The sequence below is a fragment of the Halomonas halocynthiae DSM 14573 genome (assembly GCF_000425725.1).
GTDB classification, from domain to species: Bacteria; Pseudomonadota; Gammaproteobacteria; order Pseudomonadales; family Halomonadaceae; genus Halomonas; species Halomonas halocynthiae.
The window spans coordinates 148847-376120 of the sequence record NZ_KE384441.1; the positions used below are offsets into that span (position 1 = coordinate 148847).

Annotated in this window: 211 protein-coding genes, 13 tRNA genes and 5 pseudogenes (2 of these 229 only partly in view); 127 read left to right on the forward strand and 102 right to left on the reverse strand. The window is 53.2% G+C overall.

What is annotated here, in order from left to right:
- From H616_RS14985 to arsB, 5 genes are all read left to right on the forward strand, one after another.
- Positions 1-829 carry the 3' portion of an ABC transporter substrate-binding protein gene (locus H616_RS14985; protein WP_240470596.1) on the forward strand. The gene continues 137 nt to the left of window position 1, outside the view, so the window shows 829 of its 966 coding nt (coding positions 138-966); its start codon lies off the left edge, out of view; the stop codon is at positions 827-829.
- A gap of 134 nt (positions 830-963) precedes the next feature.
- Positions 964-1404 carry an ArsR/SmtB family transcription factor gene (locus H616_RS15465; RefSeq protein WP_084155897.1) on the forward strand — a complete coding sequence of 147 codons (441 nt, stop codon included), beginning with the start codon at positions 964-966 and terminating at the stop codon, positions 1402-1404.
- A gap of 6 nt (positions 1405-1410) precedes the next feature.
- On the forward strand, positions 1411-1824 hold the full coding sequence (arsC, locus tag H616_RS0112505; protein ID WP_027967667.1) for an arsenate reductase (glutaredoxin): 414 nt from the start codon (positions 1411-1413) through the stop codon (positions 1822-1824).
- Positions 1821-2546 (forward strand): arsenical resistance protein ArsH, encoded by a 726-nt coding sequence (gene arsH, locus H616_RS0112510; RefSeq protein ID WP_027967668.1) that lies wholly within the window; start codon positions 1821-1823, stop codon positions 2544-2546. Before arsC ends, arsH begins: the two co-directional genes overlap by 4 nt.
- Positions 2547-2555: 9 nt before the next feature.
- Positions 2556-3626 (forward strand): ACR3 family arsenite efflux transporter, encoded by a 1071-nt coding sequence (arsB, locus tag H616_RS0112515; protein ID WP_027967669.1) that lies wholly within the window; start codon positions 2556-2558, stop codon positions 3624-3626.
- Positions 3627-3711: 85 nt separating this feature from the next.
- Here the strand turns inward: arsB and H616_RS0112520 are convergent, their stop codons facing one another.
- Positions 3712-4638 (reverse strand): LysR family transcriptional regulator, encoded by a 927-nt coding sequence (locus tag H616_RS0112520; protein WP_027967670.1) that lies wholly within the window; start codon positions 4636-4638, stop codon positions 3712-3714.
- A 154-nt stretch (positions 4639-4792) separates the two neighbouring features.
- Here H616_RS0112520 and H616_RS0112525 point away from each other — a divergent pair, with 154 nt between their 5' ends.
- The 3 genes from H616_RS0112525 to H616_RS0112535 all read left to right on the forward strand — a co-directional run bounded on the left by H616_RS0112525 (position 4793) and on the right by H616_RS0112535 (position 6652).
- Positions 4793-5350 (forward strand): NADPH-dependent FMN reductase, encoded by a 558-nt coding sequence (locus H616_RS0112525; protein ID WP_027967671.1) that lies wholly within the window; start codon positions 4793-4795, stop codon positions 5348-5350.
- Between the two features lie 64 nt (positions 5351-5414).
- Positions 5415-5957, forward strand: coding sequence for a cytochrome b (locus H616_RS0112530; protein ID WP_027967672.1), 543 nt, complete (start codon positions 5415-5417; stop codon positions 5955-5957).
- Between the two features lie 104 nt (positions 5958-6061).
- Entirely contained in the window at positions 6062-6652 is a 591-nt protein-coding gene (locus H616_RS0112535) for a YceI family protein (protein WP_027967673.1), read from the forward strand.
- Here H616_RS0112535 and H616_RS15620 read toward each other — a convergent pair.
- Positions 6642-6806, reverse strand: coding sequence for a hypothetical protein (locus H616_RS15620; protein WP_156906467.1), 165 nt, complete (start codon positions 6804-6806; stop codon positions 6642-6644). The genes H616_RS0112535 and H616_RS15620 overlap by 11 nt on opposite strands.
- Here H616_RS15620 and H616_RS0112540 point away from each other — a divergent pair.
- Positions 6805-7287 (forward strand): retropepsin-like aspartic protease family protein, encoded by a 483-nt coding sequence (locus H616_RS0112540; RefSeq protein ID WP_051234285.1) that lies wholly within the window; start codon positions 6805-6807, stop codon positions 7285-7287. The genes H616_RS15620 and H616_RS0112540 overlap by 2 nt on opposite strands.
- Positions 7288-7298: 11 nt before the next feature.
- Here H616_RS0112540 and H616_RS0112545 read toward each other — a convergent pair whose 3' ends face one another.
- From H616_RS0112545 to H616_RS0112560, 4 genes are read right to left on the reverse strand one after another with little or no spacing between them, the layout of a single operon-like run.
- Positions 7299-8354 carry an NAD(P)H-dependent flavin oxidoreductase gene (locus tag H616_RS0112545; RefSeq protein WP_027967675.1) on the reverse strand — a complete coding sequence of 352 codons (1056 nt, stop codon included), beginning with the start codon at positions 8352-8354 and terminating at the stop codon, positions 7299-7301.
- A 13-nt stretch (positions 8355-8367) separates the two neighbouring features.
- A complete protein-coding gene (locus tag H616_RS0112550; protein ID WP_027967676.1) occupies positions 8368-9750 on the reverse strand; it encodes an MFS transporter in 1383 nt (460 codons plus the stop codon).
- Entirely contained in the window at positions 9747-10964 is a 1218-nt protein-coding gene (locus H616_RS14990; protein ID WP_084155901.1) for a toxic anion resistance protein, read from the reverse strand. The genes H616_RS0112550 and H616_RS14990 overlap by 4 nt, the downstream gene beginning before the upstream one ends.
- A gap of 32 nt (positions 10965-10996) precedes the next feature.
- On the reverse strand, positions 10997-11941 hold the full coding sequence (locus H616_RS0112560; protein WP_027967677.1) for a hypothetical protein: 945 nt from the start codon (positions 11939-11941) through the stop codon (positions 10997-10999).
- A gap of 490 nt (positions 11942-12431) precedes the next feature.
- On the opposite strand from H616_RS0112560, the gene H616_RS0112565 reads away from it, so the two are divergent.
- Positions 12432-12812 (forward strand): hypothetical protein, encoded by a 381-nt coding sequence (locus H616_RS0112565; protein ID WP_027967678.1) that lies wholly within the window; start codon positions 12432-12434, stop codon positions 12810-12812.
- Positions 12813-12818: 6 nt separating this feature from the next.
- On the opposite strand, the gene H616_RS0112570 is transcribed toward H616_RS0112565, so the two are convergent.
- Positions 12819-13328 (reverse strand): hypothetical protein, encoded by a 510-nt coding sequence (locus H616_RS0112570; RefSeq protein ID WP_027967679.1) that lies wholly within the window; start codon positions 13326-13328, stop codon positions 12819-12821.
- A 64-nt stretch (positions 13329-13392) separates the two neighbouring features.
- Positions 13393-13899, reverse strand: a complete 507-nt coding sequence (locus tag H616_RS0112575) for a tetratricopeptide repeat protein (protein WP_027967680.1) — start codon at positions 13897-13899, stop codon at positions 13393-13395.
- A 270-nt stretch (positions 13900-14169) separates the two neighbouring features.
- Between H616_RS0112575 and yaaA the strand changes: the two genes are divergently transcribed.
- On the forward strand, positions 14170-14949 hold the full coding sequence (gene yaaA, locus H616_RS0112580; protein ID WP_027967681.1) for a peroxide stress protein YaaA: 780 nt from the start codon (positions 14170-14172) through the stop codon (positions 14947-14949).
- A 53-nt stretch (positions 14950-15002) separates the two neighbouring features.
- Entirely contained in the window at positions 15003-15845 is an 843-nt protein-coding gene (locus tag H616_RS0112585; RefSeq protein ID WP_027967682.1) for a Tim44 domain-containing protein, read from the forward strand.
- Positions 15846-15919: 74 nt separating this feature from the next.
- Here the strand turns inward: H616_RS0112585 and H616_RS0112590 are convergent, their stop codons facing one another.
- The 7 genes from H616_RS0112590 to H616_RS0112620 all read right to left on the reverse strand — a co-directional run bounded on the left by H616_RS0112590 (position 15920) and on the right by H616_RS0112620 (position 23675).
- The gene (locus H616_RS0112590) at positions 15920-16309 is read right to left on the reverse strand and encodes a glutaredoxin family protein (RefSeq protein ID WP_027967683.1); all 390 of its coding nucleotides are present in this window, start codon (positions 16307-16309) and stop codon (positions 15920-15922) included.
- A gap of 60 nt (positions 16310-16369) precedes the next feature.
- On the reverse strand, positions 16370-16717 hold the full coding sequence (locus tag H616_RS0112595) for a putative quinol monooxygenase (protein WP_027967684.1): 348 nt from the start codon (positions 16715-16717) through the stop codon (positions 16370-16372).
- A gap of 39 nt (positions 16718-16756) precedes the next feature.
- Positions 16757-17950, reverse strand: coding sequence for a GAK system CofD-like protein (locus H616_RS0112600; protein ID WP_027967685.1), 1194 nt, complete (start codon positions 17948-17950; stop codon positions 16757-16759).
- Positions 17951-18105: 155 nt separating this feature from the next.
- Positions 18106-18654 (reverse strand): DUF2799 domain-containing protein, encoded by a 549-nt coding sequence (locus H616_RS14995; protein ID WP_051234286.1) that lies wholly within the window; start codon positions 18652-18654, stop codon positions 18106-18108.
- A gap of 121 nt (positions 18655-18775) precedes the next feature.
- Positions 18776-19417 carry a CerR family C-terminal domain-containing protein gene (locus tag H616_RS15000; RefSeq protein ID WP_035573201.1) on the reverse strand — a complete coding sequence of 214 codons (642 nt, stop codon included), beginning with the start codon at positions 19415-19417 and terminating at the stop codon, positions 18776-18778.
- Positions 19414-22527: an efflux RND transporter permease subunit gene (locus H616_RS0112615; RefSeq protein ID WP_027967686.1), complete on the reverse strand. Its 3114-nt coding sequence runs from the start codon at positions 22525-22527 to the stop codon at positions 19414-19416. Before H616_RS0112615 ends, H616_RS15000 begins: the two co-directional genes overlap by 4 nt.
- Positions 22528-22535: 8 nt before the next feature.
- Complete coding sequence (locus H616_RS0112620) at positions 22536-23675, reverse strand: efflux RND transporter periplasmic adaptor subunit (protein WP_084155903.1); 1140 nt, start codon at positions 23673-23675, stop codon at positions 22536-22538.
- 233 nt (positions 23676-23908) lie between these two features.
- Between H616_RS0112620 and amaB the strand changes: the two genes are divergently transcribed.
- From amaB to H616_RS15015, 7 genes are all read left to right on the forward strand, one after another.
- A complete protein-coding gene (gene amaB / locus H616_RS0112625; protein WP_027967688.1) occupies positions 23909-25402 on the forward strand; it encodes an L-piperidine-6-carboxylate dehydrogenase in 1494 nt (497 codons plus the stop codon).
- A gap of 85 nt (positions 25403-25487) precedes the next feature.
- Positions 25488-28307, forward strand: a complete 2820-nt coding sequence (locus H616_RS15290) for an aminotransferase class III-fold pyridoxal phosphate-dependent enzyme (protein WP_051234287.1) — start codon at positions 25488-25490, stop codon at positions 28305-28307.
- Between the two features lie 19 nt (positions 28308-28326).
- Entirely contained in the window at positions 28327-29157 is an 831-nt protein-coding gene (locus tag H616_RS0112635; RefSeq protein ID WP_084155905.1) for an ABC transporter ATP-binding protein, read from the forward strand.
- Between the two features lie 12 nt (positions 29158-29169).
- Complete coding sequence (locus H616_RS0112640) at positions 29170-29880, forward strand: ABC transporter permease (RefSeq protein WP_027967690.1); 711 nt, start codon at positions 29170-29172, stop codon at positions 29878-29880.
- Complete coding sequence (locus H616_RS15010; protein WP_084155907.1) at positions 29873-30664, forward strand: ABC transporter permease; 792 nt, start codon at positions 29873-29875, stop codon at positions 30662-30664. The genes H616_RS0112640 and H616_RS15010 overlap by 8 nt, the downstream gene beginning before the upstream one ends.
- A 3-nt stretch (positions 30665-30667) precedes the next feature.
- A complete protein-coding gene (locus tag H616_RS0112650; RefSeq protein WP_027967691.1) occupies positions 30668-31429 on the forward strand; it encodes a transporter substrate-binding domain-containing protein in 762 nt (253 codons plus the stop codon).
- Positions 31430-31625: 196 nt separating this feature from the next.
- Positions 31626-32555 carry a LysR family transcriptional regulator gene (locus H616_RS15015; protein WP_051234288.1) on the forward strand — a complete coding sequence of 310 codons (930 nt, stop codon included), beginning with the start codon at positions 31626-31628 and terminating at the stop codon, positions 32553-32555.
- Positions 32556-33152: 597 nt separating this feature from the next.
- Here H616_RS15015 and H616_RS0112665 read toward each other — a convergent pair.
- On the reverse strand, positions 33153-34019 hold the full coding sequence (locus H616_RS0112665) for a LysR family transcriptional regulator ArgP (RefSeq protein WP_027967692.1): 867 nt from the start codon (positions 34017-34019) through the stop codon (positions 33153-33155).
- Positions 34020-34138: 119 nt separating this feature from the next.
- Between H616_RS0112665 and H616_RS0112670 the strand changes: the two genes are divergently transcribed.
- Both H616_RS0112670 and H616_RS0112675 read left to right on the forward strand, forming a co-directional pair.
- A complete protein-coding gene (locus H616_RS0112670; RefSeq protein ID WP_027967693.1) occupies positions 34139-34747 on the forward strand; it encodes a LysE/ArgO family amino acid transporter in 609 nt (202 codons plus the stop codon).
- Positions 34748-34864: 117 nt separating this feature from the next.
- Entirely contained in the window at positions 34865-35662 is a 798-nt protein-coding gene (locus H616_RS0112675; RefSeq protein WP_027967694.1) for an META domain-containing protein, read from the forward strand.
- A 93-nt stretch (positions 35663-35755) separates the two neighbouring features.
- On the opposite strand, the gene H616_RS0112680 is transcribed toward H616_RS0112675, so the two are convergent.
- Complete coding sequence (locus H616_RS0112680; protein ID WP_027967695.1) at positions 35756-36481, reverse strand: YebC/PmpR family DNA-binding transcriptional regulator; 726 nt, start codon at positions 36479-36481, stop codon at positions 35756-35758.
- A gap of 442 nt (positions 36482-36923) precedes the next feature.
- Here H616_RS0112680 and H616_RS0112685 point away from each other — a divergent pair, with 442 nt between their 5' ends.
- Entirely contained in the window at positions 36924-38591 is a 1668-nt protein-coding gene (locus tag H616_RS0112685; RefSeq protein WP_027967696.1) for a BCCT family transporter, read from the forward strand.
- A 71-nt stretch (positions 38592-38662) separates the two neighbouring features.
- Here H616_RS0112685 and H616_RS0112690 read toward each other — a convergent pair whose 3' ends face one another.
- Complete coding sequence (locus H616_RS0112690; protein ID WP_027967697.1) at positions 38663-39475, reverse strand: acyl-CoA thioesterase; 813 nt, start codon at positions 39473-39475, stop codon at positions 38663-38665.
- A gap of 65 nt (positions 39476-39540) precedes the next feature.
- On the opposite strand from H616_RS0112690, the gene tadA reads away from it, so the two are divergent.
- Positions 39541-40014 carry a tRNA adenosine(34) deaminase TadA gene (gene tadA / locus H616_RS0112695; RefSeq protein ID WP_027967698.1) on the forward strand — a complete coding sequence of 158 codons (474 nt, stop codon included), beginning with the start codon at positions 39541-39543 and terminating at the stop codon, positions 40012-40014.
- Here tadA and mltF read toward each other — a convergent pair.
- On the reverse strand, positions 40011-41489 hold the full coding sequence (mltF, locus tag H616_RS0112700) for a membrane-bound lytic murein transglycosylase MltF (protein WP_027967699.1): 1479 nt from the start codon (positions 41487-41489) through the stop codon (positions 40011-40013). The two genes, tadA and mltF, sit on opposite strands and share 4 nt — an antisense overlap.
- A 193-nt stretch (positions 41490-41682) precedes the next feature.
- Here mltF and purL point away from each other — a divergent pair, with 193 nt between their 5' ends.
- On the forward strand, positions 41683-45621 hold the full coding sequence (gene purL, locus H616_RS0112705) for a phosphoribosylformylglycinamidine synthase (protein ID WP_027967700.1): 3939 nt from the start codon (positions 41683-41685) through the stop codon (positions 45619-45621).
- Between the two features lie 86 nt (positions 45622-45707).
- On the opposite strand, the gene H616_RS0112710 is transcribed toward purL, so the two are convergent.
- On the reverse strand, positions 45708-45920 hold the full coding sequence (locus H616_RS0112710) for a hypothetical protein (protein ID WP_027967701.1): 213 nt from the start codon (positions 45918-45920) through the stop codon (positions 45708-45710).
- A 231-nt stretch (positions 45921-46151) separates the two neighbouring features.
- Here H616_RS0112710 and H616_RS0112715 point away from each other — a divergent pair, with 231 nt between their 5' ends.
- The 5 genes from H616_RS0112715 to rluB all read left to right on the forward strand — a co-directional run bounded on the left by H616_RS0112715 (position 46152) and on the right by rluB (position 51583).
- Positions 46152-46973 (forward strand): crotonase/enoyl-CoA hydratase family protein, encoded by an 822-nt coding sequence (locus H616_RS0112715; protein ID WP_051234289.1) that lies wholly within the window; start codon positions 46152-46154, stop codon positions 46971-46973.
- Positions 46966-48828, forward strand: a complete 1863-nt coding sequence (gene radD / locus H616_RS0112720) for a DNA repair helicase RadD (protein WP_027967703.1) — start codon at positions 46966-46968, stop codon at positions 48826-48828. Before H616_RS0112715 ends, radD begins: the two co-directional genes overlap by 8 nt.
- A 126-nt stretch (positions 48829-48954) precedes the next feature.
- Positions 48955-49911, forward strand: a complete 957-nt coding sequence (locus tag H616_RS15020; RefSeq protein WP_035573259.1) for a segregation and condensation protein A — start codon at positions 48955-48957, stop codon at positions 49909-49911.
- Positions 49908-50720 carry an SMC-Scp complex subunit ScpB gene (scpB, locus tag H616_RS0112730; RefSeq protein WP_027967704.1) on the forward strand — a complete coding sequence of 271 codons (813 nt, stop codon included), beginning with the start codon at positions 49908-49910 and terminating at the stop codon, positions 50718-50720. Before H616_RS15020 ends, scpB begins: the two co-directional genes overlap by 4 nt.
- Positions 50717-51583 carry a 23S rRNA pseudouridine(2605) synthase RluB gene (rluB, locus tag H616_RS0112735; RefSeq protein ID WP_027967705.1) on the forward strand — a complete coding sequence of 289 codons (867 nt, stop codon included), beginning with the start codon at positions 50717-50719 and terminating at the stop codon, positions 51581-51583. Before scpB ends, rluB begins: the two co-directional genes overlap by 4 nt.
- Here the strand turns inward: rluB and H616_RS0112740 are convergent.
- Positions 51566-52276 carry a phosphatase PAP2 family protein gene (locus H616_RS0112740; RefSeq protein WP_027967706.1) on the reverse strand — a complete coding sequence of 237 codons (711 nt, stop codon included), beginning with the start codon at positions 52274-52276 and terminating at the stop codon, positions 51566-51568. The two genes, rluB and H616_RS0112740, sit on opposite strands and share 18 nt — an antisense overlap.
- 167 nt (positions 52277-52443) lie before the next feature.
- Here H616_RS0112740 and H616_RS0112745 point away from each other — a divergent pair.
- The 3 genes from H616_RS0112745 to nadA all read left to right on the forward strand — a co-directional run bounded on the left by H616_RS0112745 (position 52444) and on the right by nadA (position 53981).
- A tRNA-Lys gene (locus tag H616_RS0112745) sits at positions 52444-52519 on the forward strand.
- Between the two features lie 83 nt (positions 52520-52602).
- A tRNA-Lys gene (locus H616_RS0112750) sits at positions 52603-52678 on the forward strand.
- 244 nt (positions 52679-52922) lie between these two features.
- Positions 52923-53981 carry a quinolinate synthase NadA gene (nadA, locus tag H616_RS0112755; RefSeq protein WP_027967707.1) on the forward strand — a complete coding sequence of 353 codons (1059 nt, stop codon included), beginning with the start codon at positions 52923-52925 and terminating at the stop codon, positions 53979-53981.
- A 40-nt stretch (positions 53982-54021) separates the two neighbouring features.
- Here nadA and H616_RS0112760 read toward each other — a convergent pair whose 3' ends face one another.
- A complete protein-coding gene (locus tag H616_RS0112760) occupies positions 54022-55488 on the reverse strand; it encodes a M48 family metalloprotease (protein WP_027967708.1) in 1467 nt (488 codons plus the stop codon).
- Positions 55489-55663: 175 nt separating this feature from the next.
- On the opposite strand from H616_RS0112760, the gene H616_RS0112765 reads away from it, so the two are divergent.
- Together H616_RS0112765 and H616_RS0112770 are read left to right on the forward strand one after the other, a co-directional pair.
- On the forward strand, positions 55664-55906 hold the full coding sequence (locus H616_RS0112765; protein WP_051234290.1) for a sulfurtransferase TusA family protein: 243 nt from the start codon (positions 55664-55666) through the stop codon (positions 55904-55906).
- The gene (locus H616_RS0112770) at positions 55903-57003 is read left to right on the forward strand and encodes an AI-2E family transporter (RefSeq protein ID WP_027967710.1); all 1101 of its coding nucleotides are present in this window, start codon (positions 55903-55905) and stop codon (positions 57001-57003) included. Before H616_RS0112765 ends, H616_RS0112770 begins: the two co-directional genes overlap by 4 nt.
- Positions 57004-57059: 56 nt before the next feature.
- On the opposite strand, the gene H616_RS0112775 is transcribed toward H616_RS0112770, so the two are convergent.
- The 4 genes from H616_RS0112775 to H616_RS0112790 form a co-directional block, all read right to left on the reverse strand.
- Positions 57060-61013, reverse strand: coding sequence for a hybrid sensor histidine kinase/response regulator (locus H616_RS0112775; protein WP_027967711.1), 3954 nt, complete (start codon positions 61011-61013; stop codon positions 57060-57062).
- 64 nt (positions 61014-61077) lie between these two features.
- On the reverse strand, positions 61078-61587 hold the full coding sequence (locus H616_RS0112780) for a hypothetical protein (protein WP_027967712.1): 510 nt from the start codon (positions 61585-61587) through the stop codon (positions 61078-61080).
- 90 nt (positions 61588-61677) lie between these two features.
- The gene (locus tag H616_RS0112785; RefSeq protein WP_027967713.1) at positions 61678-63468 is read right to left on the reverse strand and encodes a sodium:solute symporter family protein; all 1791 of its coding nucleotides are present in this window, start codon (positions 63466-63468) and stop codon (positions 61678-61680) included.
- A 6-nt stretch (positions 63469-63474) separates the two neighbouring features.
- Complete coding sequence (locus H616_RS0112790) at positions 63475-63744, reverse strand: DUF4212 domain-containing protein (protein WP_027967714.1); 270 nt, start codon at positions 63742-63744, stop codon at positions 63475-63477.
- A gap of 548 nt (positions 63745-64292) precedes the next feature.
- Between H616_RS0112790 and H616_RS0112795 the strand changes: the two genes are divergently transcribed.
- Together H616_RS0112795 and ttcA are read left to right on the forward strand one after the other, a co-directional pair.
- Entirely contained in the window at positions 64293-66113 is a 1821-nt protein-coding gene (locus H616_RS0112795; protein ID WP_027967715.1) for a DUF294 nucleotidyltransferase-like domain-containing protein, read from the forward strand.
- Between the two features lie 123 nt (positions 66114-66236).
- Entirely contained in the window at positions 66237-67220 is a 984-nt protein-coding gene (gene ttcA, locus H616_RS0112800) for a tRNA 2-thiocytidine(32) synthetase TtcA (RefSeq protein ID WP_084155909.1), read from the forward strand.
- Positions 67221-67267: 47 nt separating this feature from the next.
- Here the strand turns inward: ttcA and fnr are convergent, their stop codons facing one another.
- The 11 genes from fnr to ccoN all read right to left on the reverse strand — a co-directional run bounded on the left by fnr (position 67268) and on the right by ccoN (position 78007).
- On the reverse strand, positions 67268-68011 hold the full coding sequence (gene fnr / locus H616_RS15025) for a fumarate/nitrate reduction transcriptional regulator Fnr (protein WP_051234291.1): 744 nt from the start codon (positions 68009-68011) through the stop codon (positions 67268-67270).
- 108 nt (positions 68012-68119) lie between these two features.
- A complete protein-coding gene (locus tag H616_RS15295; RefSeq protein WP_027967717.1) occupies positions 68120-69115 on the reverse strand; it encodes a radical SAM protein in 996 nt (331 codons plus the stop codon).
- 85 nt (positions 69116-69200) lie between these two features.
- Positions 69201-69899, reverse strand: coding sequence for a sulfite exporter TauE/SafE family protein (locus tag H616_RS0112815; protein ID WP_027967718.1), 699 nt, complete (start codon positions 69897-69899; stop codon positions 69201-69203).
- The gene (gene ccoS, locus H616_RS15300) at positions 69899-70156 is read right to left on the reverse strand and encodes a cbb3-type cytochrome oxidase assembly protein CcoS (RefSeq protein WP_051234292.1); all 258 of its coding nucleotides are present in this window, start codon (positions 70154-70156) and stop codon (positions 69899-69901) included. Before ccoS ends, H616_RS0112815 begins: the two co-directional genes overlap by 1 nt.
- On the reverse strand, positions 70153-72660 hold the full coding sequence (locus tag H616_RS0112825; protein ID WP_027967719.1) for a heavy metal translocating P-type ATPase: 2508 nt from the start codon (positions 72658-72660) through the stop codon (positions 70153-70155). The genes ccoS and H616_RS0112825 overlap by 4 nt, the downstream gene beginning before the upstream one ends.
- 9 nt (positions 72661-72669) lie before the next feature.
- A complete protein-coding gene (locus tag H616_RS0112830; RefSeq protein ID WP_027967720.1) occupies positions 72670-73179 on the reverse strand; it encodes a FixH family protein in 510 nt (169 codons plus the stop codon).
- The gene (ccoG, locus tag H616_RS0112835; RefSeq protein ID WP_027967721.1) at positions 73179-74612 is read right to left on the reverse strand and encodes a cytochrome c oxidase accessory protein CcoG; all 1434 of its coding nucleotides are present in this window, start codon (positions 74610-74612) and stop codon (positions 73179-73181) included. Before ccoG ends, H616_RS0112830 begins: the two co-directional genes overlap by 1 nt.
- A gap of 195 nt (positions 74613-74807) precedes the next feature.
- Complete coding sequence (gene ccoP, locus H616_RS0112840) at positions 74808-75740, reverse strand: cytochrome-c oxidase, cbb3-type subunit III (RefSeq protein WP_027967722.1); 933 nt, start codon at positions 75738-75740, stop codon at positions 74808-74810.
- Positions 75737-75949 (reverse strand): CcoQ/FixQ family Cbb3-type cytochrome c oxidase assembly chaperone, encoded by a 213-nt coding sequence (locus H616_RS0112845; RefSeq protein ID WP_027967723.1) that lies wholly within the window; start codon positions 75947-75949, stop codon positions 75737-75739. The genes ccoP and H616_RS0112845 overlap by 4 nt, the downstream gene beginning before the upstream one ends.
- 2 nt (positions 75950-75951) lie before the next feature.
- Entirely contained in the window at positions 75952-76560 is a 609-nt protein-coding gene (gene ccoO, locus H616_RS0112850; protein WP_027967724.1) for a cytochrome-c oxidase, cbb3-type subunit II, read from the reverse strand.
- Positions 76561-76582: 22 nt separating this feature from the next.
- Positions 76583-78007 (reverse strand): cytochrome-c oxidase, cbb3-type subunit I, encoded by a 1425-nt coding sequence (gene ccoN / locus H616_RS0112855; RefSeq protein ID WP_027967725.1) that lies wholly within the window; start codon positions 78005-78007, stop codon positions 76583-76585.
- A 163-nt stretch (positions 78008-78170) separates the two neighbouring features.
- Here ccoN and H616_RS0112860 point away from each other — a divergent pair, with 163 nt between their 5' ends.
- The 9 genes from H616_RS0112860 (at position 78171) to H616_RS0112900 (ending at position 82089) form a co-directional block, all read left to right on the forward strand.
- On the forward strand, positions 78171-78932 hold the full coding sequence (locus H616_RS0112860) for an alpha/beta family hydrolase (RefSeq protein ID WP_240470598.1): 762 nt from the start codon (positions 78171-78173) through the stop codon (positions 78930-78932).
- 149 nt (positions 78933-79081) lie between these two features.
- Positions 79082-79157: transfer RNA gene (locus tag H616_RS0112865), tRNA-Val, on the forward strand.
- Positions 79158-79200: 43 nt separating this feature from the next.
- A tRNA-Asp gene (locus H616_RS0112870) sits at positions 79201-79277 on the forward strand.
- Positions 79278-79304: 27 nt separating this feature from the next.
- A tRNA-Asp gene (locus H616_RS0112875) sits at positions 79305-79381 on the forward strand.
- A gap of 51 nt (positions 79382-79432) precedes the next feature.
- Positions 79433-79508 (forward strand) — tRNA-Val (locus H616_RS0112880).
- Between the two features lie 43 nt (positions 79509-79551).
- Positions 79552-79628: transfer RNA gene (locus H616_RS0112885), tRNA-Asp, on the forward strand.
- 61 nt (positions 79629-79689) lie between these two features.
- A tRNA-Val gene (locus tag H616_RS0112890) sits at positions 79690-79766 on the forward strand.
- A gap of 3 nt (positions 79767-79769) precedes the next feature.
- Positions 79770-79846: transfer RNA gene (locus H616_RS0112895), tRNA-Asp, on the forward strand.
- A gap of 230 nt (positions 79847-80076) precedes the next feature.
- Entirely contained in the window at positions 80077-82089 is a 2013-nt protein-coding gene (locus H616_RS0112900) for an NADPH-dependent 2,4-dienoyl-CoA reductase (protein ID WP_027967727.1), read from the forward strand.
- A gap of 92 nt (positions 82090-82181) precedes the next feature.
- On the opposite strand, the gene H616_RS0112905 is transcribed toward H616_RS0112900, so the two are convergent.
- The gene (locus H616_RS0112905) at positions 82182-82496 is read right to left on the reverse strand and encodes a high-potential iron-sulfur protein (protein WP_027967728.1); all 315 of its coding nucleotides are present in this window, start codon (positions 82494-82496) and stop codon (positions 82182-82184) included.
- Between the two features lie 324 nt (positions 82497-82820).
- Between H616_RS0112905 and H616_RS0112910 the strand changes: the two genes are divergently transcribed.
- Together H616_RS0112910 and H616_RS0112915 are read left to right on the forward strand one after the other, a co-directional pair.
- Positions 82821-83096, forward strand: coding sequence for an Lrp/AsnC family transcriptional regulator (locus H616_RS0112910; RefSeq protein WP_027967729.1), 276 nt, complete (start codon positions 82821-82823; stop codon positions 83094-83096).
- 67 nt (positions 83097-83163) lie between these two features.
- Complete coding sequence (locus H616_RS0112915; RefSeq protein WP_051234293.1) at positions 83164-84051, forward strand: DNA/RNA non-specific endonuclease; 888 nt, start codon at positions 83164-83166, stop codon at positions 84049-84051.
- A 161-nt stretch (positions 84052-84212) separates the two neighbouring features.
- Here H616_RS0112915 and H616_RS0112920 read toward each other — a convergent pair.
- The 3 genes from H616_RS0112920 to H616_RS0112930 form a co-directional block, all read right to left on the reverse strand.
- A tRNA-Leu gene (locus H616_RS0112920) sits at positions 84213-84299 on the reverse strand.
- Positions 84300-84354: 55 nt separating this feature from the next.
- Positions 84355-84441: transfer RNA gene (locus H616_RS0112925), tRNA-Leu, on the reverse strand.
- Positions 84442-84526: 85 nt separating this feature from the next.
- Positions 84527-84613, reverse strand: a tRNA-Leu gene (locus H616_RS0112930).
- 230 nt (positions 84614-84843) lie between these two features.
- Between H616_RS0112930 and rnr the strand changes: the two genes are divergently transcribed.
- The 10 genes from rnr (at position 84844) to hemH (ending at position 94076) form a co-directional block, all read left to right on the forward strand.
- Positions 84844-87246 (forward strand): ribonuclease R, encoded by a 2403-nt coding sequence (gene rnr, locus H616_RS15040; protein WP_035573202.1) that lies wholly within the window; start codon positions 84844-84846, stop codon positions 87244-87246.
- A 9-nt stretch (positions 87247-87255) separates the two neighbouring features.
- The gene (gene rlmB / locus H616_RS15045; RefSeq protein WP_420835261.1) at positions 87256-88098 is read left to right on the forward strand and encodes a 23S rRNA (guanosine(2251)-2'-O)-methyltransferase RlmB; all 843 of its coding nucleotides are present in this window, start codon (positions 87256-87258) and stop codon (positions 88096-88098) included.
- 166 nt (positions 88099-88264) lie between these two features.
- Positions 88265-88654: a 30S ribosomal protein S6 gene (rpsF, locus tag H616_RS0112945; protein ID WP_027967731.1), complete on the forward strand. Its 390-nt coding sequence runs from the start codon at positions 88265-88267 to the stop codon at positions 88652-88654.
- 33 nt (positions 88655-88687) lie between these two features.
- Positions 88688-88915: a 30S ribosomal protein S18 gene (gene rpsR, locus H616_RS0112950; RefSeq protein WP_027967732.1), complete on the forward strand. Its 228-nt coding sequence runs from the start codon at positions 88688-88690 to the stop codon at positions 88913-88915.
- A gap of 12 nt (positions 88916-88927) precedes the next feature.
- On the forward strand, positions 88928-89779 hold the full coding sequence (locus H616_RS0112955; protein ID WP_027967733.1) for a hypothetical protein: 852 nt from the start codon (positions 88928-88930) through the stop codon (positions 89777-89779).
- 15 nt (positions 89780-89794) lie between these two features.
- Positions 89795-90241 (forward strand): 50S ribosomal protein L9, encoded by a 447-nt coding sequence (gene rplI, locus H616_RS0112960; protein ID WP_027967734.1) that lies wholly within the window; start codon positions 89795-89797, stop codon positions 90239-90241.
- 225 nt (positions 90242-90466) lie between these two features.
- Positions 90467-91855 (forward strand): replicative DNA helicase, encoded by a 1389-nt coding sequence (dnaB, locus tag H616_RS0112965; RefSeq protein ID WP_027967735.1) that lies wholly within the window; start codon positions 90467-90469, stop codon positions 91853-91855.
- Positions 91856-91957: 102 nt separating this feature from the next.
- A complete protein-coding gene (locus tag H616_RS0112970) occupies positions 91958-92251 on the forward strand; it encodes a hypothetical protein (protein ID WP_027967736.1) in 294 nt (97 codons plus the stop codon).
- A 137-nt stretch (positions 92252-92388) separates the two neighbouring features.
- Entirely contained in the window at positions 92389-92694 is a 306-nt protein-coding gene (locus tag H616_RS0112975; RefSeq protein WP_027967737.1) for a DUF6482 family protein, read from the forward strand.
- 248 nt (positions 92695-92942) lie between these two features.
- On the forward strand, positions 92943-94076 hold the full coding sequence (hemH, locus tag H616_RS0112980) for a ferrochelatase (RefSeq protein WP_084155911.1): 1134 nt from the start codon (positions 92943-92945) through the stop codon (positions 94074-94076).
- Between the two features lie 33 nt (positions 94077-94109).
- Here hemH and H616_RS15050 read toward each other — a convergent pair whose 3' ends face one another.
- The 12 genes from H616_RS15050 to H616_RS0113040 all read right to left on the reverse strand — a co-directional run bounded on the left by H616_RS15050 (position 94110) and on the right by H616_RS0113040 (position 107607).
- Complete coding sequence (locus H616_RS15050; protein WP_051234295.1) at positions 94110-94544, reverse strand: Na+/H+ antiporter subunit G; 435 nt, start codon at positions 94542-94544, stop codon at positions 94110-94112.
- Positions 94545-94558: 14 nt separating this feature from the next.
- The gene (locus tag H616_RS0112990) at positions 94559-94828 is read right to left on the reverse strand and encodes a K+/H+ antiporter subunit F (protein WP_027967739.1); all 270 of its coding nucleotides are present in this window, start codon (positions 94826-94828) and stop codon (positions 94559-94561) included.
- Complete coding sequence (locus H616_RS0112995; protein ID WP_027967740.1) at positions 94822-95319, reverse strand: Na+/H+ antiporter subunit E; 498 nt, start codon at positions 95317-95319, stop codon at positions 94822-94824. The genes H616_RS0112990 and H616_RS0112995 overlap by 7 nt, the downstream gene beginning before the upstream one ends.
- Positions 95316-96827, reverse strand: a complete 1512-nt coding sequence (locus tag H616_RS0113000) for a monovalent cation/H+ antiporter subunit D (protein ID WP_027967741.1) — start codon at positions 96825-96827, stop codon at positions 95316-95318. The genes H616_RS0112995 and H616_RS0113000 overlap by 4 nt, the downstream gene beginning before the upstream one ends.
- Positions 96824-97204 carry a Na+/H+ antiporter subunit C gene (locus H616_RS0113005; protein ID WP_027967742.1) on the reverse strand — a complete coding sequence of 127 codons (381 nt, stop codon included), beginning with the start codon at positions 97202-97204 and terminating at the stop codon, positions 96824-96826. The genes H616_RS0113000 and H616_RS0113005 overlap by 4 nt, the downstream gene beginning before the upstream one ends.
- Positions 97204-100044 (reverse strand): monovalent cation/H+ antiporter subunit A, encoded by a 2841-nt coding sequence (locus tag H616_RS0113010; protein ID WP_027967743.1) that lies wholly within the window; start codon positions 100042-100044, stop codon positions 97204-97206. Before H616_RS0113010 ends, H616_RS0113005 begins: the two co-directional genes overlap by 1 nt.
- Before the next feature lie 590 nt (positions 100045-100634).
- On the reverse strand, positions 100635-101042 hold the full coding sequence (locus H616_RS0113015; protein WP_051234296.1) for a DUF5362 family protein: 408 nt from the start codon (positions 101040-101042) through the stop codon (positions 100635-100637).
- Between the two features lie 173 nt (positions 101043-101215).
- Entirely contained in the window at positions 101216-104308 is a 3093-nt protein-coding gene (locus H616_RS0113020) for a molybdopterin dinucleotide binding domain-containing protein (protein ID WP_027967745.1), read from the reverse strand.
- A complete protein-coding gene (nrfD, locus tag H616_RS0113025) occupies positions 104301-105515 on the reverse strand; it encodes an NrfD/PsrC family molybdoenzyme membrane anchor subunit (protein ID WP_027967746.1) in 1215 nt (404 codons plus the stop codon). The genes H616_RS0113020 and nrfD overlap by 8 nt, the downstream gene beginning before the upstream one ends.
- Positions 105499-106275: a sulfate reduction electron transfer complex DsrMKJOP subunit DsrO gene (gene dsrO, locus H616_RS0113030; protein WP_027967747.1), complete on the reverse strand. Its 777-nt coding sequence runs from the start codon at positions 106273-106275 to the stop codon at positions 105499-105501. The genes nrfD and dsrO overlap by 17 nt, the downstream gene beginning before the upstream one ends.
- Before the next feature lie 320 nt (positions 106276-106595).
- Positions 106596-107261, reverse strand: a complete 666-nt coding sequence (locus H616_RS0113035; RefSeq protein WP_027967748.1) for a hypothetical protein — start codon at positions 107259-107261, stop codon at positions 106596-106598.
- 79 nt (positions 107262-107340) lie between these two features.
- Positions 107341-107607: a helix-turn-helix domain-containing protein gene (locus H616_RS0113040; RefSeq protein ID WP_240470599.1), complete on the reverse strand. Its 267-nt coding sequence runs from the start codon at positions 107605-107607 to the stop codon at positions 107341-107343.
- 329 nt (positions 107608-107936) lie between these two features.
- Here H616_RS0113040 and H616_RS0113045 point away from each other — a divergent pair, with 329 nt between their 5' ends.
- From H616_RS0113045 to H616_RS0113060, 4 genes are read left to right on the forward strand one after another with little or no spacing between them, the layout of a single operon-like run.
- Complete coding sequence (locus H616_RS0113045; RefSeq protein ID WP_051234297.1) at positions 107937-108953, forward strand: metal ABC transporter solute-binding protein, Zn/Mn family; 1017 nt, start codon at positions 107937-107939, stop codon at positions 108951-108953.
- Between the two features lie 40 nt (positions 108954-108993).
- Positions 108994-109785 (forward strand): metal ABC transporter ATP-binding protein, encoded by a 792-nt coding sequence (locus H616_RS0113050; RefSeq protein ID WP_027967751.1) that lies wholly within the window; start codon positions 108994-108996, stop codon positions 109783-109785.
- Positions 109782-110933 (forward strand): metal ABC transporter permease, encoded by a 1152-nt coding sequence (locus tag H616_RS0113055; RefSeq protein ID WP_240470600.1) that lies wholly within the window; start codon positions 109782-109784, stop codon positions 110931-110933. Before H616_RS0113050 ends, H616_RS0113055 begins: the two co-directional genes overlap by 4 nt.
- Positions 110933-112060: a metal ABC transporter permease gene (locus H616_RS0113060; protein ID WP_027967753.1), complete on the forward strand. Its 1128-nt coding sequence runs from the start codon at positions 110933-110935 to the stop codon at positions 112058-112060. The genes H616_RS0113055 and H616_RS0113060 overlap by 1 nt, the downstream gene beginning before the upstream one ends.
- Positions 112061-112064: 4 nt before the next feature.
- Here H616_RS0113060 and H616_RS0113065 read toward each other — a convergent pair whose 3' ends face one another.
- A complete protein-coding gene (locus tag H616_RS0113065) occupies positions 112065-112508 on the reverse strand; it encodes a VOC family protein (protein WP_027967754.1) in 444 nt (147 codons plus the stop codon).
- A gap of 368 nt (positions 112509-112876) precedes the next feature.
- On the opposite strand from H616_RS0113065, the gene H616_RS0113070 reads away from it, so the two are divergent.
- From H616_RS0113070 to H616_RS15815, 18 genes are all read left to right on the forward strand, one after another.
- A tRNA-Ile gene (locus tag H616_RS0113070) sits at positions 112877-112953 on the forward strand.
- A 97-nt stretch (positions 112954-113050) separates the two neighbouring features.
- A complete protein-coding gene (locus H616_RS0113075; protein ID WP_027967755.1) occupies positions 113051-114109 on the forward strand; it encodes a tyrosine-type recombinase/integrase in 1059 nt (352 codons plus the stop codon).
- Between the two features lie 67 nt (positions 114110-114176).
- Entirely contained in the window at positions 114177-115016 is an 840-nt protein-coding gene (locus H616_RS0113080) for a DUF6216 family protein (protein WP_027967756.1), read from the forward strand.
- A 731-nt stretch (positions 115017-115747) separates the two neighbouring features.
- The gene (locus tag H616_RS0113085; RefSeq protein ID WP_027967757.1) at positions 115748-115960 is read left to right on the forward strand and encodes a hypothetical protein; all 213 of its coding nucleotides are present in this window, start codon (positions 115748-115750) and stop codon (positions 115958-115960) included.
- A 99-nt stretch (positions 115961-116059) separates the two neighbouring features.
- A complete protein-coding gene (locus H616_RS15305; RefSeq protein WP_027967758.1) occupies positions 116060-116746 on the forward strand; it encodes a hypothetical protein in 687 nt (228 codons plus the stop codon).
- Between the two features lie 74 nt (positions 116747-116820).
- Entirely contained in the window at positions 116821-117144 is a 324-nt protein-coding gene (locus H616_RS0113095) for a hypothetical protein (RefSeq protein ID WP_027967759.1), read from the forward strand.
- Positions 117145-117146: 2 nt separating this feature from the next.
- Positions 117147-117797 (forward strand): TrbJ/VirB5 family protein, encoded by a 651-nt coding sequence (locus tag H616_RS0113100; RefSeq protein ID WP_027967760.1) that lies wholly within the window; start codon positions 117147-117149, stop codon positions 117795-117797.
- 9 nt (positions 117798-117806) lie between these two features.
- Positions 117807-118100, forward strand: coding sequence for an EexN family lipoprotein (locus H616_RS15060; RefSeq protein ID WP_051234298.1), 294 nt, complete (start codon positions 117807-117809; stop codon positions 118098-118100).
- Positions 118097-119092 carry a TrbL/VirB6 family protein gene (locus H616_RS0113110; RefSeq protein WP_027967761.1) on the forward strand — a complete coding sequence of 332 codons (996 nt, stop codon included), beginning with the start codon at positions 118097-118099 and terminating at the stop codon, positions 119090-119092. Before H616_RS15060 ends, H616_RS0113110 begins: the two co-directional genes overlap by 4 nt.
- A 3-nt stretch (positions 119093-119095) precedes the next feature.
- Entirely contained in the window at positions 119096-119389 is a 294-nt protein-coding gene (locus tag H616_RS0113115) for a hypothetical protein (RefSeq protein ID WP_027967762.1), read from the forward strand.
- On the forward strand, positions 119386-119580 hold the full coding sequence (locus tag H616_RS0113120) for a hypothetical protein (protein ID WP_027967763.1): 195 nt from the start codon (positions 119386-119388) through the stop codon (positions 119578-119580). Before H616_RS0113115 ends, H616_RS0113120 begins: the two co-directional genes overlap by 4 nt.
- A gap of 659 nt (positions 119581-120239) precedes the next feature.
- Positions 120240-120770: a hypothetical protein gene (locus H616_RS0113125; protein ID WP_156906468.1), complete on the forward strand. Its 531-nt coding sequence runs from the start codon at positions 120240-120242 to the stop codon at positions 120768-120770.
- Between the two features lie 16 nt (positions 120771-120786).
- Complete coding sequence (locus tag H616_RS0113130) at positions 120787-121062, forward strand: hypothetical protein (RefSeq protein ID WP_027967765.1); 276 nt, start codon at positions 120787-120789, stop codon at positions 121060-121062.
- A 175-nt stretch (positions 121063-121237) separates the two neighbouring features.
- A complete protein-coding gene (locus H616_RS0113135) occupies positions 121238-123628 on the forward strand; it encodes a DNA/RNA helicase domain-containing protein (RefSeq protein WP_027967766.1) in 2391 nt (796 codons plus the stop codon).
- Between the two features lie 107 nt (positions 123629-123735).
- Entirely contained in the window at positions 123736-124092 is a 357-nt protein-coding gene (locus tag H616_RS0113140; protein WP_027967767.1) for a nucleotide pyrophosphohydrolase, read from the forward strand.
- 220 nt (positions 124093-124312) lie between these two features.
- The gene (locus H616_RS0113145; RefSeq protein ID WP_027967768.1) at positions 124313-125089 is read left to right on the forward strand and encodes a type IV toxin-antitoxin system AbiEi family antitoxin domain-containing protein; all 777 of its coding nucleotides are present in this window, start codon (positions 124313-124315) and stop codon (positions 125087-125089) included.
- Complete coding sequence (locus H616_RS0113150; protein WP_027967769.1) at positions 125079-125999, forward strand: nucleotidyl transferase AbiEii/AbiGii toxin family protein; 921 nt, start codon at positions 125079-125081, stop codon at positions 125997-125999. Before H616_RS0113145 ends, H616_RS0113150 begins: the two co-directional genes overlap by 11 nt.
- Positions 126000-126153: 154 nt before the next feature.
- Positions 126154-126330, forward strand: a complete 177-nt coding sequence (locus H616_RS15815; RefSeq protein WP_156906476.1) for an integrase core domain-containing protein — start codon at positions 126154-126156, stop codon at positions 126328-126330.
- A gap of 176 nt (positions 126331-126506) precedes the next feature.
- On the opposite strand, the gene H616_RS0113155 is transcribed toward H616_RS15815, so the two are convergent.
- On the reverse strand, positions 126507-127133 hold the full coding sequence (locus H616_RS0113155; RefSeq protein ID WP_027967770.1) for a TetR/AcrR family transcriptional regulator: 627 nt from the start codon (positions 127131-127133) through the stop codon (positions 126507-126509).
- A 149-nt stretch (positions 127134-127282) separates the two neighbouring features.
- Positions 127283-127544 (reverse strand): annotated as a pseudogene (locus tag H616_RS15720) (IS481 family transposase); the annotation flags it as partial.
- A 583-nt stretch (positions 127545-128127) separates the two neighbouring features.
- Between H616_RS15720 and H616_RS0113165 the strand changes: the two are divergent.
- The 6 genes from H616_RS0113165 (at position 128128) to H616_RS15065 (ending at position 134360) form a co-directional block, all read left to right on the forward strand.
- Entirely contained in the window at positions 128128-129141 is a 1014-nt protein-coding gene (locus tag H616_RS0113165; protein ID WP_027967772.1) for an LLM class flavin-dependent oxidoreductase, read from the forward strand.
- A 48-nt stretch (positions 129142-129189) separates the two neighbouring features.
- Positions 129190-130185 (forward strand): flavin reductase, encoded by a 996-nt coding sequence (locus H616_RS0113170; RefSeq protein ID WP_084155913.1) that lies wholly within the window; start codon positions 129190-129192, stop codon positions 130183-130185.
- A 9-nt stretch (positions 130186-130194) separates the two neighbouring features.
- Complete coding sequence (locus H616_RS15820; protein WP_027967774.1) at positions 130195-130401, forward strand: tautomerase family protein; 207 nt, start codon at positions 130195-130197, stop codon at positions 130399-130401.
- Positions 130402-130415: 14 nt separating this feature from the next.
- A complete protein-coding gene (locus H616_RS0113180; RefSeq protein ID WP_027967775.1) occupies positions 130416-131198 on the forward strand; it encodes an alpha/beta fold hydrolase in 783 nt (260 codons plus the stop codon).
- A 50-nt stretch (positions 131199-131248) separates the two neighbouring features.
- Entirely contained in the window at positions 131249-132739 is a 1491-nt protein-coding gene (locus tag H616_RS0113185; RefSeq protein WP_027967776.1) for an aldehyde dehydrogenase, read from the forward strand.
- Between the two features lie 64 nt (positions 132740-132803).
- Entirely contained in the window at positions 132804-134360 is a 1557-nt protein-coding gene (locus tag H616_RS15065; RefSeq protein WP_035573206.1) for a BCCT family transporter, read from the forward strand.
- Between the two features lie 558 nt (positions 134361-134918).
- Here the strand turns inward: H616_RS15065 and H616_RS15775 are convergent.
- The 9 genes and pseudogenes from H616_RS15775 to H616_RS0113240 all read right to left on the reverse strand — a co-directional run bounded on the left by H616_RS15775 (position 134919) and on the right by H616_RS0113240 (position 143645).
- Entirely contained in the window at positions 134919-135428 is a 510-nt protein-coding gene (locus H616_RS15775) for a tyrosine-type recombinase/integrase (protein ID WP_420835264.1), read from the reverse strand.
- A gap of 27 nt (positions 135429-135455) precedes the next feature.
- Positions 135456-135736: pseudogene (locus tag H616_RS15825) on the reverse strand (phage integrase); the annotation flags it as partial.
- Between the two features lie 16 nt (positions 135737-135752).
- Entirely contained in the window at positions 135753-135968 is a 216-nt protein-coding gene (locus H616_RS15630) for a hypothetical protein (protein ID WP_035573208.1), read from the reverse strand.
- Between the two features lie 377 nt (positions 135969-136345).
- Positions 136346-137770: a gamma-aminobutyraldehyde dehydrogenase gene (locus H616_RS0113210; protein ID WP_027967778.1), complete on the reverse strand. Its 1425-nt coding sequence runs from the start codon at positions 137768-137770 to the stop codon at positions 136346-136348.
- A gap of 9 nt (positions 137771-137779) precedes the next feature.
- Positions 137780-138286 (reverse strand): DUF3156 family protein, encoded by a 507-nt coding sequence (locus H616_RS0113215; RefSeq protein ID WP_027967779.1) that lies wholly within the window; start codon positions 138284-138286, stop codon positions 137780-137782.
- Entirely contained in the window at positions 138283-139692 is a 1410-nt protein-coding gene (locus H616_RS0113220) for an APC family permease (RefSeq protein ID WP_027967780.1), read from the reverse strand. Before H616_RS0113220 ends, H616_RS0113215 begins: the two co-directional genes overlap by 4 nt.
- 209 nt (positions 139693-139901) lie before the next feature.
- A complete protein-coding gene (locus tag H616_RS0113230; RefSeq protein ID WP_027967781.1) occupies positions 139902-141053 on the reverse strand; it encodes an iron-containing alcohol dehydrogenase in 1152 nt (383 codons plus the stop codon).
- A gap of 61 nt (positions 141054-141114) precedes the next feature.
- Positions 141115-142575 (reverse strand): gamma-aminobutyraldehyde dehydrogenase, encoded by a 1461-nt coding sequence (locus tag H616_RS0113235; RefSeq protein WP_027967782.1) that lies wholly within the window; start codon positions 142573-142575, stop codon positions 141115-141117.
- 167 nt (positions 142576-142742) lie between these two features.
- Positions 142743-143645, reverse strand: a complete 903-nt coding sequence (locus H616_RS0113240) for a LysR family transcriptional regulator (protein ID WP_240470602.1) — start codon at positions 143643-143645, stop codon at positions 142743-142745.
- 405 nt (positions 143646-144050) lie between these two features.
- Here H616_RS0113240 and H616_RS15310 point away from each other — a divergent pair, with 405 nt between their 5' ends.
- The 4 genes and pseudogenes from H616_RS15310 to H616_RS15080 all read left to right on the forward strand — a co-directional run.
- Positions 144051-144260 carry a hypothetical protein gene (locus H616_RS15310; RefSeq protein ID WP_027967784.1) on the forward strand — a complete coding sequence of 70 codons (210 nt, stop codon included), beginning with the start codon at positions 144051-144053 and terminating at the stop codon, positions 144258-144260.
- Positions 144261-144262: 2 nt separating this feature from the next.
- Positions 144263-144949 carry a S24 family peptidase gene (locus H616_RS0113250; protein WP_051234301.1) on the forward strand — a complete coding sequence of 229 codons (687 nt, stop codon included), beginning with the start codon at positions 144263-144265 and terminating at the stop codon, positions 144947-144949.
- 107 nt (positions 144950-145056) lie between these two features.
- Positions 145057-145413 (forward strand): nucleotide pyrophosphohydrolase, encoded by a 357-nt coding sequence (locus H616_RS0113255; RefSeq protein WP_027967786.1) that lies wholly within the window; start codon positions 145057-145059, stop codon positions 145411-145413.
- A gap of 81 nt (positions 145414-145494) precedes the next feature.
- Positions 145495-146152, forward strand: a pseudogene (locus H616_RS15080) (integrase core domain-containing protein); the annotation flags it as partial.
- Between the two features lie 300 nt (positions 146153-146452).
- Here H616_RS15080 and H616_RS0113270 read toward each other — a convergent pair.
- From H616_RS0113270 to H616_RS0113295, 6 genes are all read right to left on the reverse strand, one after another.
- Positions 146453-147661, reverse strand: a complete 1209-nt coding sequence (locus H616_RS0113270) for an acyl-CoA dehydrogenase family protein (RefSeq protein WP_084155915.1) — start codon at positions 147659-147661, stop codon at positions 146453-146455.
- On the reverse strand, positions 147543-148712 hold the full coding sequence (locus H616_RS0113275; protein ID WP_027967790.1) for an acyl-CoA dehydrogenase family protein: 1170 nt from the start codon (positions 148710-148712) through the stop codon (positions 147543-147545). Before H616_RS0113275 ends, H616_RS0113270 begins: the two co-directional genes overlap by 119 nt.
- Positions 148713-148715: 3 nt before the next feature.
- Positions 148716-150278 (reverse strand): AMP-binding protein, encoded by a 1563-nt coding sequence (locus tag H616_RS0113280; protein ID WP_051234302.1) that lies wholly within the window; start codon positions 150276-150278, stop codon positions 148716-148718.
- Positions 150275-151141 carry an enoyl-CoA hydratase gene (locus H616_RS0113285; protein WP_027967792.1) on the reverse strand — a complete coding sequence of 289 codons (867 nt, stop codon included), beginning with the start codon at positions 151139-151141 and terminating at the stop codon, positions 150275-150277. The genes H616_RS0113280 and H616_RS0113285 overlap by 4 nt, the downstream gene beginning before the upstream one ends.
- Positions 151122-153023, reverse strand: a complete 1902-nt coding sequence (locus tag H616_RS15085) for a TRAP transporter permease (protein WP_169516170.1) — start codon at positions 153021-153023, stop codon at positions 151122-151124. The genes H616_RS0113285 and H616_RS15085 overlap by 20 nt, the downstream gene beginning before the upstream one ends.
- A 75-nt stretch (positions 153024-153098) precedes the next feature.
- Positions 153099-154241, reverse strand: a complete 1143-nt coding sequence (locus H616_RS0113295; protein ID WP_027967793.1) for a TAXI family TRAP transporter solute-binding subunit — start codon at positions 154239-154241, stop codon at positions 153099-153101.
- A gap of 113 nt (positions 154242-154354) precedes the next feature.
- Here H616_RS0113295 and H616_RS0113300 point away from each other — a divergent pair, with 113 nt between their 5' ends.
- Positions 154355-155251: a LysR family transcriptional regulator gene (locus H616_RS0113300; RefSeq protein ID WP_027967794.1), complete on the forward strand. Its 897-nt coding sequence runs from the start codon at positions 154355-154357 to the stop codon at positions 155249-155251.
- Positions 155252-155281: 30 nt separating this feature from the next.
- Here the strand turns inward: H616_RS0113300 and H616_RS0113305 are convergent, their stop codons facing one another.
- From H616_RS0113305 to H616_RS0113315, 3 genes and pseudogenes are all read right to left on the reverse strand, one after another.
- Positions 155282-156028 (reverse strand): enoyl-CoA hydratase/isomerase family protein, encoded by a 747-nt coding sequence (locus H616_RS0113305; RefSeq protein WP_027967795.1) that lies wholly within the window; start codon positions 156026-156028, stop codon positions 155282-155284.
- Positions 156029-156198: 170 nt separating this feature from the next.
- Positions 156199-156633 (reverse strand): annotated as a pseudogene (locus H616_RS0113310) (IS630 family transposase); the annotation flags it as partial.
- Positions 156634-156643: 10 nt separating this feature from the next.
- Positions 156644-157806 (reverse strand): IS3 family transposase gene (locus tag H616_RS0113315; protein WP_156906470.1). Its coding sequence is split into 2 segments (ribosomal slippage): positions 156644-157551 and positions 157551-157806, totalling 1164 coding nucleotides; the frame shifts between segments, so codons are not numbered across the junction.
- Positions 157807-157873: 67 nt separating this feature from the next.
- Here H616_RS0113315 and H616_RS0113325 point away from each other — a divergent pair.
- The 3 genes from H616_RS0113325 to H616_RS0113335 all read left to right on the forward strand — a co-directional run bounded on the left by H616_RS0113325 (position 157874) and on the right by H616_RS0113335 (position 159589).
- The gene (locus tag H616_RS0113325) at positions 157874-158092 is read left to right on the forward strand and encodes a F0F1 ATP synthase subunit gamma (protein WP_027967799.1); all 219 of its coding nucleotides are present in this window, start codon (positions 157874-157876) and stop codon (positions 158090-158092) included.
- Between the two features lie 226 nt (positions 158093-158318).
- Positions 158319-158738, forward strand: a complete 420-nt coding sequence (locus H616_RS0113330) for an NUDIX hydrolase (RefSeq protein ID WP_240470603.1) — start codon at positions 158319-158321, stop codon at positions 158736-158738.
- 41 nt (positions 158739-158779) lie between these two features.
- A complete protein-coding gene (locus H616_RS0113335) occupies positions 158780-159589 on the forward strand; it encodes a class I SAM-dependent methyltransferase (RefSeq protein WP_205619102.1) in 810 nt (269 codons plus the stop codon).
- A gap of 56 nt (positions 159590-159645) precedes the next feature.
- Here H616_RS0113335 and H616_RS0113340 read toward each other — a convergent pair whose 3' ends face one another.
- Complete coding sequence (locus tag H616_RS0113340) at positions 159646-160104, reverse strand: GNAT family N-acetyltransferase (RefSeq protein WP_027967802.1); 459 nt, start codon at positions 160102-160104, stop codon at positions 159646-159648.
- 426 nt (positions 160105-160530) lie between these two features.
- Here H616_RS0113340 and H616_RS0113350 point away from each other — a divergent pair, with 426 nt between their 5' ends.
- The gene (locus tag H616_RS0113350; protein WP_027967803.1) at positions 160531-161505 is read left to right on the forward strand and encodes a zinc-dependent alcohol dehydrogenase family protein; all 975 of its coding nucleotides are present in this window, start codon (positions 160531-160533) and stop codon (positions 161503-161505) included.
- Positions 161506-161705: 200 nt separating this feature from the next.
- On the opposite strand, the gene H616_RS15090 is transcribed toward H616_RS0113350, so the two are convergent.
- Positions 161706-162878 (reverse strand): DMT family transporter, encoded by a 1173-nt coding sequence (locus tag H616_RS15090; protein WP_240470604.1) that lies wholly within the window; start codon positions 162876-162878, stop codon positions 161706-161708.
- Positions 162879-163186: 308 nt separating this feature from the next.
- Here H616_RS15090 and ada point away from each other — a divergent pair, with 308 nt between their 5' ends.
- Entirely contained in the window at positions 163187-164317 is a 1131-nt protein-coding gene (gene ada, locus H616_RS15095) for a bifunctional DNA-binding transcriptional regulator/O6-methylguanine-DNA methyltransferase Ada (RefSeq protein ID WP_051234305.1), read from the forward strand.
- Positions 164318-164401: 84 nt separating this feature from the next.
- Here ada and acuI read toward each other — a convergent pair whose 3' ends face one another.
- The 4 genes from acuI to H616_RS0113375 all read right to left on the reverse strand — a co-directional run bounded on the left by acuI (position 164402) and on the right by H616_RS0113375 (position 167313).
- Positions 164402-165382: an acrylyl-CoA reductase (NADPH) gene (gene acuI / locus H616_RS0113365; RefSeq protein ID WP_027967804.1), complete on the reverse strand. Its 981-nt coding sequence runs from the start codon at positions 165380-165382 to the stop codon at positions 164402-164404.
- A 69-nt stretch (positions 165383-165451) separates the two neighbouring features.
- Complete coding sequence (acuR, locus tag H616_RS0113370; RefSeq protein WP_084155919.1) at positions 165452-166090, reverse strand: acrylate utilization transcriptional regulator AcuR; 639 nt, start codon at positions 166088-166090, stop codon at positions 165452-165454.
- A 471-nt stretch (positions 166091-166561) separates the two neighbouring features.
- Complete coding sequence (locus tag H616_RS15830; protein ID WP_205619103.1) at positions 166562-166786, reverse strand: DUF2798 domain-containing protein; 225 nt, start codon at positions 166784-166786, stop codon at positions 166562-166564.
- A gap of 41 nt (positions 166787-166827) precedes the next feature.
- On the reverse strand, positions 166828-167313 hold the full coding sequence (locus H616_RS0113375; protein WP_027967806.1) for a DUF2938 domain-containing protein: 486 nt from the start codon (positions 167311-167313) through the stop codon (positions 166828-166830).
- A 79-nt stretch (positions 167314-167392) separates the two neighbouring features.
- Here H616_RS0113375 and H616_RS15100 point away from each other — a divergent pair, with 79 nt between their 5' ends.
- Both H616_RS15100 and H616_RS15725 read left to right on the forward strand, forming a co-directional pair.
- Positions 167393-167830, forward strand: coding sequence for a helix-turn-helix domain-containing protein (locus tag H616_RS15100; protein ID WP_035573213.1), 438 nt, complete (start codon positions 167393-167395; stop codon positions 167828-167830).
- Positions 167831-167949: 119 nt separating this feature from the next.
- Positions 167950-168250: pseudogene (locus tag H616_RS15725) on the forward strand (transposase); the annotation flags it as partial.
- Between the two features lie 180 nt (positions 168251-168430).
- On the opposite strand, the gene H616_RS0113385 reads toward H616_RS15725, so the two are convergent.
- Positions 168431-169330, reverse strand: a complete 900-nt coding sequence (locus H616_RS0113385; RefSeq protein WP_027967807.1) for a LysR family transcriptional regulator — start codon at positions 169328-169330, stop codon at positions 168431-168433.
- A 137-nt stretch (positions 169331-169467) separates the two neighbouring features.
- On the opposite strand from H616_RS0113385, the gene H616_RS0113390 reads away from it, so the two are divergent.
- The 5 genes from H616_RS0113390 (at position 169468) to H616_RS0113415 (ending at position 175066) form a co-directional block, all read left to right on the forward strand.
- Entirely contained in the window at positions 169468-170445 is a 978-nt protein-coding gene (locus H616_RS0113390) for a TAXI family TRAP transporter solute-binding subunit (RefSeq protein ID WP_027967808.1), read from the forward strand.
- An 18-nt stretch (positions 170446-170463) separates the two neighbouring features.
- Positions 170464-172341, forward strand: a complete 1878-nt coding sequence (locus H616_RS15105) for a TRAP transporter permease (protein WP_035573215.1) — start codon at positions 170464-170466, stop codon at positions 172339-172341.
- Positions 172338-173267, forward strand: coding sequence for a 3-hydroxyacyl-CoA dehydrogenase NAD-binding domain-containing protein (locus tag H616_RS0113400; RefSeq protein WP_027967809.1), 930 nt, complete (start codon positions 172338-172340; stop codon positions 173265-173267). Before H616_RS15105 ends, H616_RS0113400 begins: the two co-directional genes overlap by 4 nt.
- An 88-nt stretch (positions 173268-173355) precedes the next feature.
- Entirely contained in the window at positions 173356-174732 is a 1377-nt protein-coding gene (locus tag H616_RS15110) for an acyclic terpene utilization AtuA family protein (RefSeq protein WP_035573217.1), read from the forward strand.
- Positions 174725-175066, forward strand: coding sequence for an AtuA-related protein (locus H616_RS0113415; protein WP_027967810.1), 342 nt, complete (start codon positions 174725-174727; stop codon positions 175064-175066). Before H616_RS15110 ends, H616_RS0113415 begins: the two co-directional genes overlap by 8 nt.
- A 220-nt stretch (positions 175067-175286) precedes the next feature.
- On the opposite strand, the gene H616_RS0113420 is transcribed toward H616_RS0113415, so the two are convergent.
- The 6 genes from H616_RS0113420 to H616_RS0113445 are packed head-to-tail and all read right to left on the reverse strand — an operon-like array spanning position 175287 to position 181317.
- Positions 175287-175820: a phosphatase domain-containing protein gene (locus H616_RS0113420; RefSeq protein WP_338035754.1), complete on the reverse strand. Its 534-nt coding sequence runs from the start codon at positions 175818-175820 to the stop codon at positions 175287-175289.
- The gene (locus tag H616_RS15115; protein WP_051234306.1) at positions 175798-176355 is read right to left on the reverse strand and encodes a histidine phosphatase family protein; all 558 of its coding nucleotides are present in this window, start codon (positions 176353-176355) and stop codon (positions 175798-175800) included. The genes H616_RS0113420 and H616_RS15115 overlap by 23 nt, the downstream gene beginning before the upstream one ends.
- Positions 176342-177469 carry an MBL fold metallo-hydrolase gene (locus tag H616_RS15120; protein WP_084155921.1) on the reverse strand — a complete coding sequence of 376 codons (1128 nt, stop codon included), beginning with the start codon at positions 177467-177469 and terminating at the stop codon, positions 176342-176344. Before H616_RS15120 ends, H616_RS15115 begins: the two co-directional genes overlap by 14 nt.
- Positions 177466-178674, reverse strand: coding sequence for an ABC transporter ATP-binding protein (locus H616_RS0113435; protein WP_240470605.1), 1209 nt, complete (start codon positions 178672-178674; stop codon positions 177466-177468). Before H616_RS0113435 ends, H616_RS15120 begins: the two co-directional genes overlap by 4 nt.
- 4 nt (positions 178675-178678) lie before the next feature.
- The gene (locus H616_RS0113440) at positions 178679-180379 is read right to left on the reverse strand and encodes an ABC transporter permease (protein WP_420835262.1); all 1701 of its coding nucleotides are present in this window, start codon (positions 180377-180379) and stop codon (positions 178679-178681) included.
- 2 nt (positions 180380-180381) lie between these two features.
- Complete coding sequence (locus tag H616_RS0113445; protein WP_240470609.1) at positions 180382-181317, reverse strand: ABC transporter substrate-binding protein; 936 nt, start codon at positions 181315-181317, stop codon at positions 180382-180384.
- Positions 181318-181631: 314 nt separating this feature from the next.
- On the opposite strand from H616_RS0113445, the gene H616_RS0113450 reads away from it, so the two are divergent.
- Entirely contained in the window at positions 181632-182360 is a 729-nt protein-coding gene (locus H616_RS0113450; RefSeq protein WP_338035755.1) for a DeoR/GlpR family DNA-binding transcription regulator, read from the forward strand.
- Between the two features lie 87 nt (positions 182361-182447).
- Here H616_RS0113450 and H616_RS0113455 read toward each other — a convergent pair whose 3' ends face one another.
- Complete coding sequence (locus H616_RS0113455) at positions 182448-182921, reverse strand: Lrp/AsnC family transcriptional regulator (RefSeq protein WP_027967816.1); 474 nt, start codon at positions 182919-182921, stop codon at positions 182448-182450.
- A 123-nt stretch (positions 182922-183044) separates the two neighbouring features.
- Between H616_RS0113455 and H616_RS15125 the strand changes: the two genes are divergently transcribed.
- The 3 genes from H616_RS15125 to H616_RS0113470 all read left to right on the forward strand — a co-directional run bounded on the left by H616_RS15125 (position 183045) and on the right by H616_RS0113470 (position 186451).
- Positions 183045-184031, forward strand: a complete 987-nt coding sequence (locus H616_RS15125) for a hypothetical protein (RefSeq protein ID WP_051234309.1) — start codon at positions 183045-183047, stop codon at positions 184029-184031.
- 345 nt (positions 184032-184376) lie between these two features.
- Complete coding sequence (locus tag H616_RS0113465) at positions 184377-185360, forward strand: DUF1852 domain-containing protein (protein WP_027967817.1); 984 nt, start codon at positions 184377-184379, stop codon at positions 185358-185360.
- A gap of 62 nt (positions 185361-185422) precedes the next feature.
- Entirely contained in the window at positions 185423-186451 is a 1029-nt protein-coding gene (locus tag H616_RS0113470) for a methionine synthase (RefSeq protein ID WP_027967818.1), read from the forward strand.
- 121 nt (positions 186452-186572) lie between these two features.
- On the opposite strand, the gene H616_RS0113475 is transcribed toward H616_RS0113470, so the two are convergent.
- On the reverse strand, positions 186573-188285 hold the full coding sequence (locus H616_RS0113475) for a sigma-54-dependent Fis family transcriptional regulator (protein WP_205619104.1): 1713 nt from the start codon (positions 188283-188285) through the stop codon (positions 186573-186575).
- Between the two features lie 455 nt (positions 188286-188740).
- Here H616_RS0113475 and H616_RS0113480 point away from each other — a divergent pair, with 455 nt between their 5' ends.
- From H616_RS0113480 to H616_RS0113520, 9 genes are all read left to right on the forward strand, one after another.
- Positions 188741-188998 (forward strand): phenol hydroxylase subunit, encoded by a 258-nt coding sequence (locus H616_RS0113480; RefSeq protein ID WP_027967820.1) that lies wholly within the window; start codon positions 188741-188743, stop codon positions 188996-188998.
- A gap of 43 nt (positions 188999-189041) precedes the next feature.
- The gene (locus H616_RS0113485; RefSeq protein WP_027967821.1) at positions 189042-190037 is read left to right on the forward strand and encodes an aromatic/alkene monooxygenase hydroxylase subunit beta; all 996 of its coding nucleotides are present in this window, start codon (positions 189042-189044) and stop codon (positions 190035-190037) included.
- A gap of 29 nt (positions 190038-190066) precedes the next feature.
- The gene (locus H616_RS0113490) at positions 190067-190336 is read left to right on the forward strand and encodes an MmoB/DmpM family protein (RefSeq protein WP_027967822.1); all 270 of its coding nucleotides are present in this window, start codon (positions 190067-190069) and stop codon (positions 190334-190336) included.
- 42 nt (positions 190337-190378) lie between these two features.
- Positions 190379-191890 (forward strand): aromatic/alkene/methane monooxygenase hydroxylase/oxygenase subunit alpha, encoded by a 1512-nt coding sequence (locus H616_RS0113495; protein ID WP_027967823.1) that lies wholly within the window; start codon positions 190379-190381, stop codon positions 191888-191890.
- Between the two features lie 12 nt (positions 191891-191902).
- Positions 191903-192265: a phenol hydroxylase subunit P4 gene (locus H616_RS0113500; RefSeq protein WP_027967824.1), complete on the forward strand. Its 363-nt coding sequence runs from the start codon at positions 191903-191905 to the stop codon at positions 192263-192265.
- Positions 192266-192276: 11 nt separating this feature from the next.
- Complete coding sequence (locus tag H616_RS0113505; RefSeq protein WP_027967825.1) at positions 192277-193344, forward strand: NADH:ubiquinone reductase (Na(+)-transporting) subunit F; 1068 nt, start codon at positions 192277-192279, stop codon at positions 193342-193344.
- 72 nt (positions 193345-193416) lie between these two features.
- Complete coding sequence (catA, locus tag H616_RS0113510) at positions 193417-194352, forward strand: catechol 1,2-dioxygenase (RefSeq protein ID WP_027967826.1); 936 nt, start codon at positions 193417-193419, stop codon at positions 194350-194352.
- Positions 194353-194752: 400 nt separating this feature from the next.
- Complete coding sequence (locus tag H616_RS15485) at positions 194753-194917, forward strand: muconolactone Delta-isomerase family protein (RefSeq protein ID WP_084155923.1); 165 nt, start codon at positions 194753-194755, stop codon at positions 194915-194917.
- Between the two features lie 87 nt (positions 194918-195004).
- Positions 195005-195853, forward strand: coding sequence for a SphA family protein (locus tag H616_RS0113520; protein WP_156906471.1), 849 nt, complete (start codon positions 195005-195007; stop codon positions 195851-195853).
- 126 nt (positions 195854-195979) lie between these two features.
- Here H616_RS0113520 and H616_RS0113525 read toward each other — a convergent pair whose 3' ends face one another.
- Complete coding sequence (locus H616_RS0113525; RefSeq protein ID WP_084155925.1) at positions 195980-198214, reverse strand: TonB-dependent receptor; 2235 nt, start codon at positions 198212-198214, stop codon at positions 195980-195982.
- Between the two features lie 194 nt (positions 198215-198408).
- Positions 198409-200163 (reverse strand): alpha/beta hydrolase, encoded by a 1755-nt coding sequence (locus H616_RS0113530; RefSeq protein ID WP_084155927.1) that lies wholly within the window; start codon positions 200161-200163, stop codon positions 198409-198411.
- Between the two features lie 161 nt (positions 200164-200324).
- Here H616_RS0113530 and H616_RS0113535 point away from each other — a divergent pair, with 161 nt between their 5' ends.
- On the forward strand, positions 200325-201194 hold the full coding sequence (locus H616_RS0113535) for an MOSC domain-containing protein (RefSeq protein ID WP_240470607.1): 870 nt from the start codon (positions 200325-200327) through the stop codon (positions 201192-201194).
- Here the strand turns inward: H616_RS0113535 and H616_RS0113540 are convergent.
- Positions 201187-201738, reverse strand: a complete 552-nt coding sequence (locus H616_RS0113540; protein ID WP_027967831.1) for a cysteine hydrolase family protein — start codon at positions 201736-201738, stop codon at positions 201187-201189. The genes H616_RS0113535 and H616_RS0113540 overlap by 8 nt on opposite strands.
- Before the next feature lie 91 nt (positions 201739-201829).
- Complete coding sequence (locus H616_RS0113545; RefSeq protein ID WP_027967832.1) at positions 201830-203569, reverse strand: isocitrate/isopropylmalate family dehydrogenase; 1740 nt, start codon at positions 203567-203569, stop codon at positions 201830-201832.
- A 548-nt stretch (positions 203570-204117) separates the two neighbouring features.
- Between H616_RS0113545 and H616_RS0113550 the strand changes: the two genes are divergently transcribed.
- From H616_RS0113550 to H616_RS0113560, 3 genes are all read left to right on the forward strand, one after another.
- Positions 204118-205095, forward strand: a complete 978-nt coding sequence (locus H616_RS0113550) for a TAXI family TRAP transporter solute-binding subunit (protein ID WP_027967833.1) — start codon at positions 204118-204120, stop codon at positions 205093-205095.
- Positions 205096-205233: 138 nt separating this feature from the next.
- The gene (locus tag H616_RS0113555; RefSeq protein WP_027967834.1) at positions 205234-207828 is read left to right on the forward strand and encodes a TRAP transporter permease; all 2595 of its coding nucleotides are present in this window, start codon (positions 205234-205236) and stop codon (positions 207826-207828) included.
- A 12-nt stretch (positions 207829-207840) separates the two neighbouring features.
- The gene (locus tag H616_RS0113560; RefSeq protein WP_027967835.1) at positions 207841-208269 is read left to right on the forward strand and encodes a universal stress protein; all 429 of its coding nucleotides are present in this window, start codon (positions 207841-207843) and stop codon (positions 208267-208269) included.
- A 63-nt stretch (positions 208270-208332) separates the two neighbouring features.
- Here H616_RS0113560 and H616_RS0113565 read toward each other — a convergent pair whose 3' ends face one another.
- Positions 208333-208851 (reverse strand): CreA family protein, encoded by a 519-nt coding sequence (locus tag H616_RS0113565; protein ID WP_205619105.1) that lies wholly within the window; start codon positions 208849-208851, stop codon positions 208333-208335.
- Positions 208852-209223: 372 nt separating this feature from the next.
- Here H616_RS0113565 and nosP point away from each other — a divergent pair, with 372 nt between their 5' ends.
- Positions 209224-210411, forward strand: a complete 1188-nt coding sequence (gene nosP / locus H616_RS0113570) for a nitric oxide-sensing protein NosP (RefSeq protein ID WP_084155929.1) — start codon at positions 209224-209226, stop codon at positions 210409-210411.
- Positions 210383-211762 (forward strand): hybrid sensor histidine kinase/response regulator, encoded by a 1380-nt coding sequence (locus H616_RS0113575; RefSeq protein ID WP_338035756.1) that lies wholly within the window; start codon positions 210383-210385, stop codon positions 211760-211762. The genes nosP and H616_RS0113575 overlap by 29 nt, the downstream gene beginning before the upstream one ends.
- 31 nt (positions 211763-211793) lie before the next feature.
- Here H616_RS0113575 and H616_RS0113580 read toward each other — a convergent pair whose 3' ends face one another.
- A complete protein-coding gene (locus H616_RS0113580; RefSeq protein WP_027967839.1) occupies positions 211794-212489 on the reverse strand; it encodes a response regulator in 696 nt (231 codons plus the stop codon).
- A gap of 245 nt (positions 212490-212734) precedes the next feature.
- Here H616_RS0113580 and exaC point away from each other — a divergent pair, with 245 nt between their 5' ends.
- Both exaC and adhP read left to right on the forward strand, forming a co-directional pair.
- Positions 212735-214255, forward strand: coding sequence for an acetaldehyde dehydrogenase ExaC (exaC, locus tag H616_RS0113585; protein WP_027967840.1), 1521 nt, complete (start codon positions 212735-212737; stop codon positions 214253-214255).
- A gap of 78 nt (positions 214256-214333) precedes the next feature.
- Complete coding sequence (adhP, locus tag H616_RS0113590) at positions 214334-215359, forward strand: alcohol dehydrogenase AdhP (RefSeq protein WP_027967841.1); 1026 nt, start codon at positions 214334-214336, stop codon at positions 215357-215359.
- Between the two features lie 76 nt (positions 215360-215435).
- On the opposite strand, the gene H616_RS15315 is transcribed toward adhP, so the two are convergent.
- The 7 genes from H616_RS15315 to ehuR all read right to left on the reverse strand — a co-directional run bounded on the left by H616_RS15315 (position 215436) and on the right by ehuR (position 222836).
- Positions 215436-216113 (reverse strand): hypothetical protein, encoded by a 678-nt coding sequence (locus H616_RS15315; protein WP_051234310.1) that lies wholly within the window; start codon positions 216111-216113, stop codon positions 215436-215438.
- Between the two features lie 105 nt (positions 216114-216218).
- Positions 216219-216932, reverse strand: coding sequence for a response regulator (locus H616_RS0113600; protein ID WP_027967842.1), 714 nt, complete (start codon positions 216930-216932; stop codon positions 216219-216221).
- A complete protein-coding gene (locus H616_RS15135; protein WP_051234311.1) occupies positions 216919-218391 on the reverse strand; it encodes an ATP-binding protein in 1473 nt (490 codons plus the stop codon). Before H616_RS15135 ends, H616_RS0113600 begins: the two co-directional genes overlap by 14 nt.
- Before the next feature lie 155 nt (positions 218392-218546).
- Entirely contained in the window at positions 218547-219473 is a 927-nt protein-coding gene (locus H616_RS0113610; protein WP_027967843.1) for a LysO family transporter, read from the reverse strand.
- A gap of 144 nt (positions 219474-219617) precedes the next feature.
- On the reverse strand, positions 219618-220289 hold the full coding sequence (locus tag H616_RS15140) for a hypothetical protein (RefSeq protein ID WP_051234312.1): 672 nt from the start codon (positions 220287-220289) through the stop codon (positions 219618-219620).
- 153 nt (positions 220290-220442) lie between these two features.
- Positions 220443-221384, reverse strand: a complete 942-nt coding sequence (locus tag H616_RS0113620; protein WP_027967844.1) for a 2-hydroxyacid dehydrogenase — start codon at positions 221382-221384, stop codon at positions 220443-220445.
- Between the two features lie 45 nt (positions 221385-221429).
- Complete coding sequence (gene ehuR / locus H616_RS0113625) at positions 221430-222836, reverse strand: MocR-like ectoine utilization transcription factor EhuR (protein WP_027967845.1); 1407 nt, start codon at positions 222834-222836, stop codon at positions 221430-221432.
- A 210-nt stretch (positions 222837-223046) separates the two neighbouring features.
- Here ehuR and doeA point away from each other — a divergent pair, with 210 nt between their 5' ends.
- From doeA to H616_RS0113645, 4 genes are all read left to right on the forward strand, one after another.
- Positions 223047-224246 carry an ectoine hydrolase DoeA gene (gene doeA / locus H616_RS0113630; RefSeq protein ID WP_027967846.1) on the forward strand — a complete coding sequence of 400 codons (1200 nt, stop codon included), beginning with the start codon at positions 223047-223049 and terminating at the stop codon, positions 224244-224246.
- Positions 224247-224322: 76 nt separating this feature from the next.
- Complete coding sequence (gene doeB / locus H616_RS0113635) at positions 224323-225336, forward strand: N(2)-acetyl-L-2,4-diaminobutanoate deacetylase DoeB (RefSeq protein ID WP_027967847.1); 1014 nt, start codon at positions 224323-224325, stop codon at positions 225334-225336.
- A 21-nt stretch (positions 225337-225357) separates the two neighbouring features.
- On the forward strand, positions 225358-225828 hold the full coding sequence (locus H616_RS0113640) for an Lrp/AsnC family transcriptional regulator (protein ID WP_027967848.1): 471 nt from the start codon (positions 225358-225360) through the stop codon (positions 225826-225828).
- A gap of 186 nt (positions 225829-226014) precedes the next feature.
- Positions 226015-227274, forward strand: partial view of an NAD-dependent succinate-semialdehyde dehydrogenase gene (locus tag H616_RS0113645; RefSeq protein ID WP_035573221.1) — the 5' portion only. It continues 222 nt past the right edge of the window; the window shows 1260 of its 1482 coding nt (coding positions 1-1260); its start codon is at positions 226015-226017; the stop codon falls past the right edge of the window.

Genomic DNA, 227274 nt, shown 5'->3' on the forward strand with positions numbered 1-227274 from the left:
GGCGGCACCTCGCGTTGCGAGCCTTGACTGGACGCTGGCTGAAACGTTGATGGCTCTTCAGGCACCCCCAGTGGCCTTAGCTCAAACACATGACTACGCCAGTTGGGTGGGGCAGGCCACGCCTGAGTCGGTTGTTGATATGGGGTTGCGCTCTCGACCTAACCTTGAGTTGCTGGTGAGCCTTGTCCCCGACACTATTGTGATTTCACCGATGTTTGCCAGTCTTAAACCCCGTCTGTCGACGATTGCGCCGGTTGACACCTTCTCGATGTATGTGCCCGACGAGCCGGTGTGGTTAGGGCTTGAGACACTGACGCGCAAGCTGGGTGTGCTCAGTGAACGGGAGGCAGCCGCTGAACGGCTCATCGGCGCATCACGCCAGGAAGTTGATGATCTGGCAGAACGTCTGCCGGACACCGCTCGGCCGTTGATTGTTGTGCAGTTCATGGATGCTCGCCATGCCCGTGTATTCGGCGCTAATAGCTTGTTTGATGCTGTAATGAACCGGCTTGGTTTGGAAAATGCTTGGCAGCAGCCAACCAATGCCTGGGGCTTTAGCTTAGTAGGGATTGAGCAGCTTGCTGCCTTTGATCAGGCACGTTTCGTGGTGGTCAAACCGTATCCTGTAGGCGTTGCTGAGGCGCTTGAAGACAGTGGCCTATGGCAGGCAGTGGCGAGTGTTAAGCGAGGCGATGTGGTCAACCTGCCCGCGATTTGGAGTTTTGGCGGCTTACCCTCGGCAACGCATTTTGCCCGAGTGCTGACAGCCGCAATAAACGAGAGCCCTTCGCAAGCCTTTAGCATAGAGCCTACCGATGAGAGTTACTAATCGGCGGTAGCATACTTTATGCGGGGGCTAAGGAAGGGATAGTGGGATCTTTCCTCGGTGCTGATTAGCTTCAGCAGGATAGCACTTCGGATGGATGGTTGACTGATGAATAATATTTTTATATTTTTGGAAATATGAAAACATTTGATGTGATTGCAAGTTTTTCCGCGCTGGCTCAAGAAACACGTCTGGATGCTTTCCGTCTGCTGGTACGCCAAGAACCATGTGGGTTGCCTGCTGGTGAGATTGCAAGGCAGCTATCGGTACCGCATGCCACGATGTCGGCACACTTGTCTGTGTTGTCACGGGCAGGTTTGGTGACATCCCGTCGCCAAGGGCGCTCGATTATCTATCGAGCGAACCTGACTCATATGCAGGAAGCCATTAGCTTTCTGGTGCGCGATTGTTGCGCGGGGCACCCCGAGGTGTGTGATCCCTTAGCGAAGTGTCTGAGCGATTGCTCTGCAAACCAAAGTTCTTCAAACCAAAGTTCTTCAAACCAGCGTTCTTCAAACCAATGTTCTTCAAACCAGTGCTCTTCAAACCCATGCTCTTCAAGCAAAGTGCCAGAGTGAGACGACATGCTCCCCCAGATCTATCACAATCCGAACTGCGGTACGTCGCGTAATACGTTGGCGATGATGAAGGCCTCTGGTCAGCCTCCTGACGTTATTGAATACCTTAAAACGCCTCCCAGTCGAGAGCGGCTGATTGAGCTGTTGTCGATGATGGGGATCCGTCCCCGAGACTTGCTACGGCGCAAGGGAACCCCCTACGAGGCGTTGGGGTTGGATGACTCGACGTTGACGGATGATCAGTTGATCGATGCCATGATGGCTGAACCGATCCTGATTAATCGCCCCATTGTCGTGACGCAAAAGGGAGCAAGGTTATGTCGTCCTTCGGAAACCGTACTGGAGCTTTTGGATAACCCTGTTGCGCATTTCACTAAGGAAGATGGCGAAGTCATTCCTTATCAAGGAGTCGTGAGATGAGCGACGTCAATACGCTGGTAGACCTTCCCAATATTAACGCATCAGAACTTCTTCCTATTGATGCGACAAAGCTAGGCGCGGTTGTGCCTCAGCAGGCGCCGCGCATTTTGGTGTTGTATGGCTCGTTACGTGAGCGTTCCTATTCTCGCCTTGTGGCCGAAGAAGCAGGGCGGGTGTTGCGTTGGTTTGGGTGTGAGGTGCGCACGTTTAACCCCAGTGGCTTGCCTCTGCCGGATGATGCGCAGACAGATCACCCTAAAGTGCAGGAGCTGCGTGAGCTGGCGCAGTGGGCCGAGGGGATGGTATGGGTCAGCCCAGAGCGCCATGGTGCCATGACGGCGGTGATGAAAGCGCAAATTGATTGGATCCCACTATCTCTGGGTGGCGTTCGTCCGACGCAAGGAAAAACGTTAGCCGTGATGCAGGTGTCAGGTGGTAGTCAGAGTTTTAACGCGGTTAACCAAATGCGTATTCTCGGTCGCTGGATGCGCATGGTGACGATACCTAATCAGTCTTCGGTGCCGAAGGCGTTTACCGAATTTGATGATGATGGCCGCATGAAGCCCTCGCCTTTATATCTTCGTGTTGTGGATGTTTGTGAAGAACTGGCTAAGTTCACTTTGATGATTCGTGGGCGTAGCGACTATTTGACAGACCGTTACTCCGAGCGAGTGGAAAGCGCAGAAGACGTTTCCCGCCGCGTGAACCAAGGCTCTCTCTGAGGCGAACTCATGAATCAAAATGTTGATGAACCATCAAAACAAACCGCCAATGGTGGCATGGGGTGGTTTGAGCGTTACCTGTCAGTTTGGGTGTTGCTGGCGATAGTGGTAGGTGTTGCGCTTGGCCAATTTGCACCGTCGGTGCCTCAGACGTTAGCTAGCTTCGAATATGCGCAGGTGTCGATTCCTGTCGCGATACTGATCTGGGCAATGATTTTTCCAATGATGGCTCAGATTGACTTTAATGCAGTGCTGGACGTTCGCAAAGAACCTAAGGGGCTGGCGATTACGACGGTAGTGAATTGGTTGATTAAACCATTCACTATGTTCGCCATTGCTTGGTTCTTTTTGATGGTGGTATTTAAGCCGTTGATTCCACATCAGCTGGCGAGCGAATACCTCGCCGGGGCCATTCTGCTTGGTGCCGCTCCGTGTACGGCAATGGTGTTTGTGTGGAGCTACCTTACGAAAGGCGATGCGGCTTACACGTTGGTACAGGTCTCGTTAAATGACGTGATCATGCTGTTTGCTTTTGCGCCGATCGTTGTATTTTTGTTAGGCATTTCAGATATTCAGGTGCCTTGGAACACCGTCATTCTCTCTGTTGTGCTGTATATCGTGATTCCTTTGTTGGCGGGTTACTTAACCCGACGCTTGGTGGTCAGTCGTCAGGGGCAGCGTTGGTATGACGACGTCTTCTTGACGCGCCTTGCGCCTATTACGCCTGCTGCATTAATCGCCACACTGGTATTGCTGTTTGCCTTTCAGGGGGAGGTGATTTTGGACAATCCTCTGCACATCGTTCTGATTGCTATCCCACTGATCGTACAGACGTTTTTCATCTTCTATTTGGCTTATGGCTGGGCGAAATTCTGGCATGTGCGCCACTGTATTGCGGCGCCAGGAGCACTGATAGGGGCGAGTAATTTCTTTGAGCTGGCGGTAGCAGCGGCAATTGCTTTGTTTGGACTTCAGTCAGGAGCCGCGTTGGCTGCGGTTGTCGGGGTGTTGGTGGAAGTGCCCATCATGTTGATTCTGGTCAGAATCGCTAATAACACCAGAGGCAGGTTTCCTGAATGATCTTGTTGATTCATGTAAAGGGTAGAGACCGTTATTGCCGAAGCTCGGCGGTGGCTGTGGGCTAGATTGACACCTAACTTGTCTATCAAGTGCTAATTTGTTGTTTATGTTGTGAGCTCCATAGCTGGCAGGCATTTTTTAACGATTGCGCCAAGGCATGGGTTGCAGGGCCTGCCGCATCGCGATTGGCATAGGCTAAAAACAGTTCCACTTGGCGCTGCCCTCCTTCAGCAAGGGGGAGCGGTTTAAGGTGGCCAGCGTCCAGTTCTGCCTGAATGTGGTCATAAGGTAGCCAGGCAAACCCTAGCCCGTCTTTGATGAATTGAATGGACGTGTTGAGCTGAGTGACGGTCCAGCGTTGTTCTGCAGCGAGCCAGCCAAAATCCTGTCGACGTTTAATACCTGAATCTCGGACGACGAACTGGCGATGAGCGCGCAGATCATTATGAGTCAACTCACGATTTAGCTGATGGAGCGGGTGCTCAGGGTGGGCCACTGCCAGGAAGGTCACGTTAATCAGCGACTGCCCAAGAAAGCCCGGCGGCAAATGATGGATAATGGCTAAATCTGCCTCTCCGTTGAGTAAGGTCTCTTGGGTGCCAGACAGCACTGACTCGATGAGCTGAACCCGTGACGCTCGGCTTTCAGGCACGAAGGTTGCCATGGCTTGGCTGAGTAATGTGGTTGGGAAAATAGCCTCTACGGCTAAGCGCACCTCGGTTTCCCAGCCTTCGGCCAGGTTGCTCGCCAAGTACTCTAGATTCAGAGCATCATTGATCAGCACCCGGGCTTGGCGTAGTAGTGTTTCCCCTGCCGATGACAGCACCGCTTTGCGCCCTTGAATCGTCAGCGCTTTGACAGGCAGCTGTTCTTGCATACCTTTCAATGCATAACTAATCGATGACTGGCTACGGCTAAGCGCCTCGGCCGCTTTGGCATAGCTGCCTTCTTCTACTACCGCTTGCAGTATTACCCACTGTTCGAGACTGATGCGGGGGATTCGTTGTGCCATGGAATGCTCGTTGTTAATTGATCGGAATATTCGTTCATTATGCGCTGAATAGTGACACTTTCTAGTATGATTAAGCAGGTAGGCTGTCCACATTGCAGTAATTATTATTCTTTCTCGTGGCTGAAAATGCCCATTGCTAAAAAAGGATCTCACGATGAAGTTGACTATCGTACTGACCAGTACTCGCCCCACCCGGCTTGGTAAAAGTGTTGCTGACTGGTTTTACAGTTATGCAAAAGGCGAGTCGGCAGGGTTCGAGATTGAGCTTGTCGATCTTAAGGAAATCAACCTTCCTCTGCTGGACGAGCCCAATCACCCTAGTATGCAAAAATACGAGCACGAGCATACTAAGCGGTGGGCGAAGATTGTTGATGAGTCGGATGCTTTCGTCTTTGTGCTACCGGAGTATAACCACGCTCCGCCGCCGTCTTTTGTTAACGCAGTGGACTATTTGTACAAAGAATGGAACTACAAGCCTGCTGGATTTGTCAGTTATGGGGGCATTTCAGGCGGTATTCGTTCAACGGAGGTTGCCAAACATCTTCTGGCTACCATGGAAATGGTGCCGGTTAAGCAACAGGTGATGATCCCTATGGTATTTGACCACCTCGAAGACGGCGCCTTTGTGCCAACTGAGATGCATGAGCAGAGTGCGAAGGTCATGCTGGACACCATGGCGCACTGGAGCAATGCGCTGAAAACCATGCGCTGAAACGTATTTGCCCAACCAGTGTTTCAGCCAAACATTATTTCAGGATGCATTTGAGAAAAGAGCTATGTTGACAAATACGCGTACTGGTTGGGGGCTTATCAGCATTGTGCTGCACTGGCTTAGCGCTGTCGCGGTGGTGGGGCTTTTTATCCTTGGCTGGTGGATGACGGGGCTGGGCTACTATGACAGCTGGTATAACATCGGGCCTTGGTGGCATCGCTCGGTTGGGGTGCTGCTGTTGTTTGCTACGTTGCTACGACTTGGTTGGCGCGTGGCGCAGCCAACACCCCAGCATCATGGACAACGTTTTGAACGCTTGGCGGCAGATGCTGGGCACGTCGCACTCTATGTGTTGTTAGTTGGCGTTCTGGTTAGTGGCTATTTAATCTCTACTGCAGAAGGTGATCCTATCTCGGTGTTTGGCTGGTTTCAGGTACCAGCCTTGATTACCAGCTTGCCTGACCAGGCGACGCTGGCGGGTAAAGTTCACTGGTATGGAGCTATTGCTTTGATGGTCCTGTCCGGTGGTCATGCGCTGGCTGCTATTAAGCATCATTGGGTTGACCAGAACGACACCTTGGTGCGCATGCTCTCTTCGCGTAAATAGAAAAATTCATACTATTTTTCACATACTATTTTTTAAGTTGTTATGGGTTTTTGATGGCAATGATTGCCTCGTTTAACCCATCAGGAAAAAAGGACCTTATTGTCATGTTCAAGAAAAGTGTACTCGCTGCTGCATTGAGTGTTGGGTTGATCCCGTTGGGCGCGATGTCTACAGCACAGGCTGCAGACTATGTTATCGACAGCGAGGGGCAGCATGCTTTTGTTCAGTTCCGTATCAACCACCTGGGTTATTCTTATATTTTGGGTAACTTTCCGAGCTTCACGGGTGAGTTTCAGTACGACCCTGAGAACCTTGACGCCTCTGCAGTGAGTGTTGAGGTTGATACAACCAGTTTGACTAGCCATCACGCCGAGCGTGATAAGCATATCAAGAGCGGTGATTTCCTCGATGTGTCTGCCCACCCGACAGCCACCTTCGTGTCCACCAGCTTTACGCCAGAAGGTGACGGTGCAGGTGTTATGGTCGGTGATTTGACACTGCACGGTGAAACTCATGAAATTGAAATGCCCGTTTCTTTAATCGGTGAAGGTGAAGACCCTTGGGGCGGCTACCGTGCTGGCTTTGAAGGGCAGGTGACGCTGAGTCTGGAAGATTACGGAATAGACATGTCCAGCTTCCCAGCGCCGATGCGTGAACTTGAGCTGTATGTGACGTTTGAGGGCGTTAAGCAGTAATAGCCTGTTGCGCCGAATAAACGCCGCCCTTGTTGCTGAGGGCGGCTTTTTTGTGCGCCAAGCTAAGTGCTTCCTTGTAGGATAGGGCTGACGATGATTGATGGGAGGTGCGGGTGTCACAAACGTCTTCAACAAGACGCACAGGATTGGGCATGATGCTGGCCTTCTGGGTGCTGCTTTTTGGCTTAGGTATCTGGTGGTTCAGTGGCCTTATCGATGCACGTCAGAATCCCAATGCCAATCTGTTGGATGCCCCGCCAGGGACGAGTGTTACGCTGGAGCGCAACGCGTCGGGTCATTATGTCGTTAGTGGACGCATTAATGGCGAGCCAGTTGTTATGCTGCTGGACACGGGGGCCACGTCAGTCGCGGTGCCTGAGCCGCTTGCTAAGCAGCTCGGCCTGCCCCATGAAGGGGAGGCCTGGTTCACGACAGCCAATGGCCGAGTGCGCGGCCAACTCACTATGCTGGATGAAATAAGCGTGGGCGGTATCACCGCGCAACAGGTGCGTGGCTCGATTAGCTCAGGGTTGTCTGATGACATGGTGCTGCTGGGTATGAGCTTTCTTGGGCGCTTTGATATCGAAATACGCGACAAGCAGATGGTGCTGCGAGTGCCTGACACCCGTCCTTAAAGAGCGGCTGGTTAGCTCGAGGGTAGGGCTTCTGCCAGCCACTGCAGTTGTTCAGCCGCAGGAACCGGTCGACAGCCGCTGGTATCTTGGCCTGCCCATAGCGGGGTAAAGTCGCTGCGGCCACTGGCTTCGGCAGCGCTGCGAAGCCCCGCTAGGGCACCAGCAGCCTGAGGAAACGCTGGTGGTAGCGCGCTCATTGGCCCAAGTTCACGCATCAGGCGGTTGACGATGCCGCGCGCGGGCCGTCCGGTATGCAGGTTGGTCAGCGCGGTATGTCGAGCTTGCTCACTGGTGAGTTTGTCGCGGTGCAGGTCGTTAATCAGGCTTTCCGGGCAGCACAAAAATGCCGTGCCGCACTGTACAGCGGATGCGCCAAGCGCTATAGCGGCGCTGACGGCGCGAGGGCTGCAAATACCGCCAGCGGCGATGACAGGCACAGATACTGCATCGATCACCTGAGGTAATAACGCCAGGGTACCAATCTGGGTGGTAATGTCTTGGGTCAGAAACATACCGCGATGCCCACCCGCCTCTAACCCTTGAGCGATAATGACATCTGCGCCATGGGCCTCTAGCCATACGGCTTCTTCTACCGTTGTGGCACTAGAAAGCACGATAGCGCCCCACGCTTTGACTCGCTTAAGCAATGCTGTTTCAGGTAGGCCGAAGTGGAAACTGACGACCTCCGGTTGGTGGTGCTCCAATACCTCACAGCAAGCGGCATCAAACGGATTTCTACCCGCACCGGCGGCGGTGGGCGGCGTGACGCCGAACTCTGTGTAATATGCTGCCAGGCCCTTACGCCAGCGTGCCTGGGCGGCGGCATCATCTGGTGGATTAACATGAGTGAAGAAGTTGAGGTTCACTGCTGCTGATGAAGCGTTTGAAGTGGCGCGCCGAAACTCGCGTAATGCGTCATCCAGTGCATCGCTGGAGAGTAATGCACTGGGAATGGCGCCTAGCCCGCCAGCATTGGACACGGCTGCCGCCATGGCGACGCCCTGAGCGCCCGCCATGGGAGCCTGAAGAATAGGAAATTTAAGGCCCAATTGCTGCGTCCAATTCATAGTGGAGTGCTCCTTAATCGGTTGAGCGTTCACCTTCGTGGCGGGCATCCCAGTTTTTAGCCGCCTGTTGTCCGCGAGACTGGTTCACCCATAAACAGATGATAATGGCGATGAAAAATAGTGCTGCGCAGAACAGTATTGAGGCTTGAAGCCCTACGACTGACTGTAACAGACCCAAGCCGATGATACCGATAACACCCGCGAGTTTGTTGGCGACGCCCCAGAAGCCAAAGAATTCAGCCGCTTTGTGCTGTGGAGAGAACAGCCCGACTAACGCGCGGCTAGCCGACTGGCTTGAGCCAAGGCTCAACCCCGCTAGGCAACCCACCACCAGAAACAGCTGTTGTGGCTCCCAGTTCAGGAGGAAGTGGGCATTCAGCCAGGCTGTTAACTCAGGTGTGGCCCAGATGGCGAGAATTGCTGCTATCCACATAACGAGTGTCATTAAATAGGTTGCGCGAGTGCCGATGCGGTCTTGCAGCACGCCAAATCCTAGTGCCCCAGCCGCCGCTGTGATTTGTACGATAATGAACATGATGTTGCGTGTGGTGCTGTCCCAGCCGATGACTTGAGCGCCATAAATGAAGGCGAAGGCGATGATGATGTAAACGCCGGCCATGGAGAACAGTAGCGATACCAGAAAAATGGCGAGATCGCGGAAGTGGCGAAGCTCATGCAGGGTTGTGGTCACACGGTTAAGGGCAATGCGGTAGTAGGGTTGGGTGTGAGGCTGAGATGTGCCGCGCTCGCGCAGCCACATGAAGGTAGGAATCGCGGTAATCAGAAAGAAGCCCGCTGCGAAGGGGCCGATCCAACGTAATCGCTCAAAGTTCTCCGCGCTGGTTTCACCCAGCACCATCAGCGTGAAGCCAGCGGCGCATAGGCCGCCAACATAGCCTAGCGACCAGCCAAATCCGGAAATTTTACCCAGTGATTCGGGAGGGCCTAAGTCGGGAAGAAATGACGCAATAAACGACTCGCCCATGGAGTAGGCGTAATTGGACGCGATAATCAGCACCATACCCAGCCATACCATGCCCGGCGTCACGAAATACAGCAGGGCGGTAGTGATGACGGTGGCCAGGTAGCTCATGAACAGAAACCGCTTGCGTGACGCCTGATAGTCCATGATGGCCCCGCACAGTGGGGCAGTGACTACGACCAGCAAGAAGCTCAGCGCCAGCGCCAGGCTCCACAGGAGATTGGCCAGCCGGTAATCGTCGCCACGGTCGCCAACAATTACGGTGGTGAATAGCTCGCCAAAGACGACAGTGATAATCAGTAGGGTGTAGGCCTGATTAGCGAAGTCGAACATCGCCCAGCCAAAAATTTCCCGACGTGGTGCTAGCGAGCGGGGCGATTGGCTGGCTGTTGCTTCGCGCCTAACCGTACTCATTGCGTTTTGTCATCTGACGGTTGATTGCTGCTTTTTTTGTTGATGTTGTTGTCATGCTCAATGATGCGCGAGCCGCGTTCCAGTCGGTCGATAGCATCGTGCCCTTTGCCTGACAGGGCATCCAAGCGGTCAATCTGGTCGGCCATTTGGGGGAGTGCCTCGCGGCGATAGCGCGATAAGTCGTCAATGGCTCCCATAACGTCGCCAAAGGCTTGTTCTAGAGAGTCCATGTTCAGGCTGGCTGATGTGGCACGGGTCTGGATATCTACGCCTTGCTGGCGCAGTGACTGAGCGGTGCCAGCGATAGTTTCGCTGGTAGCTTGGTTGAGCGACTCAACCTGGTCCAGCACGAGGCGCTGGTTGGCTAATGCCAGTGCGACGGTAGCGGCGACGCTAAGTGCGGAGACGGTGACATTGACGGCACGGTCCACCCCACGCATCAGCTCGCGGTTGTTGCGGATAATAACTTCCAGCGCCAGCACGCCCTGTTGACAGACTACCTGCTGCTGCTGGATATCCAGTACACGCTGGCGCAGCGGAAACAGCAGCTCTTCCTCGACGAAGCGGCGGCGCGGCTCGTCGATGATTTCGCTGAGCGAGCGGGTCATGCGCGCATCAATCAGGCGTCCCAGTTCGACCTGACGTTGCAGCTGATCGAGCATTTGGCGCATGGCCTGCTGGTCGTCGTTGAGGGTGATGTTGTCGCGGCTGAGGCTGTCGCGCCCAGCAGTGAGCTCAGCGATGATCGCGTCTAAGGCTTGTTGGGCTGTTTCGAAGCGCTGAAAGTAGCGTTGTACTCGGGTGGTGAATCCAGGGATCAGGCGTAACAGCCGATCCATCGGTTTGGGTTCTAGGTGATGCTGCTGTGGGTCTAGGCTGCTCATGCGGCCGCGTAAATCCTGGAGTGCTCGCGCCACGGGGCCGCCGTCTTCGCCCTGGCTGGCTAACTGGCGTAGCGGCGTTTTGAGCATCTCGCTTTGTCGTGCGGCCTGATGCTGTAGCTCCAGGCCCATTTCATCTACTGCTCTGCGTTGGCGCTCGATGGAATCCGCGCCTTCGCTGAGCACGTCGCGCACAAAGGCATTGGCGCGCTCGGACAGTTCGGGGTCTGGGGTGTCTTGGTGATGAGTGGCTTTGCTAGAGGCTTCCAGCGTTTCGGCAAGATGCTCGATGGGCGGCAGTGACAGCGGGTCGTGGCGCGGTGTGTCGGTCATGGGGCGTTTCCCTCTGAGTAGTCTTCAGGTCGTCAGCGCTGCGGGTGGCGATAGCGCTCGGCGCCTTCAACAAAGCGGCGAAGTTCACCACAGGCCACTTCTGCACTCTGAGCCGAACGCGGCCGTGAGGTGTCCAGTCGTGACAGTGATACGGCGGCATTATCTAGCGCGGTTAGCGCTTGCTCGTGACGAGCAACGAGCTGGCGTATTGATTGCTCGGTCTGCTCGATGAGCGCCATGCGCTGACGGAGAGCATCGGTTTCGCTGGCTGAAAGTCGCGCAGCCTCGCTGCCCAGACGGCGTTGGATGTAAGCAACATCCATACCTCTGATGCCACGCGCCTGGGCGATCATGGTGTCTAAGTTGTCCTGAGCGCCATGACAAACATCTACCACAAGCTGTTGCGCTCTAGCGTGGGCTAGCTCGCCAGGCGCGAAGCGTTCATTCAGAATACTGAGCACATGGCGGTAACGACTATAGAGCCGGTCCACTTGCTGGGTTAAATCGTTGCGCCCAGCGTTGCTGAGCCCTTGCTTGGCACGGCATAGCGCTAACACAACCTCGTCGGCATCTTGCGGAGGCGAGTCGGGGTCTAGCTCTAGCAGGCCGGACTCGCGCCGTTGCTGCTCGCGCTGGGCCTGCTGTTGTTGCTGATGGCGGCGAATACGGTCATCCTGCCGGCGCCGTCGCCAGCCGCGATACCAACCGCGCAAACGTCGCTCAAGCGGAATTTCAATGGCGATCGCTGACAACCCGGCTAACCAGCCGATCAAGCTGACACCAAAGCCTCCCCACAGAGACGTCAGCCACATCAGTAAGCTGATAAAAGGTGCGGCCAGTGCATAGCGTAATAGTACCTGGAGCCGCCCAGCAGAGGTGTCGGGTAACGCCCGTTCCGGCTTGATCAGCCCGATGAGAGTCCAGGGCAGGCAGCTCAGGAACAGCCCGTAGGAAGCACCCTGCAAAAATTCTAACATCGAGAGTCAGTGCCTCCTTGGTGGTGCAGCATATGAATAGGTAGAGCGAAAGAATGTCATGGTAACGTTATGTGGGGGTATGTTCAGTAATACAAGTGCAGAGCTAGTGCTAAAATACCGGTCAGCAGAGCGATGGAGACCGCGACTATAACGAGTCTGTCGAGCCAGCGATCGAACCATAACCCTACGCGTGATGGGGGCGTGGACCGCTGCTCTCTTCGTGGGCTGGCACCTCGACGGCGACCGTTATCAGGCATGACGGTATGCCTTTGGGGGTTGAGTGGCATGATATGTAACCAGTAAGTGCAAGGGTGAGTGCCAGCATGGTGCCACAGCTCGTGGTTGATGGGCGTAAATTTCGCTGAACGATTTGTGAGCCATGCTTTCAAAGAGAGTAGACATTTCATCGTTCTCTCGTTGTATGAAGGGGCGGTATCTTGCCGCTCTCGTCAAAAAATTCCGTTAGCAGAGCGTTCGTCAGGAGAGTTATATGGACCCATCCCGTGACCCCAATCAAAATGCCGCTTGGCAGGCTGCTCGCCAATGGCAGGAGCGTGCACGTCAAGCTCGACCCAATCAGCGGGCGAGCGGCTTGCGGCTGTTGCTCACTTGGTTGGCATTTGGCGTAATGATGATTATTGGCACCATCATTGGGCTGTTTTTTCTGCTGATTGGCTGGGCCATGATGCCATTTGTTCGTCATCGCATGAAGAAGCGCATGGAGCAAATGCGTGCCGATAATGCTCAAGATATTGGCTCTGGCTCATATACATATACTGACCACGACTCAACACGCAGCCAGGGCGCTACGGAGTTCCTGGAGGGGGATTACGAAGTGAAGTCAGATGATCAGCCCAAAAGCGGGAGCTGAATATTGTCAGCTGTTGGCTGAATTATTGGTGAGCTCTAGCGTGCGCAAATAGGTCAGCTGGAGTAAGTGAGCGTCATCACCGGCACGATGGCGCTGGATGTCATTCGCCAAAATGACCTCTTCTTTGGTGGTGGTCCAGCATTCGACCTGAGCTTCACTAAGCAGTTTGCGCAGGGCTTCTAAACGGAAATTCGGCAGCATACCGGCATGATGAAACAGTAGCGATAGCCAAGTGTTGTCATAGCCCCAGCTGTCGCTATAAGCAATGCCGACCTCGCCCAGTTCGTCGTTGAGCCAGTGCGCGACTTGGCGTACTGGGTAGCCTTCGCGTTCAAGGCGCGCACGCGATAGCCCATGCAGTAACTCCGCTTTGGGATCCCAGTGGACCCACTCGTCAAGGGGCTGCACCAGAAACGCACAGCAGCTGGTATCAGCGCGGGCCAAGCCAACCTCTATGGGGTAGCTGCCGCGTCCAAATCCAGAAGCCTCGATATCCAGCAGTATCGGTAGCGTCATGAGTGGATCCTTGCTGGTGCGGCTCAAGCCGAGCTTATTGCCGCGTCATGAGTCGTTGGTCATCTTAGTGCTGTACGGTGGCGTCATTTTCATCAGCATCGGCACTCAGGCTATCTGCCAGCTGCTGCCAATAAAACATGCGCTCAGCGTCTTTTTCCAACCCTAGGTCGCCTTTGCGGTACGCTTTAGCCAAGCGCATAGCGGCCAGCACATGGCCTGATTCTCCCGCGCGTGCATACCAAGTGACGGCATGGTCGTTGCGCTGAGGGTATTGTGCTGTGCCGTACTCATGAATTAAACCTGCCTGATATTGAGCTTTGGCGTCGCCACGTTGCGCTGCCTCCATGACATAGAGCGCGCCACGCGCCTTATCCTGTGGCGTGTTACCGCGATGAAACAACATATGACCATACACGGATTGTGCGTCGGGATGTCCGGCATCCGCACAGCGCTGATAAAGGTGCATGGTGATTTTATGAACCCGCGGAGAGCGTGGCAGCCAGCGGGTGTGAAACAGCTGGTCGGCCAGGCGATATTCAAGGCGGGTAAACAGTGAGGATGCTTGCTGCATGGCTAACAACCCTGCGTCCTGTAAGTCGTTGCAACGCTTGGCACGATACCCCTGTGCCCACGCCGCATCATGGGAGAATTATGGTGCCTTGAACGCTCTCCAAGGCAAGGGAGCGCAAGCATACGCCTGGACAGCAGTCGACTCAAGCGTTGTGGATTTGTCAGCGTTAGGCGCGCTGGATACCATGCGAGAAGTGTCGTGCATAACCCGTTTATTTCTCTCCGCTCCTGATACACTTAGTGGCAGTTTTTGTGGACATAGGAGTACCCCATGCTGAGCGTGATTTCGCCGGCCAAGAAGCTGGATTTCGACACTCCAGCCAGCACGCCCAAAGCGACCCAGCCTGACTTTCTCGACTGCAGCCAAGAGTTGATCGAGGTTATGCGAGAGTATTCACCACAGCAGCTCAGTGAGTTGATGAAGGTGAGTGACCGTATTGCTGGATTAAATGCTGCCCGCTTTGCCGACTGGCAGCGCCCATTTACTGCAGAGAACGCGAAGCCGGCAGCCCAGGCTTTTCAGGGTGATGTTTATGTTGGCCTTGAGGCTGAACGGTTTGATGATGACGAAAATAATTATGCTCAGTCGCACTTAAGGATTCTGTCAGGGCTTTATGGCCTGCTGCGCCCACTGGACCTGATTCAACCGTACCGTTTGGAAATGGGTACCAAGGTGGCTAATCCTCGGGGAGAAGACCTGTATGCCTACTGGAAAAATGAGCTGGTAAGCGCGCTTGCCAGTGCTATTGCAGACAGTGGTAGCAATGTTTTGGTGAACCTTGCCTCCAATGAGTACTTCAAGGCAGTGGATACCAAGCGCCTTGACGCCAGAATACTGACCCCGGTTTTTAAAGACGAAAAGAATGGTCAGTATAAAATCATCAGTTTTTATGCCAAGAAAGCCCGTGGGCTGATGGCTGGCTGGATCATTCGAGAGCGCATCAACAGCCCCGAGGCGCTTAGTGAGTTTGATGTGGCCGGCTATCGTTTCTCGGCCAGCGAGTCGTCTGGTGATAAGCTAGTGTTTTGCCGTGCCGAGCAGGATCGGTAAGGCGCTCAACGCTGTTTTACAAAGCATCGTGAAATCAACGACGGAGAACGTCAATGCGTCACTTTTTTATCATGCTGATGGTTGCCACGCTAGGGTTTGGGGCCGCCATTGATAACGCTGAAGCTCGTCGTATGGGGGGGGGCAAAAGCATGGGCGGCTACTCTCGTTCGGCCAGCCCACAAAGCAATACGGCCACGACTAATAGCGCCGCTCAGGGGCAGCGTAAGCCGTCGGCAGGGTTGTCACGTTTTGCTGGCCCACTGGCAGGCTTGCTAGCCGGTGGTTTGTTGGCGTCGTTGTTCTTTGGTGGTGCCTTCGATGATCTGCGCATGCTTGATATTTTATTGATCGGAGGCGCGATTTTTCTGCTAATGCGGCTTTTGGCATCACGTCGTCGTGCGGCGATGGCCAGTGGCCCTGATGCTCACAGTGACCGTGACGAGATGACGGGTAAGCCTCAGGCATTTCAGAATGGCAGCGATGTTGCCGGGGGGGCTTCGGCTAGCGGTAGCGCTACAGCGGCGCATCCAGCTTGGTTTGACGAGCAGCGCTTTCTCAACGATGCCAAGCAGCATTTTATGACGTTACAGCGGGCTTGGGACAATAACGATTTCGCAGGCATTCAGGATTATGTGACGCCTACGCTTTACAACACACTGAAAGCCGAGCGTGCTGAGCATCCGGCGAACAACCGCACCGAAATTGTACGCTTGGAGGCAGAGTTGGCTGACGTGCGTGAATACGTGGGGCAAACCGAAGCCTCAGTGCGTTTTCATGGCATTATTGATGAAAATGGTGAACAAAATGCGTTTAGTGAGGTTTGGCATTTAATTCGCGAGATGCGTGATAACGCACCTTGGCACCTGCAAGGTATCGAACAGCGCGAAGACGTATGATGTAAAACAGGCAGGCGCTTTTACAACGGCGCCTGCCTGTTTGTGATACGACACGATGATAGATAGTGTGAGCGTTATGGTCCGAACTGCTTATTCAGCCAGTCGTTGATGTCGCTGGACTCATACAGCCACTCAACACGGTCATCGTGATCGATGCGTAGACAAGGCACTTTGACTCTACCCCCTCCTTCCATCAGCGCCTGACGGTGCTGCGGGTTTTTCTGAGTATCGCGTAGTTCGATATTCAGCCCTAAACGAGCCATTTCCTTGCGCACCTTGATACAGAACGGGCAGGTGCGGAATTGATAAAGTGACAGCGCTTTACAGGCATCATCAATTTTTGCCTGTTCTTCAGCTGAGCGCTCTACCGCAGGCTTTGGCGTAGACAGCTTCTCGGAAACAATCATGACCGGGGCTAGCACCAAGCGCAGGCCGCGGAAGAAGTAGCGAAACACGATTTTCATGAGTAGTGACAAACCTCAATAATGACAACGTATGATGACAATGTACGGAGACCGGCATTTTCACAGCGCGGGTGCGTCGTAGTCTACGGGTTCGTCGGTATAAACGCAGACATTGGCATCTTCGATATAGCCATTAGGGTTTTCCAAGTGGGCGGCAAAAAACTCACGGATTTCACGACGTTGGCAGTGGGCTTCAAAAGCAGGCCGGTTTGCCCAGATTTCATGAAAGACAATCGGGTAGCTATTGCCTTGGGCAAAGGGGTTGTCAATATGACGAGTTACCGTATACATCAAGCAGGCATCTTCACGATGCGCGTTGGGCTCCAGCGCTTGCAGGGCGCGGAATAGAGCGTCTTCTTTACCGGTTTTGGGTTTGAAGCTGGCGGTGCAGTAAATTTTCTGTGACATCAGGTGGCTCCTTGTCAGAGTGGGAGGGGGACTGGCGTGTCAGACCAGCGACATTAACGCAGTGATCAGTAAGTCAGGGTCATAGTAGGGCGCACTTTTTGAGGTGATAAGCGGCGTGTCAATTAGCTGAATACCTAGTGCTTCAATGGCTTTGTCATCAATGCCGCCAGGGTAGTTGCCATTGGTGCGATCAACCAGAATGTAGCCCAATAGTGCCTGATTGGGGCATTCGTTGCCTGCATCGTAGCGTAATGTCGCCAGCAGGGTGGTGATCAGCTGCTGCTGGGTTCGCCCAATTTGCTCTGGGTCAGGGCAGGGGTTAGGAATATAGACTTTCGGGCAGTAATTATCGCGAACTGCGCAGCCGACACCACGAGGTAGCAGGTTAGCCATGACGCTGGTGTGAAAGCTTCCCGGAGGGTAACAGATCAGTTCAGCAGACTCGATCAAGCGTAGGCTCTTGTCGCTGAGGCTGGCACTCACTGGCACCCAGGCATCGCATTGTGCTGAAAGCCCGACGTGTGCGACGCCGCTTGCCAGTGGTGCAACTTCTTTACCGGTGATTCGATGCTGGCCCAGTACCTGACTACCATCATCAAGCACTGCGCTTAGGTGATAGTTTTCACTGACGGTAGGGCGCACGATGCCCCGCACGTGTACCAGCTTTGAAAACAGAAAGATGATGGGGTCCAATTGCTGGTGGTTATTCAGATAGCCACCGGCCAGTATCAGGTTGCCGATACTGGCACCGCGCAGGTCAAAACCTGGGGGCATCTGTTTTATGAAAAAGCCCAGTTGGTTACAGATCAGCTGGCGCATGGGGTCATTGATCGCCGTGGTCAGTGAGTGACGGCCAGTGGCTAGCTCAATCAAGGTGTCATGCAGCGACTCGGCAGATGCGTTGGGTGGCAGGCGATGATTGAATAGCTGATAGACCTCAGGGTGGCCCAGTACCGTATCGTCGGCCAGAGCCATTAAACGATTGCGCAAATCGCCAATAGCGGGCATGTCGAAGGCTTGGCGCAGCTTGGCGGAGCTGCCACCGGAATCAAACGGAGTCACCAGGTGAATGGTGTTATGGCTGTAATGTTGCAAACGGCTGGCGACTTGATCAAGTGCGGTGCCACCACTGAAAAATAGCAACCTGGGGCCAAGCTCAGGGGCCTTGCAGTAGCGGCTGACGCGAAGGGGATCGGGTACAAGTGCTGTTCGGGTGACCCTGACGTCGACCATGCTATGCACTCCTTTATTTGCGTGTCTTCTTGTGGCTTATGCGGGTCGCTAACCTTTTGATTAATTGCAAGCTGCAGGTAGCACAAGGCATGTTTTTCCCTATTCTACCTGTTCCGGCTGGTGAAGGTGCCAAGTTGAGACGACGGCTAATCACGCTACCTTTGTGCTGGCATTGAATAACGCTGCTCTAAGCGAATCAGTTCGTGCTGTTGGTGGCGATAATCGCGGTACAGGTTGCGCAGCTCGTGATTGAGTCGCTTACGCTCTTTGTCATCCAGCTTGTCGCTGTCGAGCTGGCGTTCGAGGCGGTCGATGTGCGTCTCTCGCCGCTTAAGCTCGCTTTCGGCATCATGTACGACCAATCCATCGCGGTAGCGAGCAAGAAACTCTGCTTCGAGCCTGGCTGGGCACACGTTGTGATAGCGCGCCCCCTTGAGACCCTGTTGATAGCCGTTGTGGGGCGTGCAGTAGTCTAATAAGCCGACTTCGCGCCCTTGGGAATATTCGTTTTGGCTAATGCTGACGCCATACTCGGCACAGGCTTTTTGATGTTCAAAGAGGCGTGCCGCGGGGTAGCCTTCGCGGCCATCCATGCGCCCGAGCTGCTCCCAGCTCATAGTACGACACTGGCCCTCTGATAGTGTCGCACAACCCGAAAGGAGCGTTAGGGCGCTGAGTAAGGCGAGCTGCGGTAGAGCGGTCATGGCGGTCTCCTAACGAGAGGTGGCTTGACTGCATGGTAGCAGTTCGCCGTGGAGCGAGTAGTGGCTGTTTAGCGCGTTTAATTTCGACGTGGCGAATTGGCACTGGAGCTGGAGGAGGGGGTCAGGTGTTGGCTGCCCCAAGTTGGTTTATGTGGCCTGTGATAATGGCATCGATGTTGGCGAGGGCGTCGTCGTTGAAATGTGTTAGCCCTAAGCGGCGCAACAGCACTTCGCGGCCTACTAGCAGAAAAAGCACCTGACCCACCAGAGTATGAGTTTCCACGATGACGTGATGGCTTTTCTGGGGTAGTCCAGTAATGCGGGCAATCAGGGCGCTGATGCCCTGCTGGATATAGCCAAATGCCCTGTCATATAAAATATCGAAGGCTTCGCTAGGTTGAACCTGCTCGCGGACGATTAATAGCATCCAGCGGCGACATTCCTGGTCTTCGGTGACAATACGTACCATTTGTTTGAGGCGTTTTTGCAGTATTTGACGAGCATGGTGGGCATCTGTCGGTACCTCAGTGCTTGTGGTGTTATCTGAAGGTAGCCCGAGGCGTTGACGTAACGCATCGGCAATATAGTGTGTGGAGGCGAGATAGAGCCCATGTTTGTTACCGAAGTAATAAGCGATAGAGCCAATATTTGCATTAGCGGCTTCAGCTAATTCGCGCGTCGTGGTGCCTTTAAAGCCTTGTTCACCAAACAAGTCGATAGCGGCATCTATTAGCCGCTGGCGCGTACTTTGGGAATGGGTCATGAGGGCTGAACCTGTGGTTTGTGCTGGCGAGTGCTGATAGAGAAGAACAGGCTATAGAGCACCGGAACCACACCAAGGCTCATGATAGTGCCTATTGCCAGGCCGCCAGCCATCGCTGCGGCCATGCCATAAAACATTGGGTCGTGGCCGATAATCAACGGCATGAAGCCGAGCACCGTGGTAATAGCCGACATCAGAATCGGTCGCAAACGACGCGAGCAAGCACGAATGATGGCATCAAGATCGTTGCCTGGTGTTTCTCTGCGCTCAATATCAATACGGTCGATTAGCACAATAGCGTTATTGATAATGATACCGGCTAAGCTGTAGATGCCCAATAACACGGTGAAGCCAAAATCCGCGCCAGCTATCAGCAGCCCCACTGCGACGCCGACAATGACCAGTGGAATAGTTGCAACGATCAACAGCGGGCGTTTGTAGGAATTGAACTGGGCGACCAGCAGCACGAAGATGAGCCCGATACAGAGCGGTAGGTTGGCTTGCAGGGCAGCCTGGCCCTCGGCAGACTCTTTGACGACACCGTCAAATTCGATCCAGTGACCGGTTGGCAACTGTTGTTCTAACGCGTCTAGCTCAGGGCTGATTTTTGCCACCATGTCTTCAGCGGTGAGGTAACGGTTGCGCCCAGATACCGTTAGCGTGCGCACCATATCTTCGCGGTCGATGCGATAGAAGCCGCTGGCTAGCTCGACATTGGCAACTTGCGCCAAAGGAACGCCTGCACCGGGGTTGCCTAGTGGATAAACGGTCAGTGACTTTAAGCGCTCAACATTGGTGCGATCAGAATCGGCATAGCGCATCATGATAGGGATAGTTTTATCGCCTTCACGAAACTGACTCATGTGGTAACCGTCGATAGCGCCCGCCAGCGAGCGTGCAATATCTTTTGATGTTAGCCCCGCTGCACGTGCGCTGGCTTGATTTATCTCAATGCTTAGTGACGGAATGCGAGCCTCCCAGCTCTGGCGAATATCTCGTGCGCCATCAACAGCGCCTAGCACGTCTTCAATCTGGCGCGAGGCGTTATATAGCACGTCGCGGTCTGGCCCTTTGACCTGAACCTGTAGCAAGGTGCTGTCTGACGGGCCAAGAAACATCCGCGTTACTTGAGGGAAAATATCGGGGTGGCGCTCGGCAAGTAGCGCTCGTGTCGCCTCAAGGACTGCGTCAACACGCTTGGCATCGGCCACGCTCAACACCATAAAGCCTTTATTGGGCGAGGGGTCGATGGGCGTGAGTGAAAGCACAAAGCGCGGGCCGCCGAAGCCCGCATAAGCGGCGATACTGGTTAGGTCGTTATGCAGGCCAGGGTCTTCAAGCAACGCCTTGCTGAGTGCTTGCATGCGCTGGTCTGTCTGATTGGCGGCGATATCCGAAGGGAAGTCGATAGTGACCAGCACCTGGCTGCGGTCGGAGTCGGGAAAGAACTTCATCGGCACGTGTTGCATCATGATAACGCCAGCAACCAGGGTAAGAACCATCATTCCCAGAAACAGCGCCCTGTGCCGGAGTAGCGCCCTGAGCGTGTGAGCATAGCGATTTGCCAGTTTGCGAAATACTCGATCAGACAGATTGTCGCGAGTCTCATCAGTTTCTGGCTCTTGAGTGCTGCGTATAGGTTGTTTGAGAAAGCGGTGACACAGCGCTGGTGTTAGCGTGAGCGACAGAAACCAGGAGCTAAGCAGAGTGATGGCGATAACAATTGAGATCGAGCGGGTGTATTCGCCAGATACATGATCTGCCAGCAGCAATGGCAGAAACACCAGGATGGTAGTGAGTGTGGATGACAACAGCGGTAGTGCCAGTTCGTGGCCGGTTTCCTGGAGTGCCTGGTCGCGGGTGCGGCCCATCGACAAGCGGGTTTTGAAATCCTCAGCCACCACAATAGCGTTATCTACTAGCAACCCCAGCGCAATGACCAGTGTGGCCAGGCTAGCGCGCTGCAGTGTGATATCCACCAGACCCATAACGCCGAGTGTGACTAGCATCACAGTAGGAATAATTGAGCCAACGATTAGCCCGGTGCGCACGCCAAGAAATAAGATGACGACGCCCAGCACAATGGCCAGTGTTTGGATAACACTGGAAGTGACGCCATACACGGCATTAGCAACCTGCTCGGGCTGGAAGGTCATGATGTCTAAGCGGTAACCTGCAGGCAGTGTTTGGCTGATGTCGTCGAGGCGTTGCCGCACAAGGTGGCCGTAGTCCATCACACTGACGCCCTCTAACATCGAGATGGCCAGCACAATGGCCGGTTGACCATTGAAGTAGGCGCGTCGACTGGCAGGGTCTTCATAGCCGCTATGTATTTCGCCAACGTCGCGTAGGCGCAAGGTACTACCTTCCGGCAGCTGAATTTCCATATTGGCCAAAGCATCAAGGCTTTGTAGCTCACCGCTGACTTCAAGCGCCAGCCGTTGGTTATCGGCTTGAAGTACGCCAGCGGGTGAATAGATATTGCGTTGTTGAATCTGTTCGCGAAGGCTTGATGGTGACAGGCCCAGTTCGGCCAGTCGTGACTCGTCAACATCGATGAATACGCGCTGTTCCTGTACTCCGATCAACTCAACACGTTTGGTGCCTTCAATGCCGTAAAGCAGTGTGCGTGCGTGCTCGGCCATTTCCAATTGCTCGGCATGGCTGAAGTCATCTGCGGTCAGTGCCGCAGTCACGACGGCCACATCACCGAACTGGTTATTGAAGTGAGGTTCTCGGGTACCTTCAGGCAGAGATTGTTTGGCTGCCAGAATGCGCTGATTAACGTCGTCCCATATTTGTGCCAGGTCAAAATAGTGGTCTTGAATTTCGACGTGGATGATTGAGCGCCCGCGCATTGACGTTGAGCGAATGCGCTTGATCTCACCGACATGGCGAATGCTCTGCTCTAGAGGCTTAGTAATATTTTCTTCGACCTGCTCGGCAGGTAGGCCGGGGAACTCAGTCGTTACCACCGCTTCGCGGATTGTGATGGATGGATCTTCCCGGGCGGGTAGCGTGAAGTAGCTCCATAACCCGAACAGCATAGCCATGACAGTGGCTAGAAAAAGCACGGGACGATACCGGAAAGCTGCTTGGCTTAAGTTCATGATGAGCCTCAGTTAAAGCGCTTTGGCCCTTGGCCGAGCAAGCTGACGGTTTGCCCCGGGCGCACAAATTCTGTTCCCCTGGCCACAATACGCTCGCCAGAGGCTAGCTCGCCGCTGACTTCTACCTGTTTCTCGCCCAGCGTTATCACCTCCACCGGCACCGCCTCAAGCGTCATGGCATCCGTCACCTTGAGTACATGATGGCGTTTATTTTCGTCGTAGACCAAAGCGGTCATGGGCAATTGCACACCACGGGGATGGCCGGTATCGAGCATGGTTAGCTGAATTTCTGCCGTCATGCCGGAGCGTATTCCCTTGGGCGGGTTGGCCAAGTGGAGGATTAGTGGATAGTCGTTGGAAGAGCGTGGTTGGCTACCTAGGTGGCGCAGTGTTGCGTCGTACTCAGCATCGCTCAGAGCGGGTAACGTGACGGTGTGGCGTGAGCCTGTCGTTAATAAATCGACCAAGGTTTCGGGCACCGAGCCTTCCACATCGAAGCCTTGGCGGTCTGAGATGATTTCGAGTACCGGTTGGTTAGCGCTAACACGTTCAGAGGGTTCAGCAAGCCGTTGGCTGACTGAGCCATCATATGGGGCGGTGAGTGTGGTTAAGTTGAGGTCTCGGCGTGCCAGCTCAAGAGCTGCTGCTGCTGATTGCTGGCGTGAACGAGCGCTGTCTAGGGCGGCTTTTACTGTGTCTAGGCGCGCTTGGCTGACGTAGCCTTTCTCGGCCAGCGTGGTATGGCGCTGATAGTCTTGTCGTTTCTCGGTTAATGCCGCTGCTGCTTCACGTTGTTGAGCCTCACGCTGACCCAGCACCAGCCGATAACGCTGTTTATCAAGCTGTACTAAAGGCTCGCCGGCAATAAAGGCTTCGCCCACATCGATATCAAGTGTTTCTATCTTGCCCGGCACTTCAAAGCTCAACGTCGTTTTTTCAGCGGCAGCCACACGCCCAGATAGCTGCGTTATGGCGGCAGATGGCTGGTCATTGATGAGGTAAGTATCCACGACCTTGGGTGCCTGAGTCGTGCCCTCCGGCTCAGATGAGCAGCCGCTGAGCAAGAGTACACAGAGCAGCACAGCGTTGATGCGTAGAGTACGCCTGCTTGGTAAGTAGTGCAGAACGCAGTAGGAAGAAAAAGGCATGGATTGACCGCCCGCTGGCTAAGGCGCTCAGAAACCCGAGCGCGTATGGACAAAGAGCAGAAAGTGTATTGATCAAATGATTAAACTGCAAACAAGGTGGAGTCTAGACTGACCGAATACGAAAAAAAGGAATGATCAGTGTATTAAACATCGTTTGAGGTGAGCTGAATTTTCTAGCGATACTGCAAATAACTTCATTGTTAAAAACTAAGCCTATTTAATAGGAGGAAAGAATGATCAACGCCATTATGCAGCGCCTCGGTGTTACCACTGAGCAATATCAGCAGGGTGATCTGGAGATTACCTCTCCGATTAATGGGCAGGTGATCGGCAAGGTTGTTTTGGAAAGCGCCAGTGCAGTCGACACCCGTATAATCAAAGCCGAACAGGCGTTTAAGCTGTGGCGCCAGGTTCCAGCTCCTAGGCGTGGCGAACTGGTACGTCTATTTGGCGAACAATTGCGCCTCCACCGAGAAGACCTTGGCGCTCTGGTCAGCCATGAGTGCGGCAAGATCTTGCCCGAGGGGATTGGCGAGGTACAGGAAATGATTGATATCTGCGACCTGGCGGTTGGCCAGTCGCGGCAGCTATTCGGTCTGACCATCGCTTCAGAGCGCCCCGGCCATCACATGCGTGAAACCTGGCATCCGCTGGGCCCGGTCGGCTTGATTACTGCGTTCAACTTCCCGGTCGCGCCCTGGGCCTGGAACGCCGCCCTTGCACTGGTCTGCGGCAATAGCCTGATCTGGAAGCCATCCGAAAAAACACCACTCACAGCCCTAGCTTGCCAGGCACTGCTGGAGCGCGCCATGACGGAGTTCGGTGACGATGCACCTGAGCATCTCAGTCAAGTAGTCATCGGCGACCGCGCCATCGGTGAGTGTATGTCCGATGATCCGCGCTTGCCCCTTGTCAGCGCTACGGGCAGCACGCGCATGGGGCGCGACGTGGGACCACGGGTTGCAGCCCGCTTCGGGCGCAGTATCCTGGAGCTAGGCGGTAATAACGCGATGATCCTGGCGCCTAGTGCTGACCTAGACATGGCTGTGCGTGCGATTCTGTTCTCTGCAGTAGGTACTGCCGGTCAGCGCTGCACGACGCTACGCCGCCTGATCGTTCATGAGTCTGTGAAAGAAGAAGTGCTGAAACGTCTCAAGAAAGCCTACGCAGGTATCTCCATCGGCAATCCCCTGGAAGGTAACCTGGTTGGCCCCCTCATTGACCGCCAAGCCTTTGACCAGATGCAGGATGCCTTGGACAAGGCGCGTAAAGAAGGAAGTAAGGTATTTGGCGGCGAGCGCCAGCAGGTCGCTGACGCAAAGGATGGCTACTACGTCGCGCCGGCCATTGTTGAGGTTGATGAACAGAGTGAGCTGGTCAAGCACGAGACCTTTGTTCCTATCCTTTACGTCATGGGCTATAGCGAGTTTGGCGAAGCCATGCATCTGCACAACGACGTACCCCAAGGACTCTCCTCGTGCATTTTCACAACCGACGTGCGTGAAGCTGAAACCTTCACCTCTGACATGGGCAGCGACTGCGGCATCGCCAACGTCAATATTGGCCCCAGCGGTGCAGAGATTGGCGGTGCCTTCGGTGGCGAAAAAGAGACCGGTGGTGGCCGTGAGTCAGGCTCCGACGTATGGAAGAGCTACATGCGTCGCCAGACCAACACCGTGAACTACTCTGACGAACTGCCGCTGGCACAGGGGATCAAATTCGATTAAAGCTAGATTAGGTGCGCCTCTGATGGCTAATCTGCTGAAAGGCCATCAGAGGTGAAACAAGCCATTACAACGATAATGAGAAGACATGATGTTACAGGTGAGCCACTCTCCGACGGTTTTGGAACAGTACCTTCTCGACACGATACATCAAGCATATGGTATGAAAGGCAAGCTTGAGCGTCTGGACGGCTATGCAGATCAGAACTTTCGTCTCGATCTGGCTGACGGTGCCCGTTTTCTTGTCAAGCTTAGCCGGGCGCCTATTACCGAAGCTGAAGTTGCTCTCATGGTTGCCCTGGAAAGTGCCGGAGATACGGGGTTTGAACTGCCACGCCATCTGCGCACCCGGGATGGCCAGGCCAGTATTGGATTGACGTTGGATGGCAAAGTCTGGCGGCTGCGTCTGCTGAGCTATCTGGAAGGGACGCTATGGGCCGAGGGCTTGGCACCTTCTTATGCCCAGCTGTATACCGCAGGAGAAAACCTGGGATTACTTGATCGTGCACTGGAACAACTCGACGCAGAGGTTCTTGGTTGGCCCGAAAGCTATACCCACGACTGGGACCTTTCCTCCTACACTCAGCTAGTCGAGCATGCCGAACTGGATGGTCTGCCGTATGAGTTACGCGAGTCTATGGTGGAGTGCATAGATTTCATTAGTGCGCGGGAGAGTCAGCTTTCTCACCAGCTCATACATAACGATGCCAATGACTATAATTTGTTTCTGCTATCTCTTACGTCAGAGTTTCCAAGTGGCCTGATTGATTTCGGAGACACCTGTCAGAGCTTTGCAGTGGTCGAGCTTGCTGTGGCTGCAGTATACCTGACTGATGGGGCTGCTGACCGACTTGAAGCACTCAAGCAGCTGACTTTGGGCTATCAACAGGTCAGGTCGTTGACGACAGCCGAGATTGAGTGTCTGCCACGCTTTGTAATGCTACGTATCATCATGAGTCGGCTTAACTATCTGCAAGCACGCACCCAGAGGGATGATGACCCTTACGTTGCCATCTCTCAGGAGCAGATCATGCGTCAGTGGCGGGCTTTTACCGCCTTTGGCCTAGAGCTGCTGACAGATGAGCTGATCGCAGCCTGCTATCCCGATGAGGGGCATGTTTCTCTGGCTGAGCGGCAAGTAAGGCTGGCCAAGCAGGGGTTGGTGCAGATAGAGAGCAGCTCAGGTGAGAAAGTGGGTCCGGCCGCTCTCACGTCTGATGGCTCCTTCTCTAAATTGCTATCAGAAGCCGAAGACCAAGTCTGCGCAGGTGAAAGCTTTCTCGCACAACAAGATGTTGTACTGCACATTAATGTCTGTGTTACGCAGTTGGAGCAGTTCGCCGACGGTTTTACTTTCGAGCTGCATGACAGCCGGCTTGGTGATCTGTGTTTGATGGTGCATCGGATGGTGCCTGATCAGCCCCTGCCCGATGTCGAACACGATGCACAGGGCATCCGGCTTTTACTTGAGGGCGGGCAGAAAATTGCTCTGACCTGCCTGTGGGGCGGCGTCAATAAGAGCAGCATGCGTCAAAAACGTTGGGTTGATGCCCGCGACTGGCCAGCGATGGCTGCTGCCTATATTGACCCAGTGCTGATATTCGGTGTCGGGACGATCTATGGCCGCCGTAATGACGTTTCAACCTTGATACACGCCCGTCAACAGCTGTTATCCCCAACCTTGAGTCATGCCTATCTCCATCCGCTTAAGATTGTATCTGGCGATATGGCTTATCTGGTTGCTGAGGATGGGCGGCGCTATCTCGATATGGTCAATAATGTTTGCCACGTAGGGCATGCTAATCCACGTGTTGTGGAAGCAGGTGCGCAGCAAATGGCCAAGTTGAATACCAATACTCGCTATCTGCACGACACTATTGTGGCGTACTCCGAGCGGCTGTTAGGAACATTGCCAGACCACCTAGAGGTTGTGTTTCTGGTTAACTCCGGCAGTGAGGCCAATGATCTGGCGATGCGTCTTGCACGCCAATATACCAAGCGGCACGACCTGGCAGTGCTGGAGCATGCTTACCATGGACACCTGTCAAGTCTGATTGATATCAGCCCGTACAAACATGACGGTGCTGGTGGGAAAGGGACGCCGGAACACGTGATCAAGTTACCCTTCCCCGACACCTACCGCGGGCGCTATCGCGGCAACGATGCTGCTGAACGGTATCTGGCAGATGCGTTACAAACACTGGGTGATGCCCGAGAGCAGCCAGCCGCTTTATATGTTGAAAGCTTTGCTGGTGTAGGTGGCCAATGGATCTGGCCTGCCCACTATATTGAAGGGCTGACTCGCCACCTTCAAAAGGCAGGCACGCTGTACATTGCCGATGAAGTTCAGGTGGGGTTTGGTCGTGCGGGCTCAAGTTTCTGGGCTTTCGAACAGTATGCCGTGCAGCCAGATATTGTCACTCTTGGTAAACCAATCGGTAACGGTCATCCCATCGCTGCGGTGGTGACAACTCGTGCTATCGCCGAATCGTTCCGGACTGGAATGGAATACTTCAACACCTTTTCAGGAAACCCTGTGTCCTGCGCCATTGCGCTGGCAGTGCTTGAAGAGGTTCAGACCAATAATCTTCAAAAGCATGCGCAAAACCTGGGTGAAGAGCTGAAACAGCAACTTGAATTATTGGCAACACGCTTTCCGAAAGTGGGCCAGGTACGTGGTAGTGGATTGTTTGTTGGTGTTGAAATTATAAAAGGACTGAGCCTCGAGCCGGATAGTCAAACAGCAAAAGATATTTGTCACTATCTGCGGCTTAACGGTGTACTGCTTTCAACTGATGGGGTAGATGACAACGTACTCAAGATCAAGCCCCCTCTTGTAATACAGTCTCAGGACATGGAGATATTCTTACGCCTTTTGGAGCTAAGTTTCTTAAAGTACTGTTATTAATCCTTGGGGCAATATAATCATGATAAAAATAATTGAAACACTAGGTGTTGCGAACAAATCGTTAGCCAGTGAAAGCAGAGATAGTGTAGAGTCCGAGACATTACTTAAAGCCACTAAAATCGAAAAAAATTTTGGAAATACTCCAGTACTTAAAGGGATCAGTCTGACGGCCAATCGTGGCGATATCATTACTCTGATTGGTTCTTCAGGGTCGGGGAAAAGCACTTTTCTGCGATGTCTTAACCTCCTAGAACAGCCTGATGGTGGCGAACTGGAAGTGCACGGCCAGAAAATCGGATTCAAAAATACACGTCACGGCCGAGCTCCTGAGAACGACAGGCACGTTCAGTGGATGCGCTCCCGCGTTGCCATGGTTTTTCAGAACTTCAATCTGTGGGCGCACATGACGTTATTGGAAAACATTGTTGAAGCTCCTATCCATGTGCTGGGTGTTTCGAAATCCAAGGCTTACGAGCATGCGCATTCGTTACTTGAAAGGGTGGGGCTTGCTGAGCGTTCCGAGCATTATCCTTCGCAGCTCTCTGGTGGGCAGCAACAGCGCGGGGCTATCGCTCGAGCCCTGGCAATGAATCCTGATGTCATGCTTTTCGATGAGCCTACTTCAGCTCTGGATCCGGAATTGGTGGGTGATGTTCTCAGAGTAATACGAAGCCTCAAGGAAGAAGGGCGCACCATGATACTGGTCACCCATGAGATGCAGTTTGCTGAAGATGTGTCGACCAAGATCATGTATTTGAATCAGGGAAAAGTGGAGGAAGTGGGAACACCCAGCCAGATATTCGGGCATCCATCATCGGCGCGCTTGCGTCAGTTTCTGTCAACGCGTTGAGCGAGGTGCACTGTGCTGAATCTTCATGGTTACGGAATGCGGCTGTTTGAAGGCGCACTGGTTACTATCGAGCTTGCCGTGCTCTCATTGGTGATTGCAGTTCTGTTCGGCTTGATGACTGCGAGTGCCAAGCTGTCCGGTAATCGGATGCTACACCTGTTGGCTACCCTGTATACAACACTGATCCGTGGTGTGCCAGACTTGGTGTTGATGATGCTGTTTTTCTTTGGTGGTCAGACTCTGGTGAACAGTCTCTCCGACGCGGTGTATGCCAGGTTCGGCGTAGACTTTTTTATTAATATCAATCCCTTTGTTGCCGGAGTGCTGACAATAGGGCTGATATTTGGCGCCTATATGGGGGAAACGTTCCGCGGTGCCATACAGTCAGTTGAAAAGGGGCAAGTAGAAGCTGCAGCCGCGTGTGGAATGAGTCGCAGCCTTATATTTCGCCGTGTGAAGTTCCCCTTGATGATGAGCCATGCCCTCCCTGGGCTTTCAAATAACTGGCAGGTATTGCTGAAAACTACGGCACTGGTATCCATTATTGGTCTTTCAGATATGGTCAGGGTGGCAACACAGGCATCGAAGGCAACTTTTGAACCCTTTACCTTCATGCTTTTTGTGGGTGCTGTTTATCTTATTCTGACAAGTTTTTCTGAGTGGATTTTCAAGCGCCTAAGGCTAAAATATCACGCTGGGTATGTGGGAGCAGCTAATGACTGATCTATTGCCAGTAGAAGTGACAGTCTGGTTGATGAATCGTGATATTTTCACACCTGCCACACTAGAGGTTTATTGGGTTGGAGTAAAAGCGACATTAAAACTTGTTTCGCTGTCATTGCTTTTTGGCTTTATTATTTCGCTACCATTATCTTTTGCGAGAGCATCAAGCAACAGCTTTATCAGGGTTCCTGTTAAAATTTACACCTATATATTCCGCGGCACACCGCTTATTATTCAGCTGTATCTTATGTATTATGGTGTGGTATTCATTGATGACGTGAAAGATAGTTGGATGTGGCCACTGGTAAAGGATCCGTTTTTGCCAGCACTGGTTGCCTTTACACTTAATACTGTAGCTTATACCACTGAAATATTTCATGGGGCGATTGCTAACACACCAAGAGGAGAGGTTGAGGCAGCCAGGGCGTATGGAATGAATACATTTCTGCTTTATCGGCGTATTATTTTTCCTAGTGCTTTTCGCCGGGCTTTGCCGTCCTATGGTAATGAGGTAATACTCACACTTCACGCGAGTGCCATTGCCAGCACGGTAACGATAATGGATATTACTGGTGCTGCGCAGTTTGTTTATTCTCGATTTTATGCGCCGTTTAGTGCTTTTACTTTTGCGGCTGTCCTATATCTGGTGATTACGTTAGTTCTTCTATATATAATTCGTAAGCTGGAATCACGCTTCAACCCCCAGTTAAGGGAGGTCAGGAAAAGTCGACGTAAAATGATGTTCTTTGGAAACGCTATTCAGGAAAAAAGACCAGGAGCTTAACAAATGAAAAAAATAATTCCTTCTCTGGCGGCCGTTGCAATTATGGGTTTTTCAGCGACGGTAACTAGTAGTGAAACCTTACGCTTTGGTGTAGATGTACCTACGGCTCCAATGGAGTTTCGGTTGCCGAGCGGTGAACTGACGGGGTTTGATATTGAGCTTGGCAATGCTCTCTGTGAGCAGATCAACAGAAGCTGCGAGTGGGTTGAGCAGGAGTGGAGCGGCATTATACCTGGCCTTACTTCTCGTAAGTATGATGCCATCATGTCTTCGATGACAATCAATGATTCACGTCGAAAGAAAGTTCTGTTTTCTGACCCCTATATCAAGCCCTATTCGGCCTGGTTTGGTGCTGACACGCTGGAAATGGAAAAGGTTAGTAAAGATAACCTTGAGGGAAAGACAATAGGCGTTCAGCGCGGAACGCTTCAGGATAGCTACGTAACAGATCAGTTCGGAATGGTAGCAGATGTCAATCGCTACTCAACCACTACAGATATGATCATGGATATTAAAACAGGTCGGGTAGACCTGATATTTCTTGATCACCCTGCCGGTGTAGCCACGCTTCTGGAGAACAGCGATGGTTACAGGATCGTTGGAGAGCTGGTCAATGAGCCAGAGAGGTATTTTGGTGAAGGGTTTGGTATTGCATTTCGGCAGCGTGACGAGGAACTTGCAGAGCAGTTCAATGCGGCTCTTTTAGAGCTTAAGGAAAATGGAACTTATGATGAAATATACCAAAAATATTTTCCTGAAAATTGATTTTTTGTTCTTTTTTTAATTTTTTCTAGTTGTTTTTAGTGATAAAGGCTACCTCTGTTTTTTAGTGGTAGCTTTTTGAGTGTTAGAGGGGGGCTGGCTTTTATGCTTTTGGTGTTCTTTGTATTTTTATGTAGGTTGACGTTCATCAAGCGGCCTTTAAGATGAAGGCCATTTTTTATCGCACAGTGAGAAACTAATGACACGCCCACATCTTCCAACGTTGACTGCCATGCAATGCTTCGAGGCATCTGCTAGGCATCTCAGTTTTACCCGAGCTGCGGTTGAGTTGAGCTTGACTCAGAGTGCTGTCAGCAAGCAGGTGGCCCAACTTGAAACGGTGCTGCAGCATCCGCTGTTTCGCCGTGTGCGAAAGCGTTTACAGGTCACGCCAGAGGGGTCGTTGTACCTCACGGAGGTGCGCAATATTCTGGCCAAAGTCGAGATGTCGACTCGCTATATGCAGTCCTACGGTGGTCAAAGCGAGGTGCTTAACGTGACGACATTGCCAACATTTGGGGCTCGCTGGCTGATTCCGCGGATCAATGGTTACCGTTTTCGTCACCCCAATGTTTATCTGAATATTGCTAATCGTGTTGAGCCATTCGATCTCGAAAAGGAGCGCGTGGATGTCGCATTTTTCTTTGGCCATGGGGCTTGGCCGAAAGCTGAGTGTCTTAAGCTCCTTGATGAAGAAATGGTGGCGGTTTGTGCACCATCTATTGTTCCTGAGGGGGGAATTACACATGCGCTTGAGCTGACTCAGTTGGTGCTTTTGCAGAGTGCGACACGGCCTGATGCTTGGCATCTTTGGTTTGAGGCGCAAGGTGCCTACACGGAATACAGTTACCACGGCCCCCGTTTTGATACATTTTACATGGCGTTGCGGGCTGCTCGGGCTGGATGTGGCGTGGCCTTGGTGCCTCGCTTTCTTGCTGAGGAAGAATTGTTGGCTGGTCAGCTGATGATACCCTGGTCGTTTTCGTCGACTAGCCGCGATGCTTATTATCTCGCGTATCCGGAATGCAAGGCTGATATGGCAAAGGTAAAGGGGTTTGTTGAGTGGATTGTTGAGCACTTGGAGACGCCGCCCCAGGCTTCAGGGGGAACCTGTAGTAGCCCAGTCTAACCATTGAGTTAGGGCTGGAAGGGTGTTTCATAAAAGCGCAGGTTTTTGCCTGTAGGAATGAGTGTCTGTTCGCTGGTTTTATTCAATCATATTGTAGAAAGTCATGCTGGTTTAATAGTTTTTGGAATGCTGAGGGGGGTTCGTTTGAGGTTCTTGTGAGCTCTTGTTTTTATTTATTATGAATGTTGTTCACGTAAGTGTTTATTTATAGTATGTTTTAGACATTAATTAATGTATGACAGAGACTTGTCGTCAGAGTAAAAAAAGCTGCTGGAAATCGATAATATATTGATCAGATAAAAAAGCCGACCCTTGATGGTCGGCTTATGCTTGCTGAGCTGGTTATTCCAGCCATTCTTGGATAGCGTCAGAAGCCGCGCGTTGCCAGTCGGCTAATTGCGCCCAATAGTCGTGAACCCGTTCGTCCGTGCTCATATGGCTCTCCTTTATGAGAAAATCCGTTTGATCAGCCACCGGTTAACGACATCAGCTTATCTTTCACCTTACGCTAGGTCGCTGACAGGTGTTTGGGCAGTATATCGCGATATGTTGCGCTGCAGCAATGCGGCGTTACGTCACGCGTATTCTTTTGCTATATCAGGCAATGGTGACTTGCTGCAGGTGCTTTGTTAAGTGGTTGATAAGCTCGCCGCTATGACGCCAGAAGTGCCAGTAGAGCGGTATCGATAGCGGTTCTTCACTCAAGCTAATCAGCTGCCCAGAGGCCAGCTGCTGTGTTACCTGGCAGCACGGCATCATGCCGTAACCCACACTATTGAGTGTCAGCTGCACAAACCCCTCGGATGATGGGCATAGGTGGTAGGGAAAGGGGCCCTGGTAGCCACAGCGTTCGAGAAAGCGGTGCTGTAGTCGGTCATGGGGGCCGTAAACAATGGCGGGTGCGTGTCGAAATGCTTGATCGTTCAAGCCGTCGTGGAAGTAGCGGGCAGCATAGGCGGGCGTGGCGTAAGGTGAGTACGCCATATGGCCGATGTTGATGCAGCGAGCCCCAGCGATGGGCTGGTCGCTATCGCACAAGCACGCTGCTACATCGCCTTCGCGCAGCCGTTTAAGCCCGACCGCTTGGTCTTCTATAACCAGGTCCAGTAATACGCCTTGCTGGGTGCAAAACTCTGCTATGGCACTGGCCCACCATGTCGCTAAGCTGTCGGCATTAAGTGCGATGCGCAGGCGTGGCGCTCCGCTTTCAAGTGTGGGTAGTGCGGTGGTTAGATCGCGCTCCAGCAGGCGTACCTGCTGGTAATGGTTGAGCAGACGCCGCCCCGCGGGCGTGGGGGCCAGTGCGGGCGTGCGTACCAGCACCGGCTGACCTAAGCGAATCTCTAGGGCTTTGATGCGTTGGGAAACCGCAGACTGTGATACCCCCAGAGCGTCTCCAGCGCGTTCAAAGCCATCGCATTCGATCACGGCGGCCAGCGCCTCTAGTAGTTTGTAATTCAACATAGTTTATGTGCCAGCCCCGCTGCTTAAGGTATTAGTTAATCTAATGCAGAATCAGCAGAATGAATTTTAAGTATAGCAATTGATCGCTAGCATGGCCTGAAATCAAGGGGAGGTCGAACATGCTGGAAAGTTATCTGACAGGGTTGCTGATGAGTGGAAGCATCATTGTGGCTATTGGTGCACAGAATGCTTATGTGCTGGGGCGTGCGGTGCGTCGTGAGCATCACTGGTGGGCGGCAGGGATGTGTATGAGTACGGATGCCCTGTTGATTACTGCCGGTATGCTAGGGGTAGGCGCTTTGTTGATAGCAGCACCTCAGGTGATGGAGGTTCTGCGCTGGGTGGGCGTGGCGTTTCTTGCTTGGCTTGCTGGACAGGCGCTGTATCGAGCAGTCACAGGGTGCCATGGGCTTGAGATGTCGGCTCAACGTAGCGACAGCATAGCCAGTGTGCTGCTAACAACGTTGGCGGTCACTGTGCTAAACCCTCAGGTATATCTTGATACCTTGGTGTTGATACCCGCTGTTGGCGCGCAGCAGACGAATGCCTCTGGGTTTCTGGGTGGTGCGGTTAGTGCATCGTTACTGTGGTTTAGTTTGTTGGCCTGGGGAGGTGCGGCCTTATCGCCTTGGCTTTCGCGGCCGACAGTATGGCGTTTTATTGACGCGGCTATTGGCATGCTGATGTTAATTATTGCAATAAGCTTGGCGAGTGGTGGGCTGGGTTAGTCGGGCATGTTGTTCATTAGTATGGTTAAGTGCATGATTCAATAAGTAAAGGAACCTTTGGGTGCGGGCGGGTCAAAGGGCTTGGTTTTCTATTGGCTAAATAAGGAATGATGTCCCATGAAAAAATGGTTCAATGTTGCGCTGCTAGTGCTAGCAGCTGCTGTATTGGCAGCCTGTTCGACCGTTGATAAGAGTGGCAGTGATTCTCAGGTTGCGGGCGCAGGCGCAAATACGGTGTTGGGTAAATTGCCAGCAGCCTATCGCGGTGAACTGCCCTGTGCAGATTGCGAAGGTATTCGCTATCACTTGGCGTTGTTTGACGATAAGCGCTATACCTTGGAAATGGTGTATTTGGGTGCTGGGGAACAGGCCCGTCTGCACAAGCAGGGTCAGTGGTCACTGAATGACAAGACCAGTACTCTGACGTTAGAAGGCATTGATGATAGTCCCAATAAGTGGCGGGTAATCAGCGCCGATACCATTGAGCAGCTAGATATGCAGGGGCAGCCGATCAATTCGCAGATGAACTATACGTTACAGCGTATTGAGCCTTTTCTAAGTGAACCACTGGAAAACAGCTACTGGAAGTTAATACAGTTGGGTGGTGAGCGTGTTGATGTGCAAGTAAGCCAAAGCGAAGCGCATATTGTGCTGCACAGTGAAGATAATCGAGTTAGTGGTGCGGCGGGGTGCAACCGTTTAATGGGTGGCTTTAAGACCAGTGAAAACCAGCTGGAACTGGGGCCGTTGGCGACCACTATGATGGCGTGTGATAGTGCAAGCATGGCACTTGAGCAGCGTTTCCTTGCTGCGCTCAATGAGGTTGCCTCCTACCGTGTGCTGGTCAGCCAGCTTGAGTTGTATAATGCAAACGATGAGTTGTTAGCGCGTTTTGAGCGTGTTGATCTGACCTGATTACTGTCGTAATGATGGGGTCCTGCTCAAGCCAACGGTTGCCCTCAATAGGTGGCCGTTGGCTTTTTTGTGACCATTCAATGGCCGTGTTTGCTATGAACTGGGCAGCTCAGCGCTATGGAAAACATTTTGTACGTCATCCAAGTCGTTGAGGGTATCTAGCAATTTTTCAAACAGGGCAACGTCATCACCCTCTACTGGCGTGGTGTTCTGCGGTAAAAACTGAATTTCATCTACGCTGAAGTCAGTGTCACCGAAGGCGTCAATTAACGCTTGCTTGGCTTTGGCGTATTCGGTGTGCGGGGCAAATACCGTAAGCTGGCCGTTTTCGCATTCGATGTCGGTGACATCAACATCGGCATCCATCAGCGCCTCAAGGGTCGCCTCTTCGGCATCGCCAGCGAAAGACAAAATCGCGCAGTGATCAAACATGTGGCTGACACTGCCTGGGGTGCCGATTTTGCCCTTGGCCTTGTTAAAACAGGCACGTACATCACCAAACGTACGGTTCGGGTTGTCGGTTAGGCAGTCTACAATCACCATGGCATTGCCTGGCCCGAACCCCTCATAACGAGCGACAGAGTAGTCTTCACCACCGACACCGCTGGCTTTTTCCAGGGCCTTTTCGATGACATGGCTGGGCACTTGGTCTTTTTTGGCGCGCTCTATCAACCCGCGTAGCGAGAGGTTGCCATTAGGGTCAGTACCCCCTTGTTTGGCGACCACATAAATCTCACGGCCGTACTTGCTGTATACCTTGGTTTTTGCGTCGGCCGTTTTGGCCATGGATTCCTTGCGGTTCTGAAAGGCCCTACCCATTGCGTTATCCCGTTATCCTGTTGAGTACGATCATCGTAAAGATTCTACGAAACCCCGCCGTGGCATGACAGCCTTAATTGGTAGCTTAGGGTTGCCAGATTTTAAAAAGCTGGGGTTATCTTCTTGTAAATACTGACTAAGTGGCAGGTCAGTCGCCGCAGAAATTATCAGGGCACAGGTTCTTTTGATGGCTTGCTTGCGGGTAAGTTGTGTGTAATTTTCAGGTGAAGGCTTTCAGCGTATGAGGTGTGTTTAGTCTGCTTAGGAGGGTAGCGCCACGTTGATGAAAATAGTCTTCATGGCGTGCTGTGTCATAATAGTACTGCCGCAAGGCTGGATAATAGCCGCTTGAGCACGGCCTGTCAGGAACGGAATCATCACGATAAGTGGTCTGGCAGGGTCCGTTGGATAGACTCGGTGCTAGCACCGTACAGGGAAAAACATGACACAAGATAAACAAGAGGCTTCACCGGATCATCCGGACAAAAGGCTCATGGAGGAAGGCATACCGTCACCTTCCGGAGATTCTGGACTGATTGATACCGACTACCAAGTTGGGCAAGATAATTTCAAAGGTAGCTTTACAGTTAGCCTGGATATTCATAGTAAAGTATTCAGCATTTCAGCCGTTGTGATTGTTTTGTTTGTGATATTAACGCTGTCATTACAAAACGATATCGGCCCCATATTTACGGCAGTGAATAGCTGGCTCACGGGCAACCTCAGCTGGTTTTTCATTCTGACTTCCAATGTATTCGTTGTGGTGTGTCTTGGCTTGATCTTGTCGCCTTATGGCAGGGTGCGGCTAGGTGGTGTTGATGCCAAGCCTGACCATTCATATATCAGCTGGCTCGCCATGCTGTTTGCCGCAGGCATGGGAATTGGCCTGATGTTTTATGGTGTGGCCGAGCCGATGTCGCACTTTTCCTCCGCCTTGGGCGGCGTACAAGTCGGTGAAGATGGGTTGCGTACTGACTGGGCCCCGTTGGGTGGTGCTGAAGGCGATATGCTTGGGGCGGCTAAGTTGGGAATGTCGGCAGCGTTGGTTCACTGGGCAGCGACTGCATGGGCGATATATGCGGTGGTGGCATTGGCGCTGGCGCTGTTTTCTTTTAATAAAGGCTTGCCGCTGACGATGCGCTCTATTCTGTATCCGGTTCTTGGTGAACGGATCTGGGGATGGCCTGGCCACCTGGTGGACATTCTGGCGGTTTTTGCCACGTTGTTTGGCTTGTCGACATCGCTGGGTTTTGGCGCTGAGCAAGCAACAGCGGGCCTGAATTATCTGTTCGGTATTTCTGATGGCAACGTGACTAAAGTATTCCTGATTTTGGGCATCACGGGGGTTGCGTTAGTGTCTGTAGTGGTGGGGCTGGATGCTGGCGTTAAGCGTCTTTCTGAGCTGAATATGCTGCTGGCGTTTTTGTTGTTAATGTTTGTCATTATTGCGGGGCCAACCCTCATCATCGTTACCGGCTTTTTTGAGAACTTGAAGAATTACTTCATGTATCTGCCGGCGCTTTCCAACCCATTTGGCCGGGAAGATCTTAACTACAGCCAAGGCTGGAGTGCATTCTTCTGGGCATGGTGGATCAGCTGGTCGCCCTTTGTTGGTATGTTCATCGCTCGGGTTAGTCGTGGTCGTACCGTGCGTGAGTTTTTGATAGCTGTATTGGTAGTGCCGACACTGGTATGTGTGATTTGGTTTACTACCTTTGGTGGCACGGCTATCGATCAGGTGATCAATGGTTATACCGCGGTGCAAGACGCTGCGCTTGAACTCAAATTGTTTGTGATGTTAGAGCAGCTGCCGTTAACCCTGGTGACTTCTGTGCTGGGTATTATGCTGGTGGTCGTGTTTTTCATTACCTCGTCGGATTCTGGATCGCTGGTTATTGATGCGATTACTGCTGGCGGAAAAATCAATTCTCCAACAACGCAGCGAGTTTTCTGGGCCTCTATTGAAGGCCTGATTGCTATCGCCTTGTTACTGGGTGGTGGGTTGGCTGCACTACAGGCAATGGTTGTTGCAACGGGACTGCCGTTTTCTTTTGTGCTTTTGGTGGGGGTTTACGGCATTGTTAAAGGGCTGCATGACGAGCCGCGTTGAGTTTTGATTCGTATAGGCAGTAAAAAGGCGACCTCGGTCGCCTTTTTACTGCTGCCGTAATTGCAGCTGTATTAGCGGTGTTGCCTGATCAGCCCTTCCTGAGCGCTGGAGGCAACTAGCTGGCCCTGTCGATTGTAGATACTGCCGCGGGTAAAGCCTCTGGAGCCACCGGCCCATGGGCTGTCCATGTCATAGAGCAGCCATTCGTTAACCTTGACGTCGTGGTGAAACCACAGAGAGTGATCGAGGCTGGCAATCTGTAGCGCAGGATCGCCAAAGCGAATGTTGTGCGGCAGCAATGCCGTGGTTAGTAGATTAAAGTCAGAACTGTAGGCCAGCAGGTAGCGATGTAGGGCGGGGGTATCGGGTAGTTCACCGGCCAGCCTGAACCACAGCCGTTTACGTGCGGGTTGGCCGTTTTCTGCCTCTTCGCTCAGCGGTAAAAACTCGATGGGATGCCCGGGGAAGCGGATGAGTTTATCCGTGTCGTGGTCTAATGAGTCAGGCATCGCCACGCTTGGCATTTGTGGTTGATGCGCCATGCCGTCTTCTTGGTCGTGAAATGAAGCACTGCAGAAAAAAATGGGCCGCCCCTTCTGAATGGCGGTGATCCGTCGTGTTGTGAAACTACCGCCATCGCGCACCGCATCTACTTGATAGATAACGGGCTTGTTAGGATCGCCGGGGCGCAAAAAGTAGCCATGAAGAGAGTGTGCACGGCGTGCTGAGTCGACGCTGTGAGTGGCGGCGGAAAGTGCTTGGCCCAGTACTTGGCCGCCGAATAACTGGGGCAAGCCAAGGTCTTGACTGTAGCCACGAAACAGATTCTCTTCTAGGGTTTCGAGACCAAGAAGGTCAACCAGATCATTTAGGGCAGCTTGCATTACAGATATTCTCCGGTAGGGCATTTGGATAAGCCAATAGCGCAAGTTTACGGGAGTAACGCGCCATGCGCAGTGATGAATACTATATGCACCGAGCAATAGACCAGGCTCATCTGGCGCTTGCGGAGGGCGAGGTGCCAGTCGGGGCGGTGGTGGTAGACCCGCAGGGCGAAATTATTGGCACGGGCTACAATGCCCCGGTGGCTGATCATGACCCTAGTGCTCATGCAGAGATAATGGCACTGCGTGATGCAGGCAAACGACTGGGCAATTACCGCCTTGATGGTTGCACGTTGTTTGTCACTCTGGAACCTTGCTTAATGTGTACTGGAGCCATGATACATGCGCGGCTGATGCGAGTGGTATACGGCGCGACTGAGCCACATACCGGTATGGTTGAGTCGAAAGCCAATTTGTTTGCTCAACCATGGTTCAATCATCGGGTTGAGGTGCAAGGGGGCGTGCTGGCTGGGAGAACCTCACGGCTGTTGACGAATTTTTTTGCTCAGCGGCGCCACTCCTCGGCGGGTGAGGCTTAACTGTCAGCCGCCTGTTCGTTTGGTGGTATGACGTCAAACAAGAGGCTGTCATCAGAGCTTGGCTGTCGCTCGTTGAGCTGGTGAAATTGTTGCTGACTGCGATCCACGTAGGTGAGGATTTCATAGTAGCGGCGAATGTTACGCACATAAATGACCGGCTCTTCGCCACGAGCGTAGCCATAGCGTGTTTTTTCGAACCACTCTCGATGCTGCAGTAATGGCAGTGTTTCGCTGACATCGGCCCATAAGTCTGGATTTCCGCCACGTTCTTCGGTGAGGTTGCGCGCATCATAAAGGTGGCCGAGCCCTACGTTGTAAGCGGCCAGAGCCATATATAAACGGTCTATTCCGGTGATTGATTCTGGTAGGCGCTGTTTGATATCACGTAAGTAGCGTGCGCCACCATCGATGCTCTGTGCGGGGTCCAGGCGATTTTCTACGCCTAGGTCGCTGGCTGTGGGGAGCGTTAGCATCATTAGACCGCGCACCCCTGTTGGTGAAGTGGCATCGGGCTGCCAGTGAGATTCTTGATAGCCTGCTGCTGCCAGTAATTTCCAGTCAAAACCATAGTTTTTGGCGGCTTCTTGGAATAGTTCTTTATAGGTGGGTAGCCGGCCACGCATATGGTCAATAAACGTCCGAGCGCCTACGTATTCCAGGTAGTTGTCACGCCCAAGGTACTTCGTTTGTAACCTCTCCAGTTCGCCGCTTGATTTCAGCTCATCGAGAAACAGGTTGATCTGCAGTAGCAGGTCATGGCCATTATGTTTCGCAACGACCCAGGCTAATGACAGCGGCTTGCCGATGGCAAAACCCTGGTCTACCTCAGGAAAAAACAACCGATTGATGCGAAATTCATGCTCGTATACAACAGCAGCATCAAGACTGCCATTGGTCACCTGAGCAAGCAGTTCAGCGACTTCGATACGGTCAGAGGCTTTCCAGCTGAGTGCAGGGATGTTGCGCTGAAGCTCATACATGGCTTGGTTGCTACCGGTGCCGCTTAGGGTGCCAATTTGTAATCTCTGTAGGTCGTCCAGCGTTTTGGGAGGAGGTAGGCCTCGACGATATACCAGTACGGGCTGTAGCGGCATGATTGGTTGGCTGAACATCACGCCGTTCTGGGTAGGGTCGATAGGCAACGTTGCTGCACCAAGGTCGCCATTGAGACGAACGGCATCAATGATGCCGTCGATTCTTTGGCTTGTGTCCAACGTTAGGCTGACGTCGAGTTGATTAGCAAAGCGCCGCACCAGATCGTACTCAAACCCCGTTGGCCCTTGTCGGCCTTCGTAGTAGGTTGTGGGCGTGTTGCGGGTATGCACACTGAGAAACTCGCGTGCCAGTATCTCTGCCAGCCCCTTGTCGGGAGTGGCAGGTGGTGGCACCGGTAGTAGCGTCAGCAGCAGTGCGGTGCCCAACAGCAAGTAACCCCGGCGGTAGCGGCCGAAGCGAGTAACCAGCGATGACAGCATGAAAAAAAGGGGTGGCTGAGTAGAACGTCACATTACCCAGCCAAGGAGTCGCTGTCACTATTTGCTCTGTCGCTTTTAGGTGCTTCTATCGCAGACTCGGTTTCTCGCTGCCGATGCTTTCCAGTATCATAGGCATTCGTTGCCGCTGGCTGCGGCCCCAGATTATTTCGCTTGATTCCAGAGGCCCGAGGATATGCTCGAACTGCAAGGTGCGCCTGCACTGTCCGTCTTCCGTCATGCCAGATTGCTGGCCGACTTGCGTGATGCTGTGCCGGAAGTCGAGGCGCTCAGTGCCGATTACCTGCATTTCATTGACCACGATGGCGACTTTGACCCAGACGAGTCTGCACTGCTTGAGCGTCTGTTGGATTACGGCCAGCCGCGTGAGCCTGGTACTGTTTATCCGGGGGCGCAGATGTTTTTGGTCGTCCCGCGTATTGGTACCCAGTCTCCATGGTCGTCAAAAGCGACTGATATCGCCCACAACTGCGGGCTTGGTAAGTTGTTGCGCCTGGAGCGCGGTATTGCTTACCGAGTGAGCTTTTCTGGTGCAATGAGCGAACCGGCTTTCAACGAAGTGGCCGCGCTGTTGCACGATCGTATGACCGAAACGGTGCTGTTTAACACGTCTGATGCTGTGCAGCTGTTCGCGCATCATGAACCCGCGCCGCTAGGTAGTGTTGATTTATTGGGAGGGGGGCGCGCAGCGCTGGAAACCGCCAATAGCGAACTTGGGCTGGCGCTGGCCGACGACGAAATTGATTACTTGTGCGACGCATTTGCCGGTCTTGGTCGTAACCCTAGCGATGTTGAGTTGATGATGTTTGCTCAGGCCAACTCTGAGCATTGTCGGCACAAAATATTCAATGCCGACTGGTTAATAGATGGCAAGCCGCAGGCTAAGTCATTGTTTGGCATGATCAGAAACACACATGCTGAGTCGCCCGAGAATATTCTTTCAGCCTATAGTGACAACGCTGCCGTTATCTGTGGCAGTGATGCAGGGCGTTTCTTTGCTGCCCCCTTAACGGGTAAGGCCGCTGACGTTGCGGTATACGGCACTCACCAGGAGCCGGTGCACATTCTGGTTAAAGTAGAAACCCATAATCACCCGACAGCCATTGCCCCTTTTCCCGGCGCTGCCACAGGTTCAGGTGGTGAAATTCGTGATGAGGGTGCTACGGGCGTCGGCGGAAAGCCTAAGGCCGGGCTGGCGGGTTTTACGGTATCCAATCTGCGTATTCCTGAGTTTGTTCAGCCTTGGGAAGCCTTTGACTACGGCAAACCCGAGCGCATTGTCAGTGCGTTAGACATCATGCTTGAAGGCCCCATAGGTGGTGCGGCGTTCAATAATGAATTCGGGCGCCCTAATCTGGCGGGTTATTTCAGAACATTTGAACAAGACGCCATGGGTGCTGGTGGCATTGAGCGTCGCGGTTACCACAAGCCCATCATGATTGCGGGTGGTTACGGCAATATTCGCTCAGGCCATGTGCTCAAGGGTGAGATTCCCGTGGGCGGTAAGTTGATCGTGATGGGTGGCCCCGCGATGTTGATTGGGCTGGGCGGCGGAGCCGCTTCATCCATGGCGTCGGGTAGCTCCAGTGCCGATCTTGATTTCGCCTCGGTGCAGCGTGAGAACCCTGAGATGGAGCGTCGCGCGCAGGAGGTCATCGACCGGTGCTGGGCGCTGGGTGACGATAACCCGATCTGTTTTATTCATGATGTTGGCGCGGGCGGTCTTTCAAACGCGTTGCCTGAGCTAGTTAAAGATGGTGAACGTGGCGGGCGTTTCGAGCTGCGTGCCGTGCCCAATGCTGAACCTGGCATGAGCCCACTGGAAATTTGGTGTAACGAGGCGCAAGAGCGTTATGTGCTGGCCGTGGCACCTGAGCAGCTCGCAACGTTCGAAGCGCTGTGTCAGCGCGAGCGCTGCCCTTATGCCGTAGTGGGTGAAGCAACGGAAGCGCATCACCTAGAAGTTCACGACGGCCATTTTGAGAGCCGCCCAGTCAATCTACCGATGAGTGTGCTGTTTGGTAAGCCACCGAAGATGCAGCGCGAATTCAACCGTCAAGACGTCGCGCTTTCTGGCGTAATGCTCGATAACCTTGACCTGCGTGAAGCCATGGATCGAGTGTTAAGCCTGCCTACGGTGGCATCCAAGAGCTTCTTAATCACTATCGGTGATCGTTCGATTACAGGCATGGTGGCGCGTGATCAGATGGTTGGCCCCTGGCAGGTGCCCGTGGCTGATGTCGCCGTCACTACCGCGACGTTTGATACCCATATGGGTGAGGCGATGGCGATGGGCGAGCGCCCGCCGGTAGCCTTGATCAGCCCGGCGGCAAGTGCGCGGTTGGCGGTAGCCGAGACCATCACTAATATGGCCGCTGCGCCTATCGCTAAGCTTGGCGATATTAAGCTTTCCGCTAACTGGATGAGTGCGGCTAACCACGTTGGTGAGAACCAGGCGCTGTATGAGGCCGTGCATGCGGTAGGCATGGAGTTGTGTCCCGCGCTGGATATCGCCATACCCGTAGGCAAGGACTCCATGTCCATGCGCACGGCTTGGCAGGAGACAGGGGAAGCTGGTGAGAGTGAAAAGAAAAGCATTACGTCACCGCTCTCGCTCGTTATCACCGGTTTTGCACCGGTGACGGATGCTATGCGTACCCTAACGCCACAGCTGCGTATGGATCAGGATGAATCTGACCTGATTCTGATCGACTTGGGGCATGGTAAGAATCGCTTGGGTGGCTCGGCGTTGGCGCAAGTTTATGGCCAGGTTGGTGATGAGTGCCCAGACCTTGATGACCCCGAAGATCTCAAGGCATTTTTCGCGGTGATCCAAGGGCTGAACGCGGAAGGAAAACTGCTGGCTTATCATGACCGAAGCGACGGAGGCCTGTTGGTCACGTTGTTGGAAATGGCATTTGCGGCGCATGGTGGTCTGGAAATTAAGCTTGACTGGTTGGTCGATGAACCTTCCGAAGCCGTGGATGCGTTGTTTGCTGAAGAGCTTGGTGCCGTGATTCAGGTCTCCCGTGAGCATACCGAAGAAGTTTTGGTACAGCTCGCTGCTGCGGGCCTCGATACCTGTGGCGTTATCGCTCGGCCACGCTACGATGATCAAGTTCGCGTTACGCTGTTTGAAACGCCGCTGCTTGAAGTGTCACGGTTGCTAACCCAGCGTACTTGGGCTGAAACCAGCTATCGTTTGCAGGCGCTGCGCGACAACGCAGAATGCGCTAAGAGTGAGTTTGATGGCCTGCTGGATAGCCGTGACCCAGGACTTTCTGCGGTGCCCAGCTTTGCTGTCGATGAGGACGTCAGCGCGCCCTTTATTAACCTTGCTCGCCCTCGTGTGGCAGTGCTGCGAGAGCAGGGTGTTAACGGCCACCTAGAAATGGCCTGGGCGTTTGACCATGCCGGTTTTGAGGCGGTGGATGTTCATATGAGCGACATCCTCGAAGGTCGTGTCAGCCTGGCGGACTTCAAGGGCCTAGTAGCCTGCGGTGGGTTTTCCTACGGCGACGTTTTGGGGGCCGGAGGGGGATGGGCCAAGTCGGTGCTATTTAACCCTAGAGCGCGGGATGAATTTGCTGGCTTTTTTGCACGGCAGGACAGCTTTAGCCTGGGTGTGTGTAACGGCTGTCAGATGCTTTCCCAGCTCACCGAGTTGATACCTGGTACTGAAAACTGGCCGCGCTTCATGCGTAATGAATCTGAGCAGTTTGAAGCACGAGTTGCTATGGTGCGGGTAGAAGAAAGCCCGTCGATACTGCTTTCGGGAATGGAAGGCTCCCTGTTGCCAATCGCTGTGGCCCACGGTGAAGGCCGTGCCGAGTTCCGCGATAGTGCCCATTTGCGCAGTATCCAGAAGGGCGGGCAGGTGGCTTTACGTTTCACCGACAACTACGGCCAAGTAACGACGCGTTATCCGGCGAACCCCAACGGTTCACCTTCTGGTATTACTGGGCTGACCACGGCAGATGGCCGAGTGACTGTCATGATGCCCCACCCAGAGCGTGTTGTACGCGCCGTGACTAACTCTTGGCGGCCCGATGAGTGGCGCCAAGATGGAGCGTGGATGAGATTGTTCCGCAACGCCAGAGTGTGGCTGGGGTAATCTTCTGCAGCGCCTTTCAGGCGCGAGCTTCACTTCGAAACAGGCGCCGTTAGGCGCCTGTTTTCTGTAGTGACAAAGGTGACTATTTAGGGTTTTTTTGTCTCATCAGGATGAAGCGCTTTCAGGTGAGATTCTAGTTCGCTGAGAACGTGCTCGTAGTCAGCCTGTAGGGCATCAAAGCGTCCAAAGTCGTGATTACACTCTTCGCAAAAGACGTGGTACTGGTCTTCACGGCCAGGGGGGAAGCGCTTATACATGCTGCCGCAATTTGGGCACGCGGGGTTTGTCTTGGCTTGCATGTGTTTCTCCTCGTTGATGACGGATCTAGGATCTAATGCGGCCTCTTGATGTATCTCAAGGGGCAGTATTCTCAAGCAGGCGCTCATTGTCATTAAGTTTACATAGCTGATGCAAGTTGTTGAGGCGTTTAGCGTCTTCCACCTTGGTCGGTCGTAACATAAAACAACTGTTTGAATGCTGGCCCGTTTCCGGACACACTCAGGAGAAACCCTGCTAGGAGCCCGATTGATATGTCCCATACACTCTCTTCACACGTCTGCCATGAAATGGTACAGCTTGCTGTTGTTGACCATGTCGCTGAGGTGCGCATGGTGCGTGCTGATCGTCACAACGGTTTGGATTGGGCAATGATTGATGGCCTGCTTGAGGCTCAGCGCAGGCTCGTGCAGCACCAGCAGGCTCACCTCGGCGATATACGTGCACTGGTGCTGTCAGGCGATGGTGAAAGCTTCTGTGCGGGGCTTGATATGGCCGATATCATGACTCAACCCCAGCGGCTGCCATCGTTGCTTAAGGCTGCCGATGACGGCATCAACCCAGTACAGCGTTTGGCTCTGGGCTGGCGAGATGTGGGCGTCCCGGTGCTGGCTGCGCTACAAGGCCATGTGTATGGCGGCGGACTGCAAATTGCACTGGGCGCTGATATTCGAATTGCGCATCCTCAGGCGCGCCTGGCCTTGCTTGAGATTGACTGGGGGATCATGCCAGATATGGGAATTAGCGTGACCGCTGCAGGTATGCGCGCAGACGTAATCAGCGAAATGGCCTGGAGTGGCCGGCGAGTCATTGCAGAAGAGGCTTTCTCGCTGGGTTTGGTAAGCCGGTTGGCAGATGACCCTCTGCAGGCCGCTATGGAGGCTGCGCAAGCCATTGCTGGGCGTTCGCCGCGCGCGGTGTCTGCTTTCCGTGAGCTGATGCAGCAAGCGCCCAGTTTGAGTGAGAAGGCGTGTCTGGCACAGGAGGCGCGCTTGCAAAGCACGTTATTGGGTGGCGCTGAACAGCAGGAAGCTGTTGCTGCACGCCTACAGCGCAGGGCAGCAAAATTTGACTGAGCAAGCGCCTAGTTCACCCCCTAAGCCCCAGCTGCGGTCTTACCAAAAAGATGCTGTCAGCCGTGTGATAACACATTTTCGCGAAAGCGATGAGCCGGCGGTGGTCGTACTGCCTACCGGTAGTGGCAAGTCGCTGGTGATTGCTGAGTTGGCGCGGCTGGCTCGCGGGCGGGTGTTGGTGTTGGCTCATGTACGTGAGCTGGTTGAACAGAACCATGCCAAGTATCTGGCGTATGGGCGACAGGCCGATATTTTTAGCGCCGGTCTTGGGCGCAAAGAAAGCGGTCGTCAGGTCGTGTTTGGCTCAGTGCAGTCGGTGTTACCCAATCTTGAGCGCTTTGCTGACGCTAATGTAGAGGTAAGTAGTGATGACTCAGGTGGCGGCGACTTTACCCTGCTGATTATCGACGAATGCCATCGTGTCTCGCAGGAGGCTGAAAGCAGTTACCATCGAGTGATCGCGCATCTACGCCGAGCTAACCCCAGGCTCAAGGTGTTAGGGTTGACTGCGACGCCATATCGGTTAGGGCAGGGGTTTATTTACCATCGTCACCATCACGGGATGGTGCGCGGTGATAGCGACAGTTTCTTTCGCGATTGCGTTTTCGAGCTGCCGTTGCGCCTGATGGTCAAGCAAGGCTATCTGGTGCCGCCTACGCCGGTTGATGTCGCTGTGGAGCGTTACGATTTCTCGTCGCTGGTGCCTGGTAGCGGTGGTTTATTTCGCGAGGATGAGTTGAATCGTGTGGTTGCTGGCAACCGTGTTACACCGAGCATCATTGATGATGTTATCACCCAAGCACAGCAGCGCCAGGGCGTGATGATCTTTGCTGCCAGCATCGCTCACGCGACGGAGATCCTGGGTTATTTGCCAGCGGGCCAGGCTGCGTTGGTCGCTGGCGCTACGCCAACTGCCGAGCGCGAGACAATAATTGCCGACTTCAAGGCCCGCCAGCTCAAGTATCTGGTTAATGTCTCGGTGCTGACTACTGGCTTCGACGCACCCCATGTCGATTTGATTGCCATTTTGCGACCCACCGAGTCGGTTAGCCTATATCAACAAATTGTTGGCCGTGGCTTGCGTTTGTCGCCTGATAAGAAGGACTGTTTAATTCTTGATTACGCGGGTAATCCGTGGGACCTCTACGCCCCCGAAGTCGGTAGCCCACGGCCCGCCAGTGACACTGAGCCGGTGCAGGTGGCGTGTCCTGCTTGTGGTCACGCTAATGTGTTCTGGGGGCGGCGCGATGGTGACACTGTTATCGAACATTTTGGTCGGCGTTGCCAAGGGCTGGTGCCTTCTGATCGCGCCCGACCCCGCGCGAAAAGCGCTAGAGCAAAGCCACCGACAACGGCGATGGAGCAATGTTCGTTTCGTTTTCGCTTCAAGGTTTGCAACGAATGTGGTGCGGAAAACGATATTGCTGCTCGGCAATGCAACGGTTGTCACACGCTGTTGGTGGATGCGGATAAAGCACTACGTGAGGCGCTGAAGCTGCGTGATGCACGTGTGTTGAGGGTGAGCGGCATGCAGCTTGAATCCACGGTTAACGGACGTGGTTTGGCGCGGCTTAAAGTGACCTACCACGATGAAGATGGCGCTGCGCTAAGTGAGTGGTTTGCCCTAGAAACCCCGCCTCAGTGTGCGGCTTTTGCTGTTGTTTTTCTGCGTGACCATCTGCGTGCTCCTGGAATAAGCTGGACACCCCGTAGTCCTGACGCGGTTGTCGCTGAACAACACCGCTTGCGCGCGCCGGATTTCGTTATCGGTCGTAAAGTGGGTCGCTATTGGCAGGTGCGTCGCAAGCTGTTTGACTACACGGGACGCTATCGGTTGGCCGATAGCGCAGGCTAACGCCGGTTGTGCTAGCTTGCTATCAGGTGGGCTTGTAAACTGCCGCGCTGATCTCGCGTTCTCCCGAAAGGCTTCCGTTTGAGTAACGTTGTTAATACGAGCGACACGACTGATACGAACACCGACCTGGGCCCAGCACAGGGCGATGTTGATGTGGTTCAGCAGGCGGAAGTCTTAGGGCGTTTGTTTGATGAGCCGATTCTTGAGTTGCCCGATGACCTGTATATTCCGCCTGAGGCGCTGCGGGTATTTCTTGATGCGTTTGAAGGGCCGCTGGATCTGCTGTTGTACCTGATCCGGCGTCATAATCTCGATATTCTTAGCATCGACGTTGCTGCTATTACCCACCAGTACATCGCTTATATTGAGCTGATGACCTCAATGGAAATCGAGCTGGCAGGCGAGTATCTACTGATGGCCGCTACGTTGGCAGAGGTTAAGTCGCGTACCTTGCTGCCGCGCCCGCCAAAGGAGGGCGATGACGCTGAAGACGAAGATCCCAGGGCTGAGTTGATCCGGCGCCTTCAGGAGTACGAGCGGCTTAAGCATGCCGCTGAAAGCTTGGGTGAGATGCCTCGGCTGGGGCGTGACTGGTTTTCTGCCAGTGCGGCGCTACCACCGCTGGACTCTCGAGTGGTGCACCCAGATGTTGCACTCGATGCCTTGCTGGGCGCATTAGCCGGTATTTTACGGCGAGCTGAGTTAAACCAGTCACACCAGGTCAGCCGTGAAACGTTATCGACACGTGAGCGCATGTTGGCGATTATGGCGCAGTTGGATCATCAGCATTATACGCCGTTTGAGGCTTTGTTTTTTTTAGAAGAAGGGCGAGCGGGTGTTGTTGTTACTTTTATGGCGATTTTGGAGTTGGCCAAAGAAGCAATGATCGAAATTGTTCAGAATGCGCCGCTGTCACCCATCCATGTGCGGGCTCGCGTAGCTGCCGCTGACGGTGAAAATCCTTACGAGAATGACTCGGAAAGTGCAGAATATGATGAAAACGTATTTGCCGATGAGGTGGATACGCAGGAGGCGTTACCGGGTGGTGGTGCCTCGTACGATGACAACGAGGTGTTTGAGTGAGTGCAGAGTCGCCAAGTCTGCTGGATGACATACTGGAAGCAGCCTTGCTGGCTGCTGGTGAGCCGCTATCACTTGAGCGTTTTGATGTGTTGTTTGATGACCATGAGCGGCCGCCGCGTCAAAGCCTGCGTGACGCATTAGATCGTGTTGCTGAGCGCCATGAGGGCGGCGCCATGGAGATGTTGCAAACGGCCTCGGGGTATCAATTGCGCATCCGGCCACGATTATCACCCTGGGTTTCACGGTTATGGGACGAGCGGCCCCAGCGTTATTCACGGGCATTACTCGAAACGCTGGCGCTAATTGCCTATCGTCAGCCGGTGACTCGTGGTGACATTGAAGACGTGCGTGGTGTTGCGGTCAGCGGTTCAATCATGCGCACGTTATTGGAGCGTGGCTGGGTGCGTGTAGTTGGGCATCGTGACATGCCAGGTCGCCCTGCGGTGTATGCCACCACCCGTAGTTTTCTTGATGACCTGGGGTTGAAAACGCTGGATGAGCTTCCGCCTATGCATGAGCTAAAAGCGTTTGAAGAGCAGCTTGCTGAAGAAGAAGCCGCACCGCCGCCATCTCAGCACGCACTGTTGGCCCAGGCAGATGAGCTTCTTGACGAAGATGACAGTGATACGCAATCGACGACGGCCGGGATGGCCGACGAAACACACGCCGGGACGGCGTCCGAACGGACAGCGCTGAGCTTTGTTGATTTGCAGGCGCGCCTGTCCGAACGTGCTCACACGCAACGTCACACAGCCGATGATGGCACCGTGAGCACGGAATCCACTACCAGTGAGAATGACGACCAATGACACATTCGACTCCCCCCACCGAAAAGCTACAGAAAGTTCTTGCTCGAGCAGGCCTTGGCTCACGCCGCGAAATGGAAGGGGTAATCGCCGAAGGCCGGATCAAGGTTAACGGTAAAGTAGCAAGCTTGGGCGACCGTATTGAAATGCGTGATCAGGTCACTCTGGATGATCGTCCGGTGGGGCTGCGCAGCGTTGATGATGTGCCGCGTCGAGTCATCATGTACAACAAACCCGAAGGCGAGCTGTGTACCCGCAAAGATCCAGAAGGGCGACGCACCGTATTTGACCGCCTGCCCCGGCTTAAGGGTGAGCGCTGGATCGTTATTGGCCGCCTGGATATTAATACCAGCGGTTTACTCCTATTTACTACCGATGGTGAGTTAGCTAATCGGTTGATGCATCCGTCTACAGAAGTTGAGCGTGAGTACGCGGTACGCGTTATGGGGCAGGTTGAGAAGCAGCATATTACTGCCATGACAGATGGCGTTATGCTGGATGATGGTCCTGCCCGCTTTACTGATGTTCAGGAGTTTGGTGGCGAAGGCATCAATACGTGGTTTCACGTCGTCATCATGGAAGGGCGCAACCGTGAGGTGCGTCGATTGTGGGAGTCTCAGGAGCTGACGGTGAGCCGCCTCAAGCGCGTGCGTTACGGCAATATCTTTCTGGACAAGCGCGTTAAGCTTGGCGAATGGGTCGAGCTGAATCAGGACGAAGTGGACGACCTGTCGGCGATGGCAGGGTTGCCCAAACGCGCCGTGCCAGCGCTGACGCCGAATGAGCAGAAGCAGTGGAAGCGTGACCGCAATAAACGTCAGCCGGTTCAGGGTATTCGTAAAGCGGGCTCACGTTCGCGGCGTTGATTTTCCCGTTGCACGTAGTATATAGCCACTGACAGCGCGGGTGCAGCGTTCTGCCAGTGGCGTACATAACACCCAGGGCAGAATCAGCAGCACAATCGCCAGTGAGCCGACAAGGATGTCGGTGAACCAGTGTGCGCCAACCACTACCCTGGGGGCTGCTGCCAGCACCAGAATTACCAAGCTGAGGGCGCGTACCAGTCGGTCTCCAAAGGCAAGCATGAAGCCAGTAAAAATCATTGCCATGATGCCGTGGTCGCCAGGGAAACTGCTGTTGGAAATGGCTTTGGTAGAAAAGCTCACCAGTTCGGTGATGCGGGTAGCATCTGGATAGCGCAGGGTCGGGCTTTCGTGGGTATGGGTCACCAGAAGGCGCACTAATACGACGGTGACACCCGCGGTTAGCACCATGGTAACTCCGATACCAACCCAGCGTGGCCAGCCGCCTTTCGGGTCGCGTTGGCAGCCCAGGCCCATCAGGGCCAGCATCAACCCCATGACGACGGGATCAAAAAGACGGCTGTTCATTGCCGCCAGTAGCGTTGTCCAGGCTGGGTTATCGGCACTGAGAGTGTGGTTGAAAAACCAAAAAATCTGGTCATCAACCCGATCCCATAGCGTAAAAGAGGGCACTGCCCAACTGAAAATTATCGCTAGGCCTAATGCATTGAGCAGCAGCGGACGACGCAAAGACATGTTGAATCTCAAATAGTGGATAGGAAGGCATAGAGGCTGGTTTCAGCCGATTAATGCTATTCTTCATCGGTTTGGCGCTGATGTCTATGGCAAGTGGAAAAATGCCAAAGTGAAAAAACTGCTTGCTATAGGCAGGTAGAATCCGTAATATCTGCACGCGTTCGGAAGGGTCGTTAGCTCAGTTGGTAGAGCAGTTGACTTTTAATCAATTGGTCGTAGGTTCGAATCCTACACGACCCACCAACCGGACTCTATGCGAGAGCATAAAGGTCATAGTAAAATCAGCAGTAAGAATTGTGTAAGGCGATTAAATCGCTAAACACCTTGGGTCGTTAGCTCAGTTGGTAGAGCAGTTGACTTTTAATCAATTGGTCGTAGGTTCGAATCCTACACGACCCACCAAATACCGCGCCCCTGCCTGACTAAGGCAGGGGCGTTTTGCTTGGTGCTTGGTTAATGGGGCTTGATTAACAATGTGGCCAGGGGTTTGAGCAATCCTCTCTCTTCGGTCTAGAATAAAGGCAGGTTGAGCATCGCGGCAGACGCAACGCTCAATCTATCGGCTGTGCTGTCCGGCGCGGAGAGCGTTGGCTACGGTACTTGGCGAAATGCAGGGGGAGCCCCTGCCGTCACAGTGGTAGACACGATGACTAAGATGATTTCTGCCGAGCTGTATAAACAGCCGGCAACTCGCTATTGCCCGACTCGGCTTGTTGCCGATGACGAAGCGCAGATCGAAGAGATCAGGCGGCTTCTTAAAGCTAACAATGCAGTACTGGTAGCTCACTATTACACCGATGATGCAATTCAGCACCTGGCCGAAGCCACCGGCGGTTGTGTCGCTGATTCGCTGGAAATGGCCCGCTTTGGCGCTCAGCACTCTGCCGACACCTTGATTGTTGCTGGTGTGCGTTTTATGGGTGAAACTGCCAAGATTCTGTCGCCGGAAAAACGTGTCCTGATGCCAACCCTGGAGGCTACCTGCTCGTTAGATATCGGCTGCCCAGCAGATGAGTTCAGTGCGTTTTGTGATGCTCACCCCGATCGCACGGTGGTGGTTTATGCCAATACGTCAGCCGCGGTTAAAGCCCGTGCTGACTGGGTGGTAACCTCCTCTATTGCTGTTGATGTGATTGAGCACTTGCATGCTAAGGGTGAGAAAATTCTGTGGGCTCCGGACAAGCATTTGGGGGCCTATATTCAGCAGAAAACGGGCGCCGATATGCTGCTGTGGGACGGGGCCTGCATTGTGCATGAAGAGTTCAAGGCCAGGGGCATTGAAGATCTTAAGGCGCTATACCCTGACGCTGCCGTGTTGGTGCATCCTGAGTCCCCTGCGGGTGTTGTTGAGCTGGCTGATGTGGTGGGCTCTACCTCGCAGCTGATCAATGCTGCAACGCGTTTGCCCAATAAGCGGCTAATCGTTGCCACTGATCGCGGTATTTTCTTCAAGATGCAACAGGCCGCGCCAGATAAAATACTGTTTGCCGCACCTACGGCTGGAGATGGGGCGACGTGTAAAAGCTGTGCCCACTGCCCTTGGATGGCCATGAATGCATTGGATAACGTGGCTTTTGCGCTACGCGCAGGCAGGGGGGCAAATGGGGCAAGCGACGCCAGCAGTCATGAGATCACGGTAAATGAGGCGTTGCGCCAAGCTGCACTAAAGCCCTTGACGCGTATGCTGGCGTTTAACGCGGGTTAATCGGTAGTAATCACTCCGTTATTTACCACACCGTTATTGGCTACTGGAATTCTTCCATGGTTTCTCGGTAGCCAATAAATGCCTCGCGACGCTGCTTTATACGATTGGATGCCGTTAGGTCGTTATGTCGCTTGGCGATCTCTTGAGCAACATCAAGCTGTTGAATTGCGCGGTCAATATGCCCCGTTAGTTGCTGGTGCTCGGCCCGTGCCAAGTGCCCCCAGGCCTCACGTTCACTGCGGCCAGCGGCCTCGGCTAGCAGGGCAAATACCTGAGGGTCTTCGGGCCGCTGGTCAGCTAGTTCATTGAGTATAAAATACGCGTCATTGGGGTTGGTCTGTAGCAATGCTTCGCCCAGCATCAGTTGTGTGGGTTGGTAGCCTGGCATCAGGCGCAGTTGCCTGCGTGCTCGCTCAATTGCGTCATTGACGCGCCCTGCTTTTAGCGCGACGTCAACTGCTGATGCTGGCAGCATCGCCAGGTCGGGATGCGCCTGGGCGAGGGTATCCAGTTGCCTAAGAGCGCTGTCGGTCTGTTTTTTTTCTGCATCAATTAACGCGGCCAGATAACGTTGAGCCGCCTCGGGAGGGTTGCTGCGCTTCAATCGTGTTGCAGCCTGGCTGGGGTCGCGATCATAAATCGCCAGCAGCGCTCGGGCACGAACCAGGTGATAGGCCAGATCTTCAGCGCGGGGATGAGTCACTTGAATCTGGTTAGCGCGGGACTGGGCATCAGTAATGCGCGACTCGGTGAGTGGGTGAGTAAGCAGAAATTCTGGTGGATTACCGCCCTGCAACGTGAGTTGGCGCTGCATGGTGCGGAATAAGTCAACCGTTGCTTGAGGGTCGTAGCCGGCACTTGCCATGGCCTGAAGGCCAATGCGGTCGGCTTCCTGTTCAAAGCGGCGTGAATAGGCGAGCTGGTCTTGATACAACGCTGCCTGTGAACCGACTGCGGCGGCAATGCCCACGTCGCCGCCACCGCTGGCAGCAACAAGCATTCCCGCCAGCATGGCTGCCATGGCAGGCAATCGCATTTGCTCTGCGCGGGCCTTGCCGCGTGCGTAATGGCGTTGTGAAAGGTGACCTAGTTCGTGGGCGAGTACTGAAACCATGGCGGCTTCTTGCTCAGCGAAGGCAAATAGGCCAGCATTAATTCCGATAACTCCACCAGGAACAGCGAAGGCGTTCAGTCGGTCGCTGGCCACCAGAGTCACAACGGTGTCGATACCGGAGAGTTCGCTGTGTGGCAGTAAGCGGGCCACCAGTGTGTTGACGTAGTCTTCACTAATTGGATCTTCCCAGGCTGGTGCGTGGGCTCGAAACTGGCGTAACCAAGCACGCCCTAAGCGGACTTCCTCACCGTTGATTACTTGAGTGTTGCTGCTGGTTAGGCTGGGCAGTGACAGGTCGAGATTGGTCTGGCTCCATGCGGGAGATAGCGCAGAAACCATCACAGACAAGCTCAGAAGCAGCGTGATAAGCCAGGTCAGGGCGTAGCGAAGCATTGAGAAGCCTCATCGGTAAACATAGGTACAGGCTACAGCATTTTGTCAGACATTGATTCGCTATATAAAGTGCCTTTATTTACACTGGGCTGTTGTCGATTCGTTACTCTGGCGGCAGTTTTGCGTGTGGTTGACAGGGGTGTTTCGTCATTTTCTTTTTGGAGACTTCATAGCTATGCAGCCTGATGACGTGCTTGATGCCTGCGGTTTTCCATGTCCGCTGCCTTTGCTTAAAACAAAGCAGGCGCTGTCTCGGCTATCGTCTGGTCAGTTATTGGAAGTCATGGCTACGGATGCGGGTGCTTGGCGCGATGTTGTGTCGTTTGTTGAACTCAGCACGCATGAACTGGAAGCGCGCGAGGAGCGTGACGGCATTTATTATTTCTGGATTCGTAAGGGAAAAGAGGTAACGACATGACACTGCGTTCATTGTTTCGTGGTTGGATGGAGCAGTACTTCTCGGATGAAGAAGCCGTGGTCATGCTTATTGTGCTGGTACTGGGGTTTGCCTGTGTCATTTTTTTCGGAAAAATGCTGGCACCTTTTTTTACCGCGCTGATCATTGCCTTTTTGCTGCAGGGTGGGGTGAACTTTCTGACTCGGCATCGCGTGCCGGGGTTGTTGGCAATCGCTCTGGTTTATTTAGTGTTCATCGGCATTCTATTGATCATAGCGTTCATTCTTTTGCCATTGATCTGGAGCCAAATGGCTAACCTCATGCACGAGTTACCACGCATGTTAGCCAGTGGTCGCAAGATGGTGGATGACTTACAGGTGTTGTACCCACAGCTCGTTACGCCGGATCAAATTCAGACCTGGATTGGCATGGCAAGCCGTGAAGTAACGCTGCTGGGGCAGCATGCGGTGACTTTGTCGTTGGCCTCGTTAGGCAACGTGATGGGGCTAATCATCTATCTTGTGCTAGTGCCTATACTGGTGCTGTTTATGCTCAAGGACAGTAATCAGCTGGTGGGATTTGCTGTTTCATTGCTGCCACGTCAGCGAGACTTGATGGGTCGGGTATGGCATGAAATGGACAATAAGATAGCGAACTACGTGCGCGGGAAGTTCATCGAAATTATCATCGTTGCTAGCGTTGCCTTTATTGTCTTCACTTTCCTTGGGTTGCGGTATTCTGCGCTGTTGGCGGTGTTGGTCGGGCTTTCCACGCTGGTGCCTTTTATCGGTGCGGCTGTGGCGACTTTGCCGGTCATGGCAGTAGCGGGCTTTCAGTTTGGTTTGGGTGATCAGTTTTTCTATGTTTTGTTTGCCTATGCCGTTATTCAGGCCATTGATGGCAACGTGCTCGTTCCGCTGCTGTTTTCAGAAGCTGTCAATCTGCATCCGGTTTCCATCATTCTTGCAGTGTTGTTTTTTGGTGGTATCTGGGGGTTCTGGGGGGTGTTTTTCGCTATTCCCCTGGCAACGCTTATGAAAGCGTTGCTTTACGCTTGGCCGCGCGGCATAGAGCAGCGGCGTGAAAAAACGGAAGCGTTGCCAGGTGGGGCAGCCTGACGTTCGCTTCAACAACCGTCTGGTCACAAATGAGGTTAACGCCAGAAGCCGTGGTGCTACATTTTTTCGGCGCGCTCCATGGCTTGGCTGGCTTGCAGGGTTCGAGTCAGCAGTGCGCGTAACGCGGCAGGGCGAACGGGCTTGAGCAATAGGTGGAAGCCGTCACGCTTGATTTGTTCAGCAACCTCTTCGGTGCGATCGGCGGTGATGATGATACCTGGCACGTCACTGCTTAGGCGTTCCGAGAGAGCGTCAATGGCCATTAGGCCGGTGACTTCGTTATCTAGGTGATAGTCGGCTAGGATGGCGTCAGGGTCGCCGTTTAAGTGGCGGAGTACGGTTTTTGCGCTGCTGATTGATGTTGCGGTATGCACGTCACAGCCCCAGCCTGTCAGCATGGCTTTCATGCCTTCCAAAATCAGCGTTTCGTTATCGATACATAGAATACGCTTGCCAGCCAGTTTATTTCCGGCACGTTTCACGTTGGTCGTCTCGCTGCTGGCGGATTGCCCACTTTGCACCATGGGGACTCTGATGCTGAAAACTGTACCCTGGTCCATCTTGGACCTGACTTGAATAGGGTGATCCAGCACGCGACTCATGCGATCAGCGATCGATAACCCAAGGCCCAGACCGCGCTCACTTTCTTTGTGTCGCGATACTTGGTCGAGTCGTTTGAACTCCTGGAATATTTCACTGAGCTTGGCGTCTGGGATGCCGGGGCCGCTATCCCATACCTCGATAACCAAATGGTTTTTTCTGCGTCGGCACCCTAGCAGTACACGGCCTTGTTGAGTGTAGCGAATTGCGTTGGACAGAAAGTTCTGGATGATGCGACGAAGCATCTGAGGGTCGCTATCGACCCAGCAGCGGGTAGGTACAACATGAAAGTCCAAGCCGCGATCAGCAGCCATGACATCAAATTCTGCGCGTAAGGGTTGCGTAATGTCTGCCAGGGCGAAGTGAGTGCGTTTGGGTGTCAGAGCGCCAGCATCCAGCTTGGAGATGTCCAGCAGTGTACTGAGAAGCTCCTCAGCGGCTTGTAGCGAGTTGTCGATGTGATTAATGGTGCGTTTGGTTTCGCCGCCTTCAAACTGCTGTGAGAGTGCCGAGGTAAACAGCCGTGCTGCGTTAAGTGGCTGTAACAGGTCGTGGCTGGCCGCTGCCAGGAAGCGAGTTTTAGAGGCATTAGCGGTTTCGGCAAGTTGCTTGGCATGGCGCAGCGCTTGTTCAGCCTCAGCCCGCACGCGGTTTTCTTGGCGTAGCGCCGAGTTCGCGGCAGACAGAGCCTGGGTGCGCTCGCGCACTCGCTCTTCCAAGGTTTCATTGGTTTCCTTAAGGGCAATCTCGGCTCGACGACGCTCGGTAATATCCTGGTAGAGAGAGAAAAATCCAAGAATATCGCCACTGTTATCAAAGTGGGGCGTGTAGGTGACCAGCATATAATGAAGGCCCGTTGTCATGCGTAGCGATACTTCGAAATTGACGCGCTCGCCGTCAAGAGCGCGCTCCAGCCATGGGGCCCGCTCATTGACCATATGTTCTGACATGACCTCCCACAGGGGCTTACCAATCACGCTGGCACGGTCGATGTCGAACGCTTGTTCATAAGCACGGTTGGTAAACAGGTAGCGGCATTCTTTATCAAAATAGGCGATCAGTGCCGGTACGTTATCGGTATAGATGCGTATATTGTTTTGAGAAAGAATCAGCTCTTCCTCAACTTTTTTCTGCTGAGTGATGTCCTGGTAGGTGTACACAAAGCCGCCGCCAGGCATGGGTGTACCCTGCACTTCTAGCACACTGCCGTCTTGGCGGTAGCGCACATAGCGATGAGGGTGGCCTTGGCGGATATTACCCAGCAATTGTTCGACATGCTCTTCTGGGTCGCCCGGCCCGTATTCGCCGTTGTGAGCGTTGTGGCGAAAAATTCGCTCCATTGACGCGCCAACGCGTATTAAGTGGTCAGGAAAGCGGAACAGCTCTAGGTAGCGTTGATTCCAGACCACCAGGCGGAGGTTCTGGTCAACGACGCCGATGCCTTGGTTAATATTTTCGATAGTGGCTTGGAGCAGGGCGCGATTGAACTCCAGCACTTGAGAGGCTTCATCAACAATGGAAATAACATCTGAAATCCCAATGCCACGGCCTTGGAGTGCCGAGTTGACGACGATTCGTGCTGAAGAGGCCCCTAGAACTGACGCTAGCAGGCGTTCGGTGAACTGGATGATATCGATAGACGCGCGAGTGTTGTCTTCAAGGGTGATGCCAGCGCGTTGTGCATAATCACTGAAGGCTCGATTAACCTGCTCCGGTGCCAGAAAGCGTTCACATAACACCTTAAGGTCGTTGACGGTGGTGGCACCAGTCCAGGGCCGGTTGACGGAAGTTTGTCGCGTTTCCACGCTGTCAACGAAAAGAGAGGCCTGTATGCGCTCTACCACGCGTTGTGGTGTTATTTGAGAAATAAAAATATAACAGGCTAGGTTCAGGCCCAGCGAGAACATCACGCCATGGGTGAAACTGTCGCCGACATTTAGCCCCAGTAAAGAAATTGGTGACAGAAAGCCTATGCCCAATGGGCCGCCACTGAGCCAATGAGAGGGCAATACCCCCGCGTTAATCATGGCTGGGAGCAGTAAGCTATAGGTCCAGATGGCGAAGCCAGTGACCATTCCGGCAATGACGCCCATTCGGTTGCCGCGCTTCCAGTACAGGCCGCCAATAACTGCAGGGGCAAATTGGGCTGCTGCGGCAAAAGACAGCATACCGATAGATGCCAGGGAGCCGAACTCACCAATTAGCTTGTAGGTGCCATAGGCCATGCCCAGTACTGCTGCGATAGTAATGCGACGGGTACGTAGCACAAGGCGGCCGTAATCTCGCGCTTTGGTGTCGAACCAATGCAGGCGGAAGAGCGCAGGTATGACAATTTCGTTGGAAATCATGATTGATACGGCAACGGCAGCGACGATGACCATGCCGGTAGAGGCTGAAAATCCGCCGATATAGGTTAAAAGGGTCAGCCAATTGCTGCCGCTGGCCATAGGCAGTGCGAGCACGAAACTGTCCGGTTCCACGCTACCATCAGCAAATAGCGTCAGGCCTGCAGCGGCCAGCGGGAGTACGAAAAATGCGAAGGCAACCAAATACAGTGGGAACAGCCAGCGAGCCATGGCGGCATCATCGCGGTGTGTGTTTTCAACCACTGCTGCATGGAATTGGCGCGGCAGGCAAAGTACGGCAAGCATGGCCAAGAGTGTTTGTGCCCAGAAACTTTGGCCGAAGTCTTGTTCGACCAATTGGCGCTGTAACTCCAGCTGTATGTCGGCAAACGCTAAGAGGTCGCTCAAACCATCAAACATGCCCCAGGTGACGTAGGCACCTAAGGTGAGGAAGGCGACGAGCTTGACCAGTGACTCAAAAGCGACCGCTTGAATCAAACCTTCGTGATGTTCGGTGGCATCTGTGTGACGGGTGCCAAAAAGAATCGCAAATATCGCCATAATAACAGCGACATAAAATGCGGTGTCACCGATCAATGGAGTTCGAGTAATGTCAGAAGCCAGCGTTAACTGGCTAAAGCTGCTAGAGACGGCCTTTAACTGCAGGGCGATGTAAGGCAGGGTGCCGATGAGTGCGACTAGGCTGGCAAAGGCGGCCAAGGATTGGGTTTTGCCATAGCGCGAGGCAATGAAATCGGCGATAGAGGTGACGTTCTGGTGCTTGGCGACGCGAATCATCTTGGCCAGCACTGGCCAGAACAGCAGCATGGTGATGGCTGGGCCGATAAAAATACTGGCAAATGACCAGCCTGAGGTGGCGGCCTGGCCGACGGTTCCATGAAAGGTCCAGGAAGTGCAGTAGATGGCCAGTGCCAGGCTGTAGATGACGGGGCGGCGGCGTGAGGCACCGTGGCGCCTTGCCTGACGATCACCGTGCCAAGCAATGGTGAACAGCACGGCGATATACAGTAGCGAAACAGCAATCAGCAGCCAGCCAGCGAACATTTAAGCCTCCTTGTGGTGAGTCTATTCTAGAGTCCCGTGGGTGGCTGCGCTATCTCAAGCTTTGTTATTGGTTGGCGCACTGATATTGATATAGAGCGGAGTCCTCAGCCAAGCGTCGCATGTCTTTAACCATCGGTTGGCCATTCTCTTTGTCGAGTGGCACTAATTCTCGCGTTGTGCAGTTCAGTAATGACGGATGATGGCTGACTCGGTCTGGATATGCGCGCTCAAAGTGATACAGCTGGAAGGTGACAATGTCGCTACTGCCCGTTTCGCTGTGGGAGGCGTTGTCTACCACCGTGAAAGCGTTGGTGATGGGGAACAAAAATGTCCAAGGACGCCAGATCATTGAGCGTTGTTCAGTGCTGATTAGCTGTGTTTCGGGTGGCAGTTGTTGTTGTTTATGTTCGAACCAATGGTATTCCTGATAAACCTGATAGCCCAGTATACCGAGCCCCGCGAATGCCGGAATGATCCAGCGGGGTAGTCGCTGCCCACTCAGTTTGCGCAGTAGTAGTGCGATACCTGCGCAGCCTAGTCCGGCGAAAATCGCCGCAATTAAATGCCATAGCATAACCCGTATCCTGACAGCAGTCGGGCTTCCCGAAGGAAGCCCGACGTTGTGTGGTGTACCACTCAAGCGGTACGCGTGAAGGAATTATCCTCAGTGAACGATCGACTTACCAGCACCTTTCGGGTAACGCACGCTTTCTACGAGGTCCTGAATGTGTTGCGGTGGTGCCGCTGTGACGCGAGATACCAAGAAGGCCACAGTGAAGTTGAGGATGGCACCTACAGCCCCGAAGGATAGCGGCGAGATGCCGAAGATCCAGTTGTCGGGTGTGTTCGGCAGCATGTTAGTGCCCGGAATGAAGAACCAGCCCAGGTACGTAAAGATGTACAGCAAGGTAGCGCAAAGGCCCGTCAGCATGCCAGCAACGGCACCCACGTTGTTCATGCGCTTGGAGAAGATACCCATCATCAGCACTGGGAACAGTGACGCACCGGCAATACCGAAGGCAAGTGCCACTGTTTGTGCTGCAAAACCTGGCGGATTCAGTCCGAGATAGGTCGCCAAGAGAATGGAGCCCCCCATGGATATCCGAGCCGTCAGCATTTCTGATTTCTCAGAGATTCCTGGGTTAATCATTGTTTTGATCAAGTCATGACTGATGGCTGATGAGATAGCCAGCAGTAGCCCTGCGGCGGTCGACAGTGCTGCTGCAATCCCCCCCGCGGCGATCAAACCGATGACCCAAGGTGGAAGGTTGGCAATCTCGGGGTTAGCCAGAACCAGAATGTCGTTGTTGACGTACAGCTCGTTGCCTTTCCAGTTACGCTCGGCCGCTACTGGAGCAAACTCTTCGTTCTTATCGTTGTAAACCTGGATACGGCCATCGTCGTTTTTGTCATCAAAGGTGATCAGGCCAGTTTCTTCCCAGGTTTTGATCCACTCTGGACGGTTTTCGTAGTAAATCGGGTTGAGTGCTGCTTGTTCGTAGTTTTCGCCAACCATTTCCGGATAGACGGTGGTCATCAGGTTGAGGCGTGCCATGGCACCAACCGCAGGAGCGGTCAGGTATAGCAGGGCGATGAACACCAGAGCCCAGCCCGCAGACCAACGAGCATCAGCAACCTTGGGAACGGTGAAGAAGCGGATGATAACGTGTGGCAGACCAGCAGTACCAACCATCAATGACAGGGTGAACAGCACCATGTTCAGTTTGTTATCGATATCGGCGGTGTAGTCGTGAAAGCCTAGAGCAACAATGACATCATCGAGTTTGGTGAGTAGTGGCTCTCCTGCCTCTTTGTAGTCGCTGAACAAGCCAAGGCCTGGAATCGGGTTACCGGTCAGTTCCAGCGAAATAAATACTGCCGGAATGGTGTAAGCAATGATCAGTACGACGTACTGAGCTACCTGAGTGTAGGTGATGCCCTTCATGCCGCCAAAGACGGCGTATAAGAACACAATCAGCGCAGCGATCCAGATGCCCCAGGTATTGCTAACTTCAAGAAAGCGTGAGAAGGCAACACCGGCTCCCGTCATCTGGCCGATAACATAGGTTACCGACGCGATGATCAGACAGATTACTGCCAGCAGCCGAGCGGTGCGGCTGTAGTAGCGGTCGCCGATAAAGTCGGGTACGGTGAATTTGCCAAATTTACGCAGGTAAGGCGCAAGCAGCATGGCCAGCAGCACATAGCCACCGGTCCAGCCCATCAAAAAGCTAGAGTTGGCATAGCCGCCAGACGCGAGAAGACCCGCCATGGAAATAAAGGATGCAGCGGACATCCAGTCAGCAGCGGTAGCCATGCCATTAGTAATGGGGTGTACACCGCCACCGGCAACGTAGAAATCTTTGGCCGATCCCGCGCGTGCCCAGATGGCGATACCAATGTAGAGGGCAAATGATGCCCCTACAAAGAGAAGATTGATTGCATATTGGCTCATATTATTTTACTCCCCGAGGCCATATTTTTTATCTAGGCTATTCATGCGCCAGGCATAGAAAAACGTGATGACGATGAATGTCAGGATGGAGCCCTGCTGGGCAAACCAGAAGCCAAGATCTGTTCCGCCAACGGCAATGCCCGAGAGTAATGGGCGTAGCAGAATAGCGAAGCCATAGGAAACCAATGCCCATACGAACAGGCAGCCAAAAATGAGCCTGACGTTAGACTTCCAGTAATCATTGGATTCCACTTTGGGTGTTTGTTCGTCTGCCATGAGTGGTATTCCCCGTTTGTTATTGAAGTGTCGTTCTGAGTCTAGAGCTTCGAGCTTTTAGCTAAAGTGCGCGTTAGTTGCCCGCCGAATCAGACCTGGATACGTGAGAATTACTGACCATTTTCAAGCGTGTGCCAGAGCAATTAATGCCCAGTGCTCTAGTTTTGTCTCATGAGTCATGCTGAGCAAAAAACGTATAAATAGAATCCCATACTTTCGTATCATTAGATTTTTATAATAAAAAAGTATTTTTTATTTTTATTTAAAACAACAAGATACATTGTTTTTTATTGGCATGCCTTGTCATGAAATGGTGGCTTCTAGGACGATTGTCTAGCTTGGTTCTCGGTTGTGAGCGATAAACGGAGTGACAAAATGCGAGATAACAGTCGCTGTTAGAACCATGGTCTAGATACTGGAGTGTATGTCTCTTTTGTTAACCTCAATTCAGGAGGGGCCGATCATTGTGAGTATTGGCCTTTACGGAAACTGGGGGCAGGCTCGGTGGTATTTTTCGAGATAGCACTCCATGCAAGAGGGTTCTGGATATGGTTGAGATAGATCTCTCACGGGTACCATTCAGCCTGCTTGACAAGCAGGCACAGCAAAAGCTGTGCAGTAACGCAGTGTTAGTGACGTATCCGGCGGGTGCTGTACTTATCGAAAAAGGTGCGCCGGGTGAGCATGTCTATATTGTTCAGTCGGGCGAAATTATTGAGCTTGATCCAGATCGCTCTGGAGCTGACGCCCAGATAGGGCGTTTCTGTGAGGGTGATACGTTCGGAGCCATTAGCGTTTTTAATGGTACGAGTCGTTACCGGTTTTGCGCGACGCAGGATAGTCGCTGTTATTTATTGTCTGCGGCGTTGTTCATGTCGCTGTGTGATGCTTCGTTAGACTTTGCTAACTTCTTTCGCTTGCGTTTATCGGAAAAAGCGCGGCTTATCACTGCGCACCGAAATGAAGGCGGCGTTGGAATGACAGGCTTCATGTTGGCTCAGGTGAGCGACTGCATGCGTGATCCTCTTTGTCTGACATCTGATGCCAGTATTGCTGAAGCCGTGCGCTGTCTAGATAAAGGTCATGCAGACAGTCTGTTGGTGACGAGTGATCAAGGGCTGGGCGTGGTCACAAAAACTGACTTACTTAACGCGCTTGTCTTGCAGGGACTGTCGCAGCAAACACCGACGGAAGACGTGGCGAACTATCGCCTGATCTCGGTGACTCCCGGCCAGTATCTCTTTGAGGCACTGGTCAGTATGACACGTCATCAGGTGTCGCGAGTGGTGGTGGTGAGTCAGGACCAAGCGGTCGGTGTGGTTGAGCTAACAGATGTGCTGGATTATTTCTCGAGCCGTAGCCATGCCATTGCGCTACAGGTAGAGCAAGCGGATAACCTGGAAGCGCTGGCTGCGGCCAGTCATCGACAGGAATCACTGGTAAGGGCGTTGATGAGCCAAGGCATCAAGCTGCGCTTTGCCATGGGGCTGCTGTCGGCGATTAACGGACGCATCATGAGCAAGGCATGGAATTTTGTTGTGGGTGATGCCTTTGATCAGAGTGCCTGTTTGATTGTGATGGGGAGTGAAGGCCGAGGAGAGCAAATTCTCAAGACCGATCAGGACAATGGGCTGATTATCGAAGATGGTCTCGAATGGCCAGCGCTTGAGCGCACTATGCAAAAACTGACGCAGACACTGATTGCTTTGGGCTACCCCTCTTGCCCTGGCAATATTATGGTATCTAATCCCGAGTGGTGTGGTACCGAAAGTGAGTGGCGCAAACGAATTGCTCATTGGGCTGAGGCGCGCGATGGCGACAGCCTGATGAAATTAGTTATTTTGCTGGATGCCAGTGGTGTTGCGGGTAATACGGCATTGCTTGATCGCTTGAGGGAGTGGCTGTTTGAATGCTGCACACGCGACCAGCTGCTACTTTCAACATTGGCCCGTCCGGCGCTGGGGTTTGCCACGCCGCTGACTTTCTTCGGCTCGCTTAAAAAATCGCGCCAAGGTATCGATATCAAAAAGGGTGGTATTTTTCCTATTGTTCATGGCGTTAGAGTGATGGCGCTGGAGAGTCGGGTGTTGGCGACCTCGACCTTGGAGCGCCTTGACGCCTTGGTTGCGGCAGGGCGACTGGATGAGCATTTTGCTGAAGACCTTGGTGAAGCGTTAGCGCTGTTTATCGAGCTGCGACTAAGCCAGCAATTGGTCAGTGTCAACGTCGAGGGGGAGCCTGTGCCAACGAACTTACTAAAAACTCAAGAGCTGTCGTCTTTGGAGCGTGACCTGTTGCGTGAGTCGTTACATATCGTCAAAGAACTCAAGCAACGTTTGTCGCACCGTTTCCACCTGGAATATTCCTAGGTTTTACTTGTGTCGCAGGGGCGGCTGTTATTGATCTGGTGAGTAATCAGATTTCGATCACAGCCCGTGGCAATGGTAGGATAGGCGGCTGTCTATCCCTGACGCACTGGTAGCGCCCTGATTATGCAAGATGCCGCTGTTTTTGATCCTCACCAGAACGCTGAGCAACTTTTTGAAGGCTCGCAGACTGGTAGCACGCTTGAGACGCGTGACGTATATCCTGACGCGTTGGCTGACCCCGCCAAGCAGCGCAAACATGGCGCGCGCGATAGTCGCAATGAAAAAGCACGCCGTGATTTTAATAAGTTGCACAAACGTCTGAGACGGCAAGTAGGTAATGCCATCATTGATTATCAGATGATCAATGAGGGGGATCGAGTGATGGTGTGCTTATCCGGAGGCAAGGATAGCTACACCATGCTAGAGATTCTGCGCAGCCTTCAGCGCAATGCGCCCGTCAACTTTTCGTTGGTGGCGGTTAACCTGGACCAGAAGCAGCCGGGGTTTCCTGAACACGTTTTGCCCAACTACCTGGAAGGGCTGGGTGTTGAATACCATATCCTTGAGCGCGATACCTATTCGGTGGTGAAAGAGAAAACCCCCGAAGGCAAGACGACCTGTGCGCTGTGTTCGCGGCTCAGGCGTGGCTCGCTATATGGGTTTGCAGAACAGATTGGTGCTAACAAGATTGCGCTGGGGCATCATCGTGAGGACATTCTTGAAACGCTGTTTTTGAACATGTTTTTCGGCGGAAGCCTCAAGGCTATGCCGCCCAAGCTGCTATCTGATGATGGTAAAAACGTGGTGATTCGTCCACTGGCGTATTGTCGTGAGGCCGATATTATCGAGTTCTCGCAGCGTATGGCGTTCCCGATTATTCCCTGTAATTTGTGTGGTTCGCAACCCAACATGCAGCGTCAGGTGATCAAGGAAATGCTTAGTGACTGGGAGCGTAATCATCCTGGGCGACTGGACAGTATGTTCAAGGCTGTAACCAATGTGGCCCCGTCGCAACTGGCTGATCGCGAGCTGTTTGATTTTGCTGGCCTGGAAAACAAGCAAGCCAGCATGCGGGACAGACGAATTGATATCCAGCAGGAGTGTTGAGTGGTTTAGCTGCTGCTTGGTGCGTTGATCATAAAAAATGATGGGCGCTAACGGCAGCTTTCCTGTTCAGCTACCTCAACCAGGGTGTCGAAGTTGAGAATGTTCACTTCGCGGCCTGACACAGAAATTAACCCCTGTTGCTGAAAGCGGCTGAGAATGCGGCTGACCGTTTCCACCGCTAGGCCTAGATAGTTGCCGATATCGGCCCGAGACATGGGGAGGCGGAAGCTGAAAGGCGAATAACCACGGCGACGAAAGCGGTCTGATAACCCAGTCAGAAAAGTGGCGAGGCGTTGGTCTGCCGTTTTGCGTGACAGCAAGCGCATCATGCGCCGATCATCGCGGATTTCCTTACTCATGCTGCGAAACAGCTGGGCTCGCAGGTCAGGAAGGTTTTCGGAGAGGCTGTCCAGACGGTCAAAAGGAATTTCACACACCGTGGTTGTTTCTAGTGCGACCACGGTACCCATATAGGCTTGCTCATCAATGCCATCCAACCCTATTAGCTCGCTGGGAAGGTAGAAGTTGGTCAACTGTTCATCGCCACAGCCTTCAGTAGTGGTCTGCTTAAGGCTGCCTGAGCGTACGGCATAAACGCTGCGGAAGCTGTCGTTCTGATGAAACAGCACCTCACCTCTTTTCAGTGGTGAACGGCGACGTATGATAGCGTCGAACTGGTCCATGTCCTCCAGCTGAAGTGCCAGCGGTAGGCACAGCGAGCTGAGGCTGCAGGTCTGGCAGCGCGTCTCTTGCAAAAGTGAGCGTCGCCAGTTGGCTGCAATATCCGACATGCTGTCCTCCTTAAAATTGGCTCTGGCCCTATTATGGAGGTTTCTTACAGTGGATCAAGGGAGCTTGGCTTGCCGGTTGAGTATTCTGTGTCTCGTTGGGTGTCAGCTCTATTGTAAAACGCGTCCATTTGGCCCGATAGTCAGTTGCTCGCAAGTCTGCCATCGGTGCTGCTGTGCAATGGCATCCGTTAATTCGGCACCCTGGCGGGCATAGAGGCAGTGTTTCGGAATGGGGGATGTGGGGTGGTCGGCCTTTGTAGAAATGGCTTCGTAGCCAGCGTTATTGAGCACTTTTCGCGCCATCTCGTGCAGGTGGCTGGTACGGGTAGTGTTAGTCAGATGCGGTGTTAGCACGGCTTGAGCTGGAAAGCGGCTGGGATCGTAGCAAAAATCAAACAGCCTCAGACGTGAAGGGGCTAGTTCAATGAGCCGGTGTAGTGTGTTGGTGAGGCCTTGTTCGGTTTGTTCGGGTAGGCCAATCCACAGGTCTAGGCCGAGTGAGCGAAGGCCGAGGCGCTGCACTTCGTCAATTAACGGTTCCAGCAGACGGCTCGGCTGAGGGTGGCCAATACGTAACTGCACCTTAGGATCAAGCTCAATAACTCGGAAGTTGATGCGGTTCACGCTCAGTGCCTGGAGGTGACGAAGCATCAATAGGCTGGTGTCCCGAGGGGGCAGATCAATACTGAAATCGAGTTGTGTGTCGCTGATGAGTGAAAAGCTTTCGGTGATGTCATCGACAAGCAGGCTCATCTGGTCTAATGAGAGCGCTGCTGGGTTGCCACCGCTCCAGTACAGTTGCTGTATTTGACGCGCTTCACCCAACTGCAGGGCGATTTGAGACAACTGGTGAGAAAAATGCTTGAGGTAGTGTGTGATGCTTGCTCTGCTGACATTGTGATGCTGCGTTTGCATGCAATGTAGGCAGCGGTGGTGACAAAAGGGAAACCGGAGACTGACAGAAAGGGGGCGGGTCTGTTGATGACCCGTCTTGATGGACTTGGCTAGTCGATGCTGACTATGGCTTGAGGCGGCCTTGTCAGGCTGTGGTGATCGGGCACCGGCCGATAGCAAGTAAGGGTTGGCAGTGTGGCTGACAGGCATTCCCAGGCTCCAGAACAGGCTGTTCGGCCATGGTAATCCTTCTCAAAATACCTGAGTTGAGCTAAGTCAATTGGTTGGCAGACGGTTAGCCATGATGACCGATTGTTAACACGGCCCATAACTGCCACAGCGCGAAACCGATAATGGTTAGGGCGGCGATCCAGCGTGTTGCTCGGTGGCGCATTAAGAGGGTCAGCTGGCGTGCAGCAAAGCCAGTGGCTAGCAGCGCGGGTAAGGTACCTAAGCCAAAAGCCCCCATTAGCATGGCTCCCTCTAAGGGGGTGCCGATGGCGAGACTCCAGCTCAGCATGGAATAGACCAAGCCGCAGGGCAGCCAGCCCCAGACACTACCCATCAGAATCGCCTTAGGAATACTGACCACCGGCATCAGGCGGCGGCCAACAGGTTCCAGGTAGCGCCACAGATAGCGTCCCAGGGCCTCAACGCGAGTTAAGCCTTTCCACCAGTCGGCAATATACAGCGCCATCATAATCATCATGGCTGCAGCCAGTAGCTGCAATGCCAAGCGAGCCCCCGGCGCTACGCCAATCAGTGTGCCGAGAAACGCCACTAGGGTGCCGGCCACCATATAACTGGCAATACGGCCTAAGTTATAGCCTAGCAATAAGCCGGTCATGCGCGCTGGGTTACGCATGCTGGGTGGTACCGCCATGCTTAGTGCGCCCATAATGCCGCCGCACATACCAATACAATGAGCCCCGCCGAGTAGGCCAAAAATAAAAGCAGCCAGTAGCGGAGGAAGATTGAGTCCAGTGGGGTCCATCAGCTGTGTTTGTCCTTGGATGCTGGGTTTTCAGACGGCCGAATGGGTGGCTCGTCTGAGTTGTCAGGCTCAGCGTTTGCTGGGTTTTGGCTGCGTTGATCTATCGGAAGATCGTTTTCGTCGTCATCGAAGAGGATTCGATAGGCTGGGCCCTCTAGGTCATCAAACTGATCGTTTCTGACGGCCCAGAAAAATGCCCATACAGCGAATGCCAGCAGGATTAGCGTTAGAGGAATCAAGAAAAAAAGGACAGTCATGTGCTGGAGGTCTCCGAGAGCAATGCCACTTCCTTTGGCAGTGGGGTGTGACGGCTCAGGCGTAGGGCATTGGTGACCACAACAAGTGAGCTTGCCGACATGCCGATAGCGGCAATCCAAGGGGTTACAAACCCCATCATGGCCAGGGGCAGGGCAGCAACATTATAAACCAGCGCCCAGGTAAGGTTTTGCGTGACGATGCGGCGCGTAGCGCGACTGACCACAATAGCGTCGACGATGCGCATGAGACGAGGGCCTAACAGGACCGCATCGGCGCGAGTGCGTGCCAGATCAGTGGCGCTATTCATGGCAATTGCCACATCCGCCCCCGCGAGTACCGGAATGTCGTTGATACCATCACCCACCATGGCTACGCGCAGGCCGTCGGACTGTCGTTGCCGAAGGTACTCAAGCTTACCCTCTGGGCTGACTCCGCCTTGCCAGTGAGTGATGTTTAATTTGTCGGCCATGGACTGGGTGGCCGCGTCGGTATCGCCTGATAGTAGCTCAACGCCGAGACCTAAGGCATCGAGGGCGGCAACGGTTTGGGCGGCGTCTTCGCGTAGTTGATCGTTGAGCCGGAACCAGGCGCGGGGTTGACCCTCTTCACTTAACAGCAGCCATTGTCCGCTGTCGGGTGCTGTTAGAGCATGCTCAGGTGCGGAAAATTCTGGTTTACCTAGCCGCCACTGGTGATTGAGTAACCGTCCTTCTAGTCCTTGGCCGGGGTGGTTAATGATCGTGTCGGCGTTCAGGCTATAGTCGCGCCACGGGGTAAAGGCGCGTGCGATAGGGTGTTCTGACTGGGTTTCTAAGGCTGCTGCGATGCGTGTGAGCTGCACTTTATCAAAAACGCTGTCAGTGCTGGTCCTTTGAGTGGTTTTATCGTGTGGTCTGGCGGGCTGAACATCAACCAGTGTCATTTTGCCAGCGGTTAGTGTGCCGGTTTTATCAAATATTACGCGATCCAGCTGTGCCAGCGTTTCCAGAGCATCTGCGCGAGTAATCAAGACACCGCGGCGGCGTAATTGGCCATGGGCTGCCGTTAGTGCCGTGGGCGTGGCGAGAGCCAGTGCGCAAGGGCAGGTGATGACCAACACCGATAGCGTTACCCAAAAAGCACGTTGTGGGTCAATAAACCACCAGGCAACGCCGACGACGATCGACAGAATCAACACCTGAAGTACGAAATGGTGTGCCAGACGGGCGGTATTTTCAGCGATTTTTGGGCGATGAGCAAAAGCCCGGTCGGTTAGATCGAGAATGCTGGCCGCTCGAGCATCTTTGCCAGCGCGGGTCACCCTAACGACCAGCGGGCTGGTGATGTTCTGGCTACCGCCCGTCACGTTATCGCCGGGGCCGCGGCTGACGGGAAGGTACTCGCCGTTGAGCATAGATTCGTCAAGGCGTGATTCGCCCGTTTCAATAATGCCGTCGGCTGGTACACCGTGGCCCGGCTTGACGAGCACCCGGTCACCTTCGTGCAGCTCATTTGCGGGAAGAATGCGCTCTTGTTCGTTGTCGTCCAAGCGAGTTGCCGAGAGCGGTAGCACTTGAGCGAGTGCATTGCCGATGCGGCCACTGTGTCGCCGTGCGCGCATTTCCACATAACGGCCAAAGAGTAAGAAAAATGTGAACATGACGACGGAATCAAAGTAGATATCGCCGCCGAACAGTACGCCCCAGGCGCTGGCAAGGTAGGCTGAGCCGATGGCCAGCGAGACCGGAACATCCATGCCTAGCTGGCGGCTGCGAATATCGCGTAGCGCGCCGACAAAAAAAGGCTGAGCTGAAAACAGGACGACAGGCGTCGTCAGGGCGAAGGACAGCCATAGAAACAGGGCGCTGAAATCGGCGCTGATGCTGCCTTCGTTGGCAAAGTAATGTGGAATCGAAAACATCATTACCTGCATCATGCCAACAGCGGCGACGATCAGGCGGCGAATGCTCATGCGTTCTTCGTGCTGCAGGCGAATCTGAGCGGCATCCGGCTCATAGGGTTGAGAGGGGTAGCCGATGGCCGCTAGCTCCGCCAAAATTCGTGAAAGCGGTAAGCGCTCAGGGTCCCAAGCGACGTGCAAGCGGTGGTGGCTGAGGTTGATTGCACTGGAAAGAATGCCTGGCATGGCATTAAGACGGTGCTCAATCAGCCAGGCGCAGGCGGCGCAGGTGATGCCTTCCACCGCCAAGGTAACGCTAATGCCGTTTCCGTCGGGTTCGTGACGGATAAAGCGTTGCTGTAGCCCGGCATCATCGAAAATGGCCCAGGTATCTGCGTGAATCTGATGCTCATCTGGCCGCTCGGGTAATTCGGTGCGGTAGCGGTAATAGCTTTCTAGCCCGCCATTGAGGATGGCGTGGGCTACGGCTTCACAGCCAGGACAGCACAGGGGGTGCTCAACGTCGTCGAGACGAAGGCTCCACGGGGCGCCTTTGGGCACTCGGCTGCCACAGTGGTAGCAGTCGAGCGCCTTGGCTGGGGCTTGGTCAGTTGCTGCGGTCATTGATGCCGCTCAAATACCCGGTGTCAGAGAGATAGTGTCAGACGTAGGGAAGGTGGCCTCGCCCGTAAGGCGCCATTCACTGTCGTTGCCTGTTTCTGGTTGCAGGTGCAGATACCAGCGATAGCGCAAGGGGGCGTCAATCGATGTGATATAGCGGCCTTCACGGACATGCTCTAGGACCAGCGTTTGATCGCGGTCATCGTCGGTAGGGAAAATCAAATCCAGAACGAGCTGATCTGGGCGACGTTCGCCGGCCAGGTCAATCACGATGTCACCGGTTTGCGGATCAGCAAGTAGACTCGCTTGAAGACCTAAGCTTTGGGCATGCTTCTGCTTGGCCAGCTGGGAGTTAATGGCCAGTCCGTCCTTGTAATAATCCTCTGCGATACTGCCATCATAATAGCGGATCGAGAAGAATAGGAACGTCAGGCTGAACATCACGGATGCTGCCAATAACGAGATCAGAAACCATGGCCAGAACTCTTTGTACCACGGCCTGACTTGTGTATTTTTTTCCATTAGCGGGTGCCTCCCAGGAAGCGACTGTCGCGCTCAAGATAGATGTCGCCATTGGTGGCTTCAATGTGCAGGATGATGCCATGGCTGGGCTGGGTGATGCTTTCAGCTGGCGCTTTGGCCTCGATAACCATTTGGCGAGAAGCACCAGCAGGTACGTTAACTTCGCTGGTATCTAGTGTGATACCCGGTAAGCCAGAGGCTGATAACTGGTAGGTATGGTCACTCTGGTCGAGGTTGCGCACCACTACCGTATAGGTGTTGATGATCTCTCCGCTGGCGTTAGCACGATAGAGCTGGTTGCGGTCACGCTCAACGTCAAAACCGACAGCACTGCGGTCAGCAACAGCCCAGAAGAACAGTCCGATCGTGATCAGCAGGGCCACTAAGTAGCCGATGAGTCGGGGCCTGAAAATATGCGTCGGTTTACCTTCCAGAGCATTTTCCGTGGTATAGCGAATCAAGCCGCGCGGGTAGCCCATTTTATCCATAACGCTGTCACAGGCGTCGATACAAGCCGCACATGTGATGCATTCGTACTGCAGCCCGTCGCGAATGTCGATGCCGGTAGGGCAAACCTGAACGCATAAGTCGCAGTCGATGCAGTCTCCCAGTCCTGCGGCTTGTAGTTCTGCATGAGGCAGGTTTTTCTTGCGTCGTCCCCGAGGCTCACCACGCTGGGTGTCATAAGAGACAATTAGGGTGTCGCGGTCGAACATTACGCTTTGGAAGCGGGCATACGGGCACATGTAAATGCACACCTGCTCGCGCAACCAGCCAGCGTTGAGGTAGGTAAATAGGGTAAAGAAACCCACCCAAAAATAGGACCAGCCGCTTGCCTGCAGCACGGGCAGGTCTAATATCAGACTCCGGATCGGGGTGAAATATCCAACGAAGGTGATGCCGGTAGCGACAGCAATCAGTAGCCACAGACTGTGCTTGAGTGTTTTTCGACTCAGTTTATCGGCGTCCAGCTTACGCTTATCGAGTTTGATGCGGCGGTTGCGTGGCCCCTCGATACGATGCTCAAGCCAGATAAAAAGGAACGTCCAGACGCTCTGGGGGCATGTGTAGCCGCACCATACGCGACCAGCGAAAACAGTAATGAAAAACAAGCCAAAGGCACAAATGATTAACAGCCAGGACAACAGCATGAACTCTTGGGGGTAGAACGTCGCGCTGAAAATGTGGAACTCACGGCCTGGAAAATTGAACCAGATAGCAGGCCGGTCTCCCCAGGGAATCCAAGGCAACACAAAGAAGCCCAGCATTAGTATCCAGTTCGAAGCGCGCCGGACGCGCTGAAACAGCCCTTTTATTTCGCGCACATAAATATGTTTGCGGTTGGCATACATTTCTTGGGTGACTGTTTCGTCAGAAGGGTACTGCTTTACCGGATCTGGAGTGACATCTTGTGTCGGAATCTTATTGCTCATGGCAGTCTCACGGCAGACAACAGGTCAAGTTTGGCAGGGTCTGATGCCCTGTCTTAAGATGTTGTGAGCATTGTACTGGTTTATGCAGTGTAACGAGCGTTGTAGTTAACGAAAAAGGGTGCGACCGCTGGCCACACCCTTTTTTTACTTTCGCCGTAGTTTCAGCGTAATGGGCTATAGCCCTGTGACTCAGTGTCAGTCATCTTTCTGGCTGAGGCTGTAGATGTAAGCAGCGACCAAGTGAACTTTATCCTCACCAATGTAGGCCGCCTGAGCTGGCATGTGTCCGTTACGCCCATTGCGGAGCGTTTCACGGATAGAGTCAGCCAGTTCCTGGCCTGGTCTGTGGTATAGCCAAACATCGTTGGTCAGGTTAGGAGCACCGAGCGCCGGGTTGCCGGTGCCATCAGGCATATGGCAAGCGGCACATACAGAGCCGAATAGTTGAGCGCCTTCTGCAGCCTGGGCTTCGTTAGCTTCATGACCCGATAGCGATAAGACATGCTGGGTCAGGTTTTCGATGTTGTTTTCACCCAGCTGCTGCCAGGAGGGCATCAGGCCATTGCGACCATTGTTGATGGTCATGGTGATGTTTTCAGGTGAGCCGCCGTATAGCCAGTCATTGTCAGCTAGGTTGGGGAACCCATAGCCACCCTGAGCATTGGAGCCGTGGCAGACCGCGCAGTTATTCAGGAAAATACGCTCAGCAACTTGCATGGCTTCGGCATCTTCAGCCAGCTCAGGAATTGGTACTTCCTGATACTGTTTGAAAATGGGGGCGAAGTGCTCGTCAGCGTATGCGACTTCCTGCTCATACTGTTCGACCTGGGTCCAGCGCAGCACGCCGGTATAGTTGCCAAGGCCGGGGTAGAGGACCAGGTAACCCAAGGCGAAAATGACGGTGCCGACATACAGGTAAAACCACCAGCGTGGCAGCGGGTTGTCATATTCTTCAATGCCATCGGCAGCGTGGCCGGTAGTCTCGACATTCCCTTGAGCGTCTGGTGTTTTGTCAGTTTTTCGGTTGGCATAAAGTAGCCATGCGCTGATGGCAATGGTGCCTAGCGTAATGACAATGATCCAGAGGCTCCAGAAACCGGATAAGGAGTCATCCCAGAAGTTGTTCATGTGTTTCTCTCTCCCTTGTCATGTCGGGATGCGGCCTCGTGGGAGGCATTGTTGTCACGGTCGGACGGGTTGTTGTCGTCGGCGAATGGCAGGTTAGCTGCTTCGTCGAAGTCTGGCTTACGTCGCTTGGAGTAAGCCCAAATCGTTAGGCTTACAAAAGCGATGATCAGAATAATGACGACAATGCCGCGGACTGTCCCGGTATCCATGTTCAGCGTGCATCCTTCAGAACGGTGCCCAACTGTTGCAGATAAGCGACCAACGCAGTGATCTCAGTCTGACCCTTGACCTCTGCTTTAGCGCCGTCGATCTGCTCGTCGGTGTAAGGCACGCCCAGGGTGCGTAAAACGCTCATCTTTTTAGCGATATCATCACCGTCCATGACATTTTCGAACAGCCACGGGTAGGCGGGCATGATCGATTCTGGAACGACATCGCGTGGGTTATACAGGTGAGCGCGGTGCCAGTCATCACTGTAACGACCACCAACACGAGCCAAGTCGGGTCCGGTACGCTTGGATCCCCACAGGAAGTTATGGTTATACACTGATTCGCCAGCCACGCTGTAGTGGCCGTAACGCTCGGTCTCTGCACGGAACGGACGAACCATCTGAGAGTGGCACCCTACGCAACCTTCGCGGCGATAAATGCCGCGCCCGGCGAGCTGTAGGGCAGACAAGGGCTCAAGACCTTCGACCGGCTCGTTGGTTTTTTTCTGGAACATCAGCGGCACAACTTCTGCCAGGCCGCCGAAACTGATCACCACCAGAATCAGCACAGCAAGTAAGCCGACGTTCTTCTCCACAATTTCGTGTTTCATTGCAATCTCGTTCCCTGTTGGCTCACACAGTCTGTGGCAGCGGCTGGTTGATGCTCTGCTGGCGGCGTGTAGTCATGTAGACGTTGTAGGCCATGATCAGCATGCCAGTTAGCCAGCACAGTCCACCAATCAAGCGCACAAGGTAGCCTGGGCCACTTGCCACAACAGATTCGACGAAGGTGTACATCAGTGTGCCGTCGGGGTTAACCGCACGCCACATCAGGCCTTGCATGATGCCGTTGACCCACATGGAAGCGATGTACAGTACGGTACCGATTGTTGCTAGCCAGAAGTGCGCAGCAATCAGGTTGGTAGAGTACATCTGGGTCTGACCGAATAGCCGCGGGATCAGATGGTACATCGAGCCGATAGTGATCATGGCTACCCAGCCCAGCGCGCCGGCGTGAACATGGCCGATAGTCCAGTCGGTGTAGTGAGACAGTGCGTTGACTGTTTTCACTGCCATCATTGGGCCTTCGAAGGTCGACATGCCGTAAAACGATAAAGCGACGACCAAGAAGCGTAAGACCGGGTCGGTGCGCAGTTTATGCCAAGCGCCCGAGAGCGTCATCATGCCGTTAATCATGCCGCCCCAAGACGGTGCAAGCAGAATGATGGAAAGCACCATGCCCAGCGATTGTGTCCAGTTGGGCAGAGCGGTGTAATGCAGGTGGTGTGGGCCGGCCCACATGTACACCATAATCAGCGCCCAGAAGTGCACGATAGACAAGCGGTAGGAGTAAATCGGACGCTCAGCTTGCTTCGGTACGAAGTAATACATCATGCCAAGGAAGCCGGCTGTCAGGAAGAAGCCTACGGCATTGTGGCCATACCACCACTGCACCATGGCATCAATCGCGCCAGCATAGATTGAGCTGGAGAACATCGGTGTGACAGGAATTGCTGCATTATTGACAATATGCAGAACCGCCACTGTCAAAATAAAGGCAGCATAGAACCAGTTGGCCACGTAGATATGCGAGGTTTTGCGAAACTTGATGGTTCCGAGGAACACAATGGCATAGCTCACCCAAACAATAGTGAGCAGGATGTTGATTGGCCACTCAAGCTCAGCGTATTCCTTGGTTGTGGTATAGCCCAGCGGAAGGCTGATGACGGCACACAGAATAACGGCTTGCCAGCCCCAAAAAGTAAATGCTGCCAACTTGTCTGAGAATAGCCGTGTTTGGCAGGTTCTTTGGACGACATAGTAAGATGTGCCCATCAACGCCGAGCCGCCAAAGGCAAAGATAACGGCATTAGTGTGCAGTGGACGCAGACGACCGAAGCTCGTCCACGGGAGTCCAAGGTTGAGTTCGGGCCAGACCAGTTGTGAGGCGAGGATCACACCGAGGGACATGCCCACGATGCCCCACACAACGGTCATGATCGCGAACTGCCGAACTACCTTGTAGTTGTAGGTCGGATGTTCCAGTGCTGTGCTCATGATCAAGTTCCCATCGAACGCGGTTGGGGGATAACCCGGTGAATTCTGCCCCGAGGTGCTGCCCCATAGATTGATATAGGTCAAAAACCACTGTGAATTCTACCGCAGCCTGTCTCTAACATGAACTGATACCCTAACTACAGAGAACTCGGAGAGCTAGCCGTTGTCTAATAACGTTTCTCATTCGCTGCCTGATTCGGCTCAGTATGCGCTTAACCGTCTACTCATTTCAGAGGACCCTAACCCCCTGGATAGCGTGGTTTTTGGGGCGGGAGGCGTACTGACAGTTCAAGGACAATTCCGTGTCGGGCGGCTGCTTATCACCCATGGTGCGGGGGCTGGGCTGGATAGTAAAATGCTTTTGGCCTACCGCGAGGCATTGGCTGCCGAGGGGGTGCAAACCCTTGGAATGGAGTTTGCCTATTTGCGCGAAATGCGTAAAAAGGGCCGGCGTCGGCCTCCGCCTAAAGTTGAATGCCTGGTGAGTGAATTAGCACAGATGTGCGACGTCCTGTCGCAGGTGTCGCAGGTGTCGCAGTCACCGCTATGGCTTGGTGGTAAATCTATGGGTGGGCGTGTAGCCAGTCTGTTGGCCATACATCGTCAAGAGGTTGCTGGGCTGGTGTTGTGTGGCTACCCATTTCACCCTAAAGGTAAGCCGGAGACGTTGCGTCTTGATCACTGGGGGCATCTTTCGTGCCCGACGCTGGTGCTTCAGGGGACGCGAGACCCTTTTGGTAGCCAAGTTGAGGTAGAGGGGTATGCGCTACCGAGTTGTGCGACTGTGCGCTGGCTTGACGATGGTGACCATGACTGGCAGCCGCGTCGCGCAAGCGGATTGAGTCAAGCGCTGTTAGTTTGTGCGGCGGCTGGTGAAACCGCCGCTTTTATGCGCCAGCATGACGGTGTGACGCCCGTTGGTTAATGGGCACGGTGGCCGTGCCGCGAACAGAGCAAGTTGATGAGCGCGCGACATTGGGTTCGAAGACTGCTTTTTTATTGCGGATTTATCATGGAAGTAAAAAATCGCATTGACTTCCGAGCGGTCCCGTGTAGAATGCCTCGCCACATGACGGGTGGTTAGCTCAGTTGGTAGAGCACCAGCCTTACAAGCTGGGGGTCACTGGTTCGAACCCAGTACCACCCACCATTCTTTCAAAGAGTGGCCCTCTGTCATGTCGATGCAACGCAGTGGACTGGTAGTTCAGTTGGTTAGAATGCCGGCCTGTCACGCCGGAGGTCGCGGGTTCGAGTCCCGTCCAGTCCGCCACTGCTTTCATCATTGCTTTACTGATATGGACTGGTAGTTCAGTTGGTTAGAATGCCGGCCTGTCACGCCGGAGGTCGCGGGTTCGAGTCCCGTCCAGTCCGCCATCAGTAAGCATTCGGAAACATGTCTCATCTGGTAAGTCAGCATGATCGCGTGGGTGGTTAGCTCAGTTGGTAGAGCACCAGCCTTACAAGCTGGGGGTCACTGGTTCGAACCCAGTACCACCCACCATTCTTTCAAAGAATGGCCCTCTGTCATGTCGATGCAACGTAGTGGACTGGTAGTTCAGTTGGTTAGAATGCCGGCCTGTCACGCCGGAGGTCGCGGGTTCGAGTCCCGTCCAGTCCGCCATTAGTGTGCATCTCGATACATATCTTGTTTGATAAAACCTAGTAAATCAGTATGACCGCATGGGTGATTAGCTCAGTTGGTTAGAGCACCAGCCTCACATGCTGGGGGTCACTGGTTCGAATCCGGTATCACCCACCATGCGGACCGGTAGTTCAGTTGGTTAGAATGCCGGCCTGTCACGCCGGAGGTCGCGGGTTCGAGTCCCGTCCGGTCCGCCATCATGGTTGACACCATGCCTTATTTCAAAGCCCTGCATCCAAGATGCAGGGCTTTTTTAGTATGTTTTCCAGAGTACTTTTCTGGCGTTGCCAGTGTTCCTGCAGTGGGTGAATGTGGTTGTTGAAAGTCGAGATGGATTGCACTCTGTCGATGACAGTCATACAGTTGTTTGAATTTACCGTGACGTCCATTTCAATTTTAGTCGCAACTGCAACAGAGGCATAACAACATGACGACCTATCCTCACCTGTTTCGCCCTATTACGCTTGGCCATCTTGAGTTACCGAATCGGGTGCTGATGGGCTCAATGCATACGAATTTGGAGGAGGCGCGACACGGTTTTGACCGCCTGGCCGCTTTCTATGCTGAGCGAGCTAGGGCTGGGGCGGCGATGATAGTGACAGGTGGTATCGCGCCTAATGCAGAGGGTGCGGTATTTCATGGTGCGGCTAACCTCGTGCAGTCTGAGCAAGTGGCTGATCATCGCAAGGTGACTGAGGCTGTGCATGCCGCAGGTGGCCATATTTGTATGCAGATACTTCACGCTGGGCGCTATGCTTATTCGCCGGCGTTGGTTGCTCCTTCGGCCATTCAGGCGCCGATTAACCCGATGATGCCGCGTGCCTTGGAAGCTGCTGAGGTTGAACAGCAGATTGAGGACTATGTGCGTTGCGCGCGATTGGCCAGTGAGGCTGGCTATGACGGAGTCGAGGTCATGGGCTCTGAGGGCTATTTGATTAATCAGTTTATTTGCCAGCGTACCAATCAGCGCGATGATGAGTGGGGTGGCAGTTTCGACAACCGTATTCGCTTTACAGTAGAGATTGTAAAGCGCATTCGCGCCGCCTTGCCCGAAAACTTCTTGGTTATCTTTCGTTTATCGATGATTGATCTAGTTGAAGAAGGGAGTACTTTTGACGAGGTGGTGGCGTTAGGTAAGGCCATTGAGGCGGCGGGAGCTGATGTAATCAATACGGGTATTGGCTGGCACGAGGCGCGCGTACCAACCATTGTGACCAGTGTGCCGAGGGCTGCTTTCAGTGAAGTAACTCGGCGTATGAAGGCGGAAGTTAGCGTGCCACTGGTGACAACTAATCGTATCAACATGCCTGACACGGCGGAGCAGCTATTAGCGGATGGTTATGCTGATATGGTGTCCATGGCGCGTCCGTTTCTGGCAGACCCGGAATGGGTACGCAAGGCTGCTGAAGGGCGTGATCAGGAGATTAATACCTGTATTGCCTGTAATCAGGCCTGCCTGGATCATACGTTTCAAGGAAAGCTGACCTCTTGTCTGGTGAATCCTAGGGCGTGTCATGAAACGCAGCTGTTGATTGAGCCTGCTGAGGCGGTGCGGCGCATTGCGGTGGTGGGTGGTGGTCCAGCTGGGCTTGCTGCAGCGGTAACGGCGGCTCAAAGAGGGCATGAGGTCACGCTGTTTGAGCGTCAGGCGCAGCTTGGTGGTCAGTTTAATTACGCGCGGCGCATTCCGGGTAAAGAAGAGTTTGATGAGACGGTGCGCTACTTTCAGATCATGTTGGAAAAGTATGCGGTTGATGTGCGCTTGAACAGTGAGCCATCGGTCACTGAGCTGGCTTGTTTCGATGAGGTGGTCATGTCATCTGGCGTGCGGCCGCGTCAGCTTGAGTTGCCTGGTAGCGACCATGCAAAAGTGGTGTCGTACCCTGAGGCTATCATGCATCCGCAGCGGGTGGGTAAGCGAGTGGCAATTATCGGGGCGGGGGGTATTGGTTTTGATGTGGCTGAAATGTTGACCCATGAAGGGGCCTCGACGCCGAGTGTTGAAGAGTGGTGTGATGAATGGGGCGTTGATCTGAGTGTGGCTGCGCCAGGTGGTTTGACGCCGCCAGTGCGTCCTGAGGTGTCGCGTCAGGTCAGTGTGCTGCAGCGTAAGGCCAGTAAGCCGGGTAAGGGGCTGGGGAAAACGACCGGCTGGGTCCATCGGGCCTCACTCAAGCATCGTGGTGTCGAGCTGCTGCCAGGCTGCGAGTATGTCGCTATCGATGATGATGGCTTGCACATTCGCATTGATGGAGAGTCGCGCCTACTAGCGGTTGATACCGTGGTGGTGTGCGCTGGGCAGGAATCTGTGCGTGATGGTCTGGAGGCGTTGCAGGCGGCAGGGGTGTCTGTGCATGTTATCGGCGGTGCTGATAAAGCGGCTGAGCTTGATGCTAAGCGAGCGATTAATCAGGGGGTGCGCCTGGCGGCAGTGCTATAACTGAAGCGTTTGAGTGAAAAGCAGTGACAAAAAACCCGCGATCAATCATCGCGGGTTTTGCGTTATGGGGCTCGTTTGGTCTGCGTGGCCGATTAGGGCTTGGCAGTCCAAGACTGGCACCAGCCTGCTGGTTCTACACTGTTCTGCGGGAACAGCTGGCAGCCCTGTGTGTCGGCGGTATAGAACATGCAGTTTTCGCAATGTTCGCCTTCTTCGAAGGCTGGGTGATCAGCTGCTTCGCTAGCATCTTTGACGTAATTCAATGCTTTGGCCTGAGCAGACTCAGTGTCCAGTGGTGGTAGCTCTGCGGCCAGCGCGTTGCGAGACAGGAGGCCAGCGCCCAGTGGCAGGGCGGCTAAACCGAGTAGGCTATTGCGCATGAAAGTACGACGGCTGTTATTAGTCATGGTTTCTCCAATTAGCTTTGCAATCTGCTTGCATCACGGGTTTTAGATATTGCTACAGCCGGTGGTCCGGCTCTTTTATATGCTGCCTGTATATGCCAACGATGTTGCTGCAAAATCTCTTGCCATGGATTTTTCCAGCAGACGCGCCATAGGGTACCTGTTTCTGACACGTTATGTGAGTTCAGAGTTCCTTTTGTGCGTCGTGTCCTTGGCCCTTTTCTTGTGGCTGGTATACTCGCTTGTGCCATCCGCCTCGGCAGCAAGTCGGCGCTATTTGGTGAAATATACTCTTGATTCAGCTGTCGATCTACTAGAGGTAACGTTATGCAAAATGCCGTGATTCTGATCAATACCGAAAAAGGCCAGGTTAAGTCTGTGGCCGAGCGTTTGGCTGATGTGGCGGGGATTTCTGAGGTGTTTTCCACCTGTGGTCGCTACGATTTGGTGGCCATTGCGCGTACGCGAGATTTTGAAAGCCTCGCCGAATTGGTGACTGGGCGGCTCAATGAGGTAGAAGGTATCAGTGAGACTGAAACGCTCAATGCTATGCAGGTGCACTCACGCCATGACTTGGAAACCATGTTTTCGCTGGGTTGGTGATGCGTTGTAGCGTTGGGTGTTGTGCGGGTAGTGACAGTGGTGGCGGGAGTTTTAGGGAGAGTATGGAATGAGTCGCGGGAAGTCGGGCAAGCGGGCGCGCGGTAACGTAGGAGGCCGCTTGCTTGGGCGTCTTCGTCGACGTGGTGCTGTCGCGCTGGTGTTTGTAGTGGTTGGTGCTGGGCTGTGGAGCTACGGTGAGCGTGGTATCTATGACCGCATGAGTTGGCAGGGAGTGCCTGAGAGAGGAGGCTCTTGGTTGGCGTTGCATCGTGTGATGCGTAATGAAGGGTATTTGGTGGGCTGGTCCGACGTCCGAGTGTCGCCGCTGTGGGCCAGTTATGAGTTGATGCCCGTGCGTTATCCCGATATTGCCTCGCGTCCTTCGTTCAAACAGGACTGGCGAACGCTATGGCCAGTGGCTACGTCAAGCTATCGGCATAGCGGGTATGACAGAAGGCATTTGGCGCCAAACTATGCCATTGCCGCTGTACATGGTTCCGCTGCTCAGCAAGACACTTTTTTGATGAGCAACATGGTGCCTCAAAAGCCTAATCTGAATCGCCAGCTTTGGCAGCGCCTGGAAGAGGTGGTGATGGATCATTTTGTGCCCCGCTTTGGGCGGCTGCAGGTGATTGCTGGCCCTATTTATGAAAAGGACATCATTGTTGGTGGGTTGAATCGGGTAGGCTGGTCAGAAGTGCCAATAGGTTTCTTTAAAATACTTATCGTGCCCGGTGAGGTGCCGCGAGCGCTGGCATTTGCTATGCCGCAAGATGTGGCTGGCAATGAGTCGCTAAGTGATTACTTGGTGAGTATTGATGATGTTGAGTCACTGACTGGGCTGAATTTTATGCCTCAGCTTGATGCGGCCTCGGAGTCGGCGTTAGAGGCTGGTATACACACTGCTGGCTGGGGGTTGGAGGAGGTGGCGGATCGCCCGGGTCGGTTTGACTAGATCGGTTTGGCTGGGCTGGCTTGGTTAGGCTGGCTCAGTCTTTTGTGTTGTAGGGTTGGTTGGTGAAGGTGCAAATGCGAGGCACAAAAAAACCGCAATATATGCGGCCGATTGTTTGCGGCAGAGGCCGCTGTCAGTTGTCTTCATGCATAACGCAATAATGGTGCCCAGGAGAGGACTTGAACCTCCACATCCATACGGATACTAGCACCTGAAGCTAGCGCGTCTACCAATTCCGCCACCTGGGCGCGTCTGCATGGTCGTTGTGTTCCGATGTTGGCTGTCATTATCACGAGGTGATAATGGTGCCCAGGAGAGGACTTGAACCTCCACATCCATACGGATACTAGCACCTGAAGCTAGCGCGTCTACCAATTCCGCCACCTGGGCGAAACACAAACGATTCAAGCTGATAAAGAGCGATGCTGCGAGTCATGCGTGAGCGACATGCGGTTAATAAAAGCCGATCGATCACTGGTGCCCAGAAGAGGACTTGAACCTCCACGTCCATACGGACACTAGCACCTGAAGCTAGCGCGTCTACCAATTCCGCCATCTGGGCAAGTGGCGCGTATGATACCGAAAAACGCTAACCGTGCAAGTCCTGGTTGATATCTGAGGGTGAAAAAACGCAAAAACTAATGATGATCGTGTTTGTATGGTTGGGTGCGGCCACCGGCAGCGGTATACTGCGGCTATGTCAATACATCAAAATTGCTCTATCGACCCCTCTCGACGCTACAGCGTCACGTTTATTCTCTCGACTCCTACCCTGTCAAGGATGCCATACGCATGAATCACTGGACGCTCGAAGATGACGCATACGCCAGTCGCGAGGCGCATAAATACGACAACCCAGCACCGAGCCGCGAATATTTGCTTGCCCGGTTAGAACAGGTTGGCAAGCCAATTACTCATGAAGAGATGAGTGACTTACTGGGGCTTCATGACGAAGACCTCAAGGAAGCTGTGCGCCGTCGCCTGGCTGCTATGGAGCGTGATGGCCAAGTGCTGCGTAATCGCCGCGCGGCCTATGCGCTGATCGACAAACTCGACCTAATCAAGGGCAGGGTGCTGGGCCATCGTGATGGGTTCGGTTTTCTGTTGCGCGAAGATGGCGCCAAGCCTGACCTCGTTCTTCCGCCGCGGCAGATGCGTCGGGTTTTTCATGGTGACTATGTGCTGGCGCGCATCAGTGGTCGCGACCGGCGAGGCCGTGATGAAGCGACCATCGCGGAAGTGCTGTCGCGTAATACGCAAACGCTGGTTGGCGTGTTTCGTGAAAATACCGCTGAATTCGGGGTGCTGATTCCTGAAAATCCTCGTATTACTCAAGAGGTGATTGTGCCTCATACTGCCCGAGGCACCGCTCGGGATGGGCAGGTGGTATCGGTCCGTATTGTTAAACAACCTGAAACTCGCGTGCAGCCAGTGGGCGAGGTTGTCGAAGTGCTCGGTGAGCGCATGGACCCAGGTATGGAAATTGATATTGCCCTGCGCAGCTATGAAATTCCTGACGAATTTCCGCCTGAGGTGCAAGAGCAGATCGCCACTATGTCGGCTGAGGTGGCAGAAGAGGATAAGCTGCACCGAATAGATTTGCGTGATATGCCGCTGGTAACGATTGATGACGAGTCTGCCAAAGACTTCGACGATGCCGTGTGTGCCTGGAAGACCAAGTCTGGTGGTTGGAAACTGGTGGTGGCGATTGCTGATGTGTCGCATTACGTGCCCATTGGTAGCCCGCTGGATCAAGAAGCCATTGCTCGTGGAAACTCGGTGTATTTCCCTGGGCAGGTAGTGCCGATGCTGCCTGAGCTGCTTTCCAATGGTTTGTGCTCGCTGAACCCTCACGTAGATCGTTTGGCGCTCGTGTGTGAGATGAATATCTCCCAAGCGGGTGCAATCAGCCGTCATCGCTTCTATGAAGCGGTATTTCGTTCTCATGCGCGGCTAACGTATAACAAGGTTGCGGCGATTCTTGGAGATGACGGTGAGCTGGGCGAGCAGGGTGATGCGCTGCGCGAGGAGTACCGCGATGTCGTTCCCACGCTTAAAAACCTACATGAGCTATACAAGTTGCTGAGCAAGGCTCGTGCTCAGCGTGGTGCGCTGGAGTTCGAAACCACTGAAACGGCAATTATTTTTAACGATGAACGTAAAATCGAAAAAATTGTGCCGCGGACTCGCAACGATGCGCACAAGATCATCGAAGAATGTATGTTGGCGGCGAATGTTGCGACAGCTCGCTTCCTTGATAAACACGATCTTCCCGCGCTTTATCGTATCCATGAGCGGCCTTCTCCCGAGCGTTTGGACAAGTTGCGGCTGTTTCTTAATGAGCTGGGCTTGTCGTTGGGTGGCGGTGATGAGCCTGCGCCGCAGGATTACCATGATCTGACAGAAGTTATTCGTGACCGCGATGACGCAGATGTCATTCAGACTGTCATGTTGCGATCGATGAGTCAGGCCGTGTATTCACCCCAGAACGAAGGGCATTTTGGGCTGGCTTATCCAGCGTATGCGCACTTTACTTCGCCGATTCGCCGCTACCCAGACTTGATTGTACACCGTGCCATTCGCTCGGTAATTCGCGGGCCGCGCCAGACCAATACGGTACTGCGCGCCGAGGGGGCTCCGGTCGAGCCGCCCAGCAACTGGTGCCCCTATACCTTCGAGCAGATGTTGGAGATGGGTGAGCACTGCTCTATGACCGAGCGCCGCGCCGATGAAGCAACTCGTGATGTGGAGGGGTGGCTCAAGTGCGAGTTTATGTCCGACAAACTGGGTGAGGTTTTTGACGGGACTATTGCCTCGGTAACCCAGTTTGGCATTTTTGTGCGGCTGGATAAGTTTTATGTTGAAGGCTTGGTCCATGTAACGTCACTGCCGTCAGACTACTATCACTATGAAGCAGAAAAGCATCGCCTCAAGGGTGAGCGTAGTGGTGTCAGTTTCCGTCTGGGGGATGGGGTGACTGTTCAGGTTGCTCAGGTCAATCTTGATGACCGGAAGATCGACTTTGAGCTGGTTGGTGACAAGCCCAGGACGAGCCGAGCACCACGCAAAGGTCGTAGCCCTGCAAAAAGTGTCAAGAAACCTGAAAAAAGGTCGGAAAAAAGTGCGAAAGAGGGTGGTGATAACAAGGGCGCCAAAAAGCGCTCAGGGCAGCGTCGCAGCTCGCGACGCCGTTGAGGACGTATCGTGAAAGATAACCTCAGAAAGAAGAAGGCTCCTTCGCGGCGAGCGCCGGCTAACAGAAGGCCGAGTAAAGCTCCGGGCTTTACTGCGCCGAATGGTTTGGAGGCCGTCTATGGCGTGCATGCTGTCGCTGCGTTGTTGGAGCGTGGCGATCCGCCGCGAGAGCTATGGATTCAAGGCGGTGATGCTGGTAAGCGCTTGGCTGCGCTTGTTGAGCAGGCTGTCGCCGCTGGTGCGGCGATTCGTTATCCGTCGCGCGACGTGTTGGAGCAGCTCGCTCAGGGGGCGTCTCACCAAGGCGTCGTGGCGTTTTGTACGCCACTGGCATTCGAAGCTGAGGCCTCGCTATGGCACCGACTCGCAGGCTGGCCGCATCAGGAAGCTCCGTTGCTGTTGGTGCTTGATGGCGTGACAGACGTGCATAATTTCGGCGCCTGCCTGCGCAGTGCTGATGCGGCGGGTGCGCATGGTGTGGTCGTGCCCAAAGATAAGGCAGCACCGCTTAATGCGAGTGTGCGTAAGGTGGCCTGCGGCGCTGCCGAAAACGTGCCGGTTTATCAGGTGACTAACTTGGCGCGTGCCCTTGAGCGTATGAAAAATGATCACGGCATTTGGGTGATTGGTACCGCTGGAGAAGCTGAGTCGGTCGTTTATCAGGCAGATTTTTCTGGGCCAACGGCACTGGTCATGGGGGCCGAAGGTAAAGGCATGCGTCGCTTGACTCGTGAGGGCTGCGATAGCTTGGTCAAATTGCCTATGGCTGGCCAGGTGTCGAGCCTGAATGTTTCGGTCGCTACGGGTATCTGCCTGTTTGAAGCGGTGCGTCAAAGAAGCGGAGTTGCGTGACGCTACCGCTTGCAAGTATCTAGCCTGGTCTATAGAATGCCTGCGCCCCTTCGTTTAACGAGTGGGCGTTCTTGTTTTGGGGCACATTTGCCTCTAGACAATCCTCCTTGCTTCCCCTGGAGCCAACACGGCACCATCGGAAGCTGCCAAACCGCAAGGAGCATCCATGCGTCATTATGAGATCGTTTTCATGGTCCACCCGGACCAGAGCGAGCAGGTTCCTGCTATGGTCGAGCGCTACACTGGCCTCGTCACGGAAAATGCAGGCACCGTGCATCGTCTCGAAGATTGGGGCCGTCGTCACTTGGCATACCCGATCAACAAGATTCACAAGGCTCACTACGTGCTGATGAACGTCGAGTGCAGCGGCGAGACTCTCGAAGAAATCGAGAACATCTTCCGTTACAACGACGCCATCATTCGCAGCTTGGTTGTGCGCTGCAAGGAAGCCGTGACCGAAGCTTCGCCGATGATGAAGCCGGTGGAAGAAAGGCGTCCACGTCGCGAAGATCGCGAAGATCGTGAAGACAAGCCGCAAGCCGCCGAGTCTGCCTGAGTTTTATCATTGCACGTTTGAAGGAGTCACCCCATGGCACGCTTTTTCCGTCGCCGCAAGTTCTGTCGTTTTACCGCCGAAGGCGTGAAGCAGATCGACTATAAGGATCTGGACACTCTGAAGGCCTATGTGACTGAGACTGGCAAGATCGTTCCCAGCCGCATTACCGGGACCAAAGCCCGTTATCAGCGTCAGCTGGCGACCGCTATCAAGCGCTCTCGCTACCTGGCACTGCTGCCCTATACCGATAGTCACCAGTAAGCGTTGCGCGTGATGCAAGCCATTGCACGATGGGCTATGCGCGGTATGCCCCAGGCAGCCTTGATTGCCGCAGTCACTGCTTTAGTGCCGTTATTGTTCTGGTTTTCCAGTGCCGTCACTGCCTTGGTTGTGCTGCGGCGTGGTATGGCCCCAGCGCTGCCGGTCATTATTGCTGCTGCTTTACCTTCTGGTTGGTGGTGGATTCGGGGTGATGTTATCCCGTTGATGTCATTGTTGATGGTATTGCTGATGGCCGTCGTGCTGCGAGCCAGAATGCGCTGGAGTGAAGCGCTGATTTTCGGCGCTATTGCAGGCTCAGTACTGATCCAGCTAGGTGTGTTCATTCCTCCTGGAGGAGTGGCACAGGTGCTGGATCTGTTACGCCAGAGTTCGCCGGATATGGCGTCTCGTTTGACTGAGCTTAGCCAGGATGGTGTCGATCTCGAGTCTTTTCTGACACTGCTGATTGGTAGTGCCACAGGGCTTCTGGTCGTTCTGGTTGGTGTGGCAAGCCTGGCGCTAGCGCGGAGTTGGCAGGCAGGACTCTATAACCCTGGTGGTTTTCGGGAGGAGTTTCATGCGTTGCGTTTGACGCCGCGAGAGCTGCTATTTTTGGTCATAGTCGGTATCGCAGCCAGTGTGCTGGGTTTTCCTGCACTGGGCGCGTTAGTGGCTGTGCCGCTGCTGGTGGCTGGCATTGCGCTGATACATGGTATTTTTGGTTTAAAGGGAATAAACGGGCTGTGGCTGGGAGCACTCTATGTGTTGCTTATCACTACCTGGCCCATGATTCTCATAGTGTTGCTTGCGGCCTTGATCGATTCGTTTGTGGATTTCCGCGGACGACTTGGCCGCAACGCCTGACAAGAGGTTTACGAGATGGAAGTCATTCTGCTCGACACAATTGGCAAGCTGGGCGGTCTGGGTGACAAGGTCACCGTTAAGGCCGGCTATGGCCGCAACTACTTGGTGCCTTACGGCTTGGCCGTTCCGGCAACCAAGGACAACATTGCCGCATTTGAAGCTCAGCGTGCTGAACTCGAAGCCCGTGCTGCTGAGCGCAAGGCAGAAGCTGAAAGCCGTGCTGAACAGCTCAATGATATCGAGCTGTCGCTGGTTGCTAAGGCTGGAGATGAAGGCAAACTGTTCGGCTCTATCGGTCCGCGTGATCTGGCTGAGGCAATTTCCAGCACAGGTATCGATGTTGGCCGTCATGAAGTTCGTATGCCGGAAGGCCCGATTCGCAATATCGGCGAATACGACATCGACCTGCACCTGCATGCTGATGTTGCCGCGTCTGTGCGTATCATCGTGGTATCTGAGTAATACCCGCATCTAACATCATGCCGAATTGGGCAGGGTGTTGTTGCAAAGGGCACGGGGACATTCCCTGTGCCCTTTTTGCGCTGTGTATGTCTATCAGGTACGCGCGTGTCAGTCAGGTACCAAGAGACGGTTTGGCTTGTTAGAAGACATTGGTAAGATAGGTGGGTTCTCCAGCACAACATGGCGTGTCGGTCCGACATCGCTTGAATAGAAAGGCGCCGCTTTATGAATGACGTCGTTGAGCATGATCGGGAAACGGCCGCACTGAAAATCCCGCCCCATTCGTTAGAGGCGGAGCAATCAGTGCTGGGTGGTTTAATGCTGGATAACCAAGCGTGGGATGATGTGTCAGACCGGCTGATGGCTGACGATTTTTATCGTTACGAACATCGGCTGATTTTTAACGTCATGCTGCATTTGGCTGAAGCAAGTAATCCGTTGGACGTCGTAACCCTGTCAGAAGCCCTGGAGGGGCGCGATCAGTTAGATAGCGTGGGGGGGCTGGCATACTTGGCAGAGCTAGCGCGTACTACGCCGTCTGCCAGTAACATTCGCGCCTATGCCGATATTGTTCGTGAGCGTGCGACGCTGCGTAAATTGATTCGTGCGGCGAATCAAGTGGCGGAAAGTGCTTTTGCGCCTCAGGGGCGAAACTCTGCTGAGCTGGTTAATGAAGCTGAGCGGCTAGTGTTTCAGATCAGTGAAGAGCGGCCCAAGGACGGCGGGCCGATTGGCATGAGTGAGCTGTTAACCCGTGCGGTCAACCGCATTGATGAGCTGTTCAACATGAAGGGCGAGATGACGGGGTTGTCGACGGGGTTTCGCGACCTGGATGGTATGACCTCAGGTCTGCAGCCATCGGACTTAGTCATCATTGCGGGTCGTCCGTCCATGGGTAAGACCACCTTTGCCATGAACCTGGTGGAGCATGCGGTGATCTCTGGCGACAAGCCTGTCATGGTGTTTTCCATGGAGATGCCGGCAGAGTCGTTAATGTTGCGCATGCTTTCGTCGCTGGGACGTATTGATCAGACGAAGGTGAGAACCGGCCAGCTGGATGATGAAGATTGGCCGCGCATGACGTCTGCTGTTAGTTTGCTTAAAGACAAGAAACTGTTCATTGATGATACGGCAGCCCTGTCGCCTATCGAGATGCGCTCGCGCATTCGGCGGGTGGTGCGAGAGCACGGTAATTTGGGCCTGATCATGATCGACTACCTGCAATTGATGCAGATCCCAGGTTTTTCTGAGAACCGTACCGGCGAGATATCTGAAATTTCACGTTCATTGAAGGGGTTGGCTAAAGAGTTCGGTTGCCCTGTGGTGGCACTTTCTCAGCTTAACCGAGCCCTTGAGCAGCGACCTAACAAACGCCCGGTGATGTCGGATCTGCGTGAGTCTGGTGCTATTGAGCAGGATGCTGACATTATAGCCTTCGTTTATCGTGATGAGGTTTACAACCCAGATAATCCCGATAGCAAAGGCCTTGCTGAGGTAATTATTGGCAAGCAGCGTAATGGTCCCATTGGCACAGTGCATATGGCTTTCATTGGTAAGTACACGCGCTTTGAGGATCTCGCCGCGGATACTTACAGTGATTCATTTGGTGGCTAGCTACGCGGTTGAAATACATAACGTATAGTTGGGTATGGCTCAAAAATTTTCAAAAAGAGCTTTAAAAACAGTAAGTTTTAACGCAATTAAGAGGGAGTGACTATGGCAGGTGGATTTCGGCGCGGTAAGCGCCAGCGCTTACCCAAGCTGGAGGCTCGTGGAGAGCTTGAGTCTGTAACATGTGAAGGCCCGTTTAAGGAGTGGCTGGGGATGCCAGACCTTTACCGGTATCAGTTGGTGGTTAATAACGAAACCTATAGCTACCAGACGGAAGACGCCGAGCTGCCGGTGGTGGTTGGGGACTGGGTGGTGTTTCGCTACAAAGAAACGAAGCAGGGGAACTGGATAGATAAAAATTCGCTAGGCAAAGCCATTGACCCTTCGGAGTATCAGTAGATTATTGAAAATTATTGAAACTTTTGAACTGGAACTCTGTCAGAGAGATGGTAGAGTTCATTTATGCTGAAAATGTCATACTCACGCAACAATGGAGCTGTATTAATACATAAAAATTAGCAAAGGTAGAGATAATTATGGATTTCAATAAATTTAAAATATTCGCAAAGCACAATGACAACTTCGAAGTACGGGTTATCAGTAATGCCAGTGGCAGCCTGTGTCAGCTTGAGGTAGAGGATGTCGAGGGTCAGCGTCATCGAGTGATGCGTAAAGGTGCGCCACTGTTGTTCCGTGCGGCGGAGGAGGCTTATGCGCAGCTGCGACATCTTGGTATTCATCATGCGTATTTGGTGCATCAAGAAGCGCGAGATGAAGATAACCCTTGTGTCGGCAGTTACCCGCGCCATCAGTTTGTCTCGCGCATGCCTCTGGCTACCTGATCGGGTTATGATCGACGTATAAGACTCAGAGTAAGTTAATCTGCGTGTTTTTTTAGGGTGTGTTGTTGTAATAGCTTGATCAAAACGGACTGCGCCGAGCTCCAAAGAACATTTTCGGCGCAAATTGCCGCCTCGCTTTTCCCGCCTGTGGCCTACCTCGTGGTATTATTAACGTGCCGTATTTGTCGTCGGAGTCTCACTCGCCAGACTCCACCCAGCGAGTCGTCCGGACCACAGGGAATTTCAGCATGTCTGTTTCTGACCCCATCTCTTCTGAGTCACCTGCTGTAGAAGCCCGCTTTTCTGAGCAAGAAGTCGCTGATATTGATCGTTTGATACCGAGTGCTGACCGCCCAGTTAACGCGCCTGAGTCACACCCTGAGGTTGTACGAGGAAAAATTGGGGTGGTCATCGTTAACCTTGGCACACCGGATGCAACTGACTACCGCTCAATACGCCGCTACCTCAGTGAGTTTCTTTCTGATAAGCGCGTGGTCGACTACCCGCGCTGGTTGTGGCAGCCGCTCTTACAGCTGGTGATTCTGAGTCGTCGCCCGTTTATCTCTGGTAAAGCGTATGCATCTATTTGGGATAAGCAGCGGGATGAAAGTCCGTTGCTGACCTTTACGCGTGATCAAGCGGAAAAGCTGGGTGCCGTGCTTAAAGAGTCTCTGGGCGACCGGGTCGAAGTGGATTTCTGCATGCGTTATGGCAACCCGTCTACTGACAGTGTGTTACGCCGTTTAAACGAGCAAGGCTGTGAGCGCATTTTGTTTTTTCCGCTGTATCCACAGTACGGCTCACCAACCACTGCAACGGCCAACGACCAGGCGTTTCGTAGCCTGATGAAAATGAAATGGCAGCCAGCGCTGCGTACAGTGCCAGCATATTTTGCTGACCCAGGCTATCAGGCGGCATTAGCTGCTACGGTAACTGAAGCCTATGCTAGCGCTGAGAGTCGGCCTGAAGTGCTGGTGGCTTCTTATCATGGTGTGCCCAGGCGCTTTCTGGAAGGTGGGGACCCCTATCATTGCCAATGCCACAAAACCTCTCGGCTGTTGCGTGAACGGCTTGGGTTTGCTGACAACGAAATTATTACAACTTTTCAGTCCAAGTTTGGCCCCGAGACCTGGGTTGGGCCAGCCACAGTAGATAAGGTGGCGGAGTTGGCGCGTACAGGCAAGAAACATATTGCGGTGATCTCTCCGGCCTTTGCCTCTGATTGCGTAGAAACGCTGGAAGAAATTGAGATGGAAATTCGTGAGGCGTTTATCGAAGCCGGTGGCGAGACGTTCACCTACGTGCCCTGCTTAAACGCCCGAGACGACCACATTCACGCCTTGGCAGCTATTGCTAGGCGTGAATTGGCGGGATGGATTTAGCGGCTTGGTTTGATGACTGCACTGACGCGCCATTTATTGGCGCTGTTTTTCTTCCAGTTCTTTGCGCGTCAGTACCAGCGTACGGCCATGTTCGGGATAAGGCTCTGGCTTGATGCTGTTGGCATCATCGTCAATCTCTGCGGGAGAACCCTGGGTCTTCTCGGCCCTTTCAAGTTTAAGGTGTAACGCCGCCTTGCCCAGCAAGTGGGCGCTGACGGGTGCCGAAATGAAAAGAAATAGGGTAATCAGCAGCTCCTGAACTACCGGCTTTCTATCCAGCACGCCAAAGTAGATCATCGAGCCGATAAGAATGCAGCCAATGCCAGTGGTAGTGGCCTTGGTGGGCCCATGCAGGCGCATGAAGAAGTCCTGCATTGAGGCCATGCCCATCGAGCCGATGAAGGCAAACGTTGCCCCGCCAATTAAAAGTAACGAAATGACGGCCTCGAGAATCACATATAGGGTCATGCTGTCTCCATGGGCTATTCGATGATATCGCCGCGTAACAGGTATTTGCAGATGGCAACGGTGCTGATGAAGCCTAGCATGGCAATCAACAGCGCTGCCTCGAAATAAGTTTTGGTGTTCAGCCACAGGCCCAGCAGCACGATCAGTGCAATGCTGTTCACATACATGGTATCCAGCGCCAGTATTCGGTCTGGCATGGATGGGCCATACACTAGCCGGAAGGTGTTAAACACGATGGCCATCAAAATTAGAGCGAGGCTAATAGTTAGCGCCATATCTAGCATTCGTAGATCTCCTTGAGCGGCATTTCATAACGCTCACGAATTTGTTCAATCACTTCCTCGGGGGTGCCAGCATCCAAGGCGTGGATTAACAGGCTAGACTTATCCAGGCGAACGTTGGTTGTCACGGTTCCCGGCGTGAGGCTGATGGTATTGGCCAGCAAGGTGATGGTGAACGGCTCTTTGAGTGTTAATGGATACTCGACAAACACTGGGCGCATGCGCCGCTTCGGATTAATGATTAGCCAAGCTACCTGAATGCTGGATGTTACGATGTCGAGCAATACAATAACGATAAAGCGTATCAGCAGCCAGGGCCGCTGGATGCGAGGCTGAGTATCCCAGAAGCGATAGGTAAACAGCGGAATGCTGATGGCAAGAAATGTGCCGAGCAATAGCTGACCCACTGACAGACCATTGACCAGCAAAAGCCATACAATCAGCAAGACCAATGAAAGCAGAGGGGTGGGAAACCAGCGCGAGAGCCTATTCATTGCGCACCTCCAGTGTTGATCAGCAGCGCATCAATAAATGCTTCAGGATTGGCAAGTTGCTCGGCTGTTGCCTGGGCATACTCACTCACTGAGCCAGCAAATATCACTAACAGGGGTGACGTTAGCAGCAGCAAGGCAACCCCAGTCCACTGCCGGCGCGATATTCGCTCATTGTTGTCATCTCCCCCTTGAGCCCGCCAGAAGAAGGTTGAGCCCGCACGAGACAGCGCAATAATGCCAGCTAAGCCGCTGAGTAGCAGCAGAGGCCAAAGCCAGAAGCGCTGGGTACCGGCGGCCGCATCCATCATTAGCACTTTCCCCAGCGCACCAGATAGCGGCGGCATACCCACGACCGCGATGGCCGCAATGAAAAAAGCCAACGACAGTATTGAGCTGTGCGGCATTTTGCGGCCTTTGACGATACGCGTGCCTGCTTTACCGCGTTGAGCGCCAATCATTTCTGCCAGCAGGAATAGTGCGCCGGTAACCAGGGTGGTATGTGCCAAGTAGTACAGCAGTGCGCTAACGGCAGCCGTAGAGCCCATGCCGATACCGGCCAGCAAGGTGCCTACTGAAATCAGTAGCAGGTAGGCAATTAGCTGGCGCAGATCCCGCGACGCAAGTACCCCGATGGTTGCGGCAACCAGCGTTAGCAACGCCAGCCACCACACCCACTCCTGTCCCAGGTTCGCTAGTCCGCCGGCTTGCTCGCCGAATACCAGTGTGTAAAAGCGCAGGATGGCGTAGATGCCAATTTTGGTCATGATGGCAAATAGCGCGGCCACCGGCGCTGGTGCAGCGGCATAGGCCTTAGGCAGCCAGAAGTACAGCGGTAGCATGGCGGCCTTGAGACTGAACACCACCAGCAAGAGCAAAGCACCTGCCATGACCAAGCCTTCTCGTTCGGCAGGCAAGTGGCTAATGCGCACTGCCATGTCGGCCATATTCAGGGTGCCAGTGGCTCCATACAGCGTGCCAACAGCAATCAAAAAGAGCGCAGAGCCAGCCATGTTCAGCACCACGTAGTGAACAGCCGACTGAATGCGCGCTTTACCGCCTCCGTGCAGCAGCAGCGCATAGGAAGCGAGCAGAAGGACCTCGAAAAATACGAACAGGTTGAATAAATCGCCGGTCAGGAAAGCGCCATTGATGCCCAGAAGCTGTAGCTGGAAAAGTCCGTGAAAGTTACTGCCACGCACATCTTCACCCGCGCAGGCAAAAATCACGCAGCCCAGCGCCAATAGTGACGATAGCAACACCATTAGCGCTGATAGCCGGTCCAATACCAGTACGATTCCAAAAGGAGGCTGCCAGTTGCCCAGTGCATAGTAGGTAATCTCGCCGCTATCTGCCTGTATCACCAATGCAGACGATATTAATACCAACATAAACGTACTGGTAACGCTGAGCACACGCTTGAAACGTACCTGACCATGGCGCTGGAACAACAGCAGCATTGCGGTGAGCAGCGGTAGTGCGACGGGCAAAACTGTTAGATGAGATATCACCGCTGGCGCTCCTTGAGAACATTATCCTTGCGGGTATCGGCGTCATGCTTGGCATGATCGTGGCCGTCCACATGATCATTGCCCATATCACCCCGAGCGCGCATGGCCAGAATGATGGCAAATGCGGTCATGGCAAAGCCGATAACGATAGCAGTTAACACTAAGGCTTGAGGTAGCGGGTCGGCCATCTCGTTGTTACTGCCATTGATGACTGCTGGGCCGTCTGTGGTTAGCCCACCCATGGAAAATAGAAACAGATTAACGGCGTAGGAAAGTAACGTCAGCCCAACCACGACGGGGAAAGTGCGCCCCCGCAGTGTCAGGTAGAGGCCGCAGGCACTGAGTATGCCGGTAGTAATAGCAAAAAGGCTTTCCATCAGCTGCTCTCCTTGGCGGTATCACCGTTGTTAGGTGGCTCAGTGCCGCTAGGGTCTTTGTCGTAGTTAGGCAGGCGGTGTGGTGTCGTGATTTTGCCAAGGTTGGCCAAAATCATCAGCGTGGCACCAACAACGGCCAGATACACACCGACATCAAACAGCATAGCGGTAGCGAGTTCGATGTCACCGACCAGTGGAATATGCAGGTGCCCAAACGCCGAGGTCAGGAATGGGTAACCAAACAGCCAGCTGCCAGCACCAGTCAGTGAGGCTACGGCAACGCCAGCAATGGCTACTGATTGGTATTGCAGGTCTAAACGCGCTTGAGTCCAGTCTACCCCGCGAGCGATATATAAAAGAATCAACGCCACGGATGTCACCAGGCCGGCAATAAAGCCACCGCCAGGTGCGTTGTGACCACGCAGAAGGATGAATACCGCCACTAAAACGGCCAGCGGCAGCAGTGCTTGAGAGATAATGGTTAGAATCATGGGGTAGCGATCCTGAGACCATACCCGGCCTTCGGCGTCGCTGTGTGGCATGAACAGGCGCAGACGGTTGAGCAGTTTGAGCACTGCTAGGCCAGCAATAGCGAGTACAGTAATTTCGCCCAAGGTATCGAAGCCACGGAAGTCTACTAAGATGACGTTTACTACGTTATGACCGCCACCGCCGGGTACGCTATTGGCAATAAAGAAGTCTGAGATGCTGGTGGTCTCGCGGCTGAGTACGGCGTAATTGAGACTTGCCACTATTACGCCCAGCCCACCCGCTAAGCTAAGGTCCCGCAGTAGCCGAGGCATTGACGACTCGCGCGGCGTTTTTTGGGGCAGGAAGAACAGAGCCAGCATGAGCAAAATCATGGTGACGACTTCCACGGATAGCTGCGTTAGGGCTAGGTCTGGGGCCGAAAAGCGGGCAAACGTTAGTGATACCAGCAGTCCGACCATCGATAGCATCATCAGTGAAACCAAACGCCGGCGATGTAGGGCAGCGGTTGCCACGGAACTGAGTATCAGCAGTAGAGCGCCAACGATTAATACGCCGTCGGCTGGCTGGTCTGATAGCGCCCCAGTGAGGGAAGGCATGTTGACCAGGCCAACACCCGCAAACACCAGGGCCGTTAAGAGTAGCAGTGACATGTAACGTTGCAGCGAACCATTTTCCAAGCGATCCATCAGCTGCTGTGAGCGGTTCGCCACGCACTGGATGCTGGCTTCGAACACCAGCCGTGCATCAAGCGGGGAAAATTGTTTAAGAAAGCGGCGAAGCTCTGCATGGAATAAATAGGCTGCGATACCTGCGGCCAGAGCAATCATGCTCATCAGCAGAGGCACGTTAAGGCCATGCCACAGAGCAATATTTACATCAATGGGAGTGACCAGCACAGCGTTTGTCGCTAGCTGCATCAAGCCATCCGCGAGGAAGGGAAAAATACCCACGACAACACATAACGTTGCCAGCAGCTCCATGGGGGCGCGCATCAACCGTGGAGGTTCATGCGGTTCTATGGGAGGGGCCTGGGTGGTCGGTTTGTAGAATACCTCGTACACCAAGCGCAGCGAATAGGCGACTGACAATATACCGCCGAGTGTCGCTAGCACGGGAAGAATGCCGCTAAGCCCGCCAAGCGCCGTGCTGTTCAGCGCGTCAGTGAAGAACATTTCTTTAGACACAAAACCGTTGAGCAGCGGCACTCCTGCCATGGCGGCTCCAGTAATTGTGGTTAACAGGGCCGTGACCGGCATGGCTCGGCGCAAGCCGCCGAGTTTGGACAACTCACGCGTACCGGTTTCATGATCGATGATGCCAGCGCCCATAAAGAGAGCCGCTTTAAACGTTGCGTGGTTAAGAATATGGAAAAGGGCAGCCAGCATAGCCATTGGCGTGCCGATACCCAGTAGGGCAGTAATCAACCCTAAATGGCTGACGGTAGAGAATGCCAGAATGCCCTTGAGGTCAGTTTTCATCAGCGCAAACCAAGCGCCGTAAAGCAGTGTGATCATACCGATAATAGTGACCAAACTACTCCACAGCTCACTACCGGCGATGGCGGGGTGCAAGCGTGCCATCAAGAAAATGCCGGCTTTAACCATGGTGGCAGAGTGCAGATACGCCGATACCGGCGTAGGCGCGGCCATGGCGTGTGGCAGCCAGAATTGAAAAGGAAACTGGGCTGACTTGGTAAAGGCACCGAGCAGCACAAGAACCAGCATTACCGGATAGTAGGCATGGTTGCGAATAATGTCGCCGCTGGCTAGGACCACATTCAGGTCAAAGCTGCCTGCCATGTTACCTAGCATCAATAGGCCAGCTAGCAGCGCCAGGCCGCCAGCCCCCGTTACCACCAGCGCCATGCGTGCGCCCTTGCGGGCCTCGCTGTTATGCGACCAGAAACCGATCAGCAGGAAGGATGACAGACTGGTCAGCTCCCAGAACAGCCATAGCAAAATCAGGTTGTCGGACATGGAAATGCCGACCATCGATGCCATGAACAGGATCAGGTAAGAATAGAAACGTCCGACGTTCTCATGGGCTGCCAGATAAAAATGGGCATACAGCAGAATCATCAGCCCAATACCGATGATCAGCAGGTTGAACAGCAGGCTTAGGCCATCTAAGCGTAGCCCGAGATCCAAGCCGAGCGTTGGCATCCAGCTGACGGAAAAGCGTAAAGCGTCTCCGTCCAGCATGCTTGGCACTTGGCTCAGGGTGAGCAGCAGGGCAAGCGCTGGCAAAACGGCAGTGGCCATTGAGCAGTAGCGGCGTCCGTAGCGCGCGGTTAGCGCGGGTGCTAGCACCCCGAGCAGGGGCAGCAGGGTTATCCACAACAATGTCATTGAGCTGGTCATCCTGTGCGGGTCATGTAATAGCTGATGCGCTGCGTTACTGGTATTCAGATTGCTGCGCGGTGTACTTGGCTGCTATCAGCAAGCATCACTTTACCGGAATGTCGGCTGTCTCTCGATGGCGACTTTGACGTTTTTTCCTGTTAAGTCAGTTCCGTTCACGGAATGAGCTTACACGACGGCGGCGTATCGGAGCGAGATTCCAAGACGTTGAACGCTATCAACTGCTGGTGGGCGAAAACCTTGGTGTGGGTGACGTTGATGTTTTTACCGGCACTGAGCCCTGGAAGGGTGCGGTTTAGCAGGTAATGGCGGATGCTATCATCCGTGGCTTGAAACAGGGGTATCACACCGAGCTTGGACGATGTTTTCAAGAAGGGCAGATGATTCCAAGAAGGAAAAGCGTTATCCGGCGGCCATGGATGCCGCCGCCGGGGCTTAGGTGTTTGAGCAATTGCGTCGTGATGCTCGAGCGCGCATGACGCGACTGAACTCACGTCGTTTTTTCACGGCACGCGCAGCCGACTGCTGGCTGAGCATGGTCGCTACGCCCACCTGTTTCGCTTACAGGCAGCAGGCTATCAGTAACCGTGCATGCTGCTCATTCCGCCGAGGCCCATAATCGCGCCGGCACCAAATAGCAGGAAAGAGCCAGCAATCAAGACCAAATACGTTAACACCATGATCCCGCTGATCAAGAAATAGGTGCGCAGCTTGGACATGGTGTGCTTGATGTCATACTGATCGTTTGCCTCATATCCACGTCTGATGGCGCCGGTGGCTTGAAACAGCACCACTCCAGCCCAAACCGGTATCCAAGCTACGACAAGCCCGATGATGGATATGCCAATGAAGACTCCTTGCAGGATTAGCATGACGCCCAGTAACTGCATCCAGAAGCGGCTGCGGTACAGGGGTTCTATAAAATCACGCAGTACGTAGGATGAATCAACGGGTGGTGTGGGTGGTGTCTGGTTTACGGGTTCCATGAAGTTTTGCTGTCCTTGGTAGTTGAGTGGTTTAGTCGTTTAATGGTGATGGCAATCTTATCATTCTCTGATAAAGCTTGCTTCTCGCGGTTGGAAGGCTGTCAGCATGAAAACGCGCCATCCTGAGGTGAGTCAGGATGACGCGTGGATTAGCGCTGAAGATGACGGGTCGTTCAGGCGTCGATGCGCGAGATACGGATCGGTAAGCCCTGGCGGATGGAGGCACCGCTGACGCCTTCAAGCCACGTGCCGGATACCTTGCGGGTGGGGTCGGCAAACCCCAGGTCGTTAATGTTGACTCCCGCGCCTACCCATTCATTGCCAGAGACCTTTTCTCCATCAATGTCGTGAGCACTGGCCCCTAGTTCAGTGTGGCCAAAACTATGCTCAATGCCTAGCGCACCTTTCATGACGCCATCGCTAACCAGTGCCAGTGCGGTTGCCGCCCCTCCAGGACTTTCAATGCGTATGGTGTCGCCAAAGGCGATACCGTGACGCGCGGCATCTTCTGTGTGTAATAGCACGGGGTTGTAGGGTTTGATCATGCGTAACCGCTCAAGGCCAATGGCATAAGAGTTCATGACGTTGGACTTGTATGAGAACGCCAGCAACGGCCATTCGTCTTCGGGGTAGACGTCGCGCATCAGTTGGCCGTTAGACATCTCGGCCTTTTGCAGGCGCGGTGTGCCGGAGAGCCGCTCGCCGGTTTGGCTGTTAATAGCAGTGCCTACGTTAGGGTTGTACACACATAATGTTTTTTTCCAGACGTGCCCTAGTTGGTCGTTGTCTTTGTAGGCGTTGCTATGGTCTTCGAAGCGCCCTCCGCGAGCGTAAAGGTAAGCCACCGGCCCGCGTTCGCTTGCTGGCAAGGTGCGCTCGATCTTACTCATTAGTGGCTCAAGGCCAGAATGACGGATATCGCTGTCATTGGCGTTGGGTAGTGTTTCGCCGCTATGGGCGATATTGGCCGCTGCACGTAGGTAGAAGTCTTCAGCGCGATTAAGCGGGTACAGCTTGCCATCCGCGCCCGGAATCGCGTTGTCGCCAAAACCGGGTAATCCCAAGCGCTTGGCGGTAGCGATGAAGAACATCTCCATGCTGACCGGCTCACCGTCAGCAGTTTTTTGCTGGCGGGGCTCGACAATCGGCCAGCAGGCAGTGGTCATCTTAGTTAATGTGCCGCTCCACGCACCAGTAAAGCCCCATACCTCATACATTACTGAGTCCGGCACAATATAGTCGGCGTAGCGGTTTGTTTCATTAATGAAACCGTCGACTGATACATAGAGCCCTAGGTTGGCGGGGTCTTTTAGTTTATCGGCAATCGTGGTGGTCAGCCCGGCTTGGCCATAGAGCGGGTTAGCCATGCAGCCAATCACGGCTTTGATTTTGTAAGGATAGCCATCGATGCCTGAACTTAGCTGCTCGGTAAGAATAGGTGGGGCAAGCGAGCGCCAGGGAGCCTTGGCTGGGTAAGGGTTCTCACCAGCGGCTACCTTGCGTTTGTATTCTGAGGAGTCTTCATAGGCGAAGCGTGAGCGTGACACAAAAATGCCTTTAGGGCCGCGCTTTCCAGGAAAACCAGAAAGATCATAACGCGGGCCGTTGCCCGTACCGTTGAATTTTCCTCCGCCAACAGCGTAGCCACCTTGACGGTTGAAGCTGCCAGCCAGCAGGTTGAGCATCAAAATGCCGTAGGCTGCGTAAAAACCCGTGGCTGACATCATGCCGCCATGGGTGTCGACAACGGCGCGACGGCCATAAGAGGCAAAGCGCTTGGCAATGCGCTGAATAAGCTCAGCCTCAATGCCGCACTGTTCCGCGTACGTTGCCAGGCTGTGCTCATTGGCTGCTTCGCGTAACTTACTCAGGCTGCTTTTGACTCGAATGTTGCCGTCGGGGCTTTCCACTTCACGCTCGACAAATAGCGTGGCTTTTTGCACGCCTGCGCTGGGCGTAAGTACGCCGTTGAGATCCACAACCAGTAGATCATCGGTGTCACTGTTGGCGTCGGCCTCACCGATATCAGAGAGGCGTAGGAAATGTCCTTGGCGCGGATGCCCCTCGCTTTCTATGACTAAGTGCGTGGCGTTGGTATGTCCCACCTCACCGGCTGCGTCTGCGGCAGGCTGGCTGGGAATAGCAAGATAGTCTTTGGCGTAGGCTTCATGTTCGATCAGCCACTGAATCATTGCCATGGCGAAAGCGGTGTCGCTGCCTGGGAGAATTGGTACCCAACGGCTGCGCTCGCCAGAGGCTTCGGAGGCTGCCGCATTCAGGCCAGGATCAACCACGATGTAATCCAGGCTGCCGGTAGAGCGAGCTTCTGCGAGCAGGCGTCCCTGGCGCTTGAAGGGGTTGCCCGCCTGACTCGGAGCGGTGCCGATAAACAGTGCAAATTGAGCCTTGTTGTAGTCGGGCTTGGCATGGGCATTTTTCGCCAGGTCATCCATCAGTGCGCCGGAACCCATACGGAAAGCCAGTCCGCAATAAGAGCCATGGTGACCATAATTGCGTGTACCAAAGGCATTGAAGCCAAAACGCTTGAGCACGGCCGAGCGCCCATAGTCGGTGGCTTCCATCAATAATAACTGGTTGGCTTTGGGGCCAAACTCGGGGTTTTCTGGATCAATCAACTCGTCGTGATTGTGAATGCTGCGCAAGCCTTCAACCTGACCCTCGCCGAATAAGTCGCCACCCTCACAGACCTCTTCAATCAGCTGCTCGAAGGAAATGCGCTCCCACATGCGCTCTCCACGGCCACCCACACGTTTCAGGCAGTGGGTGACGCGATCAGGGCTGGTGATCTGGGCGATCATGGCATTGCCCCGAGCACAGGTGGTTGAACGGCCATTCAGTCCTTGTTCGTGATAGGCGCTGACACTTTTCAGTGCATCGACCACGGGAGTATTCATTGGTAGCTGTACATCAGCAGATAAAGGGTGATAAGGGTTGCCGATACTACGTAGCACTTGCTCGTTATTGTTATCGATACGCACCCGTACGCCACACTTTGTGGTACAGCCATAGCAGATAGTAAAGGCGGTGCGCTGGTCGGGGTTAAGGGTTAACTCGCCACTGTTCAGATCAACGCGATACTCCGGAGCGAGTGCATTGCCGTAGATGGCGTGATGTGGTTTTTCACCGGCGCTACCGGTGACGCCCTTGGCCATCTTGACCAGCGGGCCGGAATAGCCGGCCGCGAAAGTTGCTGCGCCGCCAGCGGCAACGGCACCTTTAAGCATGCGACGACGTGACTTATCCATGGCTGGTTGCTCCTTCGTGTGATGCAGGGGTTGAGACAGGGCTTGAGGCTGAAGTAGACAAAGAACGGGTGCGCATCTCTGGCGTAATAACGCTGTTGGAGCGCGGGTTTTCTGTTGCCTCGCGCCACGGTACAAAGAGGTCGATCAGCAGAATGGCAGTTAACCACAAGCCGAAAATACCGATGATGCCAAGCAGACCGTAAGAGCCGAAGTCGATGTAATAATCGTTGAATCCAGCGGTATTGCGCGCGATGGTCTGAACATTCATCAGCACCACCCAACGGAACATCCAAGCCACATGCAGTGCCAGCAGACCGATTACCCAGCCCATGGCTTTGCGCCGCGCGGCTGAGCGGCGCATGACAAAGGCCAGCACGGCCAGCAATACACCGGCCAAACTGCCTTCAATAGCCGTGCTGCGCCAAGCTGGACTCTCGTCGATAGACGCAAGCGCGGCAGCGACTGAGCCAGACACTGAGTTCACGCCATCCAGAAACCAGGTCAGCGCGATGAAGCCAGTGACCACACAGGCTATCGCCATGATGGCCATCAACTGGCGGTTGGTCTCAGGGTGGCGTAGGCCGGTAACACGATTGAGTACCAGCGCCATGCCGCAGGCACCTATCAGGCCGGTGGTAACAAACATGGGTGGCAGCCAGTTGGTGTGCCATAGGGGGCGACCTTTGAGGACAGCGACTTCAAAGCCGGTGTAGATCATGATGCCTAGTGAGGCGACCAGTGCCGCGAGACCGATTAGCACAATGAGCGCGCGGGGAGCTTGCCAATTACCCCAGGCCAGCCAGCCGGCAATGCGTGAAAACCAGCCATCAGCTTCGTAACTGCGCGCTTTCAGGGCCGGGCGCCAAGTCAGCCAAGCCAAGAGCACGACGGCACCCAGGTACATCGGTAGCAGGAAGCTGCCTATCGACATCCAAGACCATGGCGTTGGGTAGCCGTAGAAGTGCCAGAAACGCAGCGGCTGGTGAAGGTCAGCCAATAGTGCAACCGGTGCAACCAATGTAGTGGTTACGCAGGCCAGTAGCGCGACTCGGGCCGTAGGCATCCAGGTTTTTTTGCCAAAAATCAGGCCTGGTGCTGCCAGCCATAGCGAGCAGTACGACAGAGCAATTAAGAAAAAATACTGAACTGCCCAAGGGTACCAGGCGATACCGTAACGCGGTACGACGACTTCAGTGATCAAACTCATAACCCAGCTCCTTGTCGTTAGTGCCCAGAATGTCCCAGATACCAGGCTCGGCCTCAGGCTTGGTGGTGAAGCGTTCATCCATGCCTAAGTAAAAAACCTGCGGCAGCGTATTCATTTCAGGTTGCAGCACCATCAGTTCATCGCGGTGCTTGTCGATCAGTCGGCTGATCTCGCTATCTGGATCGCGCATGTCGCCAATCACGCGGGCACCGCCCACACACGATTCCACGCAGGCTGGAAGCAGGCCAGCTTCTAAACGATGGGCGCAGAAAGTGCATTTGTCGGCAGTTTGGGTTTTTTCGTTGATAAAGCGTGCATCGTAAGGGCAAGCGTTAACGCAATAGGCGCAGCCTACGCAGCGGTCACTATCAACTACCACAATGCCATCTTGCCGCTGAAACGTAGCTTGCACTGGACATACCGGTACGCAGGGTGGGTTTTCGCAGTGGTTGCACAGCCGCGGCAGCATGAACGTGGCCATGTTGTCGGTGTCTTGTTGTTGCACCTCAAACTGCGATACCACCGTGCGAAAGTTACCCATTGGCACGTCGTTTTCGATATGGCATGAAACGGTGCAGGCCTGGCAGCCGATACATTGGCGCAAATCAATGAGCATGCCATAGCGTTTACTGGGATCACCTTCACGGCGTGCTGGCTGGTCGTTGATGCCAGCACTGGCAACACTGGATAGCGGCACCAAGGCAGCACCCGCGCTCAAGCGGGCCAGCTGGCCAAGAAGGGAGCGGCGAATGTGGTCCATAGCATCTCCGGAGCTTGCGTGACATCGGCAGATACAGAATCTGCCTGAAAAGAAATTTTACTCAGGCTTAGGTTACGTTGTGGTTACTTTTCAGGCTTGATGCCTGTCAAGAAAAACACGCCAATGTCTTAATATTCAGATAATTTTTGAGTGTTGTGTTGGCTGAAAGGAAGGCAGGTAGAAAAGTAGCTAGGAGAGTGGCAGGAAATACAGGAAATAATAGCTAAGGGCGGGTTGGGGTGGGGCAGTAGAGGACATAACATAGACAAACGCCCTGCGGGTGCAGGGCGCTGTTAGAGTCTTGGCTGTGGAGGAACGGATCAGTCGTTTTTTAAGGCGTTCTGCATCATTTCTTCAAAGCTCAAGCCGTCTTCTGGCAGAGTAAAAATGCTCTTGTCAGGTGTTTCATTATTGATCGAAACGATAAGAAAGCTGTCACCTTGACGAAGCATGCCCATGCCGCGTTCTTCAAGCGCTTCAGCAATAGGGTCTGGCTTGTCGAGTAATGCTTTCCGGTAGCTATGGAAAGCAGTCAGTAGTTCGCGCGCCTGAGTGTTATCACTCAACACAATGCTTTCTTCATGAGTGTTTCCGCTATTGTCTTTCCATACCAGGTCGTAAACTTCGCCTTCGATACCTGCAATGGTCTCCGTTTCGCCGGTTGCTTCCAGTTGCTCTACTGAGGCAGCATCAGTGAGGTTTTCCTGCTCTCCTGTGACTTGTTTGGCTAAGGCAGAGAGCTTGCTGATATCCATAATGATGGTTTGGCCTTCAGCGTCAGTAATCATGTAGCCCTTATCGCCCTGCAACAGCATGTAACCTGCCTGCTGTTCAGGGAAGTCTAGGCGCATGTTGCCTTCTAACCAGCTCACACTCATGTCAACCTGGTCGTTACTTTCTGGTGATGTGGCCTGAATTACTGCTTTTCCGTCGGCAAATGCGGGCAGTGATGCAGCGATTAACAAACCACCAATCAATTTTTTCATGAAACATCCCTTTATGCATGCGTGCTTGACTACTTCCATAAGAGTCATGGGGGCGTGTAAGCGTGGCTGCAAGAGTCGTTCAGTAAGACGATGGCTCACAGTCGAGCACCAAGCGTAGCTGCTCAAGTTCGGTGAGTGATAGCAGTTCGACGCGCCCGGCGAGCAAATGGCTGACTTTTTGCTTGGACATATCAGCTTCTTTGGCAATTTCTTTGCTGTCCATTTCTGAAACGGCAATCAGCCGTGCCAGAACGCGCATCAAGCGGGTGCGTTTTTCTAGATCCCTGACGTCAAGGTCAGGGTTGGTTCGAGGAGGGTCGGTAAGTTCTTCCGAGTATGAAGACATTGCCGTACTCATGATGCTCCTAGAGGTGTTTGAGAATATCGATAGCATGCCCCAGTTCATGGGTGGTTCGCTAGCCTTGTGATGCATGTCGCGTGACTTTTTACAGATAGCTAACAGAAAAATGGCGCTGCGACGGCACTATGAGCGCCTTAAGCGGTAGGCATGCTATACCAATGGTGTAGATAAAATAGCTCAATAAAGGCGATCAGGCTGCGTGATTTGTGCACCATATTTAGGCAGGGCTTCGGGAAACCGCGCTGAATTCACGTTAAGCTGAACGCTTTATATCTTGTTAGCTAGAGGCTGATTCTTGGGAGTAGTTGATCATCATGAGGATACGTAAAGTTCGCGGAGTCTTGGGCGTACCGTTCAAACTGGCTGCGCTGGCTTCCATGTGGTTGGGCGGCTCGTTGCTTGCGGCCGCTCAATCCGTTGCGGCGGAAGAGCCCGTACAGGTTGTTGCTACTGTTGGCATGATAGGTCAGATAGCTGAGCGTTTAGGGGGTGAGTGTGTCTCGGTGGCCACGCTGATGGGGCCAGGCGTGGACCCGCACCTGTATCGGGCTAGCGCCCGAGACGTTGCTACGTTTCAGGGGGGAGAGGTTATTCTGTATTCGGGCTACTCGCTTGAGGGTCAGCTCGGCGATGTGCTGGGGCGCCTTGCTCAAACGCGGCCTACCGTGGCGGTGGCGGAATCTGGCATTGACGAACAGCAGCTGGTTCATGTGCAGGGCGGTGCTTATAGTGTTGACCCACACCTGTGGATGGATGTTTCTCTGTGGTCGCACACCTTGCCGGTGATGGCTGCCACGTTGAGTGAAGCACGCCCCGAGTGCGCGGCGGATATTGCTGACAACACTGAGCGTTATGCGGCTGAAATGGCGGCGTTGCACGAATGGATTAAGCGCAGCATTGCGACAATTCCTGAGCCGCAGCGCGTTTTAGTAACGGCGCATGATGCGTTCAATTACTACGGCCGCGCTTACGGTATCGAAGTGGCGGGTATTCAAGGGGTCAGCACTGAAACGGAAACCGGCGTGGCGGACATCCGCCTCATGACTGATGTCGTGGTGGAGCGTGGTGTGCCAGCGGTATTTGTTGAAAGCACGATTAACCCGCGAACCGTGCAAGCAGTGATTGCAGCGGCGGAGCGACGAGGTCAGCCGGTGAGTATTGGTGGTCAGCTGTATTCGGATGCGATGGGTGAAAATGGTACGGCTGACGGGACGTATTTAGGCATGCTGTACACCAACACTCGGCATATCGTAGAGGCGCTTGGCGGTGAGTTGTTACCGTTGCCGGATAGGCTGGGCGATTGGGCAGCGCGGTGGCAGGTTGAGAGCTAGGTGCTGACCATATTTGATGACGACAAGAAGGTAGTATTCCATGACGATGCCGCTCCACGAGCCGTATCTCGCCTTGCACGTTGAGGATCTTACGGTCAGTTATCACAGTAAGCCGGTGCTGTGGGATATCGATTTTGATGTGCCGCCCGGCGTAATGGCCGCCATTGTTGGCCCTAATGGGGCCGGAAAAAGTACTTTGATTAAGAGTGTACTGGGGCTGGTGCCTTCAATGGCGGGCCATGTCACGCTGTTTGGTCGGCCCTACCAGCAGCATCGCCGCCGCGTGGGGTATGTACCTCAGCGTTCTAGCGTGGACTGGGACTTCCCGACCACTGCCCTGGATGTGGTTACCATGGGGCTATATGGGCGGCTGGGCTGGTTACGTCGGCCAGGGCGACGCGAGCGTAATGAGGCCATGGCGGCGCTGGAAATGGTCGGTATGGCGCATCTCAGCAAGCGTCAAATCAGCGAACTATCGGGCGGGCAGCAGCAGCGTGTTTTTCTGGCTAGGGCGTTGGTACAGCAAGCCGATGTGTATTTTCTTGACGAGCCCATGGCTGGTGTTGATGCGACGACCGAGCGCGCGATTGTCGATATTTTGCGCCGTCTGCGTGATGACGGGAAAACCGTGATCGTGGTCCATCATGACTTGCAAACGGTGCGCAGCTATTTCGATTGGCTGCTAATTCTCAACGTGCGAGTTATTGCTCAAGGGCCGGTCTCTCAGGTGTATACCGCGGAAAACCTGCGCCGTGCCTATGGTGGGCAAATTGCCTTGCTCGATGAAGCCAGTTTTCTGGCAGATGCCGCCGATAAGACATCCGAAACATGATGGCTGATATGACAGCGCTACTGACGGACTACACGCTGCAAAGTGTGATCATCGGCGCGGTACTGCTGGGCTTGGTGAGCGGGGTGTTGGGGTGTTTTGCCGTGCTGCGCCACCAAGGGTTGTTGGGCGACACCATGTCTCACGCTGCGCTGCCGGGTGTGTGCCTGGGCTTTCTCATCGCTGGCACCCGAGACATTGGCATTATCATGGCAGGAGCGCTATTCACCGGCACGTTGGCCGCGTTGGTGATTCTATTGTTAACGCGCATGAGCCGCCTCAAAACAGATGCGGCTTTGGGCATTGTTCTGAGCATTTTCTTCGCGTTTGGTGTCGTGCTGTTAACCTATATCCAAGGGCAGAATAATGCCGCCCAGGGCGGCCTTGATGCATTTTTGTTTGGCCAGGCGGCGGCGATTCTGCGCTCAGACTTGTGGCTGATGGGCGGCATCACTGCCGTGGCTCTTGGGCTGGTTGCTATGTTGTGGAAAGCATTCAAGCTGGTCAGTTTTGATCCGGAATTTGCAGCATCGCTGGGCTTCCCCGTGCTGGTGTTGGATGGTGTGCTGACAGTCATGATTGCTCTGGCGGTGGTTGTCGGGCTTCAGATGGTTGGCGTGGTGTTGATGGCGGCCATGGTGATTGCACCGGCAGTGGCCGCCCGTCAGTGGACTAGCCGCCTGGAAACTATGGTGGTGCTGTCAGCGGTTATTGGCATGTTTGGCGGCGTAAGTGGCGCGGTACTCAGCGCCTTGAAACCAGGGCTGGCCACCGGGCCTTTGATCATTCTCAGTGTCTCGGCGGTGGTCGTCGTATCACTCGCGCTGGCACCGCGTCGAGGTATGCTTTGGGAAGCTGTTAGTTTATGGCGCGGTCGTCGTCGGCTGCGTTATCAGCATGTGCTGACCACGCTGTATCGGCTGGCGGTGCATCATGCCGACCCTGACTACTCCTCGGAGCAAGGCATGTTAGATACCTATCATGGGTTGGGCACGCGCAGCGCGCTGCGTAAGTTGCAGGCTAAAGGCCAGGTAGAGTGGCGTGCGGTGGCTACCGGTGAGCCGGGACCTTCTCATCGCTGGGTGTTAACGCCAGCGGGCATTCGCGAGGCCGAGCGTATTCTTGATGCGCTGGGGCAGGAGGAACGCTGATGCTGGCTGATCTATTTAACAATCCTGCGCTGATGATCATGCTGGTCGGTGCCTTGGTGGGTACTGCCTCAAGCCTTGTGGGTACTTTGCTGGTACTTCGTGGGACTAGCATGCTGTCAGACGCTATCGGCCACTCCATTGTATTTGGCATTGTTGTGGTATGGCTGCTGACCCAGCAGCAGAGTGGCCCAGTGCAGATTCTTGGAGCTGCGTTGACCGGTGTGTTGACGGTATTTCTTACTGAACTGCTGGTCAGCACGCGTCGAGTTAAGAAAGACGCCGCCATCGGGCTGGTATTTCCGGTGCTGTTCTCGTTGGGCGTGTTACTGCTCAACTTGTATGCCCGGGACGTGCATATCGACACCCACACAGTACTGCTGGGCGAGATCGGTTTCGTGTGGCTTGACACCGTCTCCCTGGGTGACTATCGCGTACCGCAGTCGTTGATAACGATGGGTGCGATGACGTTACTTAATCTTGCCTTTATCACGCTGTTTTACAAAGAACTCAAGCTGGCTACCTTTGACGAGGCGCTGGCCAAGGCATTGGGGTTGGCGCCTGGCGTATTGTTCTACGCCTTGCTGCTGCTGACCAGTGGCACCGCCGTAGCAGCTTTCGATGCTGTCGGTGCGGTATTGTTTGTGGCGTTCGTTATCGTACCGCCGTCCACGGCTTACTTATTGACTGACCGGCTATGGCTAATCTTTGTGCTTGGTGCCTTGGTATCCATTATTTCCAGCGTCACCGGCTACTACCTGGCGGTGGCCTGGAACGTCTCTATTGGTGGAATGATGGCGGTAATGACCGGTGTGCTTCTGACACTGGCATTCTTGCTGGGGCCGCGTTACGGGCTGTTTGCCCAGTGGTTGAGACGCCGTCGTCAGCGCCGACTTAACGAAGTACGCACCCTGGCGGTGCACCTTTATAATCACGAAGATGAGCCGCGCCAGGCCATGGAAAACGTCACCCATGCGCTGCGTGAGCACTTATTGTGGGATACCGCCCGAGCACGCCGTGTCGTAGCGCGTAGCTGCCGTAATCGGCTGATACTGTGTCATGGCGACGTGCTTGAGCTGACAGAAAGTGGCCGCGAACTGGCGCGTGAGATTCTTGAGCCGACCCGCTAACGGATTATTTGCGAAACAACTGGTTTTCGCGGTCTTTGAACGCCTTGAATTCCAGAGCGTTGCCGGACGGGTCTTTGAAAAACATGGTGGCTTGTTCGCCGGGCTCACCTTTAAAGCGGATGTAGGGTTCGATTTCGAAGGCTATACCATGCGCCTTAAGCTTGTCGGCGAGTGCTTGCCAGGCCTCCATTTCCAGCACCACGCCGAAATGCGGCACCGGCACACCGTGGCCGTCGACGGGGTTCTTATGAGCTGCGCTTGCTGCAGCGTCGCCGGTATTCAGCGCAGGGTTTAGGTGGCAGACAAACTGATGGCCATACAGGTCAAAATCGACCCAGGCCTGTGAGCTACGACCTTCTGGGCAGCCGAGAAATTCGCCATAAAAACGGCGCGCCTCATCAATATCGCGAACCTGAATAGCAAGGTGGAACGGATCCGTGACGGCCATTGCTGAGCTCTCCAAAAAGAAAAATGAATTAACGGGGTGGGGAATTGTTTGCTGCGTCTTGCTAGACGTCAAGATTCTTTACTAAATTGCCCGTAACGCCTTGTCCAATCGGGCGGTGATGGCGATATAAGAACGCACTCACACCGCTGGCACCTTGCACGCTAATTAACGTCGTATACAACTGTGCTGCTGTAACTCTGCCGCCACAGCAATGCTGCGACAAACACGGCAGGTGAAACACCGCCGGTGATTATTAATCTTTCGCATTGGGAAGACGATTACCGCTAGCCTCACACAGTAGCTTTCGGTATCATACCGCTCGCGCTGTGCAACGCAGTGCGCTCGGCTGTTATCACGCTGATAAGTAAGGGCCTATAGCTCAGTTGGTTAGAGCAGGGGACTCATAATCCCTTGGTCGCTGGTTCGAGTCCAGCTGGGCCCACCATGAAAATCAGTTACTTAAGAATTCTCTTTGGTGAGTCCCATAGTCCAAGGGTACAGTTTCGGTACAGTGCCGATCCTTCAGCCCCCTGGAGACTCTCATGGCCACCATCGTCAAGACCCCCGCCGGTAGCTGGAAGGCCGTCATCCGCAAGACCGGCTGGCCCACCACCGCCAAGACCTTCCGCACCAAGCGAGACGCCCAGGATTGGGCACGCCGCACCGAAGATGAAATGGTGCGTGGCGTCTATATCCAGCGCAGCGCCTCGGAGCGCATGACGCTCGAAGCAGCCCTCAAGCGCTACCTCGCGGACGTTACCCCTACCAAGAAGCTCAGCACCCAAAAGAGCGAACGCCACAAGGCCAACACGCTGATTGAGCACCTGGGCAAGTACTCCCTCGCGGCCCTGACGCCGGAACTGATCGCCAACTACCGCGACACGCGGCTTAACAGCATTGGCCATCGGGGCCAACCGATCAGCGCCAATACCGTGCGCCTGGAACTCGCCTTGCTCGGCCATCTCTACACCGTGGCCATCCAGGAATGGGGCCTCGGCCTGACCTACAACCCGGTCCAGAACATTCGCAAGCCCAGCCCCGGGGAGGGGCGTGACCGGCGCCTGAGCCCCGACGAGGAGAAGCGCCTGTTCGCCGTGCTCCGGCAGCACAGCAACCTGATGCTGGCCTGGATCGCCAGAATCGCTCTGGAGACGGGCATGCGCTCCTCGGAGATCCTGACCCTCACTTGCTCCCAGGTTGACGTAAAACGCCGCGTGGTGCGTCTCACCGACACCAAAAACAACGAAGCCCGCCTGGTACCGCTGACCCAGGCCGCCACAGAGGTGTTCAAGCAGGCGCTGAACAACCCAGTACGACCGTTCGACTGCGAGCTGGTGTTCTTCGGTGAGCCTGGCAGGGATGGAAAGCGCGGCCCCTATGCGTACACCAAGCTCTGGAACCAGGCAAAGAAGCAAGCTCGACTGGATGACTTCCGCTTCCACGACCTACGTCATGAAGCCGTCAGCCGGCTGGTGGAGGCGGGGCTATCCGATCAGGAGGTCGCCGCGATCAGTGGGCACAAATCCATGCAGATGCTCCGGCGGTATACGCATCTTAGAGCAGAAGACTTAGTGGCAAAACTAGATCGTATACCTAGGTGAAAGTTCATGGTGTCAATAGAAGTTGCGGTTGATTAAATCGATTTTAACAACCTAGGGAGGGGTTGAAGTGCTGGAATCATTTTATTCGTTCAGTCTGGGTTCTCCAGTGGCATTTCTTTTGATGCTTTTGGCGGTTTTGTTGTTGGCTTTTTATTTTCATAGAAGAGCAGGATCTTCTTATGGGATCTTGAATAGGGTTTATGCGTTGTTGATGGGGGGAGGGGACTTCTACAATGAAGAAATAGGGAGGTTTTGGAAAGAACGGAGAGATATTGAAAGGTTTAATGCGCTTTTTAACGTGGGAGCTAAGTCTATTGGTGAGATAGTTGAATTTAAGTCTTGGGTTGAGAAATTTGATATAGATGTGCGTTTAGTGACAAGTTTGAGAAAGAGGATTGATCTGGAAAGGATGAAAGTAGTTAAAGTAAAGTGTTGGCAACCACCGGCTTTTATTTTTATTTTGCTTTGCTTTTTTGTAGTTGCTATGTTTTTTTTGTCGATAGCTGCTTCCGACTCAGCTCTTCTAAAGTTTAAAGAAGATGGGCAGTGGCTGTGGCTGGGACATGAAAATGCTTATAGTAAAAGCCTTCATAAATTGTTCAATGGTGGTGAGGGGTGGGTGATCTCGAAGTCAGAATGTGAACGACAAGAAGGGGGGTATGAAGAGCTGGTTTTAAATTCGGGTCCTAACATAGATGTTGTGAGTGCTATATGCAAATCATTTTTTGATGGGGAAGAGGCTGGTGAGGTTGATGAGATAATAAAAGAACAAAAGGTTTTTCTTGCTCCAGCGATAGGGTTTTTTATATTGATGTTAATTCCTTTTTTAGAGTTTATGGCAACATCTAAAGCAGCAGTCGCGCGGCGTCACATCCTGCATAAGTACGTTTCTTATAAAAGACGATAGTTTTCTTTTGCGAAGTAAGTTCCTCGCGTTGACGTTGGCGATGTTTGGATGTTGATGAATTGATTCATGATTTGGTTTAGGTGTTGTTATGCAATAATAAGAATAATAATATTCTTATTCCTATTCTTGTTATTGTTATTGTGCACCAGTCATGGGGCGCAACACATGTATGGAGCTATTTACAAGACTGGGGATATGGATAGCAGGAGAGGTGCTGGCCAAAGATAGGGAGCGATCGTGAAGTTATATCTCTGAAAACCTGATAAGGAGTTGCATTCAGATTCTTCGGTCAAGCAGTATCACTATCAAGCGCTTAGGTGGATGATAGATTAATATCGTATTCCGTATCGTATTTCATATTATACGAAATATGAAATACGAAAGACTATGGGTCATGATGCCGTGGGCGATTAGCCGGCTGACAGGTTAGCGGTAACGCCGGTTCCTATCCATATAGGGCACGCGCCACCCCAGTACATAAACTCAATCTTAGGGTTTTAATATTTTTTTGGAATATGCTTATATTCATATTAAGTTTATGATTTTAAATATGTTTTTTTGAAAGTGAAGGTGGTGATGTATTAAAAGGTTTTCCTTATCTATTTACATTTTTCCTTCAAAATATATCGTTTTGATTGATCCGCACCCTTGGGCTTACTTTGGCTCATTGAATTCTGACTAGCATGAATTAATAATCCCTCCATCGAAGGTTGCTTTATGGAGGTGTGGCTATGCGTGCTGAGGACTATCTTATCCAGCGTTTCGGGCTTTTGATGAGTATTAACGACCTTGCTGATTTGTTGGGTCGCTCACCTGACGGTGTACGTGTATCCCTCTACACAGATACTGAGGTGTCGAGAAAACTTAAGCCGACAATGGTGAAAGTTGGGCGTCGTGTTTATTTTCGTACACTTCATGTCAAGGACGCACTGAGCTTAGATTGAGAGTGTGAAAGTTTTAATATTGCCTGTAAGTAATTTTGATCGCCTTTAAGCGGAAGCTTTAGAAAGATCATAGGCTGACTTTGCAAGGATGAAAAAGGTATGGCGCGCGTAAGTCCGTCAGTCGTGCAAAAAATTCTAGGAAGAGTGGTTGCCTATCATGCCGCGTTCACGCTCCTTCCTGGTGTTTCAGTTCCTGGTGCAGTCTTCCTTAGCCAAGCCTTTTACTGGACACGTAACACCAAGGTGGAGGAAAGAGGCGGGTGGTTTTACAAAAATCAGCGTGGCAGAGATAGTTGGGAGTCAGAAACTGGACTTTCTCCAAAGCAGCAGGCTAACGCTAGGAGGTCGCTAGTGGAAATTGGTGTGTTGGAAGAGGAAAGGAGAGATGTTCCTGCAAAAATGTGGTATCGGGTGAACTGCGAGCGCTTGCTTGAGCTTCTGGCAGAGCAGCTCGACGAAGAGCCTTCTGGAAGTGGTTGTATTTCCCAGTTTTTCCCTTTGGTAGATTCTACTATCCCTTCTGGCCAATCTGGTGATCAGGATGGTCAAACCTTGATTCGACCAAAGGGAAAATCTATTACAGAGAATACAACACAGAGTACATCAAGAAATAAAAGCGAGGCGGCCAAAATTGAGAGTCATCCTGGGCAAGAATCAAAATTAACGCGGGCCGAGATGGCTGAGTTGCTGGGCCAGCAAAGAGCAGACCTCATAGCCAGAAATTACGGCAGCAATAAGATAGGAGCCCCAGCAGTGGAAGAGATGCGCAGAACCCTCCGCACATAGTGTTCAAGCGGCGCGGAACGGGGGTGATTGCCCCGAACCGCGCCTAACCACAACTGCCTGCGTAGGAGGCACCCATGGCTAACAGACAGGGTATCACACCCGCCTTCACCGACAGTGGCCTATCACGGCTGTACCGATCACACGCGGTCGAACAGCACGCCATCCAGAGTGAGATTCAAACTCTGGTGATCATCGCCGGTTACGCTTGCGATTTTCTCACCGAAGGGTTGGAAGCCCTTCCCGAAGACTTCTTCACCTGCATCGAGGAGATGAAAGAGGTGATGGAGTCCATCGACCTGAAAAGTCTGGATTTTGAAAAGCGGTCGCTCACGCTCCAGAGAACGAAACGGCGTCTGGAGGCCAAGGCGACCCGTCAGGATCGTCAAAAGGAGGTTTGATCATGAGCAACAAAATTTCGTGCGCACGAAAAATGGCCGGTGTCGCCCTCGCGGCCACCATCGGACTATCGCAGCCAGCCATGGCAGGCGGGATTCCCGTTATCGACGTGTCGAGCCTGACCCAGCAGATTTTGCAGGTTCAGCACATGCTTACCCAAATCGAGCAACTAAAAAGCCAGCTCGAAACAGCCAATAAGGAGCTGGACAGCATGAGCGGGGTTCGTGGCCTGGGCAACGTCATCGACTCGGCCTATGACACTGCCGTGAATGTCGATCCTAGCCAGGTGCTGAGTGACGCCGGCATCAGAGTTGCGAACGAACATGGCCTGACCGGCGACGTGGCGGACCTGTACGACAGCGGCAACCAGAACACGGCGACCTGGCTTGGCCAGTCCCAAAAGTCCCTGGAACAGGCTCAGGAGCGTTTCAGCGAGCTGACGGGCTTGGTGGCTGAGGTCAACAACAGCCCGGACCAGAAAGACATTCTGGACCTCCAGGCCCGTATCGGCGCCGAACAAGTCATGCTGCAAAACGAGATGGCCAAACTGTCCATGTTCCGTTCGCAGGCCGAGGCCAACCAGGCGCTTCACGCTCAGCGGGTTCAGCAGATGCGTGTCGCTTCATCAGGAGAACCTTTCGAGCTTGATTGGTAAGGAGGCTTTATGAGTACCAGGCAAATTTCGTGCGCACGAAATATCGCCGTTGTGGTTCTGGTCAGCGTTGCGCAGTCCGGGTGCTTTGATGACACCCCGGATACTGGCCCGGTGCAGACCGTAGACTGGTACAAAGCGCATGACGACGAGCGCAAGGTGACACTGGAGACGTGTGGCAACAACCCTGGCGAACTCCAGGAGGCGCCGAATTGCATTAATGCACTCCAAGCGGAGCGGGCACTGTCTAGCGGTGAGCCCTTCGAGCTCGATCTGTCTAGCCTAAAAAGCGAGGAGGACTCATGAACCTGTTTGAAGGCATGTTCTCCGTGGTTGATCAGGCACTGGACCAGTACATCGTCAACACGGCTACTGACCTCATCGCTTACATCACTCCAATGTTTACCAGCATGTTGATCGTCTGGATTGCCATCTGGGGCTATTTGATGATGTTTGGCAAAGTCAGTGAGCCCTTGCAGGAGGGTGTTTTTCGCATCCTTCGCATCGGCTTCATCATGACACTGGGACTGACGGTCGGTACCTATATGGGCGTCGTGGTGGACGTGCTGGCTCACGGCCCGGAAAAGGTAGCAGCAGTCATCACGGGGTCCAATGGAGGTGCCGCGGCCATTTTGGACAGCCTGTTCTCCCGCGTTCTCGCCGTAGCTGATCAGGCCTGGGATAAAGCGGGAGTCATGAGTGGTGATTTCGGCATGTATTTAGTGGCAACTCTGATCATGGTGTTTGGTGGTGGTGTTGCCATCGTAGTGGCTTTTCTCCTGCTGGCCAGCAAGGTGGCAACGACAGTGCTGTTGGCGATTGGTCCGCTCTTTATCATCGGCCTGCTGTTTAACAGCACCCAACGCTTTTTCGAGAGCTGGCTGGGCATGGTGATTAATTTCGGCATGCTGCTGGTTTTGGGTTCCGCCATTGGGCGCATGGTCATCGATGTCAGCGAAGCGTTCATGAACATCGTGGAATCCTCGGCAGGCAGCATGGCCAGTATGACCACAAGCGCCTATCTGATTGCTTTTTTTGCTCTTGGCATTCTCGTGCTTAAGCAGGTGCCGGCCATTGCTTCTGCACTGGGCGGTGGTGTGGCATTGGCAACTCAGGGCGCTCTGGGCTCTGCTATGTCCGCGATGCGTCCCTCAGCCATCCGCCGTCAGTATCGCGGCGTTCAACGTGATGCACGCTTAGCAGGCAGTGCGGCAACCTCTCCTTACCGTGGCGCCAAGTCTGCCTATAGTGCCTACCAGAAGCGTTTCGGTGCTGGCAACACGATGACAGGAGGATAAGTCATGAATACCAATATCAAGTGGTTAGATACCTGGCGCGTCCGCGTTGCGCGGGTAAAGCGTGGGGTGGGGCTGGTCATCTCGGGCCTGTTACTGGTGGTGGGTATCCTGTTGTCTGTGGCGTTGCTCCCTGAACTGCCTGGTTTGGTCAGCGTCGCTCTTACTGGCGATGGCGAGGCTGCTCGTACCCTGTTTGTCTGCGTGGCCGGTATTGCCGTGTGTGTTCTCCAGTGGCTATGGCGCGCAACGATATATCCCGAGCTTCGGCGTGATCCATATCAGAAGGAGACCTCATGAGCTACCGGCGCTTGACACCCGAAGAGATCGAAGACCTGCGAGCTGAGATGCGTGCCTCTGGGCAGTGGATGAAAGCTGAGCTGGCCAAGCGTCGCCGGGAGCATGGAGAGACGGAAGCGGTTGAGGCAAGTGCCTCCCCTATTACTAATGGCGAAGCCTCCCGATCAGCCCCTGGCGACGAGCAGGTTTGAGACAGGTCCATGCGTATTACTAATGGCGAAGCCCTTGGGATTGAGGATGTCAACGCAGCCAATAGCACATGCAGCTTTTCGTGCGCACGAAATTTCTGAATGTTCCAAAGGTGTTCAAGGGTCCGTGCGTATTACTAATGGCGAAGCCTAACGCATATCCCTGTGGTTGCTAGCCTCGCCCGAGGAGCCACCATTTTTCTTACGTACGAAAAGAAAGTCTGGGTTTAGGGCTAGGGCAGGATTCGCGGGTTGGTACCACAACGTACCACTGGCTGTGGGAGCCATAGTGGGAGGTCGGCAAGATTTCGTGCGTACGAAAAATCCACGTGACTGTGGCCTAGGGCAGGATTCGCGAAGTGCCGGCACATGGTACCGCCGTCCTGAGTTGATCGCGCCGCAGAGGGTTTTCCCGGAATCAAAATTTCTTACGTACGAAAAGTGTGGGTGGTTTTGAGGCTAGAGCAGGATTCGCGAAGTGCTAGCAAAACGTACCAAGGGCCAGTAGTAGCCATCGTGGCAAGCTGGAGAAATTTCTTACGTACGAAAAGTGAGGGTGATTTTGGGGCTAGGGCAGGATTCGCGAAGTGTCAGCCGTTGCCGGCAGGGTGCTGGCATTTGGTACCAGATTTGGAGAGCGACACGCAGTGGAGGGTGACACCATGACAGAAGCAGCAGTGGTCAAAACCAGGCTGACATCAGCCGAGAAGGAAGCCTGGCAGCGCCTGTGTGAGGCATCTGGCCGCTCGGAGTCAGATGTACTGCGGGAGATGATCCAACGCGTTTGTGGAGAGAGCATCGCTGAAGAGGGGCGGGACATGATGCGAGGCCCCAAATCCTGCAAGTTATCGATTCGGCTGACTCGTCAGGAGCAGGAGTTGATCACAGAGCGGGCCGCTTACGAGGGCTTTCCGAATCGCACTCGCTGGGCTTCGGCGCTGATTCGGGCGACGCTGCTACGCCAGCCGGTCATGAACGAAGAAGAGCTCTCGGCCTTGATCCAAGCATCCTTCGCACTGACCGACGTCATTGAAAACGCGGGCGGCACCCAGCTGGGTTTACCTCGCATGCGGATTCAGGATCAGGGCCAAGGAGAAATCAGCATCAAGGAGCTACAGGACAGAGTGCGGGAGGTTAATGAGCGCGTGATGGCACTGGTCTCCGGTGGGCGAAAGCGTTGGAATCTGGTGTGAGAATAGGAGAATGGAAATGCCGAGATATAGCTTCAAGGTCGATCCGTGCCCTCCGGAGGAAGGCTATGGCTGGGTCCTGAGGTACTTTGAGGATGATTGGGAGATTCCAGGATACGAGGTGTTTTCTGCACCTCAAGATGTTGGATGGATGAAGAGGGTCGAGTACGAGAACGCCAAGTTTGCCGGAGAGCTATGGGTCGAAGAGATGATCGCGGCATATGGCGGGGATTCAGGAGGTCGTCCAGAAAGCGAGTCGGTTAGTACGCAGTTGAGTTTCAAACTCGATGAATGATAAGTGCCACGCCAGGACCGCAGCCTGCCTCGACCAGGATGGCTCCCCATGCCCGCTGTGGCTGGCACATGAGCTTCAGGTGATGTTATAGCAGTCAGTAGCGTGCATAATTATACAGTGCATGTATATTGAAATATCTATAACTATTTGTTTATAAAAAGGAAATTTGTGGGGAATGCTGGTCTACAACGCCACCAAGCAGCAGTTCATCGATGATGTACGAGCCAACGTCATCACCGACGCCATCGAGAACGAGGTGGCACGCAGGCTGAACCGAAACTCGCCGCGTAGTGAGGTGACGTCTTGGGAGAACTCTCTTCGCTTCATGATGAGCGCGCTGCTGGATGAGGCGATTCCCGCATCGGCGGGAGTGGCCATCGAGTACAACATTCCGCTGACTAATCGCCGTGTGGACTTCATCCTGACCGGCAAGAACCACCAGCGGGACGATGCGGCGGTCATCGTGGAACTGAAACAGTGGCAGTCCGTCGAGGTGACGAAGAAGGACGCCATCGTGCGCACCCAGCTGGGCGGCGGCGTACGCGAGACCAATCATCCCTCGTATCAGGCGTGGTCCTATGGTGCGCTGATCGAGGACTACAACGAGACGGTACGCGCCGAGTCGATCCGTCTGGTGCCCTGCGCCTACCTGCACAACATGAAGCAGGGGGACGCCATCAATGATCCCTTCTACGAGCACCACACACGCCGGGCGCCGGTCTTTATTTCGCAGGATGCCTTGAAGCTTTCGAAGTTTCTGAGCCAGCACATCAAGTACGGCGACAGCAACGACATCATGTATCGCATCGAGCATGGTGTGATCAAGCCGAGCAAGAACCTGGCGGATGCCCTGGCCTCGATGATGCAGGGCAACACCGAGTTCCTGATGATCGACGACCAGAAGCTGGTCTATGAAACCGCCATCGATCTTGCGCATCGCGCAGGCAGCGGCAACAAGCAGTGCCTGATCGTCAAGGGCGGGCCGGGTACCGGCAAGTCGGTGGTGGCCATCAACCTGCTGGTGGAGCTGACGAAGCGCGAGATGATGACACAGTACGTCTCGCGCAACTCGGCCCCTCGTGAGGTCTTCAAGAAGAAGCTGACCGGCACGCGCAAGAAGACGCACATCGACAACCTGTTCAAGGGCTCGGGCAGCTACGTCAACGCCGAGCCGGATACCTTCCATGCGCTGATCGTCGATGAAGCGCACCGGCTGAACGAAAAGTCCGGCATGTATCAGAACCTGGGAGAGAGCCAGATCAAGGAAGTGATCGCCGCGTCACGCTTTTCGATCTTCTTCATCGATGAGGCGCAGCGTGTGACGCTGAAAGACGTGGGGACGGTCGAGGAGATCCGGCGGCGGGCGGCCGAGTGCGGCGCCGATGTCCACGAACTTGAGCTGGCGTCGCAGTTTCGCTGCAACGGCTCGGATGGCTATCTGGCCTGGCTCGATCATGCCCTTCAGATTCGCACCACGGCCAACACTGACCTGAAGGACATCGACTACGACTTCCAGGTGTTCGATGACCCGAGTGCCATGCGCCTTGCGATTCTCGAAAAGAACCGCAAGGCCAACAAGGCCCGCATGGTGGCGGGCTACTGCTGGCCTTGGGCCAGCAAGAAGGACAAGCAGGCCATGGACATCGTGTTTCCCGAACATGACTTCGCGGCCCAGTGGAACCTCGATGACGACGGCATGCTTTGGGCGATCGCCGTTGGATCAGCAGAGCAGATCGGCTGCATCCACACCTGCCAGGGGCTCGAGTTCGACTACGTCGGTGTCATCATCGGAGACGACTTCGTGATTCGTGACGGTCGCGTGGTGACAGACGCGGGCAAGCGGGCGGGGCAGGACCGCTCGGTTCATGGCTACAAGAAGATGCTCAAGGAGCAGCCTGAGCATGCCCGTGCCCTGGCAGACCAGATCATCAAGAACACCTATCGCACGCTGATGACACGGGGCCAGAAGGGCTGTTACGTCTATGCCACGGACCCCGAGACCCGCGAGTACTTCGCGGCCTATGCCCGCTCTCAAGCAGCGGCTGAGCGGCTGGACGCGCCCGAGAATGCCGAGACGCTGGATGGCTTGCACCTTCCCATCGTGGCGCGTGACCAGGCCGCACCGTTCGAGCGCCATGTACCCGTCTACGACCTGAGCATCGCCGCCGGCGAGTTCAGCGAGATGCAGATCGCCGACGCCGAGCACTGGGTCGAGCTGCCGGACTTCATGCGTGCGAGCCCCGACCTGTTCGTCAGCCGGGTAGTGGGGGAGTCGATGAACCGGCGCATCCCCAATGGCGCCTGGTGCCTGTTCCGTGCCAACCCCGGTGGCACACGGCAAGGCAAGGTCGTCGTGGTGCAGCATCGCGCCATCGAGGACCCGGACCACGGCGGCAGCTTCACGATCAAGCTGTATCAGAGCGAGAAGATCGAGGAGTACGGCGAGTTCGTGAACCAGCGCATCGTTCTGAAGCCCCAGACCAACGCCTTCGGCTACAAGGACATCGTGCTCGAAGACGAGCTTGAGGATCTGAAGGTCATCGGCGAATTCCTCTCCGTGCTGTGAGCGAGTGGGCGGCCGGATGGTCGCCTATGCCGATGCCGGCTGGATGGCGAGTGGCAGAGCAGGCATGCTCACCGCTATCCGATACCGCAGAACCAGGTGAGTACCACATGTCCGACCCGTTCAAGCAGCTCCAAGACGCTATGGACCAGTTCGCCACCGAGCGCGACTGGGACCAGTTCCATTCGCCCAAGAATCTGGCCATGGCGCTGACGGTAGAGGCAGCTGAACTGCAGGAGTGCTTCCAGTGGCTGACCGAGGCGCAGTCCAGGGAGCTGGATGAGCAGCAACTGGCCGCCGTGCGCGACGAAATTGCCGATGTGCAGCTCTACCTGATCCGGCTGGCGGGCAAGTTGGACGTGGATATCGAAGCGGCTTGCCGGGCGAAGATGGAGAAGAATGCGGAGAAATATCCCGCCGACCAGGTGAAGGGAAGTGCAAAAAAGTACACGCACTATCAGGATTGACGTGATGTGTGGCCGCTTTGTCCCCTGCAGCGGCCTTCTCAGCCTGGCTTCGTCCCTCAAGCTTCCTCCCGCTGAATTCAGGCTCAATCAGGGTCGGAGATTCAGCCATCGGTTTAAATTCTTATCTAAAAGCGGCCATGAATGGCGATTTTGGGCTTGAAGATAAACCAACGTGGTTTATTCTTTACTCTGATGACGGAATTTTGGGCCTCTTTTTTACGTGAAAATAAACCAGCTGCTGCACAAGATCCCATATGGTGCCGTCGTGACGACCGCCTGGCTGGCGTCACACGGCGTCACCTCGGATCAGGCGCGTAAGCTGGCCAGCAGTGGCTGGCTGCAACGCGTGGGGTACGGCGCCTACTGCCAAGCGGGGGAGCCTCTTACCTGGGAGAGCGCTGTTTTCGCCTTGCAGGCGAGCGACGACACGGGCTTACCACCGCTTTGGCCGGGTGGCCAGACGGCCCTCGCACTGCATGGCGTTGTCCACTACCTGCCCATGGGTGAGCGCACGACGCACCTGTATGGCAAGGAGGCCGCTCGGCTGCCCCGGTGGTTGAATGATGCCGAGTGGGCAGGGCGGATGGTGCTCCACTCGGAAAAGGGCCTTCCAGCGCAGCTTCCCGGCAGCTTCATGGACTACGCGCCGGATGGCAGGGCCTTTAGCTTGCAGGTATCGACCCCAGAGCGAGCGGTCCTGGAGTGGATCGCCGTGACGCCGAATGCGCTGCTGTTCGGCAGTGAGTTGGTAGACACCTTCAGCGGGCTTAACACGCTGCGTCCGCGCCGGCTGCAAGCATTGCTGGAGGGATGCCGTTCGGTGAGAACCAAGCGGGCTTTCCTGGTGCTGGCTCGCCACGCCGGACATGCCTGGTACGGTCGTCTGGAACCACGCCGATTGGACCTCGGCAAAGGCAAGCGGCAGCTCTGCCAGGGCGGCAAGCTGGACAGGGAATTTCACGTGACGGTGCCGGAGGCGTTCCTGCATGCCGATTGACGCTCGCTACCACGAACAGGTCAGGCTGCTGGTCTCGCTGCTGCCATTTCTCAATGACGAGCCGTGCTTCGCCCTCAAGGGCGGCACGGCCATCAACCTCTTCGTGCAGCCATTACCTCGTCTATCGGTCGACATCGACCTGGCCTACCTGCCGCTGGAGCCCCGTGACGAGGCATTGCGACGCTGTCGCGAGGCGCTGCAGCGACTGGCAGAGACCTTCAGCGCCCGACTACCAGGCGTGCGCGCCGAGCTTCAGGATAATCGCCGAGACGAGCTGAGAACCCTGGTGCGGCGGGGGCGTAGCCAGGTAAAGGTGGAGGTATCGCCAGTACTGCGTGGCACCCTGCACCCGCCCCAGGAGCGCGATGTCGTTGAAGCCGTGGAGGACGAGTACGGCTTTGCTGCGCTGCGGGTGGTGTCGCTGCCGGACCTGTATGGCGGCAAGATCTGCGCCGCGCTGGACCGCCAGCACCCCCGGGACCTTTTCGATGTAAAGCTGTTGCTGAACCAGGGCGGCCTGGATCGAAGCGTATTCGAAGGCTTCCTGGTCTATCTGCTGGGGCATCCCAGGCCCTTGAATGAAGTGATCAATCCGCGACTGAAACCACTGGATGACGTCTACCGACAGGAGTTTGTCGGGATGGCCAGGGTTGACCTTCCTTTGCAGGAGCTGGAGGACGTCCGGCACGAACTCCTGACGCGGTTGGGCCAACTGATGACGGATGAGGATGTTCGCTTTCTGCTGTCGTTCAAGCTGGGTGCACCTGACTGGGCACTGCTCCCGCTGCCGGGCGTTGATCGGCTGCCTGCCGTGCGCTGGAAGCTCGCCAACATCCATAAGATGCATCCGGACAAGCGCCGCCAGTCACTTGAGCTATTGGAAAAAGCCTTGGACAGGCTTCGTCAATGAAGCCGCGCTGGAGGAAGCGCTTATCTCTCGGCTAGGGGCGCTGGGACGGGTGCAGCAGCCGTTGGCACTGCGCTCTGACAACGATCTCGTTTCCAGCAGTCGCCACTACACGGGCACGGTGTAAGGCCCATGGCCTCACCCAGGATTCACGACGCTGTACACACCGGAGCAGAACGGGCTTGTGGAGCGCTTCTTCCGGTCCTTGAAGGAAGAGTGCATCTGGCTCCATCGCTTCGAGTCGTTAGGCCAAGCCAGAGTCGTGATCGATCGCTGGATCCGGTACTACAACGAAGAGCGGACACATCAGTCTCTGTACTATGTAGCACCCTGAGCACATCCGAAATTAGCCACGTAGGGTGTGCAGAAACTAGAAGGCCATTACAAAATTTTATCCCGCCGGTGGCGATCAGGCAGCTATGGCGGGATTTATGCACCATTCCCTTAATGTGAATTTTACTACTCTATGATTTAGAGATGGTTGTTATAGTTTCGTTTTTTAATTGGTTTCTACCCGGCGTCTAATAAGTATTTTTCTAAAACTTCGTCCGCTAGATAAAGAGTTTTTTTGTGTTGGAAGTCTCTGTTTAAGAGCCAATCAACCCATACCCCGTTAAGGTATGTCAATATGGCCTGAGATATTATTTCTCGATCTTCTTTTGACTTTTTTTTATTTGCCACTTCATGTATAATTTTTTCAAGCTGAATTTTGTAACGTTCGCAAAGCTGAGTGTGCACTTTTTTAATTTCTGGCTCTGTTTGAGTCATTCCCCAAAGTGCAAACCTAAATGATATTTTAGGGTAGGTTAGTATAGGTGGAGAAAATCCAGAATGTATGAATGTTGATAGTCGCTCAAAAGAGTCATTGCTTGCCATTTCTAGCTTATGGTTTGTTACAAAAATCAGTTCTTCCGCCAAACATCTATATGCGGTAACGACCATCTCTAACTTGTTGTCAAAACAATGGCGCACCATCCCAGGGGATAAATTTGCATGCTTAGATATTGCCCTTACAGAGGAGCTTTGGTAACCAAGCTCAGAGACACACTCTATTGTTGATATTATTAGTAGCTTTTCGCTTTTTTCTAAGCTTTGAAACTCAGGAGATTCGATCTCATTGACTTTATGTTTTTCCATTTAAACTCCTGTAATTTAAATTTAATATATGGTGATTCTTAGAAGATGGGATAAGGTAGTAAGGGTCGTACCCTGTTGATTGAGGTCATGGGGGAGATCAATCAACAGGATACGCTCCGACTGATTCTACCCTCGGAGACCTGTTGTTGCTAGATATCGGGTCCCGTGTAATTGGCCACCCGCTTGGAAAATAATTTCTGGCCGTTTAGCCTGCCACTCCTTCATCGCTGCGATCGGCGACTGATGGTGCAGCACCTTCTGCGGGATATGGTGATTATACAGCCAAGAATAGCGCTTGAGCGTCTGCTCCAGGCCCTCGCCTGAGACATAGCGCCGAGTCGCCAGCACGTCGCTGATACGGCCATTGAAGCGATCCACCATACCGTTCGTCTGTGGTCTCGGTTTGATCAGACTGCTCGGGCGTAAGCGTGGCCAGTAGGTTGTGCCGCGTGTGAGATCGGTGATGGACAGCGTCACGGTGCCGCCAGCGCCGGATGGTCGCGGTGGAAAAGCCATACAGCCGGCCCAGCTCACTATCCGTGATACCGGAGGACGCTGCCTGGACTCGGCCCGGATCTTCGGTGTCGTGGTGGCCTGCTTTTGCAGCTTGATGGCCATGACCTGCTCCCGGATGAACTGTTGAAGAAGCTCTTTGGCTGCCAGCAGAGGGTAACTTCTATAAGCGGCCCTGAACATCCGGGATCCTACATTAACGAGGTGTCCACTGCTGTTGGGAAAGATCAGGGTGATGCCCATACGCTTACGGATGAACGTCAACAAGACGTTCCGAAACGCCGCTCGGCAGGCGCCGCGATGAAATAGGTAGTAGGTGGTTGTTTTTCTTTGGCTGACCGATATTAGACTTTAGTATATTTTTTGCATTGGCGTGTATCTAGGTCCTTGACGTCTGATTGATTGCATGCCTACTATACGGTCGTATAGTTAATGCAATAAAAGTACAAATATATACTTTGTTTATTAATAAGAGGTGTCCATGGAATTTAGTCTGTTTCTTCCCACTTATATGCCGAATGCTCAAGAAAATGGGGATAGAGTATTCAATAATATGCTTGAAAAGGCAAAGCTAGCAGAGGAAGTAGGGTTTAAATCCGTAGCCCTTCCAGAACACCATTTTATAAATATACTAATTAATCCCGCTCCGCTTATCACTGCTGTTAAAATCGCATCGATAACTAAAAATATTAAAATCAACACGTCAGTAATGGTGCTTCCACTAGCGGATATGCGTCGTTTGGCTGGAGAAATTGCTGTTGCAGATATTCTCACTGAGGGACGAATTCAGGTGGGAGTGGGGCGTGGAGCATTTGGCTACGAGTTTGAGAGGTTTGGTGCCGACTTCAGTAACAGCAGGGAAGTCTTTGATGAATCTCTGAATGTTCTATTAGAGTTGCTGTTGAATGATGATGAGGTGTCATGGGAAGGTGATTATTATAATTTCGAAAAAATTAGGATAATGCCTAGGCCTATTCAAAAACCAATGCCACCGATTTGGATTGCAGCTTTGTCTCCTGTTGCTATATATCATTGTGCGAAACGAGGATTTAATGTTCAGACTTCTCCTTTGCAGGAAAGCTTGGAGTCTTTGAAAGAACAAGTTTCTTCATTCAGAGAGGGGGCAAAGGAAAATGGACAAGAACAAAAAATTTCGGTGCTGCGTGGTGGTTTCATCACTGAGAATCCAGAAGAGTCCCGAGTGATTAAAGAGCTTGCATATGAGTATTACAAAAGGTTTTCAAATATTTTTCAAGGACCAGGGAAAGTTGAGATGGGTGAAGTCTTGGCATTGCCAATGGAACAAACTTTTGAAGAGCTTAGCAAGAACTTGATAATCGGTACAAAAGGCGAGGTTATTGATTCTTTAAGTCAGTACGCCGAAAGCGGTATCGATGAAGTTAATTTAAACTTGGACATGGGGGCCTCACATGTAGAGGTGATGAAGTCTATTGAAAGGTTCGGAAAAGAAGTAATACCGAAATTTGAAGAATAGTCTAAGTTCATTGATAAATTCTGTGCGGCTATATGTGGTAGGTGTAAAATGAGCGATACAGTGGAGCCTATAAACTGGCATCAAGCTTCTGGGGGAGATGTTCGAAAGTTAAGAGATGCTTTTGGAACATTTTTAACCGGGGTAACAGTCGTGACCACTCTGGATGATAAGGGCAATCCATACGGGTTCACAGCTAACTCATTTACTTCGGTATCACTTGATCCTCCGCTAGTTTTAGTATGCATAGCAAAAAGTGCCTACAGTCTTTCCGTATTCACGAAGGCTAAAAGTTTTTCCGTTAATATCTTGAAAGAAAGTCAAGGTGATATATCTAATAAATTTGCCAGTCAATCAGCTAGCAAATTCGATGGCGTTGAGATTACAGGTGATGATTCATTTGGCATTCCATTAATCAATAATAGTGCCAGCGCATTTTTATGTGCTAATTACAACACAATGGATGCTGGGGACCATGTTGTTTTAGTTGGACGTGTGATTAAATTTTATACGGTTCCAAGCAATCCGCTAGCATTCTATCGAGGCGGATATATTAAGATTTCTGCAAAGGAGCAGCCTATAACTCCGAAAAAATTAGCTAAAATGAAAGTGGGGTGTCTCGTCTCTGATAATAATGGTGTATATCTTGTCAGAGATAAAAATAATGGAACATGGAGCATTCCTTCTAGGCATTGGCTTGAGAACGAAACCCAAGAAGTTGCTACGCAAAAAGTACTATCTTCGATAGGAATTAGCGGAGAAATGTCTTTTATTTACTCCGTCTTCAGAGAGGATGGTGAAAGTCACAATACAATGGTTTTTAGGGGGGATATTACGTCTACTGCTATGGATTCATGTGGTGATCTAGAGGTCAAGGTTTTTAATTCCACTGATATCCCATGGGAGTTTGTTAAAGGAAACTACACTCGCAGTATGCTATCGCGTTTTTTTAAAGAGAAAAATGTTGATAGCTTTGGTGTCTATTGTGAACCAGTTTCTGATGGAAAAGTTGCAAGTATAACTAGTGATGAGCTGATGAATCCTTAAGGAATAGATATGCCAATTATTAATGTGGAAATGTTCGCTGGTCGCAGCAATGATAAGAAGCGTGAACTTGTAGCTGCTCTGACTGAGGCCTACTTATCAGTGTGCGGTGGAAATTCTGATGGAGTTCACGTTTTAATCAGGGATGTCGACACTCATGATTGGGGTGTGAGGGGCATGCTTTGTGCTGACATCATTACAAAGAAACACTCTAGCTAAGTGAGTCCGCTGCCATGATAGAAAGTGTACAATGCTACTATGAGATTGAAGGTAATGGACCTGCACTCGTCATGATTCATGGAATAGGTTCTAGGCACTCTGCATGGAATGAGGTAAAGAAGAAATTAGTCCCAAATTATACATGTGTGACTTATGATCTGCGAGGGCATGGACGTTCGCCAGTTGTAGGAAATGAGTTCAAGTTAGATGATTTAGTCGCTGACTTAGAAATTCTTCGTCAAAAACTTAGGGTGTCTAAAATGCATCTCGTCGGCCACTCTTTAGGTGGCATGATCGGTCCGGCCTATGCCAGAAAATACCCTGATCGAGTGCTTAGTATAAGTATCTTGTCATCAGCAGCATTTCGGTCACAGCAAGACTCCAAGAATGTGTTAAATGTCGTAAACGCTATGGAAGAGAAAGGAATTAAGCCTGTGCTTAATACTTTGACTAATAGGTGGTTTACTGATCGTTTCTTACAGGAAAACCCTGAAAGGGTCGCAGCAAGAAAAAAACAGGTCTTGGAAACAGATACACAAACATTTCTAAATGTATTTAAAATTTATGCGGAGACTGAAATGTCTCCCTGGCTTCATGAGATAAATCAACCTTGTATGGTGCTCACAGGAGAAAATGATGCGGGCTGCAATCCCATTTTAAATAAAAAAATTTATGAGGCCCTTCCTAATTCTAAATTAGTAGTATTAGAAAACCTTAAGCATGCAATAATGATAGAGGCTCCAAACCTCGTAGCAACTCACATTTCTAGTTTTATTGATAGTTATAGTTGTGATTAGATTTGGCTATGAGATTTAATCTAATTTCACGCTAACTGAGAGGTTGTTTTATGTCGATTTCATTCTCGGGTTGGTTGGATCGTTTAGAAAATTTAGTGTTTGAAGGTCGCGCATATATTGATGGTAGTTATATTGATTCTATTCATGGCTGTACATTTGAGTGCGTTAGTCCAATAAATAGTAAGATTATTGCTCATGTGTCTAGTTGCCAAGATTTCGATATCAATTACGCTGTCGCTACAGCAAAAAATAGTTTTAGCGCCGGGGTCTGGTCGGATATAACTCCGGCTAAGAGAAAAACTGTCTTAATACGCTTCGCTGAGCTAATTGAGCAACATTCAGAAGAGCTTGCATTGTTGGAAACAATCGATGTTGGAAAGCCAATAAAAAACTCTTTAGAGGTTGATGTCCTAGGTGCCTCAAGTGCACTTCGCTGGAGTGGTGAGGCTGTTGATAAAATTTATGGTGAAATTGCTCCAACTGCGAAAGATCAACTTGGTCTTATTTCACGTGAGCCCATCGGAGTCGTTGGCATCATCGTACCTTGGAACTTCTCACTGGCAATGGCTTGCTGGAAGCTAGGACCTGCGTTAGCCGCAGGAAACTCTGTAGTTTTGAAGCCTTCGGAGCGCTCGCCACTTACTTGTATCAAGCTAGGAGCCCTTGCTCTTGAGGCTGGTATCCCAAAAGGGGTTTTCAACGTTACCCCAGGGTTGGGCTATATTGCTGGTAAAGCATTAGCGCTTCATATGGATGTTGATTGTATTGCATTCACTGGATCTACAGCTGTAGCTAAGCAATTGATGCAATTTTCTGGTCAATCAAACCTGAAGAAAATATGGGCAGAAGCTGGTGGGAAAAGTCCCAATATCATTTTTTCTGATGCGCCAGATTTAGATGAAGCAGCACGAGTGGCAGTGAGATCGATTGCATTTAATCAAGGGCAAGTGTGTACTGCAGGCTCTCGTCTTTTAGTACAAAATTCAATAAAAGAAAAATTCTTGGAGCTGCTTATTTCAGAGGTTAGTACGTGGAAAGTAGGTCATCCTTTAGATCCTCACACACGCTTGGGAGCTCTGGTAGATTTAGAGCACCTTGAAAGAGTTAAGTCTTATGTGTCGCTAGGAATAAAAGAAGGTGGAGAATTGGTTTATGGTGGAAACTGTGGCTTGCAAGGGGTCGGAGACTGCTATATGGAACCAGTAATCATAGATCAAGTGAAAAATGAGATGAAATTTTCTCAAGAAGAAATATTTGGTCCAGTTCTCGCTCTAATTGGGTTTGAAACTGAAGAAGATGCGGTAAGAATAGCCAATGATACTGACTATGGGTTAGCTGCTGCGCTATGGACAGCTGATTTTTCAAGGGCACACCGCTTATCCCCTAAGCTAAGAGCTGGCACTGTATGGATTAATCAGTATGGTAATGGAGATATGACTTTACCTTTTGGTGGGTTTAAACAGTCCGGCAATGGAAGAGATAGATCTTTACATGCTTTTGATAAATATACTGAGTTGAAGTCGACTATAATTAAGATTTAGTTTCCTAAGAGCTGTGAAAAAACATAGCTTGTAGATCAATTACAATCATCAAGAGAGTTTCGTCATGCATAGCCATACAGAAAAAAAGAATAAATCTAGTGGTGTGGATTATAATTTAGTCGTACCAGCAGTCACTTGTGTACTTGCTGTCAGTATACCTGCGGCATTGTTTCCTGAGGCAGGGGGCGAGGTGGTAGATGTAGTATTCAATAAGGTAACAAGTTCGTTTAAATGGCTTTATCAATTATTTGTTTTTTCTGTATTAGGGTTTATTGCATGGTGTGCTTTTAGTAGGGTGGGGGCAATTCGATTAGGAGAGCCTGGTGAAGCCACAGAGTTCGGAAATATATCTTGGGGCGCAATGCTTTTTTGCGCAGGTATTGGCATTTCAATCGTGAACTGGGCATTTATAGAGCCTATCTATTATATTTTGGGGCCAGCTCTAGGAGTTGAGGCAGAGAGTCAAAGGGCTATTGAATTGGCCTCCATGTACCCACTTTTTCATTGGGGGGTTTCTGCTTGGGCAATTTATGTTCTTCCTTCTATTCCGGTAGGCTACGCATTATATGTGAAAAGGGTAAATGTTTTCCGTCTAAGTGATATCTGTAGACCTATAATTGGTAGTTATGCTGACGGATGGTTTGGCCGACTCATTGACCTTTTTGTTATGTTCAGTATTGTAGGAGGAATAGGCACTACTCTTGGACTTGCTGTCCCTCTGGTATCAGAGCTTTTAGTAGTGTGGTTTGATATAGAAAATTCACTTTTATTACAAATTATTGTTCTTGTTGTTTGGGCTTTAATGTTTTCATGGAGTGTATATTCGGGTTTGGACAAAGGTATAAAAATGCTAAGTAGGATTAATGCTTTCCTTGCGGCGGGGTGTTTGGTTTTTGTTTTTCTCGCTGGCCCTACTGTATTTTTACTCGATACCAGTGTCAACAGTGTAGGCCTTCTTTTGGAAAATTTTTTCCGGATGAGCTTTTGGACTGATCCATTAGATAAAAGCCGTTTTATTGAAAACTGGACAGTTTTTTATTGGGCGTGGTGGATTGCTCTGTGCCCAATGGTTGGTATGTTTATTGCCCGTATTTCACGTGGTAGAACAATAAAAGAATTAGTAATTCATGGTTTGCTATGGGGAGGGCTAGGCTGCTGCTTGTTCTTTTTTGTTTGGGGGAACTATTCTATATATCTTGAAGTTAACGATATTCTGCCTGTATCTAAAATACTAAATGATCAAGGTGGGCCTGCAGCAGTTGCTGAAATACTTCAGACTTTACCATTTTCCGAATTGTTTTATTTCGCTTTTATAGCGCTAAGCTTCGTTTTTTTGACTACTACCGTTGACTCCTCTGCTTATATGTTGGCGTCAATTAGCTCGAATAATATTACTGGCTATGATGAGCCATCCCTCTGGGTTCGTTTGTTATGGGCATTTTTGTTAGCCTTTGTGGGGGTTGGTCTATTGGTAGTAGGTGGTTTGAAGGCAGTTCAGACATCTACCATTTTAGTTTCTCTGCCTATGATGTCTGTAATTATATTGATGTGTTTTTCTTTCAATAGAGAACTGAAAAACACTCTGGTTGCAACAAGGGCTGCATCACGGCTAATAGATTAGCTATAACATTCTATGCGGTTTAAACAGTGCTAATATTATTTTATTTATTAAGGAGGCCTTGGCCTCCTTTTTCAGGAATATCTTAACTATTGGATTATTTTCGGCTAATGAAGTAACCTCCTCCATAGTTTCACTGGCTATAGTGCAGCCATTAGGAGGACAGGATGAGCGACGACAACCCGATCATGTAATGACCCCCTAGTTTCTGCACACCCTAGGCCGTAAGCGGTCAGCATGCCTTTGAGCCTGGATTCAGGAGAGAAGCGTCTTACGCCCTCATCGGCATGCTGTTCTAGAGAGGAGAGATCCCCTAAACGGTACACCTCCGGTACACACACCAGTTTCCTGTGCTATCCTCAGTCTTCGCTAAGTTACTGATTACAAAGAACTGTACCTTTCGCTCGTTTACGGTTGCTTTTCCTTGTGTATCAGTTGCTTATTGATTTAAAACCGAACTCATAATCCCTTGGTCGCAGGTTCGAGTCCTGCTGGGCCCACCATTGTTCAATGACTTACAAGCCAAAGTCCCCCTTCTAACTGTACTTTTCTCCGAAAGTGTCAACCGAATACCTTCGGGCCGAACGTAATCGCCTCCTTTAGGTGATCCGGTGCCAAATGTGCATAGCGCATAGTCATTTGAATGGTTTGGTGCCCCATGATTTTCTGTAGTGTCAGTAAGTTACCTCCGTTTATTATAAAGTGGCTCGCGAACGTATGCCGTAAAACGTGAGTGCGCTGACCTTTGGGCAGTTGAATATCCGCATTTTTAAGCGCATTGCTGAAAGTTTGATAGGCGTCCTGTCGGAAAAGTCGACCCATACGAGGGCCATGCTTTACAAGCTGCTGGTAAAGGCCATCAGGGATGGGTACCGACCGAGTACGGCCATTTTTTGTACCTACATAGGTAACTTGGCCATTTCTAACGAGCTCAGCGCGTAGATATTGGGCTTCACTCCAGCGGGCACCAGTGGCGAGGCATAATGTGGAAATCAGCCTAACGTGACGGTTTCGGGATTGGTCGAGATGATGAAACAAAGTATCGATTTGCTCGATAGTGAGGTACGTCAATTCACGTTCTGCCAGCCGAATTGCTTTGACAGCAGAAAATGGGTTTTCTGTGTGCCACTCACCCATTTTGATAAGTAAATTAAAAACAGCACGAAAATAAGCAATGTCGTATTGATTGTATTCGGTGAGCAGCCATCAGCAAGACGGTTTTTACGGTACTCGGCTACCTGGATAGGGCACAATGTTGAGGCGCTTGGATTGTCCATGTAATTAGCGATAAAAATCAGCTTGTTAAGGCATGCTTTACCGTCTTTCAACGTCGAGCCATGGAGGCTGTACCAGAGCCGAGCAAGTTCTTGAAGTGTAATGCCCCCTGGTTTCTGCTCACCCTACGCGGCTAATGCTGGGTGTGCTCGGCGTGCCACATAGCCCAGAGACTGATGTGGCCGTTCGTCGTTGTAGTAGTGCATAGACCTGCAGATGGGCCTCATCGATCCAGTCCTTGACCTCGGAGACGGTGAGATCGTACTGGCGAGCCACCTCAGCGGCCGTGGTCTTGCCCTTGGCGGTCCATCGCTTGATGGGATTGTCGTCGCTCAACCTGTCCTCCTGATGGCTGCACCATACCCTGTGCAGCTATGGAGGGGTCACTTCAGAGCGCCCGTCCGCCGGAGCAGTAGCCGGAATCGGGCAGCCGGCCTGCCCGGACGCCGCCCCATTGCTTAACGTCTTGTGGCTTGTCTCTATAGCATCGGGTACCTATGTCAGCTGGTCAGCGACCATACCGGGCGAAAAACGCCTTTGATGTAGATTAGCGAGCCTGGGCCAGGCAGAACGACGAATGGGGGACACTTCAGTGAACGTGGGCCAGTGACTGGGGAAAGTCAGCTGTTGTGCAGTCAAAAGGCCGTCTTGTAAAGCGGGAAGGACGTCAGGCGGACCGCTATTCCGTCTGACGTCACTTGCGGACCTACTATTTAGTGCTTGATCATGACATGCCTGACACAGGTGTAGTCTTCCAATCCGTACATCGACATATCCTTGCCGTACCCTGAGAGCTTTTGGCCACCGTGTGGCATCTCGCTGACCAGCATGAAGTGCGTATTTACCCAAGTGCAGCCGTATTGCAGTCTGCTCGAAAGGCGGTGGGCGCGCCCGATGTCCTGGGTCCATACGGAAGAGGCCAGGCCGTAGTCAGAGTCATTGGCCCAGGCTAGTACCTGCTCTTCCTCTTCGAACGGCGTTATGGAGACCACCGGGCCGAATACTTCGCACTGTACGATTTCATCGTCCTGGCGTGCACCGGCGATAATGGTTGGGGCAAAGAAGTTACCAGGCCGATCGAGGGCTGTCCCGCCGCTGACCACCTCAATATGGGGCTCGGCTGCAGCTCGTTCTACAAAGCCTTGTACGCGCTTTAGGTGGTCTGCAGTGATCAGCGGCCCCATTTCTACCTCTTGCTCATCTTGGGTCCCGACCTTGATCTGACCCACCGCGTCTTTCAAGCGGGCAACGAAGTCGTCATAGACGTTCCGTTGGACATATAGGCGGCAGGCAGCTGTGCAGTCCTGGCCAGCATTGTAGAAGGCGAAGTTACGGATGCCTTCTATTGCTGCATCAAGATCGGCGTCACCAAAGATCAGTACTGGTGCTTTGCCACCTAGCTCCATGTGCATGCGTTTTACGCTGTCGGCAGTAGATGAAACGATAGCGCTGCCCGTACCGACCGAGCCGGTCAATGACACCATGCGCACCTTGGGATGGAGCGTAAGGGGGCCGCCGACTGTATTGCCTCGCCCATGGACCACATTGACCACCCCTGGTGGAAAAATCTCGGCCATGGCACTAGCTAGTGCAAGGCTAGTTAAAGGAGTGTGCTCGGAGGGTTTGAGCACCACGGTGTTGCCCGCGGCAAGAGCGGGCGCGAGCTTCCATGAGGCCATCATCAGCGGATAGTTCCAAGGCGCGATGGATGCCACTACACCAAGCGGATCTCGGCGTATCATGGAAGTATGCCCCTCCATGTACTCACCAGCAGCAGAAGCACTCATGCATCGCACTGCGCCGGCGAAGAATCGAAAAACGTCAGAGGCACCTGGTATCTCATCTTCAAGAGCCTGGCGATAAGGTTTGCCGCAGTTGTCTGATTCCAGGCGGGCTAGCATCTCTTGATGCGCATCGATCCAATCAGCCAGTGCCAGCAGCTTGGTCGCGCGAAATGCCGGTGTCATCATCGACCAGCTAGTGAATGCTGCATCTGCAGCCTGAACGGCTTCCTCCACCTGCTCAGGAGATGCCTCATTTAGCGTACACAGGACTTTATGGTTGGCTGGGTCAAGAACGTCCAGAGGAGCGCCTTTTCCTTGGCATAAAGTGCCGTTGATCAATAACGAGTAGTCCATGGAATATCCTTACGCGAGGGTGGTATCAAGGCGTTGACCAAGCAGGCGACTAAGCCCCTCGATCTCTTTGCCATTAAGTTTAACGAAATAGTGCATGGGCGGGACAAGCGTCCAGATGAAACAGCCTGGCAGGGTGACTAATTGCACTGTCGCACTGGAGTCTGAATCTTTTCGCCGATAACTCGCCATTTCGATATCGATAAGCGATGACAGCCTCGACAGCTGGGGATGCTGAGCAAACCAGTCGCTGACAGCATGATCACCTGTCCAGTGCGTCCCACTTTTCCAATACGCTTTACCGGATGGTGCCTCGAGGCTACTAATTTCAAGGGTGATCTCTAGCTTGTAGATCCTTGAAAAGAAACGACGTTTTTCCATGTAGCGCAAGGTCATTTCGCCACCATCGAAGCTTCCAGATCGAACCAAGGGGGCGATCAGTTTGTTGCAGCCAAGCTGCCTCGCGATTTGCTCAAATGCCATGTTTGCACGAGTTTCGATGTTGGTGAAAAGTCTCATCGACTAGAAGCCTCAGCCACTGGAGTGTCGCCTTCGGAGCTGGTGGCCTTGTGTTCGGCGTAGAGCGATTCGAGAGGCGTCGGTGTGAACAGTGGAAGCTTCTTGTATTTCAGCCAAGCAACCGCATAGACAATGATAATGGCCATAAAACCTCCCGCGATGGCGTAAATCTGGGCCTTCATCGCCCCGTCGGGATGGATAGTGACGATCATGTAGATACAGGCTGTGATACCTACGACTTGTGGAATCGGAAAGAAGGGTGTCGAGAAGGGGCGATGCACATTGGGGTAACGCTTGCGCAGGATCATGACGTTTACCTGCGCGATAACGTAGGAAAGAAGCCAAGTAACGCAGGACGCCAGGATCATGGTAGCGATAAGGTCCATGCTGATACTCAGCATGAATGGGATGCACAGTAGAAGAAAGACACTGAGAATTCCTACCCAGGGAGTGCGAAAGCGTGGGTGAACGTAGGTAAAGGCCCGTGGTAGCAGACCTTCTCTCGCGAGCCCGTAGAGCATGCGAGGCACGGCGGCCATATGGGAGTTGATGGAGCTGGCACTGGCAAGCACCGTAATAATGACCATAAAGACCTTTCCGGTTTGACCGAACAGGGCACCGGCACCATCTACTTGAGGAGCGGTAGAAGATTCGAGCACGTCGAGGGGGACATAACGTGCGATAGCCTGACCAAACAGCATATCGGCGACAAAGATAGTGAGCAGGCCGAACAACATCGCCTTGGGAATCGTCTTCTCCGGTTCCTTGACTTCTTCAGCCATCGGAGCGACGTACTCGATACCAACAAATAGCCAGATGCCAAGTGCTAGTGACTGAAGTACGACTTCCCACCCTTTAGGGTTGAACGGAACCTGGACGGGATCTGTGTGAGTTCCCCATTCCATCAGACCAAGGAACCCCATGACCGATGTCCCAATGATCATGGAACCTGTCGTGAATACCTGGACGGAGCCAAAGACCCCGACCCCTACCAGGTTGACGGTAAGGAAGAGCACCAGGAGAACGATGGCCACGACTGTGGCACTGATGCCCGGGAATAAACTTTGTGCCGCTAGCCCTGCAGTGATGGACTCCATCGCGCCGGCGGCTGACACCAGGACAATGTAGCCGCCAAGAACGCTGACTATCGCCATAAATGGCCCCATGGCGACCATGGTATAGTCGCCGATCATCCCCGCACCGGGCATAAAAGATGAAAGCTCGGAGTAAGAAAATGATACCAAGATGCTTACGATCATCGCGATAAAGGCACTGACGATAAAAGCCGGGCCTACCAGTCCCATGCTATAGCCAAGCGTTACCATTGTGGTGCCAGCCACGACCAGCCCTGTACAAGTGGAAAAGGCTCTCCAGAAGCCTAGCGTTCTAACGAGTTCGTTGCTCATTTTTGTTGTTCCATAATGGTTTATATTATGATTTTTGGGGTGCTTACTGATGCAATGTATTCAGGAGTTTTAAGTGAAGTGCCCGCTGAAATTAGTGATGCTCATTGTTCTGAGTCATTATTAGAGTGGGCGTTGATGTTTTCTTTTCGTTTCTTTGGAGCCGGAGTTAGTAAGATCGTGATCGCTAGATGAGCTGGTAGTAAAAGTGGTCAGTGGCTATATGCTTGGCGAATAATGTCCAGGTAGCTGCCGACTGTCATTTCTTTCGCATTACTAGCATCTGAGATATTCTGTTTTGATTTTTCAGCAATGCTACGAAAATCCGCCTCCTCGACGCTGGCAACTTCCGAGAACTTCGGGATGCCGAGCCGTTGACTCATGTTGAAGAGCAGGTCTACTGCTGCCTTGGCGGCATCTGCCGAACTGAGATGTGGGTCAACACCCAAGGCGATAGCCACTTGAGCATGCCGTTCCAGGTCCGCGTCACAATTATGTCTGAAGATAAATGGCAGGAAGATGGAGTTAGCGACGCCGTGAGGAGTGTCATACATGCCACCGATGGCTTCTGAAATGCAGTGCACACTGGCTATGTCAGCATTGCCAAAAGCCATACCGGCGATCAAACTGGCCACCATCATCTGCTCTCGTGCGCCATGATTATCGCGCTCTTCCACCGCGGGAAGGAGGTTTGAGCTGATCAGGCGGATGGCGTGAAGCGCCAGAGCATCACTGATGGGGTTGGCCATTTTACCGGTGTAGGCCTCGATCGCATGTGTAAGCGCATCCATTCCCGTGGCAGCGGCGATTGCCGGTGGCAGTTGAGTGGTGACCTCCGTATCGAGCAGTGCCAGTTCTGGAGCGAGCCTTACGTCCAGAAGGCTCATTTTGTACTGCCGCGCAGAATCGGTAATCACCGAGAAAAATGTGACTTCGCTTCCTGTTCCGGCCGTGGTAGGGATGGCTGTCAGTGGGAGAGGGTCATTGGTAAGGGTATTTTCCCCTTCATAGTCTTCAATAACCCCCTCATGCGTCATCAAGACCGCGATAGCCTTGGCTGCGTCAATAGCGCTGCCACCTCCTACCGCTACGATACCGTCGATATTTGAGTCTTGATGCTCGTGTGCTATGCGATTGCAATCTTCGCTGCGAGGGTTGGGTTTGACTTCAGTGGTTACCTTAAAGCTGATTCCAGCATGCTCAAGGCTTTCGTAAATTGGGGAGAGCAGTCCAGCCGCTTCTATACCTGGGTCAGTAACGATCAGGATACAGTTCAATTGCATTTCTTGAAGGTACTTGCCTACTCGAGAGCGCAGACCCGGTTCCATCACGATTTTAGTGGGTAGTACAAAGGGAAAGTTCATGTGGCCTCCTGGGCTTTTGTTGTGCGGTGGCATGTGTGCTCATGCGTATTTCGTTGTCTTTTCAATCAAGTCGTGCATGTCTAGCCATGATATGCCTGACTACGCTGTAGTCTTGAAGCGAGTCACTTGAGAGCTCCTTTCCGTAGCCGGATCGCTTCAGCCCGCCGTGAGGCATTTCCGTGGCCAGCATGAAATGGCTATTGATCCAAGTGCATCCGTATTCGAGTCGGCTAGCAAGATGCATTGCCTTATCCATGTTCGTCGTCCAGACCGAGGAGGCGAGTCCATATTCGGTATCGTTCGACCAGTCGAGAGCCTGAGAGATTTCATCGAAGCGTGTGACTGTCACGACAGGTCCGAAGACTTCCCGTTGAACGATTTCATCGGATTGAAGGCAGCCAGCAAGTAATGTTGGTTGGTAAAAAAAACCGCTTCCTGAAGGGATTGCTGCCCCCGTAATGCGTTCCACATGGGGTTCTGTCAAGGCGCGTTCGACAAAGCTGGCGACGCGATCACGCTGGCGCAAGCTGATCAGGGGGCCTATATCGTTGTCTCGGTCGTTTCGCTGGGCAAACCTAAGGCGTGAAACGGCGTCGCCCAGCCGCCTTACTAAACGATCATGAATACCTGATTGGGCGTAAATGCGACACGCCGCGGTACAGTCTTGTCCGGCGTTGTAATAGCCGTGTCGGGTGATCCCTTCGACCACGAGTTCCAGATCAGCATCGTCGCAGACGATGACAGGGGCCTTACCACCAAGCTCAAGGTGAGTTCGTTTGAGTGAATTTATCGCCTCTTTCAAGACTTTCTGGCCCGTGACGATATCGCCCGTGAGCGAGATCATACGAATATCAGGATGTCGGGCTAGTAGACTACCTACGTTTTCACCCCCACCGCAGACGATATTGAGACACCCAGCAGGAAGCATCCCTTCCAGATGGGTGGCAAGCTCAAGAACTGAAAGTGGAGTGTGTTCAGATGGCTTGAACACTAGAGTATTACCCGCTGCAAGCGCAGGAGCGATCTTCCACGCGGCCATCATCAATGGGTAGTTCCACGGGGCAATGGATGCGACGACGCCGAGAGGGGCTCGCTGGACCATGCTGGTATAGCCCGGCACGTACTCCGCACTTAGTTGCCCATATTGGCAGCGGACTGCACCGGCGAAGAATCGAAAGACGTCAATCGCTGCGTTCAGGTCGTCGTTTAGTGCTTGATGCAGCGGTTTGCCGCAGTTCAATGACTCTATACGAGCCAGTGAGGATGCTCTCTCCTGAATCAAGCTGGCGATGTCGAGTAGCACAGTCGATCGTTGTTGTGGCGTAGTGCGTGACCAAGTTGCTTGAGCGCGTCCGGCAGCGGCGATAGCCTGTTCGATTTGCTCCATACTGGCTTCCCGCACCTGGGCAATCACTTTGCCCGAAGAGGGATCATGGATGCTTTCAGCTCGGCCCTCGCCTTCGACAAGACAGCCATCGATAAGAAGCTTTGTGGTGAAGGAGGGGCATGGGACTGAGTTCATGAGAGTCTCGCTTACTAGAATGGGTGCCGAGCCTAGCAACGCGCTCTTTTGCGCAGTTCGGCAAGACTAAGGGGGAAGCAAAGTATTGACAATTTCTTATTTTCGAGGGGGGGTATCGATTTTCCTGTGGGGTCGAAGGTCGAGAAGGAGTGGTGTTTACTGGATTGTCAGCGTCTTGAGTCACCGTGCCCGCCCCGAACAACTGACAGAAAGGCATCAACCAGGGCTGGACGTTGTGACCCCCTACGCCATGCCAGGCCCACATCCAGGGTGTCGTTCAAGTCATGCAGCGAGCGTGCTTCGATGATGTCGCCTTCAAGAGACCAGGGGCGGTATGTCATGTCCGGCTGTACCGATAGTCCAAGACCAGCGGCGACCAGGCTACGCACGGCCTCGGTAGAGCTAGTGCGCATGGTAATGTTGGGAGGTGTGTTAAGGCGTTGCCAGAAAGTACGCGCGCTATGCTCCATCTCGTCCACGTTCAACTGAATCAGGGCTTCCGTCGCGACGTCAGCGAGAGAGATGCTGTCGTGCTCGAGAAGTGGGTGGCGTGCGGGTAGCCAGAGGCGGTAGGGGGAGTGCACCAGTACTTCTGTTTGCAGTGCCTGGCGATTGGATAGGTTGGACAGTATCAGCACGCCTACGTCGATTTCACCGCTCACCAGCAGGTGTTCGACATAGTGCCGCTCGTCTTCGACTACATTGATCTTAACTCTTGGGTAGGCAAGCTGAAAGCGGGTCAGTAGGTCGGCCAGGAAGTAGCCGGCGACCAGACTCGTCACGCCGATGACCAGTTGCCCGGATTCTTGATGCGTTGCTTCCTGCAGGTTTCTCTTGGCGTTTTCTACAGTGCTCTGAATCAGGTGTGACTGACGCAGGAACTGGTGGCCTTGATGGGTCAGGGTCATTCCTTTTGCGCTGCGGGAAAACAGCGACACTTCGAGCTCTTCCTCGAGCTGCTGGATGGCTAGGGTCAGTGTCGATTGAGAGACGAACACTGCCTGGGCCGCCGCCGAGATGGAGCCCAGTTCAGCGATGGCGATGAAGTAGCGTATTTGTTTTAGTGTCATGATCAGGTATTTGAAAAAACGATGGCTTGCCTAGGGTATAGTGTTTTTCGGTCTAGTGTCAGATGGCTGTTCGGTGAAAAACCTGAAGTACACGGCATCTCGAGCCGATCAAGGAGCCTTGCTCCGAGGGAGGAGGGGCCAATGGCTCGGTGCCGAGAAGATTGAAATGCAATATATTGCGGCAAATTGCGCCATTCGTATCGGTGGGAGCGCGAGCCGGGCTAACAGAGCGGAAAGTAAGTCGATAGCGGATAGGCAGCTTGGGCGGCGATGACTGCGCGCTGCGGGAGTTCCTTGCTTTTTTCAGCTCGGGTCAGTGCTGTCGCTGGATCGAGAAGGCATGATTGTTGAATGCCTTCGTGCGGAAAAATGTAAGCATATGAAATAAAGGGAAATATTTACGGAATGCTGGTCTACAACGCCACTAAGCAGCAGTTCATCGACGATGTGCGAGCCAACCTCATCACCGACGCCATCGAGAACGAGGTGACTCGCAGACTGAACCGCAACTCGCCGCGCAGTGAGGTGACGTCCTGGGAGAACTCCCTGCGCTTCATGATGAGCGTTCTGCTCGACGAGGCGATTCCCGCGTCGGCGGGAGTGGCCATCGAGTGAAGATGCTCAAGGAGCAGCCCGAGCATGCCCGTGCCCTGGCGGACCAGATCATCAAGAACACCTATCGCACCTTGATGACGCGGGGGCAGAAGGGCTGTTACGTCTATGCCACGGACTCCGAGACCCGCGAGTACTTCGCGGCCTTCGCTCGTTCACAGGGAGCCACCGAGCATACCGATCTGGCTGAAGAGGCCGAGACGCTGGATGGCTTGCACCTTCCCATCGTCACGCGTGACCAGGCTGCGCCGTTCGAGCGCCATGTGCCCGTGTACGACCTGAACATCGCCGCCGGCGAGTTCAGCGAGATGCAGATCGCCGACGCCGAGCACTGGGTCGAGCTGCCGGACTTCATGCGTGCGAGCCCCGATCTGTTCGTCAGCCGGGTAGTGGGAGAGTCGATGAACCGGCGCATCCCCAACGGCGCCTGGTGCCTGTTCCGTGCCAACCCCAGCGGCACGCGGCAGGGCAAGGTCGTCGTGGTGCAGCATCGCGCCATCGAGGACCCCGACCACGGCGGCAGCTTCACGATCAAGCTGTATCAGAGCGAGAAGGTCGAGGAGTATGGCGAGTTCGTGAACCAGCGTATCGTGCTGAAGCCCCAGACCAACGCCTTCGGCTACAAGGACATCGTGCTCGAGGACGAGCTTGAGGATCTGAAGGTCATCGGCGAATTCCTCTCCGTGCTGTGAGCAAGCAGGCGGCCGGATCGCCGCCTATGCCAATGCTGGCTAGATAGCGAGCGGCAGAGCAGGCATGCTCACCGCTATCCGATACCGCAGAACCAGGTGACCCAGAGATGTCAGACCCGTTCAAGCAGCTCCGTGACGCCATGGACCAGTTCGCCACCGAGCGCGACTGGGACCAGTTCCACTCGCCTAAGAACCTGGCCATGGCGCTGACGGTGGAGGCAGCTGAACTGCAGGAGTGCTTCCAGTGGCTGACCGAGGCGCAGTCCAGGGAGTTGGATGAGCAGCAACTGGCCGCCGTGCGCGATGAAATTGCCGATGTTCAGCTGTACCTGATCCGGCTGGCGGGCAAGCTGGACGTGGATATCGAAGCGGCATGCCGAGCGAAGATGGAGAAGAATGCGGAGAAATATCCCGCCGACCAAGTGAAGGGAAGTGCGAAAAAGTACATGCACTATCAGGATTGACGTGATGTGTGGCCGCTTTGTCCCCTGCAGCGGCCTTCTCTGCTAGCTTCGCCCCTCAAGCCTCCTCCCGCTGAATTCGGGCTCAAGCGGCGCGACGTTCCGACACTGGCACAGTTGGCTCGACAGGACGCCGACGATAACGAGAAGCCTCGGCACAAGCCTTTCAAGGACTACGAGCCGGGCTACATACACATTGATATTAAGCACCTGCCTCAAATGCCTGATGAGGAGCAGAAACGCTACCTGTACGTCGCGATCGACCTGGGTCTACCTGGAGATCAGGCATAGCCAGTCTGCGAAGGATGCACAGGCGTTCATGAAGCAGGTGAAAGAGAAGGCTCCCTTCAAGATTCAGATAGTACTAACAGACAACGGCAAATCCTTTACCGACCGCTTTACACGGGCCGGTGAACGCAAGCCCAGTGGCAAGCATGCCTTTGATCAGGAATACCAGGCTGATGGCATTGAGCATCGCCTGATCAAACCGAGAAGACCGCAAACAAACGGCATGGTGGAACGCTTCAACGGCCGTATCAGTGACGTGTTGGCAGCGCGGCGCTATACCTCAAGCGAGGATCTAGAGTAGACGTTGACACGCTACTGTTGGCTGTACAATCATCATATTCCGCAGAAGGCGCTACACCACCAGGCACCGATAGCAGCGATGAAAGAATGGCAAGCCAAAAAGCCAGAGCTATTTACCAAGAGAGCCATTAATCATCCGGGACCCGACAACTAAGCAGCTCATGTAAGCCACCACCATACTACAGTGTGATGACTTACGTTGAAGCTACCTCGCCTTTGATAACCGCAATATATATCACACTCGTAAATAACCAAACTTGCGGCTTCCTGCTAGAACTCAAGTGAAAGCGTACGCTATCTCTTATCGCTAAACACCTTACTTCTAGCGTCAATATTGAAATCTACGCTGGTGTCCGATTTTGTTGGGCCATTACACTCAGCGCATATTAGCGAAGGCTATACTATGGCGGCATAAACACTCTAAAGATTAACCTGAGAGAATTAAGGCACAATTTCATACAGCTGTTTCAAATAGTGTTCCTGGTCCTGGCATTTCTCCTTCGTTAAACACGCGCTTGGCTGCTAGATCAAACAATCTTTTTTCATCACCCCATTGTGTCGCTAGCACGGTGGCTCGTTTTAAAAATAAGTGTAGATCAGCTTCCCAAGCGTATCCCATAGCCCCATGTGCCTGAAGCGATCGCTGGCAGGCCATATCTGCCACACGGGCAGCACGTAATCTTGCATTAGCAAGATGCCCCCGTGACAGTGCATTTTGACGGTGCAACATCGCAGCTGCTGCATTGATCAGAGGTGAGAGAAATGCCACTTCGATCTCAACCTCTGCCAGCAGATGCTTGATAGCCTGATTGGTTCCGATAGGCCGACCAAACTGTTGGCGCTCTATAGCATAATCGACTGCTAGCCTTTGTGCTGCAGATGCAATGCCAGCTAGTTGCGCAGCAGTAAACAGAGTGGCGCGATCGATTGCCTTTGCCAAGGCTGTCAAACCCTCTTCGAATAGAGGAAGACGGGTGGCGCTATGAGGCGTAACTGAGAATAGCGTAGTAAGCGGATCAATCGTTTCGTGTTCTTTGAGAATAAAGTTATTTGGCGCCCCGACCCACAGTACGTTGTCTTCTGCAAAAATAATCTGACACGCAGTGTCAGCGTGAGGAACAAACGGGCGCAGAGGGTGTACAAGTACAGCGTGCTCAAACCCTTCAGCCAGTGCAGTTAGTGATGTATCGAAACTTGGTGGCAAGAATGCTTTATCTTCCAAGCTGTTTCGAATCTCTGCCAGCAGAGGTAGTGCTACACCAGCGCTGTCAATCAAAGGCTCCGGCAACAGCGCTGCCCCAGCCGCACGAGCGATGGCACAGAAGGCCACTTCGTCCAATCCAACACCGCCAGCACTTTCGGATAGTAGCGCTGTAGGCAAACTGAGTTCATTGAGTGCCTGCCAGCGTTCGGCGTTGAAAATATTTTTTCGAGCGATCTGCTCACGTAACATCTCTGGTTTACAAAGCTCTTTTAGCGCTTCCTCGACTGTGTTGGCGATCATGCGTTGCTCTTCTGTAGCTTGAAAATCCATTTTGAACTCCTCAGCCGCGTGGAAGGCCAAGCACACGCTCGGCAATGATGTTTTTCTGAATTTCGTTTGCACCCGCATAAATCGGGCCTGAGAGTGAAAACAACCAGCCATCAAGCCATTGAGCGGCATCTCTGGCTATTTCATCTTGTTGCGGCGTGGTTAGCACTCCGCGCGGACCCAATAGTTCAAGCGCGGTGCGATGCAATGCTATATCCAATTCAGACCAGAAGACCTTATTTAACGAGGCCTCAGCTCCAATTTTGCCACCAGCATCCAAAAGTGATGCTGTAGCCTGAATTGCCAAACCATAAGCATCCGCGTCCATAACAGCGCGTATTACAGCCTCGCGAGTAGTCGAGCGTATGCGATCACCCATTGCTTGGCACAACTGCGCTAGCCGTGCCGCTGTGGCCTGATACCGAGCGGGACTACGCAGCATAAGGCCACGCTCAAAACCAGCGGTGGCCATACATATCGTCCATCCCTCGCCTTCATTGCCCAATCGGTTAAAACTGGGTACACGTACATCCTCAAGAAAAATCTCGGCAAAACCTGTCTCACCATTAATTTGCCGAATGGGTTGTACCGAAACGCCAGGTGCATTGAGCGGAAAGAAAATCAGTGAAAGTCCACGATGGCGGCTTTCTCCAGGGTCAGTGCGAAATAGCCCAAAGGCCCAGTCAGCAAACACCGCCCGTGATGACCAGATTTTATGGCCTGAAAGTAGGTAGTCTTCGCCATCAGAACGGGCTGTAGCACGAACTGCGGCCAGATCTGAACCAGCCTGTGGTTCTGACCAAGCCTGTGCCCAAATTTCTTCACCTGAGGCCATTGAAGGCAGGAAGCGGGCTTTCTGGGCGCTTGTGCCATAATCCATCAGCGTCGGCCCCAAAAGGAAAATCCCATTTTGATTGACACGAGCAGGTGCTCCGGCACGAAAGTACTCTTCTTCGAAAATCAGCCATTGCGTAAGATTTAGATCACGCCCACCGTACATTTCGGGCCACGTAACCATGCCCCATCGGCCATCGTGCAACTTTGCTTCCCAGTCACGATGAGCTTCGAATCCCTCTCGTGAAGCATCAAAGGATGGTAAGGGTTGGGTTGGGGCATGGGCCTTCAACCAGGCTCGTATTTCGGAACGTACTGCTATGTCAGTATTGTTATATGTAATATTCATGGTTCAGTCCTTGTTGCCACCCTGTATCAACGCTGCGCGTATAACTTTTTTGCGGATTTTGCCGCTGTCTTCGCGTGGAAGGGCGTCCATGATGTGGAAACGACGCGGGATCTTGAACCTGGCCAGCAGCCCTGAAAGTGCTTCACGCAGCGCTTGCTCATCCAGGTCTGTTGCAACGCAGGCGGCTACCATTTCTCCATATTCCGGATCAGGGAGGCCTAGAACAGCTGCATCGCGCACACCTGGTATATTTAGCAATGCTGCTTCCACATCTGAAGGGTAAATATTCACTCCACCTGAAATGATCATATCGGTCTTGCGATCGCGCAGATGTAGATAACCCTGAGCATCGATAAAGCCAAGGTCACCTGCGCTCACTAGGTCACCACGCCGAACACGGTCAGCTTCGCCAGGTAGGTTGCGATACTCAAAAGAAGGGTAATTGTCGATTTTGAGATAGATTTCTCCGATTTCACCGGTGGCGCAAGGCTTACCTCGTTTATTCACTATTTCTAGACGGGTCCATGGTGTTGGCCGGCCCACACTACCGGGATGTTCGGGCGCTTCATTTGGGGGTAGGACGATACCAGGGCCAGTTTCAGATGCCCCGTAATATTCGCCAATTACGGGGCCGAACCAATCGATCATTGCAGCACGCAACTCGGGCGGACATGGAGCAGCCCCATGCACCACATGTTGCAGTGAGGAAATGTCATAGCGCGCGCGAATTTTGTGTGGCAGCTTCAGCAGTCGTACCATCATCGTTGGAACAAGATGTAGGTGCGTAAGGCGATACTGCTCAATCATTGCTAGCAGGCCTTCAGCATCAAAGCGCGGCTGAAGGATCACAAGTGCACCAGGGGTACGTACCGCGTGGAGCGCGTAAACATTGGGCACAGAGTGGTACATAGGCCCTGTTACAACCGTGCGTATTACTCGCCCCGGTGTAATCCCATAGGCCAGAGATATTACATCTCGCACCCTACCTGCCATGGAGCCGACTGCAGGTTCACGCACAACACCTTTGGGTGCGCCCGTGGTGCCTGAGGTGTATATGATGTTTGAACGTGGCGCAGCAGGTTGCCCATTGTAAGGTTGGTGCGCATCGCGCCATTTATCCCAGTCCTCCAGCGTCGCAACAGCAGGGGTCACATCATAAGCCTCAGCGACTTCGGGCGGTGTGGAGACCTGTATTACGCACACATCATTGGGTATGCCGAGTCCAAACTTATCCATCAGATCAGCATGAATTGCTACTAAGCGCGCACCGCTATCACTTAAAATGTGCATTGCCTCAGCAGCAGTTGCATGCCAGTTTACTGGAGCCACATACACGCCTATCATTCCAGCGCCCAGCATTGCCTCTAAAAAAGCAATATCATTGCGCATAATTACTGCAATGCTATCCCCTTCGACATACCCTTTGTCTAAGAGAGCCTGCGCCACACGTGCTGCACGCTCTAATAAACATGTTTGGCTTATTTTGCGTTCACCAGCCAACACCATACCGTCAACCTGATTGGTAGACTCACGAATATCGGCCCTAGTAGATGCGGGAATGTTCATATTTTGTCCTTTCGGTTTATCTGAGCCATATCCCGCCCGGATAGCCCTGCAATATTATCTTCCGCGGTGAGGCTATTGTGAGCATGCGCTAAATGATGCAGCCCAAACGCCATATCCATAGCCGCGCGCTTGCCTTGTAGGTCTTCTGTGTTGTTGAAAGCTTGACGAGCTAGAGCCAAACCAAAGTTGGGCATTGCTAGTATGCGAGCAGCAATGCGTGCAGTTTCTGATTCTAGATGCTCTTTAGATACTATTTTGTTGACCATACCGAGCGAATGAGCGCGCGTGGCAGATAGAGGCTCTCCTAGCAGTACTAGTTCGCGAGCAATTCGTGGAGGTAGCTCGAAGGCATGGGCAAAGTATTCGACACCTGGAAACCCCATGTGAAGCACTGGATCAGCAAAGTGCGCGTCTTCAGTTGCAATGATCAGATCACAGACCCACGCAAGCATCAGGCCACCTGCGATGCAGGCGCCATGTATACTGGCTATCATCGGCTTAGGACCTTCACGCCAGCGGCGACACATGCCGAGATAAACTTCCATTTCTCGGGCAAACTGCATCTCGGCTCCAGGACGGCCTACATGATCGTACCAATTCGATACACGCTTAAACGAGACATGGGCGTCACGTCCCGGTGTACCAATGTCATGTCCGCCTGAGAAATTCTTGCCTCCGCCACGGAGCACAATTACTTTGACGGTATCATCTGCATTAGCAGCAGTGATGGCAGCATCCAATGCGTAGGTCATTTGTGAATTCTGCGCATTGCCATAACGTGGCCGGTTCATGGTCAGCCAACAAACGCCATTCTGGGTTTCGACTAAAACAGGGGCGTCGGTTTCATATACGGGATCGGTCAAGGGATACCCTCCTTTCGAGTACAAGCCAAATCAGTACCGGAGCCATACAGGCCACAGCAAAAGTGAGCAGAAGAGTGGGTGCAATGCCTGTCAGAGCGCCTCCCGGCAAGGCAAAGGCCAGTCCCGAAGCAAGAGTCAGCATTCGCAGAGTGAAGCCGGCTGTGCCATCGGGATAGGGGCCTACACCGATCAACCAACGTTGCGCTGCGCAAGAAATCAGAAACACTCCCATTAGTGCGGAACCAAAGGTCAGCAACACTATATCTGTGGGGCCCTGTATCAAAAGTGCCGGGGCGACCACGAAGAAAAAAGGTAGGAGATAGATCACGCCGCCCATGCGCATTGCCTCGATTGCAGTCTGCATCGGTTTTGCTTTAGCAATTGTGGCGGCGGCAAAGGCGCCTATAGCCACTGGCGGAGTAATGTAGGACAGCATTGACCAGTAGAGGATAAACATATGTACGGGGAGAGGCTCTAGTCCGGCTGAGACCAACGCAGGTGCCAGACTCACAGCAAGAAATATGTAGGCTGCGGTAACAGTCATACCGATTCCCAACACAAAGGCGGTCAACGCCCCCATTGCTAGCAGCAGGTAGAGATTGCCATCTGCCAAAGCTAGAAGATCGCTGGCGATATTGCCGATCTTGCCTGTGAATACCAGCGCTCCCACAATCAAGCCCACGGCTCCCATTAGGCCAGCAAGTTCTGCAAATAGACGGCCCACATCTTCTAAAAAAGAGCCAAGGCTCTTTATACCCCATCGCTGTTTTGGTATTACTTGATTGATAAACAGCAACAGGGCAGTTGCAAACCAAGGAGCCCAAGATTCGCGATTAAGAACTAACAACATCCATATCAGCAGTATGAAAACCGCCAGATACCACCATCCTTCTCGCAGCACACGGCCAAAACGAGGTAGCTCTGCTTCAGGCAGGCCCAATAGGCCACGCTTCGCAGCCATGGCGTCGACCTGGATAAATAAGCCAAGAAAATACAGCAGAGTCGGAGGAATCGCGGCAAGCACAATATGTTGGTAGGGTATATTGAGAAAAGTTGCCATCACAAAGGCAGTGGCACCCATCACTGGTGGCGCGAGCACACCACCAGTTGAGGCACAGGCCTCAACTCCGGCAGCAGTTTCACGGCGGATACCAGTACGAATCATGGTTGGAATAGTCAACGTCCCTGTTGTCAGCACATTAGTGACAACGCTGCCTGACATCGATCCCATCATGCCCGAGGACAAAACTGCTACCTTTGCGGGGCCACCACGCACATGCCCCAGGGCGGCAAAGGCGAGATCAAGAAAGAATTTGCCCCCGCCGGTGCGTTGTAAGGCAACTCCAAAGACTAGAAAACCAAGCACAAGATTAATGAAGGCGCGCATTGGCACGCCAAGAATGCCTTCGTTGCTGAGCGCATAGAAAGTGGCTGTGTCTGGGAGCGACATGGAAAAACCAGCAAGGAAAGAAGGTAGTGATGCTGCCACTAACGGGTAGAAAGATAACGGTGCAACTACTACCATCATTGCAGTGCCGCCAATGCGACGACCAGCTTCCAAAACCAGCCCCCACAGCAGAATTGATATCATTTGTGCAGAATATGGGGCTGCATATTCCCAGCCTTCCATAACAATGCGCTCACCCATAAATGCAAGCCAAGCGCAACTACAGAAAGCCAAAGCTGCTAGTACAGCATCAATCCAGCGCCACCGTGGCCAAAGTAGAAAGGCAAAGGGCAGCAACAAGGCCAACGTGGCGTAAATCACCTGATTGGCCAGTGGCACGAAACCAGTCCAGGCACCGAAATTAAACGTCTGATAAATGGATATACTCAGTACCAGAATCGCTGATAGTCGCAAAGCGAAAGAGGTCTGTATCATGGCAGTATGCCTCATGGAAAGAGTGCCGGAGGGTAGCGTATGCCGCGTTACTCCGGTGTTTCATGTGACTGAGGATCAGTCAAAAACGACTGGCAGCCCTACGGCCTCAAGTGCCTTTTCGCGAGCATTCATCCAAGCTGTTGCAAAAGCTTCACCTTCTTCTGCAGCATTGTCGGTAAATGTGGACCAGGCTTCCGCTAGCACCTGCTGGCGCTCGATAAGGCGCGTATTGTGCTCATCTGCTTCGTTGGTCCAGATACCAGCTTCTTGGAAGTAGCGGATGGTGCCTTCGTGATAGGGAATAACCCATTCTAATTCTTGTACTTCAAGAGCCCATCCCTCCGCTCCAGGGGCCGCATCCTTGTAATCATCATGGTTTTCGACCATGGCTTTGGTCAGGGCATAGACCTCTTCTTCGCTTTGATTCTGAGTAGTCACAAGAAAAGGGTATGGATAGCCCGCACCTTCAAAGGACTCTCCTTCTGATAAGCCTGAAGCATGTGTGACGATTCGTTTGGATAGATAGGGTGCTGTAGCTTGCATGCGAGCCCAGCCTTCTTCATCGTCATGCGGTAACGGGATCCACCGGATACCTGCCGGACCAGCAGCCAGTTGCGATGATTTCGGTGTAAGCGTGGTTGCAAAAGCAACATCAGACTGGTTATTGATGACACCGTCCCAACTGGCAGTGAAACCTGAGTAGTCAACCGTCACTACGTCGTCACGACTCAAGTCGCCAAAAGCCAAAACCGAATTCATCGGTACATTCAGCGCCGCAGCAGCACGAACATGTGGAACTCTTTTACCGTATAGATCTGCAGCAGTATCTATTCCGGCGTCTCCCCGAGTGGCAAATCCGACACCTGAGCCATCAATTTTGGACATAATCAGACGCAGAGGCAGAGGCCCCCAGCCTGGGGCCGCGAAGTTGGTGACACCTTCGGTACTGTAATAAGCTGCAATGCCACACATACAGTAGCCTGCCTGTCCTGCTTTAAGCGGCGTCAGTCGAGCAATATCATTCTGCCCTGGCATAACGGCAACACGGGTATTCTCGCGCTCTTTCAGCATGTTGCCGATAGCAATGGCCTGTGCATACCCCGAACTGTCGCTAGGATAAGCCATCCACCTCATTTGGCTTGGTAGTCCGTCAGCACTGGCTGTTGAAGACACAAGTGCGCTAGCTAAAGCCCAAAGAGCTATTTTGGTTGATCGCATGCATTGTTTCCTTTTGTTTTTGTATGGTGCCCAGCTTATGCTGAGCCCTTTGTAATTCTAGGGTGCAACATATTTCTATCGCTACCGACAAAAAAACATGAGGGATATAGAACATGCGTATAGGGGGATGGAGCGGTTATCAAGATTTCCTGTCCATTGCTCGTGCTGGTAGCATCAGCGCTGCGGCTCGCAAAATGGGAGTGGCTCAACCAACACTGAGCCGACGTCTTGCAATGCTTGAAGAAGACATCGCAGTGCGCCTTCTTACTCGCACTCCTACAGGGTTTAGACTGACCCCCGCCGGTGAGAGGATGCTGGCTACCCTTGAGCTGGTGGGTGACCAATTGGGGCAGATGGAGGCCGAAATACTTGACGCAGACGTCTCACTGCAAGGGGCGGTAAGGGTTACTGTAACCGAAACTTTGGGGGTAACATGGCTTGCCCCATTAGTTTTAGAATTCAACGAGGCTTATCCACAGATCGGTATCGAACTAGTTATCGATAACGGGTTGGTCAATCTACTTGGACGCGAAGCACATATAGCGGTGAGACTGTTACGCCCTACTCAGGGCGACTTGATTGCACGTAAGGCCGGGCGACTAGAGATCGCCTTATATGCTGCTCATAGCTATGCACGGCGTTACGGCTTGCCAACAAACGATGAGGAAGCTGCTAATCATAAGGCTATTGGTTTGCTGGGGAGCACTCCAGTAGCACTAATGACCGCGGCTTTGTTTCCGCCTGAACGTCATGTAATGCAATCTAACAGCCTAATGGCGGTCAGTAATGCAGTGCGTGCCGGGCTAGGTATTGGACCTATCGTTACTCTTTTAGGAGACAATATGGAAAATTTAGTACCCTGCTTGCCTGACCAGCACCGCCTAAGTAAAGATATTTGGCTGACGGCCGTGCCTGAGCTACGTAATACTGCTCGCATCCGTGCGGTATTCGACTTTTTATCCGAACGGCTGTCCGATCTGCGTTCTTACGTGCCACCACCGCTGATCTAAAGCTGCTTTGCGATTTTGTAAAATAACGACTCAGCCAAGAGTTTTACGGATAGCATGCTGTGCTTCCTCGCTGGCAAGCAAACGGCTAAAAATTTCCAGTTCATCTTTAATCGCTTTCTGTAATGCCTCGCGTCTGCCATGGTTTCTAAGCAGACGTTTTGCCTGAAACACTGCTTCACGCGGCAAGGACAGTAGTTTTTGTATACGCTGGTTCACTGCATCATCTAAAACTTCTGGCTCCACAACTTGATTGACTAAACCCAACTGCAAGGCTGTATTGGCATCACAGGTTTCACCCATGACCAATAGTGAAAATGCTCTTGGATGTCCCAACCAGTCGACCAGTAGCTTGCTGCTTCCACCTTCTGGAACCACACCAAGACCGGTAAACGGCATCTTAAATTTCGTCTCTTTACTACAAACAACCTGATCACAGTGCAGCAAAATCGTAGTACCTATCCCTATTGCATGCCCCTGCACTGACGCTACTAACGGGGTTTGCAATTTGGCGAGGGTCAGGAGTAGCTGCTTTGGCCCCTCTAGACCTTTGTCACCTCTTATATAATCAATGAAGTCATTCAAATCATTGCCAGCACAGAAGCTGTTACCTGCACCGGTCAAACGAATCACGGATATAGTCTCGTCGCGATCGCCCGTTTCTAAAGCTTCTGAAAGATCATGGTAAAGCTTGTTATTTAGTGCATTAAGACTCTCAGGCCGATTGAGTGTTAGGTTTAGCACACCACCACTCTGATAAATCTTCAGAAATTCAGACATTGATTTTTTCATATCCTTGATATATTAATATAATATTATAAAATTAGGCCATATGGCAGAAGCTAGCAAGTCATAAATCATTTTTTACACCATAATTTATGAGCGCTCTTCCCAGAGCAGTGATTTGTAATGTCGGGTCCCGGATGATTAATGCCTCTCTTGGTAAGTGCCTATTCAAAATTAATCACGTGATCAGTTCCGTATCCACCAAGTAGGCGGTGTACTTCATCGCGTAGGCGATCAAACGAGAAATAGGCACTCATGGGCAGCCAGGTGTATTTAATCTGTCGCCACAGAATCTCGATCAGGTTCAGTTCTGGTGAGTAGGCAGACAGATAGATCAAATGCACACGCTGCGACATCCAATCCACCATCTTGCGCCTAAATGCCTTGGAGCGATGCATGCTGGCATTATCAAGCACCACAACGGCGAAGGCATCTGGATCCTTCTGGGCCACGAACTGATCAAACGCTTCGATGACCGTTTCCGTGGTCACTGTCTCGGTGGTCGTGTGGTAGACCAGCTTTCCGGCGCGGCTTAGGAACCCCAGCACGTTTATTCTTCGGCTGTGGGAGTAGGCCGTTATTTCCCATGGTTTGCCGATAGTGTAGTGGTCAACTAATCCCGGACAGTAATTTAAGATTTTCCTCAGCCACAACGGGAGGCATGCCATCGTTAAATGAGTGAGGGCGCTGCTGGTTGTAGTAACCCATCAGGTAGCCACTAACGTCTTTCCTGGCCTCAGGTAGATTTCGATATCCCAACGCCGGTATCCACTCCGATTTCAGACTCCGGAACAGCCTTTCCATCGGCGAGTTGTCCCAGCAGTTGCCACGTCGGCTCATGCTTTGTTTCATTCGATAGCGCCAAAGTCTTTGGTGGAACTTGCAGCTGGCATACTGACTACCCTGACCGGAATGGAACATAACGCTCTTCGGCTGACCACGTTGCTCCCAGGCGTGATCCAGCGCTTTCACAACAAGACCTGCATCCGGACTGGACGACATGGCCCAGCCAACAACACGACGAGCATAAAGATCCAACACAACGGCCAGATAGTTCCAACGCTGGCCACTCCAGATATAAGTGATGTCACCACACCAGACCTGATTGGGCTGGTCTGGTGTGAATTTGCGGTCAAGATGGTTCGCAATATCTGGTCGCTCAACGGTCGCCTGCTTGTAAGCATGAGGGCCCGGCTGCTTACAGATCAGCCCCATTTCGCTCATCAAACGCCGAACCTTGAAACGACCAATGGTGACGCCTTCTTCGTTGAGCAAGCCCTTGATCGAGCGGCTGCCAGCTGAGCGGCGACTCTTTTTGAAAAGGCGGCTTACCTGAGCCTTTAAGGCCAAACGCTCAACATCCACGCGGCCCCGCCGCTGGCGGTACTCGTAGTAACTGGAGCGGCTAATATCAAACGCGTTACAGACCATTTCAACAGGCATTTGCTCACTCAACTGGTCTATCAGCGCGTACGATTCATGTCGTCCGACATCAAGAGAGCAGTAGCCTTTTTTAGTATGGTTTTTTCCATCTCAAGGCGTTTGCAGCGAGCCTCAAGCTCCTGAATACGCTGCTGTTCTGGGGTTAACGCTTTGCCCTTGGGCGTTACTCCCTGTCGCTCGTCCGCAAGCTGGTGAACCCAGCGTCGGAGGGCGCTTTCACCGACACCCAATGAGGTACAAGCCTGGGGATAGCTGTACCCTTGATCTAGTACCAGGCTGGCAGCTTCCTGCTTAAATTCAGGCGAAAAAGTACGTCGTTTCTTGGTCATCAGACACCTCGCTTATGGTGGCAATATTACCACCTACGTTGGTGTCCGGTTTTATTGAACCACTACAATGGTCACCGAAAATGCCGCACGGCTTGCCCTGATGCAGCAGGCAGAACAATCGGTAGATGACCGGCTGGATGAGGTTAAAGGGCAGCTGAGATCGGTTCGTCAGGATGACATCACCACTGAGCTGCTGGATGTCATCATTGGCTTTGAGGCATTAAGCAGCAAGACGCGCAGAACCAAAGACAGCGAGTGCGGAGATAAGGCGGCTGATGGTCAATAAGGCTGTCACTGACGCATAAAGTTACATTAAAGCTTTTCAAATGCTGCGGCGTTATACGTCCGCATTTGAGGGCAGAGGGGCTGGTCGAAAAGTGTGATGGAATAAATCATGGTCGGTCCGTCTGATATCCCTTGTGTAATATGAGTCGTCATTTTTAATCGATACAGAGGGTGTGATGTCTGTTCAGCGTCATTTTGAGTTTCTAGAGACGTCGGAAAAGCGCCCAGTGGTCGCAACCACCGCCGTTTTGTTAAAAAATGGTAAAGTACTTTTGGTGCGTCGCTCTAACCCACCGGATGCTGGTCGATGGGGGTTCCCTGGTGGAAAAATTGAGCGAGGAGAAACAATTGAAGAGGCGGCGCTGCGGGAGCTTTACGAGGAAACACATATTACCGCCAATGCGCACAGAGTGTTCAATGCTGTCGACGTATTAGACTTTGATAAACGTGGTGAGCTTGAATATCATTTTGTGCTGGTGGCGGTACTTTGTATATGGATCTCAGGTGAGCCCTTGGCGGGTGATGATGCACTAGATGCCTGTTTCTTTAATATGGATGACGTCAGCGAAAAAAATCTGGCTATTAGCTTAGATGTTGAGAAAGTGGCAAGGCAAGCTATGGTCATTTACGAAAATGAGCTGGCTTAGAATGGTGGGTTTTAATTTATTGCTTTACTGATGAAGGTGTTTTGGAATCGCCGCTTGGTGTATTTGTACCTAATGAAAAGGAAGGGCTTGTGGACAATGCGTATGGGTCATTAGCCTCGTGGGTTTATCATGTGGATAAACCCATTGGTCGATCTTTTGGAGATATTGAATTTTACTTGTCACGCCTTAAGGGCATTGGCGGGCCAATTTTAGAGCCTGCAGTTGGTAATGGGAGGTTTCTTATCCCCTTGCTTGAGGCTGGGCATGTTGTTCATGGCTTTGATGCTTCTCCTCATATGTTAGAGGTCTGTAAGAAGGAAGTTTCCAGAAGGAATCTACCCGATAATGTCAGCAAGAAAAATTTTGAAGACTTTGTCTATAGCGAGAAATTTTCTGCTGTAGTGATGCCTGCAGGGTCTATTCAGTTAATTAAGTCACCTATCGCATGTTTAGACTTTCTTAAGCGCTTAAAGGTATGTTTATCAGAGACGGGAAAAGTTATTTTAGATATAGACTCATTGAGTTTTATGCTTGATTATGGGCCTGAGTCGCGCATGTGGAGCTTAGGTGAGGATATGCTGACCTTAACAGAGTCACGGGTGAAAACCAGCTATTTGCATCAGACCACAGTGTCTCAACTGAGGTATGAACACTGGAGTTCAGGTAATCTGGTTTCTTCTGAGCTGGAGGTTTTTTCTCTTCGCTTTTGGGGTGTTTTTGAATTCAAAAGCTTATTGCATGAAGCTGGGTTTAACGATGTATCTGTTACGTTGGACTATAAACGCCCATTTTCAATGAGTGATAGTGATGCAACGTTAGGAGAAGTGATTACATTTGAAGCTTCGTCGTGAGTGGGTCAATTGGCCCTGGGTTCCCAGGGCCCTGGTAAAGGAAAACGCCTTTATTGCTATGCTTTTTTTCTGATGTCCATGTATAGCCTTAACATATCTTTATGTTGTATTCCGTTTTCTAATATTGGTTCTGAATAATTGTTTATGAAGTGGTTTTTTGCAACAGACTCTACCCGGAAACCAATGCGATGGTAATAAGTTAGCTGGTGACCAAATGCCCCTGTTCCTAGCTCTACTCGGTGGATGCTTTTGTTGATTAGATTTTTTAAAGTGAAATTTAATAAGTTGGTGCCAATGCCTTGTTTTTGGTGGTTAGGATGCACGGAAATGTTGAATATTTCAGCTGTGTTACTTCCAGTAAGCTGTGCGACACAAGCGCCGATGATTTTTTCGTTTGCTTTAGCTGCGTAACACCATGAGCCTGTTAAGTATGAGCTGATCATTTTTTCCGAGGGATCGGCTTCAAGAAAAAGCTGGATAGGTACTTCTTTAGGATTCAATTCTAAATATTTCATTTTCACTCTAGGCTGTTTTTTAAAAATAGGCGGTGGTCTTAGGTTTAAAGTATTGCTGATGTGATTGGAAGCTATAATTTATTCACGCACTTTATTCCTAAGTTCATAGAAGAACCGTAACACGTTAGTTCGCATGTCTGAACCAGGAGGAGCAGCCTCGGTTCCCACCCGTTTTTATCGACCACCGGGCCTAGGGCAGGCTGCACCAGATGGAAGCTGAATGATCGCTCCCGGAAACGGCTCGACCTTCAGTCGAGAGGTGGCGATAACAGCGCGATGTTGGATCGGTCTGGTGTTACACTTTGGCATTGTGGCAGTTTTTTTCGTGACATGGTTGAAAGTTTTTTATAAAAATATTAATGAGTTAATTTGTTTGAGTTTTTATTGAGTTTCTCAGTAGGGTGGTTGATGTGTTGGCTATATTAAATGAATACGAAAATTAAGCAGTTTTGCTTCGGTAAGCCCGAAGAGTCACTGATGTTAGACCGTGCTCCATTGATGGGTCTTGAAAAAGGTAAAGTCCGAGTCAAGGTCGAGGCGGCAAATATTAATCCAAGCGATTTTTTATCTATTTACGGTGTTGGGCAATATAGGCGCTTTCATAAGCCCCCTAGGGTTCCTGGTTTTGAAGCCGCTGGTAAGGTTGTAGAATCTAATCATCCAGGTTACTCAGTGGGCCAAAGAGTATTGTTGGCTGCGAGTGGTGCATGGCAGGCGTATATAGACGCATCACCGGATAATATTTTTCATATCCCTCAAGGTCTGGAACGTGGTTATGCATGTCAGTTGTATATTAACTCTTTAACAGCCTGGGCTATGACAACCGAGGTTGCGAATTTGTCGGAAAGAGATGTTGTGATTATTAATGCTGGTCGCTCAGCAATAGGTAAGATATTTTCTCAATTATCATCTTCGCTGGGATACACCGTTATTGTTATCACATCAGGTCCTGAAGCCTATCCATATCAATCGAACTATGTGTTGAATTCAAGTAATGACTTTTGTCGTGAGATTGTAAGCATGGGCTTGCCTAGGCCAAATATCGCATTTGACGCTATTGGTGGTGAAGAGGGAGAAAAACTACTTTACACTTTGTGTGATAAAGGTAGGTTTATAAATTATGGGACGCTTTCGTTAAGTTTTTATAGTTCTAGGTTCTTTGAATGTGTGAGAGCTCGACAGATAGATTTTAGCACTTTCTTCTTGCGTCATTGGGAGAATTCGGTTGGAAAAAATTCTCGGTGCGAAATTTTCAAAAACATGCTGGATCACTTTATGGCGAATAAGATAAGCCTTGATGTTGATAGGTATATCCCGTTTGAAGATTTTAGGTTGGCCATGAATATTACTGAGCTAAGCTCAAGGTCTTTATGCGGAAAATTGGTGTTTACACCAAATTAGTGTTCAGCACACAATGTTTATTTCATGGTTATGCCCAGTAGTAGAATCTTTATGGTTATAGAGTGCATAATCAGCAGGCCTCATGGCTCCGAGGAGCTTGATCGTTTCGGTCCTCTTGGGAGCATGGCGATAACTCGCCATTGCGACAGACGGCCCGAGCGAAGTGGAGACGGGGCATCGCTGGCCGTCACCTCGACGAACTACAAGCGGCGGCGCAAGATCGCCGTGGCGCACATATGGGTGATGCCGCCGACGAAGCAGATCAAGGTGAAGGCGCCGGTGATCCCATGCGCCATCTCCCAGATAAAGCCTATCAGGGAAACGCCAACTACTGCATCGTAGGCGATTGCCACGGCACGCTGCTGGATCAGCGCATGGCGTTCATCTAGTGGTGGATCCTGACTGAGCACCTGGACGGTCTCGAAGCGCTGGCCATGGCGTATTACTGCCGCGAAGGCCACGCTCCGGAGCCACGTAAACGGCCGGCCGTCGATGGACACCAGCCCGAGGCCGATCAGCCCCATGCCGGCCAGGTGACGCCACTCCAACCGCTCGCCCAGTACGAATATCCCCAGTAGAATGGCGCTGGCTGGGATCAGAAAGGTGACCAGCAACAGGTTCGTTGCTCCCGCGCTTGCCAGCAGGCGGAAGTAGATCAGGTACGCCAGGGCGGTCGAGAACAGTGCCAAACCGGCTACCGCCGACCAGGTAGATAGTCCTGGGAAGGGCGACTGCCAGAAGCGTTCCAGCCCCAGAGCCAAGGGCATCAGCACCAGCGCCGAGGCCGTGACCTGGCCACAGGCGGCCACCAGAGGCGAGCAGCCCAGCCTGCGAAAACGGCGCCCGAAGACACCGGCAAAAGCATAAGAGAGCGCGCCAGCCAGTACCGCCAGCTGTGCCCATGAACGGCTGGTGGCACCCCCGTTAACCTCGCTGCCCAGCATGTACACCACACCAACGAAACCGATGATCACGCCCAAGAGGCGGCCTGGGGTGAGAGGCTCATCGCGGGTGAGTAAGTGTGCTATAACGAGGGTAAAAAATGGCGTAGTGGCGTTGAGAATCGATGCTAAGCCACTGGCGATATGCCCTTGTCCCCAAGTGATCAGGCTGAAGGGAATCATGTTGTTGAGCAGGCCCATACCGAAGAAGGCGGCCCATAGTCTTAGGTCGAGTGGCATGCGCTGGCCCCTCAGGAGAACCAGGGCGTTCAGTGCCACGGCGGCCAGGCCTACTCGCAGGGCCACGATGGTGAGCGGCTCGAGTTCTTTAACAGCGACTCCCACGAAAAAGAACGAACCGCCCCACAGCATCGACAAGCTCAGCAATAATGCCCACTCCATGGGGCCCATGGTTCTATCGATCGTTTTCATTGCGACGACTCCGGTTGGGGGACACCTTGCTAACTTAGGTCAGTGTGGCGGTGGGGGAACTTCGTTTCTTGCTCTGGAAGTCGAGGGGAGCGGTTATGCGGCTCAATGTCTTATTCTGTTCGGCAACCACTATCGGCAGGGTAGGGTAGGGTGGCCGGTGGCCGAGGTCGTCACGCGAGCAGAGCGGGGATGCCTCGCCCCTCAGCGCGCATGAGTTTGCTTTGAAAGCAAGAGGCGGAGTGTGTCGGTTGTCGTCGGGGCGCATTATTCACTCACGGAGATTACCGCAACGTCTGCAGGAGCTCACCATGAACGGGATACCCGATGACGCCCCCTTACGCTTTGCTTCCGATGAGGCCCGGTGGGCTGCGGTATTGGCCCGCGACGCCGCCGCGGAGGATGCCTTCGTCTATGCTGTGCGCACCACCGGGATCTATTGTCGCCCCACCTGTTCATCGCGCCGTCCGCGTCGTAAAAACGCCGAGTTCTATGCTGATGCGGTCTCTGCTGAGGCGGCGGGGTACCGGCCCTGTCAGCGCTGTCGTCCCCAAGCCATTTCTTTGACACAGCGGCACGCCCAGAGCGTCGCTAGGGCCTGCCGTCTCATTGAACACGGCGAAGCTTCGCCATCGCTCGATGAGCTGGCTCGGGTGGCGGGGCTGAGTCGCTTCCACTTTCACCGTGTCTTTAAGTCGGTCACAGGGCTCACACCGATGGCCTACGCGGCTGCTTGTCGAGCGGATCGTGTGCGCCAGGCACTGACGCAGCAAGAGACGGTCACCGATGCGATCTATAAGGCAGGCTTCAATTCCAGCGGGCGCTTTTATGCTGGTGCTGAACGCATGCTGGGCATGACGCCCAAGCGTTACCGTGAGGGCGGTAAGGGCATAGAGATTCAGTTCGCCCTAGGCGAATGCTCACTGGGCACGATACTTGTGGCAACCAGCGATAAGGGCATTTGTGCCATTTCTCTTGGAAGCGACCCCGAACCGTTGTTGCAGGCGTTCCAGGAACAGTTTGCTAACGCCAGTCTTATCCCTGGGGACAAGCGCTTTGACGACTGGGTGGCCAAGGTGGTGGCGTTCGTCGAGGTGCCGAGTGTCGGGTTGTCACTGCCACTGGATATTCGTGGGACCGCCTTTCAGCAGCGCGTCTGGCAGGCGCTGACCGAGATTCCTGTCGGCAGCACCATCAGTTATGCGGCGTTGGCGGAGCAGATCGGCTCTCCCAAAGCGGTACGTGCCGTGGCGAGGGCCTGCGCATCCAACCCACTCGCGCTTGCCATTCCCTGCCACCGAGTCGTTCGCAGCGATGGGAGAGTGTCTGGCTATCGTTGGGGCGTGGAGAGAAAGCGTGCCTTGCTAATGCGAGAAGCAGAGCAAGAAGGAGCCACTAGGTTAATGGGAAAAGGGGTGGGGCAAGGCGATGAGTCAACATGAGAAAAGTGCCCAGTTTTCGTTGGCCAGTACATTCTTGAGGCGTCCACGGTAACTGGGCAAGATGATAAGGGAACAGGCGTATTGCTAGGTCATCGTCACCACTACGCGCCCGCGAATTCGCCCAGTAAGCAGGTCGTCGGCCGCTTCGATAGCCTCGTCAAGAGTGATAGAGCGAGTGATGGCATCAAGCTGCTCGGGAGCCAGAAGCTCTCCCAGCCGCCGCCATGCCTCGAGGCGGTCCTCGCGGGGGCGCATCACACTGTCGATTCCTACCAGTGTCACTCCACGCAGAATGAATGGGGCGACACTGGTAGGCAGGTCCATGCCTTGGGCCAGGCCACAGGCGGCCACGCTGCCGCTATAGCGGGTGGAGGCCAGAACGTTGGCCAGCGTGTGGCTGCCTACCGAGTCGATTGCCCCCGCCCAGCGCTCTTTGCCCAAGGGGCGCCCCGGTTCGGAGAGTGTGGCACGGTCGATCACCTCTACGGCGCCGAGTTCCTGGAGGTAGTCGGCTTCCTCTGGGCGGCCAGTGGAGGCTACCACTTGGTAGCCCAGCCGCGCGAGCAGTGCAATAGCATAGCTGCCGACACCTCCGTTGGCACCGGTCACCAGTATCTTGCCCTGCTCAGGCGTAATGCCCTGCTTCTCAAGAGCCATCACCGAAAGCATGGCCGTATACCCGGCAGTACCAATCGCCATGGCCTGGCGTGGCGTAAAGGCCGCTGGCAACGGAATCAACCAGCAGCTATCTAGGCAAGCCTTTTCGGCCAAGCCTCCCCAGTGAGCCTCACCCACGCCCCAGCCGTTGAGCAACACTGCATCACCGGGGGCAAAGGCGTCACTGGTGGTGTGTTCCACTGTTCCGGCCAGATCGATACCCGGGACCATGGGAAACTGACGAACCACCGGCCCCTTGCCTGTAATCGCCAATGCATCCTTGTAGTTGAGAGTACTGCAGTCGACCCGGACGGTGACATCGCCCTCAGGCAGCGTCGACTCGTCGATGTCTTTTAGCGTTGCCTGCTGTTTGTCGTCATGCTTTTCGATCAGTATGGCCTTAAACATGTAGCACCTCATATTGTGAGAGCCTTTTTATAGACCGATCGTCTATAAAAAGGCCTGAAGAAGCCCCGTTTAGCGGGGCAAGCCTTGAAGATACGTTGAGATGAAGATCCTCAGTGGATGTGCGCTGCGCTCTAGCTTCGCTCGCATCACGGCGCCCTCCCAGCCAATCCAGAAGGCTTCAGCTAAGCGGCCACAATCGGCCCCCTCGGCGAGCTCGCCCGCCTCGCGAGCCTCTTCAAGGCAGCGAGCCAAGCGCTGCTCCCAGTCGGCCAGGGTCGCGAGCAACCAGTCGCGATAGCCCGGTGGTAGTCCGCCTGCCTCCTGCCCCAGGTTGCCGACCAGGCAACCTCGCCGATAACCATGCCGTGCCATGCCGATAGAGGCATCTTCGACGAAGGCCTCCAAGCGCGCTAGGGGAGGCTGCGACCTATCGTTCAAGTGGCGATCCAGTTTGGCAGCGAAGTAGGTGCCGTAGTGCTCTATCACGGCACGACCAAAGGCCTCTTTGCTGTCGAAGTAGTAGTAGAAGGAACCCTTGGGTACACCGACACGCTTGAGAATGCCATCGATGCCTGAGGCGATGAAACCTTGCTCAGTTAGCACCTCTAGTCCGCTCCGAATGAGCGCGGCACGGGTATCAGGGTCCTTCCGCGGTACCTTGGGGGGGCGGCCTCGGCGTCGGGTCTTTGGGAGCGGGTTCGTTGTCATGGAAACAATATAGACCTGTCGTCTATTAATTACAATTCGGATCGTTTGTCGAGGGCGAAAGCGCGTATACGTTCGCCCACCTCCAGATGAAATGAGAGGTTGTTCACCCTTAACACGGGATCACTCGACGATGTTTTCAAGCGACGCTCCCAGCGTGCTGCCCCAAAGATGGGTATGTTATATCATAACGTATTGTGCAGATACTACCGCGCACATAATGATTTTATTCCTTGTTTTCGTTTTGCTCATCGGTCCGATGCACGCAAAGGCAAATCTCTGAGCCTTTCCAGTGACTCGGCTACATTCAGTCGCTGGCCAGTGTGTCGCCCCGAAGTACGTTGGCGGCTTCAATGATTAAGTGCCACCCAGAAAGAGCCCGTCAGGTACCGTGTTGCCATGGTATTTGGCCTCAGTGAGATCTGTTAGTGCTGCGCTATTATTCACTCATTGCCGAAAACACCATCGTCGGAATTACGCTGTCAATCGTCCGACGACTTTCCTTACCAAAGGGGCCACAATCGTGACTGTTGGAAAAGCAACTGGCCATGTGGTCAAACAGCTTTTAATCCACTGTATAGCGAAACCAGAATGAAACCCCTGTGACGTTGCAAGAACGAAGGCGGATACAATGCAAACCATAATGGCTGAAAGCAGAGCGCTGAAAAGAATTGGTGCAAAGCGGGCGGGAATACACATGTTACTCTCCTGTCTATAGCGTGATAAAGCGATGTATTATGTTAAATTTCAAGGTGTAACACCCAGGCTGAGGCATATAAACCGACACCAAAAATGGTGTGTGTTATAAGGCTCTGTAGCCGGGCAGGAGCTGGGTGTTTTGTTCGAGAAGCAGCAACTCCGGCCCCCATGCCTGGTTGCATCAGTAAGAAAGGGGCCGCAACGGTACTTATGCCAGTTGCTAGAGCAGGGCCAAGGGTTGGATTGTCAATCCATGACTCCCCGAAGATACCGACTAATAAAGCAGCGAATGCGATGCCTGTCAGGTAGTGAGCAACCCACCCTATAGTGTGTTCCCCGCGCACGAATGACGATGCGGCAATAGTGTCATGGTGAAATTTCCCATGAGCCATATGCGCTATCCAGCGTCCTACCATTCGGTAGTTTGGTGGTGGAATGTCGAACAACAGTTTGCGCACAAGGCCCCACAAGTCCATCACAACGCTAGCTCCAACACCGATGATTAATATGGGTAGTAGGCTGTTCATTACACTCTCTTTTGTTTGGCTTAGCTGAGTTCGGGTGATAGCGTACTACTTCAAGTTGACTTGAGGTCAAGAGGTTGTGATGGATATTTCTGAAGTAGCTAAGCGATCAGGTGTGCCGGCTTCAACGTTGCGCTTCTATGAAGAGAAAGGGTTAATCCGTTCAGTGGGTAGGCAAGGGTTGCGTCGCGTTTTTAATGGCAACATTTTGGATCGACTAGCGCTGATTGCTCTTGGGCGTTCGGCAGGGTTTTCACTGGATGAAATCGCTCGAATGCTGGGGTCGAACGGAAAGCCAGATATTGATCGAAAATTGTTGATTAGCAAGGCGGATGAGCTTGATGAAACGATTAATAACTTGAGATCGATTCGAGACGGCCTGCGCCATGCGGCGGTTTGTTCTGCGCCAAGCCATATGGAATGCCCGAAATTTCGTCGCTTGCTTGGATTGGCTGCTTCTGGGGCGATTAGTGGTGATGGCAAAAGGAAGTTGCAAAAAAATAGTGTTCTAGCCAAATAAAGCACGCGACAAGTGGGTGGTTTCGCTAAGGAAGCGCTGCACAAACCCTGTTGCAGCCGCCTGATTGCCACCGGCGAAGTGAAATCTTACTGTTCACCACTTGCTGACAGAGCTATTCAGTGAAGCTGATTTCGTTCGCCCAAGCAGAGCACCAGAACAAGAATAAGGTCATCTGTTGAGAGTGGTTCCTGGTCAAGATGAGTGCGCTGGTGCCTTGGCAACGGTTGATTGACGCACTGCCGCCGTCATACTTCCCGAGTGCAGCGGGTAAGCGCAGCCGTTCTCTCATCGGTCTTTGAGTGTTTGTTGCGGACCTGCTTCTTGCAGTAGTGGTATGCACCTGCCGACGAGGTACTCGAAAATGTTATTTACGACGGTCAGGCGAGGCGCGACTTCGCTGGCATCGCTCTGGCCATCGAGATGTAAGAGACCTGCTTTTCTGTGCGTTGGAATATCTGGTTGCCAGATTGGGTTCAAAGCACCTTGTCTCAGTCAGCATGGCCTAGGCAGTGCTTCATTAATTGTTAGTTTGCTTGTTAATTGCAATCGCATTGGCTTTTTACTTCAGCAATATACGCCCTGAAGTGGGTTCCCTTTGGATCAAAGTCTGTACGTGGGCGCATGCTCGCGAATCAGGTCTAGCATAGCTGTGGCGGCACTTGAAAGAAGTGTGCGACTGGGTGTGCTGACGCCGAGGATGCGGGGGACGTAAGGAGTGATAAGAGGCCGCCAGCCCAGCCCTTCGGCGGAAATTTGACGAAAGCTCAATGAAGGAAGGGCAGAGACACCGAGACCGGCGGCAACCATACGTCCAGCGGTACCGATCTGGCTGACCTCGCACATCACATCCATTTGCATATCGTTTTCTTGTATCACCCTCTCAATGGCTTGGCGCGTGCTGGAAAGTCGGCTAAGAGCAATGACGGGGTGACGCAACAGCTCCTGCCAAGAAACCTTTTGATGTTCAAGCAGCGGGTGGCCATGAGGGCATACCGCTACAAAGTGGTCTTCGATTAGTGGCTCGAAATGAGTGGTTTCTGAGGCTAAGGGGCATACCGATAGGCCGATATCGGCACGCTGTTTGCTAACCAGCTCGTCTACTTGTCCAGCTAGGACGTCATGCACATTGATGGCGATATTTGGATAGCGATGCCGGTAGTCGGCAAGCACTGCTGGCAGAAATCCTGCCGTCAGAGTTGGCAGTGCTGCCAAAGTTACTTTTCCACGCTGTTTGGTGAATAGCTCTCCCAAGTCTCCCAAGGCTGTTTCCCAGTCGGCGACCAGACGCCTAGCGGTGGGCAAAAAAAACTTTCCTTCTGGAGTCAGCTGTACGCCGCGAGGTGAACGGTTGAAGAGCACTCCTCCAACGGCCTGCTCGAGTTTGCGAATGGAAATACTTAATGCTGGCTGAGACATATGCAGTCGTTCAGCTGCTTCAACGAAACTGCCGAGATCAGCAATAGCTAGGAAGGATTTTAGCTGTCGAATGGAAGGCTGCATAAGAAAAGTAAAAGTCTCATTCGTATAAATTTATTAGACAAATACTAGCAGGATTTACGATGCTAGTAAGGCAGATATCTGACATCTGCTTCTGAGCAAGAAACAATCACAACAAATGACTTAGAAGGAGCAACATCATGAGTTTTTTCAAGAAACCGTTGGCCGCAGCCATATTGGGTGCCGGCCTCGTTGCTGCCTCGGCTACTGCATATGCCGAAGAGCAGTTACTCATTGGATCCACTTCCACCTCCTCCAGCCAGTATGGTTATTTCGTCGCTGTCAGTCAGATCATTAATCAGATGGTGCCGAAGGTCAGCTCCTCGGTGGTGGAAACCGGTGCCACTGTTGACAATTTGCGCCGTATTTTGCGCGGCCAAGTCGATATGGGGTTGGTGACGACTAACGTTGGCTATCAAGCCTATGCCGGTGAAGGTGACTTTGCGGAGCGTCCGGTTGATAACCGCTTGCTGTGGGTCTATTCGCAGGCACCCCAAAATGTGGTGGTACGCCAGGATGCAGGAGTTGACTCCATGGCTGGGCTGGAAGGTGTGCGTCTTAACCCAGGCATCACCGGCTCTGCTACCGAAGCGACTACTATTTCGGTGATGGAAACTCTTGGCATCGAACCTGATTTTGTGCGCGGTTCAACCACGGACGTGGTGGCCGGAGTGAAAGATAACCGCATGGCGGGCTATGTGAAGTCTGGAGTCGGCGAAAAGCTTGATGGTTCATCGATGGATATTGCTACCTTTACACCTATTCAGGTGTTGTCACTCACCGATGAGCAGGCTGAAACACTGCGCACAGAGATGCCGGACATCTCTGTGGTGGAGATTCCTGAGGGAGCGGCAGACGATATCCCTGCATATACCACTTGGAGTTTTGGCCTGGCCGTGCATTCGAGCCCCGATCTCGATGAAGAAACCGCCTACCAGATTGTCAAGGCGGTCATGGAGAATCCAGAGCCGCAGGTGAGTGCTTTGGCCAACTTGTCTGGTAGTGATCTTGCTGAACTGACGTTGAGTAGCGGAACCGTACCGTTTCACCCTGGTGCTGCCCGTTATTTCGAAGAGCAGGGCTACGAGATTCCTGAAAAGCTGCAGCCGGTCAATTAACCCGAGGAGTCTGGTCTCATGCGTCAAAAAAGCTTGATGCTCGTCGCTTTGGTGTTGGGAGGCTTTATTCTCTACACCTCGGCCACAGGACCCTTTGAAAGCCTGGTGCATCGTAGCGTCTTTCTAGCGCTGGTGATCGGGCTGGGTTTTCTGACTTACCCACTGGGAGACGGCAAGCGTTGGCGCCCAGTGGGTATTGCCGTGGACGTGACGCTGGCGGTGGGCGCCATCACCGCCTGCGGCTATGTAAGCCTGCATGCGGAGGAAATCCTGACCACTTTGCCGTGGGCTACCACTCAAAATATGCTTTTAGTGGGAGTTCTGGTCGTGGCTATTCTGGAAGTGGCTAGACGTGCTATCGGCTGGGTTTTCCCGCTCATTATGCTGGTTGGTATCGCTTATGCCCTGTTTGGTGATCGCATTAGTGGTCCACTAAGTCACCGAGGATTCGATGCAGCGTTTGTCACTGAAACGCTTTACCTGGGTGATCTGGGTATATGGGGGATGTTGCTGGGAGTAGCGGCCACAACCATTGCGGCCTTTGTGTTGTTCGGGTGTTTGTTGTTGCACAGCGGCGGTGGCCAGACTTTCATCGATCTGTCGATGCGTCTTGGCGGCCGCAGTCGGGGTGGGGCGGCTAAAATCGCTACGGTGGCATCCAGTTTGTTCGCCATGGTAAGCGGTAGCGCCGTGGCAAATGTGGCGACGACGGGCAACTTCACCATTCCCATGATGAAGCGCTTGAAATACCCAGCAGCCTTTGCTGCGGGCGTGGAGTCTGTGGCATCCACCGGTGGGCAGATTGCTCCGCCGATCCTTGGTGCTGCAGCTTTTATCATGGCTGAGATTCTTGGGATCAGCTATGTCACCATTGCGTTGGCAGCGCTTTTGCCAGCACTTCTGTTCTACGTAGCGGTGTTTTTCACAGTGCATCTGGTAGCCATACGTGAAGACCTTCCTCTGGTGCCTGAAGAAGATCTTCCGAGTTGGTCAGAGGTGCTGCAGCTCAGGCGTATCGTGCCCATCATTGCATCACTGGGTGGCTTATTTGGCGGGGTGCTGAACGGGTACTCGATTCAGTACGCCGCCTTCCTCGGTGTGGCACTGCTTCTGCTGAGCTATGGAGTGTTTGCCATCATCGACCGCACTCCGCCTCGCAAGATCGCTGACATGCTGCTGACTGGTCTTCAGGATGCCGGCAAGGGCATGGTCATTATCGGTGTGCTGCTGGCTGGAGCACAGATATTGGTGGCCATGCTCAACATGACTGGCATAGGTGTCACGCTCTCCACTCTAGTGGTTAATGTCGCCGGCGAGCAGATGTTCCTGGTAGCCCTGATTGTGGCAGTGATCTGCATGATTATGGGCATGGGGATTCCTACCACTGCGGCCTATGTGTTGGTGGCGGCGGTCCTCGCGCCGGCGCTGACCAAGATTGGTGTCGAGCCGCTGGTTGCCCATCTGTTTGTCTTTTATTTCGCCACTATTTCTGTAATTACTCCTCCAGTATGTATTGCGGTATTTGTAGCGGCAGGTATTGCTCAGGCGGGCTGGCTTCAGGTTGCTGGCCATGCTATCCGGCTGGGAGCAACGACCTACATCATTCCTTTCTTGATTCTGGCCTATCCGGCATTGGTAGGCCTAGGTGGAGCCTGGGATATCACCCAGGCAGCCATCAAGGCGCTTGCGTTTGTACTGGCCTTTGCTGGGGTGCTGGGAGGCGCCAGGTTACTGGGGCATCGTTGGTTAGATGCGGCGCTGCTCTGCGTGATCGGCGTTCTGTCCATATTGCCCATGGCATTACCAAGCCTAGTAGGAATAACGGGGTTGATCGTGCTGTATGGCTGGAGCTGGCAAGTGGCGCGTTGCAATAAACTGCAGGGAGCCAACATATGAGTCGGGATAAAGGCAAGATTCACTCTATTACTATTATCGGTTGCGGCACCATTGGAGTCAGCTGGGCGGCTTATTTTCTGGCACAAGGGCTCGACGTAACAGCTTGGGATCCAAGTGCTTCGGCCCGTGAATCATTCACGGCTCGGGTCGCCTTAGACATGGTCGCGCTGGAAGCGATACCCGGTGAGCCGACAATAGCGTCTTCTCAGGAGCAATCGGTCGGAGAGGCTGATCTGATTGTCGAAAATGCGCCTGAGATATCTGAACTTAAACGCACTCTGCTGTGTGACCTGCAGAACGCCGCACCAGTGCATGCGGTTATTGCAAGTAGCACCTCCTCACTGATGCACTCCGATATCGCGCAGGACGTGGGTGATCCTGGACGCGTAGTGATCGCACACCCCTTCAACCCACCGCATCTCGTGCCGCTGATAGAGCTTTATGGGCCCGACCCTGATGTCGTCCAGCGGCTAGCGGCTTTTTATCAAGAAGTTGGCAAACAGCCTGTGGTGATGCGTCGGGAGATGATAGGACATATCGCTAACCGACTGTCTTCTGCACTGTGGCGAGAGGCGCTTTACCTACTCCAAGAGGGTGTGGCGAGCGTCGAAGATATCGATCGGGCGGTGACTGCGGGCCCTGGACTCCGGTGGGCTATCCAGGGTCCCTTTTTGACCTACCACCTGGGTGGTGGACAGGGCGGTATACGCCACTATCTCGAACATCTCGGACCTAGCCAACAGTATCGCTGGGCGAGTCTCGGTGAGCCCCTAATGGATGATGAGTTGCAACAGCAAGTCGTCGAAGGCGTGGAGTCTGCCACTCAGGGTCATGAGTTGGAAAAATTATTTGCTCAGCGCGATGCGATGCTGGTGGCATTGCAGAAAGCCACGCGAGTCAAGGCGAAAGAAGAGGAGCCTATATGAGCAATATTTCGTACCTGTTGATGATGGTGGCCAACGGCGTCTGCCGCACTCTTCTGTATGACCTGACAGTAATGGTGGGAGAAAGATCATGACCGTAGTGATCGGCTGTGGTGCAGGTTTTTCCGGAGATCGCACGGATGCCGCCGTGCCATTGGTGGAAACGCTGCTTACCTACGATACTCCGTGTGCATTGATGTTCGAGACTCTCGGTGAACGTACCTTAGCGGCTGCCCAGTTACGGCGTATAGAGGATCCTCAGAGCGGTGATGAACCACTTCTTGAGGCCTTTCTTTCTCCTGTGCTGGGAGATTGCCTGTCGGCGAATATCACTGTACTGGGTAATTTTGGGGCGGCTAATCCAGAGGCGGCACAACGTCGGGTCGCCGCCTTGGCACGAACGTCGCGATTTCCAGAGGTGAAACTTGGTGTGGTCAGTGGTGATGATGTGCGCGACCGACTAGAGACACTGGAGTGGAGTGCCTGGGAGGGAGAACGTCGAGAATTGCCCAGCGGTAGTTCTGTGGTTGCCGCCAATGTCTATCTGGGTGCCGAATCGTTAGTAGAAGCACTACAGCGTCAAGCGCAGGTCGTGATCACGGGGCGAGTAGCGGATCCAGCACTCGCGTTGGCGCCTCTTTGTCATCATCATAACTGGGCGCTAGATGATTGGGATCGTCTTGCGGCCGGTGCCCTGGCGGGACATTTAATCGAGTGTGGTGCTCAGGTTACGGGTGGCTACTTTGCCGACCCAGCCTTCAAAGATGTCCCTGATTTGGCGGAGCTAGGTTACCCCATTGTTGAGGTCGAGCGCAGCGGGCGACTAGTCGTCACAAAACCACCAGGTACGGGAGGAATGGTCACCGAGCAAACGGTCAGAGAGCAGTTGCTTTATGAGATACATGACCCGTCTGTCTACATCACACCTGATGTGGTACTCGACTTGACTCATGTGGAAATTCGGCAGGTTGGTCGAGATCGGGTAGTTGTAAGCGGGGTGCGAGGACGACCTAGACCGGAAACACTTAAGACCACCATCAGTTTTTTGGACGGTTTCCAAGGAGAGGCTGAGATTTCCTATGCCGGTCCTAATGCACTCGCTCGGGCAAGACTGGCCCGTGAAATACTGCAGCAGCGGTTAACAAAGCGCTGCCCGCCAGACCTCAGGTCACGCTTTGACTTAATCGGGGTCTCCAGCGTGTTCGATGGAGATTCAGAGGCTTGGAGAGGCGCTTCGGCAGGGGCGGTAGACGATGTGCGTTTGCGTTTAGCCGTTGAGCACGAGCAGCGTGAGGTGGTTGAGTTGGCGACTCAAGAGTTGCTGGCGCTCTATTGTTGCGGTCCGGCGGGTGGTGGAGGTGTGCGTCGTTATCATAAGCCGCGCCTCAAAACAGCATCGTACTTAGTGTCTCGTGAACAGGTGCACCCGAAAGTTACAATATATCAGGGAGACAGCATCTATGAGTAGTGAACGGCTCACTCTCCATCACTTCGCCCATGCTCGAGCCGGAGACAAGGGCGATCGTCTCAACCTTGCGGTGTTTGTGTACCAGCCCGACCATTATGCTTGGCTGCTTGAGCAACTGACTGAGGAACGTGTTGCCACCCTCTTCTCTCATCGCGGCGTCACTCAGGTCAGGCGATATCCCATGCCTAATCTCCACGGCATTAATTTGGTGCTCGACGATGTGCTCCAGGGTGGTGTAAATGGTTCCCTCAATCTTGATGGACACGGTAAGACGCTTTCCTTCATGCTGCTTTCAATGCTGGTGGAGCGCCCAGCACTCACTGTTACATGCTGATTTTAACTATCAGGAAAGCGCTGCATAAATCCAGTCGCTGATGGCTTTTCGGCATCGGCGGTTTAGAGTTTTTAAGCATCATTTTCCAATGTAACTACCCGATAAAAAAGAGCTTATTCGCTAAAGTCGAATACCAGAGCAGGGAAGGACTTTCTTGCAGCGAGTTGTTCATGGCGTAGCGAGGGAGCTTTGCTCCTCTCGCTACGGATCGGAGGGTCAACTAGAAGTCGCCGTCGGCACACTGTAGGCAGGTCAGGCCGAGCTGGCGCCAGCCGGCCACCACAGCGTTGCGGTCGTCGATGACGAGCCAGGGTCGGTAGCCATCTTCGCGCATACGCCCCAATAGCCTTGCCTTGACCTCTTCGTCGGCTACCTCGTCATCGCCTGCGGGGCGAAGATAGAGCGCGTCGAAGGGAATGGCATTGCTGACCAGCCAGTCATGGGTATGGTCCGTATGACTCGCTGGGCGGCCGGAGCAGATCAGGATGTGCTGTCCTTGGGCCTTGAGCAGGTTCACTAGCCGGGCCACAGGCTCAATCACCGGCGCTGTGGCCATGTGCTGGAAAAACGGGTCCCAGTGCTTCTCGGCGCCTAGAACCCAGGGGCCGACGGTTTCGGTGTCGAGCTCAGCCAGGGTGCCATCGACATCGACGATTACGGCATCGATGGCTCCTTGAATAGAGCGCCAGTGTTCCTTCGAGAGAGTGGTGGCGTGCTGTTGGTTAAGCGGACTAGAGGATATCTTTGATGTCATCGTGATTACCAAGCAGGTGGAAGGTCCAGCCCAGTGAGCCGGGACGTATCAATAGTGGTCGAGCGTTGGGTAGCCGAGGGCCTTCGGGGCGTCCGTAAACGAGCCGTTGAATTACTCGGTAGACGCCGGAGTGGGCGATGATCAGTGGATACGGGTGAACGGCAAGTGTCGCATTGAGCGTAGCGACGACTCGTGCTTCGAAGCTTTCCCAGCTTTCGCCGCCGGGCGGGGTGCTCAGGTAGGGTGGCTGATACGCCAGCGGTTCGCACTCCAGCAGCCCCCAGTTGCGCTCGTCGAGTCCGGCGAGACTCGCGAAATCCTGTCCGGGCACGGCAAGTTCAGTCGTCTGCTGGGCACGCAGGCGTGAACTTGTCACCACTTTTGACCAGGGGCGTTCGAGCAGCGGTCGGGCCGATTTTGCCTGGTCTTCACCCAACCTCGTTAGCGGCACATCGGTGTGGCCACCTATCAAGCCGTCGCGATTGAGAGGCGTCTCGCCGTGGCGCATGAACACAAAGGGGCTAGCCAGCAGCATTACACACCTCGCTGGTCGGATGCAGGGCTCGAGTAGGGGTGACCATGGCGAGCTTCTGTGCCGGAGGCGAGAGCGGGAAATCCCGCTGCCACTCCGGGGTCAGCTCGGTAAACAAAGGCCACAGTTCCTGTGCCTGGAGCAGGTTCATCAGTGTAGTGATGTCGGTCAGCCGGGGGTGGACATTCCAGCGTTGCCATGTGGCCTCGCCGGCGGCTACCTGGCGTCGGCGAGACGGTGTCAGGTAGCCGCTGTGCAGGGTGTGGAAGCCGGGCCAGGTATTGCGGAGGCCATCGTCATCAACAAGCAGTAGATGCGGCGTGGCGGATGGAGGCACGGTGAGCAGCTCACGCAGCCTGGCGTCAATGCCTGGGCGGCGGAGTGTGTCTGGCAGCGCCAGCAGGCGCGCTAGCGCCTGGTGGCAGCCTTCGTCGAGAGCTAGCCGAGTTAAATTCTCATCGCCGACATGTGTCGACTCCGAGTTGTCAATGAACCACAGTGCTATCTCCGCGGCGCGGCCAGAGGCTGGGACTGGCATCACAGTAGGATGTTTAAGGTGATCTGTCATGGCGGCTTGGGCTGCAGCGAGGGACTGGTCGTAGCGCCCGTAGGAGGTGTCCAAAAGGGCAATGGCGGCTGTCGGCGGCGGGTCGAAGGGGAAAACCGCAGACTCTAGGCAGGTGTCGCCTGAGTAAAAAATTCCCTGGCCCAGGGCCAGATGTAGCCAGACGCCATCTAGCGAGTGGCCAGCTTGGCCGGTGGTAACGCGTACACCGGCAATCCTCTGCTCTCCGCGGGAGGCAAGCGCTCGCCAGCGACGTCCGGCAGGCAGCGCTCTGGCTGTCTCGCTGGTGCAGTAGAGTGGAATGTCGCTGGGTAGCTGTGCCAGGCTTCCGGTGTGGTCGGGGTGATCGTGGCTGATCAGGATGGCATCGGGCCAGCCCCGACGCTCAAGGTCGCTGACCCACTCGCAGGCTGTCCCTGGGTCCAGGGGGCCTCCGGCATCGAGCAGCAGACGAACCTTGGTCGTCTCTATCAGGATCGCTGCCGGCGCCTTGGCGCCGAGGCCACTGAGAACGGTGATTTTGACAGGCTCTTCTCTGGTCGTCTGCTTCATGCGTCCGGCTCCAGGCACCAGGCGCGCTGGATCGTGACGCCGACTGCGCTCTCGGCGGCTAGGTATGTCGGTGAATAAGCCTGTAGCTGGGTGCCGTCAGCAAGTCTTAAGTGCACTTCGTAGCGTTCTCCGCGAAAGATCGAGCTCACGACGCGAGCGCCTATCTGGCTATCTGTGCCGTTGTTGGAGGTGAGGCCCGACATTGCACTGCGGGGTGTCGTATTGATTGGCGACAGGCGCACATGCTCTGGGCGCACCACGACATGGGTCGTCTTGGTATTTTGACCCTTGTTCCAGGCCCTGAGGGAGGCAGTGAGGTGCTCACCGTTGACCGTGGTGGATGGCGTCAGTCCGGGTAGCTTCATGATGCTACCCTGGCCGATGAAGTCGGCGACCCAGGGGGTGCGCGGCTGGCGATACAAGACTTCCGGGGTGGCGAGTTGAATCAGTCTGCCGTCCCTCATCACCGCAATACGGTCGGCCAGCGACATGGCCTCGCCTTGGTCGTGGGTGACGTAGACCAGAGTGGCCTGGGTGCGCTGGTGAAAATCGCGAAAACTGTCTTCCATGGCGGCGCGCAGGTGGCGGTCGAGATTTGCCAGGGGCTCGTCGAGCAGCACCACCTCAGGGGAGGTGACCAGGCAGCGGGCCAGTGCCACGCGTTGACGTTGGCCACCACTAAGTTCCTGGGGGGGGCGGTTGCCATAGGCAGCGAGTTCGACCAGCGCCAACGCCTCGTCGACGCGACGCTGGTATTCCTGACCGCGAATACCCTGGAGCTTGAGCGCATAGCCCACGTTGTCGGCCACACTCATATGCGGCCAGAGGGCGTAGGTCTGGAACACCATACCCATGTTGCGTTCTTCTGGCGGTAGTGGTCGGCTGCCGTCGTCAAGGTGGCGTCCGTTCAGAGTGATGTGACCAGCGCTCAATGCCTCGAAGCCGGCCAAGGTGCGCAGCATGGTTGTTTTGCCGCAGCCGCTGGGGCCGAGCAGGGCGATGAACTCGCCTGGTGCGATGTCCAGCGACACGCCGCTTAGTGCTGCTTGGCTGCTGAAGTACTTGGTGGCACCGGCGATGCTCAGGCCGCGGTGGCCATCGCTGGTCTCACGAATGCTGGTGTCATCCGCTGGAAGAATAGACTCCTTGGTCTCGACGGGAGCAGGGGGGTACATTGAACGGCGTAAGGTTGATAGAAAGTTCACGACTTCACTCCTTCCAGGGGATCACGCCACGGGGCAGACGACCGGCCATCAGGTTTAAGGTAAGCATCAGGGCGGCGACTAGGAGAACGACTACCACGGCGACCGCTGAGGCCAGCACACTGTCTCCGCCCTCATCGAGGTTGAAAATTAATACGCCGAGGGTCTCGTTGCTGGCACTCCATAAAAGCGCCGATACGGTTAGCTCGTTGACCGCAGTCAGGAAGACCAGGATTCCGCCAGCGGCGAGGGCAGGCGCAGTCAGCGGCATGATGATAGTCATCAGACGCCGCCAGGGGCTGGCACCGGCCAGCTGTGCGGCCTCTTCCAGTGAGGCGTCGAGCTGTCCCAGGCTCGCCGTGACGGGCTTCAGGCATACCACCAAAAAGCGCGCCAGGTAGGCGATCAAGATGATCGTCAGGGTGCCGTAGAGGCTCGTCTCAATCAGCGGCAGGGGGCGTACGAAAAGCAGAATGCAGGCTACTGCCAAGACGACGCCTGGTAGCGCATAGGGAATCTCGATAACTCCCAGTAGCCAGGCTTGCAGCCGCTCTGGCATGCGTCCCAGGCGATAGGCCAGCGGCAGGCACACTGCCATCAGCACCAGGGCCGCGCCGCCAGCAAGCCATAGGCTGTTAGACATGGCTCGCCAGGTAACGCCCTGGCGACCAAGCATTTCGCGGTAAGCATCGAGAGTTGCGGTGGTGGCGTTAAGAGGTACGCCCATAGCGGGCACCAGTGAGCCGACCACCAGTGCTGTAAGCGGAGCGAGCAGAATCATCGCCAGCACAAGCCCCATGCCTACCTCCAACGGGGTTCGAGAACGTCCCAAGGAGAAGTCATGCGCGCGCCCGCCATGGCCGATTAGCCCGAATCGGCTGCGGCGTAGCAGGTGCTGTTGCAGGGCTACGCCGACCAGTGCCAAGAGTCCGATCAGCACTGATAGCCCAGCCATCTCAGCGAGTACGTTGGTACCGAAACTAGCCATACGTTGATAAATCAGGGTTGGCAGCACCAGGTAGCCCGTGGGAATGCCGAGCATGGCAGGGATACCGAAATTGCCAAGGCTGGCGGTGAAGGCCATGGCTCCGCCGGCGACCAGCCCCGAACGGGTGATGGGCACGATGATTTGGCCCCACACTTGGCGCTGGTTGGCTCCCTGGATGCGAGCTGCCTCGACCAATTCTCGGGGTAGCGATAGCAGGCTCGTACGCAGCGCCAGAAACACCAGAGGAGCGCTTTGGATGCCTAGCAACAGACCGATGCCGGCCGGTGAGTACAAAGGCTGAGGGCTGCCGAGTGCTGGAGCCAATCCGAGGCTTGCCAACAATGGGCTTGCGGGGCCAAATAATTGTAGCCAGGCAAGGGCCGTGACTTGGGGTGGAATCATCATCGGTAACATGAAGCAGAAAACCCAGATGCCTTTGGCGCGCACATTGGTCAGGGTGATGATGAAAGCAAAAAGGCTCCCGAGTGCTAGGGCGATCAGCATACCCAAAGCCGAGGTGACTAGACTGTGCCACAGAGCCAGCCAAGTGCTGGGAGCACTGAGGACTTGGGCGAGTGGCGCTTCGTTTCTGAGTTCAAGCCCACCAAGCGCCTCAATAATGAGCCGGACGCTTGGCGCTAAGCTGACCAGCACTATCAGGATTGTTAGGGCGGTTAGCAGTCGGCGCTGGCGATCCGCCCCTTGAGAAGTGTTTTCCATCATCAGTCGCCAAATAACTCAGAGAAGCGAGCCTTGGCGGCAGCTTCTTCGTTCAGAGCCCGTTCGCTGTCGAGCGGCATCAACGTAATGTCTTCTCGGGGCGGGAAGCCTGTCGGTGGTGCAATGTCATCGCGAGCTGGCAGATAACCCATTTCGCTGACCAGTTGCTGGCCAGGCTCTGAGATCACAAAGTCGACGAAGCGCCGAGCCGCATTAACGTCGTCAGCATCTTTCATGATGGCGACCGGCTCGGTGACTGCACTTGAACCCTCCTCGGGAAACACGAAAGTCACCGGTGATCCCTTAATAGCCTCGCGAATCGGCAGGAAGTCGACGACCACGCCGTAGGGTTTGGTGCCGGAGGCTACCGCTTTGAATACCCCGCCATTACCGCCTTGGGCCTCGGCGTCATTGGCTGCCAGTGCCTCAATGTAGTCCCAGCCAAGTGCGGTATTGTCGGTCAGGCTTGCTAGGTGAATCAGCGCAGCACCAGAGTAGAGCGGGCTTGGCATTGTCACCTGGCCCTTGAGTGCCTCGTCGGTCAGATCCTGCCAGCTTTGCGGAGCTTCAGCTGCACGGTTGTTGTAGACGATGCCCGTGGTGATCAGTTTGGTGCCGTAGTAATAGCCATCGCTATGGTATAGCTGCGTATCGAAGGCATCGCGCTCAGGGCTCTGATAGGGCTGCAGGAGGTCATCGGTGATTAGCGATTCCATGGTAACGGCGTCGGCGATTAGTAGTACGTCGGGGCGGCTTACGCCCACCTCTAACTCTGAGCGCAGGCGCGCCATCAGACGGGTAGTGCCATCGCGTACCCACTCGATGCTGATATCTGGGTTGGCTGCCTCGAAGGCGTCGATGGTCTGCTGGGCATCGCTGCTGGGCTGGCTGGTATAAAGCGTTAGGGTCGTCTCGGCGGCTTGGGCTGAGGCTGCCATTACGATAAGACTGGTGGCTGACAGGAGTGGTGTGAGGTGGCGAGCGACGGTGATGAAGTTACGAGTGGTAGACATGAAGCGCTCCTTGAGGCAGTGGCGTGGACGAATTATTCAGTCTGTTTATCCAGCCCGTGCGGATTGGATGGTCTTCCCGCGACGAGTGGGTCGATGCGAGAGCTGCCTACAAGGGTAATGTCATCTGTTTACAACATGGTGACAGTAAGCTTTCGTTTGAACGCGATTAGCTTTCGTTTTCCTGCCACTGACTTTCGCTGATTGGAGTTTTACTGGATCGTCATGAACGCCGCCGCCATTTGCTGACCCTTATCCATGAGTCGGGTAGTCAGTCGCCGGCTGCCCTGGCACGGCACCTTCAGGTTTCGGTGCAGACCATTCGCGCGGATGTTCGGGCGCTTTCCGAGCGCGGTCTGGTGCTTCGTCGCCAAGGTGAGGTGCTACCTTTTCCGGGCCGTGAAAATGATGACTTTGATCGGCGTGCCATCATCAATATCGACGGCAAGCGACGCATTGCAGCCCTCGCCCAAGAGTTGATTGAAGACCACCAGGTATTGTTTCTCGGTACAGGAACCACGGTCGAACAGGTGGCGTTGCGGCTCGGCGTTCATCAGGATTTGCAAGTCATCACCAATAACCTGCATGCGGCGATGGCGCTATGTCATCAGAGCTGCGAGGTAGTGGTTTGTGGTGGGCGTATTCGGCGCCGCGACAAGGACGTGATCGGCGGTGATGCCTGGCGCTTCTTTCAGCGCTATCGGGCCGATGTGGGTATTGTGTCGGTGGGGGGCATGGACGACGATGGTCGGCTGTATGACTACAACGATGACGAAGTGATGGCGAGGGAGGCACTATTCGCCCACGCCGCGCAGAGGGTGCTGGTGCTCGATCGCACCAAGCTTGCGACCCAGTTACGCTGCACGGCGGGGGAGCTTGCTGATTTCGATGTGGTGATCACCGATCAAGCGCTGCCAGATCAGTTAAGAAGTCCGCTGGCGGCACGTGGTATACGTTTTTTGAGTGCCTGAATGGCTTCTTTCATCTTGTCACCTAGGCCCAACAGGTGCTAGCTGACCGAGCCGACTCGCGTAGTGATGAGTGCTGGACGCTTATCGTCATACGCTATCGGTGATGAGCTGTTCTGCGGTGTCGAACTTGCTTCGCTTACGTGAAATCAGGGTACGGAACTTCTTCAGGTTGTCATCGGCGTAAAGTACGGCGTCGCAGAAGCGGTCGTAGGCTGCCATGTCTGGCACTGTCACGATTAGCACGAAGTCGATCTCACCGGTGACCTTGTAGCACTGCTTGACTTCGGCAGCGGCGAGAGCACGCTTCTCGAAGCGTTGGTATAGCACCTTATGGTCCCGCTCCATGATCACTTCCACCACCATGTGCAGGCACGGACCGAGGGCCTCGGGGTTCAGTAGAGCGACCTGGCGCTCGATGATGCCGACTTGCTTGAGTCGCTTAACCCGCTTGAGGCAGGCCGACGGTGACAGGCCAATGGCATCTGCCAGTGCCTGATTGGTCAGGCTGGCGTCGCGTTGTAGCTGGTCGAGCAGGCGGCGGTCTATGGTATCAATGTGCATATTATTCATAATACTGATATTAAAGAATATAAAATACGTTGTATATGGTGCTTTTTAAAGAAGATTCTGCGGGCTTTTGGGTAAAATAGTAATCCCTTTTTTGTCCTCGGCCTGGAATCTCGTATGCTTTTATCGCGCTTTTTTATTGCTCTATGGCGGCTGTTCGTTGATGCGCTGGGGGTCTTCGTTACCTTGCTCAAGGTGATGGTGCCGGCGCTGTTGGTGGTGAAGGTGCTGGAGATGGTCGGCGCTACCCAGTGGGTTGGTGTGGCGCTGGGGCCGCTAATGGAGCTGCTTGGGCTGCCGCCGGAGTTGGGCATTGTGTGGGCGGCGACGTTACTGACGAATATCTTCACTGGACTGGTCGTGTTCTTCGAAGTCACGGGTGATGCTTCGCTGAGCGTCACCCAAGTCACCGTTCTGGGTGCGCTGCTGCTAATCGGCCATTCGTTACCGGTGGAGGGCGCCGTTGCCAAACGAGCCGGTGTGCCTTGGTGGGCGACCATTGTTTTGAGAGTCGGGGGCGCTTTGGTTTTCGCGGCACTGGTTAACTGGAGCTATCGACTACTGGGCGCGCGATGGCTGGGGTATGGTCAGCAGGCCGCTGAGCTAGCTTGGCGGCCTGAGCCCCCAGCTGACGGAGTGGGTCATTGGCTGGTGGGCCAACTGTCGACCCTCGGATTGATATTCGTGATTATTTTCGCCCTGATGGCACTGTTGGAAGTGCTCAGGTTCTTCAACCTTGAGCGCCTTGTTCACTTGGCGCTGTCGCCGCTGCTGAGGCTTCTTGGTATCGGCCGTGGTGCCGCCAATGTGACGGTAATCGGCGTTACCCTTGGCCTCAGTTATGGCGCCGGGCTATTGATTCGAGACTTGAATGCCGGTGTTATGAGCCGCCGAGACGCTATCCTAGCGCTGTGTTTTCTGGGGCTATGCCACAGTGTCATCGAAGACACACTACTGATCCTTCTGCTAGGGGCAGAGCTATGGGCAGTGCTCGGCGTGCGCATCGTCTTTTCCATCGTGGTCATTGCCTTGATTGCGCGCTGGCCGCAGCAACAGAGGCCTGCCTCAAGGCGTCGTCCAGAGGTCAACAACCCCCCCCTTTAAGTACGGCCGTTTCCCGTGGTTTTCGGAAGCAAAATAAAGCATGCCACAAGTGGTGGTTTCGCTAATGCTATCTCAGTATGAATTATTTTAATGTTTGTTATGAGTATCTTTAGCTTGCCTCATGATCATATAGTTTCGATAATCCTTCTCACTACTTTATCAGTCGTGGTGTATCCGCTGAGGGTGCCCTGCAGTCTCGGTTCTTCTTATATCAAGCTTGGCAAACTCGAATGAGTGAATAGTGATTGATTGGATTGCCGGCGACGATCCAAGAGTAACGATGAAAATTTACTCAATAAAAAGAAGCCACAATTCATATTTCATAAAGCAGGATGGTGTGTCTGTATGAACAAGGATTTTGCATTCACTGTTAAGTGTATTCGATTTGATGAACATTATCAGCCATCAGAAAATACTCGAATAACGACTAACTTTGCTAACTTAGCCCGAGGAGAGAATCGTGAAGAAAATTTGCGCAATACTCTGAGGATGATCGATAATCGTTTTAATGCTTTGGCAGACTGGGATAACCCAAAAGGTGATCGCTATGCTGTCGAAATTGATATTGTTTCTGTTGAAATGCTAGTTGATGCCTGCTCTGATGATGCAGGGCTCCCTCTCATTGAAGTGTTGAAAACAACTGTTTTAGATAAATCAAATGGTGAGAGAATAGAAGGAGTTGCTGGAAATAATTTCTCTTCTTATGTGCGAGACTATGATTTTAGTATCGTGCTTAAGGAGCATAACAGGGAAAGGGAAGGCTTTAGCGTTCCAAGTGATTTTGGTGATTTACATGGCAAGCTTTTCAAAGCATTTTTAAATTCGGATGCGTATAAGAATCACTTTAATAATCCTCCGGTTATTTGCATTAGCGTATCGAGTAATAGAGAGTATCATCGCACGGAAAATTATCATCCTGTGTTGGGTGTGGAGTACCTCCAGAAAGACTACTCCTTGACGGATGAGTATTTTAGAAAAATGGGAATGACGGTTCGCTATTTTATGCCTGCGGGCAGCGTTGCACCGTTGGCATTCTATTTTAAGGGTGATTTGCTTAGTGACTATACTCATCTTGAGCTTATTAGCACAATAAGCACTATGGACACATTTCAAAAAATTTATCGCCCTGAGATTTATAATGCTAACTCTGTGGCTGGAAAGTTTTACCAGCCCAGCCTGAATCAGCAAGACTATTCGTTGACCCGAATTGTTTATGACCGAGAAGAGCGGGGGCGTCTAGCCACTGAGCAGGGAAAATTTGTTGAGGAAAACTTTATTAAGCCATACAGAAGTATGCTGGATCATTGGTCCGCTAATTTTGCAGTTTGATAAGTTTTTAAATCTTTATATAAGCTATACGCTTTGGCTTACCTATCACGAGATATTGCATCATGGCAAAATTGTTACCTACTTCGACGGCCGGTAGTCTTCCTAAACCTTCTTGGCTCGCGCAGCCGGAGATGTTGTGGTCACCTTGGAAATTGCAGGGAGAGGGGTTAACGGAAGGTAAGCAAGATGCATTGCGACTGTCGTTGCATGAGCAACAGCAGGCGGGTATTGATATCGTCAGTGATGGTGAGCAATCGCGCCAACATTTTGTTACAACATTTATTGAACACCTTAATGGCGTTGATTTTGATAAGCGCGAGACGGTAAGAATTCGCGACCGTTATGATGCGAGTGTTCCTTCTGTGGTGGGTGAGGTATCGCGTCAGAAACCGGTGTTTGTGGATGATGCCAAATTCTTACGTCAGCTTACTACGCAGCCGATAAAATGGGCTTTGCCTGGCCCTATGACGATGATCGATACGCTGTACGATGGCCATTATAAAAGCCGTGAAAAGCTTGCATGGGAATTTGCCAAAATACTGAATCAAGAGGCTCGTGAATTAGAAGCTGCGGGGGTCGATATCATTCAGTTTGATGAGCCTGCATTTAATGTTTTTTTTGATGAGGTGAATGACTGGGGTGTCGCTACGTTGGAAAAAGCCATTGAAGGACTGAAGTGCGAAACGGCAGTGCACATTTGTTACGGGTATGGCATAAAAGCAAATACCGATTGGAAAAACACTCTTGGAACTGAGTGGCGCCAATACGAAGAAGCGTTCCCTAAACTTCAGAGATCCAATATTGATATTGTCTCTCTAGAATGCCAGAACTCTCGTGTTCCAATGGAGCTTATTGAGCTTATTCGAGGAAAAAAAGTTATGGTGGGGGCGATTGACGTAGCCACCAATGCTATCGAAACACCGGAAGACGTAGCCAGGACGCTACGAAAAGCGCTTCAGTTCGTTGATGCTGAAAAACTTTATCCCAGCACTAACTGCGGCATGGCGCCGTTATCTCGTCAAGTTGCTAGGGCTAAGCTTAATGCATTGAGTGCTGGCGCTAATATTGTGATACAAGAGCTTTCCAGTTAAGTAAGCTTACTGAGTTTATTAAGTGATGTAGTTTTGAATAGGCACTACCTGCTGTGATGTATTGCAGCGGGTAATGCCTAGTATCGTTGTACATGTAATGGGTAACACTGCTTGGCAGGACTTAGCCCATTTCTCGTTTCTTTAGTCGGTAATCCAGTGCGGCGCGACTCAGCCCCAGGCGTCTAGCGGCAGCGGATACGTTGCCTTTGGACTCGTGATAGGCGTACTCCAGCATTGTTTCTTCAAGTTTCTCTAGCCCAATGCCCTGAGCCAGAATATCTTCGCAAAGTGTTCTGAGGAAGGCATCGTTGGCTTGGTTATCATGTTCACTGTCTGTTTGTATGTAGCCTCCTGATGTTAGCAATTTGCCGCGCTCTGCACGGGCCGGGTAGCTTTTCAGATGGCTGAATAGTGCTTTTTCATCAATCGATTTATTTTCGCCAGCCAAGATAACGCCCCGTTCTATCGTGTTCTGTAGTTCTCGAATATTGCCTGGCCACGTCTGTGCCTGAAGAGCGGCTGTGGCCTGGTCGGTGAAGCCGAGGGTTTTAATGCGATATTGCTGTTCGAAGCGTTCCAAAAAATGCGTTGCCAATAGCGTGATATCGTCACGGCGCTCGCGTAAGGGAGGAATGACGACAGGATAGGCATTAAGTCGATAGAAAAGGTCTGCTCGAAAGCGGCCATCTTCGACTCGTTGAGCCAAGTCGCCATGAGTTGCGGCAACAATACGCACATCAACATGTTGGCTGGTTTGTCCGCCGACTCGCTCGATCTGTTTTTCTTGTAGAGCGCGCAAAAGCGCTGCTTGGGCGCGAGGCGATAGCTCGGCGAGTTCGTCGAGAAATAGTGTGCCCCCATGAGCACGCTCGAAGCGCCCGGCGCGAGACTGTACGGCACCGGTATAAGCCCCTTTTTCAACGCCAAACAACTCGGATTCGATGAGTTCAGGTGGAATCGCCGCGCAGTTCACAGCAATAAAAGGCGCATTAGCGCGGTCACTTTGCTGGTGTATGCGATAGGCGAGAATCTCCTTGCCGGTTCCTGTCTCGCCGAGCAGCATAATCGGTACATCTGAACTCGCAGCACGGTCGATCAGGTCTAGCACGCCTAGGAATGCGGGTGTTTTACCGATGGGGCGATGTTCTTCGTCGCCGCGATGACGGGCAATATCATCTTCTAAGTAGGCGATTCGAGACTGCAATTCATAGAGCTCGTCGATCAAAGGGTCTTCGCGAAATAGTGCTGCAAACGCTTCGTGATCTTCCCACTCTTGAGCGGGTTTGCCGATAATACGGCAGCGCTCGTCTCCGCAGTCACGGCACTCTACCTCACGATACTGGATTTCCTGGTTCATGAACTGGCTAGAATAAGCGCAGGCGTAGCCTAGTAGCATCCAGCAGGAAGGTTCTTTCAGGTGATCGAGAACAGTGTCGTTGGTGGCAACTTCAAAAGAGTCTTGCCACTCAAACTCTGCGTAGAAATGTTGTTTTTCAGGGGCGATCTCTAGAGCAATGGGTACCACTTTAACCAGCCCGCGCAGCGTATGTAGCTGAGGGCCAGTCATGAAGCCGTCCTCTATCGACATATCTTGGCCGCGTACTTCCTTGGCCAGCTCTGCATCTTTGATACCCGAATAATAGCCAAGGCGCATAAAAAAACCTCGGGCCCGTTTAATTCCCATGGTGTTAATAATTTCCTTTCGGAAGGTTGCCATGGTTTGTACTTGCATCAATATAACGCGTTGCTCGCCAAGCCATATTTGTCCTTCATCCGGCAGAAATCGCAGCTTAGCAATAATGTCTTGGCTGTCAGGGTATCGAGGGGGTGACATGGATTTTGGCATGTTATTTGGTGTTTTTGGCATGATGTGTCTCGTCAAGGTCTGCAGTTTATTGTTTTGATAATTATATTAATTTTTCGTTCTGGGCATTGCCAGAAGAGCCAAATGTTACCGTGCTAGTAGTCATTAGGCACCTGAAATGATTTTTATAAAGAACGTTCTTAATAAGTAATTTCTGTGTATCAGCACGATTATGGTTCTGTGCATTTCAATTGTTTTCATGTTTTGAGAAAGCTGCGTTGCAGCATTTCATGAATGCCTGAATACCTCGGATGATTTTTTGGTCATTTTATCTCAGTTTTTTGTTTATAACCATTTGAATATATTTGTTAATTTTTGTTTTTATCTAAGTTGGCACGCTTTTTGAAAGAGTCTTGATAGCCAGCAATAGCGGTAAAGAATAAGTGTGCATCAAGCTAGAACAACAAATACTCAGGGGGTGTTCTATGACAGATTCGGCTATTCCTCCATCGCTGTGCTGCTTCGTTAGAGTGCGTAGCCGCGATGAGCGTTTTGTGGAGTTCGATTTTGCTATTGAGAATCCAGAATTATTCGTCGAGCTAATTTTGCCGCCTCAAGCCTTTGAGACGTTTTGTCAACGTAATGCGGTGACCATTATGAGTGACGAGCAGGCCCATGAGGTCGACCAGCAGATGGAAAAGTGGCGTTATGGTGATGCTGGTTCCGAGCTGAGTTATAAGTAGATGACATCTCTAATTTCTTGACAAAAATAAGCCAGGAGCTGATATGAGCGTTGAAATAAAAACTACCAGTATCGAGCCAATTCGACAGACTTATGGCCATACAAAACGCCGCTTTGGTGACAAACCGGCAACTCGTTATCAGGAAGCCAGTTTCGACATTCAGCCAACCAGTAATTTTCATTACCGGCCGCTTTATGATCATCAGTTTGAACTCTATGACCCTAACCATACCGCGCTGAAAATGCGTGATTGGTATGTTTTTAGTGATCCACGTCAGTTCTATTATGGTGCTTGGGTAGCTAGCCGAGATGCGATGCAAAAAAACACTGAGAGTAGTTTTGGTTTTTTTGAGAAGCGCAATCTAGGCAGCCGCTTAAGCAGTGAAGCCAAGCAGTTGGTGACCAAAACCCTGTTACCACTTCGGCATATGGAAATGGGGGCCAACATGAACAACGTTGGCATTGCTGGTGATGCTTATGGCACCACTATCAGCCAAGCGCATATGTTTCATGGTATGGATCGTCTAGCGACCGCTCAATATGTGTCGCGTATTGGCCTGCTGATTGATGATACACCTGGTGTGGTATTGGCCGAGGCCAAACAGTTATGGATGGAAGATGCTGCTTGGCAGGGGCTTCGTCGCTATGTTGAAGATAGCTTTGTTATTAAAGATTGGGCAGAACTGAGTGTGGCGCAAAACCTAGTGCTTGATGGTTTGCTATACCCCTATCTGAACGATCACTTTGATGCAGAGCTAGACAAGCTGGGTGGTAGTGATATCGTCATGCTTACTGACTTTATGCGTGAGTGGTTTAAAGATAGTACGCGCTTTATTGATGCCTTATTTAAAGCCTTGGCTGCAGAAAGTGACGCCAATCGAGAGCAATTAAACCACTGGATTAAGCATTGGAATGAGCGTGCCGTGGATGCGCTTGAGCCAATCATTGGTACGGAGGCTATTGCTGATTCACAAGCTTTGTTAGCCAAGCGATTAACCAAGCTAAGCCTCAGTGCCGATGCTGTTTCTAGTCATCACTGAACCAGCCATCAACTCACCAGGAGATTTCCATGTCACGTGTGTTTATTGCGCTACAAGATAATGAAAATTCGCGCTTTATCGTTGAGGCGATTAGTGAAGATAACCCCGGCGCTGAGGTTAAGCACAGCCCGGCAATGATTCGTATAGAAGCAGATAACCGCTTGACAGTATATCGCCAAACTGTTGAAGAAAAGCTTGGCCGAGACTGGGATACCCAAGAGCTACAAATCGACATGATTAGCATCGGCGGTAATGTTGATGAAGATGACGATAGCTTTACGCTCTATTGGAATAGCTGATTTTCAAGATATTACAACGATAAACCTTGAGGAATTCATTCGATGAATGCTAAAGCCAGCAAGCGCTTAAATATGAAAGAACGCTATCGGATCATGACCCGGGATTTGGCCTGGGAGTCTAGTTATCAGCGCCACGAAGATATCTTTCCTCAGGAAAGCTTTGAAGGTATTAAGATTACCGACTGGAGCCAATGGGAAGATCCGTTCCGCTTGACTATGGACAATTATTGGAAATTTCAAGCGGAAAAAGAGCGTAAGCTCTACGCCATTTTTGATGCGGTATCTCAAAATAATGGCCAAATGAATATTAGTGATCCGCGCTATTTGAATGCGGTAAAGCTGTTCATTACTGCTGTAACACCACTTGAATACAATGCGTACAAAGGCTACGCCCGAGTGGGTCGTCAATTCGGTGGAGTAGGCGCACGCATTGCCTGTCAGATGCAATCTATTGACGAGCTGCGCCATACTCAAACCCAAATTCATGCCATGAGCCACTACAATAAATACTTTGGCGGCATGCATGATTTTCCGCATATGTTTGACCGAGTGTGGTACTTGTCGGTGCCCAAGTCGTTCTTTGAAGATGCCTCTACTGCTGGGCCATTCGAGTTCCTGACCGCGATTTCTTTCTCCTTTGAGTATGTGCTGACTAACTTGCTATTTTTGCCTTTTATGTCTGGCGCTGCTTATAACGGCGATATGAATACCGTGACCTTCGGTTTCTCGGCTCAGTCTGATGAAGCGCGGCATATGACGCTGGGTCTTGAAATCATAAAGTTCATTCTTGAGCAGCACGAAGACAATGTACCGATTGTGCAGAAATGGCTGGATAAGTGGCTGTGGCGTGGTTATCGGCTGTTGTCCATTGTTGGCATGATGATGGACTACATGCTGCCCAATAAGGTGATGTCTTGGGCTGAAGCGTGGGAGATGTATTACGAGCAGGCGGGTGGGGCGCTATTCAAGGAGCTTGAGCGTTACGGTATTCGTCCGCCCAAATATGCTGAGCAAACAGTCGCTGGTAAAGATCATGTTAGCCATCAATCGTGGTTTATCTTTTATCAGTACGGCCATGCCACTGCGTTTAATACCTGGGTGCCTAATGCCAAGGAAATGGATTGGTTGTCTGAAAAATATCCCGATACTTTCGATCGGCTATACCGCCCCCGTTTTGAATTGTTGGCTGAAAAAGCCGCCAAAGGTGAGCGCTTCTATAACAATACTTTGCCTCAGTTGTGCCAGGTCTGCCAAGTGCCATTAGCCATTACTGAGCCGGATGATGACACGCTGTTAAGCCATCGGGATACGGTTTATGAGGGAGATCGCTATCATTTCTGTTCTGATGGATGCAGCGATATTTTCCAGAATGAGCCAGAAAAATATGTTCAATCTTGGCTGCCGGTACATCAGATTTTACAAGGAAATTGCGGCGGTGAAGATATGGAAAAAGTGATTGGTGAGTACTATCGCATCGAAATGGGGGAGGACAACCTCGAATTTGAGGGGTCCTCGGAGCAGCGTCGCTGGAAGCAGTGGAAACAGGCCGTCTGAGGAGAGAAGACCATGACTGTTAATGCCAATTACCCTAACTACCAAGGCCCTGTGCGCGATAGGGTTGAGAATTTCCATGGCAACCAGTTGGTGTATGTAATGTGGGAACGCCACTTGCTATTTTGCGCACCGCTGACTTTTCTGGCCGATCCCAACATGTCATTTAGCGATTTCCTGAATGACATGCTGCACCCCGCCCTAGCGCCGCATCCTGAAAGCCAGCAGTTACGCTTTGACGATGCAAAATGGCGTCTTAATGGTGAGGGCTTCGCGCCACGTCTTGAGGCGTCTCTGATCAACAATGGTATCGATCATAAGTCTCAGTTGCGCTTGATCACGCCGTGCCTCTCTGACTTGGCTGATGCGGCCATTTAAGGAGAGATGCCATGAGCTATGAAGTGACCATAGAACCCACCGGTGAAGTCATTGATGTTGATGAAGGACAAACCATTCTTGATGCAGCTTTGCGCCAAGGTGTGTGGCTACCTTTCGCTTGTGGGCACGGTATTTGCGGCACTTGCAAGGTACAGGTGTTGGAAGGTGACGCCGAGGTGGGCGATGCCTCACCTTTTGCGCTAATGGATATGGAGCGTGAAGAAGGCTTTCGCTTGGCTTGTTGTTGCACGCCCGATAGTGATCTGGTGATTGAGGCGGATGTTGATGAGGATCCAGACTTTGCTGGTCATCAAGTGATGGATTGGACGGCCACAGTGATGGGAATGGAAACATTGACCCCAACTATTCGCGCGGTCCGCCTTCGTTTACCAGAGGCTGGGATGAGATTCCAGGCGGGGCAATATGTCAACTTGCAATTGCCAGGGGTGGACGGTGCGCGCGCTTTTTCCATTGCCACTGTGCCAAGCAATCCTAACGAGATTGAATTGCATATTCGTAAAGTGCCTGGCGGTGTAGCGACGACGTGGATTCATGAGGCGTTAGAGGTTGGCCAAACGCTTGAGTTGAGTGGTCCGTATGGTCAATTCTTCGTGCGTAAGTCTGACCCCAAGGACGTGATATTTATCGCTGGCGGCTCGGGATTATCGAGCCCCGAATCGATGATCCTCGATCTGCTTGGGGATCCCCAAGACACCCGCAAGATTACTTTGTTTCAAGGTGCGCGTAACACCGAAGAGCTGTATCACCGAGAGCGCTTCGAGCAACTGGCCCAAGGGCATGAGCGCTTTACTTATGTACCTGCGCTTAATGATCCACGCGAGGAGGACTCGTGGGATGGTTTCGTTGGTTTTGTTCACGAAGCGGCCGTCGCGCATTTTGATGGCCGGTTTAACGGTCACAAGGCCTATCTGTGTGGCCCTCCACTGATGATTGATGCCGCCATTAGCGCTCTGATGCAAGGTCGGTTATTTGAGCGCGATATTCATATGGAGCGTTTTTTCACTGCGGCGGATGGTGCGGAGAAAAATACGCGTTCAGCATTGTTTAAACGCATATAAGCCAACTGGTTTGATATCGACGTTTCAATAAAACGTGCAGTAACTATAAAAAGTATAAGTGAGGAAGGGACCATGAGCGTAAAAATTTATGACACAGCTGAAGTGCAAGATTTCCTAGTGACCGTTAGTGGTTTTGACAAAGAGGGGGGCGACGAGCGTGCTAAGCAGATTCTGCATCGTTTACTTTCAAGCGTATATCAGCTGATTGATGATTTCGATGTGACCCCAGAGGAGTTCTGGGGAGCCGTTCACTTATTCAATGAGATAGGCAGTGCGAAGCAGGGTGGTTTGTTGGCGCCGGGGTTGGGTTTCGATCATTACTTAGACTTGCGCATGGATGCTGAGGAAGCCCAGGCTGAGGTCGAAGGAACGACGCCGCGCACCATTGAAGGCCCACTGTATGTTGCTGGTGCGCCCGTGTCGCAAGGTTACACGCGCATGGATGATGGCTCGGACATGCAGAGTGAGGTCATGTGGTTGACCGGTCAAGTGCGTGACACTGAAGGTAAGCCGGTTGCTGGCGCTCAGGTCGAAATTTGGCATGCCGACGCGCAAGGCAATTACTCGTTCTTTGACCCGTCTCAGCCGGAGTATCATCTGCGTTGCACTATTATTGCTGATGATGAAGGCCGTTATTGTGCTCGCAGTATCATTCCTTCTGGTTATGGCGTGACGGAAGGCAGCCCTACGGATCAGGTGCTTAAGTTACTGGGGCGCCATGGTCAGCGTCCCGCGCATATTCACTTCTTTTTTTCTGCCCCAGGTTATCGCCATTTAACGACGCAGATTAACTTGGCCGGTGACCCCTACACCTATGACGACTTTGCCTATGCTACCCGCGATGAGCTTGTGGTAGAGGGCCGGCGTATTGAAGACACGAAAGACATTGCAACGCGTGATCTGGACGGTCCTTTCACTGAGGTGGTGTTTGATGTGGTGCTGCCAGCGACACAAGACCCGGAACTTCAGCAGCGGCACAAGCGCCCTCGGGCGCTGGAAAATGCTTGATCACTACTTATCGATATTGGAGTGTGCCCAGGCGCTCTGTCATTGAGTCACTTGACACTCTACTGGCTGACCTTCCGACGATTCGTCCACATAAGCTTTCTATGGCTACTATGGCGTGTCAGAGCTTGGTAATCCTTCGTTTGCGCTGTAGCGATTGGGAGAGGGCACGACCATCGGGGGGTGAGCTATGGTCCAAAAAGTCCTGAAAGCATCAAATGTAATATCGATACCTACGCATGCTTGGGTGACGTTGCCTGAGCAGCTGGCCTGAGGGGAGATGTTCGCGCCGTTGCTGCTTACCGGTGACATTGTCACTGTCCCTTTGGCTTATCGTGACTTTGGTGTTGCGTGGCCCTAGCTTGGGTCTTCCAACTAACTTGATGAAGATAAGTAGCGTCACTTGAGGAGGGTAGCGAGCAGCTATGCCAACGTTAGTGTCTTTGATGTGAAAGATAATGCCGAGTTACAAAAGCTGGTTTTAAATCTGCCGCTGTTCCCCTACATGACGATTCGCGTTAAGCCGCTGTATCGCCATCCCACGGCGATCCGCGAGGATGACAGCTGAGCAATAACTGACGGATTATAATAAGGATAAATTGTTATGCGCTCTAGGTTTCCATTAATCACGGCCTTGGCCTTAAGTAGTTATGCAATGACTGATTCTGCCTTGGCAGTTAACGGTCATTATGTGGCGGGAGTCGAGGGTATACGTGGTGCTAGCGTACCGCCGCCGGGCTTCTATTATCGTGGCTACTTGGTGCATTACGGTATTGATAGTTTGCTTGATGGCCAGGGCGATAAGGTGGTGGGCGATAACACTGGCAAGGTTACGGCGCTAGCCAATCGAATGATCTGGATTATCGATAAAAAATTTCTCGGTGCCGATTATGGAGTGGAAGTAATTATCCCAGTGCAGAATGTGTCTTTAGATTTCCGCGGGCTGGGCATTGACGACAGCGATAGTGGCCTTGGCGATATTTTTCTTGGGCCAGTTGTTTTGGGCTGGCATGGCCAGCAATGGGATGCGGTATTTGCCGCCGGTTACTGGTTTGACACTGCTGATTACGATGACCAATCAGCTGCAGCCATTGGCAAGGGGTTTGGTACCACCATGTTGACGTTGGGAGGAACTTGGTACTTTGATATAGAGAAAGCTTGGTCGTTGTCGGTGTTGTCGCGCTACGAGATAAAGAGTGAGCAGGATGATACTGGTATTACACCTGGTGACAGCTTATTAGTGGAATGGGGGCTGAGTCATCGTTTAGAAAATGGCTTGGAGTTAGGTCTTGTGGGGTACGACGCCTGGCAACTAGAGAACGACCAGGGCGTACCTGCTGGGTTGCCAAATGATAAGCGCAAGCAACACGCTTTGGGCGTTGAGGCCGGATATTTTTGGCCGCAACTGGGGCTGGGGTTGAATGGAGCTTATTATAATGAATATAGCAATGAAGCGCGCCCCGAAGGGGGGCTGTTTCGCTTGACACTAACCAAGGCTTTTTAAGGGTCGTTAGGCAGTGTGCTACTGGCCTGATTGATTAGCATTTTTTTGACGGGTGTCAGGCGGTGGCGGCCCCGATATATGTCAGCCGCCATCGCCATTGTTGGAAGAATGGTCCCTTGAGGTGTATTAGAAATCCATCGTCCAGCCAAGAGTGAAGGTACGCCCTCTGCCCTGATAATCATACAAGTACTCTGGGCCGTAGTAGGGCGAGTAAAACATCGCGGCGCGCTGCCCCCATACGGTGGAGTATTCTTTGTCGAGCAGGTTGTCGATACCTAGTGTTAGTCGGCCGATGCCAAGGTCCTGAGCTAATGCGAGGTCAACGGTGGTGTAGCCGTTAATTTGACGATCATTGTCATCTTTCAGGTTATGGGCATGATTGGCTTGCAGACGTGCGCTACGGCTTGCTGCCATATTCTCCCAGCCGAGGAAAGCCGTGGCAGAGGACAGTGAGGCATAGCGGGCATCGCGCTTTTTCCAGTTGCCGTTTCTGTCTTTCTGTTCTGAGCGCACGAGCTGCAAGGTGCCGCCAACTTCAAAGCCGCCATTTAAGTAGCGCGTGACTGCTGCTTCTAAGCCATAGTCGCGCTTGTCTTCATTAACGACATTCACCGACAGGTCTTTAGCATTCTCGACCGCTTTATTGGACCAAGAATAATACACTGCTGCCTGAGTGCTCCAATTAGCATTATTGAAGCGCCAGCCAAGTTCTACCTGGTCGGTTTTGATAGCTTCCAATGGGTTGCTGCTAACGCTGATATCGGCACTTTTACCGTAGTATTTTGCGGGGTCTGGTAGCTCAAAGCCTTGGCTGAACTGGATCCAGTTTTGGTGGCCATTATCGTAGTCGTAAAGTGCGCTGGCGTTGAGTAGGGTCGCATCATAGTCATTCTTACCACCTGGAATGCTATTGAAGTCATCGACTTTTACGTCCATATGTTGCTGGCGTACACCAGCAGAGAGCGTTATCGCATCTGTCACTTGCCAGTCGCTTTGGGCGAAACCAGCGTAGCCGTTAACTTGGTAGCTTGGGTAACGCGGCCTAACGTCACGCTCTGATTGAGTCAGACCGCCGCTGGCATTAGAGGTGGCGATATCGAAGTACATCTGGTTGGCGTCGAAAGTTTCGCGGTCCATATCCAGACCATAGGTCAGAGAAACGCGATTGCTTAGCTCGGCGTTGAATAACGCCTTAATTCCACCAAGGTTGGTGTCTTGCTTAGAGGTGCGAAACTCAACTCCTTTGGTTGTCGAGTAAGGGAAGGCATTGAAGCTAGCTTCTTCTTCGCGATAAAACGCTTGAAAGTAGAAATCCTGACCGAGTAGGTCGGCATGGTGGTATTGAAGGTTAATCATACGCCGATCTGTTTTGGGGTCGCGGTCTGAGGAGTAACCATCGCGGATCTCTGCGCCGTCCAGATTACCTAGTGCCAGGTTGGGAAAGTAGAGGCCGCGCTCGCCCTCGTAGGCTGAGCGGTAGAGCTGAGCTCCTAGTGTTAGTGTTTGTTCATCGCTCAGCTCCAGTTGGGCAGTGCCCATGATGTCGATGGAGCGGTTGTCCTGTAAATCGGTTTGCGCAATGTCTGGGAAAATTTCGTTACCGCGACCGTCATAAAAACGGCCATTGTCTTGATAGGCTACCGCTAGGCGACCCTGTAAGCGCTCGCTGCCACCGCTGACCGACTGAGCTAGACGAAAATTAGCATCGTCGTTGCTATTAAGTCCGCTGGTAACACTGGATGCCGTGGAGAAGTGGCGGCCCGGACCTCGGCTTTTCTTTGTCACAATGTTGATGATGCCGCCGGTAGCACCACCACCGTAGAGGCTACTGGCGCCAGACAGGACTTCGACGCGCTCAATGTTGAACGGGTCGATAGAGTCAAACTGGCGAGATAGGCCTCGGGAGCTGTTCAGTGAAACTCCGTCGATCAGCACTTGTACGCTGCGGCCTCGCATGTTCTGGCCGTAGTTAGTACGTCCCTGGGGTGCCAGGTCTAGCCCTGGCACTAGTCTGCCTAGTGCGGTTTTGAGGTCGGCACCGGTAGCTAGCTGGGTTTCTAACTGTTGCTGATCCACCAGCCAGACTGCCCCAGGAATTTCGCTGATTGATTTCGGTGTGCGAGATCCGACCACTACCATCGTTTCTTGTGACTGAATGGTGGCTTCATCAGTGCCGGTGCTAGTCGTGGGGGCTGCGGCAGTAGACGGTTGTGCCCAGCCTAGCGATGGAATGGCCGCTAAAAATACAAGGGCGAAAGAGGCTCGCAAGGTAATGTGGGTCGATTGTGCATTGCGAATAACTGGTGCAGCAGAAAAGAATTGAGGCAACGCGATAGTATGAGTTGTCGTTTTAGAGGTCATGAAAACATCGCTTAGATTAGTGTTGCTGGCCTATCGAAAAACCAGAAAGGGTATCGAGCGAAGTATAAGCGGATAAGACCAATAATGCGAAGCGTTCGTATTATTGGTCTTGATTAGGGGGCGCAAGGCGGATTGAGGTTGTCAGAGGGCTGAGGCGAGTAGCAGTTCGCGTGAGCCCTCAGAGCGATGGGCCCTCATCCATTGCGTGCTTCATAGAGGTCATTGTTGCCGTCTTTCTCAGCGGCCTTTTGGCGGGTTTGTTCACTCAGGTATGTTTTCAGCCGTGTAATAGCGTCGGGTGCCCAGCCCGGTGCGCCGGCGACTGATACCCAGCCGTTTATGTAGTGCTCGGGTGCATACACATGCCCATAACCAAGCGGTGTTTCTGTCGAGAGAAACATGTCGAAGGTGAGCTGCAAAAAAGAAACCACAGGGTACCAGCGAAGCTCTGGTGAAACGTCAGGCCCGCGGGGACTCTTTAGCCAGTCGGGGCTGCGATAGAATGTGTGAGGATTGAAGAAGGTGATGGCATCGCTGGCGTATTGCAGATAAACAAAGCGCACTCGACCCCATGGGGTTTCTTCAGGAACAGGTGAGCCGTCCTGGTTCATAAAGCGAAATAAACGGTTATCGCGAAATTCAGGTAACCATTCTGGAGAGCCTGGTACGCGCTCTTTGGTCACTCGTTGCCAGGTTTGGCTGGCGAAGGGAGGGCCGCTCCAAAGCGCGCCGTCGATAGGGTCACCAAGCATCTCGAACAGCTCAAACGAACGGGCTGAGTTCATCGCGCCCAGGCTTAGCCCATGTAAGTACAGGCGTGGCCTTTCGTCGTGGGGGAGGCGTGACCAGTAGTTGTAAATTTCGCTGAACAATGCCCGCGATGAGTCCATGCCATACTCGGGGTGTACCGTTAACGACAAGGGGCTGGATAGGTAGGAGTACTGCATTGCTACACTAGCAATGTCACCGTTTTGTAGGTATTCGACAGCATTAATTGCTGCTGGATCAACCCACCCCGTGCCTGTGGGGGTGATGATAACCAGCATAGATCTATCAAAACCGCCGGCGCGTTTTAACTCAGCCAGTGCTAATTGAGCGCGCTCCGTCACGTTATCAGAGCTTTGCAGCCCAACATAGGTACGTATTGGCTCCATGGCTGGTCTGCCAGATAGCGTTTGAATGTCTTGAGCACTCGGCCCCGAGGCAATGAATTGACGGCCTGTGCGACCTAATGACTGCCAGCTTAAAAGAGACTCTTGATTGCCGCTGCGGTCGGCACGAACCGGTTCGGGATATTCGGGTTCCAGTAAGGCGTCGTATTGACGAAATGATGCATCCAGTAAGGGGAAAAGCCCTTGAGCCAGAACGCCGTTTGCCAACACCCAAACCAGAGCCAATGCTGTGATGGAGCCGAATAATATGGCTGCGCGGTGTGGCAAACGTCGCTCAACATGGCGGATCAGAAAACGAGCTAGCTGGATTACGCTTCGACCGATGGCGATCAGCACAAAAAAGCTTGCAAGAGCCGTTAGGCAAACCAACCACAGATTCGCGCTGTCAAGGGGAGCCATGGACATGCGTGATCGAATAGAATTTTGCCAATCAACGGCGTGCCATAAACAGAAGATAGCGAACGCCACGCAAAACGTGCCGAGCACAAGAGTTGTCAGGCGTAGGGCGCGCCCTCGTAGAGGAGAAAACTCCAGATAGTTCCACGCTAGCTGAAATGCAGAGCCCAGGGTGTAGCCCATGGCGGCGGCAATGCCTGCTATAAGTCCTTGCATCAGTGGTGGGCGAGGAATCATGGACGGAGTAAGAGCGGCTGCGAAGCACAGGATAGCTAGAAAGAGACCGACTCGGCTAAGAGGGGCGAGAAAGTGTCGCGTGGCTGATGGTGCGCACTGATCCTTGGAGGGGGGCAAGTCGTTGGTTTTCGCTGAGTCGCGCATAGCAACGCATTTCCTAGATATATGATATTTTTCAAATAGTACCTTATTGACATGACCTGTAACCAGCCGTGAATGACAAGATATTTTCTTCATGTGTGGGTCGGGTTACCTATCAAATTATTGGTTTATGTTAAGACCACTGAATAAGCTGGCCTTAAACCATGTCGTGGGAGATCAGCGTGCGTATTACCCAGCTAAATATTTATCCAGTGAAGTCGTTACGAGGTATCGCCCTTGAGGAAGCAAAGCTTGTCGAGACGGGGCTGGCTCATGACCGAGAGTGGATGTTGGTGGATAGTGTTGGACGCTTTGTTACCCAGCGGGAGTTGCCGGCTATGGCGACCATTAGCGTTTTTTTGGATGCGGAAACGTTGCGCTTAGAACATCCGTCTCGTGAGCCGTTGTGTGTGCCGCTTGGTACGCCTGAAACGCTAGACGAGCGCCTACGCCACACGGTTTATGTATGGAAGGATCGTTGCGAAGCGTTGGATGAAGGCGATGAGGCAAGCCGTTGGTTGACGGACGTGCTGGGCGAGCTTAAAGGAAGCCAGCTACGCTTGGTACGTTTTGCACCTGAGCATCGGCGGGAGGTCGAGGGCGATTTTCTCAAGCCAAACGAGCAGTCACATACCCGTTTTGCTGATGGCTACCCACTGCTGGTGGTCAATACGGCGTCACTTAATGCGCTGAATAAGCAGTTGGCTGAGCAGGGCGTGGAAGCGGTGCCGATGAACCGCTTTCGCCCGAATATTGTTGTAGAGGGTGAACCAGCGTTTGCGGAAGTGAGCTGGGCAGAGCTAATGACTGCAGGGAAAGGGCGCTTGGGCCTGCGCAAGCCATGCCAGCGTTGTAAAATTATTACTCAGGATCAGCACTCTGGTGTGGCACCTGCACCCAAAGAGCCGTTACGTTCGCTGGTGCTGATGGGTACTCAGCCTGGATGGCGGGGAGCTTTCTTTGGCCAGAATGCCATTGTGCTGGAAGGGGTGGGCACCACGCTGCGTGTTGGTGAGTGCTTGGCGGCTAAATAACTTTTCCGCCCAGAGTGGTTTCAACGTGGTTCAGAGCGAAGTCGTGGCCCTGGGGGTTGAAGCTGGCGACGCCTTTGCGATGTACAACGATATCAAACCCTTTGTTATAAGCATCCACGGCCGTGTGCAGGATGCAAATATCAGTGCATACGCCCACTAAGTGTAGTTCTGTAATGCTACGCTCGCGAAGCTTGAGTTCCAGGTTGGTGCCGGTGAAAGCGCTGTAGCGTGTTTTGTCGAAGTAATGCACTCGGGGCGAGTGCTGGTGTGTTGCATACAGCCCGGCTAGTTTCCCGTAGAGCGCCCGCCCGGCAGTACCCGTAATGTTATGTGGCGGAAACAGTTTGGACTCGGGGTGGTGTGGATCATTGGCTTCGTGGGCATCGATAGCGAAAAAAACGTCGTCGCCAGCTTGAATAAACGCTTCAGTGATGGCGACGATGCTGTTTTCTAATGCTTGTGCGGGCTCGCCGCAGGTTAGCTTTCCGTCCTCTGCGACAAAGTCATGAGTGTAGTCGATGTTCAGTAGTGCTTTATTACTCATTGTTACCAACCCTGGGTTATGCGGCCGCAGGAGGCTGCCCTGCGACCATGATGGTGACGCTTAATTCTTCACGTTATTTGTGAGGCGTCACTCAGGCGGAAAGACGGGCTTCGACGGCGTCCAGAAAGCCTTGCATATCGACGACACGCTCGGTTTCTGGTGTCGTGGTTTTGCCTTTCAAGTCGCCGGTAATAATGCCGTCTGCGACGGTATTGATTAGCGCTTCTTTTAGCTGGTTGGCGTAGCCCATTAGCTCTGGATTGTTATTACGCTCACCGAGCGTTTCTAGCGCGTTGGCCACGGCAAAAATCAGGGCCGAGGAGTTAAAGTGCGCTTCTTTGCCGTCAGTTTCTAGGTACTTCAGGTACAGGTCGTGCGCGGTGCCGTGAGGGGCTTCGAACAGCATGGTGCCATTCTTGCTTTCAATGATTGAGCTTGCGGTGGCTAGGCTGCCGCCAAGCGCTGCGGAAATATCTGAAAATATGTCGCCATCCAGGTTTTGCGCTGGGTATAGCGCGTTGCGGGGTGGGTCGGTAATCATTTTGATCAATTGGCTGGAAGGCCGCATGATCATGAATGATGGTGGCGGTGTATCGGCTTTGGCTAGCTCATAGCGAACGTCTGTTATGATCGTGCTGAAAACGTCGTCGTAGTCCATGTATTCGCGCTTGAGCCCGAAGTAGACTTCCTTGCTCTTGCGTGACGCATCGCGGAAGACTTGCAGCACCCAGTCTTTAATGGCTTCGCGGTCGTTAGACATCAGCAGAATAGGGTCGCCACGTTTCACGCGCCGAGCGTGCCGTTCTTCCCCATCGATAATCACCTTAAGAATGCCATCTTCTGCTGCCGGCTGATTAAAGCTGCCGTATTGGTCACCGCCTCCTGCGCTCATGCGGGAAATCGATACCTGAGCCTTGCGCTCAGGTATGCCGTAGCGTTTGAGTTGCTCAACCAGCTTATAGAGTTTGCGGCCAGTGTTGTTGTCTGGCACGCCCCATAGTGCACGCTCTGGCGGATTGGCGACTAAGCGAGCGGCTTGCGCATCAATTAATTCGTAGTGATAGCTTAGGCCTAGGGCTTCTGCTTTGGCCTGGTAGTTTTGTTGATAGATGTCTTCAATGGCTGCGCGCATCACTCCGTCATAACCCGCAATGACGGTGTCTTTGAGGCCAAGATAAATATCACGCTGCTCGTCCAGCGCACGTTGGAAAAAACGATGCGCCCAGGCTTTTACGTCGTCTAAATCATTGGTGGCTAGTAGCCAAGGGTCGCCTTTGTTAACTTCGCGGCGATGTAGCTCTACAGGGTCGCCGCTGGCACCGACGAACAGTAGCTTGATGATGCCTGTGGCGTCAGATAGTGCGCTGCTGCTGTGTTTGATACCCCCCATTTCCATGGTATCGACTTCGATATCTCGACCGACCCACTCAGGCGTATTGACCTTGAGGTTACGGAATTCGATGTCTTCACGGGTAATATTGCCGCCAATCCCTTTACGGATCGCACCATTGGGTGACTTGGTGGCCAGAGGGTGTAGGTTGGAGGTGTCAATTTCGGGGTGCTTGGCCAGCATGTCGTTCAGCTGGCTGCGGTTCACCGTCATGCCCGCATTTTTTATACCGACACCGTGTGTATTAAGCGCCTCGATGGCATCAATGACGGCTTTACCATTGGTGAGTAAGCGATTTTCTGCGGTTAGGTCAACTTCTACCAGATCCAAGTCCAGTCGAGATGTTACGAACGTCTCCAGGATTTTCTCAAATGCGACCTGCGCCATCTCATCACCGTGCAGGATAACCAGAGGGGCCGTTACTGTGATTTTTTTGCTCATCATTCTACCTGTATCTAAGGTGTGAAGCGGTGCCTAAATGAAGACAGGGTACTCCTGACGCTGATGGTTCTCCAGCGTCAGTCTACTGGGCTGGTGAGTGCTAAGCACAAGCCAGCCTCTGCTCATAAGCCTTAACAGGTTTTTGTTAAATGTGGTGTAGTGTGCCCCTTAAGAGGGCTGTCGCGGTGATAGGTGAGATGAGCGGAGGTTCGCTCTTGCTCGATATTTTTGCGATAAAAGTTAGGCAGTGAAAGGTGAATAAGTAATAATTAACGGCGATTAAACGTTTTTTGTAGTTTAGACTGCTGTTAGGGATGGTTAATTACGCTTTCTCTAAAGTAGATGGCCAAAACTCAGTATAGGATGATGCCGGTTCGGTCTTTCAGATATAGTGAGAACAGGGGCAGATCGAAATTCTTGTTTTGAGCTCTGGACGCTGGCTCTAACTGATCGTTCCCAATGGTAGGCTTGACGTCATCTCTTGAAACGGCAGCGCTGTACCGCTCGCTTCAAGCGATGGATTGCTAACGCACAATTGAGGTATGCCAATGAAACGTCACGTATTTTCCGCCGCTACGTTTTCAGGTGTTCTGCTGGGCGCCGCCATGTTCGCTACGCCTGCCGTGGCTGAAGAAGAAACCTTTATTACCATCGGCACAGGCGGTCAGACCGGTGTTTACTATGTGGTTGGCCAGTCGGTATGTCGTCTGGTGAACCGCATGGAGGATGCCAACGTCCGTTGTAACGCACCGTCTACAGGTGGTTCGGTTGCTAACGTCAACGGCATTAAATCTGGCGAACTCGACATGGGTGTGGTGCAGTCTGATGTGCAATATCAGGCATTTAATGGCACTGGTAACTTCGAAGGAGAGCCCTATGAGAACCTACGCGCTGTCTTCCGTGCCCACGGTGAGCCGCTGACTATTTTGGCGCGTGCTGACTCTGGCATCGAAGTGCTGGATGACCTGAAAGGCAAGCGTTTTAATATTGGTAACCCCGGTTCTGGCCAGCGTAATACCATGGAAGTGGTTATGGGTGCCAAAGGCTGGGACATGGACACATTCTCTTTGGCATCACAGCTTGATGCGGCAGAAATGGCCTCTGCCTTGTCAGACAACAACATTGACGCCATGGCATACGTGGTGGGGCATCCTAACGGCTCCATCCAAGAAGCGACTACCACGGTCGATTCGCGCCTGATTCCGCTGAATGACGAAGCCATTCAGGGCATCGTAGACGAGTATCCCTACTACTCGAAGTCAGTCATTCCTGGTGGCCTGTATAAGGGCAACGACGAGGATGTCGAAACGTTCGGTGTGGCAGCGACTTTCGTAACCACTGCTGATGCTAGTGACGAGGTGGTTTACACCACGGTTAAGGCAATCTTTGACAACTTTGATCGTTTCAAGAAGCTCCATCCGGCGTTCGCCAACTTGGAGCCTGAGGATATGGTAAGTTCTGGCCTATCCGCTCCGCTTCATGACGGTGCTGCGCGCTATTACCGTGAGCAGGGCTGGATCGAGTGATCGTCATTGTCTGACGTGATTGAACAGCCAGGTGGATAACTGATGCGCGGCTCCTGTCCTGGAGCCGCGCATTTTATTGAAACGATCGAAAAACCGGAGAGTTAGCCGGTATTTTCCCCACATATTCAGGGCATGCTGATGACTGAAAATCATAAAGGATCGTCTAGCACTGACGTCGACCTGGAAGATATGGTCGCTTCAAGCGACTCCGGAGCGCGAAACCCGATTGGAATGCCCGGCAAGCTACTGGTTAGCATCGCTGCGCTCTGGTCGCTTTTTCAGTTATGGATCGCTTCTCCTCTCCCGTATATGGTGAAGTTCGGGGTATTCAACGCCACGGAATCGCGCTCTATACACTTAGCATTTGCCATGTTTTTGGCTTTTATGGCGTATCCGGCACTCAAGCGTTCACCACGTGACCATATTCCTATTCAAGACTGGGTTATGGCCCTAGCTGCTGCTTTTTGTGGTGGCTATATGTTCCTGTTTTACGAACAGCTGGCACAGCGCCCTGGTGCGCCGATTCTGCAGGATGTCATTGTCGGAGTCGTCGGCATACTGTTGCTGCTTGAAGCGACGCGACGTGCCCTAGGGCCGCCGTTAATGATTGTGGCGATGGTATTTCTGGCCTATAGCCTGGCTGGGCCCTGGATGCCCGGTATTTTGTCGCATAAAGGAGTGAGCCTGTTCGGGTTGATTAACCATCAGTGGCTGACGACCCAAGGGGTGTTTGGTATTGCTCTGGGGGTTTCGACCAGCTTTGTTTTCCTGTTTGTTTTATTTGGCGCACTGTTGGATAAGGCGGGCGCGGGTAACTACTTTATTCAGGTCGCGTTCTCTTTGTTGGGCCACTATAAAGGCGGACCTGCTAAAGCCGCCGTGGTGGCATCCGGCATGACGGGGCTGATCTCTGGTTCATCAATTGCCAATGTGGTAACCACCGGAACCTTCACTGTGCCGATGATGAAGCGGGTGGGCTTCTCATCAGAGAAGGCCGGTGCTGTTGAAGTGGCGTCTTCGGTTAATGGCCAGATTATGCCACCCGTGATGGGGGCTGCGGCTTTTTTGATGGTGGAATACGTTGGTATTCCTTATGTTGATGTAATCAAACACGCTTTTCTTCCCGCGCTGATTTCTTATATTGCACTGGTTTATATTGTTCACCTTGAAGCACTGAAGGCTAATATGCAGGGCTTGGAAAGCAGTAACCCACCCAAGCCGCTGGTGCGTAAGGTGGTGGGATTCCTCGCTGGCTTGCTGTTGATGATGATCACCTCGTTGGTGGTCTATTACGGCTTGGGTTGGCTGAAGCCTGCATTAGGTGCTGCCGCCTCTTGGTTTATTGCTGCCGCGCTGGTGGTGATTTATCTGGTGTTGCTCAAGGTTGGGGCTGACTATCCTGAGTTGGAGCTTGATGATCCTAACTCTCCGGTAATCAAGCTGCCGCAGACACGCCCTACGGTGATGGTTGGTTTGCAGTATATTCTGCCTGTGGTGCTGTTGATTTGGTGTCTGATGGTTGAGCGCTTGTCGCCTGGGCTATCGGCTTTCTGGGCCACAGTGCTGATGGTTTTCATCATCGTGACTCAGCGCCCAATCATGGCCATGCTGCGCAACCAGGGGAATATAGCCAGCGATCTACGTGAAGGTGCGATGGATCTATGGGTGGGGCTGGTGACTGGTGCCCGTAACATGATTGGTATCGGCATTGCGACTGCGACGGCTGGCATTATTGTTGGTGCTGTCTCGCAGACAGGGGTGGGCTTGGTACTGGCCGATGTAGTGGAAATCCTGTCCATGGGCCAGCTGATGCTGATCTTGCTGTTTACCGCGATACTCAGCCTGATTTTGGGCATGGGGCTGCCAACTACCGCTAACTACATTGTGGTGTCTGCACTGCTGGCGCCGGTTATTGTGCAGCTGGGTGAACAGAATGGCTTATTGGTACCATTGATTGCCGTTCATCTGTTTGTTTTCTATTTCGGCATCATGGCAGATGTGACGCCTCCGGTGGGGCTTGCATCGTTTGCCGCAGCAGCTGTATCAGGTGGTGATCCGATTCGAACAGGCTTCCAGGCGTTTTATTACAGCTTGCGTACTGCTGCTTTGCCGTTTTTGTTCATTTTTAATACTGACTTACTGTTGATAGACGTGTCTTGGGCTCAAGGTATTCTGATCTTTGTGGTCGCAACGGTAGCAATGCTGATATTTGCTGCGGCAACGCAGGGCTTCATGCTGACCCGTAACCGTTGGTATGAGTCGGTCTTGCTGCTGTTGATTGCATTTACGCTGTTCCGCCCAGGGTTCTGGATGGATATGATCGACAATCCTTATAGAGAAGCCGCACCGACCGAGTTCTCACAGGTCCTTGGTAGTGTTGAGCCGGGCACTGAGCTGCGCTTGCAGATTAGTGGCGAGGATTCTTATGGTTCACCGTTAACAACCTATATGCGCTTGCCTGTTCCTGACGGTGATGATGGTCAGGAGCGGCTCGATAACCTGGGCCTTGAACTGATGACCCGTGACGGGCGCGCTGTTGTTGATATGGTGACATTTGGTAGTGAGGCGTCGAAGCTGGGCTTTGACTTTGATCAGGAGATTATTAAGGTTCAAGTGCCAGAAGGCGGCCTGCCTAAGGAGTTGATGTGGATCCCTGCTTTCCTCGTCTTTGGGCTGGTCGTCATGCTTCAGCGCCGTCGTCGAGAAGATGACACCGTAACGGCGTCTGCCTGAGGAGAAATGCGTATGTACAGCAAAATTCTATTCCCTGTTGATCTCAGTGAAGAGGCATCATGGAGCAAGGCGCTGCCGACAGCGATAGAGCTATGTCGGAACTTTGGTGCCTCGCTGCATGTGGTAACGGTTATGCCGGAATATCGTATGCCGTTGGTGGGATCTTATTTTCCTAAAGGGTATAAGGAAAAGGCTCACGAGGCGCTGAATGAAGCACAGCACGCGTTCATTGCTGAGCATGTCCCAGAGGAGATTCAGGTACAGAGCGTGATCATTGATGGCTCGCCTTGGGAGGGTATCGTTAAGGTAAGCAAGAAGCTGGGAGTGGACCTTATCGTTATGGCCTCACATAACAAGCGTCGATTCGCTGACTATGTTTTGGGGCCCAACACGGAGCATGTGGTGCACCACTCTAAAGTGTCGGTAATGATTGTGCGCTAACGCTTGGTTATTTCGTTGGACCACTCTCTTGAATACCAGCGCCTGGCAGGGCGCTGGTATTTTTTATTCAGCAGCGGTGGTGTTGTCAGGAGTCTCGGGTTGGGGCGTGTAGGCCTCAGTGCCCCAGAGGGGAATGCTGCTCAGTGAGTGCTTGAAACTGCCCGACGTTTTCTTGGTGCTGTAAACGAGGTAGAGCAATACCTGTTGGTTTGCATCGTAGATGCGGCGCAAATTCAGGTTCTTGAACAGTATGCTTTTTGACTTCCGGTGCAGCACCTCGCCGCTGGGAGACGTGTCTATGTCGGCAATCATCTCGGCGGTAATTGGGCCGGTTTGACGGCACGCTAGGCTGGAGTCAGACGGATCGGATAAATTCAAGTTAGCCTCCACGTTACTTAAGTGGCAGGTGATGCTGGGGATGTCAGGGTCCGTCAAACTTTCTATCTTGATATCCTTGGTGGTGAATATGCCCAATGACACATCGCCAACTTCATTTTCATTGCCACCACATCCGGCGAGAAATAACCCCATCCCAAGTATTGCCATCACCTTGATGTCGTTTTTTGCCAGACCCTTTGCCATGGTTTCATTTGCCTCGTTCATGCTGGACTTATTGCCGCGTGACTATTGCCGTTTTACACATCGAGAGCGATGTTGCTCGCTCAATTCGAAGGGGATGTATAACACGATGCCTGATACGCTAATCTTCAGTTATCCCCATTTTCCTATCAGTGGGTGCTAACTAGAAGCTCTCTCGGCGGCCATGATCACTTTGACGTTGTTGGTGCTATGCCGCTTGCTGCCATGTTCGACCGTTCATGGTGGTAAGTCCAGCGCTAAGGTACGACGAAGTTTTGGGTCTTGCTGACTGAGTCGGGGGCTTATCTTTCGCCATCGTTCGGGGGGCAGCTAAGCTCTTCATGTGTGTTACCAGCTGTTTAAGGAGAGGTGTCGATGATGACTGTGCCTGGTGATGTCGGAATAGCGTCACCGGATATTCAGTGGCCACATGCAGCGAGTAGTGCCTGCAAAAATCCTGACGAGGCGGCAGCGGAGCTTGCTTTAGCATTGAAGCATCCGGACTTGAGCTTTGTGCTGTTCTTTTGCAGTGCTGACTATCCTCTAGAGGCGCTAGGTGTCGCGCTGAATTCGGCATTTAGCAACGTGCGGTTGGCCGGCTGTACTACGGCGGGAGAGATAACGCCTTTGGGGTATGGCAGAGGTTGTATTGTTGCGATTGGCTTTAATTATCAAGATTTTTCCGTGTCTTGTGCTCGTATTGAGAATCTGGAGCGTTTTACGCTGCCGTGTGCTCAGCAGCTTGTAGATGGGCTGTTGGCAGATTGTCGTAGCCAAGCACCGAGTCGTGTTGATCGTCGCTTTGCGTTGACGCTACTTGACGGTTTATCCAGCAGTGAAGAGCAGGTATTGGCGGCTCTGGAAGCGGCCCTTGGCGGGATCCCAAATTTTGGTGGCTCCGCCGCTGATGATAACCGCTTAACCGATACCTATGTCTTTGCCGACGGTGGATTTCATCGCGCCTCAGCGGTTGTATTAGTGGTTTCAACACCGCTGCCGTTTGAGGTGTTTACTACGCATCATCTGCGTCCGCGTCAGCAAAAGTTGGTAGTGACCCGGGTGGATGTTGAGCAGCGGCGAGTGCTGGAACTTAATGCAATGCCTGCTGCTGAGGCTTACTCCCAGTTGGTGGGTATTGCGCCGTCTCAGCTTGATGAGCGTGTTTTTGCCCAGCACCCCTTAGCGGTGCGTATTGGTGACCAGCACTATGTGCGCTCGATACAGCGAGCGGATGAGGAGGGCGGGTTGCATTTCTATTGTGCGGTGGAAAATGGCATTGTGCTGACCGTTATGCAAGCGGCTCCGATGCTTGATCAACTGAGTGAACTGTTGGTAGACCTTGATGCTAGGCTGGGGCCGCTTTCGTTGATTCTCGGCTGCGACTGTTTTTTAAGGCGCTTAGAGTTAGAAGACGAAGGGCTGATTGCGCCAGCGTCTCGCGTGTTAAGTGAGGCGGGGGTGGTGGGTTTTAACACCTATGGTGAGCAGCATCAGGGAATGCATATTAACCAAACCTTTACTGGAGTTGCCATTGGTGCTGCCGCCCGACTTACAAGCACTTGAGCCACCCTATAACAGCGCTCGCGAACGCCGCATGGCGGAGCAGAATGCTCGGCTGAGGCGTATCTGTGCCTCGCTAATCGAACGAGTTGAGTCGGCTGGGCTTGCAGGAGGGGCACCCTATGCAGCGTTTGAGCACAGCGTACTGTTGGCCGAACAGGTGCGTGACCGTACCGAAGCGTTGCGACGCACGCTGGAAGAGCTGAGTGAGGCCAACTACCGGCTTGAGCAGGCAAGAGCTGAGGCCGAAGCAGCAAATCTTTCCAAGACGCACTTTCTCGCCGCTGTTAGTCACGACCTGCTCCAACCTCTGAATGCTGCTCGGCTGTTCACAAGCGCCTTAGAGGATCAAGTACTGCCAGGTGACGCACCTCGACAGGTCGGTAATATTGGACGTTCGCTCAAGGACGTGGAGTCGCTGCTTGGCACGCTAATCGACATTTCTCGTTTGGATGCTGGGTTGCTGCAGCCTGATGTCACGACATTTCGTGCCGATGAGCTGCTTGATGTGTTGGCCGAAGAGTATCGCCAGATGGCCCACGCTGGCGGGCTCAGTTTTCATTATGTGCCAAGCTCAGTAGTGATTAAGTCGGATTTGACGCTCTTGGCCCGAGTCATGCGTAACTTTCTTAGTAATGCCTTACGTTACACGAACTGTGGTCGTCTTTTACTCGGCTGTCGGCTGCGTCAGAACGGACTAGAGATGATTGTGGGGGACTCTGGGCCGGGTATTCCCGAGATGCAGCGAGATGATATTTTTCTCGAATTTCATCGAGGTGACTGGACCCAAGACACCGAAGACCGTGGCTTAGGCTTGGGGCTTGCTATTGTTGATCGTATCGCTCGCATGCTGGGGCATCCGCTTAAGCTGGTTTCGCGGCCAGGGGGGGGCTCCATGTTCTCGATCCTAGTGCCTTATGGGGAGGTAACCGAATACGAGGACAAAAGCACGACAGGCCGAACGCTGGATGACGGGCTGCGTGGCATGCGGGTGTGGGTGCTTGATGATGATAACGTCATTCTTGATGGCATGCGTGTACTGTTGGAGGGCTGGGGGTGCCAGACAGTCCTCGCTTCAAGCACTGCTACGCTGGACGCGATGTTGGCGACGTCAAGCACAAAGCCGGCTGATGCCTTATTGGTGGACTATCATCTGTCCCGGGGTGAAACAGACGGCCTGAACGTTGCGGACCTGCTGCGTCAGCGTTTTCCGAATTTGGCCGTTATTCTGATTACGGCAAATCATGAGGCTGAGATTCGGCGCGAAACGCGCCAGCGCGGTTTTGGCTATTTGCTTAAACCGATCAAACCCTTACGGTTGCGAATGCAGCTGAATGCGATATACCACGGTTGATCAGCCTTGATATTCTTCTATGTTGCTTGCGTTACGTTGGTGTTGGCCACGGTAACCCACGGCGTGCCATATCGGCGGCAAGCTCGACCTGATCTGCGGCCAAGACGGCTTGTATGCGGCTTCTAACGTTGAGCTTGTAAAGAATGGCCGACACATGTGTTTTGACTGTGGTCTCGGCAATATTTAGCTCGCGTGCGATGACCTTGTTGGCAGCACCCAAGGTCAACCGAGCCAGCACCTCAAGCTGCTTGTCGGTCAGAGAGTCTAGGCGTTTAGCAAAGGAGGGTGATGGTGCATCGCTTGGCGTTTCCGTAGACGTAGACACAGGGCGACGCATGATCTCCGATGGCAAATACACATGCCCTTCTAGCATCTGGTGCAGCGCCGTAAGCAACGACTCTTTGGGGGCTGACTTAGGAATATAGCCCACCGCGCCGATGCTGATGGCCTCAAGGATCGTCTCTCGCTCGCGATCGGCAGAGATAATAGCTATTGGCAACTCAGGAAACCGCTCGCGTAGTTGTGTTAGGCCATCGAGCCCTTGAGCATCCGGCAGGTCTAGGTCGAGTAGTACCAAATCCAGATCATCGCTTTGGTCAAGCTGGTTGATAAGCTGCGCCAGCGTTCCGGTTTCGAGCAAATGACAGTTCGGAAGGCCGCTCTCGATGGCGAGGCTGAGGGCTTCACGAAACAGTGGATGATCATCGGCGATCATTAACGTAGGCATATGAGCTCCTGTTCCGCTGTTTCCCTCCTCCCAAAGGAGGAGGGTGATTGATGCTTATGACGTATGTTGAACTCACTGGCTTTGGCTAACACTGATGTTAGTTCAACATGGTTAACAAGCATGCCAGAGTTCGTGTGTGCAGAGCCATGCGGCCATTGGTAAAGGTTGCAAGAATAAAAACGGCTTGTGCTATTACCTCCGTAGATAACATCAACAATATTAAGAGCCAGAGAGAGGAAAACACCATGATTTATGCCAACCCGAATAGCCCCGATGCCGTTGTTTCTTTCGAGAAACGTTACGGTAACTATATTGGCGGCGAGTTTGTCGCTCCTGTTAACGGCGTGTATTTCGACAATGTCAGCCCGGTTAACGGTGAGGTGTTTTGTGAAATTCCCCGCTCCAGTGCAGAGGATATCGACAAAGCCTTGGATGCGGCCCATGCCGCAGCGCCAGCTTGGGGGAAAGCCTCGGCGGCACAGCGTTCTAACGTCTTGCTGCGAATTGCTGATCGTATTGAACAGAATATCGAAGCGCTGGCCGTTGCAGAAACCTGGGACAACGGCAAGGCAGTGCGCGAAACACTCAATGCCGATTTACCTCTGGCGGTGGATCATTTTCGTTATTTTGCCGGTTGTCTTCGCTCGCAGGAAGGCAGTGCGGCAGATATCGACGCCAATACTGTCGCTTACCATTTCCACGAGCCGCTGGGTGTGGTTGGCCAGATCATTCCATGGAACTTCCCATTGCTGATGGCGGTGTGGAAGCTGGCGCCCGCACTGGCTGCTGGTAACTGTGTGGTGCTTAAGCCTGCCGAGCAGACGCCAGCGTCGATTCTCAAGCTGATGGACGTTATTGGTGACCTGTTGCCGCCCGGCGTGATTAATATTGTTAATGGATATGGGGCTGAGGCGGGCCAGGCGCTGGCGACCAGCAAACGCATTGCTAAGATTGCTTTCACTGGCTCAACGCCAGTGGGTGCGCATATTCTCAAGTGTGCCGCCGAGAACATCATCCCTTCTACGGTAGAGCTTGGGGGCAAATCACCGAATATTTATTTCGCCGATATAATGAATGCTGAACCAGAGTTCATTGATAAGGCTGCTGAAGGCTTGGTGCTTGCGTTTTTCAATCAAGGTGAAGTCTGCACCTGCCCCTCTCGTGCACTGATTCAAGAGAGCATGTACGACGACTTTATGGCAAAAGTGATGGAGAAGGTTGGGCGAATCAAGCGCGGTAACCCGCTGGATACCGATGTGCAGGTTGGGGCTCAGGCGTCTCAGGAGCAGTTTGACAAAATCATGTCTTACATGGATGTGGCCCGTGGCGAAGGCGCAGAAGTGCTGACGGGTGGTGACAAGGAATCTCTTGATGGCGCATTAAACAACGGGTTTTATATTCAGCCGACGTTGCTGAAAGGCAACAACAAAATGCGCGTTTTTCAGGAAGAAATCTTTGGGCCAGTTGTCGCAGTTACCACCTTCAAAGACGAAGCAGAAGCATTAGCCATCGCTAACGACACTGAATTTGGCCTGGGGGCTGGTGTGTGGAGCCGTGATATTAACGTGGCCTTCCGCATGGGGCGTGGCATTCAAGCAGGGCGCGTGTGGACCAACTGTTATCACCAGTATCCAGCGCATGCTGCTTTTGGTGGTTATAAGAAATCTGGCGTTGGTCGCGAGACGCATAAAGTGGCGCTGGAACACTACCAGCAGACCAAAAACCTGCTGGTCAGTTATGACATTAATCCCATGGGATTTTTCTGAGTTCGCCGCGGTGTGCCGATGATACCGCCGTCACCAATTGGGGTGATGGGAGTCACAACAGTAAGACGGGAGATAGCAATGGATAACACAATGAAAGCCGCGGTGGTACGCGCATTTGGTCAACCACTAACGATTGAAGAAGTTGAGGTTCCCCGTCCTGGGCGTGGTCAGGTATTGATCAAAATTGCGGCCTCTGGTGTGTGCCATACTGACCTTCATGCCGCTCATGGAGACTGGCCGGTAAAGCCTGAGCCGCCGTTTATCCCCGGCCATGAAGGGGTGGGGCATGTGGTGGCCCTGGGCGAGGGAGTGACCCATGTAAAAGAAGGCGATCGTGTGGGGGTTCCTTGGTTGTATTCTGCTTGTGGCTACTGTGAGCACTGCATGGGCGGCTGGGAAACGCTGTGCGAGTCTCAGCAGAATACCGGCTACTCGGTTAACGGTGGCTTTGCTGACTACACACTGGCAGAAGCTGACTATGTGGGCCGGTTGCCCGATAACGTTGACTTTTTAGAAATCGCACCTGTTCTGTGTGCTGGGGTGACGGTGTATAAAGGCCTGAAAATGACAGACACTCGCCCTGGTCAGTGGGTAGTTATTTCGGGTATCGGTGGCCTTGGCCATATGGCCGTGCAGTACGCTAAGGCTATGGGGTTAAATGTGGCGGCAGTGGATATTGATGATGCCAAACTCGCGTTGGCAGAGCAGCTGGGGGCAACCGTTACTGTTAACGCGATGAAGACCGATCCTGCGGCTTATTTGAAGCGTGAAATTGGCGGAGCTCACGGAGTGTTGGTGACCGCGGTGTCGCCCAAGGCCTTCGAACAGGCTCAGGGTATGGTGCGCCGAGGTGGAACGATCTCGCTTAACGGCTTGCCGCCGGGAGATTTTCCATTGCCGATATTTGATACGGTGCTTAATGGTATTACGGTACGCGGCTCAATTGTCGGTACCCGCAATGATATGCAGGAGGCGTTGGCCTTTGCCGGTGAAGGCAAGGTGAAAGCGACGGTCAAGAGTGACCGTATCGAGAATATCAATGCGATCTTTCAACAGATGATCGACGGTAAGATTGAAGGGCGCATTGTGCTGGATATGCAATAACTCTCTCGCCGTGTTCTGTTTGATCCGGCCACCTTCAACAGGTCGCCGGATCAGGCTGTGGTATTACTCGATATTTTTAGAAGCCGCGGTGCTGTTCCTGGCCGTGGTGATGCTTTTGATGATAGCTGCCGTGACGGCTCCTCTGGCTACCTATTGCGCCGCGCATATGTGAGCGAAGCTCCTGTATCTGCTCTTCACTGAGAATTTCAGCGATGGCGTCATGGTGGTCTTGACGCAGGTTCTGCCAGGCCTTACGACGTTCATCGCGGCTATCGAACCTGCGGTCTTTCAAGTCTTGCATGTCAGCTTGGAAAGACTCACGGATATCGCTTAGCGCTTGTTTCTCTTCTGTAGATAGTTCCCATTCATCGAGCTGTTCTTCGATACGCAGCTGTACAGCTTGGCGGTGCTCGTCGCGCATCTCTTGGCGTATCTCTTGGCGAGCGTTTTTCAGTGCCTGGCGCTGCTCGTCACTGATTAGCTCGTCCATGAGTTCACGGTGCTCTTTACGCAACGCATTGATGGTGTCGCGATGCGCGGTTTGGGCGTCTTCTAGGGCTTGACGCGTTGCCGCATCAATACCGGCACGTTCAAACAGGGCTTGGCGATGTTCGCTGTAGCGTTGCTGGTGGCCTTCTCTCCAGTCATTTTGGGTGGCATCGTTGGGTGCAGCAATGGCGCTGAGGGACAGCGGGGCCATTGCCGCGGCAAGCAGCGCGGGGGCGAAACATTGGCGAATTGTTTTGAGTGTCATGGTGGGACTCCTTGCTACATCGGGTTGATGTTTCCAGTATCGCTAACCAGAGTGCAGCTTTAATGAAGCGAAAGTGCAAAGTTGGTGCAGTTTTTACCAGAGGGGTCATTCTTCAGGTTGATATTTATACCCGACGCCGTAGACCGAGCGAATGACGTCGCGCTCCTGCCAAATATCAGCAATTTTGCGACGCAGTTTCTTAATGTGGCTATCCACAGTGCGTTCCGAGACGATGCGGTGGTCTCGATACATGTGGTCCATTAATTGCTCACGAGTAAATATTCGGCCTGGGGCCGCCATCATGACACGTAGCAGTTGAAACTCTACGGCAGTTAGTCCCAGGTCCTGGCCGTCGGCTAGTGCGCGCCAACCATCCTCATCAAGCATCAGCGGGCCTTCTGTGTTTGACTCCAGCGAGCTATGCGTGGCACGGCTGCGTCGTAGCACGGCACGAATGCGAGCCACAACCTCTCGGGGGCTGAACGGCTTACAGATGTAGTCGTCAGCGCCCAGCTCAAGCCCTAGTAAGCGGTCGATCTCTTCCACCTTGGCGGTGAGCATGATGATGGCGAGCTGGGGCCAGCGCTGGCGAACTGTACGGCACAGCGTCAGGCCATCGGTGCCTGGCAGCATCAGGTCGAGTAGTACGAGTTCTGGGAGTAATGTTTGGCCCTCAAGCCATGGCAATACGGCGTCGCCGTGAGCCAGGTGATGGCTAGAAAAGCCGCTGTTGCTAAGATAGTCAGCCACGAGGCTAGCAATTTTGGGTTCGTCTTCGACGATCAATACATTGTCCAGCGTGAGGTCAGCGTGGCTCATGGGGAGGCGCTCCATGGGGTGTGTCAGTAAAGGTGTGGTTGACGCTTGCGTTGTTGTTGGGAAAGCTCAGTGTCCAGCGGAGGCCGCCGAGCGGTGACGCATCAGGCTGCATAGTTGCGCCGTGCGCTCGAGCCAACGCCTGGGCAATGGAAAGCCCTAAGCCGCTACCCCCGCTAGCGCGATTGCGTGATCCTTCCACGCGGTACAGTCGCTCGGTTAAGCGGGAAAGTTCAGAGGGCGGTACGCCCGGGGCGCTATCTTCCCAAGTCAGTCGCCAACCGCTATCACATGCATCGAGGCTCACACGTAACCGCCCAGGTGACGTTGTGTAACTACAGGTGTTATCCAGCAAAATGGTCCAGAGCTGACGAAGGCGTTGGGAGTCGCCACGAATCCAGGCAGGCGCTTTCTCAATGCGGGATTCCAGCTGGATTTGTTGGTCATTGAGCCAGCCGCTGGCTTCGTCTAAGCGTGCTTCGAGACTGGCGGCTAAGTCCAATGGTGCAAAATTAATTTCCAGGGCCCCGTCGTCGCTTTGTGATAACAGGCGTAAGTCGGTGACCAGCCGTTCCAATTGGGCAACCTCTTGGGCCAGAGAGGTTAGGTTGTTTCGGCTCAAGGGACGCACCCCGTCTTGCATCGCTTCGATTTCTCCGCGGAGTACTGCCAGCGGTGTACGCAGCTCGTGGGCAATATCCGATACCCAGCGGTTGCGAGCCTTGCGGTTGGCCTCCAGCGTGGCCGCTAGCACGTTGAAGTCCTGTGCCAGGCTAGATAGTTCATCACGGCCCTGTTCGGCCAGGCGGATACGGTAATCGCCCTGGGTGAGTTTACGAGTCGCCAGGGCCATGCTACGAGTGCGGCGCCCCAGCCACCAAGAGAGTCCCCCAGCTAAAAATAACGAGGCAAGCCCTAATGCCGCCACAATGGTGGCTAGGTTGCGGCGCTGACGAGACAGAAAAAGGCGGTCGACACGCGCCATTAATTGCTGAGGAGGACGATAGCCCAGTGTGCCGATGAGTTGACCTTTGTGCGTTATTTCGATCCAGCGTAGCTCATCATATTGCTGTTTTCGAGAGGAGGGGAGGCCGATAATGGGTCGATCATCAGCATCGTACAGCACAAAATCTCGTGGGCTGCTGAGTTGGTCTATCTGGGGGGCTTTATAAGAATGGTCGAGCCATAGTTGGCGGCGTACTAAATGGTGCCAAGTGCGGGGTGAAGAGCGCAACCAGCGCCAGTCGCCACGCAACTCCCACTCGTTAGCCAGTTGCCCGGCTAATGCGTTGGCGCGCTGAGCCTGTGTGTGGTCTAGATACTCAATGAAGCCCTTGTCGAGACTGCGCGAAACAGCCACAAAAACCAGGCCAGCAATGGCGACATTGACGGTCAGAATGATGACAAAAAGACGAATTCCCAGGCGTGAAATTGTCGGCGAAAAAGAGCGGCGAAAGACCATGCGGTGAGCCCTAGTAGATGCCAGTTAGTGGCAGATGCGGAGTATGTGCATAGGGTCAGCCTAACGTATTCGCAAGCGGCAAAGGGGGAAGTATCGTGCAAACGGCGCAATACTCATGCGCCGGCGGTAAGCCTTGGTTTCTCGACCGATAGCTGTTAGAGAGACAGCAGAAACAGAATAAGTGGTGGCGATAGCAACGAGAGGATGAAGCCACTAACGATGGCGACTGGCACGCAAGCCACGCCGCCATGTTGCTGGATTACAGGCAGGGCAAAGTCCATAGAGGTAGCGCCGCCATAACCGATGGCCAGAGGGGCATAATAGCGAATGGTTAACGGAATCAGCACAAAAGCGGTTAGCTCGCGGGCTAAGTCATTAAAGAAAGCCACGCCGCCCATCACGGGGCCAAGCTGATCACCGATAAGTATGCCTGACAGTGAGTACCAGCCAAAGCCTGAAACCATGGCCAGTGCTTCGTTCCAGGGTAAGCCTAACAGCGGGGCAATAATGAGGCCGCCAAGTAGCGAGCTTGCTGCCAGTGTGATGGCAATTGCCAGCCCTAAGCGATTAAGTAGTATCTGGCGTAATGGCATGCCGGAGTTGCGTAGTTGGCAGCCAATCAGCGCCAGTAAAACATACAACACCCACTGTGACAGTTGCTCGACAAGGTTGAACAGCCCTTCGTTAAACCAGTTGGCGGCAAGTAAACCGCAAGCAACGCCGAGAATGACTGCACCGACCAGTTTCAATGAGCCGGCCATTGCGGCGAGTTTGCTGGTAGGTGCGCCGGGAATGGCTTGTTGAGGCTGCGACTTGAGTGGCATGCGACGTGATAGCCATAACAAGGCGACGAGGTTGCACAGCGAGGTGACCACTAGGATTAGTAGGGCCTGGCCACCCATGCGTGACAGTTGGCCGGAAAGGTTGTCCAGTCCTGCGAGGCTGATGCCCATCAATAGCAGTATGACGTAGATAGAACCATTCACACCATGGCCGATCATGCTCATGACACTGGCATGCTGTACGCGAACCAGGTAGCCAAGAATCAGCGGTAACAGCACGATCAAAAGGCCTGACAGCATCGCGGCAACGTCCTCAACAGGGGCAGAAAGAGTGGTAAAGGCCAGTACTTTACGGCACTCGTGGCCGAGGCAAAAGGGAGAACGTGGAAGTCAGCAGAGGTAAGCCGCTGTCATAGCGGCGGGCGTTAACGCTTTGGGTGAGTATTAGTAGCGTCTCATCGAGGTGAGTGACAGTTGGCCTTTGCGCTTGCCTTCATTGAAATACTCCATTTCCAGTAGCAATCCTGGCAGCTCAGGGTGTAGCGCCATCAGTATGCGCTTGTCAGGTTTGTCGGGGTCAGATAGCTCCAAGCGCAACGCTTGAGTTGTTATTCCGGCAATCGCCATATGGGTGTCGGGTAGCCGGTGGTAAAACATGGTTTTGTTGCGCCCGCGGTGATCTCGGTAGTGAACAGGGCAAGCTTGTTGGCAGGTGTTGCTAGCAGCATTTAGGGCGAGACCCACAATGGCGCTCTGACGATCAGGAATTTGCCCCAGTTCATTGCTATCCAGTGTGTAGTCTCGGCTGATGCCTAACAGGTGGTAGTTGGACGCGTAGTCATAGGAGTGCAGGGTATTGCCATTGATGTGAAAGTGGCCAGTTTCCTCGCCGCGGGCAATGGCAATTTTGGCCTTCATGGAGGCGCGCCAGCCGTCGCTGCTAACTTGTGTTAGGCGGTGGCTGATGTCAGCGTCTGGCCAGCCGCTGACGCTAAGGTGGTAGTTGGCAGTAAAACCTTGTGGAAGTTGAGTCGGCGGGGTGTCTGCGGCCATGCTGATGCTGGCCGAAAGGCACCACAGTACAGCACAGGCTTGCGCCATAAATCGGTTGATCACTACTGAGCTCTCCTGTGGCCTCACCAAAATAAGCAGTGCTCCTATGACCGATGTTACGGAACAGTGTTCAATCTGGGGGGCGGGCAGCAGCGAGGTAGTTGTCGTTGGTACCTAGCGGTGTATGTCGCTACCGCGCTGCGCCTGCCTGAGGTGTCAGTAACCTGCTTGGGGGTCAACGGTTTCTACGGGTTCACCATTGTTCATTGCGTGTAGTGTCTCAGCGACTTGGTCTAGGGCTTCGTTCAGCGGGGTGGGGCCAGACATGTGGGGGGTAATGCGAATTCTCGGATGTTGCCATAAGGGGCTGCTTTCCGGTAGCGGCTCTGTTGAAAAGGCATCAAGAAGGGCACCGCGTAAGCGTCCGGGGGTATCGCTGTGCGCATCGCCTAATGCTGCCAATAAAGCGGTTTCATCAATCAGAGGGCCGCGGCCTGGATTAATCAGGCTGGCGCCTTCTGGCAGAGCGGCCAACGTGTTGGTGTTGATAATACCGCGTGTCGCCGCAGTATCCGGCAGTAACAGCACCAGTGTTTGTACCTGTGACAGCAGGGTGAACAGGCCATCTTCACCATGATGGCACGTAATACTATTTAGCGGCTTAGGGGTGCGGCTCCAGCCATGAACAGGAAAGCCGTCGGCTGCAATAGCATCGGCGACCTTGTGGCCAATGGCGCCAAGGCCCAGTACGCCAACTGGCCAGTCGGCCTTGTCTATCACGTCGAGAGGTTGCCACTGTTGCTTGGCTTGCTGGCGGGCGTAGTGGTCAAAGTTGCGCTGAAAGTGCAGTACGCCATAGCGCACATAGTCGGCAATTAGCTTGGCCATACCTGCGTCACGCAATTTAACGATGGGAACCCCAGCAGGCAGCGCTGGATTATTGAGCAGCGCATCAACACCGGCTCCCAGATTAACAATGCCTTTGAGAGAGGGCAGTTGCTTCAATAGTTCGGGTGAAGGCTGCCAGGCCGCTAGGTAATCAATGTTGCCACGCTGGTCTGCTGGCGTGCTGCTGGGCAAAATCTCCGCATCCGGGAGTCGCTGGCTAAGGGCGTCGCACCACGCTGTGTCATCGTGGCAGTGTACCAGTACGCGCATGGTTGTCTCCTTGGTTCAGAGTTTGCTACAGAGTGCTGGCCGATATCAGTAAATGATTTGCATCATGGGGGGCGGAGTGTCGTCAAGCAATTCCGCAAGCTGGCGTAAGCCGTGCTCAAGACGAATGATGTCAGGTTCTGCGCCGAGGCTCAGCCGAATCCGTCTAGGCGCGGGCGTTTGTTCGACCATGAACGGTGTGGCAGTCGTCAGCAACACGCCTTCTTGTTCGGCCTGCAAGCGTAGTTCTTCCGCACGCCAGCTAACCGGAAGCGTTAGCCACATGTGAAGGCTGCTGGGACGGGCGCTGTATTCATGCTGACTAAAAACACGAGTGGCGACTTGCTGACGCTCAGCCAATAGCTCGCGCTGGGTGCTGGCCATTTCTTCTACTGTGCCATCGGCAAGCCAGATGCCAGCAATTTCGAATACCAGCGGTGTTGCCATCCAGCAGGTGGCACGTAAGCGTGGCAGTGTGTGATGGAATTGGGCTGGCGGTACGCTGAGATAACCGGCGCGCAGTCCTGGCACGGTTGACTTAGTTAAGCTGGTGACATGAAAGCTGCGCTGTGGCAGACGTGCGGTCAGTGGTGTCAGCCCTGGTGGTTCAAGCAATGCGTGAACGTCATCTTCAATCAGCCAGACATCATGGCGCAGTAGAACATCAGCCACCGCATCGCGACGACTCTCGCTCATGGTGGCGCCGGTAGGGTTCAACTGAGTGGGTGTTAAGCAAATTGCACGGGGCTGAAAACGCCGGCAAGCAAGTTCTAGCGCTTCGGGCAGAATGCCTTGCTCGTCGATGGCCACACCGCGTAACTGGAAGCCTAAGGTGCGGGAAAGGGCGATTAAACCGTGGTCGGTAAGCGCCTCGGTCAAGACCACGTCACCATGCTGAACCACCGTGGAAATCGCTAGCATCAGCCCATGGGTTGCGCCATTACACAACACGCGAGTGTCAGCATCGCCAGGCACACCAAGGCGTTTCCTCAACCAGTCGCTGGCCTGTTCACGATGATGCAGCAACCCCGCGATAGGTCGGTTGGCGCTGATGACATCGGCAATGCACATGTCGGCCAGTTGAGTGAGTGTGTCACGAAAACGTCGATCATGGGCTTCAGGGCAGATGGGGTGAGCAATAGAAAGGTCGATAGTTGTTTGTGTATTGCGTGGGCTACTATTGCTCAAATAGGTTGGGTCACGGCCGTCGTCCTGAGAATTGACCCAGGTTCCGCTACCCACCCTGGCCTGTACCAGCCCCATGCGTTCTGCTTGTGCATAGGCCCGGGATATGGTCTGCACGCTGACATTTAGGGTGTCGGCAAGCTCGCGCTGAGGTGGAAGGCGGGTGCCGGGTAATAGCTCTCCCTGCCTGATGGCCTGGGACAAAGCGCGGGCAATGGCCAAGTAACGCGGGCCGCTTTCGGCGAGGTAACGTGCGAAGTCGATTGTCATGATTCAATAAAGGCTTTGACCTGTGACCAAAGGGGGGTGTTAGTATCCGTTGTGCGACATTGACCGGAAATTGTCATGATTTAATCTTAACAAATGTCATGACAATTTGCAGGACATTAATAATTCGGATACGTCGCCTGCGCCCCGGTAGCCCCTAGTACGCCTTAATGCTGCCGGATTTGGTGATGAGATCGTTTAGTGAGCGGTTCCATGACTGAGATTTCCCTGCCCTTTTCCCGCGAAGAATATGCCGGTCGTCTTCGCAAGGTCCGCGCCGAAATGGCCGGCCGTGGGATTGATGTAATGATTGTTAGCGACCCATCCAACATGGCTTGGATTACAGGCTATGACGGCTGGTCTTTCTATGTTCACCAGTGTGTATTGGTTGGGCTTGAAGGCGAGCCGGTGTGGTATGGACGGCGGATGGACGCCAATGGTGCGTTGCGCACTTGTTGGATTGATCCTGACAATATTACGTACTACCCGGATCACTATGTACAGAATCCAGACATGCACCCGATGGACTACCTGGCCCAGACGATTCTTCCCGACCGTGGCTGGCATGAAGGGGTGGTGGGCGTGGAGATGGACAACTATTATTTTTCTGCTGCGGCCTATCAGGGGCTGTTGCGCAGTTTGCCCCATGCCCGTTTTAAGGATGCAAACTCACTGGTGAACTGGTGTCGTTTGATTAAATCGGCCCAGGAAGTTGAGTACATGCGTGTTGCAGCCAAAATTGTTGAAGGTATGCACTCGCGCATTCTTGAGGTAATTGAGCCGGGCTTGCCCAAGAGCAAGTTGGTGTCAGAAATTTATCGAGTTGCTATCGAAGGCTGGACCGATGCGTCAGGCAAGGTGTTTGGCGGCGATTATCCTGCCATCGTGCCGATGCTGCCGACCGGAAAAGACGCGGCAGCCCCGCACCTGACCTGGGACGATACGCCGTTTCGTGAGGGCGAAGGCACGTTTTTTGAGATCGCGGGGGTGTACAAGCGCTATCACGCGCCGATGTCGCGTACGGTGTTTCTTGGTCGTGCGCCATCTGACTTTGTACGCGCCGAGTCGGCTTTGCTTGAAGGCATTGAAAATGGCCTTGCTGTTGCTAAACCTGGCAATCGCACAGCGGATATTGCTATGGCGCTGGGCACGGCAATGTCGAAACATGGTTTTGACCGTGGCGGTAACCGCTGTGGCTATTCCATTGGCCTGAGTTACCCGCCTGACTGGGGGGAGCGCACCGTCAGTCTGCGCCCCACGGATGACACCGTGTTGCAGCCCGGTATGACATTCCACTTTATGCCAGGTTTGTGGGAAAACGACTGGGGCATGGAAATTACCGAGAGCATCCTGATCACGGAAAATGGTTGCGAGCCGTTGGCTAATTTTCCACGCCAGCTGTTCGTCAAGTAATGACCCGTTAGCCGTGCTGCCAGTGGTGTAAAAGACGAGTGCCAATGATAACGAAAAGGACGCAAGGAGAGGACTCATGAGCAAACGACCCAGCCCCATCAGTGCCACTGTTGATTTTGACGCTGCAGGCGTCCAGCACGGTTTCCTTAAGCTTCCGATTTCTGATGATGAGTCGGCTTGGGGGGCAGTGATGATCCCAGTTACCGTGGTCAAGAATGGCGAAGGCCCTACGGCGTTGCTGACGGGAGGGAACCACGGTGATGAATATGAGGGCATCACGTCGTTAATGAAGCTTTCCAGTTCACTTAAGGCCGAAGACGTTAGTGGCCGAGTGATCATCGTGCCAATTATGAACGTTCCGGCAGCCATGGCGGGAAAGCGCACCTCTGCAATGGATGGAGGGAACCTAAACCGTAGTTTTCCAGGCGATCCTGACGGTACGGTGACGGAAAAAATCGCCGATTACTTTACTCGGGTGATGGTACCCATGAGTGATGTGGTGCTTGACCTTCACTCAGGAGGACGCACCTTGGATATCATTTCTTTTGGTGCCTCCCACGTGCTCGACAATGCAGACCAGCAGAGTCAGGCGCTAGCGGGAGCCAAGGCGTTTGGTGCGCCCTATGCGATGACCATGTTTGAACTTGATGCCGCGGCACTGTTTGATACAGCGGTTGAGTCTCAGGGCAAGATTTTTGTGGCCACCGAGCTGGGTGGTGGAGGCACATCGACGCCGGAAAGCATGGCAATTACCGAGCGAGGGGTGCGCAACTTTCTGATTCATTACGGTTTGCTCAAAGGCCATGTGGAAATGCCTGCCGAGCCTCAGGTGTATTTGGATATGCCCGATGCCAGCTGCTATGTGCAAAGTGAGCACTCTGGCCTACTAGAATTGACATACGCGCTGGGCGATCATGTCGCTAAGGGTGATGTGATTGCTCGAGTCTATGATATGACGCGCAGTGGCACGCCACCGGTAGAGTACCGCGCTGAGCGTGATGGTATCCTGATGGGGCGGCGCTTCCCCGCGCTGGTCAATATGGGTGATACCATCGCTGTTATCGCAGATGTCGTGGACTCATTGGATTGAGTTCTTTGTGTAGAGGAATCGATGAAACTCGATCGTTATGATTTAAGAATACTGGACATTCTTTCCAAGGATGGCCGCATTACCAAGTCGAAGCTGGCCGAGTCGATCAATCTCTCGGTCAGCCCTTGCTGGGAGCGTGTTAAGCGGTTGGAACAGGCTGGCATCATTGAAGGCTATACGGTAAAGCTGAACCCACGAGTCGTGCTGAAACGTACTCCAGTGTGGGTGCAGATTGAGCTTAAAGTTCATAATGCAGCTAGCTTCGAGTGCTTTGAGAGCTGGGTACAAGAGGTTCCTGAAGTGACAGAGTGCGTTGCTGTTGGTGGTGGGGTGGATTACTTGATCAAAGTAGAGATGGAAAGCATTGATGCTTACCAGCGGCTGATTGACCGTTTGCTGAGTTCGGGTATCGGCATTGCACGCTACTACACCTATATAGTGACTAAAACCGTCAAGCAAGCGGCGCCACCGCTGGAGTTGGCTGATAGCTAACATTACATGGCAGAAAAAAGGCTGCCTACTTTGCGGTGAGTCAAAAAAAACTGCATGACAGCGTCAAATTAAGAAAAAGTACTGCCCGCATTTCTCTCCTACCATACACACATCAGGCAGCCTTGGGCTGCGCTTTTGTTTTTCAGGCTAGGGCGTTATCTGCCCTGGCTGTTTTGGGAGGTTGTCATGTCGCTTGCTGCTAGGCTTTCGGATCCACGTTTATTTCGTCAATACGCCTATGTTAATGGCCGTTGGGCGCATAGCGAAGCGGGCCGTGAAGAAAGCGTGATTGACCCCGCTACGGACGAAGTTATTGGCCGTATTCCTGTGCTTGAGGCTGCTCAGATTCATGCCGCTATTGATGCTGCAGATGCTGCCTTTGCCGCTTGGCGAGCGCTGCGTGCAGAAGAACGCGCAGAGCGTCTGATGGCATGGCGCAACCTGATGCTGGACTACCGTGAAGACCTGGCGCTGATCATGAGTTTCGAACAGGGCAAGTCTATGGCCGATGCGCGTGGCGAGGTTGAGTATGGTGCCAGCTTCGTGCACTGGTTTGCTGAAGAAGGCAAGCGTGCTTATGGGCAGACCTTACCCAGCCATATTCCTAATGCAGCGCTCGGCACTATCAAGGAGCCAGTGGGTATTGCTGCGCTGATTACACCGTGGAATTTTCCGCTGGCCATGATTACCCGTAAAGCAGGGGCGGCATTGGCTGCTGGTTGCCCAGTCATCGTCAAGCCCGCCAGCGAAACGCCGTTTTCAGCACTGGCGCTGGCAGAGCTTGCCGAGCGGGCCAATATTCCGTCTGGCATCTTTAACGTGGTATTGGGTGATGCTGCCGAAGTGTCGCAAATTCTGTGCAATGAGGAGCGTATCAAAGCGCTATCTTTCACAGGGTCTACGCGCGTCGGCAAACTATTACTTGAGCAGAGTGCCGGCACGGTGAAGCGGGTATCTCTGGAGCTTGGTGGTAATGCGCCCTTTATTGTTGGTCCCGATATGGACCCTCGAGAAGCCGCTATGGCCGCCGTGGATGCCAAGTTTCAAACCTCGGGTCAGGACTGCCTGGCCGCTAACCGTATTTTGGTGCATGCCTCTATCCACGACGAGTTTGTGACGCACTTTACCGAGCGTATGCAAGCGCTGGTGGTGGGGAACGGCCGTGACAGCGAGACCCACCTTGGCCCGTTGATTCATGCCAAAGCGGTAGAGAAGGCCGCAGCCATTGTCGATGATGCGGTGTCGCGTGGTGCCACTCTGGTGGCTGGCGATCAGAGTGAAGCGCCAGGAGCCAATTTCTTCATGCCTACGCTGTTAACCGGCGTAACGTCAGACATGATGGTGTGGCGTGAAGAAAACTTTGCTCCGGTCGCCGGTATTACGCCGTACAACGATGATGATGAAGTGATTACGATGGCCAACGATACTGAATACGGCTTGGCTGCC

Excerpts from the sequence above, each read along its gene's own strand:
- H616_RS15465 (WP_084155897.1), top strand. The coding sequence starts at position 964 with ATGAAAACATTTGATGTGATTGCAAGTTTTTCCGCGCTGGCTCAAGAA.
- arsC (WP_027967667.1), top strand. The coding sequence starts at position 1,411 with ATGCTCCCCCAGATCTATCACAATCCGAACTGCGGTACGTCGCGTAAT.
- arsH (WP_027967668.1), top strand. The coding sequence starts at position 1,821 with ATGAGCGACGTCAATACGCTGGTAGACCTTCCCAATATTAACGCATCA.
- arsB (WP_027967669.1), top strand. The coding sequence starts at position 2,556 with ATGAATCAAAATGTTGATGAACCATCAAAACAAACCGCCAATGGTGGC.
- H616_RS0112520 (WP_027967670.1), bottom strand. The coding sequence starts at position 4,638 with ATGGCACAACGAATCCCCCGCATCAGTCTCGAACAGTGGGTAATACTG.
- H616_RS0112525 (WP_027967671.1), top strand. The coding sequence starts at position 4,793 with ATGAAGTTGACTATCGTACTGACCAGTACTCGCCCCACCCGGCTTGGT.
- H616_RS0112530 (WP_027967672.1), top strand. The coding sequence starts at position 5,415 with ATGTTGACAAATACGCGTACTGGTTGGGGGCTTATCAGCATTGTGCTG.
- H616_RS0112535 (WP_027967673.1), top strand. The coding sequence starts at position 6,062 with ATGTTCAAGAAAAGTGTACTCGCTGCTGCATTGAGTGTTGGGTTGATC.
- H616_RS0112540 (WP_051234285.1), top strand. The coding sequence starts at position 6,805 with ATGATGCTGGCCTTCTGGGTGCTGCTTTTTGGCTTAGGTATCTGGTGG.
- H616_RS15620 (WP_156906467.1), bottom strand. The coding sequence starts at position 6,806 with ATGCCCAATCCTGTGCGTCTTGTTGAAGACGTTTGTGACACCCGCACC.
- H616_RS0112545 (WP_027967675.1), bottom strand. The coding sequence starts at position 8,354 with ATGAATTGGACGCAGCAATTGGGCCTTAAATTTCCTATTCTTCAGGCT.
- H616_RS0112550 (WP_027967676.1), bottom strand. The coding sequence starts at position 9,750 with ATGAGTACGGTTAGGCGCGAAGCAACAGCCAGCCAATCGCCCCGCTCG.
- H616_RS14990 (WP_084155901.1), bottom strand. The coding sequence starts at position 10,964 with ATGACCGACACACCGCGCCACGACCCGCTGTCACTGCCGCCCATCGAG.
- H616_RS0112560 (WP_027967677.1), bottom strand. The coding sequence starts at position 11,941 with ATGTTAGAATTTTTGCAGGGTGCTTCCTACGGGCTGTTCCTGAGCTGC.
- H616_RS0112565 (WP_027967678.1), top strand. The coding sequence starts at position 12,432 with ATGGACCCATCCCGTGACCCCAATCAAAATGCCGCTTGGCAGGCTGCT.
- H616_RS0112570 (WP_027967679.1), bottom strand. The coding sequence starts at position 13,328 with ATGACGCTACCGATACTGCTGGATATCGAGGCTTCTGGATTTGGACGC.
- H616_RS0112575 (WP_027967680.1), bottom strand. The coding sequence starts at position 13,899 with ATGCAGCAAGCATCCTCACTGTTTACCCGCCTTGAATATCGCCTGGCC.
- yaaA (WP_027967681.1), top strand. The coding sequence starts at position 14,170 with ATGCTGAGCGTGATTTCGCCGGCCAAGAAGCTGGATTTCGACACTCCA.
- H616_RS0112585 (WP_027967682.1), top strand. The coding sequence starts at position 15,003 with ATGCGTCACTTTTTTATCATGCTGATGGTTGCCACGCTAGGGTTTGGG.
- H616_RS0112590 (WP_027967683.1), bottom strand. The coding sequence starts at position 16,309 with ATGAAAATCGTGTTTCGCTACTTCTTCCGCGGCCTGCGCTTGGTGCTA.
- H616_RS0112595 (WP_027967684.1), bottom strand. The coding sequence starts at position 16,717 with ATGTCACAGAAAATTTACTGCACCGCCAGCTTCAAACCCAAAACCGGT.
- H616_RS0112600 (WP_027967685.1), bottom strand. The coding sequence starts at position 17,950 with ATGGTCGACGTCAGGGTCACCCGAACAGCACTTGTACCCGATCCCCTT.
- H616_RS14995 (WP_051234286.1), bottom strand. The coding sequence starts at position 18,654 with ATGACCGCTCTACCGCAGCTCGCCTTACTCAGCGCCCTAACGCTCCTT.
- H616_RS15000 (WP_035573201.1), bottom strand. The coding sequence starts at position 19,417 with ATGACCCATTCCCAAAGTACGCGCCAGCGGCTAATAGATGCCGCTATC.
- H616_RS0112615 (WP_027967686.1), bottom strand. The coding sequence starts at position 22,527 with ATGAACTTAAGCCAAGCAGCTTTCCGGTATCGTCCCGTGCTTTTTCTA.
- H616_RS0112620 (WP_084155903.1), bottom strand. The coding sequence starts at position 23,675 with ATGCCTTTTTCTTCCTACTGCGTTCTGCACTACTTACCAAGCAGGCGT.
- amaB (WP_027967688.1), top strand. The coding sequence starts at position 23,909 with ATGATCAACGCCATTATGCAGCGCCTCGGTGTTACCACTGAGCAATAT.
- H616_RS15290 (WP_051234287.1), top strand. The coding sequence starts at position 25,488 with ATGATGTTACAGGTGAGCCACTCTCCGACGGTTTTGGAACAGTACCTT.
- H616_RS0112635 (WP_084155905.1), top strand. The coding sequence starts at position 28,327 with ATGATAAAAATAATTGAAACACTAGGTGTTGCGAACAAATCGTTAGCC.
- H616_RS15010 (WP_084155907.1), top strand. The coding sequence starts at position 29,873 with ATGACTGATCTATTGCCAGTAGAAGTGACAGTCTGGTTGATGAATCGT.
- H616_RS0112650 (WP_027967691.1), top strand. The coding sequence starts at position 30,668 with ATGAAAAAAATAATTCCTTCTCTGGCGGCCGTTGCAATTATGGGTTTT.
- H616_RS15015 (WP_051234288.1), top strand. The coding sequence starts at position 31,626 with ATGACACGCCCACATCTTCCAACGTTGACTGCCATGCAATGCTTCGAG.
- H616_RS0112665 (WP_027967692.1), bottom strand. The coding sequence starts at position 34,019 with ATGTTGAATTACAAACTACTAGAGGCGCTGGCCGCCGTGATCGAATGC.
- H616_RS0112670 (WP_027967693.1), top strand. The coding sequence starts at position 34,139 with ATGCTGGAAAGTTATCTGACAGGGTTGCTGATGAGTGGAAGCATCATT.
- H616_RS0112675 (WP_027967694.1), top strand. The coding sequence starts at position 34,865 with ATGAAAAAATGGTTCAATGTTGCGCTGCTAGTGCTAGCAGCTGCTGTA.
- H616_RS0112680 (WP_027967695.1), bottom strand. The coding sequence starts at position 36,481 with ATGGGTAGGGCCTTTCAGAACCGCAAGGAATCCATGGCCAAAACGGCC.
- H616_RS0112685 (WP_027967696.1), top strand. The coding sequence starts at position 36,924 with ATGACACAAGATAAACAAGAGGCTTCACCGGATCATCCGGACAAAAGG.
- H616_RS0112690 (WP_027967697.1), bottom strand. The coding sequence starts at position 39,475 with ATGCAAGCTGCCCTAAATGATCTGGTTGACCTTCTTGGTCTCGAAACC.
- tadA (WP_027967698.1), top strand. The coding sequence starts at position 39,541 with ATGCGCAGTGATGAATACTATATGCACCGAGCAATAGACCAGGCTCAT.
- mltF (WP_027967699.1), bottom strand. The coding sequence starts at position 41,489 with ATGCTGTCATCGCTGGTTACTCGCTTCGGCCGCTACCGCCGGGGTTAC.
- purL (WP_027967700.1), top strand. The coding sequence starts at position 41,683 with ATGCTCGAACTGCAAGGTGCGCCTGCACTGTCCGTCTTCCGTCATGCC.
- H616_RS0112710 (WP_027967701.1), bottom strand. The coding sequence starts at position 45,920 with ATGCAAGCCAAGACAAACCCCGCGTGCCCAAATTGCGGCAGCATGTAT.
- H616_RS0112715 (WP_051234289.1), top strand. The coding sequence starts at position 46,152 with ATGTCCCATACACTCTCTTCACACGTCTGCCATGAAATGGTACAGCTT.
- rluB (WP_027967705.1), top strand. The coding sequence starts at position 50,717 with ATGACACATTCGACTCCCCCCACCGAAAAGCTACAGAAAGTTCTTGCT.
- H616_RS0112740 (WP_027967706.1), bottom strand. The coding sequence starts at position 52,276 with ATGTCTTTGCGTCGTCCGCTGCTGCTCAATGCATTAGGCCTAGCGATA.
- nadA (WP_027967707.1), top strand. The coding sequence starts at position 52,923 with ATGACTAAGATGATTTCTGCCGAGCTGTATAAACAGCCGGCAACTCGC.
- H616_RS0112760 (WP_027967708.1), bottom strand. The coding sequence starts at position 55,488 with ATGCTTCGCTACGCCCTGACCTGGCTTATCACGCTGCTTCTGAGCTTG.
- H616_RS0112765 (WP_051234290.1), top strand. The coding sequence starts at position 55,664 with ATGCAGCCTGATGACGTGCTTGATGCCTGCGGTTTTCCATGTCCGCTG.
- H616_RS0112770 (WP_027967710.1), top strand. The coding sequence starts at position 55,903 with ATGACACTGCGTTCATTGTTTCGTGGTTGGATGGAGCAGTACTTCTCG.
- H616_RS0112775 (WP_027967711.1), bottom strand. The coding sequence starts at position 61,013 with ATGTTCGCTGGCTGGCTGCTGATTGCTGTTTCGCTACTGTATATCGCC.
- H616_RS0112780 (WP_027967712.1), bottom strand. The coding sequence starts at position 61,587 with ATGCTATGGCATTTAATTGCGGCGATTTTCGCCGGACTAGGCTGCGCA.
- H616_RS0112785 (WP_027967713.1), bottom strand. The coding sequence starts at position 63,468 with ATGAGCCAATATGCAATCAATCTTCTCTTTGTAGGGGCATCATTTGCC.
- H616_RS0112790 (WP_027967714.1), bottom strand. The coding sequence starts at position 63,744 with ATGGCAGACGAACAAACACCCAAAGTGGAATCCAATGATTACTGGAAG.
- H616_RS0112795 (WP_027967715.1), top strand. The coding sequence starts at position 64,293 with ATGGTTGAGATAGATCTCTCACGGGTACCATTCAGCCTGCTTGACAAG.
- ttcA (WP_084155909.1), top strand. The coding sequence starts at position 66,237 with ATGCAAGATGCCGCTGTTTTTGATCCTCACCAGAACGCTGAGCAACTT.
- fnr (WP_051234291.1), bottom strand. The coding sequence starts at position 68,011 with ATGTCGGATATTGCAGCCAACTGGCGACGCTCACTTTTGCAAGAGACG.
- H616_RS15295 (WP_027967717.1), bottom strand. The coding sequence starts at position 69,115 with ATGCCTGTCAGCCACACTGCCAACCCTTACTTGCTATCGGCCGGTGCC.
- H616_RS0112815 (WP_027967718.1), bottom strand. The coding sequence starts at position 69,899 with ATGGACCCCACTGGACTCAATCTTCCTCCGCTACTGGCTGCTTTTATT.
- ccoS (WP_051234292.1), bottom strand. The coding sequence starts at position 70,156 with ATGACTGTCCTTTTTTTCTTGATTCCTCTAACGCTAATCCTGCTGGCA.
- H616_RS0112825 (WP_027967719.1), bottom strand. The coding sequence starts at position 72,660 with ATGACCGCAGCAACTGACCAAGCCCCAGCCAAGGCGCTCGACTGCTAC.
- H616_RS0112830 (WP_027967720.1), bottom strand. The coding sequence starts at position 73,179 with ATGGAAAAAAATACACAAGTCAGGCCGTGGTACAAAGAGTTCTGGCCA.
- ccoG (WP_027967721.1), bottom strand. The coding sequence starts at position 74,612 with ATGAGCAATAAGATTCCGACACAAGATGTCACTCCAGATCCGGTAAAG.
- ccoP (WP_027967722.1), bottom strand. The coding sequence starts at position 75,740 with ATGAACAACTTCTGGGATGACTCCTTATCCGGTTTCTGGAGCCTCTGG.
- H616_RS0112845 (WP_027967723.1), bottom strand. The coding sequence starts at position 75,949 with ATGGATACCGGGACAGTCCGCGGCATTGTCGTCATTATTCTGATCATC.
- ccoO (WP_027967724.1), bottom strand. The coding sequence starts at position 76,560 with ATGAAACACGAAATTGTGGAGAAGAACGTCGGCTTACTTGCTGTGCTG.
- ccoN (WP_027967725.1), bottom strand. The coding sequence starts at position 78,007 with ATGAGCACAGCACTGGAACATCCGACCTACAACTACAAGGTAGTTCGG.
- H616_RS0112900 (WP_027967727.1), top strand. The coding sequence starts at position 80,077 with ATGACGACCTATCCTCACCTGTTTCGCCCTATTACGCTTGGCCATCTT.
- H616_RS0112905 (WP_027967728.1), bottom strand. The coding sequence starts at position 82,496 with ATGACTAATAACAGCCGTCGTACTTTCATGCGCAATAGCCTACTCGGT.
- H616_RS0112910 (WP_027967729.1), top strand. The coding sequence starts at position 82,821 with ATGCAAAATGCCGTGATTCTGATCAATACCGAAAAAGGCCAGGTTAAG.
- H616_RS0112915 (WP_051234293.1), top strand. The coding sequence starts at position 83,164 with ATGAGTCGCGGGAAGTCGGGCAAGCGGGCGCGCGGTAACGTAGGAGGC.
- rnr (WP_035573202.1), top strand. The coding sequence starts at position 84,844 with ATGAATCACTGGACGCTCGAAGATGACGCATACGCCAGTCGCGAGGCG.
- rpsF (WP_027967731.1), top strand. The coding sequence starts at position 88,265 with ATGCGTCATTATGAGATCGTTTTCATGGTCCACCCGGACCAGAGCGAG.
- rpsR (WP_027967732.1), top strand. The coding sequence starts at position 88,688 with ATGGCACGCTTTTTCCGTCGCCGCAAGTTCTGTCGTTTTACCGCCGAA.
- H616_RS0112955 (WP_027967733.1), top strand. The coding sequence starts at position 88,928 with ATGCAAGCCATTGCACGATGGGCTATGCGCGGTATGCCCCAGGCAGCC.
- rplI (WP_027967734.1), top strand. The coding sequence starts at position 89,795 with ATGGAAGTCATTCTGCTCGACACAATTGGCAAGCTGGGCGGTCTGGGT.
- dnaB (WP_027967735.1), top strand. The coding sequence starts at position 90,467 with ATGAATGACGTCGTTGAGCATGATCGGGAAACGGCCGCACTGAAAATC.
- H616_RS0112970 (WP_027967736.1), top strand. The coding sequence starts at position 91,958 with ATGGCAGGTGGATTTCGGCGCGGTAAGCGCCAGCGCTTACCCAAGCTG.
- H616_RS0112975 (WP_027967737.1), top strand. The coding sequence starts at position 92,389 with ATGGATTTCAATAAATTTAAAATATTCGCAAAGCACAATGACAACTTC.
- hemH (WP_084155911.1), top strand. The coding sequence starts at position 92,943 with ATGTCTGTTTCTGACCCCATCTCTTCTGAGTCACCTGCTGTAGAAGCC.
- H616_RS15050 (WP_051234295.1), bottom strand. The coding sequence starts at position 94,544 with ATGACCCTATATGTGATTCTCGAGGCCGTCATTTCGTTACTTTTAATT.
- H616_RS0112990 (WP_027967739.1), bottom strand. The coding sequence starts at position 94,828 with ATGCTAGATATGGCGCTAACTATTAGCCTCGCTCTAATTTTGATGGCC.
- H616_RS0112995 (WP_027967740.1), bottom strand. The coding sequence starts at position 95,319 with ATGAATAGGCTCTCGCGCTGGTTTCCCACCCCTCTGCTTTCATTGGTC.
- H616_RS0113005 (WP_027967742.1), bottom strand. The coding sequence starts at position 97,204 with ATGGAAAGCCTTTTTGCTATTACTACCGGCATACTCAGTGCCTGCGGC.
- H616_RS0113010 (WP_027967743.1), bottom strand. The coding sequence starts at position 100,044 with ATGACATTGTTGTGGATAACCCTGCTGCCCCTGCTCGGGGTGCTAGCA.
- H616_RS0113015 (WP_051234296.1), bottom strand. The coding sequence starts at position 101,042 with ATGGAACCCGTAAACCAGACACCACCCACACCACCCGTTGATTCATCC.
- H616_RS0113020 (WP_027967745.1), bottom strand. The coding sequence starts at position 104,308 with ATGGATAAGTCACGTCGTCGCATGCTTAAAGGTGCCGTTGCCGCTGGC.
- nrfD (WP_027967746.1), bottom strand. The coding sequence starts at position 105,515 with ATGAGTTTGATCACTGAAGTCGTCGTACCGCGTTACGGTATCGCCTGG.
- dsrO (WP_027967747.1), bottom strand. The coding sequence starts at position 106,275 with ATGGACCACATTCGCCGCTCCCTTCTTGGCCAGCTGGCCCGCTTGAGC.
- H616_RS0113035 (WP_027967748.1), bottom strand. The coding sequence starts at position 107,261 with ATGAAAAAATTGATTGGTGGTTTGTTAATCGCTGCATCACTGCCCGCA.
- H616_RS0113040 (WP_240470599.1), bottom strand. The coding sequence starts at position 107,607 with ATGTCTTCATACTCGGAAGAACTTACCGACCCTCCTCGAACCAACCCT.
- H616_RS0113045 (WP_051234297.1), top strand. The coding sequence starts at position 107,937 with ATGAGGATACGTAAAGTTCGCGGAGTCTTGGGCGTACCGTTCAAACTG.
- H616_RS0113050 (WP_027967751.1), top strand. The coding sequence starts at position 108,994 with ATGACGATGCCGCTCCACGAGCCGTATCTCGCCTTGCACGTTGAGGAT.
- H616_RS0113055 (WP_240470600.1), top strand. The coding sequence starts at position 109,782 with ATGATGGCTGATATGACAGCGCTACTGACGGACTACACGCTGCAAAGT.
- H616_RS0113060 (WP_027967753.1), top strand. The coding sequence starts at position 110,933 with ATGCTGGCTGATCTATTTAACAATCCTGCGCTGATGATCATGCTGGTC.
- H616_RS0113065 (WP_027967754.1), bottom strand. The coding sequence starts at position 112,508 with ATGGCCGTCACGGATCCGTTCCACCTTGCTATTCAGGTTCGCGATATT.
- H616_RS0113075 (WP_027967755.1), top strand. The coding sequence starts at position 113,051 with ATGGCCACCATCGTCAAGACCCCCGCCGGTAGCTGGAAGGCCGTCATC.
- H616_RS0113085 (WP_027967757.1), top strand. The coding sequence starts at position 115,748 with ATGCGTGCTGAGGACTATCTTATCCAGCGTTTCGGGCTTTTGATGAGT.
- H616_RS15305 (WP_027967758.1), top strand. The coding sequence starts at position 116,060 with ATGGCGCGCGTAAGTCCGTCAGTCGTGCAAAAAATTCTAGGAAGAGTG.
- H616_RS0113095 (WP_027967759.1), top strand. The coding sequence starts at position 116,821 with ATGGCTAACAGACAGGGTATCACACCCGCCTTCACCGACAGTGGCCTA.
- H616_RS0113100 (WP_027967760.1), top strand. The coding sequence starts at position 117,147 with ATGAGCAACAAAATTTCGTGCGCACGAAAAATGGCCGGTGTCGCCCTC.
- H616_RS15060 (WP_051234298.1), top strand. The coding sequence starts at position 117,807 with ATGAGTACCAGGCAAATTTCGTGCGCACGAAATATCGCCGTTGTGGTT.
- H616_RS0113110 (WP_027967761.1), top strand. The coding sequence starts at position 118,097 with ATGAACCTGTTTGAAGGCATGTTCTCCGTGGTTGATCAGGCACTGGAC.
- H616_RS0113115 (WP_027967762.1), top strand. The coding sequence starts at position 119,096 with ATGAATACCAATATCAAGTGGTTAGATACCTGGCGCGTCCGCGTTGCG.
- H616_RS0113120 (WP_027967763.1), top strand. The coding sequence starts at position 119,386 with ATGAGCTACCGGCGCTTGACACCCGAAGAGATCGAAGACCTGCGAGCT.
- H616_RS0113125 (WP_156906468.1), top strand. The coding sequence starts at position 120,240 with ATGACAGAAGCAGCAGTGGTCAAAACCAGGCTGACATCAGCCGAGAAG.
- H616_RS0113130 (WP_027967765.1), top strand. The coding sequence starts at position 120,787 with ATGCCGAGATATAGCTTCAAGGTCGATCCGTGCCCTCCGGAGGAAGGC.
- H616_RS0113135 (WP_027967766.1), top strand. The coding sequence starts at position 121,238 with ATGCTGGTCTACAACGCCACCAAGCAGCAGTTCATCGATGATGTACGA.
- H616_RS0113140 (WP_027967767.1), top strand. The coding sequence starts at position 123,736 with ATGTCCGACCCGTTCAAGCAGCTCCAAGACGCTATGGACCAGTTCGCC.
- H616_RS0113150 (WP_027967769.1), top strand. The coding sequence starts at position 125,079 with ATGCCGATTGACGCTCGCTACCACGAACAGGTCAGGCTGCTGGTCTCG.
- H616_RS0113155 (WP_027967770.1), bottom strand. The coding sequence starts at position 127,133 with ATGGAAAAACATAAAGTCAATGAGATCGAATCTCCTGAGTTTCAAAGC.
- H616_RS0113165 (WP_027967772.1), top strand. The coding sequence starts at position 128,128 with ATGGAATTTAGTCTGTTTCTTCCCACTTATATGCCGAATGCTCAAGAA.
- H616_RS0113170 (WP_084155913.1), top strand. The coding sequence starts at position 129,190 with ATGAGCGATACAGTGGAGCCTATAAACTGGCATCAAGCTTCTGGGGGA.
- H616_RS15820 (WP_027967774.1), top strand. The coding sequence starts at position 130,195 with ATGCCAATTATTAATGTGGAAATGTTCGCTGGTCGCAGCAATGATAAG.
- H616_RS0113180 (WP_027967775.1), top strand. The coding sequence starts at position 130,416 with ATGATAGAAAGTGTACAATGCTACTATGAGATTGAAGGTAATGGACCT.
- H616_RS0113185 (WP_027967776.1), top strand. The coding sequence starts at position 131,249 with ATGTCGATTTCATTCTCGGGTTGGTTGGATCGTTTAGAAAATTTAGTG.
- H616_RS15065 (WP_035573206.1), top strand. The coding sequence starts at position 132,804 with ATGCATAGCCATACAGAAAAAAAGAATAAATCTAGTGGTGTGGATTAT.
- H616_RS0113210 (WP_027967778.1), bottom strand. The coding sequence starts at position 137,770 with ATGGACTACTCGTTATTGATCAACGGCACTTTATGCCAAGGAAAAGGC.
- H616_RS0113215 (WP_027967779.1), bottom strand. The coding sequence starts at position 138,286 with ATGAGACTTTTCACCAACATCGAAACTCGTGCAAACATGGCATTTGAG.
- H616_RS0113220 (WP_027967780.1), bottom strand. The coding sequence starts at position 139,692 with ATGAGCAACGAACTCGTTAGAACGCTAGGCTTCTGGAGAGCCTTTTCC.
- H616_RS0113230 (WP_027967781.1), bottom strand. The coding sequence starts at position 141,053 with ATGAACTTTCCCTTTGTACTACCCACTAAAATCGTGATGGAACCGGGT.
- H616_RS0113235 (WP_027967782.1), bottom strand. The coding sequence starts at position 142,575 with ATGAACTCAGTCCCATGCCCCTCCTTCACCACAAAGCTTCTTATCGAT.
- H616_RS0113240 (WP_240470602.1), bottom strand. The coding sequence starts at position 143,645 with ATGACACTAAAACAAATACGCTACTTCATCGCCATCGCTGAACTGGGC.
- H616_RS15310 (WP_027967784.1), top strand. The coding sequence starts at position 144,051 with ATGCTGGTCTACAACGCCACTAAGCAGCAGTTCATCGACGATGTGCGA.
- H616_RS0113250 (WP_051234301.1), top strand. The coding sequence starts at position 144,263 with ATGCTCAAGGAGCAGCCCGAGCATGCCCGTGCCCTGGCGGACCAGATC.
- H616_RS0113255 (WP_027967786.1), top strand. The coding sequence starts at position 145,057 with ATGTCAGACCCGTTCAAGCAGCTCCGTGACGCCATGGACCAGTTCGCC.
- H616_RS0113270 (WP_084155915.1), bottom strand. The coding sequence starts at position 147,661 with ATGCCGCTCAATGGCTTGATGGCTGGTTGTTTTCACTCTCAGGCCCGA.
- H616_RS0113275 (WP_027967790.1), bottom strand. The coding sequence starts at position 148,712 with ATGAATATTACATATAACAATACTGACATAGCAGTACGTTCCGAAATA.
- H616_RS0113280 (WP_051234302.1), bottom strand. The coding sequence starts at position 150,278 with ATGAACATTCCCGCATCTACTAGGGCCGATATTCGTGAGTCTACCAAT.
- H616_RS15085 (WP_169516170.1), bottom strand. The coding sequence starts at position 153,023 with ATGATACAGACCTCTTTCGCTTTGCGACTATCAGCGATTCTGGTACTG.
- H616_RS0113295 (WP_027967793.1), bottom strand. The coding sequence starts at position 154,241 with ATGCGATCAACCAAAATAGCTCTTTGGGCTTTAGCTAGCGCACTTGTG.
- H616_RS0113300 (WP_027967794.1), top strand. The coding sequence starts at position 154,355 with ATGCGTATAGGGGGATGGAGCGGTTATCAAGATTTCCTGTCCATTGCT.
- H616_RS0113305 (WP_027967795.1), bottom strand. The coding sequence starts at position 156,028 with ATGTCTGAATTTCTGAAGATTTATCAGAGTGGTGGTGTGCTAAACCTA.
- H616_RS0113325 (WP_027967799.1), top strand. The coding sequence starts at position 157,874 with ATGGTCACCGAAAATGCCGCACGGCTTGCCCTGATGCAGCAGGCAGAA.
- H616_RS0113340 (WP_027967802.1), bottom strand. The coding sequence starts at position 160,104 with ATGAAATATTTAGAATTGAATCCTAAAGAAGTACCTATCCAGCTTTTT.
- H616_RS0113350 (WP_027967803.1), top strand. The coding sequence starts at position 160,531 with ATGAATACGAAAATTAAGCAGTTTTGCTTCGGTAAGCCCGAAGAGTCA.
- H616_RS15090 (WP_240470604.1), bottom strand. The coding sequence starts at position 162,878 with ATGAAAACGATCGATAGAACCATGGGCCCCATGGAGTGGGCATTATTG.
- ada (WP_051234305.1), top strand. The coding sequence starts at position 163,187 with ATGAACGGGATACCCGATGACGCCCCCTTACGCTTTGCTTCCGATGAG.
- acuI (WP_027967804.1), bottom strand. The coding sequence starts at position 165,382 with ATGTTTAAGGCCATACTGATCGAAAAGCATGACGACAAACAGCAGGCA.
- acuR (WP_084155919.1), bottom strand. The coding sequence starts at position 166,090 with ATGACAACGAACCCGCTCCCAAAGACCCGACGCCGAGGCCGCCCCCCC.
- H616_RS15830 (WP_205619103.1), bottom strand. The coding sequence starts at position 166,786 with ATGTGTATTCCCGCCCGCTTTGCACCAATTCTTTTCAGCGCTCTGCTT.
- H616_RS0113375 (WP_027967806.1), bottom strand. The coding sequence starts at position 167,313 with ATGAACAGCCTACTACCCATATTAATCATCGGTGTTGGAGCTAGCGTT.
- H616_RS15100 (WP_035573213.1), top strand. The coding sequence starts at position 167,393 with ATGGATATTTCTGAAGTAGCTAAGCGATCAGGTGTGCCGGCTTCAACG.
- H616_RS0113385 (WP_027967807.1), bottom strand. The coding sequence starts at position 169,330 with ATGCAGCCTTCCATTCGACAGCTAAAATCCTTCCTAGCTATTGCTGAT.
- H616_RS0113390 (WP_027967808.1), top strand. The coding sequence starts at position 169,468 with ATGAGTTTTTTCAAGAAACCGTTGGCCGCAGCCATATTGGGTGCCGGC.
- H616_RS15105 (WP_035573215.1), top strand. The coding sequence starts at position 170,464 with ATGCGTCAAAAAAGCTTGATGCTCGTCGCTTTGGTGTTGGGAGGCTTT.
- H616_RS0113400 (WP_027967809.1), top strand. The coding sequence starts at position 172,338 with ATGAGTCGGGATAAAGGCAAGATTCACTCTATTACTATTATCGGTTGC.
- H616_RS15110 (WP_035573217.1), top strand. The coding sequence starts at position 173,356 with ATGACCGTAGTGATCGGCTGTGGTGCAGGTTTTTCCGGAGATCGCACG.
- H616_RS0113415 (WP_027967810.1), top strand. The coding sequence starts at position 174,725 with ATGAGTAGTGAACGGCTCACTCTCCATCACTTCGCCCATGCTCGAGCC.
- H616_RS0113420 (WP_338035754.1), bottom strand. The coding sequence starts at position 175,820 with ATGACATCAAAGATATCCTCTAGTCCGCTTAACCAACAGCACGCCACC.
- H616_RS15115 (WP_051234306.1), bottom strand. The coding sequence starts at position 176,355 with ATGCTGCTGGCTAGCCCCTTTGTGTTCATGCGCCACGGCGAGACGCCT.
- H616_RS15120 (WP_084155921.1), bottom strand. The coding sequence starts at position 177,469 with ATGAAGCAGACGACCAGAGAAGAGCCTGTCAAAATCACCGTTCTCAGT.
- H616_RS0113440 (WP_420835262.1), bottom strand. The coding sequence starts at position 180,379 with ATGGAAAACACTTCTCAAGGGGCGGATCGCCAGCGCCGACTGCTAACC.
- H616_RS0113445 (WP_240470609.1), bottom strand. The coding sequence starts at position 181,317 with ATGGCAGCCTCAGCCCAAGCCGCCGAGACGACCCTAACGCTTTATACC.
- H616_RS0113455 (WP_027967816.1), bottom strand. The coding sequence starts at position 182,921 with ATGCACATTGATACCATAGACCGCCGCCTGCTCGACCAGCTACAACGC.
- H616_RS15125 (WP_051234309.1), top strand. The coding sequence starts at position 183,045 with ATGCTTTTATCGCGCTTTTTTATTGCTCTATGGCGGCTGTTCGTTGAT.
- H616_RS0113465 (WP_027967817.1), top strand. The coding sequence starts at position 184,377 with ATGAACAAGGATTTTGCATTCACTGTTAAGTGTATTCGATTTGATGAA.
- H616_RS0113470 (WP_027967818.1), top strand. The coding sequence starts at position 185,423 with ATGGCAAAATTGTTACCTACTTCGACGGCCGGTAGTCTTCCTAAACCT.
- H616_RS0113475 (WP_205619104.1), bottom strand. The coding sequence starts at position 188,285 with ATGTCACCCCCTCGATACCCTGACAGCCAAGACATTATTGCTAAGCTG.
- H616_RS0113480 (WP_027967820.1), top strand. The coding sequence starts at position 188,741 with ATGACAGATTCGGCTATTCCTCCATCGCTGTGCTGCTTCGTTAGAGTG.
- H616_RS0113485 (WP_027967821.1), top strand. The coding sequence starts at position 189,042 with ATGAGCGTTGAAATAAAAACTACCAGTATCGAGCCAATTCGACAGACT.
- H616_RS0113490 (WP_027967822.1), top strand. The coding sequence starts at position 190,067 with ATGTCACGTGTGTTTATTGCGCTACAAGATAATGAAAATTCGCGCTTT.
- H616_RS0113495 (WP_027967823.1), top strand. The coding sequence starts at position 190,379 with ATGAATGCTAAAGCCAGCAAGCGCTTAAATATGAAAGAACGCTATCGG.
- H616_RS0113500 (WP_027967824.1), top strand. The coding sequence starts at position 191,903 with ATGACTGTTAATGCCAATTACCCTAACTACCAAGGCCCTGTGCGCGAT.
- H616_RS0113505 (WP_027967825.1), top strand. The coding sequence starts at position 192,277 with ATGAGCTATGAAGTGACCATAGAACCCACCGGTGAAGTCATTGATGTT.
- catA (WP_027967826.1), top strand. The coding sequence starts at position 193,417 with ATGAGCGTAAAAATTTATGACACAGCTGAAGTGCAAGATTTCCTAGTG.
- H616_RS0113520 (WP_156906471.1), top strand. The coding sequence starts at position 195,005 with ATGACTGATTCTGCCTTGGCAGTTAACGGTCATTATGTGGCGGGAGTC.
- H616_RS0113525 (WP_084155925.1), bottom strand. The coding sequence starts at position 198,214 with ATGACCTCTAAAACGACAACTCATACTATCGCGTTGCCTCAATTCTTT.
- H616_RS0113530 (WP_084155927.1), bottom strand. The coding sequence starts at position 200,163 with ATGCGCGACTCAGCGAAAACCAACGACTTGCCCCCCTCCAAGGATCAG.
- H616_RS0113535 (WP_240470607.1), top strand. The coding sequence starts at position 200,325 with ATGTCGTGGGAGATCAGCGTGCGTATTACCCAGCTAAATATTTATCCA.
- H616_RS0113540 (WP_027967831.1), bottom strand. The coding sequence starts at position 201,738 with ATGAGTAATAAAGCACTACTGAACATCGACTACACTCATGACTTTGTC.
- H616_RS0113545 (WP_027967832.1), bottom strand. The coding sequence starts at position 203,569 with ATGAGCAAAAAAATCACAGTAACGGCCCCTCTGGTTATCCTGCACGGT.
- H616_RS0113550 (WP_027967833.1), top strand. The coding sequence starts at position 204,118 with ATGAAACGTCACGTATTTTCCGCCGCTACGTTTTCAGGTGTTCTGCTG.
- H616_RS0113555 (WP_027967834.1), top strand. The coding sequence starts at position 205,234 with ATGACTGAAAATCATAAAGGATCGTCTAGCACTGACGTCGACCTGGAA.
- H616_RS0113560 (WP_027967835.1), top strand. The coding sequence starts at position 207,841 with ATGTACAGCAAAATTCTATTCCCTGTTGATCTCAGTGAAGAGGCATCA.
- H616_RS0113565 (WP_205619105.1), bottom strand. The coding sequence starts at position 208,851 with ATGGCAAAGGGTCTGGCAAAAAACGACATCAAGGTGATGGCAATACTT.
- nosP (WP_084155929.1), top strand. The coding sequence starts at position 209,224 with ATGATGACTGTGCCTGGTGATGTCGGAATAGCGTCACCGGATATTCAG.
- H616_RS0113580 (WP_027967839.1), bottom strand. The coding sequence starts at position 212,489 with ATGCCTACGTTAATGATCGCCGATGATCATCCACTGTTTCGTGAAGCC.
- exaC (WP_027967840.1), top strand. The coding sequence starts at position 212,735 with ATGATTTATGCCAACCCGAATAGCCCCGATGCCGTTGTTTCTTTCGAG.
- adhP (WP_027967841.1), top strand. The coding sequence starts at position 214,334 with ATGGATAACACAATGAAAGCCGCGGTGGTACGCGCATTTGGTCAACCA.
- H616_RS15315 (WP_051234310.1), bottom strand. The coding sequence starts at position 216,113 with ATGACACTCAAAACAATTCGCCAATGTTTCGCCCCCGCGCTGCTTGCC.
- H616_RS0113600 (WP_027967842.1), bottom strand. The coding sequence starts at position 216,932 with ATGAGCCACGCTGACCTCACGCTGGACAATGTATTGATCGTCGAAGAC.
- H616_RS15135 (WP_051234311.1), bottom strand. The coding sequence starts at position 218,391 with ATGGTCTTTCGCCGCTCTTTTTCGCCGACAATTTCACGCCTGGGAATT.
- H616_RS0113610 (WP_027967843.1), bottom strand. The coding sequence starts at position 219,473 with ATGCTGTCAGGCCTTTTGATCGTGCTGTTACCGCTGATTCTTGGCTAC.
- H616_RS0113620 (WP_027967844.1), bottom strand. The coding sequence starts at position 221,384 with ATGCGCGTACTGGTACACTGCCACGATGACACAGCGTGGTGCGACGCC.
- ehuR (WP_027967845.1), bottom strand. The coding sequence starts at position 222,836 with ATGACAATCGACTTCGCACGTTACCTCGCCGAAAGCGGCCCGCGTTAC.
- doeA (WP_027967846.1), top strand. The coding sequence starts at position 223,047 with ATGACTGAGATTTCCCTGCCCTTTTCCCGCGAAGAATATGCCGGTCGT.
- doeB (WP_027967847.1), top strand. The coding sequence starts at position 224,323 with ATGAGCAAACGACCCAGCCCCATCAGTGCCACTGTTGATTTTGACGCT.
- H616_RS0113640 (WP_027967848.1), top strand. The coding sequence starts at position 225,358 with ATGAAACTCGATCGTTATGATTTAAGAATACTGGACATTCTTTCCAAG.